The organism is Enterococcus plantarum (genome assembly GCF_001730295.1).
Classification (GTDB): domain Bacteria; phylum Bacillota; class Bacilli; order Lactobacillales; family Enterococcaceae; genus Enterococcus_L; species Enterococcus_L plantarum.
Map to the genome: position 1 here is coordinate 1 of NZ_MIKA01000047.1, position 171,074 is coordinate 171,074.

Below are 171,074 nucleotides of genomic sequence, written 5' to 3' on the forward strand. Positions count from 1 at the left end.
AGAATCGAAGTAAACGGGTAGGAAAAGGAAATTCTTATCTAAAGAAGGTCTTAGCGCAAGGAGCACTAGCGGTTTCCCAAGGGAAACCCAATCGAATACAAGCATTTTTCTTTCGGGTAAGAAGAAATGCTGGACACAAAAAATCGGTTGTTGCAACCGTTCATTTATTAATACGTATCATTTATCGGATGTTTTCCGATCAGTCCCGCTATAATGAACTTGGAGGAAGTTATTTACAAAATAGAAAGAACACTCTAACATTTAGTCGCTAAAGTGTTCTAGACCAATTATAGCTAACTACGCATTAGGTAGGAGGTAGCTTTTTTTGCTTTTTTTACAAGTTTAGTTTTCGTATAAGAAGCTTATTTCCGAAGGGATTGCTTCTGCTCCCACCGTTTATTCGCATCTGGGGTGTGAAACAAAAGTGATTTTACTTTTGTCCCACACCCTTTTTTTGTTTTTTATGACTAGACCAATTTTGGGTTTTTCATAAAATTATTGACATATATACTTGTTCTATTATATTATTAATGCAGTTTCTATTTAATATGAAAAAAGGAGGGTAGTTAGACCAATAGGGATAGCGCCAGGCCTGAACATTCAGGTGACGAGGAAAGAGCTGATCGAAAAATTCGGCGGATAGCTCTAGGGACTGCACTCTACAAGCTAGAGGGAAAAAATAATTGCAAGGTTATAACAAAAATCTAGCTATGCAGAATAGAAACCTATGATAGAAATTCAAGAAATAGAATGTGCTGATACTAAAAAATACGAAGTTATCTACTGAAATATCTTAAGGCTTATTTTTTATGGATTTGCTTCTTTTTCTTGAACAGTGACTCAAGACAATCAAGAAAGTAGGAAATGGATAATATGTGTGGAATTGTAGGAATTATTGGAAAAGAGAATACAACGGATATTTTAGTTCAAGGATTAGAAAAATTAGAATATAGAGGATATGATTCTGCTGGGATTTTTGTCACAGGTAAAAACAAAGAAGATCATTTAGTAAAATCACTAGGAAGAATTGCTGATTTACAGAGTAAAATCACTCCAGAAGTTCAGGGAACAGTCGGGATCGGCCATACTCGTTGGGCAACACACGGGAAACCCAGTGAGAGAAATGCTCATCCACATACATCAAGTAACCACCAGTTTATTTTGGTACACAATGGTGTGATCGAAAATTTTGAAGAATTAAAACAGGAATTTCTTCAAAACAAGCAACTTGAAGGTGAGACGGACACAGAAATCGTTGTTCAGTTAATCGAGCATTTTGCAGAAGATGGACTCGTAACAAAAGAAGCGTTCAAAAAAGCTTTAACAGTAATCAAAGGTTCATACGCATTTGCGTTGATCGACAAAAATGATCCAGATACTATTTATGTTGCTAAAAATAAAAGCCCACTATTGATTGGATTAGGGGATGGGTTTAATGTCATCTGTAGTGATGCGATGGCGATGCTTGCTGAAACAAACCATTTTGTCGAGATTTCGGATGGCGAAATGGTGATAGTCAAAGCAGACAAGGTAGAAATCGAAGATGAAAAAGGGAATGTAGTTTATCGAGAGTCGTATGAAGCTCAATTTGATTTAAGTGACATCGGAAAAGGAACATACCCTTATTATATGCTAAAAGAAATCGATGATCAGCCAACTGTAATGCGTCGCATTATTCGGGAATATACGAATACATTAGGTGATGCTGTGATCGATAAAAAAATCATCGAAAAATTAACTGCTAGTGATCGTATCTATATCGTTGCTTGCGGGACTAGTTATAATGCTGGCTGGGTCGGCAAAGCGATTCTTGAGAAAATGACGAATATACCAGTTGAGGTTCATCTTTCAAGCGAATTTGGCTATAATATGCCATTACTATCAGAAAAACCATTTTTCATTTTCTTAAGTCAAAGTGGAGAAACAGCTGATAGCCGTCAGGTATTAGTGCAGATAACTGAACTTGGGTTACCTTCATTAACACTAACAAATGTGGCTGGCTCGACCTTATCCAGAGAAGCCGATTATACCTTACTTCTTCATGCTGGACCAGAAATTGCTGTTGCTTCAACAAAAGCGTATACAGCACAAATTGCCGTTTTAGCAGTTCTTGCCAAAGCAGCGGGAGATAATAAGGGAAATCAGTTATCATTAGACTTTGATATTGCGCATGAACTAAGTGTAATTGCAGCAGTAATGGAAACGATTATCGATGAGAAAATGACAATCAGTCAGTTAGTGGAAGATTACTTATCAACTACTCGAAATGCTTTTTATATCGGTCGTGGCGTTGATTACTATGTATCGATGGAAGCTTCATTGAAATTAAAAGAAATTTCATACATTCAAGCTGAAGGGTTTGCAGCTGGAGAATTAAAACATGGCACGATTGCCTTGATTGAAGAAGGGACGCCCGTTTTTGGTATAATTACAGATCAAAAAACAGCGGCACATACTCGTGGAAATTTGAAAGAAGTTGAAAGTCGTGGCGCTCATAATGTTGTCATTGCCTTAGCATCATTTGCGAAAGAGACGGATCAATTGATCATACCGGATGTCCACCCGTTGCTGACGCCTTTAGTTAGTGTTATTCCAACTCAATTAATTGCTTATTTTGCGACATTACAAAGAGGCTACGATGTAGACAAACCACGTAACTTAGCAAAAAGTGTTACGGTAGAATAAGAATGAAACAATGCGAGGCTGGGACAGAAGCTTATTTCTGAAGGGATTGCTTCTGCTCCCACCGTTTAATCGCATTTAGGGTGTGAAACAAAAGTGATTTTTACTTTTGTCTCACACCCTTGTTTGTTTTGCTTATGATTTAAGAAAAAGATTATATGGAAATGACAAGCAGAATCTGCCATGCTAGATTGAATGGTTTTAGTTTGTGAAAAATGAATAAAAAAATATTCCCTCATCTGAAAGATGGAGGGAACACAAATCAAATTACACACACTAATAAAATACCATAATTTTTAATGATTCTCAACAATTTCATTTTTTATTTAAAAAAATGAGAAACTTTTTAGGCGCAAAACATTATCTATTCAATTTATTATGGTTTTTATCAGGAAATCATTAAGAAGTTCCTTAAAATGAAAAAACAATCATTGCTCAATTGATGTGAGTGATGATTGTTTTTCGAGAGCACTTTATAAAATGTTAACAGCAAAATCAGGAGCATAAGAAGCGACCGTTGCCACTTGTACAACATCACCAGGAACGGGGGCGTGGATATAGGAACCGTCCCCCGTTGAGATGCCGACGTGATACGTTCCACCATGATTCCCCCAAAAAACTAAATCGCCAGCTTGTGCCTCTGCTACTGAAATTGTAGCACCAGCGGTTTCTTGATCAACGGTGGTTCTACCAATGGAACGACCGGCAGAAGCAAAAGCGACTTGAACCAAACCAGAGCAATCGAAAGCATCAGGTCCAGCTGCACCATAGACATAGGGCTTACCTAAATGTGTTTTTGCAGCAGCAACTATAGATGAACGAATGTCCGTTTGTTTTGCCTGTTCCGTTTTTTGTTTACTTACTTGAGCAATCTTTTCTGATAATTGAGTTTCTTGCTCAACTGTTTCTGATACTTGTTTTGAAATCGATTTTGTCGCTAAGGTTAATGAGACTTGTTTTTGTTTTAATCCTTCTAATTGTTCCTTTTTCTCTGTTATTGAATCATCTTTCATCTTTATAGATGGAAGCTGTACCGAAAGTATTGATGCCTTGTCATTATCATAATCTTCTGTTTCTGAGATTGCACCGATAGATTCGATTTTTTCCAACTGATCAAGATCGATTTGAATTTTTTGCATTTTTTTCTCTATGCTAGAAAGTTGGTTATTATTCTCCATTTTTTGTTCTGAAAATGTTTGTTTCGTTTGTTTTAATTGTGCTAATTTTTTAGAATAGTCATGGATGAGATTGTCTTGAGTAGTGGCTTCTGTAGAGGTTGCAAAGGCGTGGTCACTTAGTAGTAAACCAGCAGAAAGTGTTAAACAACTGAGTAATAATTTAGTGATAAATTTATTTTTCTTCAAAAAAACGCTCCTTAATTATTTAATTTTTTTTTGATTAATTTGGTGATATTGCTTAAAATGTAGGATCTCTATTTTTAAGGCCAGTTAATATTTAAACATAGGTAGAGTGGAAAGTATGTAAAAGGGAGGTTAAATGTTTGTTTCTGGTTTTACAAAAAAGGTACTTTTATTTCAAATTTCTGGTTCGATGTAATATAAAATTGAATAGATTTCAATAGTATGTGTTTTTCTAAAATAGCCTAAATGTTAGATTTTTATAGTTGAAAGCTCACTGACTATTTTTATTGACTATCTTTTTTTCTAATTTTGATTTAAAATAGTTCATACAGTCAAAGAGTAGGATTATGAAAAAATTGGAGGGTAGGGCAATGAAAAAAGAAAAAGTTTTTGAGATCACTCATCACTCAATTTTAGAAACCGCCAAGGAACTGTTTTTGACAAACGGGTATAAAAATACTTCTACGCGTGACATTGCGAAAGCTGTAAATATCACACAACCGGCTTTGTATTACCATTTTTCCAATAAAGAAGTTTTGTTTATTGAAATCAATAAACAAATTGGTAGTCAGTTGAAACAAGAGATAGAGCAAATTCAGAATGCGTCAGACTCGCTTGAAAACCAATTGATCAACTGTACTAATGCGTTGCTAAATGTCTATCACCGAGATATTTTTTCCTTTATCCATCAAAGTGCAGCTGAAATGGAGCAAGAAAACAAACAAAAATTGTTTTATATATTGAATGATTATTATTTGAAACCATTACAAGCTATTTTTGAAACAAGCCAAACACCTTTAAACACCAAGGTGTCATCAAAAAAAGCAGCTCAGTTTTATCTTATGAGTTTGTCATTGTTATTCTCAACTGTTCACCAACTATCTACAGAAAAAGAACGTTCAGAACAAATTGCTGAATTGATGGATATGGTTTTACATGGCGTTATAGCGTAAAGAATTAACTTTTTTATCATCTGATAAAAATATTGTTTAATTCTTTTTTTTGTGGTAAACTTTTTATCAAGTGATAAATAAAGGTTGTTTTTTTTCGGCCGTTTTTTATCAACTGATAAAAAAGAGGTGGAATCAATGTTTTTAGGTTTAGAAGAGATGAAGTATTTTAAGCTTAGGTACACATTAGTAATAGGTGTCATTGTACTAGTTGCTTATGTGGCGTTTATGTTGTCTGGTTTGGCGAATGGGCTTGCTCAAGGAGTGAGACAAGGCGTTGATCAGTGGGATGCTACAAGTATTGTGTTGTCTGAAGATGCGAATAAAAGTCTGAATGCTTCAAGTCTGGTCATGGAAGATTTAAATCAGGTGGAAGCGAAGCAAAAAGAACCCCTTGGACAATATGCTGGTGCATTAAATAAAGTCGGTCAAAACAAAGAGGCGGATAAAATCAATATTTCGCTTTTTGGCGTGACCGAAACTAGTTCAATCAAACCGGAACTAGTTGAAGGACGCTATTTTAAGGAGTCGGGTGAAATCATTATTCCACAAAATTTAGTGGATAAAGGAATTAAGCTCGGAGATACTGTGAAAATTGGAAAGTTGGATAAAGAGCTGAAAGTTGTGGGCATCACGAAGCAAAACAGCTTTAGCATTGTCCCATTGATTTATACATCGCTTACTCAATGGCAAGAGCTTAAATTTGGCAAAATCATTGAAGGAGATAAAGCACCGATCAATGGAATTGTTGTTCGCTCGACTAAAACAAAGAATGTTAAGTTGACAGACACAGATGATCATTTGGCCAAATATGAAATTGAATCATTTATCGAGAAATTACCTGGTTACAGTGAACAAAATCTCACCTTAAATGCGATGATCTATTTCTTGTTTGTAATTACAGCTGCGATTATTGGGATTTTTATCTATGTGATGACCTTACAAAAAACAAGCTTGTTCGGCGTTATGAAAGCTCAAGGTATCTCTAATGGATATATTATCAAATCAATCATTGCCCAAACGTTTATTTTAGGGGTAATCGGCGTCTTGATCGGTGTGGTCTTGACTTTAGTGACAAATCTTGTTTTACCATCTGCAATGCCGTTTGAATTAGACAGTATGAATCTATTGATTTATAGTCTAGTATTGATTATCGTCGCTGTATTAGGTGGCGTATTCTCGATTCGCACCGTGACACATGTTGATCCAATGAAAGCGATAGGAGGGTAAAGAAATGACTGATATTTTGGTAATGGATGATATTCGTAAAAGCTTTGGTACAGGTCATGCAAAAGTTGAAGCATTAAAAGGAATTGATTTAAAGGTCAAAGCAGGAGAATTTGTTAGTATTATTGGTCCTTCTGGTTCAGGTAAAAGTACGTTTTTAACCATTGCAGGTGGGTTGCAAAGCCCTACTTCTGGTACGATTAAAATCAATGGCAAAGATTTTACCCATTTAAATGAAAAGAAACGTTCGAGATTGCGTTTTGAAGAAATTGGCTTTATTTTACAATCTTCCAATTTGATTCCATTTCTGACTGTGGAAAAGCAGTTTACATTAGTTGATAAAATCGAAAAGAAAAAAATCGAAACAGAACGAATCAACGAATTATTAACATCATTAGATATCGTTGATTTACTGCATAAATTCCCAAGGGACCTATCTGGTGGAGAGCGTCAGCGAGTAGCGATTGCTCGTGCATTGTTCAATGAACCAAGTTTAATTTTGGCAGATGAACCTACTGCTAGTTTAGACACAGAGCATGCGTATGAAGTTGTAAAAATTTTGGCAAAAGAAGCACATGAAAAACAAAAAGCAACGATCATGGTTACTCATGATCCTAGAATGATTGAGTGGAGTGATAATGTTTATCGGATTGAAGACGGTGAATTAACAAAAGAGTAGTAAACAATCAAAGGAGGGAAATAAACAAAAAAGTTTATTTTTCTTCTTTTTAATTTTGAGTATTATAAAAATCAATTTTAGGTTATGATGATAGTAGAATAAATAAAAAGGTTGAATAGACATGTGTTTGGTATGATAAATCAAAGAATTAAACATCAGAAAGTGAGGCAGTACAATGGATAACAGAGTTGAGGTAATGACTTTTTCGCAATTAAAACAGCTTGTGAAAGAACTTGAGACAAACAATTCCATCGATGATAATACAAAAGTATTTATTGATACTGGGTGGGATAGTGTTCAAGAAGTTGAACCAAACGCTTTTCATGTAGAAGAGGTTGTTGAATTTAAAGTACAAGATGAATTAACAAAAGATTTTTATGTTGGGTATACATTGAGCGAAAAAGCAGAACGGATGCAGGCACAAGGGCAAACAGAAACGGCTGTTATTATTAGAAATTTATATTAGTAGGACGCTGATGTTTCGGGGCTTTAAGTCCAAATTAAGTTTTCCCTTTTTATAGATACACACTATTTCTTTTTTTGATATGATACTATATCATGGGAAATAATCATTAGGAAGGTGGTGTTTCTTTTGACAAATAAAATTCCATTTCCAAAGAACTATGAACGGTTTATTGAGTTGGGACAAGAAGCAATAAAAAATAATAATCTGATTGGCGCTGTGGATTATTATGAACACGCGTATGCAATCAGACAAGATTTTCCATTGAATTTAGTGTTGGTAAACATGTACTTAGAAATAGGTGAAAACGAGCAAGCATTATCATTAGCTTCAGAAATGAAAGAAAAATATTTTGCTTACTTAGATTATGTAGAAATTTACATTCAAATTTTGATTCAAAATCATCTGTTTATTCAAGCACATAGCATCATTAATGAACGAATTTTGATGGAACAAAGCGGAGAAATGAGAAAGTTGATTTCTTTAAAGAAGAAAATCCGACACGTTGAACTGATGTATCAGCAATTTGAAGTAGGAAAAATCAAAGAATTAAAAGAAGAATTACAACAGTTAAATAAACACAATTACTATGAGCAGATGGCAATTGTAAAAAAAGCAGGGCAATTGCCTCAAGAAGAATTTATTGTAATTGGAAAAAAGATATTAGTAGATGTGCAGGTACATAATTTGGTTCGATCTTGGATACTTGAAGAACTTGTCCGCCTTCATGTTAAAGAAGAAGTTGAGTTTTTTTGGCGAGATAACAAAAAATATACCGTCGTTCCAGCTTCTGTTGGTACGCCGTTGGATAGTGCTGCGTATCAAAGAATCCTATTGTTTTTAGAAAAAGAATTAATTAACGATGATCCTATTTTACTAGTAGACATTATGGAAGAGATTCGTCTGCATTTTGCATTACTTTATCCTTTGGCAGATGAAATCATTGAAGATCCAAGGTTGTGGGCTGTGAGTTATGTGAGCTCTTACAACCATTCAATTGCACAGAAGTATCAAGTTGAAGAGGAACAATTAGAAATTGAAAAAATCCAGAAGATTCAAAGTGAGATACGTTTTGAATTAGAAAAGATGGTATTATAGAGAGAAAAAGAGTAAAGGGTTGAAAAATCCTTTACTCTTTTTTGATATACATTAACTGCATGTTTAGTTTTTAGTCAAATAATGAATAAATAAGAGCAGTAAAAATGAAAGTAGAAAATAGAAAAAGATCCCTCCTTGAATGAAAACGAAAATCAAAAAGACAAGCTGATAATCAACAGACATAAATTGAATAACATAACGATTCAAGATAAATTCTGCGAGGGTTAAAAGAAGTGAAAAAATTAATAATCTTTGATGGCGCTGACTCAATACTATTCACTACCTAACGATTAGAATGATTAAAAAAATATAGTAGCATAAAAAAAGATAGTTTTTTATCAATTTTTAGATGATATCGACAAATAAATGAGAATTTTGAAGGGACGTTTGCAATTTAGATCTTATTGTTAAGAAGAGTTTGATAGAAATAAAAAAACACTACTTACTTGTAGTGTTTAAGGTCAAGTTCTCATGATTATTGCGACATCTGATTTTAAATTATGCTATAATTCTACATGTAGTAGTAAAGCAATTATCTAAGAATAAAGACGCGCCCTGAGGGAATCGAACCCCCGTCTCAAGAACCGGAATCTTACGTGATATCCACTACACTAAGGGCGCAAGCACGTTTACTAGTTTAGCTGATATTTCGATAAATTACAAGGGGGAGGACAAAAATAATGAAATTTGAACAACATCAATCGCAACAACAAAAACAAGTCCAAAAGCTTGCAATGACGCAACAATTACAACAATCGATCCAGATTTTACAATACAATTCAGAAGAACTTTTTGCCTATATAGAAGCCAAGTCATTAGAAAATCCTTTGATCGACATCCAAACAGAGACCAACTATGGAGATTTTCCGAGTTCTAGTAACAAAACGTATAGCAACGAAGAAAATAACTATCTAAATCAAATTCCAGATAATCACACATCACTTTTTGAATATTTGATCGATCAAATCCACTTGAATTATCGTGATACATATCTACGAACATTGGTTTTATTTTTAGTCGAATATATTGATTTAAATGGTTATTTAATGATTGATTTAGATGAAGCAACGCTAAAAACAGGAGCAAAATCTATTGAAATGCTAGATGCATTGACGCTGATTCAGCAATTAGATCCAGCAGGTGTTGGTGCAAGAGATTTACGTGAATGTTTGTTACTGCAAGTTGAGCGGGACGATACGGCACCAGCATTAGCCTATATTGTAATTGAGGAAGAATTTGATCATTTGGCTAATCGTAAGTGGAGCTTGATTGCTAAAAAATTTGAAGTAGAGATGTCAGAAATTCAAACGATTTTTGATTATATTCAGACATTGAACCCAGCTCCTGGAAGCATTTTCGAGTCAACCTTGGGACTGTATATTCGTCCCGATTTAACCTTGAGAATCAAAGAGAATCAACTAAACGTGATATCTAATAGAACAGGTACTCCAACGATTCAATTTCAACAAGCCTATTTTGAGCGAATGGAAGCAATCGATGACAAAGAAGTCCAAGAATATATCAAGGAAAAGAAAAATGAATTTGAATGGTTAGAAAAAACGATCCTTCAACGTGGTGATACTATTTTAAGAGTCGGAACAGAAATCGTTCAGCGCCAACAACAATTCTTTTTTAAGGAAGACCGACCGCTAAAACCAATGACTCTAAAAGAAATTGCAGAGGCCTTGGATATCCATGAATCAACCGTTAGCCGAGCTGTAAATGGTAAATATTTAGAAACAGAATTTGGTGTTTTTGAGCTACGGTCATTTTTTTCAAATGGGTTGTCAAACGAAACCACTGGAGAAGAAACGTCAACAAGTAGCATCAAAAAACAAATACAAGCTTTAGTGGACAGCGAAAACAAAGCCAAGCCACTCTCAGATCAGAAACTAGTAGATTTACTAAAGGAACAAGAAATTGAAATTTCTCGTCGTACTGTTACAAAATATCGAGAAGCATTAGGAATACCCGCTTCATCTAAACGAAAACGATATGATAATTAAGAAAAAGCGTTTAACTCTTGAGTTCTACTCAAAGGGTTAGACGCTTTTTTATGGTTGCCAGATCAAGTGTTCAGAAGGTAATCCCTCTTCGATTCCTTGCCAGATGGAGACAAAGTGATTTTTTTCTAATAGATGTTTTGAGGCACCATTTTTAGGATCAATTATGGCGTAAACAGTGGATTCAGATAATCGTTCAGAATGTTCTACCATACGTAGTAAAGTAGCGATGACTTGTGTGGCGTATCCTTTCCCCCAGTGCTTAGGTAAAAGCATATACCCTATCTCGATTTTGTGTTCTTCATCCCAAGATAACTTACCAAAACCGATATACGTTTCTTTGTCAAAGAATTTGTAGTAGCCGGTTTGATCGTGGTGTCCCTGATTATAAGCTAAAATTTTTTTGAAGTTTTCAATAACGTCCTGTTCAGGTTCTGCTTTTTCAGTAATGTAGCGCATGACACGAATGTCTTTTGTGAGTACAGAATAAAGTTCTTGATCATCTTTTTGATAGAACTCGAAGGTTAACTGTTTTGAATGGGTCATTCTCTTCACCTATTTCACTTAAAAGTTTGGGTAATTCAACAGAAAAAAACTATATCCAAATAAATCGGGTACAGTTTTTTGTAAGCCACCTGACGGATTCGAACCGTCGACCCCCACCTTACCATGGTGGTGCTCTACCAGCTGAGCTAAGGCGGCACTATTAATAATACAGATACCAGATTACCTTAGAAACTAATGTTTGTCAATCTATTTTCACTTGTAAAAGAAGATCAAATAGTTTAATAGAGTGTTATAGAACGAAGGTCTAATCCGAGCCTATATTGTATCATCCTATTGACATTGGATAATACCTATTGATAAACTAAAATAAAGGGGAGAAAAAAATATGTTTATTGTTTGGGGTAGTAAAGGATTTGAGAGAGCGTTAGGCGATACAGTGATTCAATGTGACTGTAGCCATTGTAACAATGAAGTAGTTATGCAAGGAAAACAAATCGGACGAAAATTTACGTTATTTTGGATTCCAATTTTTACCACATCATCTAGTCATTACTTGCTGTGTCCAATTTGTGGATATGGAAAAGAATTGTCTAAAGAAATCTTGGCGCAATACTTAGTGAGTTCCACTGAAACAATTATAGAGTAAAAATAAAAAAACATTTGACATGTAATTTACTTTCCAGTAAAATACAACGTAACAACAAATGAATAATAATCCGTTGAAGAGAAGAGTAAATTTGGACGTGCTTTAGTAGAGAGTCTCGGTTGGTGAAAAGAGATAAGCGCATAAGAGTTGAAGATGGCCTCAGGAGGACAAGCTGTTGATACGTAAGCAGCTTCGGGAAAGCACCCGTTATCAAAGCGACAAGTTATAAGACTTGGTCTAAGAAAAGTAAGCATGACTTACTTTAAAACAAAGGTGGTACCGCGATTATTCGCCCTTTACTAGCAGAAGCTGGTAGAGGGCTATTTTTATGTTTATCGATACAAATGAGAGGTTTCGTACAAGACATACGAAGGACGTATTAACCCTTAAAATTAACTAAATAAATAAAGCAATGAGATGGAAAGTACAGATGAAACGATATCTAACAGAGAGCTTGGGTAGCTGAAAACAAGTGATAAACGAAATCTGGAAAATGGCCATTGAGCAGCGCTTCGAGTGAGTGATTCATAAGACAGCGACGGATGCACCCGTTAATGTGCTAAAGTATAATCGATCATTGATCGACGTACTTGATGAGGATATCGACGTGAGTGGATATCAAATAGAGGTGGTAGCACGCAAAAGCGTCCTCAAATGTATGATAAATACATTTGAGGGCGTTTTTTCTTTTTATATATGACAATAATGGAGGGGACGATACATGAAGAAAAAGTGTTTGAGTATAGTGTTGATTTTGCTGGGAATAGTAACAATTACGGCATGTGGTAAGAATCAAGATTCGGCTGTGAATAAAGAAAAAGAGGGTAAAACGATTCGAATTGGGACTTCCCCAGGACCGTATAGCGAATTATTTTTAGAAGCTGTCAAACCCATTTTAGAAAACAAAGGGTATCAAATAGAACAAACGGAATTTACAGAATTGATTCAAGCAGATGTAGCCTTAGCAGAAGGTACGATTGATTTAAATGTTGATCAGCATACTGCTTATCTAAATAATTTCAACGAGAATAAAGGAACCCACTTGATTGGGATAACAGCACTTCCTACCGTTCCGGCAGGGCTGTTTCCGGGAAATAGAAGCACTTTGGATACAGTAAAAGAAGGAGACAAAATTGGTATTCCAGATGATGCTTCAAATACTGCGAGAGCGTTCAATCTTTTGCAAAAGGCAGGCTGGATCAAATTGAAAACAGGCATCGATCCAGTCAAAGCAACAAAAGAAGATATTGTCAGCAATCCTAAAAAATTAGCACTTATCCAAATGTCATCGGCTCAAATTCCGAGGAGTTTAGCAGATTTAGAATACGCAGTAATTCCAGGAAGTATTGTTTACAGTGCTAAACTTGATCCAAAGGACAGTTTACTTTCAGAAGACGTGTTAAAAGACTATGAATTGGTTGCGACGGTCGACGAAAAAAATCAAGAGACTGATTGGGCAAAAGCCATAGTTAAAGCCTATCGCTCAGATGAGTTCAAACACTACTTAAAGGAAACTAATCAAGGAAATTACTGGTTTATCCCAAAAGAATTACAGGAGGAGCAAAAATGATCGAATTAAAGAATATAGATGTTACCTTTTTTCAGAAAAAACAGCAAATCGACGCAGTCAAGAAGGTTTCCCTCAGGATTGAAAAAGAAGATGTTTTTGGAATCGTGGGGTATTCAGGAGCTGGAAAAAGCACTTTAGTCCGGGTGATCAATTTACTGCAAAGACCAACCGCTGGAGAAGTTATTATCCACAATAAAAATATTCTTGGTTTTTCACCAAAAGAATTAAGAGCACAGCGAAAAAAAATTGGGATGATTTTCCAACATTTTAATTTGATGAAGGAACGAACAATTTTCGCCAATGTAGATTTTTCCTTAAAGTATTCTGGATTGTCAAAACAGCAACGGAAAGAAAAAATTGAAAGATTGCTTGATTTAGTAGGACTTTCAGAGAAGAAAGAGGCCCATCCTAGTCAATTATCTGGTGGACAAAAGCAGCGGGTAGCCATTGCTAGAGCCTTAGCGAATGATCCAGAGATATTATTATGTGACGAAGCAACAAGCGCATTAGACCCTAAAACAACGATTCAGATTTTAGATTTATTGAAGAAGTTAAATAAAGAGTTGGGGTTGACGATTGTTTTGATCACGCATGAAATGCAAGTTGTAAAAGAAATTTGTAACAAAGTAGCTGTGATGGAAGATGGACAAGTAATTGAAGAGAATGATATTGTGTCGATTTTCAGTCAACCTAAAGAAGCCTTGACGAAGGACTTCATAAGAACAGCAACGCATATTGATCAGGCATTGGAAACAATTATTCAACATCCAAGTTTAACTAAACTAAGTGGAGATGAAGTGTTAGTAGAATTTTCATATGTAGGAGAGCAAACAAGTGAGCCGCTGATTGCTCAACTTTACAGCAAATATCATGTGGTCACGAATATTTTATATGGCAATGTAGAAATAGTACAACAAGTTCCCATCGGCAATTTGATCGTTATTCTTTCGGGAGAAGAAATTCAACGAGAAAAAGCATTGACGTTTTTACAAGCACAAGACGTGAAAATCAAAGTCTTAAAAAATAGCGGATCAGAAGACAAAATCATACCAGTACATGTTATCTAAACAGAACAGCGAGAAGGAGTGACTGAAATGCAAGATTTTTTACAACGGTATTTTCCAAATGTCTTATCATTAAAAGAAGAGTTTATCAACAGCACAATTGAAACCTTATATATGGTCTTTTGGACAGCTATTATTGCTGGAATTCTGGGGACATTACTTGGTGTTGTACTGGTTGCAACAGGGCCAGACGGCATTTTAATGAATCGCATTCTTTACAATAGTTTAGAAAAAATCATCAATATTTTTAGATCTATCCCCTTTATCATCATGCTGGCATTGATTCAGCCAATCACTCGTTTTTTAACAGGAACAACGATTGGGACAACGGCTGCTTTAGTGCCGCTGGTGATTGGGGTGATTCCATTTTTCGCACGTCAAATCGAAAATGCCTTATTAGAAGTTGATCCAGGAGTGATAGAAGCCGCAGAATCAATGGGAACGAGTCCGTTAGGGATCATTTTTCGGGTGTACTTAATTGAAGGCTTACCAAGCATCATTCGCGTTTCTTCTGTTACGATCATCAACTTGATTGGGTTAACAGCAATGGCTGGTGCGATTGGTGCTGGTGGTCTAGGAAATTTGGCGATCACAAGAGGCTATAATCGTTTCCAAACAGATGTGACAATTGTGGCAACATTGATCATCTTAGTTTTAGTTTTTGCCAGTCAGTTTATAAGTAACGCATTGATCAAGAAAACATCACATTAAAAAAACGAAAAGAGGAAATGTACATGAAAAAGACAATTAAATTTATCGTTTTAGCGTTAACTATCGGGTTTGTATTGGCAGGATGTTCTGCTGGAAGTGCTAAAGAAGAAAAGAATGAAGTTGTAAAAATAGGTGTTGTTGGTGCAAATAATGACGTCTTAGAATCGGTCAAAGAACGTTTGAAAGAGGATGGAATTGACCTTCAACTTGTTGAATTTTCTGATTATACACAACCCAATGCTGCTTTAGCAGAAAAAGAAATTGATTTGAATTCATTCCAACACCAGATTTTCTTAGATAACTATAACAAAGAACACAAAACAGAGCTTGTTTCAATTGGTCATACAGTCAGTGCACCATTAGGTATCTATTCTTCTAAAATCAAAGACGTCAAGGAATTAAAAAATGGCGCTGAAATTGCGATTCCAAATGACGCAACAAATGGCGGACGAGCATTATTGTTATTACAAAGTGCGGGACTAATCAAAGTGGACCCTGCTAAAAAACAAACACCTACTGTAAGTGACGTAACAGAAAATAAATTGAACTTAAAAATCACAGAATTAGATGCTTCTCAAACAGCTAGGGCGCTACAAGATATCGATGCTTCTGTCATCAATAGTGGAATGGCCGTTGATGCAGGCTTTGTCCCAACGAAAGATGCAATTTTCTTAGAACCTGTGGATGAAACATCAAAACCGTATGTCAATATCATCGTTGCCCGTGAAGCGGACAAAGACAATAAAACATACAATAAAGTAGTTGATGTTTATCAACAAGAAGAAACGAAAAAAGTTATTGAAGAAACATCAAAAGGTTCAAGTATTCCAGCTTGGGAAACATTTGGCAGAAACTAAAAGGAGGATGACCATATGACTACATTGACAAAACAATCAATCAAAGAAGAAATTCAACAATATGCAGATGAAGTGATTGCGTTAAGACGACATTTTCATCAGTTCCCGGAAGCTAGTTTAAAGGAATTTGAAACAATCAAACGAATCAAAGAAGAATTAAATAAGCTTGACATTCCTTTTGAAGAAGTCGGAAAAACTGGCGTACTTGGAACAATCGAAGGAGAGAAACCCGGTAAAACTATCATTCTAAGAGCAGATATTGATGCGTTAGAATTAGAAGATGCAACAGGAAAAGAGTACCAATCTAAAAATCCAGGGTTAAATCATGCTTGTGGACATGATGGTCATGCAGCGGCATTATTAGGTGCTGCCAAAGTGTTGAAAAAACATGAAGCTGAGATTGCCGGAACGATAAAATTAGCGTTTCAACCTGCAGAAGAAATTGGGGCTGGTGCGTGTCAATTTGTTGATGGTGGTTTTGTTGAAAATATCGATCAGGTTTTTGGGATCCATTTAGATTCAAGTGTTCCTGTAGGGAAATTGGTTGCGACTAAAGGTGCGACTAATGCCTCTTGTGATATTTTTAAAATTGAAGTCGAAGGATTAAGCAGTCATGTGGCACAACCGAATGTTGGACGGGATGCTGTATTAGCCGCAGCAAGTATTGTAGTTGAACTACAAAAAATTGCTGCAAGAGAAGTTAGTCCCCTAGATCCAATCGTGGTCGGTATTGGTGTGCTTGACGCTGGCACTAGATATAACATTGTGGCTAACCATGCGAAAATCGAAGGGACAGTTCGAGCTTTTAGTCACGAAACGCGCGCCTTTGTTTTAAAACGTGTGGAAGAGATTGCGCATCAAATTGCTGAAGCTCATCGGACTAAAATTTCCTCTTTCCATATCTACGATGCGGCAGGACCGTTGATCAATGATGATACTGCAACAGAGTTAGCTCAAAAAGTAGCAACTGAAATTGTTGGCAGTGAAAATGTCGTGACCGATCATACAAAGAGTTTAGGCGCTGATGATTTTGCTGATTTTTTACAGAAAGCACCAGGCGTATATGGTCGAGTAGGAACTCGAAATTTAGATAATCCGGATACACAATATGGCCATCATCATGAAAAATTTGATATCGATGAAGCAGGATTGGCGTTAGCAACAGAATTTCATGTACAATATGCATTGACGTATTTAAATTCAATTAGTGAATAGAAAAAAAGTAATAGGCAAAGTCTAGAGAGCTTTGCCTATTACTTTTTTCTGTTGTTTCTTCGGTATTATGATGTATGATTAATTGATCAGGTTGTTTTCTTTTACCGAAGGATGAATGAGTTTGGTGCAAAGGAATGTTCGGGGTGGATTGCTTTGCTCTTGATAAAATCACTAAAATGAACTCTTTCATATCCAGTCTTAGAGTAAAGAAGACGAATATATAAAGAGTTCATAATACCAAAAGTCAATCATTATAAAAAAATTATTATAGTGATCTTTGTTAATACAGTATTGCTTTAGTTATTCAATAACGAATGTAATAGACTTACTGATTTTTGATTGTACAAAGATACCATAGCGGTTTTCTGCGGTAATCATTACTTTTCCTGGTACTTTTGCTGTGATTTCTCCTGTTTTAGCGTCTACTTCAGCAATGTTTTTGTTGCTGCTTTTCCAATCAATAGTATAGTAAAAAGGGTTTTGAATAGTCGCATTTTCAACTGATGCATTTAATTTAATGCTATCTCCAACTGAAAGTTTTTGTTCGCCAGTTAGAGTATTATTAGCAGTATCTGAAAGAACGATAGAGCCAAAGGAATAGTTTTCCTGCAAATCGATCATTAATGAATAGGTTGATCCAACTTTTGAATCAATGATAAAGTTGGCAGGTTTTAAAGGATCTAGAATTCTTTGACCCTTGATATAAAACCAAATTTCTTCATTTTGTGCTAAGTTTACAGAATGGAAGTCAGAAAAATAAGATTTTCTATTCCAAGATCCTAACTTATTTGTATAATATGCGACTTCGAAACTCTCTTCATTGCCATCAGGTTGTTTAGCAAATCCAGTAAAAATGTAATTACCGGTTGTTGGTGCTTTGAAGTAGAAGTAATCATAATCCCCATACCAAGGAATAGAGTCTAAATTTTCATATAAACCAATATCATAACGACCTTCAGTGATTTTGCCAATCGTTAAAGGAGTTGCTCCATCAGGTAAGTCGCTATGATCGTCAGTGATTACTGTGAACGTATAGTTTTTTGCTGGATTTTCTTGTGAGTAGACAGTGATTTTTGTTCGCCCAAAGCTTTTAGCAGTTATGTTTCCTTCTTGATCAACCGCTGCGATAGCTGGATTTTCACTTTCCCAAACTAGTTTTGTGTTTGATGCATTTTCTGGCATGACCTGTACTTCAATTGTAGTGTTATTAGCAATTTGAGTGACAACAAACGGTTTTTTATCTGTAATTTGAATAGAATCTACTGGTATATGTCTGTCTTCAACTGTAACTGTTGTTTCAAACTGATATCCGCCATCTGCTGTTTTGACTGAGATCGTTGCTCTACCAGGTTTGTTAGCAGTAACAAGACCAGATGAATCAACGGTTGCGATTGTTTCATCATTTGTGGACCATTCAACCTCTCTATTTGTAGCGGTTGCTGGAGCAAGAATCGCTGTTAATTGTGATTTATCGCCGCGTCCCATCGTTAACTCTTTTGGTGAGATACTGATACCTGTTACTGGAACGGTACCAATTTCATATGTTGCATCCATGTCAATCATTCGTGTGCTGTAACTATAGGTGAAAGGCTTATTATCCTTAAGCAGTCCTTTGACATTGACTGTATAAACTGCATTAGGTACGATTGAAAAATCATTGTTGGGTTTAAATGTTAACGTGGTGTAACCGCCTTGTCCGTAATACCCAGGTGTTGGATTATTAACGGTTAATTCACCACCTTGAGCATCGGTAGTTATTTGTAATTTTTCACCAGTATCATTGTTGATTAGTTCTACGCTAGCATCATCTTCGATCTTATAACCCTTTTGATTAAAATGGATTGACCAGCGCATATTTTTTTCATATTTTGCTTTTAAAATAGGATCTTTGTTATTTTTGTAATAATCAATATTGTATGGGTTTTCTTTGTTATATAGCTGTACAGGGAAATAATTTGCACTAGGCCATTGTGTGATAAAATCATTTGAATATTTTTTAGCAATTGTTAAGTAATCACTGCTTAGATAATTTGCTGTAAAATAATTCACCATCGTTGTTAACTCAGGTCCATTGGCCTGTGCGTAGCCTGTTCCTATTGAAATGGCTTGTAGACCCAAAATATTCGTACGATGACCTACTGAAGTATTGGTATTTCCATAATCAGTAATGTAACCGTCAAAGTGACTGTTGAGTGAATTTTCTTTATAAGAGGAATGGAGATTTGAAGAACGTGTTGCTTGTCCTGCGGTATCCCAAAATGTTTGAGGCATATCTACTGGTTTAGTTAAACTAGACAAACCGTGTGTTTGTTTCCTTACAGAAGCCATTCCAATTGCAGCGTGTTGAGCGGTGGCAATATCTTTTTCAGAAAGCGGTATCTTTTTTAAATGACCTAAGCCGCGATAAAAGTTTATCTGCTTTTCGATGCTTTCTTGTACCTTAGGGTTGAATGTTCCTAAAGAGTAAAGACCATTTTCCAAAATAGGGCGTTCTAAAAATTTTGCTTCGTTTATTTGACTGCTCATCATGTTTTGATAGCCTTGTTGAATCGTTTTGATTGCGGAAACGTCTTTTTCTGGTAGATAAATGATTTGTTTTGCCGAACGTTTACGGGCCACGGTATCTGAAGTTCCTTGTTCATGTAAAAATGGTTCAAGCATTTCTTGATTAATTTCCTCTTTTTCTTTTACTTCGGCTTGAGCGGAAGCGGAGAACGAGAATAAAAACAACCCTAAAATTAAAACAACTGACTTTTTCATAAATTCCTCCTGGATTATTTAATCTAAATTGACTAATGGTGTTATAATTATATCATTTAAAATATAAAAAATACTGTTTATATAAAATAAATAAATTTTTATTATGGTAAATATATTTTATAAGAATGAGCTTAAGTTTCTTTTGTTAAACAATTATGTTAAACTATTTTTGTAAAGAAAGGTGATTAAGAATGTTTGTTCTTTCAGATAAATTTGTGAAAAGAAGCAGCTCCCGACAAATGAATGTGATGAAGCATTGTTGTGGAGCCTAATAAAATGAACCCTTCATCGTCTAAATCAATACTGAATTTTTGAGACTAAGCTGTAGTCTTATTTTGTGTTGTTTTTGGCGATGAACTTGATTTTTATAACGCTGAACAAAGGACAACGTGTTTCGTACGTTGTCCTTTGTTGATACTGACAAGGGATGAGATAGGGGGACCTATTTGATTGCTTGTTTTTTTGTCTGGATAAGCAAATACCTTTCAGCCTAACGTACGAGAACGTTGGAGCAAACAATTTTAATTTTGAATCAATAAAACAGATAATTACTACAATTTACCATTAAAGAGAAGCAAAGAGAGCAGAAAAATCTTTGCAATAAACGAAAAGAGGAAGAAAGATGAGTTTATTAACAATCGAACACCTAACCCAACGTTTTGGCGAAAAAATTCTGTATGAAGATGCATCACTTCGTGTCAATAAAGGGGATCACATGGGGTTAACAGGTCAAAATGGTGTAGGGAAATCTACTTTAATCAAGATTTTAACAGGGGAAATTTTAGCGGATTATGGAACAATCACGTGGCAAAATAATACGAGAATTGGGTACTTGGATCAATATGTGGAAGTGATTGGCAATAGTACGATTAACGAATTTTTACACCAAGCATACAAGTCATTATACGAAATTGAAGGAAAAATCAATGATTTATACACAGAATTTGGTGAGAATGGTGCAGATAAATTATTAGAGCGAGCAGGGAACTTGCAAACACAGCTAGATGAAAGTGATTTTTATCAAATCGATACAATCATCAATGATCTTGCCAACGGACTTGGAATCGAAGCAATTGGCTTAGATCGACCAATGAATAATTTAAGTGGTGGACAGCGATCTAAAGTTATTTTAGCGAAACTACTTTTAGAAGAACCAGATGTTTTATTATTAGACGAACCAACAAACTACTTGGATGACACTCATATTCAGTGGTTGATCCATTATTTAAATGATTTTGATGGAACCTTTATTTTAGTTTCTCACGATTATCACTTTTTAAATGCCGTAACGAATTGTATTTGTGATATTGAATTTGCTAAATTAACGAAATATACAGGAAATGTTGAAAAATCTTTTGCTCAAAAAGAACAAAACAAAGAAAGCTACTTAAAACAATACCATGTGCAACAAGCGAAAATCGAAAAAGCCGAAGCGTATATTCGGAAGTACAAAGCTGGAAATCGTGCTACAATGGCGAAAAGTCGTCAAAAACAATTAGACCGAGTAGAACGAATGGCACCTCCAGGCAGTTTGATGAAACCACAGATTCAGTTTCCTTACCAACCAATCGTTGCCAGCTTGTCCCTGATTACAGGTGGATTGACGATTGGTTACACTGAACCATTATTAGCGCCAATTAATCTATCTGTCCACAGTGGTGAAAAAGTGGCAATCAAAGGATTTAATGGCATAGGAAAATCGACATTGATCAAAACGTTGACAGGAAAGATTAAACCAATCGATGGAGAATATCACTATCCAGCAAACACAAAAATTGCTTATTTTTCACAAGATTTACTTTGGGAAAATGATTATTTAACACCCCTTGCTTTTTTAAGTAATTGCTTTCCAAAAAAAACAGTGAAAGAAATTCGAACGTATTTAGCGAAATGTGGCTTACCAGACAAATTAGTGAATCAACAATTGCGTCTACTAAGCGGAGGGGAACAAACGAAAGTGAAGCTATGTGAGTTGACAATGGAGTCTAGTAATCTTATTTTTTTAGATGAACCAACGAACCATATTGATGCAGCTGCAAAAGAAAGCGTACGTCAAGCGATTCAGCAATTTCAGGGAACGATTGTCATCGTTTCACATGAGGAGGAGTTTTATACTGATATTACAGACCGTGTGATCAATATTGAGGAAATGATACAATAAAAAAATTGCTTCTAACAATTTAGACCGTTAGAAGCAATTTTTTTATTTCATTAAACCATCATGGATTTTATCTAAATTCCATTTCATCATTGCATAATAGCTATCGCCATCTTCCCCTTTTTTAGCAATAGAATCAGTAAAAATCGTACTATAAATTGGCAAATCTGTTTCTTTTGATACTCGTTCCATACTCCGTTTGTCGACACTTGTTTCAACAAATAAAGCAGGTACTTTTGTTTTGTGGATTTGATCAATGATTTGTTTCATTTGATCGGGTGTTCCTTGGCTTTCTGTATTGATTTCCCAAATATAAGCAGCAGTCAGTCCATATGCTTTAGAGAAGTATTTAAAAGCCCCTTCACTGGTAACGAGTAATTTTTGATTTTCGGGAATATCTGCGAATTTTTCTTTGGCTTCTTTGTCTAGAGCGTTAAGCTTTTCGATGTATTCTTTAGCATTTTTTTCATAAGTTTCTTTGTTTTTTGGATCTTTTTTACTCAATGTGTCTCTGATCGATTCTACATAAGCAATCCCGTTTTGAATATCTAGCCATGCATGTGGATCTTGTTCGTCTTCTTTTCCAGCACTCGTTAAATACATGGGTTCGACTTTCTTACTTACAGAGAAAAAGTCTTCATCTTCTTTTTTCTTAGCGGTTTCCATTAGTTTATTGAACCAACCGTTACCACCTGTTTCTAAGTTTAACCCATTGAAGAATAAAACATCAGCTTCCGAAGCTTTAGCCACATCTTCAGGTAGGGGTTCATATTCATGTGGATCTGTTCCGACCGGCACAATACTATGGAGATTAACTAAATCTTCTCCAACATTTTCGACCATATCGGCAAGAATCGAGTTCGTGGCAACAACGTTGATCTTTTCTTTTTCTGAAGTATTGGCAGAGTTAGGTTGACAAGCGACTAGTAAAAATAAACCGGCTAGAGCAGTGATAAAAAGTATTTTTTTTCTCATAAAGTTGGTTCCTCCGTTTTCTGTTTATTGACAAAAAATAGTCCTTTTTTTGGTGAAAATAGAAAGGCAATAATAAAAAATGCTGCGGCAGTTAAAACGATCGTAGCCCCCGATGCTAAATTGTACGAATAGCTAAAGAATAGGCCGATAATCGAACTTAGAATTCCGAAAAGAGAAGCTAAGGCAATCATAGTAGGCAAGTGATTCGTCAACAAGTAAGCGGTAGCGGCAGGAGTAATCAGCATAGCAATCACTAAAATCGTTCCGACTGTTTGTAAAGATGAAACAGCAACGAGCGTTAATAAAAACATTAAAGCATAGTGGAAAAATTGAACATTTAATCCATAGGCTTGTGCCATTGTAGGATCAAAAGAAGTAATTTGTAATTCTTTATAGAAGATTCCGACAAAAATCAATACGATGATCCCCACGATCACAGTAATCAATATATCAGAATCACGAACAGCTAGAACATTCCCAAAGAGAATATGATAAAGGTCAGTCGAACTTTTAGCAAAAGAAATCATAATAATTCCTAAAGCAAAAAATGAACTGAAGACAACCCCAATAGCTGTATCGTTTTTTAACTGACTTTTTTGAGTGATAAATCCGATCAATAAAGCAGCTAGAATACCGAAAATCGATGCCCCAAAAATATAATTGACCCCAAACATATAAGAAGCTGCTACTCCTGGGAGTACGGCATGAGAAATTGCATCTCCCATCAAAGACATTCCTCGTAAAACAATAAATGAACCAATAATTCCTGAAACCAATCCAACGATGATCGAGGTGATCAAAGCATTTTGTAAAAATTGGTAACGAACCAAACCATCAATAAAATTTGCAATCATGCGTCAGCCACCCCTTTGATCATAATATCGCCCATTGTGTCACCATAGGCTAATTGAATATTTTTGTTTGTAAACGTTGTTGCAACAGGACCACTAGCAATCAATTTTTTCTTTAAAATGATCACATTATCAAAGTAATGAGCAACTTTGTGAAGATCATGATGAACGATCAAAATCGTTTTTCCGGCATCTTTTAATTGTTTTAGAATATCCATGATCACTTTTTCGCTGGTCATATCGATGCCTACAAAGGGTTCATCCAAGACGATGACATCTGCTTTTTGAGCGAGAACGCGCGCAATGAATACTCGTTGTAATTGACCACCGGATAATTCACCGATTTGACGTTTGGCAAATGCCTCCAACTGAACGGTTTTGAGGGCTGCCAAAGCTTGTTCTTTTTCTTTCTTTTTAGGTCGTTTCATCAAACCCAGTTTCGGATATGTTCCTAAGAGAACGACTTCCATAACATTGATTGGAAAAGAAAGGTCTAATGCACTCCGTTGTTCTACATAAGCGATTCTCTTTTTCTGTGTATCCAGAGGTTGCTCTCCAATTGCTACAGTTCTGGAGTCTGTTTTAAGTAGACCTAGCAATCCCTTTAGAAATGTTGACTTTCCGGCTCCATTTGGACCGATGATCCCCGTTATTTTTCCAGCAGGAATGTTTAAAGAAATATCAGTTAGCGCTTTTTGACCTTGATAACTAACTGTTAACTGTTTGATTGTAACATTATTGTTATTTATAGACATAAAAAAACCTCCTTTTTAGGTTTGCCTTAAAATCAGTATAAGATAAACTTAAAATAAAATCAATCCATTTTTTAGGTTCGCCTAAAAATAAACGAAAAAAGAGGCCGGATACAACTCTACGAGTCATATCTCAGCCTAAAAGAATTCAAATAAACGATATAAGTAAAAGCAGCGCCTTCGGAAATTAGCTCAAAAACACAACGAGGGACGTATTGATATTATACAGCATCTACTTGTTTTTCGGAGTTAATTACGTCTCTCTCAACTTCTTTATAGTAAAATTATTCGCTTTGATCGGATTCTAATAAGTCGAAAATTGAATCAGCTAATTTCGAATGGGAATCATTTTTTGGGTATTGATTTGATAATAAAATGACTGCATTTTTTCGGTCTTTTGAGAACATTGCATTTGATTCGAAACCTGCTTCGTTACCATGTCCTTTGATATGGGTTGCGAAATTGTATAATCCGCCCATATATTTTGTTTCAGTTTCAGGAGTCCAAACTTCTTCCATGATTTGTTGGTCAATAATTTTTCCTTCAAATAAGTCAGAGTAAAATAAATAAAGATCGCCGACGGTCATGCCAACATTTCCTGTTCCAACTTCTTGATCAAATGTTAATGGATTGTCATTGATTTGGGTGCCAAAATCTTTACCAGACGCTGGTTTATACGCATAGGTTCGATTCGAAGAGTGTATAAAGTCATCATAAAAGCATGTATGAGACAAATTTAGTCCTTGAATAAAGGTTTGCGTAAATAAAGTTCGATAAGACTGACCAGTCACTTGTTCTAGAATACCAACTAAAATAGAGTAATTAACTCCTTCATATTTATATTTTCCATAAACGCCCATAGTGGCATTGGCAATAGAAAACTGAATGAAATCATCATCCGTCATCAAAATAGTAGGCTTGACCTTTTGCTCTAATCCGGAAGTCATTGAGAGTAATTGGCGAATGGTTATTTTCTGGCTATCTGGAATTGTAGGATAAAATTGATCTAAAGTATCATCCAACGAAAGTTTTCTCGCTTGAACTTGCTTTAAAATAAGTGAAGCGGTAAAAGCTTTTTGAATCGAACCGATTTGAAAGGTAGCGTCATAAGTGTTCGGTCGACTTTCAGAAACATTGGCATAGCCAAAGCCTTTTTGCAATATGATTTGTCCGTTGTGAATAATTAAAGCTGTACCTGTAAACTGAATATCTTCTAGTTTTTGGTTTAGTTCTTCAGCAAAATCTGAACTGGGTTGAACTTCTTGATTAAAGTTTTTCGTTTGCTCTATATCTTGGGTATTTGAAGGAGAAGATTCAGTCATCATACTTGTTTCGCTTGAGTTGGTTTGCGATGAAGAATCAGGCTGGTTTTGATAGAACAAAAGATAACATTCTACCATGACCAAAAGAATCAAAACTAAAATGATGAATGCAGGGATAAAAGAATTTCTTTTTTTATGATGTTTTTTGTAATGCATGAGTTCAGGCACCTCCGATTATTAATTTATTTTACTTATATTTTGTTGAAACACAAGATGATCCTATAAGATTTTACGAACAGTTTTGTAAGCACAACTATTCTTCATTTAAAAGTCGATAGATTTTCAATTATTTTTCACAAGAAAGCAAAAGATTCATGATTTTTTTAGCAATCAATGTTAAAATAGAAACTGAAGTTTTTAACTATAGGAAAAGAAAAATACCTAGATCACGGAGGAAATCATGACCCAAAAATACAAGGATAAAACATTACGAATCTTTAGTTTGAATGCCAATCGCCCTTTAGCGGAGAAAATTGCTGAAGTTGTCGGGACTGAACTGGGAAAAAGTACGGTGCGCCAATTTAGTGACGGAGAGATTCAAATCAATATTGAAGAGAGTATTCGTGGGGACCATGTTTTTCTTGTTCAGTCAACCAACCTTCCAGTTAATGATAATTTAATGGAATTGTTGATCATGATTGATGCATTAAAACGAGCAAGTGCTAAAACAATCAATGTAGTGCTGCCTTATTATGGGTATGCTAGACAAGATCGTACGGCTAAGCCAAGAGAACCTATTACCGCAAAATTAGTCGCCAATTTATTAGAAGAAGCCGGAGCAACGCGTGTCTTGACCTTGGATTTACACACTGTTCAAGTCCAAGGATTCTTCGATATTCCAGTAGACAATCTATTCACAATGCCGTTATTCGCGCACAATTATCGTGAGCAACAGTTGACAGGTGACGATATCGTGGTTGTTTCACCTAAAAATAGTGGGGTGCAGCGTGCTAGAAGTTTATCGGAATATTTAGATGCGACACTTGCAATTATTGATCAAGATGAAGTAGATGGTGTACGTTCAGGTTACGTTATCGGAGAAGTCAAAGGTAAGACATGTATTTTAGTCGATGATATTTTAAATTCCGGTAGTACTATGGCAACAGCTGCTAAGATTTTAAAAGAAAATGGCGCCAAATCTATTTATGCTTGTGCGTCTCATGGTTTACTATCTAAAGGGGCTAAAGAGAGGTTAGATGCATCACCGATCGAGCAAATTTGTGTAACGGACTCTGTTTTCATTTCTGAGGACCGCAAACCTGATGCTTTAAGTATCGTTTCTTGTGCGGAGCTTATGGGTGAGGCAGTTAAACGAATCCACGAAAATACGCCGATGAGTCCACTATTTCGTTTAGAAGAGAAATAAGACCGATTGAGTTAAATCAAGAAAGAAGTTCAGTTATTGTTTTATACTGGGCTTCTTTTTATCATTTAATAGAATGGAGTTGTACATGTGAAGGAACAGAAAAAAGGAATCTTATTTGGATTTATTGCGTATATATTTTGGGGGATCATCCCAATTTACTGGAAATTGCTACCTACAGTCGATCCGTTGGATATCTTATGCTATCGAATAGTTTGGTCATTTGTCTTTATGATTCTTTATATTTTGATCACTAGAAGATGGTCATTATTTTTAGCAGAAGTTAACGTTGTATTACAAGACAAGAAAAAATTATTCGCTATTATTTGCGCCGCTATGCTGATTTCAGTAAATTGGTTTACCTTTATTTATACGGTTAGCCAGGGACATGTTACACAAGCTAGCTTAGGTTATTATATAAATCCGTTAGTGAATGTGTTGCTAGCAACATTGATCTTGAAGGAAAAATTGAGTCGTTCGGGAATGATTGCATGTGGGTTAGCACTGTTCGGTGTTCTGTTATTAACGATTCAAACAGGAGAAATTCCATATGCGCCATTAATTATGGCGGTGACCTTCAGTTTTTACGGGTTGATCAAAAAAGGGATAACCGTAAGTTCATATACGGGCTTGACCATTGAGACAGTGGTTATTATGCCAATAGCGGTCATTTATTTAGTCTTCTTTTCAAGACAAGGATTTATGCACTATGAACTGTCTACTAATTTATTATTGATGGGAGCAGGCATCGTGACGGCTATTCCATTATTGCTATTTGCACAAGCAGCAAAACAAACTTCCTACATTATTCTAGGATTCATTCAATATATAGGCCCAACAATCATGTTGCTTTCTGCACTCTTTTTATACCATGAACCCTATTCAGCAGAGCAATTTATCGCCTTTGGTTTTATTTGGTTAGCGATAGCAGTGTTTACGTATGGCAATATTTACACGTATCGCAAGGAAAAACGGTTCGCCAAGTGAGAAGCTTAAGAATCAATCTTTGAGGAACTTTTCTAGTTATGTTAAACTAATCCCATTAAAAAGGATTCAGAAAGGATGAGTTCAGTGGAACCCATTTATTTAGATCACGCAGCAACAACACCAGCGCATCCAGCAGTTATTGAGATAATGGCCAGTGAATTGGCTAACACATTTGGTAATCCATCTAGTATCCATACATTTGGTAGAAAAGCACATCGTACCTTAGAAGATATCCGTCAAGTGATTGCAGCTAGTCTTAAAGTGAGCCCTCATGAAATTATTTTTAATAGTGGTGGGACTGAAGGGGATAACACAGCAATCATCGAAACGGCGCTTTCTAGAAAAAATCAAGGGATGCATTTGATCACAACGGCGATCGAACATCCAGCTGTTTTAGAAACCATGAAATATTTGGAAGAATTAGGTTTTGAAGTCACCTATTTACCTGTTGATGAACGTGGAGAATTGTCTATCACAGATTTCGAGAATGCCTTAAGAAAAGATACAACATTGGTTTCTGTGATGTACGGTAATAATGAAATCGGTAATTTGCTCCCAATCAAAGAAATCGGCGCTTTACTAGAATCACATCCAGCGATTTTTCATACAGATGCCGTACAAGCGTATGGTTCTGAACAGATTTCACCTCACGAATTAGGGATCGATTTATTAAGTATATCTGCTCATAAAATCAATGGACCAAAGGGTGTGGGCTTCTTATTTAAAAATGACAACATTTCGTTGCCCTCATTTTTACATGGTGGCGAGCAGGAAGAAAAACGTCGGGCAGGAACGGAAAACTTAGCTGGCATTGCAGGTATGGGCAAAGCGGTTGAGCTATTATCAGATAGTGAAAAAAAACAACGACATGAAAAATATGCTGATTTTGAGCGAATGATTTTAGCTCAACTAGATCAAGCTCAGATTGAGTATCAGGTCAATGGCAATCCTGAAAATAAATTAGGTCATATTCTAAACTTACGGTTTTCAGGTGTCTCAAGCGAGCTGTTATTGATGCATTTAGATCTTCAAGGTGTGGCAATCTCAACGGGATCGGCTTGTACGGCTGGCACAGTAGAGCCTTCTCATGTTTTAGAAGCAATGTATGGCGAGAACCATCCTGCAATCAAGGAATCTGTTCGGATCAGTTTTGGGTTAGGCAATGATGAAGTACAAATTCAACGTTTCGTAGCGCTATTGATCGAAACAATCAAAAAAATTAAACAGTAATGCAATAAAAATAAGATTAGAACTAGTAAAAAGAAAGCGCACCAATTATAATAGAAGAGACAAAAAATAAAGAGGTGGAAAAATGGCATTTAAAGAAAAGGCAACAGTCGAAGGTTGTACGGTATTTTATAAGGTAAATGAACAAGCAAAAAAATACACACTGAAAGATAATGGCTTCACTGAAACAAATTCAGGAAATTTTCAATTGATTCGTCCATTAGATGGGACACCCCAAAGTAAAGAAGGATTTAAATTAAAAATCACGATTGCTGAAGATCTGAAAACATTGAAAATGTCAGTAACAACTGCAAATGGATTGAAAGCAATGAATATCTTTAAGAGTGAATCTCATGCAATGAGTCAAGAGAAGTTTTATTTCTTGATGGATGGTATGATTAGCCGCGGTGTGTTTGAGAAAGCGTAATGTTCAAATCCTGAAAATAAGACAAGGTCAAAAAGATCGAGTCTTATTTTTTTACTATCAAAATGAAGAAAGATTTTGCAAAGAAGGACGTTGTATTCTCTTAATACCTTTACTTCTTCCAAAATCCTAGTATAATAAGTATCACTGAAAAGTTACGACCTTCAAATCGTAGATGCATTCAGAATCTAAATTGAAATGATGGTGATCAAATGACAGATAACAGCAAAACTCGTGTCGTTGTGGGCATGAGCGGAGGCGTAGATTCTTCTGTTACAGCACTGCTTTTAAAAGAGCAAGGCTATGATGTTGTGGGTATCTTTATGAAAAATTGGGATGACACGGATGAAAATGGTGTGTGTACAGCTACCGAAGACTACAAAGATGTAGCAAAAGTTGCCGATCAAATCGGTATTCCTTATTACTCTGTAAATTTTGAAAAAGAATATTGGGATCGCGTATTTGAGTATTTCCTTAAAGAATATCGCTTGGGACGAACGCCAAATCCTGATGTGATGTGTAATAAAGAAATCAAATTCAAAGCCTTTTTGGAATATGCCATGCAATTAGGCGCAGATTATGTTGCAACTGGACATTATGCTCAAGTAGAACGAAAAGAAGATGGCACCGTACGTATGTTGCGTGGTATAGATAACAATAAAGACCAAACTTATTTCTTAAGTCAATTATCTCAAGCTCAATTGGCTAAAACCATGTTTCCTTTAGGCGGTATGGAAAAATCAGAAGTTCGAGCAATCGCTGAACGTGCTGATTTAGCAACAGCGAAGAAAAAAGATTCAACCGGGATTTGTTTTATTGGAGAAAAGAACTTCAAGCAATTTTTAAGTACCTATTTACCTGCTAACAAAGGAAATATGGTGACTTTAGATGGTGAAATCAAAGGACAACATGATGGTTTGATGTATTATACCATTGGGCAACGTCAAGGTTTAGGCATTGGCGGTGGCAAAGGTTCACAAGAACCTTGGTTTGTAGTGGGAAAAGACTTAGCAACGAATACATTATATGTTGGACAAGGGTTTCATCATGAACAATTATATGCAACGCATTTAGACGCAAGTGAAATCCATTTCACAGTCGATACAGAAATGCCAAGAGAATTTGAATGTACGGCGAAATTCCGCTATCGTCAAGAGGATATACCAGTCAAAGTTGTGTTAACTGGTGACGGAGCGACAGCGAAAGTGATTTTTTCTGAACCTGTTCGTGCCATCACTCCAGGACAAGCAGTCGTCTTTTATGATGGCATGGAATGTCTTGGTGGTGGCTTGATTGACCAAGCCTATCAAGAAGAAAAAATATTGCAATATATTTAATCAAAGCGGTTGGGACAGGAGTGTTTAATCCCGAAAAATAAGGAGGGATTGCTCCTGAACCCACCGTTTATAAGGATTCAATGTGAGCGGGATATGACTCAAAGAGTTGTCCTACTCATTTTTTTTAGTAATATAAGCTCTTGATTCAGGCGAAATAACAAGATAAATCATTGAAGCAAACTCGATCACACGAAATGCTAGCATAAGCATTTTAGGAAACATACTGACCATCATAGGAGGATAAATGTACATTAAAAAGATAAATGGAATGAAAAGAATGGAAATGATGTACCCTTTTTTACCACCCGTCATCAATCCGGCAATCTCAATAATGTAAATAAGATAGACAAATATCTGATACCAAACATCCGATCCAAATGTTCCATTTCCTTCGACCACCGTTTTTAGCGCTATGATCAATGAAATAATAAGTAAAATATTATTATATAAGAGTAAATAAATCGCAATCGAGTTCCAAAATACAGGTTTTTTCATAATAAGAAACGTTCCTTTCTATTCTTTCCATATTTTAGCAAATGCTATTTCTATTCGCAATCAAATAAAGTAGGAATTAAGTTTATTCTTTCGTATAGAATAACTTGTGGTGGAATAAAAAATCGCAAACGTTTAAACAAAAAGAATTTCACAAGCACTTAAGTTGAAAAGTTTTTGGGAAGTGACTAGAATAGCTCTTGTAGAAAGAATTGGAGTGATCGATCAATGTATCAAGTGGTTACCATGTACGGCGATAATGAACCTTGGTGGTTTTTTGAAGACTGGCAAGAAGATATTGAAGAAAATAAAACGTTTAATTGTTTAGAAGATGCCGAACGTTACTACATAAAAAAATGGCAAGAACTTTCTTCAACATATGAATACATAAATACAAAAGTGAATTATTTGGCAGCCTTTTGGAATGCTGGTGATGAACGCTGGTGCGAGGAATGTGACGAAGATTTGCAACAATACAAAGGAATAGCTTTGCTGAAAGACTTGCAGGCTGTAACATTTGAAAGTGGCGATGATTTTCATGAAAGGCATAATGACTGTGCTAAGCCGAAATGTTGTAAATCGAGTTTTGCTTAAATGAACCAATAAAAGGGTTAGAAGAGTGAGAGAACAGAATTGTTTCTTACTTTTCTAACTTTTTATATTCTATTAGAGCAAACAACCGAGTAATCAAAAATCTGATTCACAGTATGAGTTGAACAAAAATTAGTTTGAAGACATGATTAATCTGTACAAACCCATTTGCCATTTTCCATGTTGCAAGATCCATGCTCGGACTCATTATTTTCGATTACTTCAATAATAGGTGTTTCTTTATCTTTGATCGTCTCGATAGCTTGGCTGATTTGGTCCATTGGTTGTGCACCGCTAATCAGATATTTTCCGTTAACGATCAATGCAGGGTCGCCTGTAAGTTGATAAGTATTAGCTAAAAGAAAATCGTCTTCAACTAAAGTTAGAGTAGCTGGATCAGTGAAGGTCTGTTGCCACTTTTTAAAATCAATCGAGCTAGCTTTTACGATGGACTCAATCACGTTTAGATCATCAATATTTTGGCTATTAACGAATAAGCCTGTCTGCAAAGCATCAAAAACAGACCAATAACCGGTCTGCCCTCCTACGACACCAGCTGCCTTTGAAGCAAGCAAACTGTTCATAGAGGTTGGGAAAAGAAAATCAGCCTCGTTCATTCCTTCGATATTAAAGCGATGGAGAGCATCATTTTGATTCGCATGAACCCAGTGGGATAAAATATCATTTTTTGCATTTTCTCTTGAGCCAAACATTTCCTCGTGACCTTTTGAATCTCTAGCTAAAGCAAAAGAGCGGTGTATAATTTTGACTTCAGGCATTTCTTTTTGAACTTGTCTCATTCTATAGGACATGGGAAAACAAAAACTGCAGATAACGTCGTGAAAAAATTTAATTGCAATCATAGCTTCTCCTTGATAATCATTATTTTAGCTTACAATTAGTAAGTATATGCTCTTTTATAGGCATTTCAATGAAAAAGCGTAAATAAGAGGCGAAAAGAATAGGGAGAGTGTGGTAAAATCTACCTATTGACATTTTACAGATAAATTCAATTTACATAAGGAATACAGAAAGTGAGTGAATAAAATGGCGAATAAACAACTGATCATTGCTGAAAAACCGAGTGTTGCCAAAGATTTAAGTAAAGTACTTGGCGCCAATCAAAAAAATAAAAGCTACTACGAAGGCCCAAATGTCATTGTGACTTGGGCATTAGGACATCTGCTAGGATTAAAAATGCCGGAAGATATCAACAAAGAATGGCAGTCTTGGCAAATGGAGACTTTACCAATGGTACCCAAAAATCTAGGGATCAAACCATTACCCAAAACGGGTCATCAATTAAAAGCCATCAAACAATTAGCGAACAGAAAAGATGTCACAGAAGCAGTTATCGCAACGGATGCTGGACGTGAAGGAGAACTTGTTGCTCGTTGGATTTTAGAATATGTTCATTTTAATAAGCCAGTTAAGCGTTTATGGATCTCTTCTCAAACAGACAAAGCAATCAAAGATGGCTTCAAAAAATTAAGACCAGCTAAAGAATATGACAACTTATATTATTCAGCCTTAGCTCGTGCAAAAGCGGACTGGTTAGTGGGATTGAATGTTACTAGAGCTTTGACTGTGAAGTATCAAGATAGCTTATCAGCAGGACGTGTACAAACACCAACCCTATCTTTGGTCCGTCAACAAGAAAAGAAAATCGAAGGCTTTAGACCGCAAACGTATTTTTCAGTGGAACTATACGTTCAAAAAGAAAAAGCTAAATTAGTTCAAAGTAATCCATATGCCTTAAAAGAACGCAAAGATGTCGAATCCTTTGTAAAAAAATTAAGCGAAGGCAAAGGAAAAGTAACTGATATTCAAGAAAAAACAAAGACAGAACAAGCACCGTTGCCTTATGATCTAACCGAAATTCAAAGAGAAGCAAACCAACGCTACCAATTTTCAGCGAAGAAAACGCTATCGCTTGTTCAAAGTCTCTATGAATTTCATAAAATTGTGACGTATCCAAGAACAGATAGTAAGTATTTAACAACGGATATGAAAGCTACTATGAAAGAACGCTTGCAAGCAGTCAACGATTTTTCACCAGAAGTTAAAACCTACATCAAAGACGGCGGTCAAGTGAAACTAACAAAAGTATTCCAAAATGAGAAGGTCACAGATCATCATGCCTTGATCCCGACAGAACAACGCCCACGCTATGAGAAGCTAAGTGGGGATGAACAAAAAATCTATAACATGATTGTGACTCGTTTCCTAGGGATGTTTGCAGAATCTCATCGCACGAAACAAACAAAAGTAATCGTGAATTTTGGCAAAGAACAATTTATCTTCCGTCAAAGTAAAGTTGAAGTTGCTGGTTGGAAACAAGAAAAAGAAGAAGTCGTTCCGTCTGTGGATTGGAGATTAGGCATGATCATACCGCCGAATTTCACTATAAACAAAGAACTCACTACGCCACCTAAACCTTTAACTGAAGGAACCTTACTCGGTTTGATGGAAAAACACAGCTTAGGAACGCCTGCCACACGAGCAGAAATCATTGAAAAACTAATCAAATCAGAATTGATGGAACGGAATACGAATGGGTTAAATGTTTCTCCGAAAGGGAAGCAATTACTAGAATTAGTCAATCCGTCATTGGTAACGCCAGAACTAACTGAAAAATGGGAAAAAACACTTGAAGCTATCGCCAAAGGCAAACAAAGTAGCACTGTTTTTCTAAAAGAAATCGAACAAGACACGAAAAAATTAGTCAACGAAATCAAACAAAGCGAAAGCAAATACCAAGACTTTTCGATCACGCAAAAGAAATGCCCAGAATGCGGCTCAAATTTACGTGAGAAAAATACCAAAGATGGAAAAATCTATGTTTGCTCCAACCAAGATTGTAACTATCGCCGTAGAAAAGATCCAAAAGTATCTAATCATCGTTGTCCACAATGCCATCGGAAAATGGAAATCATCGATGGTAAAAACGGTTCATACTTCAAATGTAAGTACTGCTCAATCACTGAAAAAATGCAAGATAAAAAAGAACGTAGTAAAAAACTTACAAAACATGAAGAACGTAAGTTAATGAAAAAATACTCACAAAAAGAAGAACCAGAAGAAAGTGCATTAGCACAAGCGCTGAAAGCAGCGATGAAAAACGATTGATCACAAAAAATCCAACCATTAGCTATTCTTTTGGTTGGATTTTTTACGTTACAGTTCACTAAGCGGGTATTTTTTCCAAATATTTTGCTGGAATTCATTTACGTCATCCTCGGGATAAAAAGAAAAGAGCCAGGAAAAATGCTCGATATACCATTCTTGATAAGGATCACCAGACCAAATATATCGGCCAACTAAAAAAGATACAGCAAGTTGTTCCCAAGAAGAAAAGTCTTGTACGACCAATTCGTTAAATGCAAGGATGTAGCGCCACGTTTCGTTTTCATCAAGATAGCCTAAATTATAACAATCTTTTGCCATGCTTGCGCCACGGATATAATCCCAACCACTAAGATTCGTAAAGTTGTAGATGATGTTGGGGTTGATGTAATCAATCTGTTTGCTGTGAATAGAATATGTAATTTGATTGACATTTTTGATCAATTCAGAGATTTCTTCTGTTAACTCAGCTGGATTACGTAGCTGAGCTATGAGGGCATTTTTTTGAGTGATGATAGTCTTGTCATTTCGATGACCAGAATGAAGCAACCAATCAAGTTGTTTTTTTGCAGAAGTCATATCAACAATTCCCCAAGACTCGTTTATATTCTCTTTTCCCTTTAGAATATCTTCGGGTTTTTGCAGTAAAAACTTATTCAAGCATTCAACAGTCCGATAGGGATGAAGTGAAAATAACGCGCCCAGAGCCAGATATTTTCTTTTCTCTTCCGGTGCAATATGGTTAAATAGAAAATCGTCTTGTTGATTTTCTAAGGTTGAAGCAGAGCCAGATAAATTCCGTATAAAAATAAAAAGGCCAATGAGAAGTGATAGACCACCGCCTATCAAAACGTAACCTGCGTAACCAGTATTCCAGTCAACATAGGTATCTTTTGTGAACCCCATAAAAAGGAAAACTAGCCCCAATAAAAGAAAGACTCCTGATTTACTTAGCGCACGTGAAAGACGAATATACAACAACATAATAATAGTACCTCCTTTTTAAAAAAATTATAACAAAAAGTTATATATTTGTACATATTAGCTTTACTTTACCGTCACTTCAGTGATATAAATAGAGTAAGCAGTTTCAGAGTGTAGAGTTTTTAAAAGTTAGACAACCATTTACGGTATGTTGAATCAATTACAAGTAATTGATCAAATGAAAAAAATTATTGTAGGCAAAATCTTACTATTAATGAATATATTTATGAAATATCGACTAAAGTAAAAGTTGTTTCTAAATTAAGGAAGAAAAACTTTATTCAGACTGTTTTTTTTATATTCTATCATCAGAGCCTACTTTTCTTATTTTTCCCCAAGAACAAAGGAATATTTTGATGAAAATAGGACAGAAACATTTGTATTTTGTAAATAAAAGAGTATACTTTAGATTGGAATCATTCTAAAATTAATAAAAAGAGTTTCCGCGCACATATTGTATTTAGGTTTATTTTATTCTGGGTTTTGATTCATTTTGGCAGCACCAACCAACTGCGCAAATGAATAATTATGTTGAATGAAATTAGCTTATTCTTTTTGTGGAGACAGTAAAAAAGGGGGATTATTGATGTTTGATATTGTAACATTAGCAAGATTCCAATTTGCAATGACAACAGTCTTTCATTACTTCTTCGTACCGTTTTCAATAGGATTAGCACTTGTAGTTGCAGTCATGGAAACGATGTATGTCGTGAAAAAAGATGAACGTTATCGCAAAATGGCGAAGTTTTGGGGCAACATTTTTCTATTAAGTTTTGCAGTCGGAGTTGTAACAGGAATTATTCAAGAATTCCAGTTTGGAATGAACTGGTCAGATTATTCACGCTTTGTTGGAGATATTTTTGGTGCTCCACTGGCAATCGAGGCGTTACTTGCATTCTTTTTAGAATCAACATTTTTAGGGTTATGGATCTTTACTTGGGATAAAGTAAGTCCTAAACTACATTTAACATTTATTTGGTTGGTGGTATTTGGTTCAATGATGTCTGCTTTCTGGATTTTAGCTGCAAACAGCTTTATGCAACATCCAGTGGGCTATACATTAAATAATGGTCGTGCTGAGTTGATCGACTTTGGAGCCGTAATTGGCAATCCAAAAGTGTGGTATGAGTTTACCCACGTTCTGTCTGGCGCAATTGTAATGGGCGGCATGATCGTTGCAGGTCTTGCAGCGTTCCAAATTTTGAAAAAACGTGATCTTAATTTCCACAAAACGTCTATGCGCATTGGGTTATGGATTGCTTTATTTGGTTCACTATCTGTTTTATTTACAGGGGACTTACAAATGAAAGCTTTGATCAATGATCAACCAATGAAATTTGCGGCAATGGAAGGCGATTATGAAGATTCTGGAGATCCAGCAGCTTGGACATTGATCGCATGGGCAGACGAAGCGCAGCATAAACAAGTATTTGGAATCCAAATTCCTTATATGCTAAGTATTCTTTCTTATAATAGTTTATCTGGTTCTGTTGATGGAATGGACACTGTGAATGAACGTTTGAAAGAACAGTATGGTGATGATAAAAATTATTATCCACCAGTCAACACATTATTCTGGAGCTTTAGAGTCATGGCTGGCTTTGGTGCATTGATGCTTTTAGTTTCAGCTTTAGGATTATTCTTTAGTCGCAAGAAAAAACCTTCACTTTATGAAAAACGTTGGATGGTTTGGATATTAGCATTGTGTACATTTGCTCCATTCTTGGCAAATACAACAGGTTGGTTGATCACTGAACTTGGTCGTTATCCTTGGACTGTTTATGGTCTATTCACGATTGAAGATAGTGTCTCACCAAATGTATCAGTGGCTTCATTATTAACATCGAATATTATTTACTTCATTCTTTTTGCTGGTCTAGGCTCAGTAATGGTTTACTTGATTACTGTAGAACTTAAAAAAGGCCCAGATTATGAAGAAAAGAAATTAGCAGAGGCGAACTCTACTGATGTAGATCCATTTGATAAGGAGGTCTTTGGCGAATGAGTACGTTGCAATTACTTTGGTTTGTCCTAATTGGTATTTTATTCTCAGGCTTCTTCTTTCTAGAAGGGTTTGACTTTGGCGTGGGGATGTCGGTTCAAACTTTGGCTCATGATGAAGAAGAGAAAGAACAAATCATCCAAACAATTGGACCGGTTTGGGATGGTAATGAAGTATGGTTATTAACAGCAGGTGGGGCGATGTTTGCTTCTTTCCCATACTGGTATGCTTCATTGTTTAGTGGTTTTTACTTGATTTTGTTTATTATTTTAGTTGGTCTGATCATTCGTGGAGTGTCGTTTGAATTCCGTCACCGTATGCCAGATGGCAAACGTCGTAGAATGTGGAACTGGACATTATCGATTGGTAGTTTTATCGTACCATTTTTCTTTGGGGTTTTATTCATTGATCTAGTTCAAGGGATGCCTCTTGATGTGAACGGAAATATGATGGCGTCATTTACAGATTATATCAATGTGTTTTCTGTTGTTGGTGGTGTTGCATTGTCCTTACTTTGCTACTTGCATGGTTTAAACTATATTACGCTTAAAACAGAAGGACCAGTTAGAGAACGTGCTCGCAATTATGCGTCATTCTTCTATTGGGTTTTATATGTTGGCTTAGTTGTGTTTGCAGCTTTGTTGTACTTTAAAACAGATTTCTTTGATAATCACTTTTTAGTGACAATGTTACTTGTTGTAGTAATTGTAGCATTGACAGTTGTTGCTAACGTTAGTGTCTTTAAGAAAAAAGAAATGTTGGCGTTTCTTGCTAGTGGTTTAACACTGATTCTTCTAGTGGCGTTATTATTTAGTGGTTTATTCCCACGAGTGATGATCGGTAGTGAAGGGTATTATGACATCTTGATCCAAGATGCTTCAAGTTCCCCTTACACATTGAAGACAATGACGTGGTTATCATTAACGATTCTACCATTTGTATTAGCGTATACAGGTTGGTCTTATTATGTCTTTAGAAAACGTATCAAACATCCAGCGATTGCTGCTGTGGGGTATGAAGGATGATTGATAAAGCCATCTTAAAAATGCCGAAAATCAAAAATATCATGATCTTGCTTGCAGGTTTTTCTTTCCTGCAAGCAGTATTTATTATAGGACAAGCATTTTATTTATCTAAAGCCGTTGTTGGGTTATGGGAAGGTGGTCAGCTACACGACCAGCTGTTGAATATTTTGGTGTTCTTTTTGTTTTACACTGGTAGACATGTCGTGACGTATCTTCGTGAGAAAATGTTAGACACCTTTAGTTATGAGCGGTCACGTGAATTAAGGGAAGCTTTGTTACAAAAGGTTTTCCGCTTAGGACCAACGGTGGTTCAAAAAAATGGTACGGGAAATATGATTACAATGGCGCTTGAAGGAATTAGTCAAGCGGAAAATTATCTTCATTTGATCTTGATGAAAATCATGAATATGATGATTATTCCGTGGATCATTTTGATTTTTGTTTTTATGTTGGATGTTCGTTCAGGGGTTGTTTTACTGGTTGTGTTTCCTATGATCATTATTTTTATGATCATTTTAGGCTATGCAGCGCAAAGTAAAGCGGATAAACAATACAAAGCTTTTCAAATTTTGTCTAATCACTTTATTGATTCGTTACGAGGATTGGATACGTTGAAGTTGTTTGGCTTGAGTAAAAAATACGCAAGTAGCATTTACAATACGAGTGAGCGGTTTAGAGAAGCAACGATGAGTACGCTAAAAATTGCGATTTTATCAACGTTTGCTTTGGATTTTTTCACAACGTTATCTGTGGCTGTTGTGGCAGTGTTTTTAGGATTGAGCTTGTTAGAAGGGGAGATTTTACTATTCCCAGCATTAACGACCTTGATTTTAGCACCAGAATTCTTCTTACCTGTTCGAGATTTTGCCAGTGATTATCACGCGACATTAGACGGGAAAAATTCATTCCAGGCAATTCAAGCTGTATTGGATTTACCAGAAATGACTGAAACGGATCGCCTTACTTTAGGGGATTGGACTGCATTAAGTGAAGTATCTGTTAAACAATTGACATTCCAATATGAAGAAGCAACTCATCCTGCTCTAAAAGGACTGGACTTTGCAGCAAGAGGGTATCAAAAAATTGGGATCATTGGTGCTAGCGGTTCAGGAAAATCGACGCTGATCAATGTATTGAGTGGATTTTTAGAACCTGATACACAAATGACTGAAATTGAAGTTGATGGGCAATCCATTCCTCATTTTTTACAAAAAGAATGGCAGAAGCAAGTCGTCTATATTCCGCAGTCTCCTTATATTTTCCAAGATACATTGGCAAACAATGTTCGTTTTTACACACCTGAAGCGACAGATGAACAAGTTTCAGCTGCAGTTCAATTAGTAGGATTAGAAACGCTTGTAGAAGAGCTTACGGATGGTTTAAGCACGGTGATCGGTGAAAGTGGCAGAATGTTAAGTGGTGGTCAAGCACAGCGTGTAGCGCTTGCTAGAGCCTTTTTAGACAAAACACGTCGAATTTTATTATTTGATGAACCGACTGCTCATTTGGATATTGAAACGGAAGTGGAATTAAAAGAAAGAATGTTGCCATTAATGGAAGATCATCTTGTATTTTTTGCTACACACAGATTACATTGGATGGCCGAAATGGACTATATTTTAGTGATGGATAAAGGGCGACTGGTTGAGGCCGGAACTTTATCAGAATTGACCGATAAAAATGGTTATTATGTGAAATTAGTCAATCAAATGAGGGGGACAGAATAATGGAAAATACCCCAACAAATAAAGAATTATACCAAAAAGATAAATGGATCAAACCGTTTTTAAAAAAATACAAAGGATTATTATACTTAGCATTGGTTTTAGGTTTTTTGACTTTCTTCAGTGCAGGAGCATTGATGTTTAACTCTGGTTATTTAATTAGTCGAGCGGCGTCACTTCCAGAGAATATTTTGATGATTTATATTCCTATTGTACTAACACGTGCGTTTGGGATTAGTCGACCAGTTTTTCGTTATATTGAACGTTTAGTTAGTCATAATTGGGTGTTGAAAATGACGTCTGATTTACGTTTGAAGCTTTATCTAGTATTAGAAAAAGATGCAATTTTCTTTAAATCAAAATACCAAACGGGTGATATTTTAGGGTTATTATCAGAAGATATCAATCATTTGCAGAATTTGTATTTACGTACGGTGTTCCCAACTGTGATTGCTTGGTTGTTATATATCTTTATCATTATTGGCCTAGGATTATTTTCTTGGTGGTTTGGGTTGTGTATGTTGCTAATGTTAGGTGTAGTGATTTTTCTATTGCCATTGATTTCAGTTTTAGTGAATGGCGCCAGACAAGAAAAACAAAAAGTGTCAAAAAATGAATTGTATAAAACGTTAACGGATAATATCTTAGGTGTTTCAGATTGGGTATTCAGTCAGCGTGGACAGGAATTTGTTCATTCTTATGAAAAAGAAGAAGCAAAATTACGACAGTTAGATGAACAAATCAAACGCTTCAATCGTTTTCGAGATTTTGTATTACAAGTGGCTTTTGGTGTAATCACTATTTCGATTTTAGCATGGGCGAGCGTTCGTTTTCCTGGAAATCACGGTGGTGCTGCAAATTGGATTGCGGCTTTTACACTGACCGTTTTTCCGTTGATCGACGCTTTTGCACCGCTACCCGACGCAGCGCAAGAAACAAATATTTACAAGGATTCAATCAAACGTTTAAATGATTTGCCGGAATTAGAAGAAAACCAAGTTGTAACAAAAGAAATCTCAATCACAGATGCGGAAATTAAAATTAGCGATGTTTCTTTTTCGTATGCTGGAACAACTAAACAAGTGCTAGAAAACATAGAGTTAACGATTCATACAAAAGAAAAATTAGCGATTTTAGGTCGTAGTGGTTCAGGGAAAAGTACTCTAGCAACATTGATTCGTGGAGATTTACAACCTGATAAAGGATCGATTACATTGGGTGGACTACCGACTTATGAATTTGGGGATCAAATTACGAAATCAATAGGTGTGATTCATCAAGCACCGTATCTTTTTAGAACAACGATTTTAAATAATGTCCGAATCGGCCGAGAAGAAGCCTCTGAAGAAGAGGTTTGGCAAGTATTGGATAAAGTTGGTTTGAAAGAAATGATCGAAGGTCTTCCAGAGGGACTATTAACGATGGTAGATGAAGCTGGTTTACGTTTTTCCGGTGGTGAACGTCATCGATTAGCGCTAGCTCGTATTTTACTTCAGGATACACCAGTGGTATTGTTGGATGAACCAACGACAGGACTGGATCCAATCACAGAACAACATTTATTAGATACATTCTTTGAGGCATTAGAAGACAAAACCATTATTTGGATCACTCATCATTTACAAGGGGTTCACAAAATGGATCGAGTGATATTTATTGAAGATGGACAACTAGAGATGAGTGGTTCTCCAGAAGAGTTATTAGCGACAAATCAGCATTACCAACAGCTTTATGCCATTGACCGTGGAACAAATCACCGTTAATGAAACTAAAAAAGATGAGGCTGGGATATAACTCTATGAGTCACATCTCAGCCTCAATAACTTTAACGAACTATTTCTGTTTTAACTTCATTCGTTTAAAAAGTGAAGTTGAGTATCAAAAAGAGCGTTGCAGTAATAATTCTGTCAACAAAGTTAATTGTTCTTTACCTAGACAATTTGGTAATTTTTCGATGTCAGTCAAGGCTTTTTCAGTGACACGCCGCGCAAATACTTTGGCATCATTGACGCCATCTAGCTCATGAACCAGTTGAGCTGTTTCATGAGCTTGTTCGACTGTGATAGCAGCCCCTTTCTCTAAGTAAACGGCAAAGCGTTCGGGCGCTTTTTGCATTGCATAAATCAAAGGCAATGTATAGACACCTTGTGCCAGATCCTCTAAAATTGGTTTTTTCAAGGTTTTTACATCTGCTGTATAGTCTAAGATATCATCATAGATCTGAAAAGCAATTCCAATATGCCGACCAATTCGTTTGGCTAAGCGTTGTACCTCTGGACAAGCGTAACCAAAATGAGCGCCTTCCAGACAGCTTAGAGAAAATAATTCAGCTGTTTTTCCATTGACACTTCGTAAGTAATCGGAAATACTCATGTCTGTTTTGTAGCGTGTGTGCATTTGATCTAATTCACCGAGTAGAAGTCGTTTCATTGCAGAAGCGTTTGTATGTAGAAAATCAGAGCCATTCATCGTTTCGGCTAGTAATTCAAAGAATTCAGTAAACAATAAATCTCCTGTGTAAACAGCAATATCTTTACCATAGCGGGATTGGATCGTCACAGCTCCTCTACGCAGTGGAGAGTCATCTATGATATCGTCATGTATCAATGTCGCCATGTGTAGAATTTCGATAGAAGCGGCGATTTTAATCAGTTGTGTGCGGTCTTGTTTTTGCTCATCGCCGATTTGGGTAAACAAAAAAAAGAAAGCTGGGCGTAGTAATTTACCGCCTGAACTGGTTAACTCGATCAGAGCGGCTTCGATATCTTTGTTTCGTATTTTAACTTGATGTTTGATCAGTTCACAAGTTTCATTTAATTGTTGTTGGGTAATAGGAAATTCTTTCCAAAAATCATTCATAACACAATAGTCCTTTCAGTAATTCAATACTATTGATTGTATACGATGTTAGTGATGAAATACAAGTAAATTATTCTGTGAGCATAAAACTAAATATTGTAAGGAGAGAGGAGTATACTTTGAATAGAGAAGTATTTTTTGAATTAGTTGAACTAAAAGCAAAGACAGCCAGTATTTTGCCCTTTCTTTTGGGAATTTGTTTTAGTTGGTATCATTATGGACATTTACATTTAGGGTATGTTCTTATTTATTTTATTGCGATGTTTATTTTCAATATGGCTGTTGATATTTTAGATAACTATAATGATTACCATCATGCTAAAGACGGGCATGATTACAAACAGAAGACGAATATCATTGGGCGAGAAAATTTATCTTTGCCGATGATTCGTCGTTGGATCATTTGGATGGTGGCCATTTCTGCATTGATGGGGATTGGTCTGTCTATGATTGTCGGTTGGCCATTGTTATGGTTAGGACTGTATTGCTACTTGATTGGCATCTTTTATTCTTCTGGACCTAAACCATTATCAAGCTTACCTTTGGGTGAATTCTTTTCAGGATTTACGATGGGGTTTATGATCATGTTGATTTGTGTCTATATCAATACATTTGATTCATTTCAGTGGACATGGGGCAATCTTGGCAGTATCTTCTTAGTGTCGCTACCCAATACTTGTTTGATTGCCAATTTAATGTTGGCGAATAATATTTGTGATTTAGAAGAAGACGAAATGAACCATCGTTTTACCTTAGTTCATTATCTAGGGAAAAAAACGTCGATTGATTTATTTGTGGGGTTGATCGTGATCGCCTTTGCTTCGATCGTGTTAAGCGTTGTATTAGGGTTAACACCGATTACGATGTTGCTCACGCTTTTGGTCGTGCCATTTATTTGGAAACAAACAAAGGTATTTTTACACGAACAAGTCAAAACAAAAACTTTTATCTGCGCTGTGAAAATTTTAGCAGTCGGAGCATTAGCACAAGTTGTATTTTTTGCCATAGGATTATGGCTTAAATAATAAAATAAAAAGGTTAAGAGGGGATTTTAAAAATGAGTAAGCACGTCGTTATTTTAGGCGCTGGCTATGCCGGTTTAAGAGCGCTACATGAATTACAAAAAGGAGACAACGAATTAAAAATCACATTGGTCGATCAAAATGATTACCACTTCGAAGCAACGGATATCCATGAAGTTGCAGCAGGAATCCAAACGTCAGAAAGAATTACCTATCCAATTAAAGATGTTGTAAAATCTGCTTGCACGACATTTGTACAAGGAACTGTAGAAAAAATTGATAGTGAAAACCAACTCGTTCATTTGAAAGATCAAGCAGCGATTTCTTATGATTATTTGATCGTAGCATTAGGCTATGAATCAGAGTCATTTGGGATTCCTGGTGTTGAAGAATTTTCATTAAAAATGGTCGATATTCCAACATCAGAAAAAGTCTATCAACATCTAACGGAACAAATGGAAGCATACAAAGAAACGAAAGACGAAAATTGTCTGAAAATCGTTGTCTGTGGAGCTGGTTTTACAGGAATCGAATTATTAGGGTCATTACATGAAGGAAAGAAAAAACTAGCTACTATTGCTGGCGTTGAACCTGAAAAAATTCAATTATATTGCGTTGAAGCAGTGACACGTTTATTGCCAATGTTTAGTGAAAAACTTGGGGGTTACGGGATTGATCATTTGAAAAAATGGGGTGTCAATTTCTTAGTTGGAAAACCAATCAAAGAAATCAAACAAGATACTGTTGTGTATTTAGATAATCAAGAAACAAATGAATTGAATGAACTAAACGCTAAAACAATTATTTGGACGACTGGAGTAAGTGGTAGCCATGTAGTGGGTGAATCTGGTTTTGCAGCAAAACGCGGACGAGTGATGGTTCAATCAGATCTAACGGATGCAAATCATAGTAATGTCTATATCATTGGGGACTGTTCTGCTGTGATGGATAAAGAATCGAACCGTCCGTATCCAACAACTGCGCAAATTTCACTTAAAATGGGTGAGCATGCAGGTAAGAATATCAAAGCACAACTAAAAGGTGAACCAACGAAAGAATTTACCTTTAAATCACTTGGTTCTGTTGCCTCAATCGGTAATAGCCATGCCTTCGGTGAAGTTGGAAAAATGGAAGTTAAAGGCTATCCAGCATCAGTGATCAAAAAAGTAATCATGGATCGTTCATTATTCGAAACAGGCGGCATCAAAGAAATGTTAGCGAAGGGTCGTTTTGATTTTTACCGTTAACAGTTAGAATAACAAGAAGCGCTAGGAAAGATTATAGTAGAGCGTTGTTTTGAAATAACAGAAAGTCAACGGTAGATGGAAGTTGACCAAAGCAAATACTTGAAGTACAAATCTGGAGCGAAATAATAGATTCGGGTAAGATCCGTTAGCGTCTTTTGAGTGGAAATTATTTTTTAATTTCAATTTGGGTGGTACCGCGTGTAGGTTGCGGCTGAGACAAAAGCGCTTGTTTTCAAAGGAAGTTGCTTTTTCTCGCTATTATACGTCCCTGACAGTCTATTTGTGATTGTCAGGGATTTTTTGTATGCAATAATTAAATTTTTAAAAAGAATGAGGATCGTAAATGAAGAAAGAATTAAGTGTAAAAGAAGCATTAGTTGTATTTTTGGCCCTTTTATTGATTATCAGTATTTGTGTGATTGGTGTCGGGATGAGTCCAATTTTTCCCGTATTGTGTGCATTGGGTTTATTGATTGGTTGGAGTAAATGGCGAGGAGCATCATGGGATAAAATCCATGAAGGAATCATAGAAGGTGTAAAAACAGGTATTGTACCAATGATTATTTTTATTCTGATTGGCGCTTTGATTGCGGTTTGGATCGCCAGTGGTGTTATTCCAACGATGATGTATGCAGGTTTTTCAGTTATCAGCACAACAATCTTTTTGCCTTCGGCCTTTGTCAGTTGCGCAGTGGTTGGAATTTCGATTGGGAGTGCTTTTACAACCGTTTCAACGATTGGCTTAGCGTTGATGGGGATGGGGATTTCGATGGGATTCAACTCTGCTATTTTAGCAGGAGCGATCATTTCAGGAGCTGTTTTTGGGGATAAAATGTCTCCTCTATCAGATACGACGAATTTAGCATCAGCAGTTGCTGGAGCAGATTTATTTAAACATATTAAAAATATGATGTGGACAACGGTCCCAGCTTTTATTATGTCATTTATACTTTATGCAATTATTGGGTTTCAAACAGAAATTGGCCAAACAGAAATTAAAACAACGCAATTTTTAGATGTCTTACAGGATAATTTTGCAATCAGTTGGTGGGCGCTTCTACCGATTTTGTTACTTGTTCTTTGCTCAATCAAACGTGTTCCAGCAATTGCTTCATTACTAGTCACGATTTTACTTTCCAGTGTGATGTATATGGTTCAGACAAAAAATGTTGATTTAAAACAATTGAGTTCGATTTTAGAAAATGGGTTTGTATCAAAAACAGGGATGGAACAAATCGATGCCTTATTAACTCGTGGCGGTATCCAAAGTATGATGTGGTCTGTTTCATTGATTTTATTGACCTTATCCTTAGGTGGTTTGCTGATGAAAATGGATGTGATTACTGTTTTGATGGCGCCGCTGGCGGATAAATTAAAGTCAACAGGGAGTTTAGTTGCGGCAACAGTTTTCAGCGGTGCTTTGGCGAACGTGATGATTGGCGAACAATATTTATCGATCATTTTACCGGGACGGGCGTTTAAAGAAAGTTATGATAAAGCTGGACTTGAACCAGAAGTATTATCTAGAGCCTTGGAAGATTCAGGAACGGTTCTAAACTCATTGATTCCTTGGGGAGTAAGCGGGGTATTCATGGCAAGTACACTACAAGTTTCTACATTAAGTTATGCACCATTTAGTTTCTTTATAGTATTCTGTCCTATTTTATCGATCCTTTCTGGGCTAACTGGTATTGGGATACCTAAAAAAAGGATCACCACACGAAAGTAAGTAGAAAAATAGAAACTAAAACATTAAAATTTTAAGAGAAACAATGGGGGTACTTTTGTTCGGCTCGTTTTTTAGGTATAATGGATACTGATTGAAAAGAGGGATGTTAGATGGCACAAAAAAGGAAAAGTGCAAAAAAGAAAAAAACAAAAAAACAGCAACAACAGCAAGAGCATCTTAATTTCATTTTTCTCGGTATCTTTTTTATCTTCTTCGGATTATTTGGACTTTTAAAATTAGGATTTCTTGGCACTTTGATTGCCAATGGTTTACGTGTGGTTATAGGAAATACATTTCCAGTGGCAGCTATATTACTGATGCTTTACGGGCTTTCTCTAGTTATTTTTGGGAAAGAGTTTCCTATCAAAAAAAGTCGACCGATGATCGGTGGTGTATTTGTTTACTTGGGTGTGGTGCTATTTTTGCATGCGTATATGTTTCGTAATGTAGGAACGCAAACGCCAGATATTATAGGAACAACATGGGAATTTCTTAGAATGGATTTAAAGGCCAGTACTGTGGCTCAAAATGTCGGTGGTGGTATGATCGGTGCTGCAATGTATAGCGTGACGTTCTTTTTAGTTGCACAATTTGGTAGCTATTTAATTGCTGCTTTATTGATTGCATTAGGCCTATTTTTAATGAGTATGCTTGATTTTCAGCAAGTAATGAACGGATTGCAAAGCGTTCGGGAAATGATTAGTGGCCTAACGGCTAGAAGTGCAGAGCGTCAAGCTGAAAAAGAAGCCAAACGAGCTGAAAAACGTGCGGCGAAACAGGCTGAAGTGGAGAAACGTGCTCAAGAACGTTTAAAAAATGAGGTAAGAGAATTAACTCCAGGTGAAAAATTAGCCCAAAAAGCAAGGGAGCAAGAAGAAAAAGAAGCACATGAACCAGAACAACTGACACTTGTGCCAATCGACAGTTTCCAAAGCCAAGCTGAAACACAGCCTGTCCAACAAAAAACTATTGTCGAATCTGAAATGGATGAAGGCGGCGAATTAAACTTTGAAATTTCTGAAGAAGCGGAAGATCGTGATTATGAACTCCCACCTTCAACACTATTAGATTCGATTCCATCTGCGGATCAAAGTGGAGAGTACCAAAAAATCGAAAAAAATATTGGGGTGTTAGAACAAACATTCAAAAGTTTTGGTGTTGATGCTAAAGTAGTCAAAGCAAGTCTTGGACCTGCTGTTACAAAATTTGAAATTCAACCAGCAGTTGGGGTGAAGGTGAGCAAAGTCGTTAGTTTAACAGATGATATTGCTTTAGCGCTTGCTGCAAAAGATGTACGGATGGAAGCACCAATTCCTGGGAAATCTCTGATTGGAATCGAAGTACCAAATAGCACTGTAAGTACAGTTTCATTTAGAGATATCATTGAAGCACAACCAAGTCATCCAGATAAATTGTTGGAAGTACCACTTGGACGAGATATTTCTGGGATGGTTCAATCAGCTGATTTAGCTAAAATGCCTCATTTACTGATTGCAGGCTCAACCGGTAGTGGGAAGTCTGTTGCAATCAATGGGATTATCTCCAGTATCTTAATGAGAGCCAAGCCACACGAAGTGAAATTAATGATGATCGATCCAAAAATGGTTGAGCTGAATGTCTATAATGGGATTCCACATCTGTTGACACCAGTCGTAACAAATCCACGAAAAGCTGCACAAGCATTGCAAAAAGTCGTGCAGGAAATGGAATTCCGTTATGAAAAATTTGCCGCTACTGGGGTTCGAAATATTTCTGGTTACAATGAGTTAGTCATTCAAAAAAATTTAGAAGACGGTGAAAATCGTCCAATCTTGCCATTTATTGTAGTCATCGTTGATGAGTTAGCAGATTTGATGATGGTTGCTAGCAATGAAGTAGAAGATGCTATCATTCGTTTAGCGCAAATGGCTCGTGCTGCTGGAATTCATATGATTTTGGCAACACAACGTCCAAGTGTGGACGTTATCACAGGAATCATCAAAGCGAATGTTCCTTCTAGAATGGCATTTGCTGTTTCAAGTGGAACGGATTCACGGACTATCATTGATAGTAATGGAGCAGAAAAGCTTCTGGGTCGAGGAGACATGTTGTTCTTGCCGATGGGTGAAAATAAACCGATCCGTGTGCAAGGCGCGTTTATTTCCGATCATGAGGTTGAACGAATCGTGGCCTTTGTCACAGAACAACAGGAAGCAGACTATCAAGAAAGTATGATGCCAACAGAAGAAGAGAACACTGGTGGTAGTAGCGAAGCATCACAAGATGAACTGTATGAAGAAGCGAAAGCTTTAGTCGTAGAAATGCAGACAGCAAGTATATCCTTACTGCAAAGACGCTTTAGAATCGGGTATAATCGGGCAGCACGTTTAGTGGATGAATTAGAAGATCATGGTGTAATTGGACCGTCTGAAGGGAGTAAACCAAGAAAAGTTTTTCTTGAACCAGTACCAGAAGATATGCCGATAGATCATGATTCAGAGTGAAAATAAGTATGAATAAAAAATGGAGTGAGCTGAAAAGCTGGCTCCATTTTTTTGATCGACTAATGATGTATCTTTTGTGTAGACTACTTTTTAAATTCGTTTTCCATAAATGGAATCTTTGGTATAATGTATGAAATACTATCGTTTGGATAGATGAAAAGTTGAATTAAATGGCAAATACGATTAGAATGAGGATAATCTAACGGAATAACGAATAAACTAAAATAAAACGATAGACTAAATAAAGAGTATAAGGATGGATCACATGAGAAGAAAAAGCGTATTGTATTTAGACGTAGCAGATCAAATCAAATCAGATATCATGAATGGTACCTATCCCGTAGGGTCATTATTACCAACAGAGGCTGAACTTGAGCAGCTGTTTGATGTAAGTAAAATCACAGTTCGTCGTGCAATCGAGTTATTATCGTCAGAAGAATTAGTGGAGAAAAAAAGCGGTAAGGGAACTACTGTGTTGAGTAATCGACCTTACAATAAATTGTCTAAAGCGGGAACCTTTACAGAATATTTAAATGAGTCTGGACAAAAAGTAGCTAAGAAAATTTTGAATTTGGAAAAAGTAACGTTAGCACCTGATTCTCCAGTGTATCAATCTCTAGGTGAGCATGCAGTAAAAGTTTCGCGTTTATATATACTAGATGAGCAACCGTACATCTACTTTAACTATTTTTTACCGAGTAGTTTAGCAGATGTATCTTTAGAAGATTTTGAAAAGGAATCATTGTATCGACTAATGGATCAACACGGCATCGAGATCATCAAGTTCGAAGATAGCTTCCAAACCATTGAATTAACAAAACAACAACAAGAAATTCTAGCTACATCTGAAAAGAATGGATTAAAACGTATTAGAAAATCAATTGGGCTATCAGGGGAAATCGTTGAGTTTTCAGAAGCCATTTATAATACCGCTCTTTATCCGTATGTGATTGAATATGAAGCCTAATAACATTAAATCTGCTGAGCAAAATACAGGGACTAACGAGTAAATACCATTAAAATAAGAGCTTTTTATCAATGTTTTTGATAAAAAGCTCTTATTTAGTTATTGTGTATTGAATAATCATCCAATAGCTAGTAAGAAATATCTATTTCTAGACGGAATAGAATACATCTAAAAAAATGAACTGGTTATTCTAATTGCTCATGATTAGAATAACCGGTTTTTGAATCTTTTTTATCTTAGAGTCTTTAAAACATTACTCTATGTTATAGTTGTAAATGGCATAATTCTCTCTTAATAATAACTTGAATAAATGAAAAATTGTTCTTTTTGTTACAACTATATAGATTTCTTGTTTTATGATTTATATCATTTTTGTTATTTTATTTTTGACTGAATGAAATAATTCGGATAGGTTAGTTCATCAAAAATAACTTTATGTAATCAAATGATTACGTTTCATATTTTTACTTAAAACATGAAATCTCTTAACTAGAAACAGTATATCCCTTTGAAATCAGTAAATCAAGAGTTTTTTTTAATGGAAATTCTCAATTTTTAGCATATTAATATAAAAAAATGAGAATTTCGTTTATCATGTTGTTAAATAACCTAGGTTAATCAAGGTTGTTTTTTAAAGCCGTCAATTGCGCCGTCAAAATTTACAGAAAAGGATTTGATTTTTTGGCTAAAGGAGAAAATATTTATAAACGAAAAGATGGTAGATGGGAAGGTCGATACCCAAAAGCAAGAAAGACTGATGGTTCAATTCATTATGGGTATGTTTATGCATATTCTTATCGTTCTGTGAAAGAACAACTATTTGAGAAAAAAGTTCAAACAAGTATGTTCTATTCCAAAAGCAAAAAAGAATTTCACGGAACATTTGGAGATTGGACTAAGATTTGGATGACCTCTATTATGGCGCCAAAGATAAAAGAAAGTACCTTTGCAAGTTACAAGAACAAAATGGATCTACATATTTTACCTTTATTAGAGCACCGATCACTGCAGAAAATTGGTTTAAACGATATTGATCAAGTAATCAATAAATTATCTAACAAGTTATCAGCAAGCTCGGTTCATGTCATCTTTCGTATAGTCAAAAGCTGCCTTGAAGCAGCAAAGGAACGTGGCTATATCTCCTCCAATCCATGTGAAGGAGTGATTCTACCAAAAGTTAAAAAAGAAAAAGTTCGTGCGCTCACGCGAGCAGAGCACAAGGCAATCGAACTGGAAAGTTTGAAAACGAAAAGAGGACTTCCTATATTAATAGCCTTAGAAACCGGAATGCGCATTGGTGAAATATGTGCATTAAAATGGGACGACATTGATTTCGATTCTTCTATTATTCATGTTAGTAGAACGAAACAAAGAATCTGTTTGCCTGATGACTCTGGAAATAAAACCCAAATTATTGAAACAGCACCAAAAACACCAAACTCCAATCGTTTTATTCCACTTTCCTTAAAATTAAAAAAAGCACTGCTGCAGTGGAAAGATGAATCTCAGTCATCATTCGTTATTACAAATAAGGGACACGCCATTGAACCGAGGACAGTCAGTTATCGATTTGATCAGATAAAAAGTCAACTTGGATTGACAGATATATCGTTCCACTCATTGAGGCATACATTTGCCACTAGATGTGTAGAACTTGGGGTAAATATTGCTGCCATTAGTTCTCTGTTAGGTCATTCATCTATAAAATTGACATTAGATACGTACACAAGTTCATTTTTAGAAGAAAACCGCATAGCTATTCAAAAATTAGATAAATTAACGTTTTAAATTGAGTAGGATAAGGCAAATCTATTTTTTATATAGAAGCTAACATTCCTTACTCGACAACAGTGTTGAACATAAACAGAGCTTTTTTTATTTTCCCCGCCGTCATTTCCGCCGTCAGATCATGTTTTTTTTCATATAGGACAAGAGATTTAGCTGTTTTTCATATTTTAAGTAAAAATATGAAACAAGGAGAGACCTATTTAATGTATACATTAGGAATAATCATATTGGACTATTCTTTTGATTTAGAAATGAGCGAGAAACTTCATTCCTATGGGTTTGAATCAAAAGAAATCAAAAAAATGGACCAATTAAGTGAAGTTGATGGGATTTTAATAAATGTAAATCAAAAAATAAACAATCATACAATCAAAGGGTTAGAGTGGTTGACTAATTTGAAGAAAGAAAAGTGTGGCGTTCCAATATGGTTGTATACAGATACTCCTATGACACCGATTGAACGGAAGTTGTGTCTTCATTTAGGGGCTAACGGTATTCTTGTTAGGGATAGCGAAGAAGAAGAGAATGACTTTATTATAATGAAAAATATATTAGGGTGTCTCGTTCAGCCAGAAAACTCATCGTTGGTCATTCTAAATAAAGAAGCACACAGTTTGTCATTTAATGGTCAGGAAGAAATTAGTTTTACACGATTGGAGTTTCAGGTGTTTTCTTTTCTTTATGATCATGCGGGTGAAGTTGTTACATATCAACAGATTTCCGATTATTTATGTAATGGAGAGCGGGAAGTCCAACAGTACCGTATCTCGAATATCATTTTTCTGATTCGGAAAAAATTAGGAGAAGAAGGAAAGGATTTAATTCGAACAATCCGAACGAAAGGGTTCCAATTAAATAAAATGCTTGTATAAACGGAGTGTTTGTAAATGCCTTGAATCGGGCTTTCTTTTCAAAATACCATATCTATTAGGAGTTGTTAAACGTGAGAAAAAAAATGAGTCTAGTCCTTTTGATTAGCTGTTTAGGTGTATTATCTCTAAATTTGTTTGGGAATACAAAGATTAATGCAGCGAATGAAACACTAGATAAAGAGTCATCAGTTTTCCAAAATGTTAGTCTATCAAAAATCGAGCAACAAACGGGCACTGTAGTGAAAACCTCGCTTAAAAATGGAGAATCAATTAATTATGATGATGTTTTTCAAGTGAAATACCATCTATCAATCCCTGATGAGATGAAGCTTACAAAGAATCAAACATTTACTACGAACCTTCCCTATCTTACTCCAAGCAGTAAAGAACCAGTTGAAGTAAAGGATAAAGACGAAAATATCTTAGGGAAATGGAAAATGATAACAGACGCTAAGGGGTCAAAGCGATTGTCGTTTCAAGTAAGTGATTTTTTCGTCGAATCAAAGAAACACGAAGCAGATATCGAATTTACTGCTCGTCTAGATTCTTCAATCACAAATAAAAAGCAGATACTATCACTTAAATTTGAGACAAAGAAAGAATCGGATTTAGAACTAACTGTTTTAGAGGTACCTTCTTTAAATGATTCAACCGAAACAGTAAACACTAAAATACCAGAAAAATCAATAGTAAAAGGTGACGAAAAAACCCGGTCCAAGAGAGCCGCTGTTAAGTCACCAAGAACAAAAAAAGTGACTGCTGAAAACAAAGCGGCTACCTATTCGATTAAGGTGTATACGGTAGATAAAGAGGATCACAGCATACCTGTTAACGGGACAATTGTGCTTTATTCTTACAATGATTTAAACGTTGCAATAAGAGTAGAGGGCTCAGTGGATGGTCAGCTTACATTTACTGATTTGCCACCAGGAAGGTATCGAGTTGCTGGAACAGGGAGTAGATCATTGGGGTATTTTGCGCCTAAAGGAGCAAATTATCATGAGGTAAATATACCATCTACTAATCAAACAGCTACTGTTGGATATTTGAGAGGTTGGGGAAGTGTCAGAGTGACAAAGCAAGATGAGTTAACTAATGCCGTTCTTCCAGGAGCAGAGTTTAAATTAGTAAAAAATAATCCAGATAATTCAATAGAAGTGGTAAAAGAAGGGGTAGTTTCAACGGATAAAGGAATCGTTCAAGTTGATCAGCTTTTTACGGGGAATTATTCATTTATAGAGACTAAAGCACCTAAGGGGTATATTCTTGATGATACCCCGATAAAGGTTAGCCTTACGGATAGAGAAGTCGTTTATCCAGAGTCTACCTCTAAGCCAATTTTTTTTTCAAATACAAATTCGAAAACTAAAACAAATAAAAAAGCAGATATAACAATGAGTAGTAGCACAGTTCCAACAAATTTAAATTTTGGAAAGACGAAAATTCAAAATTCTAGAAATGAAACATTCACTGCCACTGAGTATGGGGTTCCAACAGTTGGAAAAGTAGTGATTGATGATACGCGTTCCAATGGTGGCTGGACATTAAAAGTGAAGCAAAACGCAGATTTTGTTGCGACTGATGGTAGTCCTTTGGTGAATACAACGCTTGATGTTGCAATCGGTCGCGTAACGAATACAGCTTCTAATTTACCGAGTTATATAAGACAAGTCGTTTCGTTAAAAAGCGGGGTAGAAAATTCGATTGCTATAGCGAAAACGACAGAAGGAACAGGGAAAACAACGATTCCTTTGGATAAATTTTCGTTGACTGTTCCAAAAGAAACAACTAAGAAAATAAGTCAATATAATTCGTCGCTCACTTGGACACTTTCAGATGTTCCACAATAGATTCGATCAAATACGTTATCAAGCTTGAAAAAGCTTAATATAAAAAATATTTTTAGGGGGATTTTAAATGAAAAAGTTGATACATGCAACGTTATTATCTGGATTAGCATTAACTGCGATTGGGTTTTCCAATCAATCATTAGCTGTAGATAAAGATACGAAATCAACAAATGCAACAATTACCTATACAGAAGGGGATATGACGATTGATCCTGGAGATGGAAGTTTAGGCTCGGGTTTACCTGACAATTTAAACTTTGGTGCACACAAAATTCAAAATAAAACAGCCGAAAATTGGATAGCTACTGACAATGGAATGGAAGGTGGTCCAGTTACGACTGGTAAGCTGACAGTCAATGATGCTCGAGGAACCAAAGCAGGTTGGAGTGTGAAAGTGGTTCAAACATCTCAATTTACAGAAAAAGGTGGAACTGGACAATTAACGAATGCTGCATTAACCATCAAGACCGGTTCTGCGACGAATACTGGAGGAACAAGACCTACAAGTGGTAAAATCAATAATTCACTTACCTTAGTTCCTGGTGCTGGAGGAGAGCAATTGATATTTGGTGCTAAAGCAGCAACAGGTGATGGAATTTCAACATTAGAATTATCAAAATTCGAGCTGGCTGTACCAGTTGATACTGCTAGAAGAGCTGTAGAGTATCAATCTACATTGACTTGGACATTATCTGATACACCAGCACCATAAAAGAGTAACTAGATAAATTTTGAGAGGGATAACAATGAGTAGCAATCAAAAACGATTTAATTTTTTCGTTATAGGATTCGTTATCAGTTTATTTTTTTGCACAACTACAGTTGTTTACGCCACAACAGATGAAACATTTGCTGGATTTACAACAGATGCGAAATTACCTGATAATCAGTACACAAAAGAAGTCACTTATTTTGATTTGAAGATGATACCTAGTCAAAAACAAGAACTAGAAGTTATATTAACGAATGCTTCCTCTAAGGAGATTGTTGTTGTCCCTTCAATTAATCGTGCTCAAACAAATCGAGCAGGTGTAGTGACCTATTCGGTTAAAAGTGAAACAAACAACGCGGGTTTAACGTACAATATTGAAGATATTATAACCATTGCTGAAAAAGAGATCGTTTTAAAAGCCCATGAACAATATAAGCTAAAGTTGCAGGTGGAAATGCCAGAACAGCCATTTGAGGGTATTTTAGCTGGAGGATTATATTTATACAATAAAACAACAGCTAAAACAGATGGGAACATAAAAAATCATTTTGCTAGAGAAATTGCCTTGATTCTGAGAACGACAGATAATAGTGAAGAAATACTTGGTGATTTAGCATTGACAAAGGTGAGTACGGATCAAGAAAATGCCAGAAATGTTATTAGTTTATTATTAGAGAACGCGCAACCAGCTTATTTATCAGCTGTGAACTTTAAAGGAAGCATAACAAAATCCGGCTCTCAAGAACCACTGTTAATACTAGACAAAAAGAATCTGTCGATTGCGCCAAATAGCACATTTGATTTACCGATTCCTCTAAATGGCGAGCCGTTTAAAGCTGGGAAGTATGAGTTTAAAGGAACAGCTACTCAAAAGGAAAGAGTCTGGCAATTTGACCAAAAATTTCAAATCACATCAGAAGAAGCCAAGAAATTAAACCAAAAAGATGTAAGTATCAAAAAAGAAACTATTTTTGAGAACCGTCTAGTTCTGATATTGATAGGTCTTCTATTGTTGTTGCTACTGATTCTAATCGTTTTACTTTTCCGTATATATAAAAAGAAACGTGCTAGAAGAAAACGGAAAGACCAACAAAGGAAAAAGAAGAAGCGAACGAAAGTGTTGAAAAAGTAGCTAAACAGAGAATCTACACAGAAAGGATTAGGATATGAAAAAATTAGTGTATATCATGGGTTTCATGCTCCTTTTTACCGTTTTATTAAGTTCAAACTATTCAGCAATGGCACAAGAGTACAATGGTCCCGCGAACATAACGACTGTTGGAGGAATACGCTTTTATGAAACAGACGATACAGAAACAACTACTTCTTCTGATTCGTCTAATACAACAGAAACAGAGACTTATGAGAAACCAAAAGAGCTTTCGAGCAAACCGCGCTTTCCAAATACAGGAGAGACAAGTACGCGCTTTATACTTGTTATTGGTCTAGTATTCGTTTTTATAGCATTTTTAGGGTTGATGAACAAGAGAAGTAAGAAATAAACAAATCATTATGGGTTACTAAAGTATCAATACTTTAATAATAAAAAAGTTTTTAAGGAGAGATTGAGAATGAAATTGACAAAATTAGTAATGAGCGGTGCCGCTTTGGCCACAATCGTAGGAATTGGGGCGCTAAATGCAGATGCAGCAACTTATCCAGAGGCAACCAAGGGAGTAACAAATGGGAATATTAGCTTTACGGATGATGGAACAAATAATATTCCAGATCCAGAAAATCCTGATAAACCAACGAATCCAGTTGATCCGACAGATCCAAATAATCCAGATAAACCAGGCGGCAATGAAAATCCAGGAGATTTAAAATTAGTTGTCGTGCCAGATTTTGATTTTGGCTCACAAAAAAAATCTAGTGGAGAAGTAACTGCGAATGCGAAAGTTGTTGCAGCATGGGATGAGAATAAAAATAAGGTTTATCGTGCACCATGGATCACGACGCATGATATGAGAACAGAACGCGATACGGGTTGGACTGTTTCAGTAACTTCAGGCCAATTTACATTGACTGGTTCGGGAAATCAAAACAAAGTAATCAATGGTGGCGAGATCGTATTGACAAATGCAAATTATGAAGGCTCAAGTACTACTAAACCAACCATTCATTCAAAAGCGGTTGGAAAGGACATTGCTACAGGATTAGTTTTAACACCTGGAACAGAAGTTTCAATAGCAAGTTCTGATTCGTCAGGAGCTCAAGGGATTGGTGATTATTCACTAGCATTAGGAACAAATGGTAACGGGACGTATAAAGCAGATTCAGTTACAGATGGCGTAACATTTAGAATGCCAGCGAAGACAGCTGTTGAAACCGGAGAATATCAAGCTGTATTAAATTGGGAATTAAAACCAATACTAATTCCTTTCGGATAAACAAAATGAAATAGCAAAACTGAGGTATAGCTCTTTGAGTTGTACCTCAGATTTATAATGATTGAGTGAATGGTAGAATTACATGTTTTTTGAGGATACTCATTTACGTATTGCTCGTTATGGACTTTTATCTTAAACTCTAATTTCCAAGAAGGAGCAGTTAGATGCGTAAACTGAATAAATATATTTTATGCTTAGTAGGACTATGTTTGTTTCTTTTTTCAAGAAACGAGGGACATGCTTCGGAGTCAACGAAACAAGGAGGCACAGGAGCGGCTTTTTCTGTTGAGGCTATTTATCCTGAGAATCAGCAAAGAGGAGAAAGTGGTTACTATGATTTAAACGTTATACCAGGAAGTAAGCAAGAAATAAAAGCAAAAGTAAAGAATTATTCTGATCATCCGATAGAGGTTCTTATTGACGTCACACGAGGAACAACTAGTGATGGTGGCGTTATTAGCTACAAAGAATTCGATAAAGAAAAAGATAGCAGCATGTTAATAGATATAAAAAAACTAGTACAGGTGAAGGAACCTGTAGTGAAACTAGGCGCAAAAGAGAGTAAAGAAATAGTAGCTGAGTTAAGCGTACCAGAAGCTCCTTATGAAGGCCAATTATTAGGCGGACTTCACTTCTCAGAAAAGTATCAATCGTCTGAAGAAGATCAAAAGAAAGCCGTGATCAATACTTTTTCTTATAGTCTTCCAATCATATTGACGGAATCAAGTACAAAAGCTGAAAATAAACTAGACTTGATTAAGGCAGAAGCAGGACAACGGAATTTTCATAATTTTATTGAAGCGATCCTACAAAATCAAGCACCTAGTATTATTCATAAAATGACAATTGATGGTAACGTGATCGCTAAAAAGACGAATAAGGTAATCTATGCTCGAAAAGAAGATGCCTTTCAGATGGCACCTCATTCAACAGTAAGATTTGGTTTTGACATGAAAGACACTGAAATGATTGCTGGAAATTATGAAATTGTCATGAACGTGACAGCTGATAAACAGAAGTATGCGTTAAAAAAAGAATTCACGATTTCAAAAGAAGAGGCAAAGAAATTCAACGATGAATCTGTCTATTTACAAAAAGAAGATTCGAACCTTCTTTTATGGTTACTTATGGGAACTGGTGGCATCTTAATAGTCCTCATGTTGGCTATAATTATTTGGCGGAAACGAAAAAAGAGAAAACGCATTCGAAAAAGAAACGCTGCCAAACGTAAAAATAAAAAGAAAAGTAAAAAGAATAAAAAAGTAACTGAAGGATAATTATTTTTAAAAGATGGTATAAAGGGAGACGATCTTTTAAAGAAAGAAACGTAATGAACCTGTGTTTTTCACTTGTAAATACTTAATTCTTTTCAAAAAGTAATTAAAAATAAACAATTTACATGTTATTTTTTTAGTGGTACAATCAAAAAGGGGTAAACAAAAAATAAAAAAAGGGGATGGAAATGTATGGTATTAAAAATAAGAAAAAAAATGCCGTTAATTATTTGTACTTTAATTGCTTGTTTTACGTTACTTAGTATCAATTCAAGTGTTGCTTCAGCTGATGAAGGCAAATTAGTTCATGGCGTCTATACAGAATATTTTAGAAGAGAAGGCATTAATTATATTCCAGTTGCAAGTCAATATGAAAATAGCAATTTAGATTTTACTTGTAGTTTAAACAGAGAGCCTTACCCAGGAATTAATCCGAATAATGGCTTTAGAGTAAGTAAAACTGCCTATGTAAAACTAAGTGGTTCAGGGACTTACATGTTTATGACGAGTACTACCGGAAATACTCAAGTCTATATTGATGATGTCCTCGTTCAACCAAACTATCCATATGTTAATTTGCAAGCTGGTCAAATTATCAAGATCAAAGTTGTTAGCAATTTCCCAACGAATGCACAAAGTAAAGCGGGTCAATTCGTTACAGATTTTTATTGGAAATCTCCAGAAATTGGTCTTAATTTTCCAGCACAGCATATTGCACAAGAATTGCTTTATACAACGCCAGATTTACAAGGTATTGATGTCGTTGTGCCAGACACATTAGTTCATGGCGTCTACACAGAATATGAAAGACGTCAAGCTCCAATGGGGAATTTTATTCCTGTTGCAAGTCAATTTGAAGACGGTACACTTGATTTTAGGTGTCAATACAATAAGCAACCTTACCCAGGAATCGATCCTGCAGCTGGTTTCCGAGTGAAGAAAACAGCATATATTAAATTAACAGATACTGGAACATACAGATTTTATTCTGCTAGCAGTAATGTAATTCCACAAATCTATGTTGATGACGTACTTGTTCAAAATAGTTATCCAGTGTATCTTCAAGCTGGTCAGATTATTAAAGTGAAGGTAGTAGCGACATTCTACAGCCCTTCTCCAAGTAGTGGGTACAACTATGACTTGGTGTGGTCGACACCATCTAGTCCAGCTCCGTATAAACTAATTCCACAAGAATTGCTTTATACAACGCCAGACTTAAACGGCGTTTAAAAGAATCGAATAGTAAATTGTTTACCCCTTTTACTATGTTACGATTTTCTAGATATGTATAAGTAACATTGATAAAACCTCCCAAAGCTAAATATTTCCCCTTTCATGTAGTTTGAGTCGTTAAGGATAAATCAAAAGAGGGAGAATATTTTATAGTTTTGGGAGATTTTTAGTATAAAAATAGTCAAAATTTTTTATGAGAAAGGTAGATAATATGAAAAAGATTAAAATGAAACATGTGTTTTTAGCTCTAATGATTATTGTAAGTTTTTTGACTTCTGGTGTATCTGCAATGGCAAAAGGAATTAATAGTAAAGCGGAAGGAACAGCTTCTATTACTGCAATCCTGTTTGAAGATGTAAATAGTAATGGTAAGCAAGAGATGGATGAGCCTGGAATTCGAGGAATCACCGTGAGATTATTGAATGAGTCTGGTACAGAGATTGCTAAAACTAAAACGAATGCAAAAGGCAGATACAAATTTGATAAGCTTTTATCAGATATGTATCAGATAAAAATAGATTATCCGGTTAGCTATGTAGCAACTTCGCTGGGATTGGTAGGGTTTTCTCCAGACGGACTTTCTAAATATTTTGAACTAGATGAAGGTGAAAAATTTAAGGATGCTTGGATTGGATTCCAGTCTACTGATCCAACTATAGAAGGAACTGTTTTTAATGATGAAAATAAGAGCGGTGATAAGGATACAGCAGAAAAAGGCGTTGCAGGAATCGAATTAGGTCTTTATGTAGCCGGAAGCACAAATCCTATTCAAACAGTCAAAACTGATGCAAATGGAAAGTATTCTTTTGTAAAGATTCCACCCGGTAAAACCTACGAAATAAAGCCAATTTCACTGCCATCCCAATATGAAATAATTAAAAATAGTAATTTTGATGAAAATGGGAAAAGCATTCAATTCGCTTTAGAAACACTAGATAAAAAATACAATGTAGACCTAGCATTGTACGAAACGATTCCAGTAACTGGCATCAATGTGGAACCAAAAGAATTGATTCAGTATGTTGGAGATACTGGCAAATTGACAGTTACAATTACTCCAGAGAATGCAACGTATAAAGAGGTTTCTTACATCAGTGACGATCCAACTGTTATGACAGTGGATAAAGACGGGAATTGGGAAGCTAAAAAAGTTGGAGTTACGGTTATAAAAGTCAAGACTGAAAATGGCTTAACGTTTGAGGTAAATGTAACAGTCAAAGAAAGAGAAGGTGTTGGCGCTACATTCTATGATTATCCAAGATATTTGGGCTATTTTATACAGAAAGGAACAGGGACCGCGAAAAATTTTGATGATGATTATAATAATGTAGAACCTTACAAAGGTCTAGGAACTGATTATTATAAGGTAAAAAAAGTAGGATATGTGACGCTTAAAGACACTGGTCTTTATACTTTCTCGATTGAGGTAGATGATAATGGTGCCGTTTATTTAAATGACGAAAAAATTATTGATCGCGATAATATCACTGGAGGAACATTAAAGAATTTCCGCTATTTCAAAGCAGGACAAAGGATCAAAATTACAACGGAGCATTTTAATAAAGAAGCGCCGGTTTCCTATTTTCATTTAAGGTGGCAAACACCAAGTAACCCTTACTCTCCAAAAGCAATTCCAGATTCTGAAATTACAATGGAATAACTAGTTCATTTAGTCGCTATAACAGATTGCTTACAAAAATGTAAGCAATCTGTTATTTTTTTCTATGGTGTGTTCGAATTATTTGGACTAGACTAACAACGTAGAGAAAAGGAGCGATAATGATGTTACAAGTAGAAAATTTATCTAAAACGTATGGACAAGAAATTAAATATGAAGCCTTAAAAGGATTGAATTTGACCGTTAATGACAGTGAATTTATTGGGATCATGGGACCATCTGGAAGTGGGAAAAGTACCTTTTTGAACCTATTAGCAACGATCGATCAGCCAACAGCTGGACAGATTTTAATGAATGGAAAAGATCCAAATCAGCTGAATCAAGAGGAAATTGCTAAATTCAGACGAAGAGAGTTAGGCTTTATTTTTCAAAGTTTTAACTTGATGCCAACTTTAACTGTAGAAGAAAATATTGTATTACCCTTAACGTTGGATGGCGAAAAAATCTCAGTGATGAAAAAGAAACTTACTATTTTAGCGGACCGTTTAGGTATTGCAAGTTTATTAAAAAAACGAATTGCAGAAATTTCAGGTGGGCAGGCCCAACGTGTGGCTGTGGCTAGGGCAATGATTCATCAACCACAATTATTATTGGCGGATGAACCGACTGGAAATTTAGATACAAAATCATCAAAAGATGTAATGCAATTGTTGCAGCAATTAAACGAAGAAGAAAAAGCAACGATTTTGATGGTGACTCACGATCCTCTAGCTGCAAGTTATTGCAAGCGAATTGTGTTTATCAAAGATGGTGAACTGATTGATGAGATCCATCATAATGGAAATCAAAAAGTGTTTTACGATGAAATCATGGTAAAACTATCTGAGATTGAAGGTGTCGATAATGAATTTTAGTCAATTTGTTATTCGAAACACTTTACGAAACAAACACCTGTACATGGCTTATTTCCTAAGTACCTTATTTTCTGTCATGGTGTTTTTCACTTTTACGGTATTTGCTTTTCATCCAGCATTGTCTAATGGGCTAAATAAAAACGCGCAAATGGGCATGCTTGCTGCAGCGATCATTATTTATGGTTTTGCATTTTTCTTTGTTCTTTATTCGATGGATGTGTTTATCCAATCTAGAAAAAAAGAATTTGGCCTGTTGATGATTCAAGGGATGAGCCCAAAGCAATTGAAAAAAATGATTTTTATTGAAAATCTAGTGATTGGATTTTTTGCGACAATCATTGGAAGCATTGCTGGAGTTGGTTTTTCACAAGTGATCTTATGGTTAAGTAATAAATTGATGCATGTGAATTTTGGTTTCTATTTTCCAGTACAAGCACTTGTTCTAACGATTATTTCGTTTGCTGTACTATTTTTAGCTATTTCGGTTTTCATTCAGTTCCGTTTACCAAAATTGAGTTTACAGGAATTATTGAAAGCAGGAGATATCGGCAAAGGAACCATCAAAAGCTCACATATCAAAACTTTCTTAGCTATTTTGTTGATTGGCGTAGGATATGCAGTGGCTCTTTTAGTTAAAGGAATGCTAGTACCGATTGTCATGATCCCTGTGATTTTTCTCGTTGTGGTGGGGACACGTTTTTTATTCAATCAATTAAGTGTTTCAATTATTGAAGGATTGAAAAAGAAACAAACTATCTTTTGGAAAAAAACGAATATGGTTGTTTTTTCTGATTTAGCTTTTCGTATGAAAGATAATGCACGTTCATTTTTCTTAGTATCGATTATTTCCACTGTGGCCTTTGCCGCAATCGGTACATTGTATGGTTTTCAAAATATGATTTTAGAAAGTATGAACCAAGTACCATATGAATTCCAAATTTCAGGAACAGCGGAAGAAACAGCCGCTATAAAACAAAACTTCTCTCAATTATTGGCAGATAAAGGGATCCATGTTGAAGAAGGAGACCTAACGACCTATAAAAATGGAGACCAGGTTGAATTGATAAAAGAATCTGAGTATAATCACCTTGCAAAAATAGCAAAAAAACCAACCCTTCAAACGGAGGGTAAAGCGATTCAGTTGTTACCAAGCAATATGACGGGAATGGAAGAAGCAAAAGTAAATGAAGTGACAGTAGCAGATGATGTGATTTTACCGATTACTAAAACAGAGAAAACGACTGTTGTCTCAGCTTACGGTACAACGGTTGTCGTACCAGATGATACAAATGTTCAAAATATGGAAAGTACGATCACAACTGTTTGGCAACCGAAAAATAGTAATTATGACGAATTGGTATCTGTAGGGAAATTCCAAGATAAAAATATGCCATTTATAGCAAAAAGTTATTCGCAACAAATGATCACGAATGGATACGCCCCAATTTTATTTGTGGGAATTTTTATCGGAATAGTTTTCTTTGTATCAGCTGGAAGTTTCCTTTATTTCAGATTGTATAGTGATATGGATGTCGATGTGGAGAAATTTAAGATGATTTATAAGATGGGGTTGGCGAAAAAAGAATTGAAGAAAATGATCTATCAACAAGTAGGTATCTTGTTCTTTACACCGATCATTGTCTCTGTGATCCACGGAGCGGTAGCGTTAACTGCAATGTATCATATGTTCAATATGGGGATGCAAATAGCTGGCTGGCAAGTGTTAGGCGTGTTCGTCTTGATTCAAGTTGTGTACTACTTGATTGCTCGTGTATTCTATTTTAAAAAAGTATATCGTTTAGTTCAAGCATCATAAAAACATACTAAGATTAGAGGGTAAACTCATCGACGGATAAGTTTACCCTCTATTTTTAGGTTTATAGTAAGAAGTGAAAGGAGGATCGACCATAACCTCTGCCAACGAGAACTCATCCACCCACTAGGCAACTCGAATTGTCTTGCTTCACAGTAAGAAGTACCTGTCGTTTCTATAAAGTGTAATACATCTCGCTTAAATTCACTAGTATAATTTGTCAGTGAACGGTGTCTTTTGAGCCCTTCTTTCCCAAATAGTTGATAGGAATGTTTCCAATTGTAAATTAAGGCATTTGACGGGAGTCCGTATTTTTTGGCCAAGGCTCGTCCGCCCAGCGGGCCTTCTAGGTACTCTTTCACTAGCTTTAATTTGAATTCTACCTCATAATAACTCACAAAAAATAACCGCCAAAAATTGTATTTTTCACGTACAACTTTTGGGGGTCACATCATTGTATCCTACTCACATTCTGTGATTAATCAAGGTTCCACGATTCCTTGGTCATCAATCCGACCAGAGAGTTCAACATCATTATCAGCGTAAAAAGACAGAGGAGTCTCTGAAGTTATAGGAGACTTTACAGCTTCTACTATGTCTTTTTGGAATTGTTTTATTCCCTCATCTGTTGTTGTGTCATATAAAACAGAGGGATGGCCTAAATCAAATGACAGGGGTTCACGATGTTTGTTTTGGATTTGGATTACTTGCTTTTTCAATGCTTTAGCATACCCTAATTCGTAATAACTATTCGGATCATGACTAGATAAATCAGTAATAACCAAATCCGCTTTTTCTAAACCATCATGAATTTTTTGCTCTATTTGGCGTTGATCTGTATCAAGATCAACTTTTAGCAGGTCAAATGTTAATTTGTTTTTAACAAAGGCATCTTGAATGTAGCCAAACAGTAAATCGGTGTGACCTTTAAAATTACTGGTATTTTCATTGATTGGTGTTGTAAAGAAGCATACGTTTGTTTTCATAAAAAAGACCTCTTTTCTTATCTTTAAGTATAGCAACGATTGGAGAGTGAAACAAACAATACGAATGGAGATTGTTGAAGGGAAAATCAAAGGGATAAGAAATGTCTAAATCTGCGGACTAACCTAGATAACATATAGACAAATCGGATACAATAAGTTATAGTATGAAGCGAATGTTTAGAAGAAATGAGGAAGAAAACTAGTGGAAAAAGCGTCCATTTATGGTTTAACAAAAGAAGAGCTGATCGCATGGTTCATCGAACATGACGAGAGAAAGTTCCGGGCCACTCAAGTGTGGGAATGGCTTTATATTAAACGTGTCATGGCATTTAGCGACATGACGAATTTATCAAAAGATGTCATTGAGTTATTAGAAGAAAACTTTATTATCAATCCTTTGCGCCAAGTAATCATCCAGGAAGCAAAAGATGGCACAGTGAAATATCTTTTTGAATTACCAGACAAAAACATGATCGAAACGGTCTTGATGCGCCAAGAATATGGAATGTCTGTTTGTGTCACAACACAAGTGGGGTGTAATATTGGCTGTACTTTTTGCGCAAGTGGGCTACTGAAAAAACAACGCGATTTAACCGCAGGAGAAATTGTCGCTCAAATCATGCTGGTTCAACATTATTTTGATGAGCGTGGTCAAGGTGAACGAGTGAGCCACATTGTTGTAATGGGGATCGGTGAGCCGTTTGATAATTACGATAATTTAATGAACTTCCTACATACGATCAATGATCCTAAAGGTTTGGCAATTGGCGCACGCCACATTACTGTTTCAACAAGTGGGTTAGTGCCTAAAATCAAGGAATTTGCAAATAATGGCCTACAAGTCAATTTGGCGATTTCTCTTCATGCACCGAATAACGACGTTCGAACATCGATCATGCGTATCAACCGTAGCTTCCCAATTGAGAAATTAATGGAAGCAGTCGATGAATATTTGGAAAAAACGAATCGTCGAATCACATTCGAATATATCATGTTGAGTCATGTCAACGATCTACCAGAACATGCACAACAATTAGCTGATTTGTTAAAAGATAAGAAGAAGTTGACGTTTGTTAACTTGATTCCCTATAATCCAGTCAGTGAACATGATCAATATAGTCGTAGTGAAAAAGCGGATGTTATGAAGTTCTATGATATTTTGAAGAAAAACGGTGTTAACTGCGTTATTAGAAAAGAATATGGTACAGATATTGATGCCGCTTGTGGACAATTGAGAAGTAAGCAAATCAAAAAAGCAAGCAAAACTCGTTAGTTAAACCATACTAAGACAGAAGTTTATTTGTATTTAGGGTGTGAAACAAAAGTGATTGTTACTTTTGTTTCACACCCTTTTATTATTTTTCGGGTAAAATAGTGAAGCCATAATCTACAATATGTTCTTTTAAATAACGTAAATATTCTTCACCCATCGGAGATAAGGACATTTGAGCAGGTCGAATCCAACCAATCTCCATTGTTTCGTCCACTTCAAGAGGTAATGCCACAATGTTTTCATCATTTAATTCACGGCTTAATACACCTGAACTGATCGTATAACCGTCTACTCCAATCAAAAAATTGAACAACGTTGCTCGATCACTAACGCGGATACTTTTTTTATTGTAACGTGTACTTAAAATTTCTTCTGAAAAGTGAAAGGAATTAAATTGACCTTGTTCAAATGAAAGGTAAGGGAAATCTACTAAATCTGCTAAAGTTACTGATTTTTTTCCAACCAAAGGATTCTTTTTACTAACAAAAACATGTGGATGAGCGGTAAATAGAGGTTGAAAGAGTAGTTGCTTTTCTTTTAATAATTTACGGATCACTTTTTCATTAAAGGTATTCAAGTATAAAATACCTAACTCGCTTTGAAAGGTACTGACATCTTCTATAATATTATTGGTTTGTGTTTCACGAAACGTAAATTCATATTCATTTTTTTCGTAAGATTTGATCAATTGTACAAATGCATGAACAGCAAACGCATAGTGTTGCGCAGAAACTGAAAATAATCTTCGACGAGTTTCGGTGCCTTTGTATTTTTCTTCCATCAAATCGACTTGCTCCAGAATCTGACGAGCATAGGATAAAAATTCAGTTCCTTCTGTGGTAAGAACCATTCCTTTTTGTGTGCGTTGAAAAATCTGAATATTCATTTCTTCTTCTAATTCCTTTACAGCTGTTGAAAGGCTTGGCTGAGTGATAAAGAGATGTTTCGCCGCTTCATTGACAGAACCTAATTCCACGATTTTTACGATATAATCCAATTGCTTGATCCGCATGATCTACCCCCCTCTTTTTAATTAAACGTATTGAACCTACGTAACTTTGCGTTGATAATTATAATTGAATAAGCTTAGATTTCAACTTGGATCACTTGTACGCCTTGTTTCTCGATTTCTCGAATCACTTCAGGAGCAGCAAATGTATCTGTGATTAAATAATTGATATCTTTAATCATTCCACTCGTAAAATTAGAGGAAAATCCAATTTTACGATAATCTGCAACAACAATCACTAAGCCATTTGTTCGTTCAATGATGAGCGAATTTATTTTAGATTCATGTAAGACGGAAGTAGTAATCCCATTTTCGATACTAAGCCCAGAGCATCCGATAATTGAAATGTCAGAAGACATTTTTGAAAAAGAGTCAATTGCAATATCCCCCACTAAGGCTTCTTTAGGAAAACGAATTTCACCACCGGATAAAATCACGGTTGAATTTGGATTATGATCCAGATTGGCGACTTTGACATTATTTGTGACAATCGTTACACGTTTATTTTCTAAATTTTTTAAAGAGGAAAGCGCTGTAGAGCCTGTGTTGATAAATAATGTATTGCCCTCTTTAACAAATTCGGCTGCTTTCTTTGCAATCGCATTTTTTAAAATTTCAATTTCTTCATTGTAATCTTCTATACCAGTTTTTGGAACGATTTGTGCTTTTCCATGAGCGCGTTGAACCAAGCCCATCTTTTCCAGCGCCGTTAGATCACGACGGACAGTTATTTCTGAAACACCAAGTTTCAGGCTTATCTCTTTCACTAACAAACTTGTTTCTTTATTCAGTAATTCAAGTAGTTTATCTCTACGAGTTTTGATTGTTTGGTGCGAGCTTTTCATTTAAAATCCTCCCTTCTAAATCATTTGAGCAACTGCAAGTGTATTGCCAAGTGTTTTAGCTTCTTTTAATGAACGATATCCTTCCGGCAGCCTATTTAGCTTAAGTAAACACTGGCCTTTTAGGTAGAGCAGATAAGTTAACTCTCGGTTATTTAATCGATTTTGATCAATTAAATTTAATTCACTTAAACAGTTGTTATTTCTATTTTGATGAAAATATCTTACTCCAGCAATTTCATTCCATGAAAACAATCCCCGCATTTGCTTCTTCTTGACATTTTTTAGTTTAAACAAATTTTCTAGACAAGTATTTAAATTTTCTTCATCTTTTAAAAAAGAAAAGCAATACATTTGCGTATGATAATAGATGAAGAGGTAATCGAATGTGGAGTGAAAGAAATGGTGATTCTTATGTAAATGTTTCAAACAATCAGGGTAATTCCCTTCGTCTAACAAACGTAAGCTGTCAAAAATAATAATAGACTGTTTGAAGCCATTAAACAAATCTTTTTTTTGCAGTTTTTCTTTTAGAGCGATTGCTTTTTTCAACTCACACTCAACAGTCAGCGCAACAATCATTCTTTCATAGATACATTTTAAATACTCAAAAAGGAGAACTACACTCAGTACTATACCGCCAAGACCACCAAAAATAAGCTTTGCTCCTACTTCATGAGTATGAGTGATCAAATAGCAGATATAGAGGGCAAACACCCCATAAACAATCCATAAAGAAATTTTTTTTCCAACATAAATAATTTTCCAAATTAAATGCTTCATATTTCTCACCTCACCGAAACTATATCATAAAAGAATTGATATGAACATAAAAAAAGATAAACAAAGCTATTTAAAATCATTAAATAATGAAAACGTTCTTAAAAAGTTTCAAACGATCATATAAATAGATTGAAAACGTTTCATAATATTGTAAAATGAAAATGTAATTGAGATTAAGACAATTCGGAGGGATCATATGGCAACAATTCATGATGTAACAAAAGAAAGTTGGATTTTAAGTACTTTTCCTGAATGGGGAACCTATTTAAATGAGGAAATTGAACAAGAAGACGTCAAAGTGGGAACAGTTTCCATGTGGTGGTTAGGCTGTACAGGAATTTGGCTAAAATCACATGAAGGAACGAATGTTTTATGCGATTTATGGTGTGGTACAGGAAAACGATCACATGGTAATGGGAAAATGAAAAAGGGACATCAGATGATGCGGATGAGTGGATGCGAAAATATGCAGCCTAATCTTAGAACACAACCTTTTGTGATCGATCCGTTTGCAATCAAAGATGTGGATGCTTTGGTAGTTACTCATATTCATTCGGATCATTTAGATATCAATACGGCTGCAGCAGTTCATCAGAATTGCCCTGATGCCCGTTTTATTGGACCGAAGGAAGTTGTTGCTACTTGGTTAAAATGGGGAATTCCTGAATCGAAAACAACAATTGTAAAACCTGGCGACCGTGTTTCAATCAAAGATATAGAGATTGTCGCTGTAGAGGCTTTTGATAGAACAGCCTTAGTAACTTGCGAAGATCCAGAAGTGATATTAAAAGGTAGATTACCGCAAGATATGGATGAAATTGCCGTTAATTATTTGTTTGAAACGAGCGGAGGCAGTATTTATCATGCTGGTGATTCTCATTATTCTAACCTGTTCGCCAAACATGGTAATGAACATAAAATCGACGTTTGTTTAGGTGCCTATGGAGAAAATCCTCGGGGAATCACGGATAAAGTAACATCAGTCGATATGTTGCGTATGGCAGAAGCTTTGAATGCGAATGTTGTTATCCCCGTACATTATGATATTTGGGCAAACTTTATGGCTGATCCAAAAGAAATTACAGAAATCTGGAAATTTAAAAAAGATCGCTTAGACTATCAATTTAAACCTTTTATTTGGCAAGTTGGTGGAAAATTTACGTATCCAAATGATAAAGACAAACTTGAATTTAACTTCTATCGCGGTTTTGATGATGTCTTTACAACAGACAACGATACACCATTTCCATCATTTTTATAAGAAGGGAGAAACTGGATGTTAAAGTATTTTTACGATAATAATTTGATTCGATTCTGTGAAGAAACGCCTGAAAATTGGGAAGAGGCTGTGATTCTTAGCTGTCAGACTTTATTGGAAAAAGGAATGATCACGCAACAATATATAGATGAAATCGTAGAATGCGTTCAAAAGTATGGACCATACATCGTAATCGTTCCAGGCGTAGCTATGCCACATTCGTCAGAAGACAGTCAAGGTGTTTTAGGAACAGCGATTTCATTTACAAAAATGAAACAAGATGTGAGTTTTGAAGAAGGGAATGCGGAAAAAAATGCTCGTTTATTTTTCACATTAGCAGCTAAAAATAGCGAAGAACATGTAGAAAATATTTCGAGATTATCAGAAATGCTGATGACAGATGGATTGATTGAAGCATTGATGACAGTTGAGACGATTGAGGAGTACAAAAACGTGATGGCAACTTTTGATTTATAGAGAGAAGGGGAGTAAATGACACAAGTAGTAGATTTTCTGATGGGGATTTGGGATTATTTCGCTGCAAATATTTTAACACAACCAGCATTTTTAATTGGGTTTATCGTTCTATTAGGTTATGTTCTGCTAAAAAAACCATTGTATGAAAGTATTGCCGGTTTTTTAAAAGCAACTGTTGGCTATTTGATTTTAACTGTTGGATCTGGTGGTTTAGTTAATAATTTTAGACCGATCCTAGTTGGTTTAAAAGAACGTTTCAATTTAGATGCCATGGTCATTGATCCTTATTTTGGTCAAAATGCTGTAACAGCAGGAATTGAAGAAACGTTTGGACGAACATTTAGTGATACGATGATATTATTATTGATTGCGTTTGTCATGAATATCTTATTGGTTCGATTTAAAAAATATACAAAGTTACGGGCAGTTTTTACAACTGGTAATGTTCAAATCCAACAAGCCGCAACGGCATTTTGGATTTTATTGTTTTGCTTTCCTGATTTAGGTCAAATTCAAATACTGTTGATCATGGGCCTTATTTTAGGCTGTTATTGGGCTGTCGGTTCAAACTTAACAGTGGATATCACGCAAGATTTAACTGAAGGGGCAGGCTTTGCAATCGCACATCAACAGATGTTTGGTGTTTATATCTTCGCTCGATTAGCAGAAAAAATGAAAAAAGATAAGAACAATCGCAAATTAGAAGATGTACAATTGCCAGGATTTTTATCAATTTTCAATGAGAATATGGTTGCAACGTCCATTTTGATGCTCTTCTTCTTTGGGATTATTTTAGTTGTATTAGGGCCCGCTTATTTGATTGAGGCAGGGTTTATGGTAGAAGGACAAAGTTTTGTTTTCTATATATTACAAACAGCATTGTACTTTGCGGTTTATCTCGCTATTTTACAACTAGGAGTGCGAACTTTCGTTTCAGAGTTAACAGAGTCATTCCAAGGAATATCGAATACGTTATTACCAGGTGCAGTGCCGGGGATCGATGTTGCGGCGACGTTTGGCTTCGGTTCGCCCAATGCAGTTACGATAGGTTTTTTATTTGGTGCGTTAGGACAGTTTATAACAATCGGATTATTGATTCTATTTAAATCACCAGTGATCGTTATTGCCGGCTTTATTCCATTATTTTTTGATAATGCGGTGATTGCTGTTTATGCAAACAATCGTGGTGGATTTAAGGCTGCTTGTATGTTCCCGTTTATTTCAGGTGTGATTCAGGTACTAGGATCTGCTTTGATAGCAGCATTTATCGGCTTGTCGCAGTACGGTGGATATATAGGGATGTTTGACTGGGCAACGGTTTGGCCAGTGATGACTTTAGTGATGAAATATTTAGGTTATTTTGGTGTCGCATTCGTAGTTATTTTGTTACTGTCAATACCACAATTGCAATATCGAGCAAATCCTGAAGGCTATTTCTTGATAGCTGAAGACTATGATGAGTATGTAAAAAAAATGGCGGCAAAAAAATAAAGGGATGTGGGCTTAGTCATGATGTTTTACATGGAAACATCATGACTAAAGATGAACCGATATTGAAAAGTACAAGATGAAGTAGAGTATTAATACCCTATCATCTTTAACTATATAGACTATTTTTTTGAAAAATATCAAACGAGCTCTTTCAGCTTTTAAATTTAGGAGGAAATTAAAATGAGAGTATTAGTATCATGTGCAAATGGATCAGGAACAAGTTTAATGATGAAAAAAAGTGTTGAGAAAGCATTGAAAGAATTAGGCTTTAATATTACGAATATTCACCATTGTGCAATTTCAGAAGGGAAAAGTACTGCAGGACAATATGATGTTGTATTTTGTCCGATGAATTTTCTAAATATGTTCGAAGATGCTAAGAAAAAGGGAATTACAGTTGTTGGTGTGAAAAATGTCATGTCTGCTAAAGAAATCAGTGAACGTGTGCAAGAAACTGAATTAGCTACTAAATTTAAATAGTTAAGGTAGAAGTGATTGCATCGTGTTGTAGAGTACTCTAATCGTATAAGCAAAAGCAATTTTTAAAAGTTTGAGTACTTCTGCTTATATGATTAGTTATCACAGACAGTAGTAAGGAGAGAAAGTAATGAGTAGACCTAATTTACAGGTAGCATTAGATCATTCAGATTTACCCAGTGCAATCAAAGATGTGGTAACAGTCGGTGAAATTGTAGATATTGTGGAAGTTGGAACGATTCTTTGTTTGCAAGCGGGAGAAGACGCTGTTCGCTGTATTCGCGCATTGTATCCAGATAAAAAAGTAGTTGCAGATACTAAATGTGCAGATGCTGGCGGCACTGTGGCAAAAAATTGTCGAGAAGCCGGGGCAGATTGGATGACGGTCATATGTTGCGCAACGGTTCCAACAATGAAAGCGGCAGCGAAAGAAGTTGAAGAAGTTCAAGTCGAATTGTATGGTGACTGGACATATGAACAGGCTCAAAAATGGTTGGATGCGGGTATTTCCCAGGCGATTTATCACCAAAGTCGAGATGCACTCTTAGCAGGTGAAACATGGGGAGAAAAGGATTTAGCAAAAGTCAAAAAATTGATTGAGATGGGCTTTAGAGTTTCGGTTACTGGCGGATTAGATGTGGAAACATTGAAATTATTCAAGGACCTTGATGTCTATACATTTATTACAGGTCGAGGTATCACAGCTTCAGTTGATCCTAAAAAAGCAGCCATGGATTTTCAAAATGAAATAAGACGCATTTGGGGGTGACATGGATGACTACAATCGGAATCTACGAGAAAGCGCTCCCGAAAAATATGAGTTGGAAAGAACGTCTTTTACTTGCAAAACAATTAGGATTTGATTTTATTGAAATGTCGATCGACGAAACAGACGAACGCCTAACAAGAGTAGACTGGACAAGTGCCGAGCGTAAAGAAGTGAGAGAAGCAATTGCTGAGACTGGGGTGAAAATATTATCCATCTGTTTAAGTGGACATCGGCGTTTTCCTTTTGGTTCAGAAGATCCAGATAAAAGAGCAACTGCGTTGAATCTAATGGAAAAAGCGATTCATTTGGCATCTGATATTGGTATACGCACCATTCAACTTGCAGGTTATGATGTTTATTATGAAACGAAAACTTTGACATCAAGAGAATACTTTATTGAAAATCTAAAAAAAGCGGTAGCGATGGCTGCATCAAAGGAAATTGTTTTGTCAATAGAGATCATGGATGATCCATTTATTAACTCTATCTCTAAATATTTAAAAATCAAAGAGCAAATTCGTTCACCATACTTACAGGTATATCCTGATTTAGGAAATTTATCTGCGTGGGCAGAAAATGATGTTGGCTATGAATTAGAAATCGGGATCGATCAAATTTCTGCGATTCATTTGAAAGATACGTTGGCTGTAACGGATCAGTTTCCTGGAAAGTTTAAAGAAGTACCATTTGGTAATGGCTGTGTTGATTTTTTAGGATGTCTCAAAACTTTAAAACGTTTAGAATATGCAGGTCCATTTTTAATTGAGATGTGGAGCGAAAATAGCGATAAACCTGAAAAAGAAATCCAACAAGCCAAAGCATTTCTTTTTCCATTCTTAAAGGAGGCGGGCTATAGTGTCAACTAAAATATTGATTGAAGAAATGAAAGAACGTGTTTTCTCTGCAAACTTGGCTTTGCCAGATGCTGGATTAGTCAAGCTTACTTGGGGAAATGTCAGTGAAATCAATCGAGAGGCCGAACTGATTGTTATCAAGCCTAGTGGTGTTCCTTATTGTAAAATGGAGGCTTGCGATATGGTTGTGACTGACTTGAATGGTGAGGTAGTGGAAGGCAAATTAAAGCCATCCTCTGATTTAGCTACCCATATTGAATTATACAAAGCATTCAACGAAATTCAGTCAGTGGTCCATACTCATTCAAAAAATGCAGTCATGTGGGCACAAGCTGGTCGGGGAATACCAGCATATGGTACCACTCATGCAGATACATTTTATGGTATTGTTCCTTGTACGCGACAATTAACATCAGAAGAAGTTTCTTTAGCTTACGAACGGGAGACAGGAAAAGTGATCATAGAAACATTTAAGGAAAAAAATATTGACCCTTTAGCAGTTCCTGGGGTACTAGTCTATGGTCACGGACCCTTTACTTGGGGAGAAACACCTCAAAAAGCTGTAGAAAATAGTATTGTTTTAGATGAGATTGCTGAGATGGCGTCTGTAACAGAAGTTGTAAATGATTCGATTTTGCCAATACCTCAATATCTTTTAGATAAGCATTATTTTAGAAAACACGGTGCAAATGCCTATTATGGACAAACTTAAAATAAATTATTTTCATTAAAAAGTACAGATAAGTCTAAAGAAGGCTTTGTCTGTACTTTTTTTTTGGCAGTACTTGAATTTACGTTCAAAAAAGCTATACTAGTAAAATAACTTATAAGAGAGAAAGAGGATGAGTATGGAGCAGAATCAATTAAAACGTGAAATTTCTTTATTTGGCGCTTTTTCAACAGTTATGGGTACTGTTATTGGAGCGGGTGTTTTTTTTAAAACAGCAAGTGTGGTTAGTTTTGCTCAATCATCAAGTTTAACCATTTTTGCCTGGATATTAGGGGGTATTTTAACGTTATGTGCGGGATTAACGAGTGCTGAATTAGCTACGGCTATTCCAAAAACGGGTGGAGCTGTTAAATATATCGAATATACATATGGAAAGCTACCAGGTTTTTTACTTGGTTGGGCGCAAAGTGTGATTTATTTTCCTGCTAATATTGCGGCATTATCGATTATTTTCAGCACACAATTTATTCACTTATTTCATTTGTCTAGTGACTTTCTTTTGCCGGTAGCCTTGGTAACTGGATTAAGTGTCACCTTAATCAATTTGTTGGGAACTAAAGCAGCTTCGAATTTGCAATCATTTACACTGGTTATAAAAATGATCCCAATTGTATTGATTGTGTTGGTAGGTCTTTTTATGCCAGCCAATGTTGAGGTATCCGTGATTCCCATTAAAGCTGGTGGAGATAGTAGTTTCATCCAAGCACTTAGCGGTTCCTTACTAGCGACTATGTTTGCTTATGATGGTTGGCTGGGAGTTGGGGCTGTGGCTGGTGAAATGAAACGACCAGAAAAAGATTTGCCTAAGGCGATTTTTTTAGGCTTAACGTTTATCACCTTTGTATATGTTTTGATTAATTTTGTTTTTCTTAAAACATTACCAATCGAACAACTTTCTGGAAATTTAAATGCTGCATCAGAAGCTGCTATTCATATTTTTGGTTCGATTGGTGGTAAATTAGTCACTATTGGCATTTTGATCTCAGTCTATGGGGCGTTAAATGGGTACACGTTAACAGGGATTCGAGTTCCTTATGCATTAGCATTGGATGGGATGATTCCATGTAGCAAGCAATTTCAAAAATTATCCAAAAGATTTGTCGTTCCGTACATTTCTGGAATTTTTCAATTTGGCATTGCAGCAATCATGATGTTTTTAGGTAGTTTTGATTTATTGACAGATATGTTGATCTTTGTTATGTGGCTGTTTAGCTTATTGATTTTTTCTGCGGTGTTGATTCTAAGAAAAAGAGAACCAGAGCTGAATCGTCCTTATAAAGTTCCATTTTATCCGGTTATTCCTATTATAGCGATTTTTGGAGGACTATTCATTCTAATTACTACGTTGTTCACACAAACACTATTAGCAAGTGTTGGTATTGGTATAACCTTGCTAGGAGTTCCAGTCTATCTATTAAATCAAATAGTAAAAGGATTAAAAAGTAATTAATCTTCATTTATTGTCAAAAATTTATCACTTTGTACTAAGAGATTGAGAAAATCTTTAAAGATTATTTGGTATAATAAAGTTGATCTAAGTCTTTGTCGTTAGATAAAGCAGTGCTCTTGTTCAACCCTTTTGAGCAAGAGCTACTTTTTCTCAAAAATTTTAATAAAATTAACAATTTCTGAAAGTTATTCCAATCAATTTTTTAGTATAATAGATATATCAAAACGATAAACTATTTTGGGGAAGATAGTGCATCAGAACTCTTGATAAAGCCGTAAGTGTTGATTTTCAACATTTAGGGCTTTATTTTTATTTATTGGTAAATGGACAGAATCAAGAAATAATGAAACACTATTTTTAAACGTATATTTGGATTTAGAGAATGAGGTGAAACTAATTTTTAGTTTTGTCTCATTTTTTTCTTTTTTACACAGATAATGCATAAAGTTGCGTATATTGTTTTAAGGAGGGAAGAAGATGGATATTAAAGAGCTTTCTTTAAGGCTAATAGAATGGGGACTGACAGAATATGTACAAGATATCTATATTTTGCCAACGGAGAATAAAGTTCAAGTATTTACAAGGAAAGGAAAGCACAAAATAATTTTTAAAGAATTAGATGAAGAAGATGGCGAAAAATTAATTTTTCATTTTAAATTTATTGGCAGTATGGATGTTGGCGAAAAAAGAAAAGCACAGGTTGGCGCTGTGACTTATGCGATCAATCAGAGAGGGATACGATTGCGATTATCGACAGTAGGAGATTTTAGACAACGGGAGAGCTTAGTGATTCGCTTTTTACATGTTTTTGGCAATAGTCAGGAAAATTATTTTTTACCAAAACAATTAATGAGTGTCAGAAAACATATCAAACGTCGTGGATTACATCTATTTTGTGGACCGGTTGGATCTGGTAAAACGACACTGATGTATAAGTTGGCAAAAGAGACAGATCAATTTCAGCAAGTGATTACAATAGAAGATCCAGTTGAAATTGAAGAACCATCATTTCTTCAGTTGCAGACCAATACTAAAATCGATCTGACTTATGATGTGTTGATCAAGGCCTGTTTACGTCATAGACCAGACATTTTGATCATTGGTGAAATTCGAGATGGGCTTACAGCACAAGCTGCAATCAGAGCCGCGTTAACTGGACATACAGTATTTGCAACGATTCATGCGAGAAGTGTGACTGGAGTATATGAAAGGCTGGCTGAATTAGGCGTTCAGCAAAGAGAAATCGGAGAATGTGTAACAGGTATAATTTATCAGCGATTATTGCCTTTTAAGATGACTAACAACAAAGAGTTAAGTGGATTGCTTATGGATTATAATTTTTCAGAAAAAATGTCTTCTAATTGGTCAGCTGAATTAAGAAAGGTTTGGGCGTATGGATTTATCGATAATCAAACATTTGAAGAAGAAAAAGAACATTAAACTATCAAGTATTCAACAGCAATTGTTTATCCAGTTGTTAGCAGATTTATTAAGTAATGGATTTACGATTCAAGAAAGTTTGATGTTTATGAAAAAATCTCGTTCAATTTCAGAATCTGTTATCGATTACTTGATCGATAAGATGGAACGTGGTGATTCGTTTTATGGTAGTTTAGCTAGACTAGGATTTAAGACAACAATCGTTACCCAAATTGAATTTGCTCAAACACATGGTGATATAGCAGGAACATTAAATAAAATCAAACAACATATGAAACTTGTGGACAAACAGCAGCAAAATTTCTATAAAGTAATCAGTTATCCGATACTACTTTTGCTTTTTTTAACCGTTGTTTTGATAAGTATTCGTCAAGTGTTGCTACCTCAATTAATGACAAATGGCACAATTCAAGCCGATAATATCGGAATCAAATTTATTCGGCAAAGTCCATATTATATACTGACCATTTTATTGGCATTAACAAATATGATTCTTTTGACACGGTGGTATTTGAGCAAAAAAACCTTTTTAAAAAAAGCTGAATTTATTGCGAAGATACCACTTGTAGGTAATCTATATAAAGGATACAATTCAGCATTTTTCGCACTTGAATGGGGTAAATTATTTTCTCAAGGATTAGAGATCAAAATGGTCATCCAGTTGATGCGCGGAACTGATCAGAAATCTTTGATGAGTGAACTGGCGGAAAGGATTGAAGAACAATCGATGTCAGGCTATACGTTTTATGAACAGTTACCCAGATTTAGTTTCTTTTCGCCAGAGTTATCGTTGATTATTCAGCAAGGACAGATAAAAGGGAATTTAGGAAAAGAGTTGATTTTATATAGCGAACTTTGTTGGCAGCATTTTTTTAAGCGCATGGAAAAAATAATTCAATGGATCCAACCAATTATTTTTTTAATTGTTGCATTATTGGTAGTTAGTATTTATGCTGCCATGCTTTTGCCTATTTATGGGGGAATGGAGGATTTTTTATGAACACGCAAAAACAACGAATAAAAAATAAAGGATTTACCTTGTTAGAAATGCTTGTAGTACTATTGATTATTTCTGTTTTAATCTTACTATTTGTTCCAAATCTTTCAAAACATAAAGAAGGTGTAGATAAAAAAGGCAATGAAGCAATTGTTAAGATCGTTGAAACACAAATCGATCTTTATACTATGGAGAAAAATCAATCCCCTACTGTAGAGCAGTTGTTAAAAGAAGAATATATTACCCAAGAGCAGTACGACAAGTATCAGGCGAGCAAGTAAGGATTATGAATGTGAAGGGATTTACATTAATAGAATCGTTAATAGTGTTGTTTATTTGTACGGTATTTATGTTACTACCAACACTTAGTATTAATAAATGGAAACAAGCTTTGGAGGTTGATCAATTTTTATCGTCTTTTGAGAAAAAATTGCTTTTTACACAGCAAATGGCAGTTGTAAATACAATCGATACACAAATTATATTTTTGGAGCAGGCTAAACAAATTAAGTTTAAAGATGGACAAGTAGTTGAAAAGGGACTCACAATCCCAGTATCGTTACAAACTGTTGGACCAGATAAGCTTACGTTTAAAAAAGGTTCTGGAAATATCGATAAACTATCCAAATTTTCTTTTTCATGGACGGAAAAAAATCAATTGATTGAATTTCAATTTCAATTAGGGAGTGGTCGCTATGTTAAGAAAATCAACCGGTTATAGTGGCTATGTTTTCCTTGAAAGTTTGATTGCATTAGGGTTAATGTGTTTGATCATTGGCAGTTATCTTTCATTAAATACTTTTTTACTAAAAAAGAATAAACACGCAACTAATCAATTAATACTTTACAGAGTTTTATATGAAGAAATGAAACACTTTGAAAATTACGGAGGACCGCTGTTACGAGATATTCATACAGAGAATGGCGACTATCAACTACGCGTTTATCAAGTTGCAAATAAGTTGATCGAAGTGGAGGTTATAGGTGAAAACGAGCATTTTGAAATTAAGAAAGAGTAACCTACGGAATGATCTTTTAGGATTTACATTATTGGAATCATTACTTGCGCTGTTCCTATTATCAATTATTTGCATGCTTTTTTCAGCTTCAATTAAAAATGCAGCTATTGTAACGAATCAACTGAAAAGTGAGCGGCAAAAAGAATGGCAGATTTTTGTGATCCAACTAGAAAATGAATTGAGAAATTGTCGTTATGAAAATACCCAAATAAACAAAATAATGCTTAGAAATAAAAAAAATAACAAACAGGTTTGGATCGAGCATAAATTAGGCAAAATTGTAAAAGTAGAAAACGGAGGGTATCAGCCTCTTTTAATGGGGGTCAAACAAGTTAGGTTTGTAGAGGAAGATAAATCTGTCGTAATAAAAGTAATATTTGAAAATAACTTAAATGTTACTGCAAAGTGGATTATCACGCGTGAGCATGAGTATGAATAAGAGATACAAAGGTGGCGTATTACTTACAGCATTATTATTTGTTTTTTTGTTTAGTTTCATTTTTACATTCGTTTTGGAAGATTTTCAACTCACACAAAGATTTACCAAAAAAACCAAAGAGTATTATATCGCTAAGACAATGTTGAGCATGTTTCTTGCAGACCTTAAAGCAGAGAAGAGAGCACTTGTAAAAAAAGGACAACAGAATTTTTCCACAGGAATATTACGGTACGAATATAATCAACCAATATTAGACGTTACCATTCATTTAAACCAAACAACGTATAAATTTCAAGAACAATATCAAGAAGAAAACAAACCAAATCAAACTATGTCATCTAACTAACTGAATAGTGAAATGACAAGAATTAAGAATCTGTGAAATGTGTATCAAACTTATGCTAAAAAAGACTAATACAGCGATTCGTTTTTAAATGAAAATCAATTAGAAGTCTTTTATTATTTCCCAAAAAAATGAGAGTAGTTCAATGATTTTCAAATATTATTAGGAAATTGATTGATTATTGTCTGATTTTTCGTTAAAATAGAACAGGTATGAAAATTGTTATATTATAGAAGGAAATTGAGGTGTTTCACTTGTTCCCTGAGAAAATAGAAAAGGCTTTCGGTTTAATGGAACAGGCTATCGGATTACTTAAACGATCTTTGGATACTTCTTTTTTAGATGCCTACATTGAAAATGGTGAAAATATCATTGATAATTTTCAAGTGCGTGTGCAAGACGATGTGCCAGATGGACAAACTGTTCAAAAACTTAAAGACATCTATGAACAACTACAAGCAATCGAATTAGAACCAGAAGAGATTAGACGTTTGTCACAGTTGATTTTACTTAAAGGGAATAAAGCAGAATCCTTACAGGCAAATCATCAATTAACGCCGGATAGTATTGGCTTTTTATTTGTTTATTTGATCGAGCAACTGTATATTAAAGAGCAATCGCTAAAAGTATTGGATATTGCAACTGGGATGGGAAATCTACTTCTGACGATCATTCTCAACTTAAACATAGCGAAGTACACAGCTCAAGGCTTTGGTGTGGATATTGACGATACCTTATTGTCTGTTTCAGCAACGAACAATGAATGGACAAAGGCTGCAATACAACTATTCCATCAAGATGGATTACAGGACTTACTTGTCGATCCTGTTGATGTAGCTATCAGTGATTTGCCAATCGGTTATTATCCGAATGATGAAAAAGCAAAAGACTTTGATTCAGCAGCAGAAGAAGGCCATAGCTATGCACATCATTTATTGATGGAACAAGCAATGAAATTTGTTAAACCAGACGGATATGGACTATTTTTGATACCAACCAATATTTTAGAGACAGAACAAAGTTCATTCTTCAAAAATTGGCTGCAAAAAAATGTGTATCTACAAGGGATGATTCAGTTGCCTGATGAACTTTTTAAATCAGTCCAATCAAGCAAAAGTATTCTGTTTGTACAAAATAAAGGTAAACATAGTGAACAAGTAAAAGAAGTACTAGTTGCAAAACTAGGTTCATTAAAAGATCCTGCAAAAGTAACTCAATTTTTTAAACAATTTGAGGCTTGGAAGTCTTCGAATTTAAAATAAAACAACTGATAAAGAGGAGAGTATTATGTCTAAAACAATTGCAATCAATGCTGGAAGTTCAAGTTTAAAATGGCAGTTATATCAAATGCCAAATGAAGAAGTTATCGCTAAAGGAATCGTTGAACGTATTGGTTTAAATGATTCAATCTTCACAATTAAATACGGTGAAGATAAGAAATATGAAGAGATCATCGACATTAATGATCATGATGTTGCAGTAAAAATGTTATTAGATAAATTGACTGAATTGAACATTTTAGCTTCTTATGATGAAATTACAGGTGTTGGTCACCGTGTAGTTGCAGGTGGAGAAGACTTTAAAGATTCTGTTGTGATCGATGATGAAGTGTTAGCAAAAATCGAAAAATTAGCAGATCTTGCACCTTTACACAATCCAGCAAATGCAATGGGAATCAAAGCCTTTAAAAAAATCTTACCTGATATTATCAGTGTTGCGGTTTTTGATACAGCCTTCCATACAACAATGCCAAAACATAATTTTTTATACAGCATTCCAACTGAATACTATGACAAATACGCAGCTCGTAAATATGGGGCACACGGAACAAGCCACAAGTATGTTGCAGACCGTGCAGCAGAAATGCTGGGTCGCCCAATTGAAGAATTAAAAATCATTACTTGTCACCTTGGTAATGGAGCTTCAATCACAGCGGTTGATGGTGGTAAATCTGTAGATACATCAATGGGCTTCACACCGCTTGCTGGCGTAACAATGGGCACTCGTTCTGGAGATATCGATCCTTCTTTATTGGCTTACTTAATGGAAAAACTTGAATTAACAGATATCAAAGATATGATCGATATCTTAAATAAAAAATCAGGTTTACTTGGTTTGACTGGTATTTCTAGTGATATGCGTGATTTAGAAGCAAACATGGACAAAGAAGCAGTTCAAGTAGCATATGATATCTTTACAGATCGTATTCGTAAATACATCGGTAGTTACGTAACTGTATTAAACGGCGTGGATGCAATTGTCTTTACTGCGGGTATTGGTGAAAATGATTCACATGTTCGTAGCGAAGTAATCAAAGGTATGACTTGGTTCGGTTGCGAGCTAGATGATGATAAAAACAATGTTCGTGGAAAAGAGTCAGTTATTTCTACTGAAGAGTCTAAAGTAAAAGTATTGTTGATTCCAACAGATGAAGAATTAATGATTGCTCGTGATGTCGAGCGTCTAAGAAAATAAATTTTAAATTAAAAAGAAGCAACTCGCCTTTTAACGAGTTGCTCCTTTTTTTGTATCAATTCATTCATCATCTTGTTGAACGGGTATTTTATTGTCTAAGTCAGTTCTTACGACTAGAACATCGCAAGCTGCATTACGAATAACATATTCAGAAACAGAACCAATAAACAATCGTTCCACAGCATTTAAACCAGTAGCACCTAACATAATCAAATCAACATCATGATCTTGAGGCAATTGTTTAGCGATTAAAGGTTTTGGTGAACCGTATTCAATCACACTAGAGACTCTTTCACACCCGTGTTCTTTAGCTTGTTCCTTGTATCCTTCTAATGTTTGTTTCGCCATTTCAGTAGCTTGTTCAGCTAACACACCATCAAAAGAAGAAACGGATTGGAACGCTCGTGTGTCAATAACATGAGCTAATAATAATTCTGCATCATTTCTCATAGCAACATTCATTGCTTTTTGAAAAGCTAGTTCCGCCTCAGATGAGCCGTCGACAGCAACCATGATTTTACGATAATTTTGTAACATTTTAATCACTCCTTTCAATTTTTGAAAATACATAATTCATTATACTTTAATTGTAGAACAAAATGACAAAAAAGCAAATAAAAAAAGAAGATACAATTACAGAATCTTCTTGGCTAACATCACGGTAAATATAGCTGAAATAGCAAGTAAACTAAAAATATAGAACAAAGAAAAAAAGGTCAAATTAAAGATCCCAACTAAAATACCGATAGCAGCTAAAATCAAATAAAAAATACCAAACTGATGTAAGAACTGAATAGTTTCATCAGGTTCACCGTCGTGTATCAATGGTAAAAAAACGTGTGCCTTTTTTAATAAATAGAGCCCAATAATAACTAATAAAGCCACAGACATAAAAATAAGTATGCGAACCATGCATCAAACCTCCGTCAAATAAAAAACAATTTGCACTTCGCAAATTGTCTAAAAAACTAAAATAAAAATGGTAAAATCCGTCGATGCCGTTATTCGTCCTATAGTATTGAACCCGCAAACAAAGCAGGTGGGTTCCACGACTGACAGCTTCGAACTACCAAATGATAAGGCATGTTACCAGCTTAGGTACCAGAAGGATCCCTAGATATCAATAAAATGTTCGGTCAACACACAAAAAAGACAACGCGTACATCACAGATTTACCATCTTTATAATAGCACAATATAAACCAAACAGCAACGAGGGTGCTTAGATTTGAGAGCGGATCGTTTTTTTATTTCTTATTCTTTTTCCACTCTTGAATGCGTTGATACTGCTGGTGCAATGCTTGTTCATATTTTCCATTATCGACAGGTTCATAGTAATGAGCTTGTTTTATTTTATCAGGAAGGTATTGTTGATCGACCCAAGCATTTTCAAAATTATGAGGATATTGATAGCCAATTCCACGATTCAATTCTTTTGCGCCTGAATAATGACTGTCTCGCAAATGATCAGGAACATCTCCAGCTTTTCCTTCTCTTATGTCGGCTAAAGCTGCGTCAATTGCGCTGATAGCAGAATTTGATTTTGGAGACAAGCATAAATCGATAACTACGCTGGCAAGTGGAATCCTTGCTTCTGGGAAACCAAGCTTTTCAGCGGCTTGGACAGCTGTTATCGTGCGAGCAGCTGCGGGCGGATTACCTAACCCAATATCTTCGTATGCAATCACCATCAAACGACGACAAATAATCGGTAAATCACCTGCTTCAACTAATCTAGCTAAATAGTGAAGTGCAGCATCAACATCACTGCCACGAATCGATTTTTGAAATGCGGAAATCACATCATAATGGGCATCGCCGTTTTTATCATGCGTCAATGCTTTACGTTGGACACATTCTTCAATGATCGAAAGAGTGATCTCGACTTTTTTATTTCCATTTTCAGGTGTGGATTTTACAGCTAATTCAAGTCCGTTTAAAGCGCTACGTAAGTCACCATTTGTAGCACGTGATAAATGGAGCAAAGCTTTTTCTTCTAATACAACTGAAAATTCGCCCAAACCTCGCTCTGTATCCGTTAATGCTTCTTTGATTGCTTTTTGAATATCAAGTTCGGTCAAGGGCTTGACTTCAAAAATTTGTGTTCGACTTCGAATGGCTGGATTGATTGTAATATATGGATTCTCAGTCGTTGCCCCGATCATAATGATGCGACCACTTTCAAGATGAGGCAATAAAAAATCTTGTTTTGTTTTATCTAAACGATGAACTTCATCTAATAATAAAATCACAGTTCCACTCATTTTTGCTTCTTCGGCGACAATTTGCAGATCTTTTTTGGTATCTGTTGCAGCATTCAGCAAGCGAAAGGCGTAGTTTGTAGAACCCGCAATGGCACTGGCGATGCTGGTCTTACCAGTACCAGGTGGACCGTATAAAATCATAGATGAAAGCATGCGCGCTTCAACCATCCGACGAATGATTTTCCCTGACCCAACAAGATGTTGTTGCCCAACGACCTCATCTAAATTGCATGGTCTCATGCGATAAGCTAAAGGTTTTTGCATGGTTGAACCTCCTTATTTTAAAAGCGTAGCGGGCTCGTTAAGCTCTGACAAAGAAATAGGGAAAGCTGAGAATGGCTCTCTAATCTAAAACCAGATGTTCTCTTTTTTTCGAAACGTAGCCCAAGTCACTTAACAAAATTTCATTATCTAGACATTATACCATAAAGAACGTACGTTTGTACAAAGGGGCGTTTTGTCCATTAAAACAAGAAAAAATCAGACTTTATCTTACGAAACGTTTGTTTTTTCAATGGATAATAGCCCTAGATTCGTGTATGATAAGAGATGGTGAAAAATAATGGAAAAAACGATACATTTTTTTAATACAAAATCAACAGAAGAGATCGCTCAATTCTTATTAGGGATGTACTTAGAGCATGAGACAGATGCTGGAATACTTAGCGGATATATCGTTGATACAGAAGCCTATTTAGGCCCTGAAGATGAAGCGGCTCACAGTTTTGGATTAAGAGAGACCCCACGGCTAAAAGCTATGTATGATAAGCCGGGAACGATTTATTTATACACAATGCATACACATTTAATCTTAAATATGGTCACTCAGGAAAAAGGCAAACCTCAAGGAGTCATGATTCGTGCCATTGAACCTGTGGAAGGACTCGAACAAATGGAAGCAAATCGTAATGGACGAAAAGAAATGGAATTGTCAAATGGGCCTGGAAAACTGGTTTCAGCTTTAGGAATCACTAAAGAATTATATGGGCAATCGATTTTCGATAGTTCGTTGCGTATTGTTCCTGAAAAAAGAAAAATACCAAAAAAAATCATTTCACTTCCTCGTATTGGAATCCCTAATAAAGGCATCTGGACGGAGCGACCTTTACGGTATGTTGTTTCAGGAAATCCTTATATCTCAAAACAAAGAAGAAGTGATATTGATCAAAAAGACTTTGGTTGGAAGGAAGAAAATAAATGAAAAAAGTAACGATGTTAACTTATTTAGATCAACAAATTACCAAGAAAATCACAGAATATGATGTAGCTCTTGATTGGAACAGCAAAAACCATATAATTGAGGTTGTTTTTCGTTTGTTTGCTGAAAATACTACTCATGAACAAATTGATGATGCACAGGGAACAGTTTCAGAAGAAGAAATCATTGAATTTGAAGACAGTATTTTGTTTTATAATCCTGACAAATCTTCTTTAGCTGAGGAAGAGTTTCTAGCGGCCATTCCTTATGAGGGCAAAAAAGGAATCAAACAGTCTGTGCTGGATGGTTTTGTCGATTATTTAAATGATGTTTTAACAGAAGGACAAAATGATTTGCTAGACTTTTTAACGGATGAAGGACAAGTAGTATTTGAGTTGAAATGGTCGGAAGAAGCTTTTAAAGAAGCTGTTCAAAAGTATCAAAAAGCAGATGGTGATACATATATCGCTTATCCAAGCTATTAAAAAGAGGTGATCGTATGAAGTGGACAGAAGTAAAAGTTGAAACAGCTAGTGAAGCAGTTGAAGCAATCTCTAATATTATGATGGAAGCAGGAGCCAGTGGTGTTGCCATTGAAGATTCTTTAGATGTAGAAAATTTCAAAAGTGATCTATATGGAGAATTGCTTGATAAAGAACAATTTACTCATATCAAAGACGGTGCTTTGGTCATGGCTTATTTTCCTGAGACGACTTTTCTACCAGAAATACTCCCTTTTATTAAAGAAAGTATTACTCGTTTACCAGAATTTGGGCTTGCAATCGGTAAAAATGAAGTGACTGTAAGTGAAGTAGCTGAAAGTGATTGGGCGACAGCCTGGAAAAAATATTATCACCCAGTTCGTGTGACTCGCTTTCTAACAATTGTACCAAGTTGGGAAAAATATGAACCGCAAGATACGGTTGAAAAAATAATTACGTTAGATCCAGGAATGGCTTTTGGAACAGGGACGCATCCAACAACTCGCTTAACATTGCAAGCACTGGAAACTGTATTGCGAGGAGGCGAAACGCTTCTTGATGTAGGAACTGGTTCAGGCGTTTTAAGTATTGCAAGTAAACATTTAGGCGCAAAAGAAGTTTATGCGTACGACCTAGATGAAGTAGCGGTTACTGCAGCAAAAGAAAATATGGATATGAACCCAATCGCAAGTGATGTCCATGTTTCGGCCAACGACTTGTTGAAAAATGTAACGATTGAAGCAGATGTGATCGTAGCCAATATTTTAGCGGATATTATTACTTTGATGATCGAAGATGCTTGGCATTTATTGAAAGATGATGGAACATTGATTGTTTCTGGAATCATCCATGAGAAAAAAGAGATGATTGTAGAGAAAATGATAGAAGCAGGTTTTCTTGTAGATCAGATTTTCCAACAAGGAGATTGGTATGCGATTATTTTAAAGAAAATAGAGGAAGAGTAAGATGCAACGTTACTTTCTAACTGAACCTTATGAAGCGAAAGAGCATTATACGATTATGGGAGAAAATTATCACCATATCGTTCGAGTAATGCGAATGGAACCAAAACAACACGTTTTCTTGGTATTTAGTGATCGGTTAGCAATCATTGCTGAAATCACCGAAGTGACCGAAGAAGCCGTTTATTTAAAAGAAATTGGTAAAGAACAAGCTAAAAAAGAACTACCAGTCAACGTTACGATTGCTTGTGGCTATCCTAAAGGGGATAAACTAGAATGGGTGGTACAAAAAGGAACAGAGCTTGGTAGCCACAAATTTATAGGATTTCCAGCTAAAGCATCTGTTGTGAAATGGGACAAAAAAAAACTAGCTAAAAAAACTGAACGTTTAAAAAAGATTGCGACAGAAGCAGCTGAACAATCTCATCGCCAGTTTGCACCAGATATTGTATTATTAGAGAAAGAACAAGAGCTGATCGATGTTTTTTCTAGTTATGACAAAGTGTTGATTGCATATGAAGAGTCTGCAAAAGTTGGGGAACGTAGTCGCTTTGCAACAGCACTTTCTGAATTAGTTATTGGAGAATCATTCTTGATTATTTTTGGACCAGAAGGTGGTTTTTCGCCAACTGAAATCGAGAAATTTCAAGAACATGGTGGGATTATTTGTGGTTTAGGACCACGGATTTTACGTGCAGAAACGGCGCCGCTATATGCGTTAAGCGCCATTAGTTATCAATTTGAATTAGTGTAAGGTTTAGGGGGCTATTTATGGAGTTAGAGTTGCAACGACTTTCAATTATGTTAATGGATCCATCGTTTACAGATCAACAGTTCACAGAAGAAATTCTTTTTTTAAAAGAATTTCCTGTTCGTTCAATTTTTGTTTTACCTTATAATGTTGCAAGAGCAAAGCAATTATTAACAGGAACGAAGATTCAAGTAGGCAGTTTCGTTGATTTTCCGCTAGGTCGCGGAACATTAGCAAAAAAGGCATTTGAAACAGGACAGTTGTACAGAGAGGGTGCATCGGATGTTTTTGTGACTATGGCACCAGAAGATTTGAATATATATGGGAATCAGAGTTTTCAGGCTTTAGAGCAACTATCATTTGGACGAAATGCTCTAGGGTTCTTTATAGATAGCACGGATATAACGGATGAACAAAAGCAGATCGTCACGAGGAATCTTGCAGAGCTAAATGTCAGTGCTATTTCTTTAGGGGTAAATTTAACGATGGAACAAGCAATTTATGATATGAGTATTTTCAGAACAAGGAGAAAAAAACGAATGACTTTTCAAGTGAACGTCAAAGCGCCAACCTTACTTGAAATTGAACTTCTTTTTCAAGCTGGGGCGTCTTATATCGGAATCAGTAACGGTCGTGAGATTTTACCGTTGATCTCGAAATGGAATTAAAATTTGAAGAATTGAAAATCCAGAAAAATGTTAGTATAATAAAAGATGTTGGAAGTGCTACTGTTTCAAGTGGTACTTTTCTTTTTTTAAAACGATCGATCATTTACATAAATAAAAAGAGTGCTGAACCGTTAGTTAAAGGAGCATAACTAATGTGTTAGAACAACACGTAGTTTTTAACTGATGCAGATAAAGGAGTGTGAGAACCATGCCAAAAGAGGAAATCATGACAGGACCAGGTGTTATTAAGCTCGTGTCAAAATATATGGAACCTCAACATGTTGCTTTTGTTCAAAAAGCATGTGATTATGCTGAAAAAGCGCATGAAGGCCAAGTCAGACAGTCAGGTGAACCTTATTTTATCCATCCAATCCAAGTGGCTGGTATTTTAGCAGAATTAAGGATGGATCCACATACAGTTGCAACAGGTTTTCTACATGATGTAGTAGAAGACACAGATGTAACATTAGAAGATTTAGCGAATGAATTTGGTGCAGACGTTGCGATGCTGGTAGACGGTGTAACCAAACTTGGAAAAATTAAGTATAAATCCCATGAGGAACAATTAGCTGAAAATCATCGAAAAATGCTATTGGCAATGGCGCAAGATTTACGCGTGATTATGGTGAAGTTAGCTGACCGTTTACACAATATGCGTACATTAAAGCATTTACGAGAAGATAAACAGCGCCGAATTGCTCAAGAAACCATCGAAATATATGCGCCTCTTGCTCATCGCTTAGGGATCAGTCGTATTAAATGGGAGTTGGAAGATACCGCACTGCGCTACATCAATCCAAACCAATATTATCGAATTGTTAATTTGATGCAAAGTAAAAGAGATGAGCGCGAAGCGTATGTGGAGGAAGCAGTAGAGGATATTCGCTTAGCGACAGAAGATTTAGATATCTATGCTGAAATCTATGGCCGTCCAAAACACATTTACTCGATTTATCGCAAAATGAAAGATCAGAAAAAACAATTCAACGAAATTTATGATTTACTAGCGATTCGCGTTATCGTTGATTCAATCAAAGATTGTTATGCTGTACTAGGTGCGATTCATACGAAATGGACACCGATGCCTGGGCGTTTTAAAGATTATATCGCGATGCCTAAGGCGAATATGTATCAATCCATCCATACGACTGTTATCGGACCAAAAGGCAATCCAGTAGAAGTTCAAATCAGAACCCATGAAATGCATCAGATTGCTGAATTCGGGGTTGCTGCTCATTGGGCCTACAAAGAAGGTAAGACTGAAAAGGTTGATGAAGATACTGACACAAAACAATTAAGTTGGTTCCGTGAAATTCTTGAATTGCAAGATGAAAGCTATGACGCTTCTGAATTTATGGAAAGTGTAAAAGGCGATATTTTCAGCGACAAAGTTTACGTATTCACACCAACTGGTGAAGTAACGGAATTGCCTAAAGGTTCTGGACCGCTAGACTTTGCATATAGTGTGCATACTGAAATCGGCAATAAAACAACCGGTGCGAAAGTCAATGGTAAAATGGTTCAGTTGGATTATACATTAAAAAATGGGGATATCATTGAAGTGTTGACGTCTCCGAATTCCTTCGGTCCAAGTCGAGATTGGTTGAAAATGGTTGCGACTAGTAAAGCACGAAATAAGATCAAACGATTCTTTAAAATCCAAGATCGTGAAGTGAATATTATCAAAGGGCATGATGCCATCAGCAAATATTTAATGGAACATGGATTTACACCCAAAGAATTTTTAAGTAAAGCGAAAATGGCAGAAGCGTTGGATCGTTTCAATTTCCAAACAGAAGATGATTTGTATGCAGCCGTAGGGTATGGTGAAGTCAGTGCTCAAGTAGTCTTTAATCGTTTGACTGAGAAGGAACGGAAAGAGCAAGAAGTAGAACGCCAAAAACAAGAAGCAGAGGAATTGATGACACAACCAGTCAAAAAAGAATCTGATAAAATGAAAGTTCGTCACGAAGGCGGAATTGTGATTCAAGGAGTTGAAAACCTACTTGTTCGAATCAGTCGTTGCTGTAACCCTGTACCAGGTGATGAAATCGTCGGTTACATCACAAAAGGGCGCGGCGTTTCAATTCATAGGGCAGATTGTCCTAACGTACAGCATCAAGAAGAACTTGCGCAACGTTTGATTGAAGTTGAATGGGAAGATACGAATAATTCAAATAAAGAATATGATGCAGATTTAGAGATTTATGGCTACAATCGCAGTGGGTTATTAAATGATGTTCTTCAAGTCATTAGCTCAATGACAAAAAACTTAGTCAGTGTGGAAGCCAAGCCAACGAAAAATAAAATGGCAATGATCCATGTGACAGTGAAAATCCAAAATCTAGCACATCTAAAAACGATTGTCGATAAAATCAAAAACATACCGGACGTTTACAATGTACGACGGACCAATGGCTAGGAGGGACAATCTATGAGGGCAGTCATCCAGCGAGTTACGCAAGCTGAAGTTACCATTGATCAAAAAAGTGTTGGAAAAATAGAGCAAGGATTCATGGTTTTACTCGGCATCCATGAAACTGATAATGTCGAGGATGTGGCGTATTTAGTTCGTAAAATCAGTAAGCTTCGTGTATTTGAGGATACAGCTGGTAAGATGAATCTAAGCATTCAAGAGATCCAAGGTAGTATTTTAAGTGTTTCTCAATTTACGTTGTACGCAGATACTAAAAAGGGCAACCGTCCTAGTTTTATAGAAGCTGCCAGACCAGAGGCTGCAATTCCTTTGTATGAGCTATTCAATAAACAACTGAAGGCACTAAATATTCCAGTAGAAACAGGAGAATTTGGCGCTGATATGGCGGTGTCATTGATCAATGATGGCCCAGTAACAATTATTATAGACACAAAAGATAAATAAGAAAGCATCATTCCTGCAATGAGACTAGTAGGGATGATGTTTTTTAATAAGTTACGGAAAAAAGTCATGTACGGAGTAAATGCTTGGTATAATAAAATAGAAAAAGATTGTTGAGGTGTAAGATGAAAAAATATAAAGAAGCGTTATTACCAAAACTAGAAAAATTACCTGTTCCAGAATTACAAGAAACTCTGGCGGCTTTAAGTGAGTGGTTGAGACCCTTGGTTACATTAGAAGAATTAAAAGATTTTCAAAAAAGAGCCGTAGCATTCAGTGTTTCTGATGGTGTACTATTGCAAAAAGACCTAGAGAAACAGGCAGAAAACACGAACGGCAGCTGGCTAGCACCTCTTTGGGAAGAAAGTTATTTAGAGAGCCGAGGCTATTTACAAAGTGAGTCAAATTTTGCCATGGTTATTGATGACAGCTATTACGATCGAATCAAATCGAAAGAGGCACGAGCGGCACAACTTATTTATCAAATGACCAATTGTTATCTTCGTTTCGTCGATGGAACCTATCCAATCGAATATACCAAACAGAATCAACATGTCGATATGTCATTTTACTTAAATTTTTTTAAAAGTTGCAGAATACCAGGAAAAGAGCGAGATTCTTTTCATAGAGGCGAAATGAAACCTGCTGAGAATTATGTCGTCATTTTTGTAAACGGTACCTATTTCCGTTTAGAAGTAACTAACCATCTAGGAGAAATTAACTCTTTAGAACAAATAGCTGAAAATTTGAACTTTATTTTATCTTGTGGAATTTTACCAAAACAAGGGGAGCATTTAATTCCTTATTTAACAGGAGTTGAAAGAGCGCAGTCAAATTTGATTTATCAACAGCTCAAAAAAGAAGAATTGAATCGTCTAAACTTACAGCAAATCGAAGATGCATTATTTGTACTGAGTTTTTCCGATGGCAAAGACGAATCAAAAGAAGAGCGAATCAACGAAGTATTATTGAATACAAATCACCAATTTTTAAGCAAAACAATGCAAGCAATTATTACGAAAAACGGTTATATCGGTTTTAACATGGAACATACAGCAATCGACGGCGTACCAACATTAAATTTACTGACCAAGATTTTTGAATCATTCGATAATGTAGAACACGCGCCAACAAAAAAATCTTCTTCTGAGTTGGTTCAAACATTTGAATGGGCCTTAACAAACCAAATGATCAGTACTTTAGAAGAAGCCCGAACACATGTCGAAATGGAAAATAACTCTTATGTTCTTATGCATCATGTTCTCTCAGAAATTGGTAAAGAACGGATGAAAAAAGCAAAGGTAAGTCCAGATGCGTTCTTTCATATTGCTTTAGCGATGGCACAGCAAAAAGTGTTTGGCAAGCTAAAATCTGTTTATGAACCAGTTGCTATGCGTATGTATTTTGAAGGTCGGACAGAATCTGCTCGTTCGATCAGTCAAGAGAAAAAATTAGTTGCCGAAGCATTTTACAATTCAACAGAATCAGGATCTAAGGAAAAATTAGTCGAATTATTCTTTGCAGCAGCAACAGCCCATTCTGATCGAATTGCGCAATGTCAAAAAGGAAAAGGAGTTGAACGCCATTTATTTGGTCTTCAAAAGATGGCACTTAACCCAGAGGAAGGTCGAAGTTTTTTCTCAGCAGAAGCGCTTAAAATACTAGGGGATGACTTTATATCAACTACTGGTATTCCGTATGATATAGTAGAGTCCTTTAGCTTTGGACCAGTTAATAAAAAGGGATTTGGTCTTTATTATGGCATTTTAGATAAGGAAATCATTCTGACTTTGTCTGCAAAAAAAGGGTATCAAAACGAAGCAAGGCAACTGATTGAAGGGATTTCCACAGCACTGACTGCTTTGACAGAACTTTTAGGAATTTAGTAAAAACATACTGAAAATAATGAGTAGAGCCATTTTACTCATCATTTCCAGTATGTTTATTTTTTTTGAAGGTTAAACTCTAGAATTCTGGTAAAAATAGTCCATTAGTTAGCAATTATTTAAATAATTTGTCGATTCGGTGATAATCTTCATCAGTCAAATGAACATCCAACGCTTTGACGTTGTTGATGACTTGTTCTACCTTTTTTGCTCCTGGGATAACAACATCAATGAAAGGATTTTTGATGTACCATGCGAGCACGATTTCTGCGACACTGGCGTTGTACTCTGCTGCAATCTGTTTAAGTTGGTTGACTTTATCGAGAATTACATTGAAGCGTTCACCCTGGAAATCTGGTTTTTTACTGCGTAAATCTTCAGGTGGAAAGGTGATGTTACGTTCATATTTTCCTGTTAATAAACCAGATCCTAATGGGAAATAGGGAATAAAAGAAATCTGATTTTCTTTTAAATAAGGCAGTAATTCTTGTTCTGCTTCACGATGAATCAAACTATATTCATCTTCCACAATATCCACATAACCATCTTGATTTGCATCTTTAATCTGATCTAGACTGAAATTAGAAACACCAATCGCTCGAATTTTTCCTGTTTCTTTTATCTTTTGCAAAGCAGCTACTGCTTCATTTTTAGGGGTTGTTTCGTCTGGGAAATGAATGTAAAAAATATCGATATACTCTGTCTGTAGCCGTTGTAATGCTTCGTCAACAGAACGTGCTAAAAATTCTGGTGTATTATTAAAGGCACCATCTTTAGCCGGATCATGAGCGGCTTTTGTGGCGATAATTACTTTACTGCGGTCAAATTCTTTTAATACCTCGCCAATCAATTCTTCTGAACGACCCATTCCATAGGCGAAAGCGGTATCTAGTAAAGTAATACCATTTGTTAAAGCGGTATGGACAATTTCTTTCCCAGTATTATCATTCAAATTTGGAAACAAATTATGACCACCAACAGCATTTGTACCTAAACCTAGAGGAGTTGAGTGGACCTCTGTTCTTCCAATTTGTACGTTTTGTGTCATTCTGATCCCTCCTAACTTATTTCTTTTAGTGTAGTTTATAGAAGTGAATCAGTGAAGTGTTTTGTTTTAAAAGATAGTGGAAAAGCAAAATAAACATTCTTTATTTGATATTGCATGTGAAATTAGTCGAATCCCTATTGACTTTATGAGGAAATTTTAGTAGTTTATATATAATATCAAAAATCAATGAAAGAACGAGTACATTTCAATCTAATCGTATAAGAGAAAGTTGTCGTGGCTGAAAGCAACTTCATTAGAGAAATCGAAAGACATTCTGGAGATGAACGGATAAAAGCCGTTCCGTTACGAGCGTTAATCGTTAAAGGAAAGAGCAATCTTTCAAACTTAGGTGGTACCGCGTATGTCTATTCATTCGCCCTTGTATTTAATACAAGGGCGATTTTTGTTGTGAATCACTATGATTGGCTGCGCCAGAATAGATGATGAACAATACTTGGCGAACGAAGTGAGAGAAGTTACCATACTAGTGAATCACCAAAAGCCCAATCCCAAAAAAGCAAAGAAAAAAATTGTGAGTTGCTTTTTAGGTCTGTAAGCATAGCGATTGGCTGCGCCAGAATAGATGATGAACAATACTTGGCGAACGAAGTGAGAGAAGTTACCATACTAGTGAATCACTGAATCACCAAATCGCGCTAATAAAGGAAAAAAGAATCGACGATAAAATAAGTGAAAAGAGTATAAAAAATAAAACCTCACTTATACCTAGGACGAAAAATCGTTGTCCCAATAAACAATAACTAGGAGATGAAACAAATGAGTTATCAAAAACCAAAAGGAACCAATGACTTATTACCAGGAACTTCAGAAAAGTGGCAGTTTGTTGAAGAAACTGCTCGTTTGATTTTTCGTGATTACCAATATGAAGAAATCCGTACGCCGATTTTTGAACATTATGAAGTAATTTCTCGTAGTGTAGGAGATACAACAGATATCGTGTCAAAAGAGATGTACGATTTTTACGATAAAGGAGATCGTCATGTAACATTACGTCCAGAAGGAACTGCACCAATCGTTCGTTCATTTGTTGAAAACAAACTGTTTGGACCTGAATTTACGAAACCGTATAAAACGTATTATATGGGACCAATGTTTCGTTATGAGCGTCCGCAAGCAGGTCGTTTAAGACAATTTCACCAAATCGGAGCAGAAGCTTTCGGTAGCGAAAATCCCGCAGTGGATGTCGAAAGTATGGCAATGGCTTTAGACTTTTTCAAACAATTAGGCATTAATCAAATTCGATTAGTGATCAACTCTTTAGGCGATAAAGCTACAAGAGCGGCATATCGTCAAGCTTTGATCGATTATTTAGAACCAAAATCCGCTGAATTGAGTGAGGATTCAAAACGTCGTTTGCACGAGAATCCATTGCGTGTATTAGATAGTAAAGATAAAAAAGATCGAGTGATCGTAGCAAATGCGCCATCAATTTTAGATTATCTAAGCGAGTCATCAAAAGAACATTTTGAAACAGTTCAAACAATGTTAAATGAATTGAACATTCCGTTTGTAGTGGACAGTAATATGGTTCGTGGATTGGATTATTATACAAATACCATTTTTGAAGTGATGAGTGAAGCACCAGGTATGGGCGCACAAGCAACGATTTGTGCTGGCGGACGTTATGATGGGTTAGTTGAAGAATTAGGCGGACCAGCAACACCTGGTTTTGGTTTTGCGATGGGGATCGAGCGTGTCTTGATTACTATGGAAGCCGAAGGTGTTGTGGTGCCAGTAATCAACGACATTGACGCTTACGTGGTCGGAATTGGTGAGCAGACAAATATTGAGGCATTAAAACTTGTTCAAGCAATCCGTGATTTTGGTTTCTCAGCAGATCGTGATTTTATGAACCGCAAAGCAAAAGCCCAATTTAAAACTGCCGCTAAAGTAAACGCCAAACTTGCCTTGACTTTAGGGGAAACAGAATTAGCCGAGGGAATCGTTAACGTAAAATCAATGGCTAACCGTAATGAAAAATCATTCCCACTATCAGATATTTATGAAAGATTTGATGAAGTCTATGATGAAATGATGACCGTGATGTTTGATGAATAAAGAGTAAAAATGAAAAGGAGCAAAGACCAATGACAAAAAGAACAGTATACTGTGGAGAAGTCTCAGCAGATTTAGTAGGACAAGTGATTACATTAAAAGGGTGGGTACAAAAACGTCGTGACTTAGGCGGAGTTATTTTTATTGACCTACGTGACCGTGAAGGAATTGCACAAGTGGTGTTCAATCCAGCCCATTCAAAAGAAGCTTGGGAAATTGCAGATAAATGTCGTAGCGAATATGTAATTGAAATTACTGGAGAGCTGACGTATCGTGATAAAGAAGCAATCAATCCTAAAATGAAAACCGGTGAATTTGAAGTGATGGCAACAGATATCACGATTTTAAATACAGCAAAAACACCACCATTTTTGATTGAAGATGAAAACAATGTCGGCGATGAAATCCGTATGAAATACCGTTATTTAGACTTACGCCGTCCAAAAATGACTGCAAACTTAAAATTACGTCATGAAGTAACCAAATCAATCCGTCATTATTTAGACGATACTGATTTTATCGATATCGAAACACCTTATTTTGGTAAATCAACACCAGAAGGCGCGCGCGACTATTTAGTGCCATCACGTGTACATGCAGGGCATTTTTATGCATTACCACAATCACCACAAATCTTTAAACAATTATTGATGAATGCTGGTTTCGATCGTTATTACCAAATCGTTCGTTGTTTCCGTGATGAAGATTTACGTGGTGACCGTCAACCAGAATTTACACAAGTCGATTTAGAGACAACTTTCTTATCGCCAGAAGAAATCCAAACAATGACTGAAGAGATGCTAGCGAAAGTGATGCGTGAAACAAAAGGGATCGAAGTGACATTACCATTCCCACGTATTAGCTACGACGAAGCGATGGCACGTTATGGTAGTGACAAACCTGATACTCGTTTTGATATGGAATTGATTGATATCGCAGATGTAGTAAAAGATGTTGATTTTAAAGTCTTCCAAATGGCGCTAGAAAATGGTGGGCAAGTAAAGGCGTTGAATGCTAAAGGTGCTGCTGATAACTATTCAAGAAAAGATATGGATAACTTAGGTACCTATGTAAGTCAATTTGGTGCCAAAGGACTTGCATGGTTAAAAGTAGAAGAAGACGGTCTAAAAGGGCCAATCGCGAAATTCTTAACAGAGGTTTCTGATGACTTGATCAAAGCGACAAATGCAGAAGTTGGCGATATTTTGATGTTTGGTGCTGATAAACCGGAAATAGTTGCAGCATCATTAGGTGCCGTACGTTCGCGTTTAGGGAAAGAATTAGGATTGATCGATGATACTAAATTCAATTTCTTGTGGGTCGTTGATTGGCCATTGTTTGAATACGATGAAGAAGCTGGTCGCTACGTATCTGCACACCATCCATTCACCCAACCGAAAGAATCAGATATTGAACTACTTTCGACAGATCCAGCAAACGTTTATGCCGAAGCTTACGATATTGTCTTGAATGGTTACGAACTAGGTGGCGGTTCATCACGTATCCATAAACGTGAGTTGCAAGAAAAAATGTTTGAAACGCTAGGCTTTACAAAAGAATCAGCACAAGAACAATTTGGTTTCTTGCTAGATGCCTTAGATTATGGTTTCCCTCCACATGGCGGGATTGCTTTAGGATTAGACCGTTTAGTGATGTTATTAGCTGGCGAAAATAATATTCGTGAAGTAATTGCCTTCCCTAAAAATGGGAAAGCAGCTGACCCAATGACAAGTGCACCAAGTGTCGTTTCACCATTACAATTATTTGAATTAAATATCGATGTCACGGCTGTCGATGAATAGAATTTGCTGAAAAACGGTTGGGAGAAATTCCCAATCGTTTTTTTACGGTCAAAACAAGATCGTCGCGTCAATTGAATGGGCCAATTAAACTTTAGACAGATGAATTACGTTGTTTATAATTCGTTTACATTTATCCTTTATACTGGTTTTAATCTATTATTAAAGGAGGGATTACGAGAATGAAAAAGCAATTTTTATTGAAGACGCTACTATTGTTTTCGTCATTGCTACTTTTTTCAGCCTGTCAAACGAATAAAAGTGAGAAGACACAACCAACGGAGGAGAGTACGGATATGGGAATTAAAAAAGATGAACGTAGTCAATCTACTAAAGAAGAGTTAGAGCATACAACGGAAACAACAGAATTTACACGCAAAGAGTTTGCTAACGGAAGCTTGATCCAAGCCGTAAATGAAAAAAATGCTGAAAAAGTTCAAGAAATACTGAAAGATAAAGACTATCCGATCAATGAAAAAAATGAACGAGGAGAAACATCGCTTCTGATTGCAACGCATCAAAATTTCATTGAGATCGCCAAAATCCTGATTGACGCGGGAGCGGATATTAATGTACAAGATTTAATTTCTGATAGTCCTTATCTTTATGCTGGAGCGCAAGGGAAAACTGAAATTTTAAGCTACATGCTGGAAAAGCAAACACCTGATCAACAAAAAGTAAACCGCTTCGGTGGAAATGCATTGATTCCAGCAGCAGAAAAAGGACATCTTGAGAATGTGAAATTACTATTAAAAGATGGACGTGTAGAGATTGACCATCAAAATAATTATGGCTATACTGCCCTTATCGAAGCGGTAGCTTTGACAGATGGATCTCTTGTATATCAGCAAATCGTTACTGTTTTATTGGAAGCGGGAGCAGATAAAAATTTAAGAGATAATACTGGACGGACAGCTGAAGATTACGCTAAAAATTTAGGTTATACTGAAATATTGAAAAGCCTAAATGCCAATTAAGATTGAATTTTTCAAAAGCTTGATTCGTGTAACGAATAAGTATTTTCTTCTATTCTGAAGATTGTCCTTTTTTTCTTATCGTAAAGCACGTATAATAAGAACCAAATGAATCAAGTAAAGTGAGGCTACCTCTACATGAAAAAATTTTTTGAAAGTTTACCTGTCCATGATTATACGACAAAACTTTCAGTGTCGATCGTTTATGCGATTTTGGCATCTGTTGCGATGAACTTCTTTTATCAACCAGGAAATATCTATTCCAGTGGGATTACAGGACTAGCTCAAATTCTTACAACCTTATCAACGAATATCGTAGGGTTTAAAGTACCTGTATCGATTACGTTATATGCTTTAAATATCCCGCTGTTCTTTGTGGCTTGGCTAAAAATTGGTAAAAAATTCACCGTTTTTACCTTTTTAACGGTCACATTAACCTCAATTTTTATGCAGATTGTACCGCAAACAAGTTTATCTAATGATCCCATTATTTGTGCGATATTTGGTGGAGCAGTGATGGGATCTGGGATTGGGTTTGCTTTGAAAAATGGTCTTTCATCAGGTGGATTGGATATTTTTAGCATCACGATCCGTAAGAAAACAGGACGTTCAGTAGGATCGATATCCATGTATTTCAATGGATTAATTATTTTCGTAGCAGGATATTTGTTTGGTTGGCAGTATATGTTTTATAGTGCGTTGTCAATTTTTGTCAGTGGTAAAGTAACAGACGCCGTGTATACGAAGCAAAAGAAAATGCAGGTTATGATCATCACAAAAAATCCAGATGATGTAATCGATGGTATTCAACAGAAAATGAGACGAGGCATTACGATTATCCATGAAGCAGAAGGGGCATATCGCCATGACAAACAAACGCTACTACTGACAGTCGTGACTCGTTTTGAATTACCTGCGTTAGAAGCTGCCATGAAAGAATCTGATCCATCTGCGTTTGTCAGCATTTCTGATAATGTAAAAATTCTCGGTCGCTTTTATGAAGAAGACCTGTAAGGTATGATATCATCTTAAAAAATCCAGAGTAGGGTCTGGATTTTTTTATTTGTACTAAAACTAGAAATGAGAGCGTGGATCGTGTTTGTGATTGCAGGCTAAAGTATAGGATCAACTATTATGAATAGAGTGGTTAATTAAAAAAATAATCTCTTTTTCTTGAAAAGAAGAATGAAAACTGTTAAACTATGTATATAAGATTGAGGGACGCTTTTATGACTGTTAAAGAATTTAACAATGAAAAAGAAGAACGTCAATCCTATTTTTTTAAAGTTCATAGGTCGTTTTAAGTCTTACTTGGACGTTTTTGGACCAACGAAGGAGCGCATCATGCTAGATGAATTGAAAATGATTGAAGCAGTTGCTCCAGATTTGCTCGATGTAATGCAGGAAAGGTTTCATATTCTTCGTAATATATACTGGATGCAGCCTATTGGACGTAGAAGCCTATCTGATAGTATGGGAATAACAGAAAGAGTCTTAAGAACTGAGACAGACTTCCTGAAAAATCTTCAACTAATAGAAACTTCTAAAAGCGGAATGACATTAACTGAAAAAGGCTTAGGTGTTTATCAAGGTTTAGAGTCGATGATGAATCAACTACTTGGCATGCATCAAGTCGAAAAAGAAATCAGTCAATACTTTGGAATCAAACGTTGTATCGTTGTAGCTGGTAATAGTGACAATCAGGATAAAGTTCTTTATGAGTTCGGAGATATTTTGACCGATTCGTTGGATTTGCTTTTACCTGAAGGACGTAATATTATTGCAGTGATGGGCGGAACAACAATGGCAATGACTGCAGAGCACATGGGAACACTTGAAACAGAAAAGAGACATAATCTGTTTGTTCCAGCTAGAGGTGGAATCGGTGAAGCAATGACGGTTCAAGCTAATTCGGTAAGTGCTGTAATGGCAAGTAAAACCGGTGGTCATCATAGAGCATTATATGTTCCAGAACAGTTGAGTCTTGAAACGTATAATTCACTACTGCAAGAACCTTCGATCCAAGAGGTGTTGACGCTGATTGAACAGAGCAATTGTGTTGTTCATAGTATTGGACGCGCGTTGCATATGGCAGCACGTCGTAAAATGTCAGATGACGAAATGGTTATGTTAAAGCAAAATAATGCTGTAGCAGAATCTTTTGGCTATTTCTTTGATGAAGAGGGCGAAGTTGTTTATAAGATTCCTCGAATCGGACTTCAGTTAAAAGATGTCCAGAAAATTTCGAATGTCGTTGCAATTGCAGGCGGTAAGTCGAAAGCTAAAGCAATCCGCGCTTATATGAAAAATGCACCAAAACAAACGTGGCTCATCACAGATGAAGCTGCCGCAAATGAGATTTTAAAAGGGGTAACCCTTTAAAATAAAAAAATTTTTGATTTTCATAAGGAGGAAATCTTTAATGACAGTTAAAGTAGGTATTAATGGATTTGGACGTATCGGACGCTTAGCATTCCGTCGTATCCAAGATGTAGCAGGAATCGAAGTAGTAGCAATCAATGATTTAACAGACGCTAAAATGTTGGCTCACTTGTTAAAATATGACACAACTCAAGGACGTTTCAACGGAACTGTTGAAGTTCATGATGGATCTTTCAACGTAAACGGTAAAGAAGTTAAAGTTCTTGCTAACCGCAACCCAGAAGAATTACCATGGGGCGACTTAGGCGTAGATATCGTTCTTGAATGTACTGGATTCTTCACTTCAAAAGAAAAAGCTGAGTTACACTTAAAAGCTGGTGCTAAACGTGTTGTTATCTCTGCTCCAGGCGGAAATGACGTACCAACAATCGTTTATAACACGAACCACGATATCTTAACAGGTAAAGAAACAGTTATCTCAGGTGCTTCATGTACGACTAACTGTTTAGCTCCTATGGCTAAAGCTTTACAAGATAACTTTGGTGTGGTTGAAGGTCTTATGACGACAATCCACGCTTACACAGGTGACCAAATGACTCTTGATGGACCTCACCCAGGTGGAGACTTCCGTCGTGCACGCGCTGCAGCAGAAAACATCGTACCTAACACTACTGGTGCTGCTAAAGCAATCGGTCTAGTTATCCCTGAATTAAACGGTAAATTAGATGGAGCTGCTCAACGTGTTCCTGTAGCAACTGGTTCATTAACTGAATTAGTAACAGTTCTTGACAAAAAAGTAACAGTTGAAGAAGTAAATGAAGTGATGGCTAAAGCTGCTAACGAATCTTACGGATATAACACAGACGAAATCGTTTCTTCTGATATCGTAGGGATGACTTTCGGTTCATTATTCGATGCTACTCAAACAAAAGTAATGACTGTTGGCGATCAACAATTAGTGAAAACTGTTGCTTGGTATGACAACGAAATGTCTTATACTGCACAATTAGTTCGTACTTTAGAGTACTTCGCTAACTTATAAGATTCATTCTTATCATTAGTGAAATTTGAACAACTGTGAAATAATAAGCGGGGAAGCAACGCGCTTCCCCGCTTTTTTTATAAGTTTAAGATAATCATTCTTTTTAAAAATTTAAAAATAGATAGGAGTAACGTTTAATGGCTAAAAAGACTATCAAAGATGTAGACTTAAAAGACAAAAAAGTTCTTGTACGTGTCGACTTTAACGTACCTTTGAAAGATGGCGTGATCACGAACGACAACCGTATCGTAGCGGCACTTCCAACAATCAAATACGTAATTGACAATGGTGGGAAAGCAATCTTATTCTCTCACTTAGGTCGTGTTAAAACAGAAGAAGATAAAGCCGGCAAATCACTAAAACCAGTTGCAGAGCGTTTAGGCGAATTATTGGGCAAACCAGTAACGTTCGTTCCAGAAACTCGTGGTACTGAATTAGAAACTGCTGTTAACAACATGAAAGACGGCGATGTTTTAGTATTTGAAAACACTCGTTTCGAAGATATCGACGGTAAAAAAGAAAGCGGAAATGACGCTGAATTAGGTAGATACTGGGCTTCTTTAGGCGATGTATTTGTTAATGATGCATTTGGTACGGCTCACCGTGCACACGCTTCTAATGTAGGAATTGCGTCAACTGGTATCCCAACAGTTGCTGGATTCTTAATGGAAAAAGAAATTAAATTCGTTGGTGAAGCAGTAACTGCACCAAAACGCCCATTTGTTGCTATCTTAGGTGGCGCAAAAGTTTCTGACAAAATCGGTGTTATCGAAAACTTGATCTCTAAAGCAGATAAAATCCTTATCGGTGGCGGAATGACCTATACATTCTACAAAGCGAAAGGAATCGAAATCGGTAATTCTCTTGTTGAAGAAGATAAGGTTGCTTTAGCAAAAGAGTTGATTGAAAAAGCTGGTGACAAACTAGTATTACCAATCGATTCAGTATGTGCTAATGAATTCAGCAATGATGTTGAAACAGTTATCACTGATGGCGAAGCTGTCCCAGAAGGTTACATGGGCTTAGACATTGGACCTAAATCAATTGAATTGTTCACTAAAGAATTAGAAGGTGCAAAAACAGTTGTTTGGAACGGACCAATGGGCGTATTCGAAATGAGCAACTTTGCTAAAGGTACGATCGGTGTATGTGAAGCAATTGCTAACTTAGAAGATGCAACAACAATTATCGGTGGAGGAGACTCTGCTGCAGCTGCAATCCAATTAGGCTTTGCTGATAAATTTACTCACATCTCAACTGGTGGGGGCGCAAGCTTAGAATTATTAGAAGGTAAAGAATTACCAGGATTAGGGGCAATCAACGAGAAGTAAAAAAGTTGAACAAGCCTATTTTGATCTCAAGTATTACTGGAGAAAAATTTTAGCGATGCTTTTTATCGTGAATTTTATTCAGTAATACCGAAGAGAGATGGCTTGTGAAACTGGATTGGTTTGATCAATCCATACCACAAAAAAGAAAAGGATGTGCTTTTCCATGCGTAAACCAATTATTGCTGGTAACTGGAAAATGAACAAAACGGCTTCAGAAGCAAAAGATTTTGCAGAAGCTGTAAAAACAAAAATCCCTGCAAATAGTTCAGTAGATTCTGTTATCGGTTCTCCTGCTTTATTCTTACAAGAATTAGTAGAAGCAGCTAAAGGGACTGAATTAAAAATCTCTGCACAAAACTGCTACTGGGAAAATTCAGGTGCATTCACTGGTGAAACGTCTCCAGCAGCACTTGCTGATCTAGGTGTTGACTATGTAATCATCGGTCACTCTGAACGTCGTGAGTACTTCCACGAAACAGACGAAGACATCAACAAGAAAGCGAAAGCAATCTTTGCAAACAACATGACACCAATCTTCTGTTGTGGTGAATCTTTAGAAACATACGAAGCAGGCAAAACTGCTGAATGGATCGAAGGCCAAATCACAAAAGGGTTAGTTGGTTTATCAAACGAGCAAGTATCTTCAATGGTTATTGCTTATGAACCAATCTGGGCCATCGGAACTGGTAAATCTGCTGATGCGAATATCGCTGATGAAATTTGTGGCGTTGTTCGTGCAACAGTTGAAAAATTATATGGCAAAGAAGTATCAGAAGCTGTACGTATCCAATACGGCGGTTCTGTAAAACCTGAAAACATTGCTGAATATATGGCAAAAGAAAACGTTGATGGTGCTTTAGTTGGCGGAGCGAGTCTCGAAGCTGACTCTTTCTTAGCTTTACTTGATGCTGTTAAATAATCACGTCTTATAACAATATACGCAATTAATCAAAGATTCATTGAATATTCTATGAATTATGCAAAAAATGTTTGCATAGCGCACGGTTATTCACTACAATCATAATTAAGGGAATCGAATCCCCTTAGTATAAAACAAACTCAAAGGAGAGACAAAACATGTCAATTATTACTGATGTTTATGCACGCGAAGTCTTAGACTCACGCGGTAACCCAACAATCGAAGTAGAAGTATACACTGAAAGCGGTGCTTTTGGTCGTGGAATGGTTCCATCTGGTGCTTCAACTGGTGAATACGAAGCGGTTGAATTACGTGATGGCGACAAAGCTCGTTACTTAGGTAAAGGGGTTGTTAAAGCAGTTGACAACGTAAATAACATCATCGCTGAAGCAATTATTGGCTACGATGTACGTGACCAAATGGCTATTGATAAAGCAATGATCGATTTAGATGGAACTCCTAACAAAGGTAAATTAGGCGCAAACGCTATTCTTGGTGTTTCAATCGCTGTAGCTCGTGCTGCTGCTGATTACCTAGAAGTACCTTTATACCACTACTTAGGCGGATTCAATACTAAAGTATTGCCAACTCCAATGATGAACATCATCAATGGTGGATCTCATGCTGATAACAGTATCGACTTCCAAGAATTCATGATCATGCCTGTAGGTGCTCCTACATTCAAAGAAGCTTTACGCTACGGTGCTGAAGTATTCCACGCATTAGCTGGAATCTTAAAAGCGCGCGGTTTAGCTACTTCTGTAGGTGACGAAGGTGGATTTGCTCCTAACCTTGGTTCAAACGAAGAAGGTTTTGAAGTAATCATCGAAGCAATCGAAAAAGCTGGCTATGTACCTGGTAAAGATATCGTTCTTGCGATGGATGCTGCTTCTTCTGAATTCTACGATAAAGAAAAAGGTGTTTACGTTTTAGCTGATTCAGGCGAAGGCGAAAAAACAACTGAAGAAATGATCGCATTCTACGAAGAATTATGTGCGAAATACCCAATCATCTCAATCGAAGATGGATTAGATGAAAATGACTGGGATGGTTTCAAAAAATTAACTGTTGCTTTAGGCGACAAAGTTCAATTAGTTGGTGACGATTTATTCGTTACAAACACAACTAAATTAGCTGAAGGAATTGAAAAAGGCATCGCGAACTCAATCCTTATCAAAGTGAACCAAATCGGTACTTTAACTGAAACATTCGAAGCAATCGAAATGGCTAAAGAAGCTGGCTACACTGCAGTTGTATCTCACCGTTCAGGTGAAACAGAAGATTCAACAATCTCTGATATCGCTGTTGCAACAAACGCCGGTCAAATCAAAACTGGTTCATTAAGCCGTACAGACCGTATTGCGAAATACAACCAATTATTAAGAATTGAAGACCAATTAGGCGAAGTTGCTGAATACAAAGGTTTGAAATCTTTCTACAACTTAAAAAACAAATAATTTTAGTTGATTATAAAGCAAAAAGGGACAACTGATCGTTTGATTTTTTCTCCTTATACTCATATGTAAAAGAGCTTGGTGCATAAGATCAAGCTCTTTTTTTGTAGGCATTTTTTTTGAAAATCAGTATAAATATAAAGTACTTCATTAAAAAAATACGGATGAGAGTCTTATGAAAGTTTTTTTTCTTAATAGTCATGTATAATCTTATATATCAGTTAGACAATTTATAGTATAAAAACTTACCTTGCTGAAAATTAAAGACAATGATACAATTAGAGACAGATACTAATTAAACTTGTCACTCTTTGAAGGGAGGAATTAAAATGGCCACAATTAGCTTTGAAAGAGAAATCGTGTTAACTGAAAAAGATGCAGAAATTATAGAAACTGCACAACCGACACAAAAATATTTTAATGCTGTAAAACAAAATAAGATCAAATTAACAGAAACTTTGAAGGAAACACCTGCATGGATGAAAAGAAAAGCTTAGATTGTAAGGTAGTATCACTTAGAACCTTGATTGACAAGTTAATAGATATAATAAAAGAGGAATTACCAGATGTTACTTGGGACAAAATTAGAGAAGAAGTGTCCGCAAGGTTTATTGGTGCAGTAGATTCCTCTTTTTTATGTGAGCAAAATTCTGATATCATTTCTTTCTTAAAGGATGATGCACTTATCAATGAATATAGACATTTAAGTAGAACATTTATAGTAATGGATTCTTCAGAAAAGAATTGGTTAGGAATGTTTACACTTGGTCAAAAAGTAATCGATATTTCTAATCTGAGTAATAGTCAAAGAAAAAAATACCTTGCTAGAGAAAAGAAAGTAAAAGAAATAAAAACGGCTCCCAGTATCCTTTTAGGTCAATTCGCTAAAAATGACCATTGTTCAGAATATAAACAGAATTTTTGTGGGGATATTTTAATGAAGATCTGTTTATCGTTTATTGAAGATGCTAGAAAGTTAATAGGTTGTAAATTAGTTTTCTTAGATAGTGTAAATTGCGATGGAGTAATTAATTTTTATGAGAGTTATGGATTTAAAAAATTTGGTGATGTCTTCATTAACCAAAAGGAAGAACAGTATCAACCGATGATGTTAAGTTATGAAGAGGATAATTATAAATGAAGAAGGCTGACAGTAATGTTAGTCTTTTTTTTATGCAAATATTAGAATCAAGCGGTGTATTTAAAATATCGAACCATTAAGTAAATATGCTCTCGCTATAACACTCATATTATTTGAATGTATCAATGAATTTGTTTCATTTACACTAAATCTAAGAACTGCATAAATTTCAAGACTATAAAGGAGAAAGGGATATAAGAAAAAATCTAGCAAGGTATAATCCTATTGTTTATTTCAATAATTTTAAGTTTCTTACACTGATAAAAAATGCACATTTAGCAGGTGACCTATCTTTTTGTGTATTATTCTAATTTGGAAAAGGACGAAGAGATGCAGCTTTCATTATCAAAAATAAAAAATCGGTGCTATACTAAAAAGAAAATAGAGGAGGGTGTATCATGAATCAATCTGATCTACAAGCTATCATGAAAAAACAACAAAATTTTTTTAACACAAATCAAACAAAATCGGTTTCTTTCAGAAAAGAAAAGCTGGAACAACTTCTGACGAACGTAAAAAAACATGAAGAAGATTTTTACTGGGCTTTTGAAAAAGATCTTAAAAAGCCTAAAGCTGAAGTATATGCAACAGAATTTGGATTGGTACTCTCAGCAATCAAAGATATGCTTAAAAATCTTGATAAATGGACGACCCCTGTAAATAAACCTAGAGCTATATCATCGTTACTAAATAAAAATACAGTTATACTAGAGCCGTATGGTACAGTGTATATAATTGGTCCCTTTAATTATCCCCTTCAATTGACGTTAGTACCCTTAATTGGCGCACTTGCAGCTGGTAATTGTGCACTTGTAAAACCATCTTCAAAAACACCGAATGTAGCCGCTGTAATTGGGGCTATTGTGGGTGAAACATTTGATGAAGAGTATGTGAAAGTTCTTTCGCCAAATTCAATTGATAATGCGACAGTTTTAAAAGAGCGGATGGATTTTATCTTTTTCACAGGGAGTACTAAAGTTGGAAAAATCGTGATGGAATCAGCAGCTAAACACTTGACTCCAGTTGTTTTAGAGCTTGGAGGGAAGAGTCCAGCAATCGTTACAGAGCAAGCGGATATCGAAATAGCAGCTGAACGTATTATTTGGAGTAAACTGCTGAATACTGGTCAAACATGTATTGCAACCGACTATGTTCTGGTAGATGAAAAAGTGAAACGTGAATTGATTCACGCGATGAAAGAAAAAATAATCGAATTTTACGGAAGAAACATTCAAGAAAATCCTGATTATGGTCGAATCGTTCAAGGGGATGCAATGGCTAAATTTAGTCAATTAATTAATGAAAATCAGCAATTTCTGATTTATGGAGGAGAGTATGATCAGCAAACAAGATATGTCGCACCAAGTCTTTTCGATATCGGTTTAAGCCGAGATAATAGCTTGATGGAAGCAGAATTGTTTGGTCCGCTATTACCGATTTGTACGTATCGAAACTTAGATGAAGCTATTACCTTTATTAAAGAAGGGGAAAAACCATTAGCTTTATACTTATTTTCCGATGATAGGGATATTCAGAAAAAGATCTTACAAGAAATCTCTTTTGGTGGGGGTGGTATCAATCAAACGATTCTTCATGTTGCCAATGATGAATTGCCTTTTGGTGGAGTAGGCGCTTCTGGGATGGGGAACTATCATGGTAAATACAGTATCGAAACCTTTTCTCATAAAAAAGCAATCGTTTATGGAAGAAAAGATTCTATGGCAAAATTGATTTATCCACCCTATGATCAAAAAAAATTCGACTGGTTAAAACGATTGTTATAACCTTTTCTACTAAAATAAACAAGCTAAAAAGCACAGTTTGAAAAATGACTGTGCTTTTTAGTTCTACGACGAATCTACCTATTTTCTGTGTGCAACGAAAGCGATAATAAATCTTATCCCAGTAAAGATGAATACCATCATTCCAGCAAAAATAAAAAGAAATCCTATCGGGATAAGATAAAAGTTTTCATGTAGAATTCCTATTGCATCAATATATTCTACTGAATTAGCTTTTATAAAAAAACATGCAAAGCCAAAAAACAATAAAAAGGCACCAATCAATGTTGTGACCATAGTTAATTTTGCTCGTCTTGTTTCACTACCATCCTTAATTAGCTTTTCTGTCATATTATTCACGTTCCTTCCTCCTAAAATCAATTCATCAAGTGAAATATGAAAAATACTAGAAATTAGGATCAACATTTCAAGGTCTGGAAGGTTTCGATTATTCTCCCAGTTTGATACGGCTTGTCTTGTTACATTTAAACGAATCGCAAATTTTTCCTGTGTCAGTTGATTTTTTGTTCGTAGCTCTTTTATTTTTTCTCCAAATTCCATCGTATAATGTCCTTTCATTAATGTATCTCAATCATAAAGAGATATCTTAGTTTATTCAAGAAAGCAATGCTTGCAGATGTACAAAATAAAGGAAAGCATGTCTTGCTTCGTCATTTTTCCTCTATAAATATTGTTTTTTCACAGTCAGAACATTTGTATAATTAAATTATAGCATTCATTATTTATATAGCGAACGATCACTCTCAGTTTTAAATTAGTAAACAAAAAAGTGATTGTTGCTTCATCCAGATGAAAATCTACCTAGTGTTAGATTATAAATGAATACTGTTCAACGCATATGCTTTTTTTTATGAAGAGTTATTTGATATACTAAATGTATTGAAACGAAAGGAGGAAAATTTTATGAAAACAAGAGCTGAATTAAAAAGTGAAGCTAAAGGCGTTTTGCGTGGACGTTGGAAAGACAGTGTATTGATGTGCTTAGTTCCAACATTGGTCTCAATTGCAATTGTACTATTGTTATTCTTTTTACTAATCATTCCTATAATTACATTTGCGCAAAACAATCCAGATTTTATGAGTGGTAATGCAAATTATGACGGAAATTCAGGTGGAGGTGGAGGTAGCTTTTTAGGTGGTATTATTGGTGCTATCTTTAGCGCTGGTATCTCTTGGACATTCCTTGATCTTTATAGAGGGAAAAGACAAGATATTCGCCCATTTTCAGATGCTTTCCGCGGCTTTGCTGGACCTGTAGTTTTAGGAGTAATCTGTCTATACGTTATTACAACGGTGTTTATTTCTCTTTGGACATTACTATTGATCGTTCCAGGAATTATCAAAGGCTATTCTTACTCACAAACGTATTTTGTTTACTATGATGCTTTTGAAGAAACAGGGGTACGCCCAGGATTTCTAAATTCTATTACGCGCAGTAGACAACTTATGAATGGGTACAAAGGTCAATTATTCTTATTAGACTTAAGCTTTATTGGTTGGCATATCCTAGCAATTTTAACATTAGGAATCGGCTACCTATGGCTAACACCTTATATCACTGCAACGAAAGCTGCTTTTTATGACAATTTACCGAAAACAGCAACAGTTTAAGACCATTAAAACTGAAAGTGAGGCATGACTCTTAGAGTTAGGCCTCCTTTTTTTGTATATATCGATTGTTTATAGTTTGTTTATTTTCTCGTTAGCACTTGTTTACACCTCCTCTTTATACTAAAGATAGCAGTAACCATTTATCCAAATACAGGGGGAGCAAATTACCATGAAAAATAAAAAAATTATCGTAGGAATCTCAAGTTTGGTACTATTATTAGCAGGTTGTAGTGTCGGAACACAAGAAACCTCAGGATCAAAAGATAGTAAGCAACAACAGACAGAACAATCCAAAGAAGGACAGAATAAAAATAAAGGGGATCAGTTAAACAAAATTTTAGGTGAAACCAATTGGCAAGGAACAAAGGTTTACGATAAAGACAATAATGATTTAACGAAAGAAAATGCTAATTTCATCGGATTAGCAAAATATGATAGTGAAACTGGCCGCTATGAATTTTTCGATGCGCAAACAGGTGAAAGCCGTGGAGATCGTGGCACCTTTTTCATTACAAACGATGGGACAAAACGAATCCTACTTTCAGAAACGATGAACTACCAAGCAGTTGTTGACCTTACGGAACTGACGAATAAACAATTTACCTATAAACGAAAAGGCAAAGACAAATCTGGGAATGAAGTAGATGTATTTGTAGAACATATCCCGTATAATGAAAATGAACTAGCTTTTACTGAAAAAGAAACAGCACTAAATACGACAACCGGTTCTATTAACGCAAAGAAAGACGGCGCTGAAATCTTAGGTCAAACGTTATGGAATGGGACAAAGGTTGTTGATGAATCCGGTAACGATGTAACAGAGTTCAACCAAAACTTTATTAGTTTGGCTAAATTCGCTGCAGATACAAATAAATACGAATTTTTCAACTTAGAAACAGGTGAAAGCCGTGGGGACTTCGGTTACTTTGATGTATTGAATCACAATAAAATCCGAGCGCATGTCTCGATCGGTCAAAATAAATATGGCGCAGCACTAGAATTGACGGAATTAAACAACAAAAAATTTACGTATAAACGAATGGGTAAAGATCAGACTGGCAATGACATCACCGTATTCGTTGAGCATCAACCTTATACGGGAGAATTTAAACCAGAATTTAGTTTTTAAAAGCTTCCAATAACGGTGCAGCTGGTTAAGTTGAAAACATCGATCGCTTTTTCGTAAATAACGCAAAGGAGAATAATATGACCATAAAAAAACGATTTCTCATTTCATATATTGGCGGGATCGCGATTGCTTGTTTATCGCTATTTTCAATCATCTGCATTGTTTTTTATGTTACAACTGGGAAAATACCTAGTCCTGGAACGGTGTACAAAACGTTTACACAGCAACGTTCCTTAAGTCCGGAAGAGGAACTAGCATATATCAAACTTCGTGGCATTGCCAAATCTAATCCAGAGCAGTTGCTTAAACCTAGTGGAGAATTAAAACAAACCATTCAACAATTTGAAGCTGAATCATTGGGTGTCGTTGTTCGTAAACAAGAAGCAATCGACTACTATTCAAAAGACTTAGTCGAAAAATCATTGATCGCCCATTTTCCTAAATTTGATGCCAATAACATTGAAACAAGGGGAACCATCGACAATGCAGGACGATTGTATCGCTATATGAAATTTGATTTTTATTTTAACGATCAAGTGCCTGGCAGTCTATTGGTTTTAATGAAAGAAAGTAGCTTTCTGGAATTTATGACGAAATGGGGAGTCCTGATTATTATTACGATTTTATTGGTGTCAATTGGCGGATTACTTTTTTTAAATCATTTATTGAAGAAAACGATTATTCGACCACTTGAAACACTTGGTTCTGGAATGACTGAAATCCGTAATGGACATTTAGAAACTTCCGTAACCGAACCAGTTAAACAGACAGCGTTGGAAGTCAAACAATTGACGGATGATTTTGAAAAAATGAGAGAAGCGTTGATTTCATCAACAGAAGAGCAAGTAAAGCTTGAAAACAACCGCAAAGAGCTTGTTGCTAGTATCTCACACGATTTAAAAACGCCGATCACCTCGATTATTGGTTATGTAGAAGGTTTGTTAGATGGCGTGGCGGATTCTCCTGAAAAGCAAGCCAACTATTTAAAGACGATCCATACAAAAGCCCTCTCATTGAATGAACTGATCGAAGAATTATTTCTTTATTCTAAATTAGATGCTTCAGCAGTACCATTTCATTTTGAGCGGATCGATATCAATGAATTTTTAAAGCATATTATTGAAGAATTCCAGTTACAAGATAATCAAGTTTCTCTTCAATTAACAAATCAAGAAATGACAAACAGTTATGTTTTAGCAGATCGGATGCAATTAAATCGAGTTTTTATCAATTTGATTGAAAACAGTTTGAAATTTAAACATCCAAACCGTTCGCTTTCCATTGCAATCGATGTGTCTAGAAAGGCCGAAAGGATAATGATTCAGTTATCAGACAATGGTCAAGGCATTTCAAAAGAACAATTACCTTATGTTTTTGATCACTTCTATCGAGGAGAAGAAGAACGTCCAACACATACTGGTGGTAGTGGTTTAGGTCTGGCTATTGTAAAACAAATCATTGAGATGCATGAAGGGAAAGTTACGATAGAAAGTGACTTACACCAAGGAACGACCGTTACAATCTACTTAAAAAAAGCCTGAGGAGGACAGCCAAATGTCAAACGAAGTATCACGTGTTTTATTGATTGAAGATGATGCAAGTATTGCAGAATTACAAAAAGATTATTTAGAAATCAACCAGATAAAAGCTGAGATTTCAAGGGATGGATTGGTTGGTCTGAACCGGGCATTGAATGAATCGTTTGATTTGATTGTGGTCGATATTATGTTGCCTTCAATGGATGGTTTTGAAATTTGCCGAAGAATCAGAGAAAAGAAAAATATTCCATTAATGATTGTTTCAGCTAAAAAAGAAGACATCGATAAAGTCAGAGGCTTCGGTTTAGGAGCAGATGACTACATGACGAAACCTTTTAGTCCTAGTGAATTAGTGGCTCGCGTTCAAGCCCATATCAAACGGTATCAATCTTTGACAAAAGCTGAGCCTGTCAATGAAATTATCGAAAGTGGTCAGATCAGGATTGATAAAAGTGCCCGCAGAGTTTTTGTTTTAGGAGAGGAAATCATTTTTCCCACAAAAGAATTTGACTTACTATTATTCTTTATAGAACATCCGAATCGGGTTTGGATGAAAGAGCAGCTGTTCCGTCAAGTGTGGGAGATGGACGAGTTGGATAGTGACATCTATACCGTAGTTGTGCATGTAGGACGCATTAGAGAGAAATTGAAAAAAGGCAAATTATCAGAAATCCCAATAGAAACAATTTGGGGAAGTGGCTATCGCTTCAACAGCTAACGAGTAAACAAAAGGAGAAAATTTATGAAAAAAAACCATCTGTTTGCTGTGTTTATTTTATGCAGTATTGTTGGATTGTCAGGTTGTAAACCAGATCAAAGAAGAGAGACTGAACAATCTAGTACCACGTCCAGACCCGCCATTTTTAATCCAGCTTCATCGGAGACACAAGCCAAAAATGAAGAAGTGGAAAAAACTGACGTGAATGATGTAACGTTTGAAAATACTTCGTATAACTATGATGTTGTTACGGGGGCGACTCAGACAACCTTTGGATCGAACCCAAAACCTCTATACACATATGAAGAAAAATTAAAGAAAATGTTTTGGTCAAATCAACCTCCGTTAGGGTTGATGGAGGGAAACTATTTTACAAATGAAGGGTATTTTGATGTGGGAAATAAAGGCATTGTTGAGATTGTTACCGATGAAACGAATAAAATCATCAATGTTGAATTTAATGAATACGGAGCGGAAAATTATTATGCCTCAAAATATGCAGGAGCGAATAAACGCCTTTCTGATTATGCTTTTTTCCAAGCACAAAACCCAAGAACAGATACGACCTTAGTCACGGTGGTCAATGGCATCACGTTTGTAGAAAAACAAATGCGAGAAGAAAATCGGGTTGATGGAAACTTTGAAACAGTCAAAGGCTCTTCAACGACTGCAAGACAAGGATTAATGGCAATTGCAGCTGAACTAAAAGACGAAATCAAACAACCGTCGAAAACGAAGTATATCGGATATGCGGAGGATTTTGGTAATGGATTGATTGGCAGACTTCAATTGACCGTCACGGATGGAAAGATTGATACTGCGCGTTATGATGAATATTTTGCTGATCAGCCAGAGAAAATTGCGGAAGATCAGTTAAAACAATATTATCGCCAATCGAAATACTTTTCGCTAGATTATAATGAAAAGACAAACAATGATTTCGTAACATTTGCTGACGGATTGACACATGCAATTGTTACACAACAGTCACTACTAGTTGAGAATAGTGAAGTGACAAAGCATCCGTCTTTTGCTTCCTATCAAAAATTGATTGAGCATGTTAAACTTTAGTCTATTTCCATTGCTGTTTCAAAGTACTTTTGTCACAAGTTCCATTCAGTAGACATCAAATATAAGCAGAAAAAAGTTGACGATTGTTTCATCGTTAACTTTTTTGTTACTTCAAATTATAGAGTTCAGATTAATTTTAATGCATTAAAATTAAAAATATTCTCATTTTATTCTTCATTTTAGGTGGAGAATAGATTATACTAAAGTAATAGTAGTAAGTATAATGAAGTAGTGGAGCAGATGAGAGTTGTCTTTGACTAGCCACAGGGTTAGTTTTACGCTACGCTTTTATATTAAGGAGGGCATATGGAAAAACGTAAAACAAAGAAAACGGGTTTATTGTTAGTAGCATTATTTTTAGGGTATACTATGGTATATATCGACAAACTTTCAGTAGGGTATTCGCTGATTCCCATCTCAGAGGAATTTGGATTAGACCCAGCAGCGAAGGGTATGATCATGAGTGCTTTTTTCCTTGGTTACGCAATTATGCAGATTCCGATGGGCTTAGTCATCAATAAAGTTGGCTCAAGAGTTGTGTTGATCGGTTCTGTTTTAGGAATGGGTTTATTTTCATTCCTATTTGGTTTTGGAACATCGTTGATCATGTTTATGTCGTTACGCTTCTTAACTGGATTTTTAGCGCATTCAGGTTATGCATCGTCAGCGAGTAAGGAAGTTACGATGAACTTTCCACCAGAGAAGCGAACCTTTGCACAAGGGATCTTATTATCATCCTCTGGTGTAGCAGGTTTTATTGGACCATTAGCGTTATCACCAATTATTACAAATGCGGGTTGGAAAAATGCCTATATGCTTTTAACTGCCATGGCGGTAGTCATTGCTATTTTTCTAATTATCGCTATTCCTAGAAATGAAAAAGCAAAAGAAAAAGAAGAGGCCATTGTGACCAAAACGGAAAAGATTTCGATTTTAGTTATTTGGTCAGATATTCGAGTATGGATTTTATTTTTAAGCTCATTCTTCATTAACTGCTTGTTATACGGACTCTCAAGTTGGGTACCAAGCTTTCTGACGGGGGAACGTGGTTTGGCACTAAATGGTGCGGCTGTAATCAGTAGTGTGGGTGGTTTGTTCATGCTGATTGGTTCGATTGGCGGTAGTTATGTTGTCGGAAGATTTTTCCAACACAAGGAAAAGGCAGTCGTTGCAATCACGGCTATTTTAGGCACACTTTCAGCATTTGGTTCTTATTATATCGGTAATCTTGTTTTATTATCGATTGTAATGGGCTTGGCAAACTTTTTCTTGATCATCTCATTTGTTACGATGATGAGCATCCCATTAAGAATCTTTGAAGGCGCTAAGTTTGCTCCAAGCTATGGCACACTAGCAACAGGAGGAATTCTCGGTGGATTTGTTTCACCGACTCTTATCGGAAAATTAGTGGAGCTGTCAAACGGTCAGTATATTTCAACATTTATTTTCTTTTTAGTGGTGGGCTTATTAACCGCCGTAACAATTATGTTTATTAAACAAAAATAATGCGATAGTTTCGTTCATTCTAATGAAAACTAAATTAAAGGGAGGAACCACCAATGACAAACATTCAAGAACAAATGCCTCAAGCAGATATGATCAAATGGAGAAGACATTTACATCGTCATCCAGAATTATCATTTCATGAAGTTGAAACGGCAAAATATATCCAAAAGGTCTTAGCCGATTTTCCTAACTTAGAAGTTACCTCTTTAACGGAAAATAGTGTGATTGCTACTTTGAAAGGGAGTAAACCTGGCAAAACGATTGCTTTGCGAGCAGATATTGATGCATTGCCGATCATGGAAGAAGCGGATGTTGATTTCCCGTCCGAAAATCCAGGTGTCATGCATGCTTGCGGACACGATACCCATACAGCAATGCTTTTGGGTGCTATTAAAGTTTTAAGCGGAATGCAAGACAAAATTGCAGGAACGGTGAAGTTTATTTTCCAACCGGCCGAAGAAGAACCACCGGGGGGAGCAAAATTACTAGTTGAAGCGGGTGTTATGGATGATGTGGATATGGTGTTCGGTCTACATATCGCGCCGAATATCCCTGTTGGTATGGTGGGGACTAGAAAAGGAGCAGCTAGCGCCGCTTCTGATGTCTTTACATTGAAAATCCAAGGAAAAGGCTCACATGGTTCAACCCCCGACTTATCTGTTGACCCTATCATGATTGGAGTCGAAATCATCAATAATTTAAATAATATCGTCTCAAGAAATATTAGTCCTTTTGACAATGCCGTTATTTCAATCGGTGAATTTAATGCTGGAAAAACAGCCAATGTTATTCCGGATACAGCACAAATCCAAGGAACGGTTCGTACGAATAATAAAGAAGTTCGTCAGTTTATCAAAACACGAATTGAAGGAATTATTGATGGAATTTGTAAGATGTATGGAGCTAGTTATGACTTAGATTATTTACTAGGCTATAGTGAGGTCAATAATGATAGTGATGCAACAGATCTTGTTTTGGCAGCAGCTGAAAAAGTGGTCGGTAAAGAGCGAATATTTGAAGCGCCAAAAATGATGGGCGGTGAAGATTTCTCAGCATACACAGATGTGAAGCCAGGATCATTCTTTATTTTAGGCGGTGGAACGGCGGCAGAAGGATGTGGCTATATGAACCATCATCCGAAATTCAAAATTATGGAGGAGTGCTTCCCAGTGGGTTCCGGGATGCATGCACAGCTTATTTTAGATATTTTGGGACAAGAATAAATTTGATAAAAAGAACTTTAACGTCAGTGTTAAGGTTCTTTTTATCTTCTAATTGTTAAAAGTAGGCATTAAATAAATACAAATAGTTGCGATTTTAATTACTTAAACGAAAAAATCGTATCTATTAAACAATGAAAGAATCATAACGGAAACGTTAAAATGTAATAAATAACAAAAGAACGATACAACAGTAGCAAATACTAAAAAAAGGGTAAAATAAAGCCGAAGTAGATGAAATCATCCGTTGGCTAACTGGCTATGACAAAATTTTATTGCAAAAGCAACTTGATGAAAAAGTCGATTTTGAAATTTTTTTTGAAGACGCACCAGAAATGAACCCGAATGTTTCGTTGATCAAAGGTGTTGGTTGTGGCTATCGCGTTGAATATATCGAAGACAAGTTAATGCAGAAAATTCGTTATATGGATAAACGGATTGATGAATTAGCTAAAGGAAAAACAATACAAAATAATAAAAATACAGTCTTATTGTTATCTAGATAGTCGTTCGTATCTAGATAGATGAGGCTGTTTTTTAGCAATTTAGTAGATGAGGCAATACAAGTGTGAATTTAGTGTAATAACCTCAAAACTATATGGGGATACGTTGGCTTTTGTTCGATTTATTCGTATGGTAATCTACTGATAACCCTTTAACTACAAAAAAGTATGAATATTCTATCAATAAAGAGCAACGTAACATCAAAATTGCTTTTTAAATCAGGCCTAGTATGTGATATTTAAGAGAACACAGACAGGAGGGACTAACATGAAGAAAAAATTTTTTTACGATGGTCGAAGAAATCGCTTCTTTGGTGAAGGAAATGTCTCGACAAACAAAGAAGTAAAGATAAAACTGAGTAGAATGGTCACATAGTTTTTTATGTGAAATCATAAGAACATTTCATACATAAAAAACGTTTTGAAGGTAGGATGACATTTTATGGAGATAGGAAAATTGTTGAAAATCCGCAGAGAGCAAAAAGAGTTAACACAGCAGCAAGTTGCTGCAAAATTTCATGTAACGAGACAAACAGTCTCACGTTGGGAAAATGAAAAATCGTATCCAAATATTGATACCTTGGTTGAACTAAGCTTGTTTTTTGATTTTTCTCTTGATGAAATTTTAAAAGGAACTGAGTAGAATGATTATAAGAAGATTATTTGATTTATAGGCGTGAAATTTATACCTGATCAAAATCCTGTTCAATCAAAAGATTAAGCCTAGATATGAGAGTAATGACTCTTGTGTGTAGGTTTTTTTTGTTTCAGGGGATGTCTTCATGTTAAGTTGCTTGCTATTGGGCTTATTAACGATAGTTTTTTGATAAAGAGAATGGTGTGATAATAAAAAGCAATAGATTGTTCTTTTTAAAAAACAGGGAATGATGAGACATAATAATCTCTTACAGAAGAAGTAATTTTGCTAGAAAGAAAAATTTAATGAAATTCTTTGATCTATTTGAATATGTCACTCAATTTAATAACATAAATAAAAAACATTTGTTCTATATTAAAAAAATAGTTTATATTATATAATAATAATTGCAATAAATAATATATAAGGAGAATAAATAAAAGGGGAAGTACGTAATGAAAAAGGAGAAGAGTATGATAAAAAAATTGTTGTTAGTAAGTTTTTTAGGAATAATGTTGGTTGGTGGTTTTAGTCAAGCACATGCTGAAGAGTTAAAAGGTAATGAGTACGATTTTATAGAATATGATGTAAAAACAAAAAAGGAAAAAGTAATCTCTTATAGTGATACCCTTTACGAGGGAATGCCTGAACAACTGGAAGCAAATTTTCCAACTAATTTGAGATCCAATAGAGAGTTAGGAATCATAGGTGAAGATGATCGAATAAAAGTTCAAAATACAAGTGAATCTCCGTATTCAGCTGTAGGGCAGTTTGAATATCCCGGTCATGTAGGCAGTGGGGCGTTGATCCAGAAGAACCTTGTATTGACTGCTGCCCATGTTGTTTGGAGTCAGCAATTTTTAACGGATGGTAAATTTGTTCCAGCACGTAATGGGTATGATGACAAAGCTTTTGGCGAAGCAAAAATTGAGAAAATCTATATTTTAAAAAAATATAAAGAAGCACCAACAAATGAAACAGACTTTGCTTTGGTGAAATTAGACAGAAATATTGGTGAGAAAACGGGTTGGTTTGGCTTGACTTATCAAGATAAAGTAGGGGATACCTTTGTGACTAGTGGTTACCCCGCATCAGTAAATAATCAGAGCGATTTCTGCATGTATACTGCTGCAAAAAGTATTGATGAGAAAATAACCTATCAAATGAATGGGAAAGAATATGAAATGAAATCTTGGGAAAAAGATCAAATTTTTACATTGTTTGATGGTACTAAAGGACAAAGTGGTTCTCCAATCTATGATTTAAATTCAAGAATAACTGGAGTACTCGCTGCATATGTGACAAGTCCTGTAGAAAAGAAAACCCTGTATTCAATGGGATCAAAAATTTCTAAAGAAAAGTTTGCAATGATTCATACTATTTCAAATCAAGAAAATGCTAATTATGTTCCTGTCGATACTATTGCAATAGAACCCAAAAAAGTTACGATGGGAATAGAAGATACGTATAAACTAGAGGCTGTTTTCTCGCCAACAAATGCTACCTATCAAGGTGTGGAATGGAAAAGTTCCAGCAAATATGTGAGTGTCAATGAATTTGGTGAAGTTTCGGTGTTGTTTGATATATTAGGAACAGTAACAATTACTGCAACATCTATCGATAATGGAAAAACTGCAACTGCTGAGGTTACGATTGTTCCCGAGCGAATTCCTGTAGACACAGTGAAAATTCAACCGGAGAACGTCTCTTTAAAAGTTGGTCAGAGTGAGCAGTTAACCGCAACGATTGTCCCTGAAAATGCGACAATCAATCAAATGAAATGGTCTTCTTCGGACCCTTCTGTAGTAAGCATTTCAAAAGATGGAATGATTAAAGGAATACAGGTGGGCGAAGCGACGATCACCGTTATAACTGAAGATAATAAAGAAGCTGTGAGTACAATCCGTGTGACAGAAGAAGATGGACGGTACGGAACTGTTCCGTGGTGGTGGGATGAGGAGTCAGAGACTTTGACTTTTGGCGGTGGAGAATTTCCTGATTCATTTCAGTCATATCTTTACGGTGTTGAAAATTCAGCACTATTGAATGGGAAAAAGATAAAACAAATTACATTTACTGAGCCAGTTAAAGCTGCCAAATATTCAAGGGGAGTATTTCAATATTTATCCTCTTTAAAATCAATTAATAATCTAGGGTTACTTGATACATCTGGTGTTATAGATATGCAGTGTATGTTTTCTGGAGCTAGTAGCTTAACCGAGTTGGATATATCTAATTGGGATGTTTCTAAGGTGAAAACTATGGCTGGAATGTTTTCTGAAGCGAAAAGTCTAGTAAGCTTAGATGTTTCTAAATGGGATACTTCCAATGTACAACACATGAATGATATGTTCTTTCAAGCTTATAATTTATTAAATTTAGATGTTTCCAACTGGGATACTTCTAATGTGGTTCATATGAGTAGAATGTTTTTCGATGTTTACAAAATAAAAAGTCTAAACGTTTCAAATTGGAATACATCTAATGTGACGAACATGGATTCAATATTTCAACGTGCACGTTCCTTATCAGATTTAAATGTAAGTAACTGGGATACCTCTAATGCGAAATACATGAATAGCATGTTTAGAGAAACAAATCATTTAAAGAATCTTGATTTAAGCAAATGGAATACCAGTAACGTAATAAATATGAATCGTATGTTCGCTTCTGCGCATAATTTAAAAAATTTAGATCTAAGTAACTGGAATATAAGTAATGTAAAAAATCTAGATTCTATGTTCAGTTACGCAAGAGGTTTAACAAGCTTAGATATAAGTAATTGGGATACTAGTAATGTCATAAATATGAATGCTATGTTTGATTATGCAACTGATTTAGCTAGCCTCACGTTAGGGGAGAAAAGTATCTTTAACTCATCTGTTAAATTATATGAACCTAGGAAATCAACATATACTAGTAATTGGACTGGTAACTGGATACAAGGAAACCAAAAATATCAATCAAGTGATGAATTTATGACAAAATATGATGGTACAGCACCAGGGACGTATAAAAGAGAAGTACAAAACTAAAACGGTTATCCGAAAATAGGAGCACGGCATTAGTGCTTCTATTTTTTGTAAGATTACGATTTTATAAACTAGGAACACTCAACGAAGTGAACCTAGTTTATTTTTTCCCAACATCACTTCGTCAAAAATTCACCCACAATTTTTCTCTCCCCATCCAACTTCCTAACCTTCTCCTCCTCAATCTCCATCAACCTAATAAACTCCTCAAAAAAAGCATGAAACAAATGCCCACAAGCATAATACTCCTTCACAACCTTTTTCTTATTAATCGGCCCTTTCCGAAACTGAAAAAAATGATCCAACACAGCAAGCGGCTCCTCCCAAGACTGCAACCGATCCAACGTATGCTGCAAATCCGTAATATCCTGATAAGGAATCACCTTTAAACTCTGACCTTCTTTTTTCATAATCCATTTCCTCCTTGTTTTACAAATATTCTTACAACCAGTAACACGAAGCGCTGAACAATAACATTCAACGCCTCATACACGCATTACATTTATCTGTACATTGACTTAGGCAACTATTTAAACAAACCAGTGATAGAAACGACTTATGTCTGATTTTTCCAAGTCTTGCTGATGTTTCCATCACTTTCTTCTCAAAGCAAAACAAAAAACGCTATTGTAGTAATCAGTGAGAAAAAGCCAGCTTTTCGACAACTTCCCAAAAATGCTTCAATACGAAAAGCGTATTGCTTCATTTTTAGTCCAGTTGCTCAAACCTTAACGACTTTTTATCATCCTAACTTAACCACCAATACCGTCATCAATCTCCTAGATAAAGCCCAAACCCTCCATAAAATCCAAATTCCCAACCAAAATTTTCCAGACAGACTAGAAAATCCCAGTAAAATTAGGTACAATAAAAAGAGCTAGTGCTTTTGTGCTAGCAATTGGCAACTTGTATAGATAGGTGGTACTGTCTATGCAAGGCTTCATCATGTGATTGCTGTCAGATGGTGAAGTGCCTTTTTATTTTGCATCATCCCGACTGACCAAAAGGCAGAATAGATGATGCAAAGTACAAGGTGAACGAAGTGAACGTTGTCTCCTTGTCTTATATCTATCATTGATCATTTGCTTTACTTTGAATGAAACCTCCTTTGACTAGATTTGTAGAATAGAAAAAACGATATCAGGTAACATCACCCAATATCGTTCACAATAGTCCCAAAGAATCATCTACTACTTTTTCAGAATAACCCAAGGAGAATCCAAGAAACCTATAGAAAAATAGGCAGACTTTAGGTACAATGAAAGAAGCTAGTATATGTTGCTAGCACTATTGGCAACTTGTTTGGGCAGGTGGTACTGTCTTTACAAGGCTTCAAATGCTTGGTTGCTGCCAGGCTTTGAAGTGCCAATTTATTTTTATATTCAGATTTGAACAGTTCATGTTGATATGAGCTGTTTTTTCTATTCTACCTCTTAAGTATATCTGAAAAGAATACGAACACGCAACATAATTTTTCTTACAAATACAATTAAATAACACAAAAAATCGCTCCCTTATATATAAGGAAAAATAACAAAAAAATTTTTGGAATTTTATTTTTAATCGTATCAAATATCGTTTATGATAGGAAATTTATTCATTCAAAAAGTTTTTCAGGTATGATATACTTTTCATTGTAGAGAAGTTATGACGGTGGCGACTTCTGAAAGTGAGTACTTAAATTTCGAAGGATGCAACGCTCCTGAAGTCGCCTTGTACTGTTCAACATCAGTTCATAAAAACATTCACTGTGTTTCTCAGCAAAAGAGAAAGCCTTTTGTCAGCATTGGATACAATTAAACTGATCCTAAGCTTTGGTATGTTTACCATCGCTTTAATTCGTTTAGTTGTAGAATTGCTTAAAAACGACAAAAAGAAATGACCGTTCATTAACTTTAGCCAGTTAAACGATCATTTCATAATGATATAAAATACTTGCTACCGTCTTAAACGGCTCTACATAGGAGAGGTATGTTAGCGCATATCTCTCTTATCACTTGCATTATAGCATACAACACACTTTTTTTCCATATCCACTTAAAAGAGTATTTTCTAATTCTTGCTTAGAATCCGTTTATAGATGATCGGTCTATCAAATCCAAAGACTCGTTTATCCCCATTAAACATTTCCTCTTTTATGACCAATGCTTCATCAGATAGTTCTTGCTTTAAAATAAACGCTGTTTTCTTCGTAAACATACTGTGTGATTCACCAGTAAACGTCCCCTCATGTTCCTTATAGTGCAATGGAACAAATTTATCAGATACTGAAAGAACCGTAAAATCAATTTCATTTAGTTCATTAAATTTAGTGTTCATTAATTCTTTTGGCACAGTGATCGATTTTAACACAACATCACCAGATTCATCTGTTGAAAATAGAAAAATATCTGATTTGAATTTCTCCTTATTTTTCAACGTATAGTAACTTTCTTCATGCAAAAATACACCATCGAATTCTTTTGGACGATTCACAATCAAGTCATCTAGAATAGTATTATTGTGTATGGCAAAGGGAAATGTCTCTTGTTCTTCTTCCGATAGAGAGTGAAACTGCTCACTATTATCGAAACGTCCACTTAACAGTTGAATAACTTTCTTCAAATTTTCCATACCGCTCACTCCGCTTTCTTTTTAATTGGCAATTAAAGTACAATGGCTTCTATTTTATTTTATCAAAAAAACGAAATAGAAAAAAGAGACTCAGAAATAATCATCAGTAAAATGATCAAGGTACAAGAGATCAATAGGGTGAACGATAATCTATTATTTCGTGATCCGAGTCGATTAAATGAAAAAAATATTTATTTTTTGTGAAAAACAAGATATAATAGATTGTATTTTAAAGAAAGAAGGATGAAAAAATGAAAAGAAAAGTACTCTCTCTATTACTTTTAAGTTTTACAGCCGTTTTAGCTGTTGGCTGTACATCAAACAAAAGTACTAGTGACGCATCTGATAAGAAAGATGCTAAAACGGAATCAACAACACATGCAAAAAAATCTGAACATATCGATTATGATGATCAGGAAGAGTGGGAATTCTCTGCTGGAAAGATGCAGTCACCCATTGATATTGTTACAAAAAAAGCAGAAGCGATGACGCCAGATACTGGAACAATTACAATTGATTACGGAAAAGATATTACGAAAGCAGAGAATAACGGTCATAGTATCCAAATCACAGATGGGGGTACATCCGTAATTAATGGACGAAACTTTACATTGAGTCAGTTTCATTTTCATGCGGAAAGTGAACATACTGTTGACGGTAAACATTATCCGATCGAAGCACATTTTGTTAATACTGCCCAAGATGGACGCATTGCAGTGATTGGAGTATTTTTCAAGGAAGGTACTGAAAATAAAGGCTTCCAAGAAGTTTTAGATGACGTAAACAATGATAAAAACGATCCAATAACTGATCTAAATGATATGATCCCATCTAATAGAAGCTATTATCATTATCTAGGTTCATTGACTACACCACCACTAAATGAAAATGTGGAATGGTATGTGATGAAAGAACCTGTGGAAGTATCTTCAGGTCAAATCGAAGAATTCAAAAAATTGTATTCACATAATAATAGAGAAGTTCAACCGTTGAATGATCGATCAATTATAGAGCATGATGAATAAGTAAAATGTTGTTTGCAGTAATTAAAAGTTGAATAACGAGCCATGATGGTGTTTATCATCATGGTTTTTATGTTAGAGTGAATAATCTAATGGAAATTTAACAGTTGTTCTTATTTTTTACAAAGAAGGGATGGCACCAAAATGAAAAAGAAGGGTTATCTAGTCAGTTTGTTACTACTGTTAATAATCAGTTGTGTAACAGTTACTGCCTGTAACAAAACAAAAGCTCAGACACAAAATAGCGGAGAAACGAAGCTTAAAAATCAGGCGTTAAGCAAAGAAACAATTGAATCATCCAATAAGAAATTAAGCAAAAGGAATGCAGATTCATTCTCGTTAGATCTGAAAAATGCGAGTGCAGAAAGACTTTATGAAACTTTTAATGGTCCGAATGCAGATGAGATTATCGCTCTTTTAGAAATGAATCATGATGATTCAGATAGAATTTTAGTAACGACGGATGGGACGATATTAACGGGGCAACTTGGAGATGAAAATGGTAGGAAAGTTGATTCTAATACGGATAAAAATAGTATAACGGTGAAAGAGCTTAAAGATTTAGTTTTAAAACACAAAGAAAAGATAGATGAATTAGCAGCAAAAGATAGTTCGTTAGAGTAGTTCACTAACGGGCAAATGGGCTCGTTTTTTGTTTACTAGATAAGACGGATGTTTAAGCTTATACAAAAAATGAGTTTTAGGTGTGAACACTAATACCTTGATAGGATGGTGACGAATACATATATGCAAAAGAAACGGTTAAAAAAAGAATTATTTAGTTGCTTACTCTACCTCTTGATTCCATTGATATTGGGTGCAGTAGCAAGCATCTGGATTAAAGTATCAATTCTAACTATCGTAGCGATCCTTTATGGCATCATGCTTGTTTTTATGATCCCGTCAGATGTTTTTTTTAGTAGTACATTGGATTACAACATAAAATCAGTTAATCCAAGTTACAAACATGAAAAACCAGATTATATCGGTGGTACTAAACAACAGTTACTTCATTTTACTTTAGTGGCTTTTGGATTAGTCGTTTGTTTGTTGCTTATGTTGCTCGATTGATTCTGTTCCAAAAAAGATGAGAAAGAAGGAAAAGCGATGATAGAAATTAAAAAAATTAGCCTAAATGACCTAGTAGCATTACAAACATTAAGCATCAAAACCTTCACAGATACCTTTGCTAAAGACAATACGCCAGAAGATTTAAAAGAGTATCTTGACCAAGCGTATACAGAAGAAAAATTAACGAGTGAGCTTCAAAATAAACAGTCAGAGTTTTATTTTATTTATTCAGATGATCAACTGGCTGGATATTTAAAAATCAATGTAAATGATGCACAGACTGAAACCATTGAGGAAGATGCGTTGGAGATTGAACGAATTTATATCGATTCAGATTTTAAAAGACTAGGACTTGGAAAATTGCTTTATACTAAAGCGATAGAGCGAGCAAAAGAGTTAAACAAGACCGCTATCTGGTTAGGCGTTTGGGAGCGTAATTTTTCTGCGATGAAATTTTATCGTAAGATGGGATTTACTCAGGTAGGAGCGCATTCTTTTTTCATGGGTGAGGATGAACAGACTGATTTAATCATGAAAAAGAATCTAAAATAATCTTTTCACTGTTGAGAATGATATTCTTTCAAGCAAAATCAACCTAAAAATACCCCAACAACCTGTATAATGATACCATCAGGATTGTAAGGGGGATGATCATGAAAGACGGTTTGTACTACGCAACACAATTTAGAGATAAAAAGCTAAGCGTGACGGAGTGGATCGATGAACGGGAACAGCAAGTTAAAAAGATAAATCCTGAACTCAATGCCTTTGTTGACTGGGATACGGAAGCTGCGAAACAACAATATGAAGCTAGAGGAGCAGAAACTGGTCCTTTTTTTGGCTTACCTATTCCGTTGAAAATGCTTGGACAAGATAAAGCAGGAATGAAATCAACATCTGGGTCTCGTTTATTTCAAGAAAACCGTGCAAATTCAACGGATAATTTTGTGAAAGGTTTAGAACGATTGGGCTTGATTCCATTAGGAAAAACCAATGCGCCAGAGTTCGGCTTTAAAAATATTTCTGATCCGACGATTTACGGACCAGCTAAAAATCCATGGAATCTTGCCTATTCACCTGGAGGTTCAAGTGGTGGCGCTGCGGCAGCCGTTGCCAGTGGGTTATTTCCAATTGCTGGAGCAAGTGATGGCGGTGGTTCGATTCGGATTCCAGCTTCTTTTAGTGGACTGATTGGATTGAAACCTACGCGTGGTAGTATGCCAGTTGGACCTAATGGCTGGCGTGGTTGGCAAGGAGCATCAATCAATTTTGCTTTAACGGTGTCGATGAGAGATACCGAAACGTTATTTTATCATTTACGTGGGACCGAAAAAGCAGCACCGTATCAAGCGCCGAAAGCTGAGTGGAGTCATCAAGAGGTAGCAGAGAAACAAGTTTTGAAAATTGCTTTTTTTACGGAATCACCTGTAGGAACGCCCGTTTCAGTGGAAGCGATAAAAGCAACACATAATGCAGCAACATTTTTAGAACAACAAGGGCATGAAGTCACCGAAATGTCGTATCCAATCAATGGACGTCAATTGATCGACAGCTATTATTTGATGAATGGCGCCGAAACAGCCGCTATGTTTGAAGGGATCCAAGAGGCAATTCAGCGACCGCTGACGAAAAAGGATATGGAGCTAATGACTTGGGGCATCTACCAATATGGAATACAGCTGCCAGCAAGTCAGTATACAAGATCACTTCACCTGTGGGATCAAGCGGCATATAAGATGGAGCAATTATTCGAGGAATACGATGTAGTATTAACGCCTACTACAGCGGATATCGCACCTAAAATCGATGCAGAATTACAGAGTGATCAGATTCGTAAAGACTTGGCTCAAGCGGAGTCTCTTTCCGGTATACAGTTAAAAGACTTAATCTATGATATGTTTGAAAAAAGTCTGACGATCACGCCATATACTCAACTTGCTAATTTAACGGGACAACCCGCAATCAGTTTACCTACTCATGTAGCAGAAACTGGTTTACCGCTAGGCATTCAATTTATGGCATCTAAAGGCCGCGAAGATGTATTATTCCAAGTTGGAAAGTTGTTTGAGCAAGAACAGAAATTCTTATTACCAAAATTTTATCGTGAATCATAGGAGGTTCAAATGAAGAAAGTATTCGCTAGTTTTAGTATTGTTGCATTAAGTTTAGTGTTCGTTGCGTGTGGTGGAACAAAAGAGCAGACTGCTGGAAAAGATAACAGCTGGCAAAAAGTAGAGGATGCAAAAAAAGCTAACAGTTGCCACATCAGGAACGTTATTCCCATCATCTTATTATAACGATGAGAACAAATTAACGGGTTATGATGTGGATGTCATCAAAGAAGTTGCCAAACGTTTAAATGTTGAGGTTAAATTTAAAGAATACAATGTAGATGGCCAAATTACGTCAGTGGATAAAGGGGAAGCTGATTTAGCGGCGAACGATTTTGGCTTATCAGGGGACCGAGGGAAAAAATTTATTTTATCTTCTCCAATCAAGTATTCATTTGACAGCATGATCGTTCGAAAAAGTGACGATTCTGGTATTGCTTCTCTTGAAGATTTAAAAGGCAAGAAAGCAGCTGGCGAGCCCAATACCAACTACATGAAGATAGCGGAAAAATACGGAGCAAAATTAGTAACCTATGATAATGCGACAAATGATCAATATTTGACTGATGTGGCGAATGGTCGCACAGATGTTATTTTAAACGATTATTATTTACAAAAAATGTCTGTAGGGGCGTTGCCAGATATTCCAGTGAAAATCTTAGAAGACGTCTACTTTAATGCCAACTTTACTGGCTTTTTGATGAAAAAAGACAGTGCCGCTTTAAGTAAAAAAATTGATGAAACACTAGACGCAATGCAAGAGGATGGAACCATGAAAAAAATCTCTGAAACGTATTTCCAAACAGATGTGTCAGTGGAGCCGAAAGAAAAAGTCGAAGAAAGTGTTTCAGTAGAGTAGATGTATATACCAAAAATCGATTTTCAGTTAATGATCGACTCAATTCCCTTTTTGTTGACTGGTTTGCCTTATACACTTGGCATCAGTATCGTGACGTTTTTGATGGGAAATGTCCTTGGTATTTTGTTGACTGTCTTGGGGATGTTGCCTTCGAAAGTGATTAAAGGGCTTGTCCGATTTTATATTTCGTTTTTACGGGGAGTGCCTGGTTTGGTCTTGTTGTTTCTGTTGTATTTTGGACTGCCCTATCAATTAAGTGCACTGACAGCAGCTTGTATTTGTTTTAGTTTGACGAGCAGTGCGTTTATTGCAGAAATCTATCGTGGTTCTATTGCCGGAGTGGAGGCAGGGCAGTGGGATGCGGCGTATGCGTTAGGGTTGCCGTTTGGGAAAGTGATGCGTAAAATTATCTTACCGCAAGCCTTTCGGATTTCGATTCCAGCTTTAGGGAATGTGGCGATGGATTTGTTAAAAGGCACGTCTTTAGCTGCAATGATCACGATCCCTGATATTTTCCAAAAGGCAAAAATTGTAGGTGGAAGAACATTTGATTATATGACAATGTATATTTTAGTGGCAGTAATGTATTGGCTACTTTGTGTGGCGATAGGCTGGGGGCAAAGTTGGTTGGAGAGACATTATGTCAATCGTTATAAAGGAACATCAGAAGTGAGCTCGTAAAATAAACTGTGTAAGGGGCTGTGTGAAAAACGGCTGCTTACATAGTTTTTTGTTTGTGGGATTTATTGTTCTATTCTTCTCAAAAAACGAGTATAATTAAGTCGGATGATAATGATGATTAGAAAGTAGGAATAACAATGGATATGAAAGAAATAAAAGAGACAAGTCAATTTTTAGTAACGGAATATCAGGACAGTCTTAAAAATGGATTTGTTGAAACACCTAGTCAGTTCATGATGCGCATGAACGTAGAGTCAAAAGTTGAAGAATATGTCCGTCCTTTGTTAAGTCAGGTAGAGCAAGAATTTAAAAATCGTGTTAAATAATCGAGTAATCCTATTTTGGGAGCAAAGAGAATGCTTGTTTTGATTGGCTATGTAAGTAAGATGACCTCTAGGATGTCTTGCCAAAAAATCGCGAAGATGATAAGAGAGAGTTTAGATTTTTAGCCAGAAGCTCAGCCTGTTAATGGTAGAATCGAAGGTGCAAATTTATTTAGCTTGCTACAGTGCAAGCTTTTTTTGCGTGATTTTCTACTCATTTTAAGTGATAGTAAATGCGAGGTGATCAAAATGACAATTGGTGAAATTTTAAAGGAAAAAAGAGAACAACTTGGCTATACTCAAAAAGAAGTCGCTCAAAAATTATATGTATCTAGACAAACAGTTTCTAATTGGGAAATCGGAAAAACATATCCTGATATAGAAAAATTACTAAATTTAAGTGATTTTTATGGTCTTTCCTTGGACGAGCTGATTAAAGAGGATTACAGAATGGCCGATAAGCTAAAAAGAGACAGCTATGAGCAAAAAATTCGAGTATATGGTTTTTTATCAGAACAACTATCGGCTATGATTTTAGGATCGATCCTAACTTGTGTCTTTTTCGGCGTTCATTTTTCAATGTTGGTTCAAATAATACTTATTATAGTGACGTTTAGCTGCCTTATTTTTCTTTTATGGCGGAATGGTCTAGTTGAAAAAATAATAAGGTAAGAAGTTGGCTTTTCTAAAATAGTAAAATTTCATGTTTAGCATTGACAAAAATAAAAAGATACTCTATATTTATGGTATCGATATCACAAGAGGAGAAAAAGATGGCTACAATCAAAGATGTTGCAAAAAAAGCTGGTTTATCGGTTTCAACCGTTTCACGTTTTTTGAATAATCATCCGTATATTTCAGATGATAAAAAAGAACGAATCCAAAAAGCAATGGATGAACTAAACTACGCACCAAGTGCGATTGCAACGCAACTTCGTTCCAAAAAATGTACGACGATCGGTGTGTTGATTTCAAGAATCACCAATCCATTTTTTTCTTATTTAGTAGATGCGATCGAAAAACAAGCAAAAGAACATGGCTATCAACTGTTGATCATGCAAACCTATGACGATCCAAAAGCAGAGTTGAAAATGCTAGAATATTTAAAACAACAAGTTGTTGCAGGTGTCATCATGACTTCTATTGAAAGCGATTCACACGTAATTGAAAGTTATTCAAAATATGGTCCCATTGTTTTATGTAATGAGAAACTAGAAGGAACAGGGATTCCAACTATTTCCACTAATCAAGAAGAAATCAGCTACGAGGCAACCAACTATCTTATTCAAAAAGGATATCGTAAAATCGCCTATTGTACTGGTGGGAATCTAACCATTGGTGGACATGGACACCGACGAACCAAAGGGGTTGAACGGGCGCTTGCTGAACATGACTTGTCGATCAAAAGGAATTGGATTTTTAAACAGGTCCATAACATGGAAGATGGTCAAAAAGTAGCGCGAGAAATTTTGGCTTTGCCTGAAAATGATCGTCCAGATGCTGTCTTTAGTGGAAGTGATGAGGTCGCTATTGGGATTATCCAAGAAGTACTTCAGCAAGGATTACGTGTACCAGAAAATTTGGCAGTATTGGGTTTTGATAATCAGCCAAGCACAGGTATTATTGCCGTTCCACTCACAACGATCGATCAGCCAACAACAGCATTGGGAATGGAAGCCACGAAATTAATGGTTGCATTGATTGAAGGGGCAACGTACGAAGTAAATAAAAAAGAACTTATTTTATCACTAATTGAGCGTAAATCCACGTAGGTGGATTTATTCTTGTGAAAATATGATATCGATACCACATGTAATGGAAGGATGAATGACTCGTGAACATAGAAATGAAAGACAAAAAATGGTGGGAAAAAGAAGTGATTTACCAGATTTATCCGAAAAGCTTTAAGGACTCGAATAATGATGGCATAGGAGATCTTCAAGGGATTCGAGAAAAGTTACCGTATTTAAAAGAGTTAGGAATCACTACGATTTGGATCTGTCCAATTTTTACGTCACCGATGGTAGATAATGGCTATGATATTTCTGATTTTGAAGGAATCAATCCTGAATTTGGGACTATGGCTGACTTTGATCAAGTGTTAGAAGATGCGAATAAGTTGGGAATCAAAGTGATTTTAGATTTAGTCATCAATCATACTTCTGATGAACATCCGTGGTTCCAGGCAGCATTGAAAGACAAAGAAAGTCCATATCGAGACTATTACATTTTTAAAGAAGGGAAAACAGAACCAAATAACTGGCGCTCGATTTTTGGCGGTTCAGTGTGGGAAAAGTTACCGGATGAAGAGGTCTATTATTTCCATGCCTTCGATAAAAAACAGCCTGATTTAAATTGGGAGAATCCAGTATTGCGTCAAGAATTATATGCAATGATCAATAGATGGTTAGAAAAAGGAATTGCTGGTTTTCGAATCGACTCGATTACCTTTATCAAGAAGGATCAAGATTTTGCTAGTTTACCTACGGATGGCGTGGATGGTTTAGCGTCTTGTAAAAGTAAAACACGAAACCGTCCAGGAATTGAAGTGTTTTTAAACGAATTAAAAAAAGAAACATTTGAAAAATATAATTGTGTTACCGTTGGGGAAGCACCTGGTGTTCCTTATGAAGACTACGGTGATTTTATTGGGGATGATGGGTATTTTTCCATGATTTTTGATTTTAATTATTCTGATATCGATGTTGAATCTGGTTCTGATTGGTTTAAACGGACGAATTGGACTACGAAGGAATTCAAAGAAAAATTAAAACGCTCACAAAAAGTGTTACAGAAAAATGGTTGGGGGGCGAATTTCGTTGAAAACCATGATCAGCCTCGTGCTGTTTCTAAATTTATCAAACCTGAGTACCAAACGGATGAAGCAGCGAAAGCCTTAGGTATGCTCTATTTCTTTTTACGAGGAACACCATTCATCTATCAAGCGCAAGAGTTAGGGATGCAAAATGCCAAACGGAACACCATTGATCAATTTAATGACATTTCAAGTATCGATAATTATCACCGTTCAATTCAAGAAGGCTATACGCTAGAAGCAGCGTTGGATTTCGTCAACAAACGAAGTCGAGATAATACACGTACACCTTTTCCTTGGGATGATCGTCAATATGGAGGATTTTCAGCTACTACGCCATGGCTTGCGATGACAGAAGAATACCCCAATCGTAATGCACAGCAGAATCCAGTATTCGCTCACTATAAAAAAATGATTGAGCTCAGACAACAAGGACAAGTAAGTGAAGTCTTGACGCATGGCACAATTGTTTTCTTAGAAAATGTACCAGATAATGTGATTGCCTATAAGCGTGTATTAAATGAGAACGAAGTTTATTCCTATACTAATTTAAGCGATACGGAGGAACTAATTTCCATAAAAGGGGAACCTTTGGATTTACTCTTAAATTCTCATGGGGATCTAGTAAACGAAGAAAATGAATTAAAGCTTTATCCTTATCAAAGTGTTTTGTTTAAAAAATAAATGAGGTGAGTGAAAATGGCAATTAACTACAAACAAATTGGCGAAGAGATCCTAAACGTCGTTGGGGAAGAAAATATTACAGGAATCACCCATTGTGCGACACGATTACGTTTAGAAGTAAAAGACCGCGAAGCAATCGACGATAAAAAGGTCGAAAAAATTGATCAAGTAAAAGGGGTTTTCTTTAATGCCGGTCAATACCAAATTATTTTAGGAACCGGCATCGTGAATAAAGTCTATGACTCTCTAGTTCAAAATAACCATGAACTATTAGAAAAAGAAACGACTCTTGAAGAAATGAAAAAGCCAAGCAATCCGATCAAACACGCAATTCGTACACTTTCTGATATTTTTGTTCCGATCATTCCAGGAATCGTGGCAACGGGATTATTTCTAGGGTTAAAAGGAGTCTTTTTAAATGAGAGTGTTTTAGCTTTTTTTGGAACATCAACTGATAACATTCCTGAGTTTGTACTAGTTCTTTTGGGTGTACTGACGGATACTGTTTTTGCTTTTTTACCTGCTCTGATTTGTTGGTCAGCGTTTAAAAAATTTGGCGGTACACCGATTATCGGTTTTGTGATCGGCTTAATGTTGGTATCCCCCATGTTGCCGAATGCTTATTCAGTGGCAGATATCAATAGTGGTATTGAACCGTTGATGGCCTTTGGCTTTATTCCAATCGTAGGCTATCAAGGAAGTGTCTTAACGGCGTTAGTGATTGGTCTTTTAGGAGCGAAACTTGAAAAAATCCTTCGTAGAAAAATGCCGAACTCTTTAGATTTGATGTTTACTCCTTTTGTCGTTATTTTGGTGATGATGTTAACAGGCTTGTTAGTGTTAGGACCAGTCTTGCACTTCGTAGAAAATGGCTTGGTCTACTTCATTACAGGGTTAATCAAATTGCCATTTGGAATCGGTGGTTTGTTGATAGGGTTCTTATATCCGTTGGCTGTTATGACGGGGATGCATCATCTGTTTATTATGATCGAAACAAGTTTGTTGGCGACAACTGGCTTTAATCCACTGATTACGCTTTGTGCAATGTACGGCTTTGCGAATGCGGCAGTAAGTTTTGCAGTGAGTGTCAAGGCCAAAGATAAGAATGTAAAAGTAATTGGAACCAGTGCGGGTGTGACGCAACTTTTAGGCGTAAGTGAGCCAGCATTGTTTGGGGTCACGATTCGTTACGGGATGAAACCACTAGGTATTATGTTAGGATGTTCTGCTCTAGGGGGAGCTATTTTGTCATTGTTAAACGTGCAAGCGAATTCATACGGGTTAGCTGTTATTTTATCGCCGTTGATGTACATTTATAGCTCGTATCAATTAGTAACCTATATCGTAGTTGGAATTTGTATCTTTATCTTGTCGTTTGTGTTGACGTATCTGTTTGGGGTACCAAAAGAAGTGATGATGTCAGAAGATGAGTATCTAGGAGAGGAACAATGAACTAGACAAATGAACAACGCTATCGAGCTGTCAAATTCAAAAGAAAAAAGGCCAAAAGGTATTTGACGGTAAAGCTATCCTATTCAACCTAATTATGATTTATTAAATGACCCCAACGGTTTTTGTTAGTACAATAAAAAGTATCAATCGGGTGTTTTCATTGGTGAAGTTGACGAGCGTATAGGTTAATTTGATACACACTTATTTCAAGAGTTAGATCAAGGAGTTGATTTTTTTGCGATGCAAACAACTTCGTGAACTAAAGACGAATCGCACGATTGAGTATGTTGGTTCTGTAAAAGTAATAAATAGTCGAAAGCGGTCGACCAGTAGGTTTTCTGAATTAGGAGAATACCAAATCAAGATACATTTAGAAGACACAGAACAGGCAGGGAACGCATTTTAGAGTTGGTAAAAATTTGAGACGCTGTGTTTGTTAGATCAAGAATCTAAGCATTTTAGTTTAGATTGCACGCATTTGCAGAAAAGGTACGGCGCAAATCGAGATAACACAACAGACGTTTAAATAAGAATAGAAACTGAATCCGTTTTGTATAATAAAAAACCTCATTAACAATGGTTCGACAAGCTGTACCTTTGTTAATGGGTTTTTTAACTAATCAACTGTTGCTAATTTGAAACTAAAACCAAAGAAGCGCTGCTATTTCCTTTGACGTCTTTATTGATTATGTGTAATATCGTACCTGTTTCTTGGCTGGGGATTGTTAAATTAAACAATCCGTTGCTATCTGTTGTAACTTCAAAGAGCACTTCGTTAGTAGTAGTAATAATTTGAATTGTTGATTCAGGTTCTCCTTGCCCTTTAATCAGGGTTTCACTTGATGTTGATGCGACTTCATTTAGTTTGACCCGCTCTGGTGCTGTTTTATCTGCATTTATTAATTTAACGTTGGATAGATACATAACAGTACTTTTACGACCAAGCCAGTGATAATGAGTCATTTCTGAACCTAGTATGATATTTTGCGCTCCTGTCACTTGGGGTGTAAAGGTCATATTTTTATGGACTGGATTTTTGGCCGTTTGCTTTTCTTGTTTTAGATTTTTACCAAATCCATATTTAAGGACTTGTTGACTATGCTCTTTTGGATTTGGGTTATAAGCGTCAAAACTTAGTTCGTATGTCTGGTTCTTTTGTAGGTTTACTTCTTGTGCAACATAAGCAGCAGAGTTTTTCAATTTTTTATAGAATTTTAAACCAGTTTGATCTGTTGAAAGAGCTGAAATGATTTCTCTCTTGTATTTTCTTAAAACCAATTCATAAGGAGTAGATTCAGTTGTTGATTGAAACGTTGTACCATTATGACTTAATTGCCAAGCGTCAAAACTTGTTTGGGCATCATTACGGTTGAATTCAGTATTGAGCAGTAAATTTTTATCTTCAGCGAGTTGAGGGCGTAATGAGTTCATTTCGTTTACGGTTGCTAAAAATGAACGTACTTTTTCTTTATAAAGAGTATCACCAACTTTTAAGTTTACGCCGTGCCCCGCTTCTGGAATTGCCAATTGTTCTTTGTAACCAAAAGCATTTGCATACAACTTGTCTTTAGCAACGGGTGGGATAAACCAATCTGCTGTTCCATGGATAAATAATTTTGGTACATTAGATTTAGCTACCGCATCTAGAGGCGAAATAGAGAATAAATCGATTTTTAAGATAGGTTTTACGTACTGATTGTTGAGAGTGTCGATTAATTCATTTTCGCAATTATACCAATCGATTTGATTAACTAAAGGGATATACTGCAATTTAGATGTAAGTAATCGCATCACATCACGGGCTTGTTGTTCGATTGAATAGTAGCCACAATCTTCAATAATTGCTTCCACATTAGGATGAGGTGTTTCTTGAGACATCATCACAGTTGCCGCGCCCATAGAAACACCAAACAATAAGAATTTTTGCTTTGGTTTTTCCTCTAGTTCTTGGTTGATCCATGCATTGATGTCATTTCGTTCATAGGCACCAAAAGTAATGTAGCGACCTTCGCTTTTTCCATGTGAGCGTGCATCAGGAATGAGCACATTATAACCTAGCTCATAAAGGAATTCAGCTTCAAGCATGATCTGCTTCGGATTAGAACGGTAACCATGTTGAACGACAGCCGTTTTGTCAGATTGATTGTCAACGTAGTAAGCATGTAATGTTAAATTTGATTGTGTTGGTTCATCAAAAACGGAGAGAGAGCGCTCGCTTTTACCTGAAACTGTATCAAACCAAGAGGTAGTTTCACTGATTCCAGCTAAACCGGTTAAGTTAGAGAAGAGTGTATTCTCTCTTTTAACCGTGATATCAAAAACTAAAGAAGCAATTAATTTGTTCAAGTTAGGACCGAAACTACGTGCATTTGGATTGGTATTTTCGGTTAGATATTGCTCTATCCGATCGATGATTTCTTGTTCTTTTTGTGGTAACTGTTCTCTTTCTTCTGGTGTTTTTGCTTCGAATTGTTCATTTTGTTGTTCTTGCACCATACTTCTACTAATGGTTGACAAAGGAGGATCGGTTTCCTTAGTCTCCCCAATCACTAGAATGTTTTCGTTAGCAACTGCTGTAGTCGGTGCTAGAAAACTAAGCAGCAGGAGCCCAACAATAACCTTTTCAATTTTTTTCATTTTTCATCTTAACCTTTCTGTAAATCTATAATAAGTAACCATGAAATAGTTTAATATACTTTACTAAAAAGTCAATAAGATATTCTAATAGAATAAATAATGATAAAGTGAATTGAATATAATTTAGGAGTTAGTTTTTATAAACTTGAAGAAAAGGCTACAGCTTTTGACGAAAATATGGTGAAAAATAGTTATCATTCGGGTATTTTTATTGGTGAAGTTGACGAGCGTGTGGTTACTTTGATAGGCACTCATTTCAAGAGTTAGATCAAAGAGTTGATTTTTTTTTGAAACGCAAACAACTTCGTGAACTAGGGAAGAATCACATGTTGGAAAGGGAAATTATGAAATAGGGATAAAGAACAGCTACATTTAAAGTACATCGTTAAGTTCTAAAAGAATTAAGATTTTGGAAGAAGTTAGAGTACATTTAAGTTCGATCACCTATTTACCTTTTTCAAATATAATGAGATAATAATGTTGAAAAAGTGTTATTTCGGAGGGGAAGAAATGGGAGATTCATTCGTTCAAAATCAGTGTTCATCGTGTGGTGGTGCAATCACTGATCCAAACGTAAAAAAATGTCCACATTGTGGAACATCACAAGATCATGTTCAAACAATACTGGATGAAAAAAACAAAAATATTGAACTTTGTCCTAATTGTGGTTCGCCAGTTATATTTAATATTGAAAAGCAGCAGTTTGTTTGTGATTTCTGTCATTCTACGTTTACAACAAAAATTGAAAAAGATTTTGATAACTTGATATATGAGGCAGATAATTTGATTCCATTTCAAATACCAGAAGGGCTGGCAAAAAAGCAGTTTTTCGAATGGTTGATTAAAGGGGAGAACCTTCCCTTAGACATCTTAGGGAGAATCAATAATATCCAGCTAGAACAAGTTTTTATCCCATATATGTGTGCAAATGTTGTTTATGATGGCGCGTGGGGAGCTGATATTGGGTACAATCGTTCTGAGAGCTATACAGAATATGTGACGAAAGAAGACAAGAATGGAAATAAATATTCTGAACCAATCGCGAAGACTCGAACTGTTGTTGATTGGAATCATTCAAGTGATATTTTTTCAGGTACAACATTTAAAAGTTATCTAGTCAATGATGAACTAACGGGTTTGATTGCATCATTTGCTCAACGTTTTAGTCATTTGGCTTTTTTAGAGAATACGAAGCCGTTTGATGAACATTACACAGCTGGGACTCGACAATTGAAAATTTCATCTTATAAAGTTTCTTCAGTTTTACGTTCTATTCGTGTTTTTGCTCAAGAAGAAGCAGAAAAAAAATGAATAGCATCTTACCAGGAGATGAAAATAACGAAATTCACCTATAATCTAACTTCAAAATATACGTATGTTCCGTTTTGGAAAGTAACATACAAATATGAAGACATGAATTATAGTGCAATTATGACTGCTGCAACTAAAAATAAAATAGAAATAGACGGAAACCGTCCAATCTGTCAAGAAGATTCAACAGTTGAAAAAAAAATGAGGACAAACGGTCGGTTTGGTCTTTTAGGAAGTTTACTCTTTTTCTTGATCAATATATTTAGTAATTTCCCTAGTGAAGTAGGATCAATCCTATCTATACTTTTTTTAGGTGGAATTGGTATCTGGATTTATTTTGCAATCAAGCGACATCTTTTCTTGGATCAAAATAAAAAATATCTTGAAGATAATTTAAATGAGTATCCAGAATATATAAAACTATTAAAACAATATCCAAAATAGTTTTTGAACCCTACTGTATTAATGAATAGAATAAAAAAATGGCTGAAATGTATGTTTCAGTCATTTTTAATGTATCAGTCGAAAATATGTCTACAATAATCAATTTGAAAAAACATAGACTTCAATACAGTTGTTCGATAGTATAACTATATATGCTATTTTATGTATAAAAAACATAATCTATATATGAAGAATTAAATGAAGGAGGCGTTAAAAAATGAAAAAGTCAGTAAAGTCATCAGTGATTGTGTTGGCGTTAGGATTAGGGTTGTCAATCGGAACATCTGAAGAAGCTGAAGCGATGTATGAATCGCCTTATTCATATTTCAATGATTATGGAATAAGAGAAAAGAGCTTTGCTAGTGTAGATAAACTATACACCGATCGTTATCAAATGGAGGTAGAACAGCTTCATAAAAAGTATAACTTGGGTGTGATCACGGATGAGGAATTTGATATATTCCTTCGGCAATTGGATGAGCGCGATGAGAAGAGTTTACTTGAACGAGAAACACTTTTTAATACGTATGGATTAGTAAAAAAAGACGATTTAAAGCAGATCACCCATTTTGATACAGCGTTTGACGATTATTCTTCTTTGGCGGGAGTTGAGCAAATGCCAGTATTAGAAACAATCCAAGGAGAAGGTGGAAGCTTCAACAGTTTTAGAGAGTTGGGAAAATTAAATAAATTGAAAACAGTGAATTTGGAAGCGAATAATCAACTAACATTAAACAGTTTTAAAAAGCTAACCGACTTGGAAACGCTCGTTTTGTCGTTTAATGGGTTCGAAAATAAGGACGAAAGTAGCGCTAGTGAATACACACAAGCGTTAACAACAGATATTTCAGCATTATCTCATCTGGATAAATTAAAGGAATTAAGAATCAATGCAAGAGGAAGAATGGCGACGATTACCTTAAAGAAAGGGACAACCTCTTATCAACTATTTGACCCAATCGTGTCATCAATACAATTCGAAGGTGCTGAAATGAACTACGTTTCAACTATTGAAAGCAGTGAAGTGTTGGAATGGAACAATTTATCGGGAAAGGAAAGATATTTAGCATTTAGTTGGAGGATAGAAAAGGGAACCGAACTTTCTTATACAGGAGAGGGGCAAATCCCAATTCGTTGGAAAGAATAAAAGGCAAGAGTGAAATTTTTCATTCCGAGGTCTAAAAGGATACTTCTCTTCACGAATAGTGTCGATTGGATTCACTAATTTGGGCAATGACCAAAGGAAGTGAGTACTTTTGATAGTAAATTAAGAGGCATATAAAAAAGTGATAAAATACAAAGTGACGACGATAGGAAATTTTCTAAAGGCGTTAAAAGGAGCGGAAAAATGATTCGAAGTGAAGTAAAAAAGAAAGCCCAAGCACATCTACATGGGCGATATGGAAACTGGAGTTTGATTGCAATTCTCCCTTGTGCGGCATTGTTTCTTTATTTTTTTTCTGTGATGTTCCTGTTTCAAGCAGCGACAAGTGTTGGAAATCAATCAAATCATTATCACTCTTGGCAAGAAGATTACGCTGAAAAAGCGAATCGTTCTATGGACGACTATGAAAGAGGCTACGAGGATGGCTATTCAGATGGGTATGACGACGGATTTTATCAAGATGATTCTGATGATGACAGCCAGAATGAAAAAAATCTTCATTCCTTAGCAACTATTCCAGGAACCTCGTTGACACATCAAGGGCGATCCGTTACTTATTCAGAAACAACGACTTTAGAAACAGGAATCGGTGGTCTAGTTGGCTTTTTGGTTTGGCTTGCGTTTTTACTTGTTATGATTTTGTATCGTGGCATGATTCAGTGGGCAGCCGTGGATAATGTAGAAAGGCGTAATTTTAGTCTTAAAACAGTCTTTATCTCTTTTATTAAAGAAAATGGTAAACGAACGGTGAGTGCTAACAGTTTAATGGCCTTGTACACTTTTTTATGGTCTTTGTTGTTTGTTATTCCTGGTGTTATCAAACAATTATCGTATGGTATGACAAATTATTTATTGAAAAAAGATCCCACTTTAACGGCAAAAGAAGCAATTGATCTTAGCCGAGTATTGATGAAAGGATATAAGTTAGAATATTTGATATTCTCTTATTCCTTTATTTTATGGCAGTTTGCTGCATTCTTTAGTTTTGGCTTAGTCAGCGTTTATGTTATTCCATATTATAGTGTATCGGAAGTGTTGTTCTTTGATCGAATCGTTGCGGATAAACATCATTTGTTTACTCAAGAAAAAGAAGCAGGATTTGCTGATTTTTAAATCAATCAACTAAAAAAGAAGTGTGAGAACCTTGTGACGGGGTTTCACGCTTCTTTGATTTTTATGAACCTGAACTAACAAAAGGGCTAATTAAACCAGCTAATCCTTCGATGTTTCTCGTTTGGATCATGATTGTACCTGTGCCATGAAATTCATTGACCACACCTTCACCGGTTGTGAAACCAAAGAGGCCAGAAGCTACCTTGATAGTGTAATCCAATGATTCAGACCAAGCGACAACATGCTGATTGTCTACGACAAATGGTTTTGTTCCATCCAAATGAATCTCGACAATGTCTCCGTAGCTGTTGATCAACAAGGAACCTGAACCAGCTGTTTCCATTACGAACAATCCACCCGTACCACCAAAAATAGCGCCACTAAGCTTTTGACGTTTCATATTATATGAGACAGTCTCATCACAAGCTAAAAATGCACCTGTATTTAAACGCCAATGTTCTGAGCCCACTTGAAGTTCTTTGATCGTACCCGGTGTTGCAGGCGCTAAAGCGACTGTTGCTGTATCGGTAAGTCCTGAAGCTTTGGTAATAAAAAAGCCCTCACCACTTGACATTGAACGACCCAAGGCACGGATTGCTCCGCCAAATCCTGCTTTCCCGTTGCTGTTCATTTTTCCTTCAAGATTGATCTCACCATTGTGATAAACCATTGCACCACTTTCTAACTGGATGCTTTCATCTGTTCGTAACGCGACTTCAACTAATGGGAAGACGGTATTCTCTGTCATTGTATACTCCATTAAAGTGACCTCCTCTATGATTTTATTTACTAGTATACCTTATAATTGAAAGACTTTCTTGTGAAGGGGTCGATTTTTTGTTTAAGATAGGCGAAAAACTTATTTTATGACAAAATATGTTGTAAATAAACCAAATTTTTATTAAGTAGAGAATAACAGAAACAGTCGGAGGCAGACAAAGAGTATACTTAAAACGACCAGAATCTGAAGAAACGAATCTTTTTAGAGCTTTTATCAATGATGGCATGACGATCGTTTATTCTCATTGGCACAAAGAAACCATATGCTCAATAAGAGGAACAGTCAATATTGGCGTAGGGGATGAAATCGTTTCTGTCTCTGAAGGAGAAATTTACTTTTTTTGCTAGTGGTGAACCGCACTATTTTCTAGCGTTACCGGACAGCGAAAGAATTGTCTATCAAGTTGATTTAAATGTGTTTGACGAGTTCAATTTAAAATCTGTTGATGATGGTTCATTGATTGAATTAGTTGAAAACCGGGGAAAAGCACAGTTTAAAATAGTCGAAATCTCTTGCTTTGGATACAAAAGTGATTTTTATTTTTGTCCCACACCCAGCTTATTATTTCAGCTCGTTGCAACATTTTACAGAAAATTACCTCAAACCAAAACAGACGTCAAAAAAGGTGCTAAACCTTCTATACTAAAGTACAAAGAAAACTTAGAACACTTGGATAAAATCTTCACTTATGTAGAAAATCATTATGAAGAACCGATTGCATTGGAAGAAATTGCAGAATACAGTGGCTTTAGCTCGTATTATTTTACACGTTTTTTAAGGCCAATACGGGTACCACCATTATGCGTTTTCTTATGGAAGATCGACTCAATCAAGCAAAATTTATTTTAGCGAATGAAAAAGTTCCTAAGACCGAAGTAGCTGAAAAATCTGGTTTTGCTAATGGTAAGACATGCCATGATGTATTCAAAGAACAAGTAGGAATATCCCTTTTGAACTATCAAAAGACCTTTATAGGAGAGTCCTAACAACATAAGCCTTTAATAAGTTTTTTTTATAAATAAAACTTGCATTTCTTTATCGATGATGGTATTCTTATCTCTGTTAAATAGTAATGATTACGATTTGTTAGGAGAGTGACAGAATAGATGGCTAAAAAATCAAAAATTGCTAAGGCAAAACGTCAACAAGCATTGATTGAAAAATACGCTGAACAACGCTTGGTCTTAAAAGCAAATAAAGACTACCAAGCTCTAGCAAAACTTCCTAAAGATTCAAACCCAAATCGATTGAAAAACCGCGATTTGATTGATGGACGACCAAGAGCCTATATGCGCAAATTTGGCATGTCTCGAATTAATTTTAGAACTTTGGCACATCAAGGGAAAATTCCTGGTGTCCACAAAGCAAGTTGGTAACCGACTAGTAGACGCAAAGAGGTGAGTAGATGGAGAAACAAGATCTTTCAAGTGCACGTAGACGATTGAAGTGTACAAACCGAAAAACAAGAAAGCGAGCATTAAAAATCATACAGCAACATAAAAGGGAGCAAAGACATCGCGTGATGGCTTCTGGGAATGTTGGGTGAGTGGATTATTAGTAAGAACCAAAAATAAAGTTCTTCCTTAAAGAACTAGCAATCAGCGCTTTGAAACCTGGAAAACACATAGTTTGTGAAAAAGCAGTCACGATGAATGTAGAAGAATTAGATGCCATCCTAAAACTGACCAAAGAAACTGGCAAGACCTTTAGGGTTCAACAAAATCGTCGCTGGACCCCAGATTTTCTAATCACGCGAGAACTTACAAAAATCAATAAATCGGAGAAATATTCCAAATCGAAACGCGCGTGCAAGGGACTAATGGAATTCATGGTGATTGGTGCCATGAATTAAAACATGGTGGTGCATGCTGTTAGACTGGGGTGTTCATTTACTCGATCAGTGATTATTTCTAGTTGATAGTCGCATCGAAACCGTGTCAGCTGGCGCAAGCTATATTCTCGGCGATGAAGTGGATAATAGATTTATCACCTATATCATTTTTGAAAATGGTATCCGAGCAATCATAGAAGTTGGAACGACGAATTACACGAAACTGCCACGTTGGTATTTAAAAGAAACACAAGGAACCGCTGTGAGTCATGACTGAGATCTATCTGGGGAGATGGTCATCGAATCTGGAAAGCAAAATATTCAAGCGCCAAAACCAATTCAAGCAGGTGTTGGTTTAACTAAAAAAATGGCGCTACCATCAGAAGAAGCAACTGAGACCTTACCATTACCAAACGCTTCTACTGAATACGATACATTCTATAAGAATTTCTACAAAGTTGTGCGAGAACAAGCAGAATCTGTGGTCCAAAATGAAGAAGTGCGGAAAGTGATGGTTCTGATCGAAGAAATTTTTAAAGCAGCTAAAAGATAATTAAAAAGATTTAATTCTAATGCGATGTAAGGCTTCTCGATGTAGGAGCTTTACTTTTTTTTCGTCTAAGCATAGAATATTAGGGGACGTATTAAGAAAGAGAAAAGGGAGAATGTTGTGAAGAAAAAATTACAGATATTCAAGAAAAAACCAGTCAATTATATACTGATCATGATTGGATTACTGTTGTTCGTTTTGATCAGCAATCTATATTTACAATGGTGCCAAAATGAATTATCGCTAGATCTAGTCTTTAAGTTTGCTTTTTCATGGCATACAGAAAAATTTATTTTAGGCAGTTTCGTCTTACTATTATTCTTACTATTTTTATGCAGTTTAGCAGGATCGTTCGCGTTAGGAAGCTTCCTTTATGCCATTACGATCGGCATCTTAGGATTTGCTAATTATCAAAAAATGTTTTACCGTTCGGAGCCCATTTATCCGGATGATTTAAAAATGATTACTGAATTTGGGTTACTAAGAGAAATGATTGGAACGGTTCCCTTCCTATTTATAATACTGGTTGCAGCAGTTGGGTTGTTTTTCTTTGGAAGAGCAATTTACAAAAGTCGATTGTTATCGAAGAAAATGCAAATTATCCGGATCACAGGTTTTGTTGTGACATTGCTTCTATTGGTATATGTTAGTAATTTTAATAGTCAAAATAATCTTTTAAGAAAAGCCTATGATCGAACGGCATTATGGATTCCCTATAGTCAAAAAATGAATTACTACAACACAGGATTTATGGGTGGATTTTTATATAATTTAAAGGTTGAAGCGATGGACAAGCCAGACAATTATTCTAAAAAAACAATCGAAGAAATCACCACCAAATACACCGATACTATACAAGAGTCAAACGCAGACACACAAGAAGAACAACCGAATATTATTTTTGTGATGAGTGAAAGTTTTTCTGATCCGCAGAACTTAACGGGCGTAACCGTGAATAAAGATCCTTTAGAAGACTATTATGACATTGCGAAAACGACCTATAGCGGTAAAATGTTATCACAAAATTATGGTGGTGGGACAGCCAATATTGAGTTTGAAGCACTAACGAGTTTTTCGATGGAGTTGTTCAATCCTCAAATGACAACACCCTATACCATGTTGATTCCAAAAATGACAGAAATTCCATCGATTGTGTCGCTTTTAAAAGGGCAAGACTATCAAGCAACGGCTATTCATCCATACAATACGACGATGTATAAGCGCAAAGATGTCTATAAAACATTTGGCTTTGATCGATTTATTAGTGAAGATACCATGACCTACAAAGAAAAGAAACAAAAAAATCCTTATATTTCAGATGAATCTGCCTATAAAGAAGTGCTGGATCTGTTAAAAGATGAAAATGAACCACAGTTTGTTCATTTAGTGACCATGCAGACTCATATGCCTTATAGTGATAAGTACCCAACGACTGAGTATTCTTCCCAAAGTCTAGGCAATAAAACGGCAATCGATCGTTATATGCAGGATGTTGCCTATAGTAGTGAAGCCTTGAAACAGTTTACGACTGACTTAAAAGACGTAAAACGCAGGACGCTTGTTGTTTTCTGGGGGGATCATTTACCAAGTATTTATTCAGATAAAATCAAAGCAGACAACGATGAAGTGCGCATGCATGAAACGGAATTTTTGATGTATGACAACCAAGAAAAACTAAGTGGAAGAAATACACATGATGCACTTATTAGCCCATTTTACTTTGCCCCAACATTATTCGAACAAAGTAATATCCAAATGACTGGATTCTACCAATTGTTGAGTGAACTAGAAAAACAAATTCCTGCATTTGAAAAAGGGTTTTATTATAAAGACAAACAATGGAGTAAAACACTATCACTGAATAAAACGCAACAAGATTTATATGACGACTATCGTTTGATCCAATATGACATTGTTTCTGGCGAGAACTATAGCTTGAACACCGATTTCTTTAAAGAAATCCAGTGACTAAAAGAGGAGTGCAGAATGAGTTTTAAAAAGAAAGATAATCAAACCTACTATAATCCGATTCGTCGCGCGATTTTGACTCATCAAATGATTCAGCCAGGTGATAAAGTAGCGATTGGGATGAGTGGTGGGAAAGATAGTACCAGTTTGTTGTATTTTCTAGATAAGATCAGTAAACAAAAGCGTTTAGGCTTTGAATTTGAAATCGTACCAATCACTCTAGCAATGGGCTTTGATATGACTATTACGCCGATGCAGAACTTTGTGGAAGAGTTAGGGTATGAATTAGATATTGTTCCGACAAATATTGCGCAAGTTGTATTTGATATTCGGGAAGAACGCTCTCCATGCTCATTATGTGCTAAGCTTCGTCGAGGAATTTTATATAAACGAGCAAAAGAAGTCGGTTGCACTAAAGTTGCCTTAGGTCATCATCTAGATGATGCAATCGAAACCTATTTTATGAATTTTTTATTTCATGGAAAAATGGCTAGTTTTGACCCAATCAGCTATTTATCAAAAACGGATATTTCATTGATTCGTCCATTACTTTATGTGGAAGAGAAACAAATTATTCAGTTTGTTCAAAGAGAAACGTTGCCAGTCATTTTTAACCCATGTCCTGTAGATAAGAAAACAAAACGAGAAGAAATCAAGCATCTTGTAGATGGATTAGCCCAAAGCTACCCCGACATGAGAGAGAAATTTATTATGGGCATGGAACAAGGAGTAGCGGACAATTTTTGGGCGAAATCAATAAAATCAATAGATAAGGAACAGAAGAAGTTAAATTGAAACGAAATAGAATGAACTAGTAGACTGCTGCTTAGGCTCCAACTATTTATTCAGATTCTGTGAAGGCGGGAAATAACTTGTAGAGTGATGTCCCGCCCCTTTTTTAGCTAAAGAAAACAAGAAACACCCTAAAGTACTGGTAAAAGAAAAGGGTAGAAAATCGCAGAAAGTGTCCTTCATAGTCACAACCAAGTAGACAGCGAGTGTTTTTTCATAGCAAACAGAAATTTTTCTGAAAATCAATACGATTTCATTTGAAAAACACTAAAAGAACAGGTATAATTAATTCAGCAATAATTATTGGTGAAGGGCTTGCCCACCACCATTTTATTATTTCATGAGGGAGTAACTGGCGGCGCTAGCTGCGACAACATCACCAACTCCGAAAGAAATTTCTGGTGTTGTCTTAAACGGTGAGACTTATGTATGTTCTATTTAGCATACAGAGGTCTATTTTTTTTCGTTTTTGCTGCGAACGTTAAGTTCAAAAAGGTGTTCGTTTCGCTATAATGAAGTAAAATAGATTTAAGTAGCTGTAAATTATAAGGAGGAAGAACATGTCAGAAGAGAAAAAGGTTCAACTATCTGAAGCATTTTACACGCAGTCAGATGAAGAGGTCTTACAAAAGTTTGATACGACAATCGAAGGACTATCAGATCAAGAAGCAAAAAAAAGGCTAGAAAGTTACGGTGCCAATGCGCTAGATGAAGGGAAGAAGAAATCGATCGTTGTTAAATTCTTTGAACAATTCAAAGATTTTATGATCATCGTCTTGCTCTTTGCTGCAGTGATTTCCGCAGTCTTCTCAGGTGATTTTGTTGATTCCATTATCATTTTGCTGGTTGTGATCTTAAATGCAATCTTTGGTGTCATTCAAGAAGCCAAAGCAGAGCAAGCAATTGAAGCGCTAAAAGAGATGTCTTCACCAAATGCGAATATCCGTCGTGACGGTCATGTGATTACAGTCAAAAGTGATGAATTAGTACCTGGCGATATCGTTTTATTAGAAGCAGGAGACGTTGTGCCAGCTGATTTACGTTTAATAGAAGCAGCGAGTCTTAAAATCGAAGAAGCCGCTTTGACAGGTGAATCTGTACCAGTTGAAAAAGAAGCTATTGTTTTAGAAGGTAAATCTGATGACATCGGAATCGGTGATCGGATCAATATGGCGTATTCTAACAGTAACGTGACTTACGGCCGTGGAATCGGTGTGGTTGTCGGCACAGGGATGAACACCGAAGTCGGTAAGATTGCAGGGATGTTAGCCAACGAAAAAGAAACTGAAACACCATTGAAACAAAACTTAAACCAATTAGGTAAAATGTTGACGATCGCTATTTTAGTGATTGCAGCAGTGATGTTTGTTGTTGGTATGATGAACGGCCGTACATGGATCGATATGTTATTAACATCAATTTCATTAGCCGTTGCAGCGATTCCAGAAGGATTGCCAGCTATCGTTACAATTATTTTAGCGTTAGGTACACAAAAAATGGCGAAGAAAAATGCCATCGTCCGCAAATTACCAGCGGTTGAAACATTAGGTAGCACAGACATTATCTGTTCAGATAAAACTGGGACGTTAACTTTAAATCAAATGACGGTTGAAGCTCTTTATACAGATAATGAAGTAAAACCAGCAACAGATGCAGTTGCAATGGACAATATGGCACTAAAAATCATGAACTATACAAACGATACAAAAATTGCACAAGACGGTTCATTGATCGGAGACCCAACGGAAACAGCACTTGTTCAATACGGTTTAGATCATGATTTCAACGTAACGGAAAAAGTGGCAGCGGAACCTCGTGTTGCTGAAATTCCATTTGATTCAGATCGTAAATTGATGACAACTGTTCACCAATTAGCAGATGGTAAATTCTTAGTTGCTGTAAAAGGTGCACCAGATGAATTGTTAAAACGTTGTAAGCAAGTTTTATTAAATGGTCAAACACCCGCTATGGATGACAAACAACGTCAAGAAATTTTAACGACCAATACAAAATTAGCCAAACAAGCTTTACGTGTTTTAGGAATGGCCTACAAAATCGTCGATACAGTTCCAGCGGAAATGGATTCTGATTTAGTTGAAAAAGACTTAGTATTTGCAGGGCTTGTTGGTATGATCGATCCAGAACGTAAAGAAGCGGCAGAAGCCGTGAAAGTTGCCAAAGAAGCGGGTATTCGTCCAATCATGATCACAGGTGACCACAGAGATACAGCTGAAGCAATCGCTGCTCGTCTTGGTATCATTAAAGAAGGCGACGATGATGCAGTGATCACAGGTGCTGAATTAAACGAATTATCTGACGAAGCCTTTGCTAAAGTAGTCGAACATTATTCTGTTTATGCTCGTGTTTCTCCAGAACATAAAGTTCGTATCGTGAAAGCGTGGCAACAAGAAGGTAAAGTCGTTGCTATGACAGGTGACGGTGTGAATGATGCACCAGCCTTGAAAGCAGCTGACATCGGTATTGGCATGGGGATTACTGGTACAGAAGTATCAAAAGGGGCCTCTGATATGGTCTTAGCGGATGATAACTTCTCTACTATTATCGTAGCCGTTGAAGAAGGACGTAAAGTCTTCTCAAATATCCAAAAAACGATTCAATACCTCCTTTCCGCTAACTTAGGGGAAGTATTGACACTCTTTATTGCAACAATGTTAGCGTGGGATACCTTACTACCAGTTCACTTATTGTGGATCAACTTAGTAACCGACACATTCCCAGCAATTGCTTTGGGCGTAGAACCTGCTGAACGTGACGTGATGAGCCATGCGCCTCGTGGGAAGAAATCAAACTTCTTCTCTGGCGGTGTCTTGAGTAGTGTAATTTATCAAGGGATCACACAAGGTGCGTTGACGCTGATCGTGTATAAAATGGCGATCGAATTCCCAGCGCACACAGCAGCGAATATGCCAAACTTATCAGCAGCAGCCTTATATGATTTACAACACGGTGATGCGTTGACAATGGCGTTTGCAACATTAGGATTGATTCAATTGTTCCACGCATTCAACGTGAAATCTATTTACCAATCTGTCTTTAAAGTTGGGTTGTTCAGAAACAAATCATTTAACTGGGCTGTTTTAATATCGTTCTTGTTACTAGCAGCAACGATTCTAATTCCAGGATTCAATGACTTGTTCAGCGTAACGTCATTAGATGCTTACCAATGGGCAATCGTTGCTGGAACGTCATTTGCGATTATCCCAATCGTTGAAATTGTAAAATTTGTTCAACGTAGAATGGGAAAAAGTTAACAACAAATCGAAAAAAATGAATAGACTTATAAATAAGTTTAAAGTCAACTAAATACGAAGACCAAAAATCATGAAAAAGATTTTTGGTCTTTGTATTTTTTTTAATTAAATCAATGCAAAAAGACTCTCAAACAATTTCGATTTAGTTTTACTGAAAAGAGAAAAGGGATTAAACTTATTTTAGAGACTTTTATTTTTTTTTCAAAAAAAAACAGCTCTTATTTTTGAATAATAAAAAAAAAGTGACTGCTTTTTTGCTGTATATTATCTACTATCAAAGAGTAAACAGGAAACTTTGATGAACAGTTGTCACTCGCTGAGGTAGGAAAGGAAGAAAAGAATTATGAGCATAAACGTATAAAGAAACGGTGAATTATCTTTTAGAGGGACGAAGATCGATAGAGTTCCAAACTTTTACAAAAAAGCAATCATAAGTATATGATTGTCTAAAAATCGATTTTCATGAGACAATCAATACATATTAAATTTAAGGAGTGATTGGATATGTCAGAAGAAAAAAAACTTGAACCTTACAGACACACCGATGGGAAAGGGTGGATTGATCATGGACCTAGAAATACTAGTCGTGATGAAGAAAATCCAGATATTCTAGTGCCACCTGCTACTGACCACGGAACGATGGCGAATTTAAGATTTAGTTATTCTGATTCACATCAACGCTTAGAAGAAGGCGGATGGACAAGAGAAATCACAAACCGTGATTTTCCCATTTCACAAGATGTTGCTGGCGTAGACATGAGCTTAGAACCCGGTGCTTATCGAGAAATGCATTGGCATAAGGAAGCTGAATGGGGCTTGATGCTCTATGGAAATGCTCGTGTGACGGGTATTGATGAATACGGACGCTCCTTCATTGATGACATTAAAGCCGGAGATTTATGGAACTTTGAAGCGGGAGTTCCTCACTCTATTCAAGCGTTAGACGAAGGCTGTGAATTTTTATTAGTTTTCAGTGAAGCTGATTTTTCTGAAAACAATACATTCTTATTATCGGATTGGTTGGCACATACGCCACCTGAAGTGGTTGCGGCAAACTTTAAAAAATCAACAGAGGAAATTGAAAGTTTCCCTGCTAAAGAAAAATATATTTTTAAAGCAAATATTCCTGGTTCTATTGAAGAAGTCGAACGCCCAAATGTGAACGGGAAAGTTCCATCGCCATTTACATTTCATATGGATACAATTAAACCGATTGAATCAGAAGCTGGTCGTGTACGAATCGTCGATCAAAACGTTTTTCCTGTAGCGAAAACTATTTCGGCTGCTTTTGTGGAAGTAGAGCCAGGTGGAATGCGCGAACTTCACTGGCATCCTAAAGCTGCCGAATGGCAATACTACATTCAAGGGAAAGCTCGCATGACAGTTTTTAACTCTGCTGGCGTTTCCAGAACGTTTGATTTCCAAGCAGGTGACGTAGGTGTCGTTCCAATCGTAGCTGGACACTACGTACAAAATATCGGTGATGAACCCTTGATTTTTGTGGAAGTCTTCAAGCATGGTGAGTATTCTGATATTTCATTAAATAAATGGTTAGGCTCTTCCCCATCGCAAATGGTAGCGGATCATTTAAACGTTACGAAACAATTTGCGGAGTCACTACCAAATCCAGAAAAGCCACAACCTGTTGTTTGGTTTAAAAAACCAGAATAGTTTTTGTTTCAATGCCTAGAAAATAAATAGGAAAATTTTCTAGGCTTTTTACTATCAAAAATTGGAGGAATAGAGAGTGAATAATCGTAAAGTACCGACTTATCCTGTAATGGAACTACCTTGGATTGCTTTTTTTCTAGCGATTGCGGCTGGCTCAATGGACGGGTATACCTACTTTGTAGGAAAAGCATTTAGCACAGTACAATCAGGAAATATCATTTTATTAGGACAAACAATTGCAACAAAAGACTGGCAGCATTTAGCTACAGTGGCACTAACCATCTTATGTTTTGGATTAGGTGCGATGACCACAGGAATTATTGAAGTATTGGGCATTAAAATGAAGAAAATCTGGGCATTTGAAATTTTACTTATAGAAGCAGTCGTTTTAGTTGGCTTAGGTTTTTCATCAATTAATAGTGTTTTTACCATCCTACAGATATGTATGCTTGTTTCTTTTCTAGCTGGAATGCAAGGGAATGCTTTTCATAAAATAGATGGCATGCTTTATGGAAATGTTGCCGTGACATTAGTGGTGCAATTAGCTTTCAATTATATTATTCAAGCTTTTACCGGAGCAAAAGATGCATGGAAAAATAGTTGGTTATATTTTTCTGTATTAATTGGTTTTGCAGGTGGCGGACTAATTGGGACTATTTTGACAAAAGCTTATGGTGAAAAATCTTTATGGTTTACAGCAATTGTTTTAGTGGGAATTGCCTTCTACTCAAAAATGATCAAAGTAGAGGAAAAAGCGATTAAAGTTGATCCTGTTTAGTAGTAAATAAATAGTGAAGTTGAATCAGTTTTCAAAGACTCGACAGTAACGAACTATAGAGAAAGATTCAGTCGCGCAGAAAGCGAAATAGTTCAATGAGTGTTTCTTTTCTGTGTCATTCGAGGATTGGTAAATGGGAAAATCGGTGTAATTATTTAAGGACGTGAATGGATGAATAAAAACAAAGAAACCTATGATGGGATAAGCTATAATCGAAGCGCTCTTATGGTTGTTATTCTACTGGGCGCATTTTGTATTATTATGAATCAAACGCTGTTGATCACAGCCTACCCAACGATTATGAAAGACCTGAATATAAGTCTAAGCACCGTTCAATGGTTAACAACATTGTTTCTCTTAGTTTCAGGTATTACTATTCCTTTGTCTGCTTATTTAATGAAGCAAATCCAGTCTAAATATTTATTTTTAACTGCCTTGAATTTATTTTTAATGGGCGTGCTTATTTGTTATTTCGGTCCAACATTCAAGTATTTGCTTTTTGGACGATTATTACAGGGAATTGCTTCTGGAATTATGCTTCCTTTGATTCAGACGATTGTATTAACGCTGTTCCAAAAAAACGAACGTGGAACTGCTATGGGGTTTGTTGGTTTAGTAGTTGCGTTAGCTCCCGCGATAGGGCCAACGCTATCTGGATATATTATTACCTATTTCAACTGGAAAACATTATTTCTTATTACAATACCGTTGATCCTTCTATCAGAAATAGGGGCTTTACTGTTTTTTAAAGTCAGCATACCCTTAAAACAGAGTAAGTTAGACATTCCTTCTGTGTTTTTATCGATCATTGGATTTGGTAGTTTGTTATATAGTATTAGTTTAGCCAGTACTAAAGGCTGGTTGTCTAAGGAAGTAATTGTTCTTTTGTTTATAGGATGTACTGTGATTATTTCTTTCATTGTACGAGAGTTGAAAATTTCAAATCCTCTATTGAACTTAAAAGTGTTTAGCTACTCAACTTTTTCAGTTTCTGTGTTTCTAAGTGCCATTTCTTATATAGCCTTGCTTGGGTTTGAATCTATTTTACCAGACTATATTCAAAAGGTTCATCTAGAAAGTCCAATTGATTCGGGGTTGATTTTATTACCTGGAAGCATCGTGATGGGATTAATGAATCCAGTTACAGGAAAATTATTTGATCGATTTGGTGGACGTTTTTTAATCCCGATTGGTTTGACGTTATTGTCTTTAGGGACATTTCCATTTCTATTTATCACTGAGACAACGCCAATTCTTTTCATAGCTATTTTCTATGCTATCCGTTTATTGGGGATATCTATGGTCTTGATGCCAGTGACAACAACAGGAATGAATGCTTTACCCAATGACATGATCAGTAACGGGACCGCAACGAATAATACATTAAGGCAAATTGCTAGCTCCTTTGGGACTGCTGTATTAGTTACGTTCCTATCTAGTCATGCCCAAGCTACTCCTACACAATCATTGGCAATTGGAAGTTCCGCACTTGCTATGAAAGAATCATTGGAGGTTGCCGATTATCGTCATGCGTTTGCGATGGCTTTTGTTTTTTGTATCGTTGCTTTAATTAGTTCCTTAATTATTTTTCGTAAAAAAGGATCGAATACTAAAAAGAGAGAAAAGAAAGAGTAATCATTTGAATTATTTATAGACGTTTATAAGGAAGTGATAATCCCCACTCTTTCAAAAATACATTACCGGTTAAACAGATATCTAGTGAAAAAATTAAGTTTTTTTATAGAAATACGTATTGCTTTTCTATCTACTCATTTGGGTGTATATTAAAAATTGAAAATAAAGTGTATTTATTGATAGTGCGATGACTTCTACTAGGCAATAATTAAGTTAGCTATGTTTATGAAATACCTATAACGATAGGCTACTTAATAAAGAAAGTTTAGTAGAGTAAGTCATCGTTTCTATTTTTTAAACTCGATTACTGATAAAACAATTGAGAAATCAACTATGCAAAGAGTGGGAATAGATGTTAGAAAAGTATTTAGAAAAAAATATTTATAGAAAAATTGTTCTTCTTGAAGCACTATACAAATATGAAAAAATTGACATTACGCATTACATAGAAATATTCGAAGCATTTCCAACAACAGTACAAAATGATTTGGAAGATTTGGTTCAGACCTTAGATATATACATATTAAGTTATGAGAAACAAAAAAAATACTTTTATGTAGAATTTAATAAAGATATTCCATTATTTGAAATTCGCAAAATCATCTATCAGCAATCATTATTTCTAAAAACGTGTACAAAATTTTTGGAGCAACAGTTTAATTACTTAGATTTAGTAGAAGAAGAATTTATTTCAGTTAGTAAAGCTTATAATTTGAAGAAAAAAGCAGAAGCTTTTTTTTCTGCTTGTCATCTGGATTTTGAAAATGAACGGTTGAATAGTTCAGAATTTGAAACGAGGTTCTTATACTTATACTATCTAACAAAAATTGACATCAATTATGAAACAAATCAGACGATTGAATTTGAAGAAGCGTGCGAGGACATGCTCGATTTGATTGAACACGAGTTTTCAACCAGAGTTTATACGGAAGAAAGTCGTTATTTTATTTTACAAGGAATGAATATTGCCTATTCACGTCAAGACAAAGAAAAGCTTGAATTAGAAGAAAAGGTCATCGTCGATTTAAAAAAACGGCCCATTTTCAAGTTAGTCGAGCAAGCATGGAAAAGTTTGAATATGGAGCGGTTTTTACCAGAACATGAAATTGTTTATGTGGTGTCTCTTTTTAATTCTTGTGAGTATTCTTTTAGTCAATTAGAGAATTTATTTGAAGATCATGAGAAATTACGCAGTACGTTTTTAGTTGGTCGTCCAGATATTATTCGGTTAATTCAATATTTTGAAGAAGAATTTGATCAAATTTTATTAGGGGATTTTAGTTTTGAAGAAGGGATTATCCGTTTAACAAGGAATGCTTGGTATAATCATCAAGTTTTAGTCCACGGTTCTTTTTATACGCTGCATCCTAAAAATGAAGAGCTGTTTCAACGAATCGTTAAAGTTTTATTTAAATGGGGACAAGGAATTAAAAATCTTCTTGTAATTGATACAAATTTAATCTATCGTTTTATTGACGAAGCGGGCCCTATTTTAATGCAAGAAAAACTGCTCTTCCGTTTGAAAATCGTGACCGATTCTGATTCAAAATTTTTACTGTATCAAAGTAAATTCTCTGAATTCAATGTTTTTGATATAGTGGTAGAGAATAAATTTTACCGTTCCATATACGAAGTTGAAGGATATGACCAATCGATTCGTAATGAATATATCTTTTGTGAAGAGGCCCTGATTCCATCGGTGTTAGAAGATCATCCTCATATCATTCCAATCTCTGTAGATATGTTATTAGATCATTCTTTCTTGTTAGTGTGTATGAAGCCGTATCAACACTTTATGGAAGTTCATAATACTTCCTATATTAATGGGGTAAAGTGATAATACATTTTTACGTGTTAGTTGGTAAAAGGACGAAGAATGTTAAGGCAAAGAATGCAGCATAAGTTTTATATGGTTTATGACAGATGAGAATCAAATAGATCCCGTGTGACGTCACCCTGTACCTGACTGGGTTTCTCAGCCATTCTAGCGAAGTTACTTCTGATTTTACTAGTAATTCGAATCCCTAGAGTAGGGGATGTGACTCGTAGTGTTATGTCTCAGATAAAAATAAACAATAGATTACTTTTAAGTATCGATGGATCCTTGATGTTTGAAAAATAGTTTTTAAGGTCAAAACAAGTCAAAAAAGTGGACAAATTTTCATATTGCGGTATTATTAATATAGAGATTTAGCTTTAAAATATGGAGGTTAGTCGTGATGAACTATTTAGATGAAAATGAAGAAACAGAAGAAAAACAACAACCAAATGCGTTTATGAAAAAATTGTTTGAAGAGCGAACAATTTTGATTTACGGAGAAATCAATCAAGATTTAGCACGAGAAGTAACATCTCAATTATTGTTGCTAGCTGCAATGGGTGATGAGCCTATCAAAATCTTTATCAATAGCCAAGGCGGACATGTTGAAGCGGGAGATACGATTCATGATATGATTAAATTTGTAAAACCAGAAGTGATCGTGATCGGAACTGGTTGGGTTGCAAGTGCTGGTATTACGATTTACTTAGCCGCTGAAGCGAAGAATCGTTATAGCTTACCAAATACTCGCTATATGATCCATCAACCTGCTGGCGGTGTGCAAGGACAAAGTACAGAGATTCAAATTGAAGCCAAAGAAATCATCCGTATGCGTGAACGTGTCAATCGCTTGATCGCTGAAGCGACAGGTCAAACTTACGAAAAAATCGCAAAAGATACAGACCGTAATTTCTGGATGTCAGCTGATGAAGCAAAAGACTATGGAATGATTTCTAAAATCATCCAAACAAGTGATGAAATCAACTAAACTGAAAAAGAGATTGGACAAACACTCATGATGGCTAGTGCTCTCATGGGTGTTTGTTTTAGACTCTTTTTTAAAAGCTTGAGAAAAATAGACTTTTTCAGATTCCTCTTGTCATCTACCTATGTTAAAGTGTAAAATTAAGTAATTACCAAAAGAAAGTAGGAAAGATTGTGAAACCAAATTTAGGCTATTATGTTCAAAACATCAATGATATTGTAAAAGAAACAGAAGAAGTCGGCGAAAAAATGAATGAATACTACGAAGAAGTACGCAAAGCGATCGACGAGGAAAAAACAACGGAGTTAGCGCCAGAAAGAATTGCCGAAATTCAACGTATTTTCCAAGATGGAACAAAAGAATATACACTTATGTTAGAAAAAGTTAGTCAATTACGTCCGCCAGCACGTGTAATGGGAATCCACAAAAAATTTGAACGCTCTTACATTGAATACTTAGCTGGATGTAACGAAATGATTTTATCTTTAGATCCTGAAAAAGGGATCGATATTGATTTATTTAATACCTCTGAAGAAAAGCAAGACAAAGCAACGGATGATATTTCATTCGCAATTACTCGAATGAGCAATCTTTTATTAAAAAAATAAAAATAAAAACTAGAAAAATGACCAAAAAAAGATGAAATTCATTTCTTTTTAATGTTATTTTTAGTAGACAATGAAAAAGATGTATTGTATTATATATTCATACCAACAACAACCTTTTTATTTTTCATTTTACTCTTATTGAGTAATACTCCTTTTCCATCGGCCTTTTCAGCCGATGGTTTTTTTATTATTTGTTTGAAAAAAACATCTTTTTGAGTGTAAATATTTATCATTTGTATTTTTAGTTATTTTATTTATTTGGTGGAATACGGATTAATCTGTTATTTTTAAACGATAAATAGTCAAAAGAATGGCACACATAGAAAAAGGACTAAAGCAAAACGTTTAAGTTCTGCTTTAGTCCTTTCTAATCTCACGACAATTAGTTTATTAATTTTCTACATTACGAACATAATCATCAAAATACTGAACAAGATCGGATTTGATCTTTTGGTATTCTGCTTCAGTGTATTCACGTTCTTCGATATTCCCATTAAAAAATGGGATTTCCAACTCTTCGCGCAAGCGATCCAATACTTCGCTTTGATCCATCTGGGCACCTTCTTTACCTGTTGTCTACTCTATTATAAAACATTAAAATCATTCGTCAACTGCTCAAAAGAATCTTTCATAGCTGTCAACTTATTATAAAGTAGGATGCTGTCATCATCTTCAAGTAAAAAGACCTGTTTTAACTCAAAATAAAAATCTTCAAACGCCTTAAAAAAAGGTTGAACTTCAGATGCAGTTAACTCATCATTACTGAAATAAAAGACACGTACACTATGGTAGTATGTGAAGACTTCATTGATATTCAAAAGAATACGTGTGTCTTCAGGACGTGGACGGCTTGTGACTAAATCGTATAAAGATGAGCTTTTTGTATGGATCTCAGATAAATAAGATAAGAGTAATTCCACTTTTTCATTACTTGCTGACATTAAATCGACCTCCAATTTCCTTAATTATAATAAAAAATAGTGAGAAAGAGAAATAGGACACTCAGTTGACAAGGGAAAATTAGAAAAAAAGAAGAAAAAAGAAAAAACATTGACAATGAAATGAGAATGCTCTAATATTAACGTCATAAATAAAACTCATTGAAAAGAAGAGTACACAAGCAGACATTGAAATTTAGCTGATTATGATGATTTTAGCTAGAATTAGAGAGCTTTCGTTTGGTGAAAGAAAGTAATGGACACTTGTCGAAAATGATCTTGGAGAGGAAAAGTCAGATTGATTTTTACGGCAGCTACCGTTAACAAGGCACCAAATCAAGAAGAAATTTGGCGTTTGGATCGAGATGGAGAATTTTTCCAATAAAGGTGGTACCGCGACAGTCGCCCTTTACTAGGTTACAACTAGTAGGGGCGACTTTTTTGGTTTCTTTTTAATGAGAATAAAAGAAAGAGGTGGTCATTATGCAAGAAGGTGACATGAGTATCAACGATGTAAAAAAACAAATCCAATAAAAATTGAAAAGGGATGAAGCATAATGACAAACACTAACTATCAATTCGAAACGATCAAAATCCATGGCGGCCACACGCCAGACAAAGAGACAAATGCTAGAGCGGTTCCTATTTACCAAACAACCTCTTATACGTTTGATGATACACAAGATGCAGCAGAAAAATTTGCGCTAGCTAAAGTTGGAAATATCTACACTCGTATTACGAATCCCACAACAGCAGTGTTGGAAGATCGTTTGAACGAATTAGAAGGAGGTGTCGGTGCAGTAGCAGTAGCTTCAGGGACTGCCGCTGTCACGTATGCGATTCAAAATCTTGCAAGTAGTGGTGATCATATTGTTTCAGCCTCCACATTGTATGGCGGAACGTTTAACTTATTTGCACATACATTACCAGAATTTGGCATCTCAACAACTTTTGTTGATCCAGACCAATTAACGAATTTTGAAGAAGCAATTCAAGAAAATACCAAAGCGATTTTTATCGAGACAATTGGGAATCCAAGGACGAATGTAGCAGATTTAGAAGCGATTGCAGAAATCGCACATAAACATAAGTTGCCATTAATCGTTGATAATACTTTTGCTACAGCGTATTTAAATCGTCCATTTGATTTCGGTGCTGACATAGTGGTTTATTCCGCCACAAAATTCATTGGCGGACATGGTGTTGCTTTAGGTGGAGTCATTATTGATTCAGGCAAGTTTAACTGGGCCAATGGAAAATTTCCCAAATTAGTTGACCCAGATCCGAGTTATCATGGACTATCCTATACAAAAGATATAGGAGCAGCTGCATATATCACTCGTCTGAGAGTTTCATTATTAAGAGATACAGGTGCAGCGATCTCCCCATTCAATAGTTTTTTATTGATTCTTGGGTTGGAAACTCTATCATTGCGATTAGACCGTCATGTTGAAAATGCGTTAGCGATTGCTGAATTTCTAGCTAAACATCCCAAAGTGGAATGGGTCAATTATCCAGGATTACCAAACAATAGCTATCATGAACTAGCAAAAAAATATTTACCTAAAGGCGCAGGATCAGTTTTTACTTTTGGCGTCAAAGGTGGCGCTGAGGCAGGGAAAAAGTTGATCAATCACGTACAATTATTTTCACTTTTAGCCAATGTCGGAGACGCAAAGTCATTGATCATTCATCCTGCTTCAACAACGCATTCGCAATTAAGTGAAGAAGAATTAAAAGCTTCTGGGACCTCTCCAGAATTGATTCGCTTATCGATTGGAATCGAAAATATTGACGATATTCTAACCGATTTAGAACAAGCGTTAAACCAATTATGATGGAGTGAATCAACGCTGAGAAGCTGCTTTTTCTTAGCTTTGTTAAAAAAATTCTCATAAAACCATTGACTTTGTTTTAAAAGTTCGGTATCTTTAACACTATAGTTTGAATTATTCAAAAATTCTGACAATAAAGGATGTTGAAGAAGATGAACAAGCAGACAACGACAATTACATTCTTATTATTACTGAAGGACTCATCACACTGATTTTTAGAAACCAGCTGCAGCACAGCTTTTTCTTATCAGACGTTGAGAGTCCTGTTTTCGCATTGCATGAACGGGATGACAAGCATCCCATATCGTGGGGTGCTTTTTTGTTGCAAAACACAGCGACTGCTTGCAGAGCTGATGTTGCGCAATACTTGGCGAGCGAAACGAGAGAAGTTTCATTCGTCTAAAACACAGCGACTGCTTGCAGAGCTGATGATGCACAATACTTGGCGAACGAAGCGAGAGAAGTTTCATTCGTTTCACCTAACCTAAAAAATGAAAAAAACCATTTACTCAATTCAGAAGGGATGTATGAAAAATGAAGACTATCCAATTTTTTGACACGACTCTAAGAGATGGCGAACAAACACCAGGTGTAAATTTCAACACCAAAGAAAAAGTTCAAATCGCCAAACAACTAGAAAAATGGGGCATCGATACGATCGAAGCAGGATTTCCAATCGCATCAGTTGGTGATTTTGAAGCAGTTAAAGCCATCGCAGAAAATGCTGAAAAAATGACCGTCGCAGGTTTGGCACGGTGCCAAAAAGCCGACATCGATCGCGCTCATGAAGCGTTACAAAATGCCAAGCACCCACAAATCCATGTGTTTCTAGCAACAAGTCCCGTTCATATGGAATTTAAACTAAAAATGTCACCAGACGAAGTAATTGCTTCTATTAAAGAACACGTTAGCTACGCCAAAACAAAATTCGAAAAAGTCCAATTTTCACCAGAAGATGCAACTAGAACAGACAAACAATTTCTACTAAAAGCCGTTCAAACAGCCATTGATGCAGGCGCGACAATCATTAATGTGCCTGATACAGTCGGTTATTCTAACCCAACAGAATACGGTGCACTATTTAAATTTTTGATTGAAAATATCCAAAGTGACGAAGAAATTATTTTCTCTTCTCATTGCCACGATGACCTAGGAATGGCAACGGCCAATGCCTTAGCAGCTATCGAAAATGGGGCTCGTCGAGTTGAAGGTACCCTCAACGGTATTGGCGAACGAGCTGGGAATACCGCACTTGAAGAAGTAGCGTTGGCTCTATATATCAGAAAAGATTTCTACGAAGCCCAAAGCAACATCACATTGAAGGAAACCAAAAGAACTAGCGATCTCGTCAGTCGTCTATCGGGTGTTGCAGTACCAAGAAATAAAGCAATCATCGGAGCGAATGCCTATGCACACGAATCAGGGATCCATCAAGATGGCGTACTGAAAAATCCTGATACCTACGAAATCATCACACCATCACTTGTTGGGGTAAACGAAAACTCATTGCCACTAGGCAAACTTTCTGGTCGACATGCATTTGCGACTAAGATGGAAGCGCTAGGCTACCAATTAACAGAAGACGAATTAAAAGACGCCTTCAAACGATTTAAATCATTAGCGGATAAAAAGAAACAAGTCACAGAAGACGATTTGATCGCGCTAATGGTTGGACAATCGCAAGAATGTAGCGAAGATTATCGCTTAGAACGAGTCCAATTACAATACGTTTCTGACGGCAGTCAAGGAGCGATCGTGTCCATCAATACAGGTGGAGACGAAAGTAAAACAGAATCAGCGATCGGTTCTGGTAGTATCCAAGCGATCTATAACTCAATCGATAAAATATTTGTTCAAAAACCAGAACTAAAAGAGTATTATATCAAAGCCATTACAGGCGGTGAAGATGCCCAAGCTGAAGTTCATGTAACCTTAGCAGATACTGAAAACAACAAACAATTCAACGGCATCGGCATCGATTTTGATGTCTTGCAAGCTTCAGCGAAAGCCTATGTCAAAGCCAGTGAACAATTTCAAAAAGAAGTGGGGAAAGCCAAATGAGCAAACGAATCGTAGCATTGCCAGGAGATGGCATCGGAGCCGAAATCATGGATAGCGCGCTAAACATTTTTGCCGAAGTCATGGTGCAAGATAATCTCGATTTTGACATTGAACGTTTTGCCTTTGGCGGCGCGGGTATTGATGCACAAGGTGATCCTTTACCAGATTCAACTTTAAAAGCCTGTGAAAAAGCTGATGCAATTTTACTAGGTGCCATCGGTGGTCCAAAATGGGACAATGCACCAAAACGACCTGAACAAGGTTTACTAGGTCTAAGAAAAGCTTTAGGACTTTTTGCCAATATTCGTCCAATTTCCGTACCTGATGCAGTGGTTCATTTATCTCCATTAAAAGAAGAAAACGTACGAGGTGTTGATTTTGTAGTCGTTCGTGAACTAACAGGTGGTATCTACTTTGGCGAAAAAGAACTAGGGGAAACCGAAGCCTCAGACCTATGTATCTATTCAAAAGCTGAGATCCAACGTATTATTAGAAAAGCCTTTGAAATCGCTCGTACTAGAAACAAAAAAGTCACCTCTGTCGATAAAGCCAATGTACTAGCAACCAGTAAATTATGGCGTCAAACAGCCGAAGAAGTGGCACAAGAATTCCCAGATTGTACTTTAGAGCATCAACTAGTTGATTCAGCGGCAATGGTCATGATTCAAAAACCAAAAGCCTTTGACGTAATCGTTACAGAAAATCTATTTGGCGATATCCTAAGTGATGAAGCATCAGTGATTCCAGGCTCACTAGGGATGATGCCAAGTGCCAGTCACAGCGAATCTGGTCCCTCATTATACGAGCCAATCCATGGTTCAGCACCAGACATCGCCAATCAAAATATTGCCAATCCAATGTCGATGATTTTGTCAGTAGCGATGATGTTACGCCAATCATTTGGCTTAGAAAGCTCAGCAAAGAAAATCGAAGAGGCTTGCGATCGTGTCATGAATCAAGGAATCCTAACCACAGACCTAGGTGGTAAAGCGACAACAACAGACTTTACAGAAGCTATAATAACAGAATTGAGAGGTGCTTAATATGGGAAAAACACTATTTGATAAACTTTGGGAACAACATGTGGTATCAGGCGTTGCAGGAGAACCGCAGCTACTTTACGTCAATCTTCATCTAATCCACGAAGTCACCTCGCCACAAGCCTTTGAAGGACTAAGAGAAGCAGGTCGAAAAGTCCGTCGACCAGATAGAACCTTTGGGACGATGGATCATAACGTACCAACACAAGATATTTTTAACATCACAGACTTGGTGGCAAAAAAACAAATCGAAGCCTTGCAGAAAAACTGTGAAGAATTCGGTGTAACGCTGTGTGATAACGGCAGTGACCGTCAGGGAATCGTGCATATGGTGGGCCCCGAAACAGGGTTGACACAACCAGGAAAAATCATTGTTTGCGGGGATTCGCATACGGCAACTCACGGCGCATTCGGAGCCTTGGCATTCGGTATTGGGACCAGTGAAGTGGAACATGTTTTTGCCACACAATGCATTTGGCAAAATAAGCCAAAATCAATGGGTGTTAAAATTACTGGAAAACTAGCCAAAGGCGTATATGCCAAAGATATTATTCTTGCCTTGATCGCAAAATATGGGGTTGATTTTGGTGTCGGACATGCGGTTGAATTTTACGGTGAAACGATTGAAAATCTAACGATGGAAGAACGCATGACCATCTGTAACATGGCCATCGAAGGCGGCGCAAAAATGGGGATGATGGCACCAGATGAAAAAACCTTTGAATACGTGCGTGGCAGAGAGTATGCACCAAAAGATATGGATGCGGCAATTGCTGATTGGAAAAAACTACCAAGCGATCCAGACGCAACTTATGATGTGGATCTAGAATTGAACGCAGATGAACTGGTTCCCTTCATCACATGGGGCACAAATCCAGAAATGGGCATCCCAATCACCGGAACATTCCCAGAAATCAAAGATATGAACGACGAACGTGCCTATAACTACATGGATCTAAAACCAGGACAACGCCCATCAGATATCGAAATCGGCTACGTTTTTATTGGCTCATGTACCAACGGACGACTATCCGATTTGGAAGAAGCGGCTCGTATCGTAAAAGGCAAAAAAGTCAAAGAAGGTATTACGGCAATCGTAGTCCCAGGCTCAAGGCCCGTTCGTAAAGCAGCCGAGAAAATCGGTTTGGATAAACTCTTCATTGAAGCAGGCTTTGAATGGCGTGAACCAGGCTGCTCTATGTGTCTAGGCATGAACCCAGACCAAGTACCAGCGGGTGTTCACTGCGCCTCAACCTCGAACCGAAACTTTGAAGGACGTCAAGGCAAAGGGGCAAGAACCCATCTTTGTAGCCCAGCAATGGCAGCAACAGCCGCAATCGAAGGAACATTTAGAGACATTAGAGAGGAGCTTGGTGCATAATGGAGGCATTTACACAACATACAGGAACTACGGTTCCACTAATGAACGACAATATCGATACCGATCAAATCATTCCAAAATCATTTCTAAAACGAATCGAAAAAACGGGCTTTGGCGAGTTTTTATTTGATGAATGGCGTTATTTGCCAGACCGTACACCAAATCCAGAATTTACCTTAAATGAACCACAATACAAAGACGCGACAATTCTGATTTCTGGTGATAACTTTGGTTCAGGTTCATCACGAGAGCATGCGGCTTGGGCATTGGATGATTATGGCTTTCGAGCAATTATTGCAGGAAGTTTCAGTGATATTTTTTATATGAATGCGACGAAAAATGGACTATTGCCAATTGTGTTGAAGCAAGAAGAATTGGATGCATTGGCTGGTCTTAAAGCAGATGAAATGATTACGATTGATTTACCTGCCCAACAAGTGGTGACACCTAATGGAACGTATTCTTTTGAAATTGATAGCACTTGGAAGCACAAATTGGTGAATGGGTTAGATGATATTGCTATTAGTTTGACACATGATGCTGAAATTGCGGCTTATGAAGCGAAGATTCCGGCTTATTGGCAATAGTAAAATAGTAAATAGTAAGAATGCCGCATCGATAACGGTTTTCGTTGCGGCTTTTTTCATTCGATCGTTAGGAGCGTGAACCCAATGGAATGGGATGCAAAAAAATATAATACGACACATGATTTTATTTTTAAATATGGCGCTGGATTGTTAGCGTTATTACCGAAAGAGCCTAAAAAAGTGTTGGATATTGGTTCTGGAACGGGAGCATTGACAAATCAAATTGCAGAACTCGGTCATAAAGTGACAGGGATCGATCAATCTGCAAATATGATCAATCAAGCAAAAGAAAGCTATCCTGATTTGAATTTTTTACAGGAAGATATCTTAAATCCCTCAGATCAAATTGGACTGTATGATATTGCTTTTTCAAATGCAGTGTTTCATTGGATCACTGATCAAGAGTTGTTAGTGAAAAATATCAGTGAGCATCTAAACGTAAATGGACAATTGATTTGTGAGTTTGGTGCAGTTGGGAATGTCCAGGCGATTAGAGAAGCATTTGGTCGTGAGTTAAAAACGTTTGGCCAACCTTTCGAAGAGCCATTTTGCTTTACGTCGATTACGGATTATCGGACTTTACTTAAAAAGCATTGTTTTGAGGTTGTAGAAATTTTAGAATATGATCGTCCAACACCGCTTAAAGGTGGGAGAGCTGGTTTGAGAGAGTGGATGGAACAGTTTTATACTGATGAATTAGGTGCATTATCTGGGGATCAGAAAGAGAAGCTGCTTGAGAATATGGAGCGGGATTTGGCGCCTAGATTGTGGAAAGAGGATCATTGGGAAGCCGACTATCGAAGGTTGAAAATAAAAGCTGTGAAAATCTAGAGATAACTACAATACTACTAAGTAGAAAAAGAAATTGCCATAAATAGTATATGCTAATTTGGATCAAGATTTCGATCAGAAATAGGATAATGTTGACTCAAGATAGCATAAAAACGCTGCAGTTTTGACCGTAGATGTGATGGATTTGATAGAAATACAGAAGGGAACAAACGCACATCAAAAATAGGAAGCTTGGAAATAGTTATTTTCCAAACTTCCTATTTTTTTGCGGTTCATGTTTCTACACTTCGGGTTTTATGTGTGATTTTTGAAATATCTTGAAAGAATTAAGTTCAAGATATTTTTATTCTTTATTATATGTATTCAAAAGAGCGGAATTCATTACTTGTATTAGTATATTCTATTATTTTTA

The 171,074-nt window shown here is 36.0% G+C and carries 152 protein-coding genes, 2 tRNA genes, 1 other RNA gene, 5 pseudogenes and 4 other annotated features; of the genes and pseudogenes, 130 read left to right on the forward strand and 30 right to left on the reverse strand.

From position 1 onward, the window contains the following. Positions 1-272: pseudogene (locus BCR22_RS11910) on the forward strand (IS110 family RNA-guided transposase); the annotation flags it as partial. A 601-nt stretch (positions 273-873) separates the two neighbouring features. Then, complete coding sequence (gene glmS / locus BCR22_RS11915; protein ID WP_069655110.1) at positions 874-2,685, forward strand: glutamine--fructose-6-phosphate transaminase (isomerizing); 1,812 nt, start codon at positions 874-876, stop codon at positions 2,683-2,685. 470 nt (positions 2,686-3,155) lie between these two features. On the opposite strand, the gene BCR22_RS11920 is transcribed toward glmS, so the two are convergent. After that, entirely contained in the window at positions 3,156-4,046 is an 891-nt protein-coding gene (locus tag BCR22_RS11920; protein WP_069655111.1) for a C40 family peptidase, read from the reverse strand. Positions 4,047-4,414: 368 nt separating this feature from the next. Here BCR22_RS11920 and BCR22_RS11925 point away from each other — a divergent pair, with 368 nt between their 5' ends. The 5 genes from BCR22_RS11925 (at position 4,415) to BCR22_RS11945 (ending at position 8,460) form a co-directional block, all read left to right on the forward strand. Further along, complete coding sequence (locus tag BCR22_RS11925; RefSeq protein WP_069655112.1) at positions 4,415-4,996, forward strand: TetR/AcrR family transcriptional regulator; 582 nt, start codon at positions 4,415-4,417, stop codon at positions 4,994-4,996. A gap of 135 nt (positions 4,997-5,131) precedes the next feature. Beyond that, positions 5,132-6,223 carry an ABC transporter permease gene (locus BCR22_RS11930; RefSeq protein ID WP_069655113.1) on the forward strand — a complete coding sequence of 364 codons (1,092 nt, stop codon included), beginning with the start codon at positions 5,132-5,134 and terminating at the stop codon, positions 6,221-6,223. Between the two features lie 4 nt (positions 6,224-6,227). Next, the gene (locus BCR22_RS11935) at positions 6,228-6,899 is read left to right on the forward strand and encodes an ABC transporter ATP-binding protein (RefSeq protein WP_069655114.1); all 672 of its coding nucleotides are present in this window, start codon (positions 6,228-6,230) and stop codon (positions 6,897-6,899) included. Between the two features lie 175 nt (positions 6,900-7,074). After that, positions 7,075-7,365 carry a hypothetical protein gene (locus BCR22_RS11940; RefSeq protein WP_069655115.1) on the forward strand — a complete coding sequence of 97 codons (291 nt, stop codon included), beginning with the start codon at positions 7,075-7,077 and terminating at the stop codon, positions 7,363-7,365. Positions 7,366-7,482: 117 nt separating this feature from the next. Beyond that, positions 7,483-8,460 (forward strand): hypothetical protein, encoded by a 978-nt coding sequence (locus BCR22_RS11945; protein WP_240485885.1) that lies wholly within the window; start codon positions 7,483-7,485, stop codon positions 8,458-8,460. 549 nt (positions 8,461-9,009) lie between these two features. Here BCR22_RS11945 and BCR22_RS11950 read toward each other — a convergent pair. Then, positions 9,010-9,081 (reverse strand) — tRNA-Arg (locus BCR22_RS11950). A gap of 59 nt (positions 9,082-9,140) precedes the next feature. On the opposite strand from BCR22_RS11950, the gene rpoN reads away from it, so the two are divergent. Beyond that, entirely contained in the window at positions 9,141-10,466 is a 1,326-nt protein-coding gene (gene rpoN, locus BCR22_RS11955) for an RNA polymerase factor sigma-54 (RefSeq protein ID WP_069655117.1), read from the forward strand. A gap of 48 nt (positions 10,467-10,514) precedes the next feature. On the opposite strand, the gene BCR22_RS11960 is transcribed toward rpoN, so the two are convergent. Next, positions 10,515-11,009 (reverse strand): GNAT family N-acetyltransferase, encoded by a 495-nt coding sequence (locus BCR22_RS11960; protein ID WP_069655118.1) that lies wholly within the window; start codon positions 11,007-11,009, stop codon positions 10,515-10,517. Between the two features lie 83 nt (positions 11,010-11,092). Then, positions 11,093-11,165 (reverse strand) — tRNA-Thr (locus BCR22_RS11965). Positions 11,166-11,355: 190 nt separating this feature from the next. Between BCR22_RS11965 and BCR22_RS11970 the strand changes: the two genes are divergently transcribed. The 6 genes from BCR22_RS11970 (at position 11,356) to BCR22_RS11995 (ending at position 17,033) form a co-directional block, all read left to right on the forward strand. Continuing rightward, the gene (locus BCR22_RS11970; RefSeq protein WP_069655119.1) at positions 11,356-11,616 is read left to right on the forward strand and encodes a zinc-ribbon domain-containing protein; all 261 of its coding nucleotides are present in this window, start codon (positions 11,356-11,358) and stop codon (positions 11,614-11,616) included. Positions 11,617-11,680: 64 nt separating this feature from the next. Then, positions 11,681-11,916 (forward strand) — a binding site (T-box leader). A 103-nt stretch (positions 11,917-12,019) separates the two neighbouring features. Continuing rightward, positions 12,020-12,271: a binding site (T-box leader), on the forward strand. Positions 12,272-12,337: 66 nt separating this feature from the next. Next, positions 12,338-13,186, forward strand: a complete 849-nt coding sequence (locus BCR22_RS11975) for a MetQ/NlpA family ABC transporter substrate-binding protein (protein ID WP_069655120.1) — start codon at positions 12,338-12,340, stop codon at positions 13,184-13,186. Then, positions 13,183-14,253 (forward strand): methionine ABC transporter ATP-binding protein, encoded by a 1,071-nt coding sequence (locus BCR22_RS11980; protein ID WP_069655121.1) that lies wholly within the window; start codon positions 13,183-13,185, stop codon positions 14,251-14,253. The genes BCR22_RS11975 and BCR22_RS11980 overlap by 4 nt, the downstream gene beginning before the upstream one ends. 27 nt (positions 14,254-14,280) lie before the next feature. Then, positions 14,281-14,961, forward strand: a complete 681-nt coding sequence (locus tag BCR22_RS11985) for a methionine ABC transporter permease (RefSeq protein ID WP_069655122.1) — start codon at positions 14,281-14,283, stop codon at positions 14,959-14,961. A gap of 23 nt (positions 14,962-14,984) precedes the next feature. Beyond that, a complete protein-coding gene (locus BCR22_RS11990) occupies positions 14,985-15,818 on the forward strand; it encodes a MetQ/NlpA family ABC transporter substrate-binding protein (RefSeq protein WP_069655123.1) in 834 nt (277 codons plus the stop codon). A gap of 15 nt (positions 15,819-15,833) precedes the next feature. Then, positions 15,834-17,033 (forward strand): amidohydrolase, encoded by a 1,200-nt coding sequence (locus tag BCR22_RS11995; RefSeq protein WP_069655124.1) that lies wholly within the window; start codon positions 15,834-15,836, stop codon positions 17,031-17,033. Between the two features lie 300 nt (positions 17,034-17,333). On the opposite strand, the gene BCR22_RS12000 is transcribed toward BCR22_RS11995, so the two are convergent. Then, on the reverse strand, positions 17,334-19,793 hold the full coding sequence (locus tag BCR22_RS12000; RefSeq protein ID WP_069655125.1) for an Ig-like domain-containing protein: 2,460 nt from the start codon (positions 19,791-19,793) through the stop codon (positions 17,334-17,336). Between the two features lie 622 nt (positions 19,794-20,415). Between BCR22_RS12000 and BCR22_RS12005 the strand changes: the two genes are divergently transcribed. Next, positions 20,416-21,954 (forward strand): ABC-F family ATP-binding cassette domain-containing protein, encoded by a 1,539-nt coding sequence (locus tag BCR22_RS12005; RefSeq protein WP_069655126.1) that lies wholly within the window; start codon positions 20,416-20,418, stop codon positions 21,952-21,954. A gap of 42 nt (positions 21,955-21,996) precedes the next feature. Here BCR22_RS12005 and efaA read toward each other — a convergent pair whose 3' ends face one another. From efaA to BCR22_RS12025, 4 genes are all read right to left on the reverse strand, one after another. Then, positions 21,997-22,926 carry an Mn/Fe ABC transporter substrate-binding lipoprotein EfaA gene (efaA, locus tag BCR22_RS12010; protein ID WP_069655127.1) on the reverse strand — a complete coding sequence of 310 codons (930 nt, stop codon included), beginning with the start codon at positions 22,924-22,926 and terminating at the stop codon, positions 21,997-21,999. After that, the gene (locus BCR22_RS12015) at positions 22,923-23,780 is read right to left on the reverse strand and encodes a metal ABC transporter permease (RefSeq protein ID WP_069655128.1); all 858 of its coding nucleotides are present in this window, start codon (positions 23,778-23,780) and stop codon (positions 22,923-22,925) included. Before BCR22_RS12015 ends, efaA begins: the two co-directional genes overlap by 4 nt. Further along, positions 23,777-24,532, reverse strand: coding sequence for a metal ABC transporter ATP-binding protein (locus tag BCR22_RS12020; protein WP_069655129.1), 756 nt, complete (start codon positions 24,530-24,532; stop codon positions 23,777-23,779). The genes BCR22_RS12015 and BCR22_RS12020 overlap by 4 nt, the downstream gene beginning before the upstream one ends. Positions 24,533-24,813: 281 nt before the next feature. Further along, positions 24,814-26,007, reverse strand: a complete 1,194-nt coding sequence (locus BCR22_RS12025) for a serine hydrolase domain-containing protein (protein WP_069655130.1) — start codon at positions 26,005-26,007, stop codon at positions 24,814-24,816. Between the two features lie 244 nt (positions 26,008-26,251). Here BCR22_RS12025 and BCR22_RS12030 point away from each other — a divergent pair, with 244 nt between their 5' ends. The 5 genes from BCR22_RS12030 to mnmA all read left to right on the forward strand — a co-directional run bounded on the left by BCR22_RS12030 (position 26,252) and on the right by mnmA (position 31,189). After that, positions 26,252-27,217 (forward strand): ribose-phosphate diphosphokinase, encoded by a 966-nt coding sequence (locus tag BCR22_RS12030; RefSeq protein WP_069655131.1) that lies wholly within the window; start codon positions 26,252-26,254, stop codon positions 27,215-27,217. An 87-nt stretch (positions 27,218-27,304) separates the two neighbouring features. After that, positions 27,305-28,201 carry an EamA family transporter RarD gene (gene rarD / locus BCR22_RS12035; protein WP_069655132.1) on the forward strand — a complete coding sequence of 299 codons (897 nt, stop codon included), beginning with the start codon at positions 27,305-27,307 and terminating at the stop codon, positions 28,199-28,201. A gap of 84 nt (positions 28,202-28,285) precedes the next feature. After that, positions 28,286-29,431, forward strand: a complete 1,146-nt coding sequence (locus BCR22_RS12040) for a cysteine desulfurase family protein (RefSeq protein WP_069655133.1) — start codon at positions 28,286-28,288, stop codon at positions 29,429-29,431. An 82-nt stretch (positions 29,432-29,513) separates the two neighbouring features. Next, complete coding sequence (locus BCR22_RS12045; RefSeq protein WP_069655134.1) at positions 29,514-29,855, forward strand: DUF1831 domain-containing protein; 342 nt, start codon at positions 29,514-29,516, stop codon at positions 29,853-29,855. A gap of 209 nt (positions 29,856-30,064) precedes the next feature. Further along, positions 30,065-31,189 carry a tRNA 2-thiouridine(34) synthase MnmA gene (gene mnmA, locus BCR22_RS12050; RefSeq protein WP_069655135.1) on the forward strand — a complete coding sequence of 375 codons (1,125 nt, stop codon included), beginning with the start codon at positions 30,065-30,067 and terminating at the stop codon, positions 31,187-31,189. Between the two features lie 111 nt (positions 31,190-31,300). Here mnmA and BCR22_RS12055 read toward each other — a convergent pair whose 3' ends face one another. Continuing rightward, positions 31,301-31,684 (reverse strand): hypothetical protein, encoded by a 384-nt coding sequence (locus BCR22_RS12055; RefSeq protein WP_069655136.1) that lies wholly within the window; start codon positions 31,682-31,684, stop codon positions 31,301-31,303. Positions 31,685-31,909: 225 nt separating this feature from the next. Between BCR22_RS12055 and BCR22_RS12060 the strand changes: the two genes are divergently transcribed. After that, entirely contained in the window at positions 31,910-32,275 is a 366-nt protein-coding gene (locus BCR22_RS12060; protein ID WP_069655137.1) for a DUF1033 family protein, read from the forward strand. Positions 32,276-32,421: 146 nt separating this feature from the next. Here BCR22_RS12060 and BCR22_RS12065 read toward each other — a convergent pair whose 3' ends face one another. Beyond that, positions 32,422-33,135, reverse strand: a complete 714-nt coding sequence (locus BCR22_RS12065; RefSeq protein WP_083241831.1) for a DsbA family oxidoreductase — start codon at positions 33,133-33,135, stop codon at positions 32,422-32,424. Positions 33,136-33,319: 184 nt separating this feature from the next. Here BCR22_RS12065 and BCR22_RS12070 point away from each other — a divergent pair, with 184 nt between their 5' ends. Then, a complete protein-coding gene (locus tag BCR22_RS12070) occupies positions 33,320-35,401 on the forward strand; it encodes a DNA topoisomerase III (RefSeq protein ID WP_069655138.1) in 2,082 nt (693 codons plus the stop codon). A gap of 48 nt (positions 35,402-35,449) precedes the next feature. Here the strand turns inward: BCR22_RS12070 and BCR22_RS12075 are convergent, their stop codons facing one another. Beyond that, complete coding sequence (locus BCR22_RS12075; protein WP_069655139.1) at positions 35,450-36,382, reverse strand: DUF1266 domain-containing protein; 933 nt, start codon at positions 36,380-36,382, stop codon at positions 35,450-35,452. Between the two features lie 586 nt (positions 36,383-36,968). Here BCR22_RS12075 and BCR22_RS12080 point away from each other — a divergent pair. Genes BCR22_RS12080 through cydC form a run of 4 tightly spaced genes read left to right on the forward strand, consistent with a single transcriptional unit; the run spans position 36,969 to position 42,896 of the window. Next, a complete protein-coding gene (locus BCR22_RS12080; protein ID WP_069655140.1) occupies positions 36,969-38,387 on the forward strand; it encodes a cytochrome ubiquinol oxidase subunit I in 1,419 nt (472 codons plus the stop codon). Next, on the forward strand, positions 38,384-39,409 hold the full coding sequence (gene cydB, locus BCR22_RS12085; protein WP_069655141.1) for a cytochrome d ubiquinol oxidase subunit II: 1,026 nt from the start codon (positions 38,384-38,386) through the stop codon (positions 39,407-39,409). The genes BCR22_RS12080 and cydB overlap by 4 nt, the downstream gene beginning before the upstream one ends. Next, complete coding sequence (cydD, locus tag BCR22_RS12090) at positions 39,406-41,136, forward strand: thiol reductant ABC exporter subunit CydD (protein WP_069655142.1); 1,731 nt, start codon at positions 39,406-39,408, stop codon at positions 41,134-41,136. Before cydB ends, cydD begins: the two co-directional genes overlap by 4 nt. Beyond that, positions 41,136-42,896 carry a thiol reductant ABC exporter subunit CydC gene (gene cydC / locus BCR22_RS12095; RefSeq protein WP_069655143.1) on the forward strand — a complete coding sequence of 587 codons (1,761 nt, stop codon included), beginning with the start codon at positions 41,136-41,138 and terminating at the stop codon, positions 42,894-42,896. The genes cydD and cydC overlap by 1 nt, the downstream gene beginning before the upstream one ends. 115 nt (positions 42,897-43,011) lie before the next feature. Here cydC and BCR22_RS12100 read toward each other — a convergent pair whose 3' ends face one another. Next, positions 43,012-43,992, reverse strand: a complete 981-nt coding sequence (locus tag BCR22_RS12100; RefSeq protein WP_069655144.1) for a polyprenyl synthetase family protein — start codon at positions 43,990-43,992, stop codon at positions 43,012-43,014. Between the two features lie 119 nt (positions 43,993-44,111). Between BCR22_RS12100 and BCR22_RS12105 the strand changes: the two genes are divergently transcribed. The 17 genes from BCR22_RS12105 to BCR22_RS12185 all read left to right on the forward strand — a co-directional run bounded on the left by BCR22_RS12105 (position 44,112) and on the right by BCR22_RS12185 (position 65,907). After that, complete coding sequence (locus tag BCR22_RS12105; RefSeq protein ID WP_069655145.1) at positions 44,112-45,017, forward strand: prenyltransferase; 906 nt, start codon at positions 44,112-44,114, stop codon at positions 45,015-45,017. A gap of 32 nt (positions 45,018-45,049) precedes the next feature. Further along, complete coding sequence (locus tag BCR22_RS12110) at positions 45,050-46,261, forward strand: NAD(P)/FAD-dependent oxidoreductase (protein ID WP_069655146.1); 1,212 nt, start codon at positions 45,050-45,052, stop codon at positions 46,259-46,261. 343 nt (positions 46,262-46,604) lie between these two features. Then, on the forward strand, positions 46,605-47,990 hold the full coding sequence (gene nhaC, locus BCR22_RS12115) for a Na+/H+ antiporter NhaC (protein WP_069655147.1): 1,386 nt from the start codon (positions 46,605-46,607) through the stop codon (positions 47,988-47,990). 110 nt (positions 47,991-48,100) lie between these two features. After that, positions 48,101-50,473, forward strand: a complete 2,373-nt coding sequence (locus BCR22_RS12120; protein ID WP_069655148.1) for a DNA translocase FtsK — start codon at positions 48,101-48,103, stop codon at positions 50,471-50,473. 265 nt (positions 50,474-50,738) lie between these two features. Then, positions 50,739-51,440 carry a GntR family transcriptional regulator gene (locus BCR22_RS12125; RefSeq protein WP_069655149.1) on the forward strand — a complete coding sequence of 234 codons (702 nt, stop codon included), beginning with the start codon at positions 50,739-50,741 and terminating at the stop codon, positions 51,438-51,440. Between the two features lie 681 nt (positions 51,441-52,121). Further along, complete coding sequence (locus BCR22_RS12130; RefSeq protein ID WP_069655150.1) at positions 52,122-53,228, forward strand: tyrosine-type recombinase/integrase; 1,107 nt, start codon at positions 52,122-52,124, stop codon at positions 53,226-53,228. 203 nt (positions 53,229-53,431) lie between these two features. Beyond that, complete coding sequence (locus BCR22_RS12135; protein WP_069655151.1) at positions 53,432-54,100, forward strand: winged helix-turn-helix domain-containing protein; 669 nt, start codon at positions 53,432-53,434, stop codon at positions 54,098-54,100. A gap of 71 nt (positions 54,101-54,171) precedes the next feature. Then, entirely contained in the window at positions 54,172-55,950 is a 1,779-nt protein-coding gene (locus BCR22_RS12140) for a SpaA isopeptide-forming pilin-related protein (RefSeq protein WP_069655152.1), read from the forward strand. A 67-nt stretch (positions 55,951-56,017) separates the two neighbouring features. Then, entirely contained in the window at positions 56,018-56,662 is a 645-nt protein-coding gene (locus BCR22_RS12145; protein WP_069655153.1) for a WxL domain-containing protein, read from the forward strand. A gap of 34 nt (positions 56,663-56,696) precedes the next feature. Next, positions 56,697-57,794: a WxLIP family cell surface protein gene (locus BCR22_RS12150; RefSeq protein ID WP_069655154.1), complete on the forward strand. Its 1,098-nt coding sequence runs from the start codon at positions 56,697-56,699 to the stop codon at positions 57,792-57,794. A 34-nt stretch (positions 57,795-57,828) separates the two neighbouring features. After that, positions 57,829-58,164, forward strand: coding sequence for an LPXTG cell wall anchor domain-containing protein (locus BCR22_RS12155; protein WP_069655155.1), 336 nt, complete (start codon positions 57,829-57,831; stop codon positions 58,162-58,164). 69 nt (positions 58,165-58,233) lie between these two features. Next, the gene (locus tag BCR22_RS12160; protein WP_069655156.1) at positions 58,234-59,052 is read left to right on the forward strand and encodes a WxL domain-containing protein; all 819 of its coding nucleotides are present in this window, start codon (positions 58,234-58,236) and stop codon (positions 59,050-59,052) included. 164 nt (positions 59,053-59,216) lie between these two features. Then, positions 59,217-60,329, forward strand: a complete 1,113-nt coding sequence (locus BCR22_RS12165; RefSeq protein ID WP_069655157.1) for a WxLIP family cell surface protein — start codon at positions 59,217-59,219, stop codon at positions 60,327-60,329. Between the two features lie 189 nt (positions 60,330-60,518). Next, the gene (locus tag BCR22_RS12170) at positions 60,519-61,556 is read left to right on the forward strand and encodes a PA14 domain-containing protein (protein WP_069655158.1); all 1,038 of its coding nucleotides are present in this window, start codon (positions 60,519-60,521) and stop codon (positions 61,554-61,556) included. Between the two features lie 214 nt (positions 61,557-61,770). Further along, the gene (locus BCR22_RS12175; protein WP_069655159.1) at positions 61,771-63,219 is read left to right on the forward strand and encodes an SdrD B-like domain-containing protein; all 1,449 of its coding nucleotides are present in this window, start codon (positions 61,771-61,773) and stop codon (positions 63,217-63,219) included. A 122-nt stretch (positions 63,220-63,341) separates the two neighbouring features. Beyond that, entirely contained in the window at positions 63,342-64,091 is a 750-nt protein-coding gene (locus tag BCR22_RS12180) for an ABC transporter ATP-binding protein (RefSeq protein WP_069655160.1), read from the forward strand. After that, positions 64,081-65,907 carry an ABC transporter permease gene (locus BCR22_RS12185; RefSeq protein WP_069655161.1) on the forward strand — a complete coding sequence of 609 codons (1,827 nt, stop codon included), beginning with the start codon at positions 64,081-64,083 and terminating at the stop codon, positions 65,905-65,907. Before BCR22_RS12180 ends, BCR22_RS12185 begins: the two co-directional genes overlap by 11 nt. Before the next feature lie 26 nt (positions 65,908-65,933). On the opposite strand, the gene BCR22_RS12190 is transcribed toward BCR22_RS12185, so the two are convergent. Continuing rightward, a complete protein-coding gene (locus BCR22_RS12190; RefSeq protein WP_069655162.1) occupies positions 65,934-66,302 on the reverse strand; it encodes a helix-turn-helix domain-containing protein in 369 nt (122 codons plus the stop codon). A gap of 84 nt (positions 66,303-66,386) precedes the next feature. Beyond that, positions 66,387-66,890, reverse strand: coding sequence for a nucleoside 2-deoxyribosyltransferase (locus BCR22_RS12195; protein WP_069655163.1), 504 nt, complete (start codon positions 66,888-66,890; stop codon positions 66,387-66,389). A 202-nt stretch (positions 66,891-67,092) separates the two neighbouring features. On the opposite strand from BCR22_RS12195, the gene rlmN reads away from it, so the two are divergent. Then, positions 67,093-68,163 (forward strand): dual-specificity RNA methyltransferase RlmN, encoded by a 1,071-nt coding sequence (rlmN, locus tag BCR22_RS12200; protein WP_069655164.1) that lies wholly within the window; start codon positions 67,093-67,095, stop codon positions 68,161-68,163. An 82-nt stretch (positions 68,164-68,245) separates the two neighbouring features. On the opposite strand, the gene BCR22_RS12205 is transcribed toward rlmN, so the two are convergent. The 3 genes from BCR22_RS12205 to BCR22_RS12215 all read right to left on the reverse strand — a co-directional run bounded on the left by BCR22_RS12205 (position 68,246) and on the right by BCR22_RS12215 (position 70,797). Beyond that, positions 68,246-69,175 carry a LysR family transcriptional regulator gene (locus BCR22_RS12205; protein ID WP_069655165.1) on the reverse strand — a complete coding sequence of 310 codons (930 nt, stop codon included), beginning with the start codon at positions 69,173-69,175 and terminating at the stop codon, positions 68,246-68,248. A 74-nt stretch (positions 69,176-69,249) separates the two neighbouring features. Next, positions 69,250-70,017, reverse strand: coding sequence for a DeoR/GlpR family DNA-binding transcription regulator (locus BCR22_RS12210; RefSeq protein WP_069655166.1), 768 nt, complete (start codon positions 70,015-70,017; stop codon positions 69,250-69,252). A gap of 15 nt (positions 70,018-70,032) precedes the next feature. Next, entirely contained in the window at positions 70,033-70,797 is a 765-nt protein-coding gene (locus BCR22_RS12215; protein WP_069655167.1) for a hypothetical protein, read from the reverse strand. Positions 70,798-70,993: 196 nt separating this feature from the next. Here BCR22_RS12215 and ulaG point away from each other — a divergent pair, with 196 nt between their 5' ends. The 17 genes from ulaG to BCR22_RS12300 all read left to right on the forward strand — a co-directional run bounded on the left by ulaG (position 70,994) and on the right by BCR22_RS12300 (position 85,016). Next, entirely contained in the window at positions 70,994-72,058 is a 1,065-nt protein-coding gene (ulaG, locus tag BCR22_RS12220; protein ID WP_069655168.1) for an L-ascorbate 6-phosphate lactonase, read from the forward strand. A 15-nt stretch (positions 72,059-72,073) separates the two neighbouring features. Further along, a complete protein-coding gene (locus tag BCR22_RS12225) occupies positions 72,074-72,532 on the forward strand; it encodes a PTS sugar transporter subunit IIA (protein ID WP_069655169.1) in 459 nt (152 codons plus the stop codon). A 15-nt stretch (positions 72,533-72,547) separates the two neighbouring features. Then, positions 72,548-74,023 (forward strand): PTS ascorbate transporter subunit IIC, encoded by a 1,476-nt coding sequence (locus BCR22_RS12230; protein ID WP_069655170.1) that lies wholly within the window; start codon positions 72,548-72,550, stop codon positions 74,021-74,023. 180 nt (positions 74,024-74,203) lie between these two features. After that, positions 74,204-74,503 carry a PTS sugar transporter subunit IIB gene (locus BCR22_RS12235; protein WP_069655171.1) on the forward strand — a complete coding sequence of 100 codons (300 nt, stop codon included), beginning with the start codon at positions 74,204-74,206 and terminating at the stop codon, positions 74,501-74,503. A gap of 127 nt (positions 74,504-74,630) precedes the next feature. After that, a complete protein-coding gene (locus BCR22_RS12240; protein WP_069655172.1) occupies positions 74,631-75,269 on the forward strand; it encodes a 3-keto-L-gulonate-6-phosphate decarboxylase UlaD in 639 nt (212 codons plus the stop codon). A 5-nt stretch (positions 75,270-75,274) separates the two neighbouring features. Next, positions 75,275-76,135, forward strand: a complete 861-nt coding sequence (locus BCR22_RS12245) for an L-ribulose-5-phosphate 3-epimerase (RefSeq protein ID WP_069655173.1) — start codon at positions 75,275-75,277, stop codon at positions 76,133-76,135. Continuing rightward, on the forward strand, positions 76,125-76,835 hold the full coding sequence (locus BCR22_RS12250) for an L-ribulose-5-phosphate 4-epimerase (protein ID WP_069655174.1): 711 nt from the start codon (positions 76,125-76,127) through the stop codon (positions 76,833-76,835). The genes BCR22_RS12245 and BCR22_RS12250 overlap by 11 nt, the downstream gene beginning before the upstream one ends. A 136-nt stretch (positions 76,836-76,971) precedes the next feature. After that, positions 76,972-78,303 (forward strand): APC family permease, encoded by a 1,332-nt coding sequence (locus BCR22_RS12255; RefSeq protein ID WP_069655175.1) that lies wholly within the window; start codon positions 76,972-76,974, stop codon positions 78,301-78,303. Between the two features lie 477 nt (positions 78,304-78,780). Next, complete coding sequence (comGA, locus tag BCR22_RS12260) at positions 78,781-79,743, forward strand: competence type IV pilus ATPase ComGA (RefSeq protein ID WP_069655176.1); 963 nt, start codon at positions 78,781-78,783, stop codon at positions 79,741-79,743. After that, complete coding sequence (gene comGB, locus BCR22_RS12265; protein WP_069655177.1) at positions 79,697-80,743, forward strand: competence type IV pilus assembly protein ComGB; 1,047 nt, start codon at positions 79,697-79,699, stop codon at positions 80,741-80,743. Before comGA ends, comGB begins: the two co-directional genes overlap by 47 nt. Continuing rightward, entirely contained in the window at positions 80,740-81,021 is a 282-nt protein-coding gene (comGC, locus tag BCR22_RS12270) for a competence type IV pilus major pilin ComGC (protein WP_069655178.1), read from the forward strand. Before comGB ends, comGC begins: the two co-directional genes overlap by 4 nt. A gap of 5 nt (positions 81,022-81,026) precedes the next feature. Continuing rightward, a complete protein-coding gene (gene comGD / locus BCR22_RS12275) occupies positions 81,027-81,461 on the forward strand; it encodes a competence type IV pilus minor pilin ComGD (RefSeq protein WP_069655179.1) in 435 nt (144 codons plus the stop codon). Further along, the gene (gene comGE / locus BCR22_RS12280) at positions 81,436-81,759 is read left to right on the forward strand and encodes a competence type IV pilus minor pilin ComGE (RefSeq protein WP_069655180.1); all 324 of its coding nucleotides are present in this window, start codon (positions 81,436-81,438) and stop codon (positions 81,757-81,759) included. The genes comGD and comGE overlap by 26 nt, the downstream gene beginning before the upstream one ends. After that, positions 81,725-82,198: a competence type IV pilus minor pilin ComGF gene (gene comGF, locus BCR22_RS12285; RefSeq protein ID WP_069655181.1), complete on the forward strand. Its 474-nt coding sequence runs from the start codon at positions 81,725-81,727 to the stop codon at positions 82,196-82,198. The genes comGE and comGF overlap by 35 nt, the downstream gene beginning before the upstream one ends. Further along, on the forward strand, positions 82,191-82,544 hold the full coding sequence (comGG, locus tag BCR22_RS12290) for a competence type IV pilus minor pilin ComGG (protein ID WP_069655182.1): 354 nt from the start codon (positions 82,191-82,193) through the stop codon (positions 82,542-82,544). Before comGF ends, comGG begins: the two co-directional genes overlap by 8 nt. 251 nt (positions 82,545-82,795) lie before the next feature. Continuing rightward, positions 82,796-83,803 carry a class I SAM-dependent methyltransferase gene (locus BCR22_RS12295; RefSeq protein ID WP_069655249.1) on the forward strand — a complete coding sequence of 336 codons (1,008 nt, stop codon included), beginning with the start codon at positions 82,796-82,798 and terminating at the stop codon, positions 83,801-83,803. A 25-nt stretch (positions 83,804-83,828) separates the two neighbouring features. Then, a complete protein-coding gene (locus tag BCR22_RS12300) occupies positions 83,829-85,016 on the forward strand; it encodes an acetate/propionate family kinase (RefSeq protein ID WP_069655183.1) in 1,188 nt (395 codons plus the stop codon). A gap of 60 nt (positions 85,017-85,076) precedes the next feature. Here BCR22_RS12300 and BCR22_RS12305 read toward each other — a convergent pair whose 3' ends face one another. The 4 genes from BCR22_RS12305 to BCR22_RS12320 form a co-directional block, all read right to left on the reverse strand. Then, complete coding sequence (locus tag BCR22_RS12305; protein WP_069655184.1) at positions 85,077-85,553, reverse strand: universal stress protein; 477 nt, start codon at positions 85,551-85,553, stop codon at positions 85,077-85,079. A 96-nt stretch (positions 85,554-85,649) separates the two neighbouring features. Next, positions 85,650-85,928: a hypothetical protein gene (locus tag BCR22_RS12310; protein WP_069655185.1), complete on the reverse strand. Its 279-nt coding sequence runs from the start codon at positions 85,926-85,928 to the stop codon at positions 85,650-85,652. A gap of 70 nt (positions 85,929-85,998) precedes the next feature. Beyond that, a non-coding RNA gene (ssrS, locus tag BCR22_RS12315) (6S RNA) lies at positions 85,999-86,192 on the reverse strand. Between the two features lie 70 nt (positions 86,193-86,262). Beyond that, positions 86,263-87,543, reverse strand: a complete 1,281-nt coding sequence (locus tag BCR22_RS12320; RefSeq protein ID WP_069655186.1) for a replication-associated recombination protein A — start codon at positions 87,541-87,543, stop codon at positions 86,263-86,265. A 298-nt stretch (positions 87,544-87,841) separates the two neighbouring features. Between BCR22_RS12320 and BCR22_RS12325 the strand changes: the two are divergent. The 9 genes and pseudogenes from BCR22_RS12325 (at position 87,842) to BCR22_RS12360 (ending at position 96,104) form a co-directional block, all read left to right on the forward strand. Next, a pseudogene (locus tag BCR22_RS12325) lies at positions 87,842-88,541 on the forward strand (DNA-3-methyladenine glycosylase). After that, on the forward strand, positions 88,477-88,962 hold the full coding sequence (locus BCR22_RS12330) for a DUF3013 family protein (protein WP_069655188.1): 486 nt from the start codon (positions 88,477-88,479) through the stop codon (positions 88,960-88,962). Before BCR22_RS12325 ends, BCR22_RS12330 begins: the two are co-directional and overlap by 65 nt. A gap of 14 nt (positions 88,963-88,976) precedes the next feature. Beyond that, positions 88,977-89,924, forward strand: a complete 948-nt coding sequence (prmA, locus tag BCR22_RS12335) for a 50S ribosomal protein L11 methyltransferase (RefSeq protein WP_069655189.1) — start codon at positions 88,977-88,979, stop codon at positions 89,922-89,924. A gap of 1 nt (position 89,925) precedes the next feature. Further along, positions 89,926-90,675, forward strand: coding sequence for a 16S rRNA (uracil(1498)-N(3))-methyltransferase (locus BCR22_RS12340; RefSeq protein ID WP_069655190.1), 750 nt, complete (start codon positions 89,926-89,928; stop codon positions 90,673-90,675). 17 nt (positions 90,676-90,692) lie between these two features. Further along, on the forward strand, positions 90,693-91,340 hold the full coding sequence (locus BCR22_RS12345; protein WP_069655191.1) for a beta/alpha barrel domain-containing protein: 648 nt from the start codon (positions 90,693-90,695) through the stop codon (positions 91,338-91,340). Then, the gene (locus tag BCR22_RS15470) at positions 91,331-91,489 is read left to right on the forward strand and encodes a hypothetical protein (protein WP_167351529.1); all 159 of its coding nucleotides are present in this window, start codon (positions 91,331-91,333) and stop codon (positions 91,487-91,489) included. Before BCR22_RS12345 ends, BCR22_RS15470 begins: the two co-directional genes overlap by 10 nt. A 59-nt stretch (positions 91,490-91,548) precedes the next feature. Then, on the forward strand, positions 91,549-93,762 hold the full coding sequence (locus tag BCR22_RS12350; RefSeq protein WP_069655192.1) for a RelA/SpoT family protein: 2,214 nt from the start codon (positions 91,549-91,551) through the stop codon (positions 93,760-93,762). A 12-nt stretch (positions 93,763-93,774) separates the two neighbouring features. Then, a complete protein-coding gene (gene dtd / locus BCR22_RS12355; RefSeq protein ID WP_069655193.1) occupies positions 93,775-94,221 on the forward strand; it encodes a D-aminoacyl-tRNA deacylase in 447 nt (148 codons plus the stop codon). A 122-nt stretch (positions 94,222-94,343) separates the two neighbouring features. After that, positions 94,344-96,104, forward strand: coding sequence for a choline/carnitine O-acyltransferase (locus tag BCR22_RS12360; RefSeq protein ID WP_069655194.1), 1,761 nt, complete (start codon positions 94,344-94,346; stop codon positions 96,102-96,104). Positions 96,105-96,219: 115 nt separating this feature from the next. On the opposite strand, the gene BCR22_RS12365 is transcribed toward BCR22_RS12360, so the two are convergent. After that, positions 96,220-97,152: an aldo/keto reductase gene (locus BCR22_RS12365; protein ID WP_069655195.1), complete on the reverse strand. Its 933-nt coding sequence runs from the start codon at positions 97,150-97,152 to the stop codon at positions 96,220-96,222. Positions 97,153-97,329: 177 nt separating this feature from the next. Continuing rightward, positions 97,330-97,536, forward strand: a binding site (T-box leader). Between the two features lie 393 nt (positions 97,537-97,929). On the opposite strand from BCR22_RS12365, the gene hisS reads away from it, so the two are divergent. From hisS to BCR22_RS12425, 12 genes are all read left to right on the forward strand, one after another. After that, positions 97,930-99,231, forward strand: coding sequence for a histidine--tRNA ligase (hisS, locus tag BCR22_RS12375; protein WP_069655197.1), 1,302 nt, complete (start codon positions 97,930-97,932; stop codon positions 99,229-99,231). Between the two features lie 29 nt (positions 99,232-99,260). Further along, positions 99,261-101,030, forward strand: coding sequence for an aspartate--tRNA ligase (aspS, locus tag BCR22_RS12380; RefSeq protein WP_069655198.1), 1,770 nt, complete (start codon positions 99,261-99,263; stop codon positions 101,028-101,030). Between the two features lie 179 nt (positions 101,031-101,209). Further along, on the forward strand, positions 101,210-102,004 hold the full coding sequence (locus BCR22_RS12385) for an ankyrin repeat domain-containing protein (RefSeq protein WP_069655199.1): 795 nt from the start codon (positions 101,210-101,212) through the stop codon (positions 102,002-102,004). 135 nt (positions 102,005-102,139) lie between these two features. Beyond that, the gene (locus BCR22_RS12390) at positions 102,140-103,015 is read left to right on the forward strand and encodes a YitT family protein (RefSeq protein ID WP_069655200.1); all 876 of its coding nucleotides are present in this window, start codon (positions 102,140-102,142) and stop codon (positions 103,013-103,015) included. A gap of 330 nt (positions 103,016-103,345) precedes the next feature. Further along, positions 103,346-104,383, forward strand: coding sequence for a sugar-binding transcriptional regulator (locus BCR22_RS12395; RefSeq protein WP_069655201.1), 1,038 nt, complete (start codon positions 103,346-103,348; stop codon positions 104,381-104,383). A 40-nt stretch (positions 104,384-104,423) separates the two neighbouring features. Further along, positions 104,424-105,425, forward strand: a complete 1,002-nt coding sequence (gene gap / locus BCR22_RS12400; protein ID WP_069646063.1) for a type I glyceraldehyde-3-phosphate dehydrogenase — start codon at positions 104,424-104,426, stop codon at positions 105,423-105,425. A gap of 137 nt (positions 105,426-105,562) precedes the next feature. Continuing rightward, positions 105,563-106,756: a phosphoglycerate kinase gene (locus BCR22_RS12405; RefSeq protein ID WP_069655202.1), complete on the forward strand. Its 1,194-nt coding sequence runs from the start codon at positions 105,563-105,565 to the stop codon at positions 106,754-106,756. A 163-nt stretch (positions 106,757-106,919) separates the two neighbouring features. Further along, the gene (gene tpiA, locus BCR22_RS12410) at positions 106,920-107,675 is read left to right on the forward strand and encodes a triose-phosphate isomerase (protein WP_069655203.1); all 756 of its coding nucleotides are present in this window, start codon (positions 106,920-106,922) and stop codon (positions 107,673-107,675) included. A gap of 158 nt (positions 107,676-107,833) precedes the next feature. Continuing rightward, on the forward strand, positions 107,834-109,132 hold the full coding sequence (eno, locus tag BCR22_RS12415) for a phosphopyruvate hydratase (RefSeq protein ID WP_010771434.1): 1,299 nt from the start codon (positions 107,834-107,836) through the stop codon (positions 109,130-109,132). A gap of 326 nt (positions 109,133-109,458) precedes the next feature. After that, a complete protein-coding gene (locus BCR22_RS15475; RefSeq protein ID WP_167351530.1) occupies positions 109,459-109,626 on the forward strand; it encodes a hypothetical protein in 168 nt (55 codons plus the stop codon). After that, the gene (locus BCR22_RS12420) at positions 109,605-110,270 is read left to right on the forward strand and encodes a hypothetical protein (RefSeq protein ID WP_069655204.1); all 666 of its coding nucleotides are present in this window, start codon (positions 109,605-109,607) and stop codon (positions 110,268-110,270) included. The genes BCR22_RS15475 and BCR22_RS12420 overlap by 22 nt, the downstream gene beginning before the upstream one ends. Before the next feature lie 398 nt (positions 110,271-110,668). Further along, positions 110,669-112,054 carry an aldehyde dehydrogenase family protein gene (locus tag BCR22_RS12425; protein ID WP_083241835.1) on the forward strand — a complete coding sequence of 462 codons (1,386 nt, stop codon included), beginning with the start codon at positions 110,669-110,671 and terminating at the stop codon, positions 112,052-112,054. A 78-nt stretch (positions 112,055-112,132) separates the two neighbouring features. Here BCR22_RS12425 and BCR22_RS12430 read toward each other — a convergent pair whose 3' ends face one another. Next, the gene (locus BCR22_RS12430; protein WP_069655251.1) at positions 112,133-112,612 is read right to left on the reverse strand and encodes a DUF3955 domain-containing protein; all 480 of its coding nucleotides are present in this window, start codon (positions 112,610-112,612) and stop codon (positions 112,133-112,135) included. A gap of 363 nt (positions 112,613-112,975) precedes the next feature. Between BCR22_RS12430 and BCR22_RS12435 the strand changes: the two genes are divergently transcribed. From BCR22_RS12435 to BCR22_RS12480, 10 genes and pseudogenes are all read left to right on the forward strand, one after another. Next, positions 112,976-113,683, forward strand: coding sequence for a DUF975 family protein (locus tag BCR22_RS12435; RefSeq protein ID WP_069655205.1), 708 nt, complete (start codon positions 112,976-112,978; stop codon positions 113,681-113,683). 169 nt (positions 113,684-113,852) lie between these two features. Further along, the gene (locus tag BCR22_RS12440; protein WP_069655206.1) at positions 113,853-114,812 is read left to right on the forward strand and encodes a DUF4822 domain-containing protein; all 960 of its coding nucleotides are present in this window, start codon (positions 113,853-113,855) and stop codon (positions 114,810-114,812) included. A 77-nt stretch (positions 114,813-114,889) separates the two neighbouring features. Beyond that, positions 114,890-116,353, forward strand: coding sequence for a sensor histidine kinase (locus BCR22_RS12445; protein WP_069655207.1), 1,464 nt, complete (start codon positions 114,890-114,892; stop codon positions 116,351-116,353). A gap of 13 nt (positions 116,354-116,366) precedes the next feature. Further along, positions 116,367-117,068: a response regulator transcription factor gene (locus BCR22_RS12450; RefSeq protein WP_069655208.1), complete on the forward strand. Its 702-nt coding sequence runs from the start codon at positions 116,367-116,369 to the stop codon at positions 117,066-117,068. A 24-nt stretch (positions 117,069-117,092) separates the two neighbouring features. Beyond that, on the forward strand, positions 117,093-118,139 hold the full coding sequence (locus BCR22_RS12455; protein ID WP_069655209.1) for a hypothetical protein: 1,047 nt from the start codon (positions 117,093-117,095) through the stop codon (positions 118,137-118,139). A 306-nt stretch (positions 118,140-118,445) separates the two neighbouring features. Next, entirely contained in the window at positions 118,446-119,645 is a 1,200-nt protein-coding gene (locus tag BCR22_RS12460; protein ID WP_069655210.1) for an MFS transporter, read from the forward strand. Between the two features lie 53 nt (positions 119,646-119,698). Beyond that, positions 119,699-120,868: a M20 metallopeptidase family protein gene (locus tag BCR22_RS12465; RefSeq protein WP_069655211.1), complete on the forward strand. Its 1,170-nt coding sequence runs from the start codon at positions 119,699-119,701 to the stop codon at positions 120,866-120,868. A gap of 218 nt (positions 120,869-121,086) precedes the next feature. Beyond that, positions 121,087-121,371: pseudogene (locus BCR22_RS12470) on the forward strand (DUF2200 family protein); the annotation flags it as partial. Between the two features lie 439 nt (positions 121,372-121,810). After that, the gene (locus BCR22_RS12475) at positions 121,811-122,011 is read left to right on the forward strand and encodes a helix-turn-helix transcriptional regulator (RefSeq protein WP_069655212.1); all 201 of its coding nucleotides are present in this window, start codon (positions 121,811-121,813) and stop codon (positions 122,009-122,011) included. A 467-nt stretch (positions 122,012-122,478) separates the two neighbouring features. Then, entirely contained in the window at positions 122,479-125,040 is a 2,562-nt protein-coding gene (locus tag BCR22_RS12480) for a BspA family leucine-rich repeat surface protein (protein ID WP_069655213.1), read from the forward strand. Between the two features lie 113 nt (positions 125,041-125,153). On the opposite strand, the gene BCR22_RS12485 is transcribed toward BCR22_RS12480, so the two are convergent. Continuing rightward, positions 125,154-125,447 carry a hypothetical protein gene (locus BCR22_RS12485; protein ID WP_069655214.1) on the reverse strand — a complete coding sequence of 98 codons (294 nt, stop codon included), beginning with the start codon at positions 125,445-125,447 and terminating at the stop codon, positions 125,154-125,156. Positions 125,448-126,787: 1,340 nt separating this feature from the next. Between BCR22_RS12485 and BCR22_RS15105 the strand changes: the two genes are divergently transcribed. Continuing rightward, positions 126,788-126,919: a putative holin-like toxin gene (locus BCR22_RS15105; RefSeq protein WP_083241837.1), complete on the forward strand. Its 132-nt coding sequence runs from the start codon at positions 126,788-126,790 to the stop codon at positions 126,917-126,919. 170 nt (positions 126,920-127,089) lie between these two features. Here BCR22_RS15105 and BCR22_RS12490 read toward each other — a convergent pair whose 3' ends face one another. Next, entirely contained in the window at positions 127,090-127,650 is a 561-nt protein-coding gene (locus tag BCR22_RS12490) for a hypothetical protein (RefSeq protein WP_069655215.1), read from the reverse strand. 251 nt (positions 127,651-127,901) lie between these two features. Between BCR22_RS12490 and BCR22_RS12495 the strand changes: the two genes are divergently transcribed. From BCR22_RS12495 to BCR22_RS15480, 13 genes and pseudogenes are all read left to right on the forward strand, one after another. Beyond that, positions 127,902-128,675: a carbonic anhydrase gene (locus tag BCR22_RS12495; protein WP_069655216.1), complete on the forward strand. Its 774-nt coding sequence runs from the start codon at positions 127,902-127,904 to the stop codon at positions 128,673-128,675. A gap of 141 nt (positions 128,676-128,816) precedes the next feature. Further along, the gene (locus BCR22_RS12500; protein WP_069655217.1) at positions 128,817-129,296 is read left to right on the forward strand and encodes a hypothetical protein; all 480 of its coding nucleotides are present in this window, start codon (positions 128,817-128,819) and stop codon (positions 129,294-129,296) included. Between the two features lie 123 nt (positions 129,297-129,419). Continuing rightward, positions 129,420-129,743, forward strand: coding sequence for a hypothetical protein (locus BCR22_RS12505; protein ID WP_069655218.1), 324 nt, complete (start codon positions 129,420-129,422; stop codon positions 129,741-129,743). Between the two features lie 36 nt (positions 129,744-129,779). After that, on the forward strand, positions 129,780-130,295 hold the full coding sequence (locus tag BCR22_RS12510) for a GNAT family N-acetyltransferase (protein WP_069655219.1): 516 nt from the start codon (positions 129,780-129,782) through the stop codon (positions 130,293-130,295). Positions 130,296-130,396: 101 nt separating this feature from the next. Further along, on the forward strand, positions 130,397-131,857 hold the full coding sequence (locus tag BCR22_RS12515) for an amidase (protein WP_069655220.1): 1,461 nt from the start codon (positions 130,397-130,399) through the stop codon (positions 131,855-131,857). 9 nt (positions 131,858-131,866) lie between these two features. Next, positions 131,867-132,713 (forward strand): annotated as a pseudogene (locus BCR22_RS12520) (transporter substrate-binding domain-containing protein). Beyond that, positions 132,714-133,394, forward strand: a complete 681-nt coding sequence (locus BCR22_RS12525) for an amino acid ABC transporter permease (protein ID WP_069655221.1) — start codon at positions 132,714-132,716, stop codon at positions 133,392-133,394. A gap of 137 nt (positions 133,395-133,531) precedes the next feature. Beyond that, entirely contained in the window at positions 133,532-133,720 is a 189-nt protein-coding gene (locus tag BCR22_RS12530) for a hypothetical protein (RefSeq protein ID WP_069655222.1), read from the forward strand. Positions 133,721-133,966: 246 nt separating this feature from the next. Next, entirely contained in the window at positions 133,967-134,389 is a 423-nt protein-coding gene (locus tag BCR22_RS12535) for a helix-turn-helix domain-containing protein (protein ID WP_069655223.1), read from the forward strand. A 101-nt stretch (positions 134,390-134,490) separates the two neighbouring features. Then, positions 134,491-135,489, forward strand: a complete 999-nt coding sequence (locus BCR22_RS12540; protein ID WP_069655224.1) for a LacI family DNA-binding transcriptional regulator — start codon at positions 134,491-134,493, stop codon at positions 135,487-135,489. Positions 135,490-135,563: 74 nt separating this feature from the next. Continuing rightward, positions 135,564-137,216 carry an alpha-glucosidase gene (locus BCR22_RS12545; protein ID WP_069655252.1) on the forward strand — a complete coding sequence of 551 codons (1,653 nt, stop codon included), beginning with the start codon at positions 135,564-135,566 and terminating at the stop codon, positions 137,214-137,216. A gap of 15 nt (positions 137,217-137,231) precedes the next feature. Then, positions 137,232-138,668: a PTS transporter subunit EIIC gene (locus BCR22_RS12550; RefSeq protein ID WP_069655225.1), complete on the forward strand. Its 1,437-nt coding sequence runs from the start codon at positions 137,232-137,234 to the stop codon at positions 138,666-138,668. A gap of 235 nt (positions 138,669-138,903) precedes the next feature. Then, on the forward strand, positions 138,904-139,074 hold the full coding sequence (locus BCR22_RS15480) for a hypothetical protein (RefSeq protein WP_167351531.1): 171 nt from the start codon (positions 138,904-138,906) through the stop codon (positions 139,072-139,074). Positions 139,075-139,298: 224 nt separating this feature from the next. Here the strand turns inward: BCR22_RS15480 and BCR22_RS12555 are convergent, their stop codons facing one another. Continuing rightward, entirely contained in the window at positions 139,299-141,305 is a 2,007-nt protein-coding gene (locus tag BCR22_RS12555; protein ID WP_069655226.1) for an alpha/beta hydrolase, read from the reverse strand. Positions 141,306-141,815: 510 nt separating this feature from the next. Here BCR22_RS12555 and BCR22_RS12560 point away from each other — a divergent pair. The 4 genes from BCR22_RS12560 to BCR22_RS12575 all read left to right on the forward strand — a co-directional run bounded on the left by BCR22_RS12560 (position 141,816) and on the right by BCR22_RS12575 (position 145,338). Continuing rightward, the gene (locus tag BCR22_RS12560; protein ID WP_069655227.1) at positions 141,816-142,616 is read left to right on the forward strand and encodes a zinc ribbon domain-containing protein; all 801 of its coding nucleotides are present in this window, start codon (positions 141,816-141,818) and stop codon (positions 142,614-142,616) included. 18 nt (positions 142,617-142,634) lie between these two features. Next, positions 142,635-143,060 (forward strand): hypothetical protein, encoded by a 426-nt coding sequence (locus BCR22_RS12565; RefSeq protein WP_069655228.1) that lies wholly within the window; start codon positions 142,635-142,637, stop codon positions 143,058-143,060. A gap of 217 nt (positions 143,061-143,277) precedes the next feature. Further along, complete coding sequence (locus BCR22_RS12570; RefSeq protein WP_069655229.1) at positions 143,278-144,207, forward strand: hypothetical protein; 930 nt, start codon at positions 143,278-143,280, stop codon at positions 144,205-144,207. 201 nt (positions 144,208-144,408) lie between these two features. Then, the gene (locus BCR22_RS12575; protein WP_069655230.1) at positions 144,409-145,338 is read left to right on the forward strand and encodes a DUF975 family protein; all 930 of its coding nucleotides are present in this window, start codon (positions 144,409-144,411) and stop codon (positions 145,336-145,338) included. A gap of 61 nt (positions 145,339-145,399) precedes the next feature. Here BCR22_RS12575 and BCR22_RS12580 read toward each other — a convergent pair whose 3' ends face one another. Continuing rightward, entirely contained in the window at positions 145,400-146,098 is a 699-nt protein-coding gene (locus tag BCR22_RS12580; protein WP_069655231.1) for a TIGR00266 family protein, read from the reverse strand. 321 nt (positions 146,099-146,419) lie between these two features. Here BCR22_RS12580 and BCR22_RS15965 point away from each other — a divergent pair, with 321 nt between their 5' ends. From BCR22_RS15965 to BCR22_RS12640, 14 genes and pseudogenes are all read left to right on the forward strand, one after another. After that, positions 146,420-146,968, forward strand: coding sequence for a hypothetical protein (locus BCR22_RS15965; RefSeq protein WP_338030587.1), 549 nt, complete (start codon positions 146,420-146,422; stop codon positions 146,966-146,968). Beyond that, a complete protein-coding gene (locus BCR22_RS15970; protein ID WP_242596105.1) occupies positions 146,932-147,105 on the forward strand; it encodes a helix-turn-helix transcriptional regulator in 174 nt (57 codons plus the stop codon). The genes BCR22_RS15965 and BCR22_RS15970 overlap by 37 nt, the downstream gene beginning before the upstream one ends. A gap of 120 nt (positions 147,106-147,225) precedes the next feature. Further along, a complete protein-coding gene (gene rpsN, locus BCR22_RS12590) occupies positions 147,226-147,495 on the forward strand; it encodes a 30S ribosomal protein S14 (RefSeq protein WP_069655232.1) in 270 nt (89 codons plus the stop codon). A 29-nt stretch (positions 147,496-147,524) separates the two neighbouring features. Continuing rightward, positions 147,525-147,665, forward strand: a complete 141-nt coding sequence (locus tag BCR22_RS15485) for a putative metal homeostasis protein (protein WP_167351532.1) — start codon at positions 147,525-147,527, stop codon at positions 147,663-147,665. A 39-nt stretch (positions 147,666-147,704) separates the two neighbouring features. Next, positions 147,705-148,503: pseudogene (locus BCR22_RS12595) on the forward strand (Gfo/Idh/MocA family protein); the annotation flags it as partial. Between the two features lie 117 nt (positions 148,504-148,620). Beyond that, positions 148,621-150,468, forward strand: coding sequence for an LTA synthase family protein (locus tag BCR22_RS12600; protein WP_069655233.1), 1,848 nt, complete (start codon positions 148,621-148,623; stop codon positions 150,466-150,468). A gap of 18 nt (positions 150,469-150,486) precedes the next feature. Continuing rightward, on the forward strand, positions 150,487-151,263 hold the full coding sequence (locus tag BCR22_RS12605; protein ID WP_069655234.1) for a tRNA 2-thiocytidine biosynthesis TtcA family protein: 777 nt from the start codon (positions 150,487-150,489) through the stop codon (positions 151,261-151,263). 557 nt (positions 151,264-151,820) lie between these two features. Next, on the forward strand, positions 151,821-154,532 hold the full coding sequence (locus BCR22_RS12610) for a cation-translocating P-type ATPase (RefSeq protein WP_069655235.1): 2,712 nt from the start codon (positions 151,821-151,823) through the stop codon (positions 154,530-154,532). A gap of 504 nt (positions 154,533-155,036) precedes the next feature. After that, the gene (locus tag BCR22_RS12615) at positions 155,037-156,203 is read left to right on the forward strand and encodes an oxalate decarboxylase family bicupin (RefSeq protein ID WP_069639532.1); all 1,167 of its coding nucleotides are present in this window, start codon (positions 155,037-155,039) and stop codon (positions 156,201-156,203) included. A gap of 76 nt (positions 156,204-156,279) precedes the next feature. Next, positions 156,280-156,981: a YoaK family protein gene (locus BCR22_RS12620; RefSeq protein WP_069655236.1), complete on the forward strand. Its 702-nt coding sequence runs from the start codon at positions 156,280-156,282 to the stop codon at positions 156,979-156,981. A 171-nt stretch (positions 156,982-157,152) separates the two neighbouring features. Next, positions 157,153-158,616 (forward strand): MDR family MFS transporter, encoded by a 1,464-nt coding sequence (locus tag BCR22_RS12625; RefSeq protein WP_069655237.1) that lies wholly within the window; start codon positions 157,153-157,155, stop codon positions 158,614-158,616. 352 nt (positions 158,617-158,968) lie between these two features. Beyond that, positions 158,969-160,453 (forward strand): BglG family transcription antiterminator, encoded by a 1,485-nt coding sequence (locus BCR22_RS12630; protein WP_069655238.1) that lies wholly within the window; start codon positions 158,969-158,971, stop codon positions 160,451-160,453. Positions 160,454-160,835: 382 nt separating this feature from the next. Next, positions 160,836-161,423 carry an ATP-dependent Clp protease proteolytic subunit gene (locus BCR22_RS12635; protein ID WP_069655239.1) on the forward strand — a complete coding sequence of 196 codons (588 nt, stop codon included), beginning with the start codon at positions 160,836-160,838 and terminating at the stop codon, positions 161,421-161,423. Positions 161,424-161,593: 170 nt separating this feature from the next. Continuing rightward, positions 161,594-162,028: a hypothetical protein gene (locus BCR22_RS12640; RefSeq protein WP_069655240.1), complete on the forward strand. Its 435-nt coding sequence runs from the start codon at positions 161,594-161,596 to the stop codon at positions 162,026-162,028. A gap of 390 nt (positions 162,029-162,418) precedes the next feature. Here the strand turns inward: BCR22_RS12640 and BCR22_RS15490 are convergent, their stop codons facing one another. Beyond that, positions 162,419-162,580: a hypothetical protein gene (locus BCR22_RS15490; RefSeq protein ID WP_167351533.1), complete on the reverse strand. Its 162-nt coding sequence runs from the start codon at positions 162,578-162,580 to the stop codon at positions 162,419-162,421. A gap of 32 nt (positions 162,581-162,612) precedes the next feature. After that, on the reverse strand, positions 162,613-162,969 hold the full coding sequence (locus tag BCR22_RS12645; RefSeq protein ID WP_069655241.1) for a hypothetical protein: 357 nt from the start codon (positions 162,967-162,969) through the stop codon (positions 162,613-162,615). A 150-nt stretch (positions 162,970-163,119) separates the two neighbouring features. Then, positions 163,120-163,379: a binding site (T-box leader), on the forward strand. Between the two features lie 144 nt (positions 163,380-163,523). On the opposite strand from BCR22_RS12645, the gene BCR22_RS12650 reads away from it, so the two are divergent. The 6 genes from BCR22_RS12650 (at position 163,524) to BCR22_RS12675 (ending at position 170,701) form a co-directional block, all read left to right on the forward strand. Beyond that, positions 163,524-164,804, forward strand: a complete 1,281-nt coding sequence (locus BCR22_RS12650; protein WP_069655242.1) for an O-acetylhomoserine aminocarboxypropyltransferase/cysteine synthase family protein — start codon at positions 163,524-163,526, stop codon at positions 164,802-164,804. Positions 164,805-165,335: 531 nt separating this feature from the next. After that, entirely contained in the window at positions 165,336-166,862 is a 1,527-nt protein-coding gene (locus tag BCR22_RS12655) for a 2-isopropylmalate synthase (RefSeq protein ID WP_069655243.1), read from the forward strand. Then, positions 166,859-167,905 (forward strand): 3-isopropylmalate dehydrogenase, encoded by a 1,047-nt coding sequence (gene leuB / locus BCR22_RS12660; protein WP_069655244.1) that lies wholly within the window; start codon positions 166,859-166,861, stop codon positions 167,903-167,905. The genes BCR22_RS12655 and leuB overlap by 4 nt, the downstream gene beginning before the upstream one ends. Position 167,906: 1 nt before the next feature. Continuing rightward, a complete protein-coding gene (leuC, locus tag BCR22_RS12665) occupies positions 167,907-169,283 on the forward strand; it encodes a 3-isopropylmalate dehydratase large subunit (protein ID WP_069655245.1) in 1,377 nt (458 codons plus the stop codon). Then, positions 169,283-169,870: a 3-isopropylmalate dehydratase small subunit gene (gene leuD / locus BCR22_RS12670; RefSeq protein WP_069655246.1), complete on the forward strand. Its 588-nt coding sequence runs from the start codon at positions 169,283-169,285 to the stop codon at positions 169,868-169,870. Before leuC ends, leuD begins: the two co-directional genes overlap by 1 nt. Before the next feature lie 84 nt (positions 169,871-169,954). Beyond that, the gene (locus BCR22_RS12675) at positions 169,955-170,701 is read left to right on the forward strand and encodes a class I SAM-dependent methyltransferase (RefSeq protein ID WP_069655247.1); all 747 of its coding nucleotides are present in this window, start codon (positions 169,955-169,957) and stop codon (positions 170,699-170,701) included. The last annotated feature ends 373 nt before the right edge of the window (positions 170,702-171,074 follow it).

Excerpts from the sequence above, each read along its gene's own strand:
- BCR22_RS12425 (WP_083241835.1), top strand. The coding sequence starts at position 110,669 with ATGAATCAATCTGATCTACAAGCTATCATGAAAAAACAACAAAATTTT.
- BCR22_RS11990 (WP_069655123.1), top strand. The coding sequence starts at position 14,985 with ATGAAAAAGACAATTAAATTTATCGTTTTAGCGTTAACTATCGGGTTT.
- BCR22_RS12165 (WP_069655157.1), top strand. The coding sequence starts at position 59,217 with ATGCGTAAACTGAATAAATATATTTTATGCTTAGTAGGACTATGTTTG.
- BCR22_RS12215 (WP_069655167.1), bottom strand. The coding sequence starts at position 70,797 with ATGAAGCATTTAATTTGGAAAATTATTTATGTTGGAAAAAAAATTTCT.
- BCR22_RS12545 (WP_069655252.1), top strand. The coding sequence starts at position 135,564 with ATGAAAGACAAAAAATGGTGGGAAAAAGAAGTGATTTACCAGATTTAT.
- BCR22_RS12475 (WP_069655212.1), top strand. The coding sequence starts at position 121,811 with ATGGAGATAGGAAAATTGTTGAAAATCCGCAGAGAGCAAAAAGAGTTA.
- comGB (WP_069655177.1), top strand. The coding sequence starts at position 79,697 with ATGGATTTATCGATAATCAAACATTTGAAGAAGAAAAAGAACATTAAA.
- BCR22_RS11970 (WP_069655119.1), top strand. The coding sequence starts at position 11,356 with ATGTTTATTGTTTGGGGTAGTAAAGGATTTGAGAGAGCGTTAGGCGAT.
- BCR22_RS12550 (WP_069655225.1), top strand. The coding sequence starts at position 137,232 with ATGGCAATTAACTACAAACAAATTGGCGAAGAGATCCTAAACGTCGTT.
- BCR22_RS12650 (WP_069655242.1), top strand. The coding sequence starts at position 163,524 with ATGACAAACACTAACTATCAATTCGAAACGATCAAAATCCATGGCGGC.
- BCR22_RS11960 (WP_069655118.1), bottom strand. The coding sequence starts at position 11,009 with ATGACCCATTCAAAACAGTTAACCTTCGAGTTCTATCAAAAAGATGAT.
- BCR22_RS12655 (WP_069655243.1), top strand. The coding sequence starts at position 165,336 with ATGAAGACTATCCAATTTTTTGACACGACTCTAAGAGATGGCGAACAA.
- prmA (WP_069655189.1), top strand. The coding sequence starts at position 88,977 with ATGAAGTGGACAGAAGTAAAAGTTGAAACAGCTAGTGAAGCAGTTGAA.
- cydD (WP_069655142.1), top strand. The coding sequence starts at position 39,406 with ATGATTGATAAAGCCATCTTAAAAATGCCGAAAATCAAAAATATCATG.
- BCR22_RS12525 (WP_069655221.1), top strand. The coding sequence starts at position 132,714 with ATGTATATACCAAAAATCGATTTTCAGTTAATGATCGACTCAATTCCC.
- BCR22_RS12160 (WP_069655156.1), top strand. The coding sequence starts at position 58,234 with ATGAAATTGACAAAATTAGTAATGAGCGGTGCCGCTTTGGCCACAATC.
- BCR22_RS12175 (WP_069655159.1), top strand. The coding sequence starts at position 61,771 with ATGAAAAAGATTAAAATGAAACATGTGTTTTTAGCTCTAATGATTATT.
- BCR22_RS12390 (WP_069655200.1), top strand. The coding sequence starts at position 102,140 with ATGAAAAAATTTTTTGAAAGTTTACCTGTCCATGATTATACGACAAAA.
- BCR22_RS11925 (WP_069655112.1), top strand. The coding sequence starts at position 4,415 with ATGAAAAAAGAAAAAGTTTTTGAGATCACTCATCACTCAATTTTAGAA.
- BCR22_RS12605 (WP_069655234.1), top strand. The coding sequence starts at position 150,487 with ATGAGTTTTAAAAAGAAAGATAATCAAACCTACTATAATCCGATTCGT.
- BCR22_RS12510 (WP_069655219.1), top strand. The coding sequence starts at position 129,780 with ATGATAGAAATTAAAAAAATTAGCCTAAATGACCTAGTAGCATTACAA.
- BCR22_RS12345 (WP_069655191.1), top strand. The coding sequence starts at position 90,693 with ATGGAGTTAGAGTTGCAACGACTTTCAATTATGTTAATGGATCCATCG.
- BCR22_RS12625 (WP_069655237.1), top strand. The coding sequence starts at position 157,153 with ATGAATAAAAACAAAGAAACCTATGATGGGATAAGCTATAATCGAAGC.
- BCR22_RS12340 (WP_069655190.1), top strand. The coding sequence starts at position 89,926 with ATGCAACGTTACTTTCTAACTGAACCTTATGAAGCGAAAGAGCATTAT.
- BCR22_RS12005 (WP_069655126.1), top strand. The coding sequence starts at position 20,416 with ATGAGTTTATTAACAATCGAACACCTAACCCAACGTTTTGGCGAAAAA.
- BCR22_RS12530 (WP_069655222.1), top strand. The coding sequence starts at position 133,532 with ATGGATATGAAAGAAATAAAAGAGACAAGTCAATTTTTAGTAACGGAA.
- BCR22_RS12125 (WP_069655149.1), top strand. The coding sequence starts at position 50,739 with ATGAGAAGAAAAAGCGTATTGTATTTAGACGTAGCAGATCAAATCAAA.
- BCR22_RS12445 (WP_069655207.1), top strand. The coding sequence starts at position 114,890 with ATGACCATAAAAAAACGATTTCTCATTTCATATATTGGCGGGATCGCG.
- BCR22_RS12120 (WP_069655148.1), top strand. The coding sequence starts at position 48,101 with ATGGCACAAAAAAGGAAAAGTGCAAAAAAGAAAAAAACAAAAAAACAG.
- tpiA (WP_069655203.1), top strand. The coding sequence starts at position 106,920 with ATGCGTAAACCAATTATTGCTGGTAACTGGAAAATGAACAAAACGGCT.
- eno (WP_010771434.1), top strand. The coding sequence starts at position 107,834 with ATGTCAATTATTACTGATGTTTATGCACGCGAAGTCTTAGACTCACGC.
- BCR22_RS12555 (WP_069655226.1), bottom strand. The coding sequence starts at position 141,305 with ATGAAAAAAATTGAAAAGGTTATTGTTGGGCTCCTGCTGCTTAGTTTT.
- BCR22_RS12455 (WP_069655209.1), top strand. The coding sequence starts at position 117,093 with ATGAAAAAAAACCATCTGTTTGCTGTGTTTATTTTATGCAGTATTGTT.
- BCR22_RS12610 (WP_069655235.1), top strand. The coding sequence starts at position 151,821 with ATGTCAGAAGAGAAAAAGGTTCAACTATCTGAAGCATTTTACACGCAG.
- BCR22_RS12485 (WP_069655214.1), bottom strand. The coding sequence starts at position 125,447 with ATGAAAAAAGAAGGTCAGAGTTTAAAGGTGATTCCTTATCAGGATATT.
- comGC (WP_069655178.1), top strand. The coding sequence starts at position 80,740 with ATGAACACGCAAAAACAACGAATAAAAAATAAAGGATTTACCTTGTTA.
- comGA (WP_069655176.1), top strand. The coding sequence starts at position 78,781 with ATGGATATTAAAGAGCTTTCTTTAAGGCTAATAGAATGGGGACTGACA.
- BCR22_RS12230 (WP_069655170.1), top strand. The coding sequence starts at position 72,548 with ATGACACAAGTAGTAGATTTTCTGATGGGGATTTGGGATTATTTCGCT.
- BCR22_RS12615 (WP_069639532.1), top strand. The coding sequence starts at position 155,037 with ATGTCAGAAGAAAAAAAACTTGAACCTTACAGACACACCGATGGGAAA.
- BCR22_RS12460 (WP_069655210.1), top strand. The coding sequence starts at position 118,446 with ATGGAAAAACGTAAAACAAAGAAAACGGGTTTATTGTTAGTAGCATTA.
- BCR22_RS12350 (WP_069655192.1), top strand. The coding sequence starts at position 91,549 with ATGCCAAAAGAGGAAATCATGACAGGACCAGGTGTTATTAAGCTCGTG.
- BCR22_RS12565 (WP_069655228.1), top strand. The coding sequence starts at position 142,635 with ATGAAAATAACGAAATTCACCTATAATCTAACTTCAAAATATACGTAT.
- BCR22_RS12225 (WP_069655169.1), top strand. The coding sequence starts at position 72,074 with ATGTTAAAGTATTTTTACGATAATAATTTGATTCGATTCTGTGAAGAA.
- BCR22_RS12420 (WP_069655204.1), top strand. The coding sequence starts at position 109,605 with ATGGATGAAAAGAAAAGCTTAGATTGTAAGGTAGTATCACTTAGAACC.
- glmS (WP_069655110.1), top strand. The coding sequence starts at position 874 with ATGTGTGGAATTGTAGGAATTATTGGAAAAGAGAATACAACGGATATT.
- BCR22_RS12075 (WP_069655139.1), bottom strand. The coding sequence starts at position 36,382 with ATGTTGTTGTATATTCGTCTTTCACGTGCGCTAAGTAAATCAGGAGTC.
- BCR22_RS12045 (WP_069655134.1), top strand. The coding sequence starts at position 29,514 with ATGGCATTTAAAGAAAAGGCAACAGTCGAAGGTTGTACGGTATTTTAT.
- cydC (WP_069655143.1), top strand. The coding sequence starts at position 41,136 with ATGGAAAATACCCCAACAAATAAAGAATTATACCAAAAAGATAAATGG.
- BCR22_RS12255 (WP_069655175.1), top strand. The coding sequence starts at position 76,972 with ATGGAGCAGAATCAATTAAAACGTGAAATTTCTTTATTTGGCGCTTTT.
- BCR22_RS12630 (WP_069655238.1), top strand. The coding sequence starts at position 158,969 with ATGTTAGAAAAGTATTTAGAAAAAAATATTTATAGAAAAATTGTTCTT.
- BCR22_RS12025 (WP_069655130.1), bottom strand. The coding sequence starts at position 26,007 with ATGCATTACAAAAAACATCATAAAAAAAGAAATTCTTTTATCCCTGCA.
- BCR22_RS12065 (WP_083241831.1), bottom strand. The coding sequence starts at position 33,135 with ATGATTGCAATTAAATTTTTTCACGACGTTATCTGCAGTTTTTGTTTT.
- nhaC (WP_069655147.1), top strand. The coding sequence starts at position 46,605 with ATGAAGAAAGAATTAAGTGTAAAAGAAGCATTAGTTGTATTTTTGGCC.
- BCR22_RS12360 (WP_069655194.1), top strand. The coding sequence starts at position 94,344 with ATGAAAAAATATAAAGAAGCGTTATTACCAAAACTAGAAAAATTACCT.
- BCR22_RS12575 (WP_069655230.1), top strand. The coding sequence starts at position 144,409 with ATGATTCGAAGTGAAGTAAAAAAGAAAGCCCAAGCACATCTACATGGG.
- BCR22_RS12055 (WP_069655136.1), bottom strand. The coding sequence starts at position 31,684 with ATGAAAAAACCTGTATTTTGGAACTCGATTGCGATTTATTTACTCTTA.
- BCR22_RS12060 (WP_069655137.1), top strand. The coding sequence starts at position 31,910 with ATGTATCAAGTGGTTACCATGTACGGCGATAATGAACCTTGGTGGTTT.
- BCR22_RS12430 (WP_069655251.1), bottom strand. The coding sequence starts at position 112,612 with ATGGAATTTGGAGAAAAAATAAAAGAGCTACGAACAAAAAATCAACTG.
- gap (WP_069646063.1), top strand. The coding sequence starts at position 104,424 with ATGACAGTTAAAGTAGGTATTAATGGATTTGGACGTATCGGACGCTTA.
- dtd (WP_069655193.1), top strand. The coding sequence starts at position 93,775 with ATGAGGGCAGTCATCCAGCGAGTTACGCAAGCTGAAGTTACCATTGAT.
- ulaG (WP_069655168.1), top strand. The coding sequence starts at position 70,994 with ATGGCAACAATTCATGATGTAACAAAAGAAAGTTGGATTTTAAGTACT.
- BCR22_RS12495 (WP_069655216.1), top strand. The coding sequence starts at position 127,902 with ATGAAAAGAAAAGTACTCTCTCTATTACTTTTAAGTTTTACAGCCGTT.
- BCR22_RS12110 (WP_069655146.1), top strand. The coding sequence starts at position 45,050 with ATGAGTAAGCACGTCGTTATTTTAGGCGCTGGCTATGCCGGTTTAAGA.
- BCR22_RS12145 (WP_069655153.1), top strand. The coding sequence starts at position 56,018 with ATGAAAAAGTTGATACATGCAACGTTATTATCTGGATTAGCATTAACT.
- BCR22_RS15970 (WP_242596105.1), top strand. The coding sequence starts at position 146,932 with ATGGAAGATCGACTCAATCAAGCAAAATTTATTTTAGCGAATGAAAAA.
- BCR22_RS12450 (WP_069655208.1), top strand. The coding sequence starts at position 116,367 with ATGTCAAACGAAGTATCACGTGTTTTATTGATTGAAGATGATGCAAGT.
- BCR22_RS12465 (WP_069655211.1), top strand. The coding sequence starts at position 119,699 with ATGACAAACATTCAAGAACAAATGCCTCAAGCAGATATGATCAAATGG.
- BCR22_RS12100 (WP_069655144.1), bottom strand. The coding sequence starts at position 43,992 with ATGAATGATTTTTGGAAAGAATTTCCTATTACCCAACAACAATTAAAT.
- BCR22_RS12305 (WP_069655184.1), bottom strand. The coding sequence starts at position 85,553 with ATGTTACAAAATTATCGTAAAATCATGGTTGCTGTCGACGGCTCATCT.
- BCR22_RS12235 (WP_069655171.1), top strand. The coding sequence starts at position 74,204 with ATGAGAGTATTAGTATCATGTGCAAATGGATCAGGAACAAGTTTAATG.
- BCR22_RS12000 (WP_069655125.1), bottom strand. The coding sequence starts at position 19,793 with ATGAAAAAGTCAGTTGTTTTAATTTTAGGGTTGTTTTTATTCTCGTTC.
- BCR22_RS12300 (WP_069655183.1), top strand. The coding sequence starts at position 83,829 with ATGTCTAAAACAATTGCAATCAATGCTGGAAGTTCAAGTTTAAAATGG.
- BCR22_RS11995 (WP_069655124.1), top strand. The coding sequence starts at position 15,834 with ATGACTACATTGACAAAACAATCAATCAAAGAAGAAATTCAACAATAT.
- BCR22_RS12070 (WP_069655138.1), top strand. The coding sequence starts at position 33,320 with ATGGCGAATAAACAACTGATCATTGCTGAAAAACCGAGTGTTGCCAAA.
- BCR22_RS12480 (WP_069655213.1), top strand. The coding sequence starts at position 122,479 with ATGATAAAAAAATTGTTGTTAGTAAGTTTTTTAGGAATAATGTTGGTT.
- BCR22_RS15470 (WP_167351529.1), top strand. The coding sequence starts at position 91,331 with ATGGAATTAAAATTTGAAGAATTGAAAATCCAGAAAAATGTTAGTATA.
- leuD (WP_069655246.1), top strand. The coding sequence starts at position 169,283 with ATGGAGGCATTTACACAACATACAGGAACTACGGTTCCACTAATGAAC.
- BCR22_RS12080 (WP_069655140.1), top strand. The coding sequence starts at position 36,969 with ATGTTTGATATTGTAACATTAGCAAGATTCCAATTTGCAATGACAACA.
- BCR22_RS12320 (WP_069655186.1), bottom strand. The coding sequence starts at position 87,543 with ATGCAAAAACCTTTAGCTTATCGCATGAGACCATGCAATTTAGATGAG.
- BCR22_RS12675 (WP_069655247.1), top strand. The coding sequence starts at position 169,955 with ATGGAATGGGATGCAAAAAAATATAATACGACACATGATTTTATTTTT.
- BCR22_RS15485 (WP_167351532.1), top strand. The coding sequence starts at position 147,525 with ATGGAGAAACAAGATCTTTCAAGTGCACGTAGACGATTGAAGTGTACA.
- BCR22_RS11940 (WP_069655115.1), top strand. The coding sequence starts at position 7,075 with ATGGATAACAGAGTTGAGGTAATGACTTTTTCGCAATTAAAACAGCTT.
- BCR22_RS11975 (WP_069655120.1), top strand. The coding sequence starts at position 12,338 with ATGAAGAAAAAGTGTTTGAGTATAGTGTTGATTTTGCTGGGAATAGTA.
- BCR22_RS11930 (WP_069655113.1), top strand. The coding sequence starts at position 5,132 with ATGTTTTTAGGTTTAGAAGAGATGAAGTATTTTAAGCTTAGGTACACA.
- BCR22_RS12395 (WP_069655201.1), top strand. The coding sequence starts at position 103,346 with ATGCTAGATGAATTGAAAATGATTGAAGCAGTTGCTCCAGATTTGCTC.
- BCR22_RS12180 (WP_069655160.1), top strand. The coding sequence starts at position 63,342 with ATGTTACAAGTAGAAAATTTATCTAAAACGTATGGACAAGAAATTAAA.
- BCR22_RS12030 (WP_069655131.1), top strand. The coding sequence starts at position 26,252 with ATGACCCAAAAATACAAGGATAAAACATTACGAATCTTTAGTTTGAAT.
- BCR22_RS12490 (WP_069655215.1), bottom strand. The coding sequence starts at position 127,650 with ATGGAAAATTTGAAGAAAGTTATTCAACTGTTAAGTGGACGTTTCGAT.
- BCR22_RS15475 (WP_167351530.1), top strand. The coding sequence starts at position 109,459 with ATGGCCACAATTAGCTTTGAAAGAGAAATCGTGTTAACTGAAAAAGAT.
- efaA (WP_069655127.1), bottom strand. The coding sequence starts at position 22,926 with ATGAGAAAAAAAATACTTTTTATCACTGCTCTAGCCGGTTTATTTTTA.
- BCR22_RS15965 (WP_338030587.1), top strand. The coding sequence starts at position 146,420 with ATGAAATCGTTTCTGTCTCTGAAGGAGAAATTTACTTTTTTTGCTAGT.
- BCR22_RS12535 (WP_069655223.1), top strand. The coding sequence starts at position 133,967 with ATGACAATTGGTGAAATTTTAAAGGAAAAAAGAGAACAACTTGGCTAT.
- BCR22_RS12135 (WP_069655151.1), top strand. The coding sequence starts at position 53,432 with ATGTATACATTAGGAATAATCATATTGGACTATTCTTTTGATTTAGAA.
- BCR22_RS12440 (WP_069655206.1), top strand. The coding sequence starts at position 113,853 with ATGAAAAATAAAAAAATTATCGTAGGAATCTCAAGTTTGGTACTATTA.
- BCR22_RS12570 (WP_069655229.1), top strand. The coding sequence starts at position 143,278 with ATGAAAAAGTCAGTAAAGTCATCAGTGATTGTGTTGGCGTTAGGATTA.
- BCR22_RS12310 (WP_069655185.1), bottom strand. The coding sequence starts at position 85,928 with ATGGTTCGCATACTTATTTTTATGTCTGTGGCTTTATTAGTTATTATT.
- BCR22_RS11935 (WP_069655114.1), top strand. The coding sequence starts at position 6,228 with ATGACTGATATTTTGGTAATGGATGATATTCGTAAAAGCTTTGGTACA.
- comGE (WP_069655180.1), top strand. The coding sequence starts at position 81,436 with ATGTTAAGAAAATCAACCGGTTATAGTGGCTATGTTTTCCTTGAAAGT.
- BCR22_RS12155 (WP_069655155.1), top strand. The coding sequence starts at position 57,829 with ATGAAAAAATTAGTGTATATCATGGGTTTCATGCTCCTTTTTACCGTT.
- BCR22_RS11985 (WP_069655122.1), top strand. The coding sequence starts at position 14,281 with ATGCAAGATTTTTTACAACGGTATTTTCCAAATGTCTTATCATTAAAA.
- mnmA (WP_069655135.1), top strand. The coding sequence starts at position 30,065 with ATGACAGATAACAGCAAAACTCGTGTCGTTGTGGGCATGAGCGGAGGC.
- BCR22_RS12500 (WP_069655217.1), top strand. The coding sequence starts at position 128,817 with ATGAAAAAGAAGGGTTATCTAGTCAGTTTGTTACTACTGTTAATAATC.
- BCR22_RS12560 (WP_069655227.1), top strand. The coding sequence starts at position 141,816 with ATGGGAGATTCATTCGTTCAAAATCAGTGTTCATCGTGTGGTGGTGCA.
- BCR22_RS12540 (WP_069655224.1), top strand. The coding sequence starts at position 134,491 with ATGGCTACAATCAAAGATGTTGCAAAAAAAGCTGGTTTATCGGTTTCA.
- BCR22_RS12185 (WP_069655161.1), top strand. The coding sequence starts at position 64,081 with ATGAATTTTAGTCAATTTGTTATTCGAAACACTTTACGAAACAAACAC.
- leuB (WP_069655244.1), top strand. The coding sequence starts at position 166,859 with ATGAGCAAACGAATCGTAGCATTGCCAGGAGATGGCATCGGAGCCGAA.
- BCR22_RS12195 (WP_069655163.1), bottom strand. The coding sequence starts at position 66,890 with ATGAAAACAAACGTATGCTTCTTTACAACACCAATCAATGAAAATACC.
- comGG (WP_069655182.1), top strand. The coding sequence starts at position 82,191 with ATGAATAAGAGATACAAAGGTGGCGTATTACTTACAGCATTATTATTT.
- BCR22_RS12245 (WP_069655173.1), top strand. The coding sequence starts at position 75,275 with ATGACTACAATCGGAATCTACGAGAAAGCGCTCCCGAAAAATATGAGT.
- cydB (WP_069655141.1), top strand. The coding sequence starts at position 38,384 with ATGAGTACGTTGCAATTACTTTGGTTTGTCCTAATTGGTATTTTATTC.
- BCR22_RS12015 (WP_069655128.1), bottom strand. The coding sequence starts at position 23,780 with ATGATTGCAAATTTTATTGATGGTTTGGTTCGTTACCAATTTTTACAA.
- rpoN (WP_069655117.1), top strand. The coding sequence starts at position 9,141 with ATGAAATTTGAACAACATCAATCGCAACAACAAAAACAAGTCCAAAAG.
- BCR22_RS12330 (WP_069655188.1), top strand. The coding sequence starts at position 88,477 with ATGAAAAAAGTAACGATGTTAACTTATTTAGATCAACAAATTACCAAG.
- hisS (WP_069655197.1), top strand. The coding sequence starts at position 97,930 with ATGAGTTATCAAAAACCAAAAGGAACCAATGACTTATTACCAGGAACT.
- BCR22_RS11980 (WP_069655121.1), top strand. The coding sequence starts at position 13,183 with ATGATCGAATTAAAGAATATAGATGTTACCTTTTTTCAGAAAAAACAG.
- BCR22_RS12150 (WP_069655154.1), top strand. The coding sequence starts at position 56,697 with ATGAGTAGCAATCAAAAACGATTTAATTTTTTCGTTATAGGATTCGTT.
- BCR22_RS12405 (WP_069655202.1), top strand. The coding sequence starts at position 105,563 with ATGGCTAAAAAGACTATCAAAGATGTAGACTTAAAAGACAAAAAAGTT.
- BCR22_RS12580 (WP_069655231.1), bottom strand. The coding sequence starts at position 146,098 with ATGGAGTATACAATGACAGAGAATACCGTCTTCCCATTAGTTGAAGTC.
- BCR22_RS12515 (WP_069655220.1), top strand. The coding sequence starts at position 130,397 with ATGAAAGACGGTTTGTACTACGCAACACAATTTAGAGATAAAAAGCTA.
- rpsN (WP_069655232.1), top strand. The coding sequence starts at position 147,226 with ATGGCTAAAAAATCAAAAATTGCTAAGGCAAAACGTCAACAAGCATTG.
- BCR22_RS15490 (WP_167351533.1), bottom strand. The coding sequence starts at position 162,580 with ATGGATCAAAGCGAAGTATTGGATCGCTTGCGCGAAGAGTTGGAAATC.
- comGD (WP_069655179.1), top strand. The coding sequence starts at position 81,027 with ATGAATGTGAAGGGATTTACATTAATAGAATCGTTAATAGTGTTGTTT.
- BCR22_RS12365 (WP_069655195.1), bottom strand. The coding sequence starts at position 97,152 with ATGACACAAAACGTACAAATTGGAAGAACAGAGGTCCACTCAACTCCT.
- BCR22_RS12505 (WP_069655218.1), top strand. The coding sequence starts at position 129,420 with ATGCAAAAGAAACGGTTAAAAAAAGAATTATTTAGTTGCTTACTCTAC.
- BCR22_RS12385 (WP_069655199.1), top strand. The coding sequence starts at position 101,210 with ATGAAAAAGCAATTTTTATTGAAGACGCTACTATTGTTTTCGTCATTG.
- BCR22_RS12645 (WP_069655241.1), bottom strand. The coding sequence starts at position 162,969 with ATGTCAGCAAGTAATGAAAAAGTGGAATTACTCTTATCTTATTTATCT.
- BCR22_RS12210 (WP_069655166.1), bottom strand. The coding sequence starts at position 70,017 with ATGAAAAGCTCGCACCAAACAATCAAAACTCGTAGAGATAAACTACTT.
- BCR22_RS12435 (WP_069655205.1), top strand. The coding sequence starts at position 112,976 with ATGAAAACAAGAGCTGAATTAAAAAGTGAAGCTAAAGGCGTTTTGCGT.
- leuC (WP_069655245.1), top strand. The coding sequence starts at position 167,907 with ATGGGAAAAACACTATTTGATAAACTTTGGGAACAACATGTGGTATCA.
- BCR22_RS12240 (WP_069655172.1), top strand. The coding sequence starts at position 74,631 with ATGAGTAGACCTAATTTACAGGTAGCATTAGATCATTCAGATTTACCC.
- BCR22_RS12170 (WP_069655158.1), top strand. The coding sequence starts at position 60,519 with ATGGTATTAAAAATAAGAAAAAAAATGCCGTTAATTATTTGTACTTTA.
- BCR22_RS12635 (WP_069655239.1), top strand. The coding sequence starts at position 160,836 with ATGAACTATTTAGATGAAAATGAAGAAACAGAAGAAAAACAACAACCA.
- aspS (WP_069655198.1), top strand. The coding sequence starts at position 99,261 with ATGACAAAAAGAACAGTATACTGTGGAGAAGTCTCAGCAGATTTAGTA.
- BCR22_RS12205 (WP_069655165.1), bottom strand. The coding sequence starts at position 69,175 with ATGCGGATCAAGCAATTGGATTATATCGTAAAAATCGTGGAATTAGGT.
- BCR22_RS12020 (WP_069655129.1), bottom strand. The coding sequence starts at position 24,532 with ATGTCTATAAATAACAATAATGTTACAATCAAACAGTTAACAGTTAGT.